216 protein-coding genes, 1 tRNA gene, 3 pseudogenes and 1 riboswitch (2 of these 221 cut by a window edge) are annotated in these 223,075 nt (G+C 64.2%); of the genes and pseudogenes, 124 read left to right on the top strand and 96 right to left on the bottom strand.

Annotated features, from left to right (window positions below):
* Positions 1–257 carry the final stretch of a hypothetical protein gene (locus ADJ79_RS14675; RefSeq protein ID WP_156304205.1) on the top strand. It extends 829 nt beyond the left edge of the window, so only the last 257 of its 1,086 coding nucleotides appear in the window; its start codon lies off the left edge, out of view; its stop codon occupies positions 255–257.
* Between the two features lie 328 nt (positions 258–585).
* Here ADJ79_RS14675 and ADJ79_RS12040 read toward each other — a convergent pair whose 3' ends face one another.
* Entirely contained in the window at positions 586–1,332 is a 747-nt protein-coding gene (locus ADJ79_RS12040) for a DUF4198 domain-containing protein (RefSeq protein WP_050716174.1), read from the bottom strand.
* Between the two features lie 106 nt (positions 1,333–1,438).
* On the opposite strand from ADJ79_RS12040, the gene ADJ79_RS12035 reads away from it, so the two are divergent.
* From ADJ79_RS12035 to ADJ79_RS12005, 7 genes are all read left to right on the top strand, one after another.
* Positions 1,439–1,756, top strand: coding sequence for a hypothetical protein (locus ADJ79_RS12035; RefSeq protein ID WP_050716173.1), 318 nt, complete (start codon positions 1,439–1,441; stop codon positions 1,754–1,756).
* A complete protein-coding gene (locus ADJ79_RS12030; RefSeq protein ID WP_050716172.1) occupies positions 1,753–2,442 on the top strand; it encodes a DUF6162 family protein in 690 nt (229 codons plus the stop codon). Before ADJ79_RS12035 ends, ADJ79_RS12030 begins: the two co-directional genes overlap by 4 nt.
* A 32-nt stretch (positions 2,443–2,474) precedes the next feature.
* Positions 2,475–3,446, top strand: a complete 972-nt coding sequence (locus ADJ79_RS12025; protein WP_082203299.1) for a metal ABC transporter solute-binding protein, Zn/Mn family — start codon at positions 2,475–2,477, stop codon at positions 3,444–3,446.
* Complete coding sequence (locus ADJ79_RS12020) at positions 3,443–4,249, top strand: metal ABC transporter ATP-binding protein (RefSeq protein ID WP_050716170.1); 807 nt, start codon at positions 3,443–3,445, stop codon at positions 4,247–4,249. The genes ADJ79_RS12025 and ADJ79_RS12020 overlap by 4 nt, the downstream gene beginning before the upstream one ends.
* Complete coding sequence (locus tag ADJ79_RS12015) at positions 4,246–5,154, top strand: metal ABC transporter permease (RefSeq protein WP_253273823.1); 909 nt, start codon at positions 4,246–4,248, stop codon at positions 5,152–5,154. Before ADJ79_RS12020 ends, ADJ79_RS12015 begins: the two co-directional genes overlap by 4 nt.
* 124 nt (positions 5,155–5,278) lie before the next feature.
* Positions 5,279–6,247: a metal ABC transporter solute-binding protein, Zn/Mn family gene (locus ADJ79_RS12010; RefSeq protein ID WP_050716169.1), complete on the top strand. Its 969-nt coding sequence runs from the start codon at positions 5,279–5,281 to the stop codon at positions 6,245–6,247.
* A 215-nt stretch (positions 6,248–6,462) separates the two neighbouring features.
* Positions 6,463–7,185: a hypothetical protein gene (locus ADJ79_RS12005; protein WP_050716168.1), complete on the top strand. Its 723-nt coding sequence runs from the start codon at positions 6,463–6,465 to the stop codon at positions 7,183–7,185.
* A 373-nt stretch (positions 7,186–7,558) separates the two neighbouring features.
* Here ADJ79_RS12005 and ADJ79_RS12000 read toward each other — a convergent pair whose 3' ends face one another.
* The 3 genes from ADJ79_RS12000 to gmk all read right to left on the bottom strand — a co-directional run bounded on the left by ADJ79_RS12000 (position 7,559) and on the right by gmk (position 10,762).
* Positions 7,559–9,814 (bottom strand): bifunctional (p)ppGpp synthetase/guanosine-3',5'-bis(diphosphate) 3'-pyrophosphohydrolase, encoded by a 2,256-nt coding sequence (locus ADJ79_RS12000; protein ID WP_050716608.1) that lies wholly within the window; start codon positions 9,812–9,814, stop codon positions 7,559–7,561.
* Positions 9,815–9,894: 80 nt separating this feature from the next.
* Positions 9,895–10,095: a DNA-directed RNA polymerase subunit omega gene (gene rpoZ, locus ADJ79_RS11995; RefSeq protein ID WP_050716167.1), complete on the bottom strand. Its 201-nt coding sequence runs from the start codon at positions 10,093–10,095 to the stop codon at positions 9,895–9,897.
* A gap of 46 nt (positions 10,096–10,141) precedes the next feature.
* On the bottom strand, positions 10,142–10,762 hold the full coding sequence (gene gmk / locus ADJ79_RS11990) for a guanylate kinase (protein WP_050716607.1): 621 nt from the start codon (positions 10,760–10,762) through the stop codon (positions 10,142–10,144).
* Positions 10,763–10,901: 139 nt separating this feature from the next.
* Between gmk and ADJ79_RS11985 the strand changes: the two genes are divergently transcribed.
* From ADJ79_RS11985 to ADJ79_RS11960, 6 genes are all read left to right on the top strand, one after another.
* Positions 10,902–11,180, top strand: coding sequence for a hypothetical protein (locus tag ADJ79_RS11985; protein WP_050716166.1), 279 nt, complete (start codon positions 10,902–10,904; stop codon positions 11,178–11,180).
* 247 nt (positions 11,181–11,427) lie between these two features.
* On the top strand, positions 11,428–12,423 hold the full coding sequence (gene gluQRS / locus ADJ79_RS11980; RefSeq protein ID WP_050716165.1) for a tRNA glutamyl-Q(34) synthetase GluQRS: 996 nt from the start codon (positions 11,428–11,430) through the stop codon (positions 12,421–12,423).
* A 545-nt stretch (positions 12,424–12,968) separates the two neighbouring features.
* Positions 12,969–13,304, top strand: coding sequence for a YbaB/EbfC family nucleoid-associated protein (locus tag ADJ79_RS11975; protein ID WP_050716164.1), 336 nt, complete (start codon positions 12,969–12,971; stop codon positions 13,302–13,304).
* Between the two features lie 364 nt (positions 13,305–13,668).
* Complete coding sequence (recR, locus tag ADJ79_RS11970; protein WP_050716163.1) at positions 13,669–14,259, top strand: recombination mediator RecR; 591 nt, start codon at positions 13,669–13,671, stop codon at positions 14,257–14,259.
* 240 nt (positions 14,260–14,499) lie between these two features.
* Positions 14,500–14,808: a helix-turn-helix domain-containing protein gene (locus tag ADJ79_RS11965; RefSeq protein ID WP_050716162.1), complete on the top strand. Its 309-nt coding sequence runs from the start codon at positions 14,500–14,502 to the stop codon at positions 14,806–14,808.
* A 73-nt stretch (positions 14,809–14,881) separates the two neighbouring features.
* Entirely contained in the window at positions 14,882–15,235 is a 354-nt protein-coding gene (locus tag ADJ79_RS11960) for an FKBP-type peptidyl-prolyl cis-trans isomerase (RefSeq protein WP_050716161.1), read from the top strand.
* 883 nt (positions 15,236–16,118) lie between these two features.
* Here ADJ79_RS11960 and ADJ79_RS11945 read toward each other — a convergent pair.
* The 9 genes from ADJ79_RS11945 to msrAB form a co-directional block, all read right to left on the bottom strand.
* On the bottom strand, positions 16,119–16,487 hold the full coding sequence (locus tag ADJ79_RS11945) for a FixH family protein (protein ID WP_050716158.1): 369 nt from the start codon (positions 16,485–16,487) through the stop codon (positions 16,119–16,121).
* 5 nt (positions 16,488–16,492) lie between these two features.
* Positions 16,493–17,893: a cytochrome c oxidase accessory protein CcoG gene (ccoG, locus tag ADJ79_RS11940; RefSeq protein WP_050716157.1), complete on the bottom strand. Its 1,401-nt coding sequence runs from the start codon at positions 17,891–17,893 to the stop codon at positions 16,493–16,495.
* 302 nt (positions 17,894–18,195) lie between these two features.
* Positions 18,196–19,128, bottom strand: a complete 933-nt coding sequence (gene ccoP, locus ADJ79_RS11935) for a cytochrome-c oxidase, cbb3-type subunit III (RefSeq protein WP_050716156.1) — start codon at positions 19,126–19,128, stop codon at positions 18,196–18,198.
* A gap of 34 nt (positions 19,129–19,162) precedes the next feature.
* The gene (locus tag ADJ79_RS11930) at positions 19,163–19,300 is read right to left on the bottom strand and encodes a CcoQ/FixQ family Cbb3-type cytochrome c oxidase assembly chaperone (RefSeq protein WP_050716606.1); all 138 of its coding nucleotides are present in this window, start codon (positions 19,298–19,300) and stop codon (positions 19,163–19,165) included.
* A gap of 14 nt (positions 19,301–19,314) precedes the next feature.
* Positions 19,315–19,935 carry a cytochrome-c oxidase, cbb3-type subunit II gene (gene ccoO / locus ADJ79_RS11925; RefSeq protein WP_050716605.1) on the bottom strand — a complete coding sequence of 207 codons (621 nt, stop codon included), beginning with the start codon at positions 19,933–19,935 and terminating at the stop codon, positions 19,315–19,317.
* A gap of 26 nt (positions 19,936–19,961) precedes the next feature.
* A complete protein-coding gene (gene ccoN / locus ADJ79_RS11920) occupies positions 19,962–21,437 on the bottom strand; it encodes a cytochrome-c oxidase, cbb3-type subunit I (protein WP_050716604.1) in 1,476 nt (491 codons plus the stop codon).
* 75 nt (positions 21,438–21,512) lie between these two features.
* Positions 21,513–21,650 carry a cbb3-type cytochrome oxidase assembly protein CcoS gene (ccoS, locus tag ADJ79_RS11915; RefSeq protein WP_050716155.1) on the bottom strand — a complete coding sequence of 46 codons (138 nt, stop codon included), beginning with the start codon at positions 21,648–21,650 and terminating at the stop codon, positions 21,513–21,515.
* Between the two features lie 3 nt (positions 21,651–21,653).
* Complete coding sequence (locus ADJ79_RS11910; RefSeq protein WP_050716154.1) at positions 21,654–24,002, bottom strand: cation-translocating P-type ATPase; 2,349 nt, start codon at positions 24,000–24,002, stop codon at positions 21,654–21,656.
* Between the two features lie 501 nt (positions 24,003–24,503).
* Entirely contained in the window at positions 24,504–26,135 is a 1,632-nt protein-coding gene (gene msrAB / locus ADJ79_RS11900) for a bifunctional peptide-methionine (S)-S-oxide reductase MsrA/peptide-methionine (R)-S-oxide reductase MsrB (RefSeq protein ID WP_253273822.1), read from the bottom strand.
* 393 nt (positions 26,136–26,528) lie between these two features.
* Here msrAB and ADJ79_RS14670 point away from each other — a divergent pair, with 393 nt between their 5' ends.
* The 10 genes and pseudogenes from ADJ79_RS14670 to ADJ79_RS11855 all read left to right on the top strand — a co-directional run bounded on the left by ADJ79_RS14670 (position 26,529) and on the right by ADJ79_RS11855 (position 34,964).
* Positions 26,529–26,726: a hypothetical protein gene (locus ADJ79_RS14670; protein WP_156304203.1), complete on the top strand. Its 198-nt coding sequence runs from the start codon at positions 26,529–26,531 to the stop codon at positions 26,724–26,726.
* 62 nt (positions 26,727–26,788) lie between these two features.
* Positions 26,789–27,073, top strand: coding sequence for a c-type cytochrome (locus tag ADJ79_RS11890; protein WP_371256853.1), 285 nt, complete (start codon positions 26,789–26,791; stop codon positions 27,071–27,073).
* Positions 27,074–27,419: 346 nt separating this feature from the next.
* On the top strand, positions 27,420–28,169 hold the full coding sequence (locus tag ADJ79_RS11885) for a hypothetical protein (RefSeq protein ID WP_050716151.1): 750 nt from the start codon (positions 27,420–27,422) through the stop codon (positions 28,167–28,169).
* 118 nt (positions 28,170–28,287) lie between these two features.
* Positions 28,288–29,067, top strand: a pseudogene (gene recO / locus ADJ79_RS11880) (DNA repair protein RecO); the annotation flags it as partial.
* A gap of 89 nt (positions 29,068–29,156) precedes the next feature.
* Positions 29,157–29,930, top strand: a complete 774-nt coding sequence (locus ADJ79_RS11875; RefSeq protein WP_050716150.1) for a pyridoxine 5'-phosphate synthase — start codon at positions 29,157–29,159, stop codon at positions 29,928–29,930.
* A 233-nt stretch (positions 29,931–30,163) separates the two neighbouring features.
* Positions 30,164–30,400, top strand: coding sequence for a hypothetical protein (locus ADJ79_RS14665; protein WP_156304202.1), 237 nt, complete (start codon positions 30,164–30,166; stop codon positions 30,398–30,400).
* 54 nt (positions 30,401–30,454) lie between these two features.
* Positions 30,455–32,176, top strand: a complete 1,722-nt coding sequence (locus ADJ79_RS11870) for a DUF3426 domain-containing protein (RefSeq protein ID WP_050716149.1) — start codon at positions 30,455–30,457, stop codon at positions 32,174–32,176.
* A gap of 23 nt (positions 32,177–32,199) precedes the next feature.
* The gene (locus tag ADJ79_RS11865; RefSeq protein WP_050716148.1) at positions 32,200–33,108 is read left to right on the top strand and encodes a carbohydrate kinase family protein; all 909 of its coding nucleotides are present in this window, start codon (positions 32,200–32,202) and stop codon (positions 33,106–33,108) included.
* 121 nt (positions 33,109–33,229) lie between these two features.
* Positions 33,230–34,186: an ABC transporter substrate-binding protein gene (locus tag ADJ79_RS11860; protein ID WP_050716147.1), complete on the top strand. Its 957-nt coding sequence runs from the start codon at positions 33,230–33,232 to the stop codon at positions 34,184–34,186.
* Between the two features lie 4 nt (positions 34,187–34,190).
* Positions 34,191–34,964 carry an ABC transporter permease gene (locus tag ADJ79_RS11855; protein ID WP_050716146.1) on the top strand — a complete coding sequence of 258 codons (774 nt, stop codon included), beginning with the start codon at positions 34,191–34,193 and terminating at the stop codon, positions 34,962–34,964.
* A gap of 238 nt (positions 34,965–35,202) precedes the next feature.
* On the opposite strand, the gene ADJ79_RS11850 is transcribed toward ADJ79_RS11855, so the two are convergent.
* Positions 35,203–35,964: a 3-hydroxyacyl-CoA dehydrogenase gene (locus ADJ79_RS11850; RefSeq protein WP_050716145.1), complete on the bottom strand. Its 762-nt coding sequence runs from the start codon at positions 35,962–35,964 to the stop codon at positions 35,203–35,205.
* A gap of 128 nt (positions 35,965–36,092) precedes the next feature.
* Here ADJ79_RS11850 and priA point away from each other — a divergent pair, with 128 nt between their 5' ends.
* On the top strand, positions 36,093–38,255 hold the full coding sequence (priA, locus tag ADJ79_RS11845; protein ID WP_050716144.1) for a primosomal protein N': 2,163 nt from the start codon (positions 36,093–36,095) through the stop codon (positions 38,253–38,255).
* 487 nt (positions 38,256–38,742) lie between these two features.
* Here the strand turns inward: priA and ADJ79_RS15055 are convergent, their stop codons facing one another.
* Positions 38,743–39,015 (bottom strand): hypothetical protein, encoded by a 273-nt coding sequence (locus tag ADJ79_RS15055; protein WP_172674072.1) that lies wholly within the window; start codon positions 39,013–39,015, stop codon positions 38,743–38,745.
* Positions 39,016–39,021: 6 nt separating this feature from the next.
* Here ADJ79_RS15055 and ADJ79_RS11840 point away from each other — a divergent pair, with 6 nt between their 5' ends.
* The 9 genes from ADJ79_RS11840 to ADJ79_RS15750 all read left to right on the top strand — a co-directional run bounded on the left by ADJ79_RS11840 (position 39,022) and on the right by ADJ79_RS15750 (position 46,177).
* Positions 39,022–41,499, top strand: a complete 2,478-nt coding sequence (locus tag ADJ79_RS11840; protein WP_172674071.1) for a DUF4781 domain-containing protein — start codon at positions 39,022–39,024, stop codon at positions 41,497–41,499.
* Complete coding sequence (locus ADJ79_RS14660) at positions 41,484–41,762, top strand: hypothetical protein (protein ID WP_172674070.1); 279 nt, start codon at positions 41,484–41,486, stop codon at positions 41,760–41,762. The genes ADJ79_RS11840 and ADJ79_RS14660 overlap by 16 nt, the downstream gene beginning before the upstream one ends.
* A 265-nt stretch (positions 41,763–42,027) precedes the next feature.
* On the top strand, positions 42,028–42,360 hold the full coding sequence (locus tag ADJ79_RS14655; protein ID WP_156304200.1) for a hypothetical protein: 333 nt from the start codon (positions 42,028–42,030) through the stop codon (positions 42,358–42,360).
* Between the two features lie 49 nt (positions 42,361–42,409).
* Positions 42,410–42,697 (top strand): hypothetical protein, encoded by a 288-nt coding sequence (locus ADJ79_RS11830; RefSeq protein ID WP_082203295.1) that lies wholly within the window; start codon positions 42,410–42,412, stop codon positions 42,695–42,697.
* A 29-nt stretch (positions 42,698–42,726) separates the two neighbouring features.
* Entirely contained in the window at positions 42,727–43,485 is a 759-nt protein-coding gene (locus ADJ79_RS11825; protein WP_253273821.1) for a PoNe immunity protein domain-containing protein, read from the top strand.
* A 497-nt stretch (positions 43,486–43,982) separates the two neighbouring features.
* On the top strand, positions 43,983–44,411 hold the full coding sequence (locus ADJ79_RS13405; RefSeq protein WP_082203294.1) for a hypothetical protein: 429 nt from the start codon (positions 43,983–43,985) through the stop codon (positions 44,409–44,411).
* 598 nt (positions 44,412–45,009) lie between these two features.
* Complete coding sequence (locus ADJ79_RS14650) at positions 45,010–45,363, top strand: hypothetical protein (RefSeq protein WP_156304199.1); 354 nt, start codon at positions 45,010–45,012, stop codon at positions 45,361–45,363.
* A 183-nt stretch (positions 45,364–45,546) separates the two neighbouring features.
* Complete coding sequence (locus tag ADJ79_RS14645) at positions 45,547–45,951, top strand: hypothetical protein (protein WP_156304198.1); 405 nt, start codon at positions 45,547–45,549, stop codon at positions 45,949–45,951.
* A gap of 121 nt (positions 45,952–46,072) precedes the next feature.
* The gene (locus ADJ79_RS15750; RefSeq protein ID WP_371256955.1) at positions 46,073–46,177 is read left to right on the top strand and encodes a hypothetical protein; all 105 of its coding nucleotides are present in this window, start codon (positions 46,073–46,075) and stop codon (positions 46,175–46,177) included.
* A gap of 104 nt (positions 46,178–46,281) precedes the next feature.
* On the opposite strand, the gene ADJ79_RS11805 is transcribed toward ADJ79_RS15750, so the two are convergent.
* On the bottom strand, positions 46,282–47,733 hold the full coding sequence (locus ADJ79_RS11805) for a phosphomannomutase/phosphoglucomutase (RefSeq protein WP_050716137.1): 1,452 nt from the start codon (positions 47,731–47,733) through the stop codon (positions 46,282–46,284).
* A gap of 448 nt (positions 47,734–48,181) precedes the next feature.
* The gene (locus tag ADJ79_RS11800) at positions 48,182–50,182 is read right to left on the bottom strand and encodes a TonB-dependent copper receptor (protein WP_216597126.1); all 2,001 of its coding nucleotides are present in this window, start codon (positions 50,180–50,182) and stop codon (positions 48,182–48,184) included.
* Between ADJ79_RS11800 and ADJ79_RS15050 the strand changes: the two genes are divergently transcribed.
* The 14 genes from ADJ79_RS15050 to ADJ79_RS14625 all read left to right on the top strand — a co-directional run bounded on the left by ADJ79_RS15050 (position 50,158) and on the right by ADJ79_RS14625 (position 69,233).
* Positions 50,158–50,433: a hypothetical protein gene (locus tag ADJ79_RS15050; protein ID WP_172674069.1), complete on the top strand. Its 276-nt coding sequence runs from the start codon at positions 50,158–50,160 to the stop codon at positions 50,431–50,433. The two genes, ADJ79_RS11800 and ADJ79_RS15050, sit on opposite strands and share 25 nt — an antisense overlap.
* Before the next feature lie 172 nt (positions 50,434–50,605).
* The gene (gene dapA, locus ADJ79_RS11795; RefSeq protein WP_050716136.1) at positions 50,606–51,493 is read left to right on the top strand and encodes a 4-hydroxy-tetrahydrodipicolinate synthase; all 888 of its coding nucleotides are present in this window, start codon (positions 50,606–50,608) and stop codon (positions 51,491–51,493) included.
* Positions 51,494–51,576: 83 nt separating this feature from the next.
* Complete coding sequence (gene bamC / locus ADJ79_RS11790; protein WP_050716135.1) at positions 51,577–52,704, top strand: outer membrane protein assembly factor BamC; 1,128 nt, start codon at positions 51,577–51,579, stop codon at positions 52,702–52,704.
* Between the two features lie 557 nt (positions 52,705–53,261).
* Positions 53,262–55,091 carry a hypothetical protein gene (locus ADJ79_RS11780; protein ID WP_216597125.1) on the top strand — a complete coding sequence of 610 codons (1,830 nt, stop codon included), beginning with the start codon at positions 53,262–53,264 and terminating at the stop codon, positions 55,089–55,091.
* A 171-nt stretch (positions 55,092–55,262) separates the two neighbouring features.
* The gene (locus ADJ79_RS11775; RefSeq protein WP_050716133.1) at positions 55,263–56,540 is read left to right on the top strand and encodes an efflux RND transporter periplasmic adaptor subunit; all 1,278 of its coding nucleotides are present in this window, start codon (positions 55,263–55,265) and stop codon (positions 56,538–56,540) included.
* Positions 56,541–56,576: 36 nt separating this feature from the next.
* Entirely contained in the window at positions 56,577–57,086 is a 510-nt protein-coding gene (locus ADJ79_RS11770) for a hypothetical protein (RefSeq protein ID WP_156304196.1), read from the top strand.
* Positions 57,086–57,295: a hypothetical protein gene (locus ADJ79_RS14635; RefSeq protein ID WP_156304195.1), complete on the top strand. Its 210-nt coding sequence runs from the start codon at positions 57,086–57,088 to the stop codon at positions 57,293–57,295. Before ADJ79_RS11770 ends, ADJ79_RS14635 begins: the two co-directional genes overlap by 1 nt.
* Entirely contained in the window at positions 57,292–57,906 is a 615-nt protein-coding gene (locus ADJ79_RS11765) for a hypothetical protein (protein WP_050716131.1), read from the top strand. Before ADJ79_RS14635 ends, ADJ79_RS11765 begins: the two co-directional genes overlap by 4 nt.
* Before the next feature lie 80 nt (positions 57,907–57,986).
* The gene (locus tag ADJ79_RS11760) at positions 57,987–58,523 is read left to right on the top strand and encodes a hypothetical protein (protein ID WP_156304194.1); all 537 of its coding nucleotides are present in this window, start codon (positions 57,987–57,989) and stop codon (positions 58,521–58,523) included.
* Positions 58,520–61,720: an efflux RND transporter permease subunit gene (locus ADJ79_RS11755; RefSeq protein WP_050716129.1), complete on the top strand. Its 3,201-nt coding sequence runs from the start codon at positions 58,520–58,522 to the stop codon at positions 61,718–61,720. The genes ADJ79_RS11760 and ADJ79_RS11755 overlap by 4 nt, the downstream gene beginning before the upstream one ends.
* 180 nt (positions 61,721–61,900) lie before the next feature.
* A complete protein-coding gene (locus ADJ79_RS11750; protein ID WP_050716128.1) occupies positions 61,901–65,095 on the top strand; it encodes an efflux RND transporter permease subunit in 3,195 nt (1,064 codons plus the stop codon).
* Positions 65,096–65,161: 66 nt separating this feature from the next.
* On the top strand, positions 65,162–65,809 hold the full coding sequence (locus ADJ79_RS11745; RefSeq protein ID WP_156304193.1) for a hypothetical protein: 648 nt from the start codon (positions 65,162–65,164) through the stop codon (positions 65,807–65,809).
* 336 nt (positions 65,810–66,145) lie between these two features.
* Positions 66,146–66,289 carry a transposase gene (locus ADJ79_RS13395; RefSeq protein ID WP_082203292.1) on the top strand — a complete coding sequence of 48 codons (144 nt, stop codon included), beginning with the start codon at positions 66,146–66,148 and terminating at the stop codon, positions 66,287–66,289.
* Between the two features lie 1,123 nt (positions 66,290–67,412).
* Complete coding sequence (locus ADJ79_RS14625) at positions 67,413–69,233, top strand: hypothetical protein (RefSeq protein ID WP_156304192.1); 1,821 nt, start codon at positions 67,413–67,415, stop codon at positions 69,231–69,233.
* A gap of 100 nt (positions 69,234–69,333) precedes the next feature.
* On the opposite strand, the pseudogene ADJ79_RS11735 reads toward ADJ79_RS14625, so the two are convergent.
* Positions 69,334–69,977: pseudogene (locus ADJ79_RS11735) on the bottom strand (IS1595 family transposase).
* A 238-nt stretch (positions 69,978–70,215) separates the two neighbouring features.
* Here ADJ79_RS11735 and ADJ79_RS11730 point away from each other — a divergent pair.
* Positions 70,216–71,664 (top strand): efflux transporter outer membrane subunit, encoded by a 1,449-nt coding sequence (locus ADJ79_RS11730; protein WP_050716125.1) that lies wholly within the window; start codon positions 70,216–70,218, stop codon positions 71,662–71,664.
* A 174-nt stretch (positions 71,665–71,838) separates the two neighbouring features.
* Here ADJ79_RS11730 and lolA read toward each other — a convergent pair whose 3' ends face one another.
* The 3 genes from lolA to ADJ79_RS11715 form a co-directional block, all read right to left on the bottom strand.
* Positions 71,839–72,513: an outer membrane lipoprotein chaperone LolA gene (gene lolA, locus ADJ79_RS11725; RefSeq protein WP_050716124.1), complete on the bottom strand. Its 675-nt coding sequence runs from the start codon at positions 72,511–72,513 to the stop codon at positions 71,839–71,841.
* An 83-nt stretch (positions 72,514–72,596) separates the two neighbouring features.
* Positions 72,597–73,328, bottom strand: a complete 732-nt coding sequence (serB, locus tag ADJ79_RS11720) for a phosphoserine phosphatase SerB (protein WP_050716123.1) — start codon at positions 73,326–73,328, stop codon at positions 72,597–72,599.
* 182 nt (positions 73,329–73,510) lie between these two features.
* Positions 73,511–74,410 carry an ABC transporter ATP-binding protein gene (locus tag ADJ79_RS11715; protein ID WP_253273820.1) on the bottom strand — a complete coding sequence of 300 codons (900 nt, stop codon included), beginning with the start codon at positions 74,408–74,410 and terminating at the stop codon, positions 73,511–73,513.
* 202 nt (positions 74,411–74,612) lie between these two features.
* Here ADJ79_RS11715 and ADJ79_RS11710 point away from each other — a divergent pair, with 202 nt between their 5' ends.
* Positions 74,613–74,774 carry a hypothetical protein gene (locus ADJ79_RS11710; protein ID WP_156304191.1) on the top strand — a complete coding sequence of 54 codons (162 nt, stop codon included), beginning with the start codon at positions 74,613–74,615 and terminating at the stop codon, positions 74,772–74,774.
* Positions 74,775–74,962: 188 nt separating this feature from the next.
* On the opposite strand, the gene ADJ79_RS11705 is transcribed toward ADJ79_RS11710, so the two are convergent.
* Complete coding sequence (locus tag ADJ79_RS11705) at positions 74,963–76,096, bottom strand: aromatic ring-hydroxylating dioxygenase subunit alpha (protein ID WP_050716121.1); 1,134 nt, start codon at positions 76,094–76,096, stop codon at positions 74,963–74,965.
* 235 nt (positions 76,097–76,331) lie between these two features.
* On the opposite strand from ADJ79_RS11705, the gene xseB reads away from it, so the two are divergent.
* The 7 genes from xseB (at position 76,332) to ADJ79_RS11670 (ending at position 82,444) form a co-directional block, all read left to right on the top strand.
* A complete protein-coding gene (gene xseB / locus ADJ79_RS11700) occupies positions 76,332–76,577 on the top strand; it encodes an exodeoxyribonuclease VII small subunit (RefSeq protein WP_050716120.1) in 246 nt (81 codons plus the stop codon).
* Positions 76,574–77,500: a polyprenyl synthetase family protein gene (locus tag ADJ79_RS11695; RefSeq protein ID WP_050716119.1), complete on the top strand. Its 927-nt coding sequence runs from the start codon at positions 76,574–76,576 to the stop codon at positions 77,498–77,500. The genes xseB and ADJ79_RS11695 overlap by 4 nt, the downstream gene beginning before the upstream one ends.
* A 98-nt stretch (positions 77,501–77,598) precedes the next feature.
* Complete coding sequence (dxs, locus tag ADJ79_RS11690; protein ID WP_050716118.1) at positions 77,599–79,470, top strand: 1-deoxy-D-xylulose-5-phosphate synthase; 1,872 nt, start codon at positions 77,599–77,601, stop codon at positions 79,468–79,470.
* Between the two features lie 341 nt (positions 79,471–79,811).
* Positions 79,812–80,867, top strand: coding sequence for a tetraacyldisaccharide 4'-kinase (gene lpxK, locus ADJ79_RS11685; RefSeq protein WP_050716117.1), 1,056 nt, complete (start codon positions 79,812–79,814; stop codon positions 80,865–80,867).
* A 12-nt stretch (positions 80,868–80,879) separates the two neighbouring features.
* Positions 80,880–81,086 carry a Trm112 family protein gene (locus ADJ79_RS14620; protein ID WP_050716116.1) on the top strand — a complete coding sequence of 69 codons (207 nt, stop codon included), beginning with the start codon at positions 80,880–80,882 and terminating at the stop codon, positions 81,084–81,086.
* Between the two features lie 222 nt (positions 81,087–81,308).
* The gene (locus tag ADJ79_RS11675) at positions 81,309–81,785 is read left to right on the top strand and encodes an SMI1/KNR4 family protein (protein ID WP_172674068.1); all 477 of its coding nucleotides are present in this window, start codon (positions 81,309–81,311) and stop codon (positions 81,783–81,785) included.
* Positions 81,786–81,910: 125 nt separating this feature from the next.
* Complete coding sequence (locus ADJ79_RS11670; RefSeq protein WP_050716114.1) at positions 81,911–82,444, top strand: GNAT family N-acetyltransferase; 534 nt, start codon at positions 81,911–81,913, stop codon at positions 82,442–82,444.
* A 446-nt stretch (positions 82,445–82,890) separates the two neighbouring features.
* Here ADJ79_RS11670 and ADJ79_RS11665 read toward each other — a convergent pair whose 3' ends face one another.
* Together ADJ79_RS11665 and ADJ79_RS11660 are read right to left on the bottom strand one after the other, a co-directional pair.
* Entirely contained in the window at positions 82,891–83,217 is a 327-nt protein-coding gene (locus ADJ79_RS11665) for a hypothetical protein (RefSeq protein WP_050716113.1), read from the bottom strand.
* A gap of 262 nt (positions 83,218–83,479) precedes the next feature.
* Positions 83,480–84,550 carry an RluA family pseudouridine synthase gene (locus ADJ79_RS11660; RefSeq protein WP_050716112.1) on the bottom strand — a complete coding sequence of 357 codons (1,071 nt, stop codon included), beginning with the start codon at positions 84,548–84,550 and terminating at the stop codon, positions 83,480–83,482.
* A 38-nt stretch (positions 84,551–84,588) separates the two neighbouring features.
* Here ADJ79_RS11660 and ADJ79_RS11655 point away from each other — a divergent pair, with 38 nt between their 5' ends.
* Entirely contained in the window at positions 84,589–85,377 is a 789-nt protein-coding gene (locus ADJ79_RS11655; protein WP_082203290.1) for an outer membrane protein assembly factor BamD, read from the top strand.
* Positions 85,378–85,643: 266 nt separating this feature from the next.
* Here ADJ79_RS11655 and ADJ79_RS15040 read toward each other — a convergent pair whose 3' ends face one another.
* The 5 genes from ADJ79_RS15040 to ADJ79_RS11640 form a co-directional block, all read right to left on the bottom strand.
* Positions 85,644–85,847, bottom strand: a complete 204-nt coding sequence (locus ADJ79_RS15040; protein WP_172674067.1) for a hypothetical protein — start codon at positions 85,845–85,847, stop codon at positions 85,644–85,646.
* A 34-nt stretch (positions 85,848–85,881) separates the two neighbouring features.
* The gene (locus ADJ79_RS14615; RefSeq protein ID WP_156304190.1) at positions 85,882–86,358 is read right to left on the bottom strand and encodes a hypothetical protein; all 477 of its coding nucleotides are present in this window, start codon (positions 86,356–86,358) and stop codon (positions 85,882–85,884) included.
* Between the two features lie 203 nt (positions 86,359–86,561).
* A complete protein-coding gene (locus ADJ79_RS11650; RefSeq protein ID WP_156304189.1) occupies positions 86,562–87,035 on the bottom strand; it encodes a hypothetical protein in 474 nt (157 codons plus the stop codon).
* Positions 87,036–87,041: 6 nt separating this feature from the next.
* A complete protein-coding gene (locus tag ADJ79_RS11645; protein WP_050716110.1) occupies positions 87,042–88,034 on the bottom strand; it encodes an N-acetylmuramoyl-L-alanine amidase in 993 nt (330 codons plus the stop codon).
* Positions 88,035–88,422: 388 nt separating this feature from the next.
* Positions 88,423–89,457, bottom strand: a complete 1,035-nt coding sequence (locus ADJ79_RS11640; RefSeq protein ID WP_082203289.1) for a branched-chain amino acid ABC transporter permease — start codon at positions 89,455–89,457, stop codon at positions 88,423–88,425.
* A 138-nt stretch (positions 89,458–89,595) separates the two neighbouring features.
* On the opposite strand from ADJ79_RS11640, the gene ADJ79_RS11635 reads away from it, so the two are divergent.
* The 3 genes from ADJ79_RS11635 to ADJ79_RS11625 all read left to right on the top strand — a co-directional run bounded on the left by ADJ79_RS11635 (position 89,596) and on the right by ADJ79_RS11625 (position 91,362).
* The gene (locus ADJ79_RS11635) at positions 89,596–90,147 is read left to right on the top strand and encodes a septation protein A (protein ID WP_050716109.1); all 552 of its coding nucleotides are present in this window, start codon (positions 89,596–89,598) and stop codon (positions 90,145–90,147) included.
* On the top strand, positions 90,144–90,422 hold the full coding sequence (locus tag ADJ79_RS11630; protein WP_050716108.1) for a BolA family transcriptional regulator: 279 nt from the start codon (positions 90,144–90,146) through the stop codon (positions 90,420–90,422). The genes ADJ79_RS11635 and ADJ79_RS11630 overlap by 4 nt, the downstream gene beginning before the upstream one ends.
* A gap of 133 nt (positions 90,423–90,555) precedes the next feature.
* The gene (locus ADJ79_RS11625) at positions 90,556–91,362 is read left to right on the top strand and encodes a peptidylprolyl isomerase (RefSeq protein ID WP_050716107.1); all 807 of its coding nucleotides are present in this window, start codon (positions 90,556–90,558) and stop codon (positions 91,360–91,362) included.
* A 606-nt stretch (positions 91,363–91,968) separates the two neighbouring features.
* Here the strand turns inward: ADJ79_RS11625 and ADJ79_RS11620 are convergent.
* Both ADJ79_RS11620 and tsaA read right to left on the bottom strand, forming a co-directional pair.
* Positions 91,969–92,862 carry a LysR family transcriptional regulator gene (locus ADJ79_RS11620; protein WP_050716106.1) on the bottom strand — a complete coding sequence of 298 codons (894 nt, stop codon included), beginning with the start codon at positions 92,860–92,862 and terminating at the stop codon, positions 91,969–91,971.
* A 70-nt stretch (positions 92,863–92,932) separates the two neighbouring features.
* Entirely contained in the window at positions 92,933–93,412 is a 480-nt protein-coding gene (tsaA, locus tag ADJ79_RS11615; RefSeq protein ID WP_050716105.1) for a tRNA (N6-threonylcarbamoyladenosine(37)-N6)-methyltransferase TrmO, read from the bottom strand.
* A 336-nt stretch (positions 93,413–93,748) separates the two neighbouring features.
* Here tsaA and ADJ79_RS11610 point away from each other — a divergent pair, with 336 nt between their 5' ends.
* The 5 genes from ADJ79_RS11610 (at position 93,749) to ADJ79_RS11590 (ending at position 101,269) form a co-directional block, all read left to right on the top strand.
* Positions 93,749–95,929, top strand: coding sequence for a TonB-dependent receptor domain-containing protein (locus ADJ79_RS11610; protein ID WP_050716104.1), 2,181 nt, complete (start codon positions 93,749–93,751; stop codon positions 95,927–95,929).
* A gap of 142 nt (positions 95,930–96,071) precedes the next feature.
* Complete coding sequence (locus tag ADJ79_RS11605; protein WP_050716103.1) at positions 96,072–97,655, top strand: ABC transporter substrate-binding protein; 1,584 nt, start codon at positions 96,072–96,074, stop codon at positions 97,653–97,655.
* Positions 97,652–98,701: an ABC transporter permease gene (locus ADJ79_RS11600; protein ID WP_050716102.1), complete on the top strand. Its 1,050-nt coding sequence runs from the start codon at positions 97,652–97,654 to the stop codon at positions 98,699–98,701. The genes ADJ79_RS11605 and ADJ79_RS11600 overlap by 4 nt, the downstream gene beginning before the upstream one ends.
* A gap of 142 nt (positions 98,702–98,843) precedes the next feature.
* Positions 98,844–99,647 carry an ABC transporter permease subunit gene (locus ADJ79_RS11595; RefSeq protein ID WP_172674066.1) on the top strand — a complete coding sequence of 268 codons (804 nt, stop codon included), beginning with the start codon at positions 98,844–98,846 and terminating at the stop codon, positions 99,645–99,647.
* Positions 99,632–101,269 (top strand): ABC transporter ATP-binding protein, encoded by a 1,638-nt coding sequence (locus tag ADJ79_RS11590; protein ID WP_050716100.1) that lies wholly within the window; start codon positions 99,632–99,634, stop codon positions 101,267–101,269. Before ADJ79_RS11595 ends, ADJ79_RS11590 begins: the two co-directional genes overlap by 16 nt.
* Here the strand turns inward: ADJ79_RS11590 and crcB are convergent.
* Complete coding sequence (gene crcB, locus ADJ79_RS11585) at positions 101,266–101,637, bottom strand: fluoride efflux transporter CrcB (RefSeq protein ID WP_050716099.1); 372 nt, start codon at positions 101,635–101,637, stop codon at positions 101,266–101,268. The two genes, ADJ79_RS11590 and crcB, sit on opposite strands and share 4 nt — an antisense overlap.
* A 31-nt stretch (positions 101,638–101,668) precedes the next feature.
* Complete coding sequence (locus ADJ79_RS11580) at positions 101,669–102,676, bottom strand: asparaginase (RefSeq protein ID WP_050716098.1); 1,008 nt, start codon at positions 102,674–102,676, stop codon at positions 101,669–101,671.
* A 254-nt stretch (positions 102,677–102,930) separates the two neighbouring features.
* On the opposite strand from ADJ79_RS11580, the gene ADJ79_RS11575 reads away from it, so the two are divergent.
* On the top strand, positions 102,931–103,239 hold the full coding sequence (locus ADJ79_RS11575) for a hypothetical protein (RefSeq protein ID WP_050716097.1): 309 nt from the start codon (positions 102,931–102,933) through the stop codon (positions 103,237–103,239).
* Positions 103,240–103,265: 26 nt separating this feature from the next.
* A complete protein-coding gene (locus ADJ79_RS11570; protein ID WP_050716096.1) occupies positions 103,266–103,760 on the top strand; it encodes a hypothetical protein in 495 nt (164 codons plus the stop codon).
* Positions 103,761–103,887: 127 nt separating this feature from the next.
* Here ADJ79_RS11570 and cobA read toward each other — a convergent pair whose 3' ends face one another.
* The 5 genes from cobA to ADJ79_RS11550 all read right to left on the bottom strand — a co-directional run bounded on the left by cobA (position 103,888) and on the right by ADJ79_RS11550 (position 109,940).
* Positions 103,888–104,706 (bottom strand): uroporphyrinogen-III C-methyltransferase, encoded by an 819-nt coding sequence (gene cobA / locus ADJ79_RS11565; protein WP_050716095.1) that lies wholly within the window; start codon positions 104,704–104,706, stop codon positions 103,888–103,890.
* Positions 104,706–105,362, bottom strand: coding sequence for a hypothetical protein (locus ADJ79_RS11560; protein ID WP_050716596.1), 657 nt, complete (start codon positions 105,360–105,362; stop codon positions 104,706–104,708). Before ADJ79_RS11560 ends, cobA begins: the two co-directional genes overlap by 1 nt.
* 876 nt (positions 105,363–106,238) lie before the next feature.
* Entirely contained in the window at positions 106,239–106,556 is a 318-nt protein-coding gene (locus ADJ79_RS14610; RefSeq protein WP_156304188.1) for a hypothetical protein, read from the bottom strand.
* A 542-nt stretch (positions 106,557–107,098) separates the two neighbouring features.
* Positions 107,099–108,538, bottom strand: a complete 1,440-nt coding sequence (gene thrC, locus ADJ79_RS11555) for a threonine synthase (protein ID WP_050716094.1) — start codon at positions 108,536–108,538, stop codon at positions 107,099–107,101.
* A 79-nt stretch (positions 108,539–108,617) separates the two neighbouring features.
* A complete protein-coding gene (locus tag ADJ79_RS11550) occupies positions 108,618–109,940 on the bottom strand; it encodes a homoserine dehydrogenase (RefSeq protein ID WP_050716093.1) in 1,323 nt (440 codons plus the stop codon).
* A gap of 346 nt (positions 109,941–110,286) precedes the next feature.
* On the opposite strand from ADJ79_RS11550, the gene ADJ79_RS11545 reads away from it, so the two are divergent.
* The 5 genes from ADJ79_RS11545 to ADJ79_RS11525 all read left to right on the top strand — a co-directional run bounded on the left by ADJ79_RS11545 (position 110,287) and on the right by ADJ79_RS11525 (position 114,772).
* Positions 110,287–111,264, top strand: coding sequence for a tripartite tricarboxylate transporter substrate binding protein (locus tag ADJ79_RS11545; protein ID WP_050716092.1), 978 nt, complete (start codon positions 110,287–110,289; stop codon positions 111,262–111,264).
* Positions 111,265–111,322: 58 nt separating this feature from the next.
* On the top strand, positions 111,323–111,739 hold the full coding sequence (gloA, locus tag ADJ79_RS11540; protein ID WP_050716091.1) for a lactoylglutathione lyase: 417 nt from the start codon (positions 111,323–111,325) through the stop codon (positions 111,737–111,739).
* A 32-nt stretch (positions 111,740–111,771) separates the two neighbouring features.
* Positions 111,772–112,422 carry an endonuclease III gene (gene nth, locus ADJ79_RS11535; protein ID WP_050716090.1) on the top strand — a complete coding sequence of 217 codons (651 nt, stop codon included), beginning with the start codon at positions 111,772–111,774 and terminating at the stop codon, positions 112,420–112,422.
* Positions 112,423–112,435: 13 nt separating this feature from the next.
* Positions 112,436–112,798: a DUF488 domain-containing protein gene (locus ADJ79_RS11530; RefSeq protein ID WP_050716089.1), complete on the top strand. Its 363-nt coding sequence runs from the start codon at positions 112,436–112,438 to the stop codon at positions 112,796–112,798.
* Between the two features lie 267 nt (positions 112,799–113,065).
* Positions 113,066–114,772 carry an ABC transporter ATP-binding protein gene (locus ADJ79_RS11525; protein WP_050716088.1) on the top strand — a complete coding sequence of 569 codons (1,707 nt, stop codon included), beginning with the start codon at positions 113,066–113,068 and terminating at the stop codon, positions 114,770–114,772.
* Between the two features lie 326 nt (positions 114,773–115,098).
* Here the strand turns inward: ADJ79_RS11525 and yccS are convergent, their stop codons facing one another.
* The 4 genes from yccS to ADJ79_RS11505 form a co-directional block, all read right to left on the bottom strand.
* On the bottom strand, positions 115,099–117,429 hold the full coding sequence (yccS, locus tag ADJ79_RS11520; protein ID WP_050716595.1) for a YccS family putative transporter: 2,331 nt from the start codon (positions 117,427–117,429) through the stop codon (positions 115,099–115,101).
* Positions 117,430–117,606: 177 nt separating this feature from the next.
* Positions 117,607–118,971, bottom strand: coding sequence for a tRNA adenosine(34) deaminase TadA (gene tadA / locus ADJ79_RS11515; protein WP_050716087.1), 1,365 nt, complete (start codon positions 118,969–118,971; stop codon positions 117,607–117,609).
* A 237-nt stretch (positions 118,972–119,208) separates the two neighbouring features.
* Complete coding sequence (locus tag ADJ79_RS11510) at positions 119,209–121,137, bottom strand: MacB family efflux pump subunit (protein ID WP_050716594.1); 1,929 nt, start codon at positions 121,135–121,137, stop codon at positions 119,209–119,211.
* Positions 121,138–121,226: 89 nt separating this feature from the next.
* Positions 121,227–122,438, bottom strand: coding sequence for an efflux RND transporter periplasmic adaptor subunit (locus ADJ79_RS11505; protein WP_050716086.1), 1,212 nt, complete (start codon positions 122,436–122,438; stop codon positions 121,227–121,229).
* On the opposite strand from ADJ79_RS11505, the gene ADJ79_RS15035 reads away from it, so the two are divergent.
* On the top strand, positions 122,431–122,733 hold the full coding sequence (locus ADJ79_RS15035; protein WP_172674065.1) for a hypothetical protein: 303 nt from the start codon (positions 122,431–122,433) through the stop codon (positions 122,731–122,733). The genes ADJ79_RS11505 and ADJ79_RS15035 overlap by 8 nt on opposite strands.
* Before the next feature lie 93 nt (positions 122,734–122,826).
* On the opposite strand, the gene ADJ79_RS11500 is transcribed toward ADJ79_RS15035, so the two are convergent.
* From ADJ79_RS11500 to ADJ79_RS11480, 5 genes are all read right to left on the bottom strand, one after another.
* Positions 122,827–123,468, bottom strand: a complete 642-nt coding sequence (locus ADJ79_RS11500; RefSeq protein ID WP_050716085.1) for a TetR/AcrR family transcriptional regulator — start codon at positions 123,466–123,468, stop codon at positions 122,827–122,829.
* Between the two features lie 46 nt (positions 123,469–123,514).
* A complete protein-coding gene (locus ADJ79_RS11495; protein WP_172674064.1) occupies positions 123,515–125,068 on the bottom strand; it encodes a TolC family protein in 1,554 nt (517 codons plus the stop codon).
* 5 nt (positions 125,069–125,073) lie between these two features.
* Positions 125,074–126,231 (bottom strand): ABC transporter permease, encoded by a 1,158-nt coding sequence (locus ADJ79_RS11490; protein ID WP_253273819.1) that lies wholly within the window; start codon positions 126,229–126,231, stop codon positions 125,074–125,076.
* Positions 126,232–126,408: 177 nt separating this feature from the next.
* Complete coding sequence (gene rbbA, locus ADJ79_RS11485; RefSeq protein ID WP_050716083.1) at positions 126,409–129,243, bottom strand: ribosome-associated ATPase/putative transporter RbbA; 2,835 nt, start codon at positions 129,241–129,243, stop codon at positions 126,409–126,411.
* On the bottom strand, positions 129,240–130,349 hold the full coding sequence (locus ADJ79_RS11480; protein WP_172674063.1) for an HlyD family secretion protein: 1,110 nt from the start codon (positions 130,347–130,349) through the stop codon (positions 129,240–129,242). The genes rbbA and ADJ79_RS11480 overlap by 4 nt, the downstream gene beginning before the upstream one ends.
* Positions 130,350–130,502: 153 nt before the next feature.
* Here ADJ79_RS11480 and ADJ79_RS11475 point away from each other — a divergent pair, with 153 nt between their 5' ends.
* Positions 130,503–132,260 carry an alpha/beta hydrolase gene (locus ADJ79_RS11475; protein WP_050716081.1) on the top strand — a complete coding sequence of 586 codons (1,758 nt, stop codon included), beginning with the start codon at positions 130,503–130,505 and terminating at the stop codon, positions 132,258–132,260.
* Positions 132,261–132,336: 76 nt separating this feature from the next.
* Entirely contained in the window at positions 132,337–132,843 is a 507-nt protein-coding gene (locus ADJ79_RS11470; RefSeq protein ID WP_050716080.1) for a phasin family protein, read from the top strand.
* An 8-nt stretch (positions 132,844–132,851) separates the two neighbouring features.
* Here ADJ79_RS11470 and ADJ79_RS15030 read toward each other — a convergent pair whose 3' ends face one another.
* The 3 genes from ADJ79_RS15030 to ADJ79_RS11450 all read right to left on the bottom strand — a co-directional run bounded on the left by ADJ79_RS15030 (position 132,852) and on the right by ADJ79_RS11450 (position 135,165).
* Positions 132,852–133,040, bottom strand: a complete 189-nt coding sequence (locus ADJ79_RS15030; RefSeq protein ID WP_172674062.1) for a hypothetical protein — start codon at positions 133,038–133,040, stop codon at positions 132,852–132,854.
* A 270-nt stretch (positions 133,041–133,310) separates the two neighbouring features.
* Entirely contained in the window at positions 133,311–134,474 is a 1,164-nt protein-coding gene (locus tag ADJ79_RS11455) for a D-alanyl-D-alanine carboxypeptidase family protein (RefSeq protein ID WP_050716077.1), read from the bottom strand.
* 37 nt (positions 134,475–134,511) lie between these two features.
* Entirely contained in the window at positions 134,512–135,165 is a 654-nt protein-coding gene (locus ADJ79_RS11450) for an alpha/beta hydrolase (RefSeq protein ID WP_050716076.1), read from the bottom strand.
* A 363-nt stretch (positions 135,166–135,528) separates the two neighbouring features.
* Between ADJ79_RS11450 and ADJ79_RS11445 the strand changes: the two genes are divergently transcribed.
* The 7 genes from ADJ79_RS11445 (at position 135,529) to ADJ79_RS11415 (ending at position 143,864) form a co-directional block, all read left to right on the top strand.
* Complete coding sequence (locus ADJ79_RS11445) at positions 135,529–137,208, top strand: NAD+ synthase (RefSeq protein ID WP_050716075.1); 1,680 nt, start codon at positions 135,529–135,531, stop codon at positions 137,206–137,208.
* Between the two features lie 119 nt (positions 137,209–137,327).
* The gene (locus ADJ79_RS11440; protein WP_050716074.1) at positions 137,328–138,968 is read left to right on the top strand and encodes a phosphoethanolamine transferase; all 1,641 of its coding nucleotides are present in this window, start codon (positions 137,328–137,330) and stop codon (positions 138,966–138,968) included.
* A 44-nt stretch (positions 138,969–139,012) separates the two neighbouring features.
* A complete protein-coding gene (locus ADJ79_RS11435) occupies positions 139,013–140,329 on the top strand; it encodes an RsmB/NOP family class I SAM-dependent RNA methyltransferase (RefSeq protein ID WP_050716592.1) in 1,317 nt (438 codons plus the stop codon).
* A gap of 61 nt (positions 140,330–140,390) precedes the next feature.
* Positions 140,391–141,026, top strand: a complete 636-nt coding sequence (gene upp, locus ADJ79_RS11430; protein ID WP_050716073.1) for a uracil phosphoribosyltransferase — start codon at positions 140,391–140,393, stop codon at positions 141,024–141,026.
* Between the two features lie 41 nt (positions 141,027–141,067).
* Positions 141,068–141,433, top strand: coding sequence for a DUF4398 domain-containing protein (locus tag ADJ79_RS11425; protein ID WP_050716072.1), 366 nt, complete (start codon positions 141,068–141,070; stop codon positions 141,431–141,433).
* Positions 141,434–141,484: 51 nt separating this feature from the next.
* Positions 141,485–142,387, top strand: coding sequence for an OmpA family protein (locus ADJ79_RS11420; RefSeq protein WP_050716071.1), 903 nt, complete (start codon positions 141,485–141,487; stop codon positions 142,385–142,387).
* A 289-nt stretch (positions 142,388–142,676) separates the two neighbouring features.
* Positions 142,677–143,864: a PepSY domain-containing protein gene (locus tag ADJ79_RS11415; RefSeq protein ID WP_050716070.1), complete on the top strand. Its 1,188-nt coding sequence runs from the start codon at positions 142,677–142,679 to the stop codon at positions 143,862–143,864.
* A 212-nt stretch (positions 143,865–144,076) separates the two neighbouring features.
* Here ADJ79_RS11415 and ADJ79_RS11410 read toward each other — a convergent pair whose 3' ends face one another.
* The 5 genes from ADJ79_RS11410 to ADJ79_RS11390 form a co-directional block, all read right to left on the bottom strand.
* Complete coding sequence (locus ADJ79_RS11410; RefSeq protein ID WP_050716069.1) at positions 144,077–144,496, bottom strand: BLUF domain-containing protein; 420 nt, start codon at positions 144,494–144,496, stop codon at positions 144,077–144,079.
* 7 nt (positions 144,497–144,503) lie between these two features.
* Positions 144,504–145,220 (bottom strand): GTP cyclohydrolase I, encoded by a 717-nt coding sequence (gene folE, locus ADJ79_RS11405; protein ID WP_156304186.1) that lies wholly within the window; start codon positions 145,218–145,220, stop codon positions 144,504–144,506.
* A gap of 68 nt (positions 145,221–145,288) precedes the next feature.
* The gene (locus ADJ79_RS11400; RefSeq protein ID WP_050716067.1) at positions 145,289–145,648 is read right to left on the bottom strand and encodes a hypothetical protein; all 360 of its coding nucleotides are present in this window, start codon (positions 145,646–145,648) and stop codon (positions 145,289–145,291) included.
* On the bottom strand, positions 145,645–146,043 hold the full coding sequence (locus ADJ79_RS11395; protein ID WP_050716066.1) for a phage holin family protein: 399 nt from the start codon (positions 146,041–146,043) through the stop codon (positions 145,645–145,647). Before ADJ79_RS11395 ends, ADJ79_RS11400 begins: the two co-directional genes overlap by 4 nt.
* 124 nt (positions 146,044–146,167) lie before the next feature.
* Positions 146,168–146,527 (bottom strand): YqjD family protein, encoded by a 360-nt coding sequence (locus ADJ79_RS11390; protein WP_082203286.1) that lies wholly within the window; start codon positions 146,525–146,527, stop codon positions 146,168–146,170.
* A gap of 85 nt (positions 146,528–146,612) precedes the next feature.
* Between ADJ79_RS11390 and ADJ79_RS11385 the strand changes: the two genes are divergently transcribed.
* The gene (locus tag ADJ79_RS11385) at positions 146,613–149,216 is read left to right on the top strand and encodes an ABC transporter permease (RefSeq protein WP_050716590.1); all 2,604 of its coding nucleotides are present in this window, start codon (positions 146,613–146,615) and stop codon (positions 149,214–149,216) included.
* Between the two features lie 570 nt (positions 149,217–149,786).
* Here the strand turns inward: ADJ79_RS11385 and dnaX are convergent.
* From dnaX to ADJ79_RS14595, 3 genes are all read right to left on the bottom strand, one after another.
* Positions 149,787–152,042 carry a DNA polymerase III subunit gamma/tau gene (gene dnaX / locus ADJ79_RS11380; protein ID WP_050716065.1) on the bottom strand — a complete coding sequence of 752 codons (2,256 nt, stop codon included), beginning with the start codon at positions 152,040–152,042 and terminating at the stop codon, positions 149,787–149,789.
* A 164-nt stretch (positions 152,043–152,206) separates the two neighbouring features.
* The gene (locus tag ADJ79_RS14600) at positions 152,207–152,467 is read right to left on the bottom strand and encodes a hypothetical protein (RefSeq protein ID WP_156304185.1); all 261 of its coding nucleotides are present in this window, start codon (positions 152,465–152,467) and stop codon (positions 152,207–152,209) included.
* A gap of 81 nt (positions 152,468–152,548) precedes the next feature.
* Positions 152,549–152,827, bottom strand: a complete 279-nt coding sequence (locus tag ADJ79_RS14595) for a hypothetical protein (RefSeq protein WP_156304184.1) — start codon at positions 152,825–152,827, stop codon at positions 152,549–152,551.
* Between the two features lie 435 nt (positions 152,828–153,262).
* Here ADJ79_RS14595 and ADJ79_RS11370 point away from each other — a divergent pair, with 435 nt between their 5' ends.
* From ADJ79_RS11370 to ADJ79_RS13380, 7 genes are all read left to right on the top strand, one after another.
* Complete coding sequence (locus tag ADJ79_RS11370) at positions 153,263–154,093, top strand: replication initiation factor domain-containing protein (protein WP_172674061.1); 831 nt, start codon at positions 153,263–153,265, stop codon at positions 154,091–154,093.
* A complete protein-coding gene (locus tag ADJ79_RS11365) occupies positions 154,074–154,358 on the top strand; it encodes a hypothetical protein (RefSeq protein ID WP_050716062.1) in 285 nt (94 codons plus the stop codon). Before ADJ79_RS11370 ends, ADJ79_RS11365 begins: the two co-directional genes overlap by 20 nt.
* Positions 154,355–154,555 carry a hypothetical protein gene (locus ADJ79_RS15025; RefSeq protein ID WP_172674060.1) on the top strand — a complete coding sequence of 67 codons (201 nt, stop codon included), beginning with the start codon at positions 154,355–154,357 and terminating at the stop codon, positions 154,553–154,555. The genes ADJ79_RS11365 and ADJ79_RS15025 overlap by 4 nt, the downstream gene beginning before the upstream one ends.
* On the top strand, positions 154,552–154,761 hold the full coding sequence (locus tag ADJ79_RS13390; protein ID WP_082203285.1) for a major capsid protein: 210 nt from the start codon (positions 154,552–154,554) through the stop codon (positions 154,759–154,761). The genes ADJ79_RS15025 and ADJ79_RS13390 overlap by 4 nt, the downstream gene beginning before the upstream one ends.
* Positions 154,762–154,839: 78 nt before the next feature.
* Positions 154,840–156,252 (top strand): hypothetical protein, encoded by a 1,413-nt coding sequence (locus ADJ79_RS15290; protein WP_216597124.1) that lies wholly within the window; start codon positions 154,840–154,842, stop codon positions 156,250–156,252.
* A gap of 18 nt (positions 156,253–156,270) precedes the next feature.
* Positions 156,271–156,573 (top strand): DUF2523 family protein, encoded by a 303-nt coding sequence (locus tag ADJ79_RS11355; protein ID WP_050716060.1) that lies wholly within the window; start codon positions 156,271–156,273, stop codon positions 156,571–156,573.
* A 12-nt stretch (positions 156,574–156,585) separates the two neighbouring features.
* Positions 156,586–157,656 (top strand): zonular occludens toxin domain-containing protein, encoded by a 1,071-nt coding sequence (locus ADJ79_RS13380; protein WP_082203284.1) that lies wholly within the window; start codon positions 156,586–156,588, stop codon positions 157,654–157,656.
* A 26-nt stretch (positions 157,657–157,682) separates the two neighbouring features.
* On the opposite strand, the gene ADJ79_RS14585 is transcribed toward ADJ79_RS13380, so the two are convergent.
* Both ADJ79_RS14585 and ADJ79_RS14580 read right to left on the bottom strand, forming a co-directional pair.
* Positions 157,683–158,048: a hypothetical protein gene (locus tag ADJ79_RS14585; RefSeq protein ID WP_156304183.1), complete on the bottom strand. Its 366-nt coding sequence runs from the start codon at positions 158,046–158,048 to the stop codon at positions 157,683–157,685.
* The gene (locus ADJ79_RS14580) at positions 158,039–158,377 is read right to left on the bottom strand and encodes a hypothetical protein (protein ID WP_156304182.1); all 339 of its coding nucleotides are present in this window, start codon (positions 158,375–158,377) and stop codon (positions 158,039–158,041) included. The genes ADJ79_RS14585 and ADJ79_RS14580 overlap by 10 nt, the downstream gene beginning before the upstream one ends.
* 120 nt (positions 158,378–158,497) lie before the next feature.
* On the opposite strand from ADJ79_RS14580, the gene ADJ79_RS11340 reads away from it, so the two are divergent.
* The 3 genes from ADJ79_RS11340 (at position 158,498) to pgi (ending at position 161,829) form a co-directional block, all read left to right on the top strand.
* Positions 158,498–159,100 carry a recombinase family protein gene (locus ADJ79_RS11340; protein ID WP_050716057.1) on the top strand — a complete coding sequence of 201 codons (603 nt, stop codon included), beginning with the start codon at positions 158,498–158,500 and terminating at the stop codon, positions 159,098–159,100.
* 207 nt (positions 159,101–159,307) lie between these two features.
* Positions 159,308–160,261, top strand: coding sequence for a transaldolase (gene tal / locus ADJ79_RS11335; protein ID WP_050716056.1), 954 nt, complete (start codon positions 159,308–159,310; stop codon positions 160,259–160,261).
* Positions 160,258–161,829: a glucose-6-phosphate isomerase gene (gene pgi, locus ADJ79_RS11330; protein WP_050716055.1), complete on the top strand. Its 1,572-nt coding sequence runs from the start codon at positions 160,258–160,260 to the stop codon at positions 161,827–161,829. The genes tal and pgi overlap by 4 nt, the downstream gene beginning before the upstream one ends.
* 206 nt (positions 161,830–162,035) lie before the next feature.
* On the opposite strand, the gene queG is transcribed toward pgi, so the two are convergent.
* Positions 162,036–163,148, bottom strand: a complete 1,113-nt coding sequence (gene queG / locus ADJ79_RS11325) for a tRNA epoxyqueuosine(34) reductase QueG (protein ID WP_172674059.1) — start codon at positions 163,146–163,148, stop codon at positions 162,036–162,038.
* A gap of 88 nt (positions 163,149–163,236) precedes the next feature.
* Between queG and tsaE the strand changes: the two genes are divergently transcribed.
* The gene (gene tsaE, locus ADJ79_RS14575; RefSeq protein ID WP_050716588.1) at positions 163,237–163,842 is read left to right on the top strand and encodes a tRNA (adenosine(37)-N6)-threonylcarbamoyltransferase complex ATPase subunit type 1 TsaE; all 606 of its coding nucleotides are present in this window, start codon (positions 163,237–163,239) and stop codon (positions 163,840–163,842) included.
* Positions 163,843–163,845: 3 nt separating this feature from the next.
* Positions 163,846–165,324: an N-acetylmuramoyl-L-alanine amidase gene (locus ADJ79_RS11315; protein ID WP_050716054.1), complete on the top strand. Its 1,479-nt coding sequence runs from the start codon at positions 163,846–163,848 to the stop codon at positions 165,322–165,324.
* A 206-nt stretch (positions 165,325–165,530) separates the two neighbouring features.
* Here ADJ79_RS11315 and ADJ79_RS11310 read toward each other — a convergent pair whose 3' ends face one another.
* Positions 165,531–165,926: a DoxX family protein gene (locus ADJ79_RS11310; RefSeq protein WP_050716053.1), complete on the bottom strand. Its 396-nt coding sequence runs from the start codon at positions 165,924–165,926 to the stop codon at positions 165,531–165,533.
* Between the two features lie 172 nt (positions 165,927–166,098).
* Between ADJ79_RS11310 and ADJ79_RS11305 the strand changes: the two genes are divergently transcribed.
* The 5 genes from ADJ79_RS11305 to ADJ79_RS11285 all read left to right on the top strand — a co-directional run bounded on the left by ADJ79_RS11305 (position 166,099) and on the right by ADJ79_RS11285 (position 172,553).
* A complete protein-coding gene (locus tag ADJ79_RS11305) occupies positions 166,099–167,088 on the top strand; it encodes a metal ABC transporter substrate-binding protein (protein WP_082203282.1) in 990 nt (329 codons plus the stop codon).
* Positions 167,085–167,966 carry a manganese/iron ABC transporter ATP-binding protein gene (locus tag ADJ79_RS11300; protein WP_050716052.1) on the top strand — a complete coding sequence of 294 codons (882 nt, stop codon included), beginning with the start codon at positions 167,085–167,087 and terminating at the stop codon, positions 167,964–167,966. Before ADJ79_RS11305 ends, ADJ79_RS11300 begins: the two co-directional genes overlap by 4 nt.
* Entirely contained in the window at positions 167,963–168,865 is a 903-nt protein-coding gene (locus ADJ79_RS11295) for a metal ABC transporter permease (RefSeq protein ID WP_050716051.1), read from the top strand. The genes ADJ79_RS11300 and ADJ79_RS11295 overlap by 4 nt, the downstream gene beginning before the upstream one ends.
* Before the next feature lie 204 nt (positions 168,866–169,069).
* Positions 169,070–169,942, top strand: coding sequence for a metal ABC transporter permease (locus ADJ79_RS11290; RefSeq protein WP_050716050.1), 873 nt, complete (start codon positions 169,070–169,072; stop codon positions 169,940–169,942).
* Between the two features lie 442 nt (positions 169,943–170,384).
* On the top strand, positions 170,385–172,553 hold the full coding sequence (locus tag ADJ79_RS11285) for a TonB-dependent siderophore receptor (RefSeq protein ID WP_156304181.1): 2,169 nt from the start codon (positions 170,385–170,387) through the stop codon (positions 172,551–172,553).
* Positions 172,554–173,010: 457 nt separating this feature from the next.
* Here ADJ79_RS11285 and ADJ79_RS11280 read toward each other — a convergent pair whose 3' ends face one another.
* A complete protein-coding gene (locus ADJ79_RS11280; protein WP_082203281.1) occupies positions 173,011–173,625 on the bottom strand; it encodes a recombinase family protein in 615 nt (204 codons plus the stop codon).
* A 292-nt stretch (positions 173,626–173,917) separates the two neighbouring features.
* Here ADJ79_RS11280 and ADJ79_RS11275 point away from each other — a divergent pair, with 292 nt between their 5' ends.
* Complete coding sequence (locus tag ADJ79_RS11275) at positions 173,918–174,172, top strand: hypothetical protein (RefSeq protein ID WP_050716049.1); 255 nt, start codon at positions 173,918–173,920, stop codon at positions 174,170–174,172.
* 40 nt (positions 174,173–174,212) lie between these two features.
* Here the strand turns inward: ADJ79_RS11275 and ADJ79_RS13375 are convergent, their stop codons facing one another.
* The 10 genes from ADJ79_RS13375 to ADJ79_RS11245 all read right to left on the bottom strand — a co-directional run bounded on the left by ADJ79_RS13375 (position 174,213) and on the right by ADJ79_RS11245 (position 180,241).
* Positions 174,213–175,433, bottom strand: a complete 1,221-nt coding sequence (locus ADJ79_RS13375; protein ID WP_082203280.1) for a zonular occludens toxin domain-containing protein — start codon at positions 175,431–175,433, stop codon at positions 174,213–174,215.
* Positions 175,434–175,772: a DUF2523 family protein gene (locus ADJ79_RS11265; RefSeq protein WP_253273818.1), complete on the bottom strand. Its 339-nt coding sequence runs from the start codon at positions 175,770–175,772 to the stop codon at positions 175,434–175,436. It abuts the gene before it with no gap.
* A gap of 10 nt (positions 175,773–175,782) precedes the next feature.
* Entirely contained in the window at positions 175,783–177,075 is a 1,293-nt protein-coding gene (locus ADJ79_RS15020) for a hypothetical protein (RefSeq protein ID WP_172674058.1), read from the bottom strand.
* A 91-nt stretch (positions 177,076–177,166) separates the two neighbouring features.
* Positions 177,167–177,397, bottom strand: coding sequence for a hypothetical protein (locus ADJ79_RS14565; protein WP_172674057.1), 231 nt, complete (start codon positions 177,395–177,397; stop codon positions 177,167–177,169).
* Positions 177,398–177,467: 70 nt separating this feature from the next.
* A complete protein-coding gene (locus ADJ79_RS14560; RefSeq protein WP_156304179.1) occupies positions 177,468–177,611 on the bottom strand; it encodes a hypothetical protein in 144 nt (47 codons plus the stop codon).
* A gap of 1 nt (position 177,612) precedes the next feature.
* Positions 177,613–177,996 (bottom strand): hypothetical protein, encoded by a 384-nt coding sequence (locus ADJ79_RS14555; RefSeq protein WP_156304178.1) that lies wholly within the window; start codon positions 177,994–177,996, stop codon positions 177,613–177,615.
* The gene (locus ADJ79_RS15600; RefSeq protein WP_256381497.1) at positions 177,993–178,124 is read right to left on the bottom strand and encodes a hypothetical protein; all 132 of its coding nucleotides are present in this window, start codon (positions 178,122–178,124) and stop codon (positions 177,993–177,995) included. Before ADJ79_RS15600 ends, ADJ79_RS14555 begins: the two co-directional genes overlap by 4 nt.
* Positions 178,124–178,507: a hypothetical protein gene (locus ADJ79_RS11255; protein WP_050716046.1), complete on the bottom strand. Its 384-nt coding sequence runs from the start codon at positions 178,505–178,507 to the stop codon at positions 178,124–178,126. The genes ADJ79_RS15600 and ADJ79_RS11255 overlap by 1 nt, the downstream gene beginning before the upstream one ends.
* Complete coding sequence (locus tag ADJ79_RS11250) at positions 178,491–179,588, bottom strand: phage/plasmid replication protein (protein WP_050716045.1); 1,098 nt, start codon at positions 179,586–179,588, stop codon at positions 178,491–178,493. Before ADJ79_RS11250 ends, ADJ79_RS11255 begins: the two co-directional genes overlap by 17 nt.
* A 470-nt stretch (positions 179,589–180,058) precedes the next feature.
* Positions 180,059–180,241, bottom strand: coding sequence for a hypothetical protein (locus ADJ79_RS11245; protein WP_050716044.1), 183 nt, complete (start codon positions 180,239–180,241; stop codon positions 180,059–180,061).
* A 61-nt stretch (positions 180,242–180,302) separates the two neighbouring features.
* Between ADJ79_RS11245 and ADJ79_RS11240 the strand changes: the two genes are divergently transcribed.
* The 3 genes from ADJ79_RS11240 to ADJ79_RS11235 all read left to right on the top strand — a co-directional run bounded on the left by ADJ79_RS11240 (position 180,303) and on the right by ADJ79_RS11235 (position 182,868).
* Entirely contained in the window at positions 180,303–180,539 is a 237-nt protein-coding gene (locus ADJ79_RS11240; RefSeq protein ID WP_050716043.1) for a hypothetical protein, read from the top strand.
* Between the two features lie 275 nt (positions 180,540–180,814).
* Complete coding sequence (locus ADJ79_RS14550) at positions 180,815–181,075, top strand: hypothetical protein (RefSeq protein WP_156304177.1); 261 nt, start codon at positions 180,815–180,817, stop codon at positions 181,073–181,075.
* A gap of 425 nt (positions 181,076–181,500) precedes the next feature.
* A complete protein-coding gene (locus ADJ79_RS11235; RefSeq protein WP_156304176.1) occupies positions 181,501–182,868 on the top strand; it encodes a hypothetical protein in 1,368 nt (455 codons plus the stop codon).
* A gap of 201 nt (positions 182,869–183,069) precedes the next feature.
* Here ADJ79_RS11235 and ADJ79_RS15745 read toward each other — a convergent pair.
* Positions 183,070–183,286: pseudogene (locus tag ADJ79_RS15745) on the bottom strand (hypothetical protein); the annotation flags it as partial.
* Between the two features lie 83 nt (positions 183,287–183,369).
* A complete protein-coding gene (locus tag ADJ79_RS11230; protein ID WP_156304175.1) occupies positions 183,370–184,734 on the bottom strand; it encodes a hypothetical protein in 1,365 nt (454 codons plus the stop codon).
* Here ADJ79_RS11230 and ADJ79_RS11225 point away from each other — a divergent pair.
* The gene (locus ADJ79_RS11225; RefSeq protein ID WP_050716040.1) at positions 184,728–185,252 is read left to right on the top strand and encodes a hypothetical protein; all 525 of its coding nucleotides are present in this window, start codon (positions 184,728–184,730) and stop codon (positions 185,250–185,252) included. The two genes, ADJ79_RS11230 and ADJ79_RS11225, sit on opposite strands and share 7 nt — an antisense overlap.
* 149 nt (positions 185,253–185,401) lie before the next feature.
* Here ADJ79_RS11225 and ADJ79_RS11220 read toward each other — a convergent pair whose 3' ends face one another.
* A complete protein-coding gene (locus tag ADJ79_RS11220; protein WP_050716039.1) occupies positions 185,402–186,121 on the bottom strand; it encodes a helix-turn-helix domain-containing protein in 720 nt (239 codons plus the stop codon).
* Positions 186,039–186,311 (bottom strand): hypothetical protein, encoded by a 273-nt coding sequence (locus ADJ79_RS14545; RefSeq protein ID WP_156304174.1) that lies wholly within the window; start codon positions 186,309–186,311, stop codon positions 186,039–186,041. The genes ADJ79_RS11220 and ADJ79_RS14545 overlap by 83 nt, the downstream gene beginning before the upstream one ends.
* A 33-nt stretch (positions 186,312–186,344) precedes the next feature.
* Here ADJ79_RS14545 and hemN point away from each other — a divergent pair, with 33 nt between their 5' ends.
* Entirely contained in the window at positions 186,345–187,733 is a 1,389-nt protein-coding gene (hemN, locus tag ADJ79_RS11215; protein ID WP_050716038.1) for an oxygen-independent coproporphyrinogen III oxidase, read from the top strand.
* A gap of 290 nt (positions 187,734–188,023) precedes the next feature.
* Here hemN and ADJ79_RS11210 read toward each other — a convergent pair whose 3' ends face one another.
* Positions 188,024–189,259, bottom strand: coding sequence for a cobalt-precorrin-5B (C(1))-methyltransferase (locus ADJ79_RS11210; RefSeq protein WP_050716037.1), 1,236 nt, complete (start codon positions 189,257–189,259; stop codon positions 188,024–188,026).
* Between the two features lie 266 nt (positions 189,260–189,525).
* Between ADJ79_RS11210 and ADJ79_RS11205 the strand changes: the two genes are divergently transcribed.
* The 3 genes from ADJ79_RS11205 to rsgA are packed head-to-tail and all read left to right on the top strand — an operon-like array spanning position 189,526 to position 192,351.
* Positions 189,526–190,851, top strand: a complete 1,326-nt coding sequence (locus ADJ79_RS11205) for a M48 family metallopeptidase (protein ID WP_050716585.1) — start codon at positions 189,526–189,528, stop codon at positions 190,849–190,851.
* 59 nt (positions 190,852–190,910) lie between these two features.
* A complete protein-coding gene (locus tag ADJ79_RS11200; RefSeq protein ID WP_050716036.1) occupies positions 190,911–191,291 on the top strand; it encodes a hypothetical protein in 381 nt (126 codons plus the stop codon).
* 58 nt (positions 191,292–191,349) lie between these two features.
* Positions 191,350–192,351 (top strand): ribosome small subunit-dependent GTPase A, encoded by a 1,002-nt coding sequence (gene rsgA / locus ADJ79_RS11195; protein WP_050716035.1) that lies wholly within the window; start codon positions 191,350–191,352, stop codon positions 192,349–192,351.
* A gap of 375 nt (positions 192,352–192,726) precedes the next feature.
* Here the strand turns inward: rsgA and ADJ79_RS11190 are convergent, their stop codons facing one another.
* On the bottom strand, positions 192,727–195,255 hold the full coding sequence (locus tag ADJ79_RS11190; RefSeq protein WP_050716034.1) for a DUF1631 family protein: 2,529 nt from the start codon (positions 195,253–195,255) through the stop codon (positions 192,727–192,729).
* Positions 195,256–195,361: 106 nt separating this feature from the next.
* Here ADJ79_RS11190 and ADJ79_RS11185 point away from each other — a divergent pair, with 106 nt between their 5' ends.
* A complete protein-coding gene (locus ADJ79_RS11185) occupies positions 195,362–196,555 on the top strand; it encodes an FAD-dependent monooxygenase (RefSeq protein WP_050716033.1) in 1,194 nt (397 codons plus the stop codon).
* A gap of 26 nt (positions 196,556–196,581) precedes the next feature.
* A complete protein-coding gene (locus ADJ79_RS11180; RefSeq protein WP_050716032.1) occupies positions 196,582–196,797 on the top strand; it encodes a hypothetical protein in 216 nt (71 codons plus the stop codon).
* A 54-nt stretch (positions 196,798–196,851) separates the two neighbouring features.
* Here ADJ79_RS11180 and ADJ79_RS11175 read toward each other — a convergent pair.
* Positions 196,852–196,927, bottom strand: a tRNA-Asn gene (locus ADJ79_RS11175).
* A 97-nt stretch (positions 196,928–197,024) separates the two neighbouring features.
* Positions 197,025–197,144, top strand: a riboswitch (TPP riboswitch).
* Between the two features lie 57 nt (positions 197,145–197,201).
* Between ADJ79_RS11175 and thiC the strand changes: the two genes are divergently transcribed.
* Positions 197,202–199,094: a phosphomethylpyrimidine synthase ThiC gene (gene thiC / locus ADJ79_RS11170; RefSeq protein WP_050716031.1), complete on the top strand. Its 1,893-nt coding sequence runs from the start codon at positions 197,202–197,204 to the stop codon at positions 199,092–199,094.
* A 343-nt stretch (positions 199,095–199,437) separates the two neighbouring features.
* On the opposite strand, the gene ADJ79_RS11165 is transcribed toward thiC, so the two are convergent.
* Positions 199,438–200,457, bottom strand: a complete 1,020-nt coding sequence (locus ADJ79_RS11165; RefSeq protein ID WP_050716030.1) for a Bug family tripartite tricarboxylate transporter substrate binding protein — start codon at positions 200,455–200,457, stop codon at positions 199,438–199,440.
* Positions 200,454–201,302: a creatininase family protein gene (locus ADJ79_RS11160; protein WP_082203278.1), complete on the bottom strand. Its 849-nt coding sequence runs from the start codon at positions 201,300–201,302 to the stop codon at positions 200,454–200,456. The genes ADJ79_RS11165 and ADJ79_RS11160 overlap by 4 nt, the downstream gene beginning before the upstream one ends.
* Before the next feature lie 9 nt (positions 201,303–201,311).
* Here ADJ79_RS11160 and ADJ79_RS15740 point away from each other — a divergent pair, with 9 nt between their 5' ends.
* The gene (locus ADJ79_RS15740; RefSeq protein WP_156304173.1) at positions 201,312–201,668 is read left to right on the top strand and encodes a hypothetical protein; all 357 of its coding nucleotides are present in this window, start codon (positions 201,312–201,314) and stop codon (positions 201,666–201,668) included.
* 21 nt (positions 201,669–201,689) lie between these two features.
* Here ADJ79_RS15740 and mfd read toward each other — a convergent pair whose 3' ends face one another.
* From mfd to ADJ79_RS11135, 4 genes are all read right to left on the bottom strand, one after another.
* On the bottom strand, positions 201,690–205,217 hold the full coding sequence (gene mfd / locus ADJ79_RS11150) for a transcription-repair coupling factor (RefSeq protein ID WP_050716027.1): 3,528 nt from the start codon (positions 205,215–205,217) through the stop codon (positions 201,690–201,692).
* A gap of 391 nt (positions 205,218–205,608) precedes the next feature.
* On the bottom strand, positions 205,609–206,316 hold the full coding sequence (locus ADJ79_RS11145; protein ID WP_050716026.1) for a sulfite exporter TauE/SafE family protein: 708 nt from the start codon (positions 206,314–206,316) through the stop codon (positions 205,609–205,611).
* Between the two features lie 701 nt (positions 206,317–207,017).
* Positions 207,018–209,363, bottom strand: coding sequence for a DEAD/DEAH box helicase (locus ADJ79_RS13360; protein WP_156304172.1), 2,346 nt, complete (start codon positions 209,361–209,363; stop codon positions 207,018–207,020).
* Between the two features lie 673 nt (positions 209,364–210,036).
* Positions 210,037–210,897 carry a DNA ligase gene (locus tag ADJ79_RS11135; RefSeq protein ID WP_050716025.1) on the bottom strand — a complete coding sequence of 287 codons (861 nt, stop codon included), beginning with the start codon at positions 210,895–210,897 and terminating at the stop codon, positions 210,037–210,039.
* 316 nt (positions 210,898–211,213) lie between these two features.
* Between ADJ79_RS11135 and ADJ79_RS11130 the strand changes: the two genes are divergently transcribed.
* The gene (locus ADJ79_RS11130; RefSeq protein WP_050716024.1) at positions 211,214–211,471 is read left to right on the top strand and encodes a SemiSWEET family transporter; all 258 of its coding nucleotides are present in this window, start codon (positions 211,214–211,216) and stop codon (positions 211,469–211,471) included.
* A gap of 19 nt (positions 211,472–211,490) precedes the next feature.
* Here the strand turns inward: ADJ79_RS11130 and ADJ79_RS14540 are convergent, their stop codons facing one another.
* Together ADJ79_RS14540 and ADJ79_RS14535 are read right to left on the bottom strand one after the other, a co-directional pair.
* Positions 211,491–211,655 carry a hypothetical protein gene (locus tag ADJ79_RS14540; protein WP_156304171.1) on the bottom strand — a complete coding sequence of 55 codons (165 nt, stop codon included), beginning with the start codon at positions 211,653–211,655 and terminating at the stop codon, positions 211,491–211,493.
* Positions 211,656–211,939: 284 nt separating this feature from the next.
* A complete protein-coding gene (locus ADJ79_RS14535) occupies positions 211,940–212,203 on the bottom strand; it encodes a hypothetical protein (RefSeq protein ID WP_156304170.1) in 264 nt (87 codons plus the stop codon).
* On the opposite strand from ADJ79_RS14535, the gene ybeY reads away from it, so the two are divergent.
* From ybeY to ADJ79_RS11090, 8 genes are all read left to right on the top strand, one after another.
* Complete coding sequence (gene ybeY, locus ADJ79_RS11125) at positions 212,202–212,669, top strand: rRNA maturation RNase YbeY (RefSeq protein ID WP_050716023.1); 468 nt, start codon at positions 212,202–212,204, stop codon at positions 212,667–212,669. The genes ADJ79_RS14535 and ybeY overlap by 2 nt on opposite strands.
* Positions 212,669–213,919, top strand: a complete 1,251-nt coding sequence (locus tag ADJ79_RS11120; RefSeq protein ID WP_082203276.1) for a branched-chain amino acid ABC transporter permease — start codon at positions 212,669–212,671, stop codon at positions 213,917–213,919. Before ybeY ends, ADJ79_RS11120 begins: the two co-directional genes overlap by 1 nt.
* Positions 213,920–214,117: 198 nt before the next feature.
* Positions 214,118–214,762, top strand: a complete 645-nt coding sequence (locus ADJ79_RS11115; RefSeq protein WP_050716022.1) for a sigma-70 family RNA polymerase sigma factor — start codon at positions 214,118–214,120, stop codon at positions 214,760–214,762.
* Positions 214,762–215,007, top strand: a complete 246-nt coding sequence (locus ADJ79_RS11110; RefSeq protein WP_050716021.1) for a hypothetical protein — start codon at positions 214,762–214,764, stop codon at positions 215,005–215,007. The genes ADJ79_RS11115 and ADJ79_RS11110 overlap by 1 nt, the downstream gene beginning before the upstream one ends.
* Before the next feature lie 540 nt (positions 215,008–215,547).
* Complete coding sequence (locus ADJ79_RS11105) at positions 215,548–215,874, top strand: FmdB family zinc ribbon protein (protein WP_050716020.1); 327 nt, start codon at positions 215,548–215,550, stop codon at positions 215,872–215,874.
* A 20-nt stretch (positions 215,875–215,894) separates the two neighbouring features.
* Complete coding sequence (locus ADJ79_RS11100) at positions 215,895–216,590, top strand: DUF502 domain-containing protein (RefSeq protein ID WP_082203275.1); 696 nt, start codon at positions 215,895–215,897, stop codon at positions 216,588–216,590.
* A gap of 15 nt (positions 216,591–216,605) precedes the next feature.
* The gene (gene aspS, locus ADJ79_RS11095; RefSeq protein ID WP_050716019.1) at positions 216,606–218,405 is read left to right on the top strand and encodes an aspartate--tRNA ligase; all 1,800 of its coding nucleotides are present in this window, start codon (positions 216,606–216,608) and stop codon (positions 218,403–218,405) included.
* Between the two features lie 15 nt (positions 218,406–218,420).
* The gene (locus ADJ79_RS11090) at positions 218,421–219,197 is read left to right on the top strand and encodes an endonuclease/exonuclease/phosphatase family protein (RefSeq protein ID WP_050716018.1); all 777 of its coding nucleotides are present in this window, start codon (positions 218,421–218,423) and stop codon (positions 219,195–219,197) included.
* Positions 219,198–219,396: 199 nt separating this feature from the next.
* Here ADJ79_RS11090 and ADJ79_RS14530 read toward each other — a convergent pair whose 3' ends face one another.
* The 8 genes from ADJ79_RS14530 to ADJ79_RS15260 form a co-directional block, all read right to left on the bottom strand.
* Positions 219,397–219,558: a hypothetical protein gene (locus ADJ79_RS14530; RefSeq protein ID WP_156304169.1), complete on the bottom strand. Its 162-nt coding sequence runs from the start codon at positions 219,556–219,558 to the stop codon at positions 219,397–219,399.
* Positions 219,551–219,766 (bottom strand): CRISPR-associated endonuclease Cas1, encoded by a 216-nt coding sequence (locus ADJ79_RS15285; protein WP_216597123.1) that lies wholly within the window; start codon positions 219,764–219,766, stop codon positions 219,551–219,553. Before ADJ79_RS15285 ends, ADJ79_RS14530 begins: the two co-directional genes overlap by 8 nt.
* The gene (locus ADJ79_RS15735; RefSeq protein ID WP_216597122.1) at positions 219,763–220,002 is read right to left on the bottom strand and encodes a CRISPR-associated endonuclease Cas1; all 240 of its coding nucleotides are present in this window, start codon (positions 220,000–220,002) and stop codon (positions 219,763–219,765) included. The genes ADJ79_RS15285 and ADJ79_RS15735 overlap by 4 nt, the downstream gene beginning before the upstream one ends.
* A gap of 265 nt (positions 220,003–220,267) precedes the next feature.
* Positions 220,268–220,450 carry a CRISPR-associated endonuclease Cas1 gene (locus ADJ79_RS15730; RefSeq protein WP_216597121.1) on the bottom strand — a complete coding sequence of 61 codons (183 nt, stop codon included), beginning with the start codon at positions 220,448–220,450 and terminating at the stop codon, positions 220,268–220,270.
* A gap of 216 nt (positions 220,451–220,666) precedes the next feature.
* A complete protein-coding gene (locus ADJ79_RS14525; RefSeq protein WP_156304168.1) occupies positions 220,667–220,972 on the bottom strand; it encodes a hypothetical protein in 306 nt (101 codons plus the stop codon).
* 58 nt (positions 220,973–221,030) lie between these two features.
* Positions 221,031–221,420, bottom strand: coding sequence for a hypothetical protein (locus ADJ79_RS14520; protein WP_156304167.1), 390 nt, complete (start codon positions 221,418–221,420; stop codon positions 221,031–221,033).
* Between the two features lie 705 nt (positions 221,421–222,125).
* A complete protein-coding gene (locus ADJ79_RS15265) occupies positions 222,126–222,449 on the bottom strand; it encodes a type I CRISPR-associated protein Cas7 (protein WP_216597119.1) in 324 nt (107 codons plus the stop codon).
* Positions 222,440–222,667, bottom strand: coding sequence for a hypothetical protein (locus tag ADJ79_RS15260; protein WP_216597118.1), 228 nt, complete (start codon positions 222,665–222,667; stop codon positions 222,440–222,442). Before ADJ79_RS15260 ends, ADJ79_RS15265 begins: the two co-directional genes overlap by 10 nt.
* A gap of 319 nt (positions 222,668–222,986) precedes the next feature.
* Here ADJ79_RS15260 and ADJ79_RS11065 point away from each other — a divergent pair, with 319 nt between their 5' ends.
* Positions 222,987–223,075, top strand: partial view of a YbjN domain-containing protein gene (locus ADJ79_RS11065; RefSeq protein WP_050716015.1) — the beginning only. The gene runs 373 nt beyond the window's last position; 89 of the gene's 462 nt are visible here — the first part of the coding sequence; the start codon lies at positions 222,987–222,989; its stop codon lies off the right edge, out of view.

Raw genomic sequence — 223,075 nt, 5'->3', positions numbered from 1 at the left:
AAGGTTGTGAAATCTTCAATGCCCTCCCAATACCTGTCGGGCAAAATCCACTTTATTACAAACGTTGCCATAATAATATCGTTCGCTCCGTCCATCTAATATCCAGAATCGCCTCGCCCTATGTTTTCGAGGTGGAAGGAAGGGATAATCTGGCATGGAGAATCACCATCCCGAAGGAACAGGTTATTTCTTTGATGATTCCAGATCAACGAGGCGGTGACAAACGCAGCGGCGAACCCGCCCAAGGCTCTCGATGAGCATTCAGAAACCTGTGCTGGCGCGCCTGCGAGCCTTGTTGAAGGCGCTGGCTTCTGAATGACTTGCCAGCCCTTCATCCAGAAAGCGGCGGCCCGCTTCCGCTATGCCGCACGAAAGCGGGCCGCTGCTGTTCGAGTCGCAATAAAAACAGGAGCGAATTCAGGGGGCGTTAAATACCCTTCAGCGCACGATTCACTAGGACGTATTGCTATGCATAAAGGAGCGAAATAGCATGGCGTATCCAGCCTTGCCATTTCGCTTCTTGCATTTGCTGGCCCGTGTCTTGCGTTTCATCCGGGCCGGGCCTCTTATGGCCAAGCCGGGCGCTCAGTGATCATGGCCGCCGCCTGCGGCTTCAAACGTGAGGGTGAACAAGGTGATGTCCTTGTCGGCCTTTTTCGGATCGGGGTAGGCCACGGCGTGATTGACGCTGATGACATTCAGGCCGCTGCGGGCCACGGTGAGCGTGGCGCGGCCCTGGGCGTCGGTGGTGGCTTTCTGGGCTTCGTGGTCGAAGGCGTTGCTGGTGACTTTGGCATCGGCCAAGGGCTGGCCCCGGTAGATCACCTGCACGGGCAGTTTTTCGCCGGGCAGCAGTTTGGCGGGGTTGGTCTCGGGCACGATTTCCAGCTCGTAGCCCAGTTTGGTGACTGGCTCGCGCTTGTTCAGGTAGGCGGCGGAAAAGCCCCGGGCGTGCATGGAGCGTTCGGCGTCAGCCGGGTTGGGCAGCTGGTCTTTGGCCAGGTTGTGCCATTTGCCGTCTTTGGTTTTGCTCCAGATGCCGCCTTCCTTGGTGAAGGTCAGCAGGCCGGGCGCTTCGGCCTTGAGCGTGGCAAAGCGCTGGGTGTAGTGGCGCACGATGGTGACTTCTTCCGGCTTGCCGTTTTTGTAGGCGCGCGCTTCGCTGATGGTGATGGGGTCGTAGGGGTCGGTGTCTGATTCTTCGTGCCCGTACATCACGGTGGGCTGGCCGTGGATGCGGGCCAGCCAGATTTCATGCGCCTGCGCGGCCGCCGGGGCAAGCAGGCTGCCAGCCAGGGCCAGCAACAGGGCGTTCAGATGGCGTTGTTTCATGAGACTTCTCCTGATGGTGCAAAGTGAAAAGGGTTGATTGTTGGGCTTTGTTGCGAAAAACTCGCGTTTGTTATTATTCCACGCTTGATTTTTCCGGAGTTTCGCCATGTCCCGTTTTCCGTTTTCCGCTTGTCTGGCCGCCGCTTTGCTGCTGGCGGGCGCTGCCGCGCAGGCGCATTCAGTCAAGTTCAAGTGCCAGGCCGATGGCGCGCAGCATGTGCTGTGCACAGGCGGTTTTTCAGATGGCAGCGACGCCAAGGGCGTGGAAATCCGCGTGATGTCGTACGAAGACAAGGTGCTGCTCAAGGGCGCGCTGGATGACAAGTCGCAAATCCGCTTCGAGCGCCCGAAGCAGGACTTTTTTGTGCAGTTTGACGGCGGCGAGGGCCACTCCGCCGAGGTGGATCACGCCGACATCCGATGAGCGAAGCCGCCACGCAAGCGCCCCTGCCGCCCTCGCCGCCTGCCGCCGGGGCGGCTGCGCTGCCTGCGGGCTGCGTGCAGCAGGTGCCGCCAGCCGGGGCGGGGCGCGAAACGCGCTGGGTGCTCGTGACGGTGGCGCTGGTGCTGGCGCTGTCGGGCACGGTAGCGGTTTGGCAGCGGCACATGCAGACCGAAATGGCCTTGCAGGCGCACCAGATTGACCTGGCCACGGGCCTGACGGCAGCCGAGCAAGGCATCTACACCGATTTGCAGGCCGTGCATGACGAGTGGCGCGCCGAAGGCCGCCCGCTGCCGCCGCCTGCGCCCGATGTCTGGGCCAGCGATGGCTGGCCGCCTTTCGAGCAAGACCTGGCGGCGCAGCGCCGGGGCGCCCGCCAGTGGCGCGTGGTGCAGGCCGAAGGGCGCTACGCCTACCTGGGCGAGCCGAATGAAGCGCAGAGCAGCGGGCCAGGCGAACAAGGCGGCCAGGCCGCCCGCCTCATGCTCTGGCGCCTGCCCGCCGCGCAAGACGCCGAGGCCCGCTTTGATGTCTGGCTGCGCACGGCTTCCGGCCCGGCCCGCGCGGCAGAGGCCTTGCCCGGCCTGCACGATGACGATTTGGCGGCCCACGGCTGGCGGCAAGTGGCCGCGCACCTGGATGACGTCAAGCCCAAAGACAAGCACTGAAGCACTGAAACACCGAAATACAGGCGCCGAACATGACTTCCCCTCTTTCCGAACCTTCCGAACGCACCGCCTTTTTCAGCCGCCGGGCGGCCCTGATGGCGCTGGGCGCGCTGGCCGCCAGCGCGGCCCTGCCCCCGGGCCGCGCCCGCGCAGCGGATGCGGCCCCAAAGCTCAAGGTCGGCATCACGCTGCACCCCTACTACAGCTTTGTGGCCAACATCGTGGGCGGCCGCGCCGAAGTGCTGCCTTTCATTGACGCAGGCTTCAACCCCCATGCCTACGAGCCGCGCTCTGAAGACATCAAGCGCATCGGCCAGATGGATGTGGCCGTGCTCAACGACGTGGGGCACGACGACTTTGCCCGCCGCATGATTGCCGCCAGCGAAAAGCCCCATCTGCCCGTCATCAACGCCAATGCCGATGTGCCGCTGCTGTCCACCATGGCGCTGGGCACGCCGCAAGGGCGGGCGGTGAACCCGCACACCTTCATCTCCATCAGCGCCTCCATGCTGCAAGTGGGCACCATCGCGCGCGGGCTGGGCAAGATTTCGCCCGAAAACGCGCCGTTTTTTGAAGACAACGCCCGCGCCTACAACAAGCGCCTGCGCAAGCTGCGCGCCCAGGCGCTGGCCAAGGTGAAAGAAGGGCCGGATGCCAATTTCCGCGTGGCCACCATTCACGGCGCTTATGACTACCTGCTGCGCGAATTCGGGCTGGAAGTCAGCGCCGTGGTAGAGCCTGCGCACGGCATGGAACCCAGCGCCGCGCAGCTCAAAAGCATGGTGGACCGCCTGCGCTCGCAAAACATCCGCGTGCTCTTTGCCGAGCAAGACAACCCCACGGGCTTTGTGCAAACGCTGGTGCGCGAGACGGGCGTGCGCGTCTATCCGCTCACGCACATCTCGCACGGCCCCTACACGGCCGACAAGTTCGAGAAAGACATGGCCTTCAATCTGGATGCCGTGGTGCGCGCCATTGAAGAGTCGCGGAAAGCGCGCGCATGAGCGCCGCCCCCGCCAGCCCCGGCCCCGGCTTCATCCCCGGCCCGGCCCTGCGCTTGCAGGGCGTGAACCTGCAACTGGGCGCCACGCGCATCCTGCAAGACATGAACTGGCAGGTGAACGCGGGTGAAATCCACGCCCTCGTCGGCCCCAATGGCTGCGGCAAAAGCAGCCTGATGAAAACCGTGCTGGGCATGATGCCGCACACCGGCCAAATCACCCTGCACTGGCCGCTGCCCGCGCCGGGTGTGCTGGCCTACGTGCCCCAGGCCATCGAGGCCGACCGCACGCTGCCCATGACGGTGCAAGACTTCATGGGCTGCATGCTCCAGCAGCAGCGCCCGCTGTATCTGGGCCTGCGCCGCGCCGTGCGCGAGCGCATCCTGCAAGGGCTGGAGCGCGTGGGCATGGCGCACAAGGCCAGCCGCCGCATGGGCGACCTCTCCGGCGGCGAGCGCCAGCGCGTGCTGCTGGCCCAAAGCCTGCTGCCGCCCGCGCAATTCGTGCTGCTGGACGAACCCATGGCCGCGCTCGACCGCGCGGGCATGCAAGTCTTTGAATCGCTGCTGGCCCAATGGCGGCAAAGCCGCGCCACCGTGCTGTGGGTAGAGCACGACCTGGCCGCCGTGCGCCGCCTGGCCGACCGCGTCACCGCTCTCAGCCGGGGCCGCCTGCTCTGGACGCGCGAACCCGCCGCGCTGGGCGACGCAGACATGCTCTTGCAGCTCTTCGCCCACACGGCCAGCCCCGAAAACGCTGCACCCGAAAACGCCCGCCCGGAACCTCAACAGGAGCACGCCGCATGAGCGCCGCCGCCCCTTCGCTGCTGGACAGCCTGCACCAGTTCATGCAATCCGGCGTGGCCGCCGGCTGGCTGCCCGCCATGCTGCAATACGGCTTTGTCATCAACGCCCTCGTGGCCGGCCTGCTGCTGGGGCCGCTGCTGGGCGGGCTGGGCACGCTGGTCGTCGTCAAGCGTTTTGCCTTCTTTTCGGAAGCCGTGGGCCACGCCGCGCTCACCGGCACGGCCATCGGCATCCTGATGGGCGAACCCATGACCAGCCCCTACGGCAGCCTGTTTGGCTTTTGCATCCTGTTCGGGCTGCTGCTCAATTACCTGCGCGGGCGCACGGGCCTGTCGCCCGACACGCTCATCGGCGTGTTTCTGGCCGTCTCGCTCGCGCTCGGCTCCAGCTTGCTGATGGTGCTGGCCGCGCGCATCAACATCCACATTCTGGAAAACGTGCTCTTTGGCTCCGTGCTCACCGTCAATGGCCGCGATCTGGCCGTGCTCGCCATCGTCACCGCCTTCACTCTGGCGGCGCTGCACCGTACCTACAACCGCGCCATGCTCGCCAGCTTTCACGCCCCGCTGGCGCAGGCGCGCAAGCTGCCCGTGCAGTGGCTGGACTACGTGTTCGTCATGCTCGTCACGCTCATCACCGTGGCCGCCGTCAAGGTCATCGGCGCGCTGCTCGTGGGGGCGCTGCTGGTCATACCCGCCGCCACGGCGCGGCTGCTGGCTGGCTCCATGCGCAGCTTTTTCTGGCTCACCGTCATCTTCGCCACCGTCTGCACGCTCACCGGCATTGCCGTGCCCGTGGCGCTGGACATTCCCGTGCCTTCGGGCGCGGCCATCATCTTGTGCGCCGGCGCGCTGTTTCTCGCGGCCGTGGCCATCAGCGCGCGGCGCTCGCAGGCAGTGCATTGAGCGCAGGCTGGCCAACATGCTTCAAAAAGGATAGCTGCCCGCGCTTGTTCCACTAGGACTTGAGGCCGGTTTGATGCCTGAAATCCAGCCCCCTTCCGTTTTTGTTCTCCCTTTTCTTGCAGCCATGAACCGTCCCGCCCTTCTTTCCGCTTTCGCCCTGGCCGCCGCGCTGCTGGCGCCCGCCCCGGCCCATGCCGCCGGGCCGGCGGCCACGCCGTCCGCCGAAACGCCCTCCGGCCAGCCAGCGGGACAGGCTGCGCCCTTGCGCGTGATCGCCGCCCACCCCGTGGTGCTGGGGCTGGCGCGGCAAATCGTCAAGGGCACGCCCATTGAGCTGGTGCAGGCCGCCCCCGCGCGGCTGCCTGCCAGCCGCCAGCCCGCCTACCTGGCAGGCGGCAAGGGGCTGGACGAGCTGCTGGCCGCCGCGCGCCAGGCGCAGGCCGTGCTCACGCTGCGCTCCGTCTGGCCGGACGACCAGCTCTACCCGCTCGCGCGCCGCGCCAACATCCACATCGTCGAAATCGACGCGGCCAACCCCATCGAGGGCGAGCTGCCCGGCATCGCCCTGACCGAATCCACCCTGCGCGAGGCCAAAGGCAGCGCCACCGTGCTCATCAACCAGCCCTGGCAAGACAGCGCCAACCTCGCGCGCATGGCCATGATCATGGCCGACTCCCTCTCGCGCCTGGCGCCGCCGCAGCGCGAGCGCCTGCAAGCCAACTTCGCCGCCATCAGCCAGCGCCTGCAACAGGCCCAATCCGAAGCCAGCCGCCAGCTGGCCCAGGCTGATGAGCTGCCCGTGCTGCTGCTCACCCCCCGCGTGCAAGCGCTGGCCACCGCGCTGCAACTGGAGCCTGTGCCCTGGCAAGCGCCTGAAAAAGACGAAGACCTGCCCGCCGCGCTGCAAAAAGCCATTCAGGCCCATCGCCCCCGCGCCATCCTCAGCCACACCGCGCCCGACGAAGCCGCCGCCCAGGCCATCGCCGCCGCAGGCGTGCCTCTCATCGTGCTGCGCGACAACGCCCCCGACCCCGTGCAGGCCCTGACCGACGCCATGCTGGCCGTGGCGCAGGCCATGGCGCGCAAGCCATGATGCGAAAGCGGCTCAGCCAGGAGGTGCCATGGCGAAAGCAAAGAGTGCCTGTGCAAAGGCACCATTCCTCTATTAGCATCTGGCCTTTTTGCAGTTGGCTGGCCCCATTCAGCTAGTTAGGCTGCCGTTCGCTTGACAGAAAAAATAGGAACTTTTTTATGCTCCGTTCCCGCTTGTCCCTTTGCATTTCTGCCGCATTGGCCGCTTTGCTAACCGTGCCGCAGACAGTCTTTGCGGCGCCCTATGCCTGCGGAGACGACATCCGCATCTTCAACACGGGTGTGGATGCTTCGCTGGCCCGCATCACCACCCTGGGCACGCCCGACCTGCGCTGGAAGGTGGCCAACAAACCCGTGGACGACGTTACCACGCTAGGCGTTATCGCGGCCTGGGATACACCCGTGACGGCCCGGCTAGGTCCTCCGAATACCTGGACTTGGGCTGACGTACCCACGGCAGCCTGGCTGGCCCGCAATACTGAAATGAGCGCCGCCAAATACACCTACTACAAGCTGGATGTGGATCTGGCCGCCAGTGTGAATCCGGCTACCTTCCAAGTGCATACCACCATGCATGCTGACGATCAGGTTGTGGCTGTTTTCCTCAATGGTCAGCTCCTGCCCGGCTCCCAGCTGGCTGATTCATGGGCAGGCGGCGTACATGTTTCCGTGCCTTCCACGTTTACGATTGCCAATCAGTGGCGGACCGGCGCAAACGAACTGGTTGTGCAAGTGTTCAACAACTCTGCCACAGTGAACCCCGCCTCGGCCAGAAAGTGGGGCGGCTTCGCACTGGAAGCCTCCACTGCTTCTTGCACAACACGCCCGGCAGCTACCACTGTGGCGCCTGTGCCAGCCACTCATCCGCTGGCACTGGTGATTGGCGGCTTGCTTGTGGCTGGCATTGGCATGCGTGTCGCGCGCCGCCAGGCTGGTTGAACACAACGCCATGACCCATTTCGCAAAAAAGCGTGGTTTCGGGTGGCCTGTGGCTCAGTGAATCCTCCGCAGGTTATCCAGCCCGTTTGCGCCTTGCAGCCCCTCCTGATTCCCGCCCTGCGCAGGCGCAAGCTGCCTGTCAAACGGCATGAGATGTATCAGAAACAGGAGCAAATAAAAGGGGGCTGAAATGCCATTTTGCGCCCGTTCCACTAGGACATCGTGCTATTGATCCGGGAGCTAAATAGCATGACTGGCTCAGCGCCATCCATTCAGCGCCGCTTGCCTGCGCAGGGCTTTCACGGCTTGCGTCTTGTCCGTTCGGAACCGCTCTTTTCGCGCCTGCTGGCCAGGCAGCGGAAGAGGCAGGGAGTCAGTCCTCGCCAGCGGTGATGCGCACGGCCTTGAGCACGGCGCTGGCGCGGCGCAGCTGGCGCAAGGCCGCTTCCAGGTGGGCGGTGTCGCGCACGGCGATGATGAAGTTCAGATCGACCGTGCCTTCGGCGGCCAGGCCATCCATTTCGACGCGGGCGATGTCAACGCCTGCGGCGGCCAGCTCGCCGGTGACGCGGGCGAGCACGCCCTTGCCATTGGTGACGGTGACGGTGACGCAGATGCCGGTTTCAAACGGGCGGGCGGGTTCGTCGGCCCAGTCCACGGCGATGAACTGCTCGCTGTCATGCGCTTGCAGGCGGCGGGCGATGGCGCAGCCATTGGCGTGGACGACCAGCCCTTTGCCGCGCTCCAGGTAGCCCAGCAGGGCGTCGCCCGGCACGGGCAGGCAGCAGGGGGCGTATTGCACGGCGGGGCCTTCGGTGCCGTCAAGCAGCACGGTGCCTTGCGAGAGCTGTTCATGCGCGGTGTAGCGCTCGCGCGAGAGCAGCAGAGCGTCGCGCCGCTGGCCGGCGGCGGCCAGCTGGCCAGCCATGTGGCGGGCGGCCACGCTGGCAATGCGCTTGCCTTGCCCAATGTCGGCCAGCAGCTCTTCGCGCGAGGCGCTGGCGCCGAAGGCCAGCAGGTTGGCCCAGGCGGGGTGTTCAGGCGCAGGCAGGCTGGGCACGCCTTCGGCGCGCAGGGCCTGCGCGAGCAGTTTTTCGCCCAGCGCCTGCGAGTCGCTTTGCGCCAGGGTTTTCAGGTGGTGGCGGATGCGCGAGCGCGCGCGCCCCGTGCGCACGAAGGCAAGCCAGGCGGGGTTGGGGGCGGCTTGCGGGTTGGTGATGACTTCGATGACGTCGCCATTTTTGAGCACGGCGCGCAGCGGGGCGGGGTCGCCGTTGATGGTGGCGCCCGTGGCGCGGTCGCCAATGCCGCTGTGGATGGCGTAGGCGAAATCGACCACCGTGGCGCCTTGCGGCAGGGAGATGACTTTGCCGTGGGGGGTGAAGACGTAAACGGCGTCAGGGGCGAGGTCCACCTTCACGTTGTCCCAGAACTCGGCGGCATCGCGCGTTTCGTTCTGGATGTCGAGCAGCGATTGCAGCCAGTGCGCGCCGGCTTCGCCCGCGTCAGCCTTGGCGCCGCCGCTGTAGAGCCAGTGGGCGGCCACGCCGCTTTCGGCAACCTGGTCCATCTGCTCGGTGCGTATCTGGAATTCGATGCTGACGTTGGCCGGGCCGACCAGCGTGGTGTGCAGGGATTGGTAGCCGTTGGTTTTTGGGTTGGCGATGAAGTCGTTGAACTGGCCGGGAACGGGCTTGTAGAGCTGGTGCAGGTAGCCCAGCGCGGTGTAGCAGGCGGCGCGGCTGGGCATGACGATGCGCACGCTGTAGAAGTCGCTCACCTGTGCAAATGACAGGCGCTTGCTGTTCATGCGGCTGTAGATGGAGTAGAGCGTTTTCTCGCGGTCGCTCACGCGCGCGTTCAGCCCGGCGTTGTTGAGGCTGGACTGCACTTCCTGCATCACTTTCTGGATGAGGTCGCGCCGGCGCTGCTGGGCGCGTTTGACGGCTTTGGCCAGTACGCCGTAACGCCAGGGCATGAGGTGGCGGAAGGCCAGGTCTTGCAGCTCGCGGAACACATGGTGCAGGCCCAGGCGGTAGGCGATGGGGGCGTAGATGTCCAGTGTTTCAGACGAAATGCGGCCCCATTTGCTGCGCGGCATGTCGCTCATGGTGCGCATGTTGTGCAGGCGGTCCGCGAGCTTGATGAGGATGACGCGCACGTCGTGCGACATGGCCAGCAGCATCTTGCGGAAGGACTCGGCCTGGTTTTCCTCGCGGGTGGTGAATTGCAGCTTGTCGAGCTTGGTCAGGCCGTCCACCAAATCGGCCACGGTGGGGTCGAAGGCGCGGGCAATGTCGTCTTTGGTGACACCGCAGTCTTCCATGGCGTCGTGCAGCAGCGCGGCCATGAGGGCGCGCGCATCCAGCTTCCATTGCGCGCACTGCACGGTGACGGCGATGGGGTGGGTGATGTACGGCTCGCCGCTTTGGCGCATTTGCCCCTCATGCGCGCGGTTGGCAAAGCGGTAGGCGCGGCGCAGCTGGGCCAGATCGTTTTCGGGCAGATAAACGGCATGCGTCTCCAGCGCGGCCAGGCGTGCCTGGGCGGCCTGATCTAGCGGCGCATTGGCAAAGTCTTGACAGCTGGCGCGGCGGTCTGGCGAGAAATCGCCTTTTTTGTTGTTCATGGCGTCAGATTTAATCACCCGTATCGAATGTGTGCAAATAAAAAAAGCGCCCTGAAGGCGCTTGTGCCGGGCTGCGGGGTTCAGGAAACCTTTTTCAGCATCTCCAGCCCCACGTGGCCCGCCGCAATCTCGCGCAGCGCCGTCACATTAGGCCGGTTGGACGACTCCAGCTTGGGCGCATGCCCCTGATGCAGCATGCGGGCGCGGTAAGTGGCTGCCAGCACGAGCTGAAAGCGGTTGGGAATTTGTTGCAGGCAGTCTTCAACAGTAATGCGGGCCATGAATCACCAAAATCAGGAAATATCAAAAAGAAAACAAACCGGAATATCAGCCCATATTCAGCGCCCTGAAAACATTGGCATGAATATATTGCTGGCAGCGATAGCGCATGCGCTGGGCGTGCACGATGGATTGCAAATCCTTCAGTGCGCTGGAAAAAACGGCGTTAATTATAACGAAATCAAAGTTTTTCGCCTGCGCCAGCTCCGCGCGGGCATTTTCCAGGCGCATTTCAATCACTTCAGGCGCATCTTCGCCGCGCCGCTGCAACCGGGCGCGCAGCTCGCCCCAGCTGGGCGGCAGCACGAATGTCAGCACGGCCTGCGCAAAGCGCCGCTTGATTTGCAAGGCCCCTTGCCAGTCAATTTCAAGCAGCACGTCCTGCCCTGCCTGCAAGAGCGACTCGACGTTCTGGCGCGATGTGCCGTAGCGCTTGCCATGCACGTGCGCCCACTCCACGAAAGCGTCTTGCTCCACCAGGGCGCTGAATTCGGCATCATCCACAAAAAAATACTCCCGGCCATGCGTCTCCTGCCCGCGCGGCGCGCGCGTGGTGTGCGACACCGAAGGCACGATGCGGCCATCCGCCTCGCGCAAGGCGCGCACCAGACTCGACTTGCCCGCCCCGCTGGGCGCGGAAACCACGAAAAGATTGCCGGGAAAATCCATGTGTTTCATGACAGCATTTCTGCCGCAAAGAAAAACGGCCCAGACAGGGCCGCCAATTTGTGAAAGCGCTCATTTTATGGGCCTTGGCACAATGCCCCTCTGACCCAAGCCCCATTCACATTCTGAAAGGAAAACCGCCATGAGCGAACAGCCCGAAGCCATTGAAATTGAAGTGGTCGAATCCACGCGCGCTGCGCGGGGCGACGCACTGCCGCCCGACCTGGGCGCTTGCGCCCGCAGCGCCGTGCGCCAGTGCGAGCAGGCGCTGGGCGGCCTTGCCCGGCAGGCGTGCCTGCAAGCGCAGGTCTATGCCGACCGCGCCAGCGCCTGCGTGGTCAAGCAGCCCATCAAATCCATGGCCGTGGCTGCTGCCGCAGGCGCTGTGCTGGCCTTGCTGCTGAGCGGGCGGCGGCGCTGAGAGCCTGTTCAAAAACGTGCGCGTTCTTGGGCCTTTGCAGTCCACACAGCCCATCACGGCCAGACTCTGAACAGGTTTCAACGCCGAATATCGCCCGCGCAAAGGCTGCCCGTCTGCCTGCTGCGCAAGCCAGCTCTGGCCTGATGGGAGGCGCAAAGATGAAGCCCGCCGGGTGACGCCCGCCTCAACCCGCGTTTGCTTTCCATCACGGCCACGCCGCGAACAGGCCCTGCGGCTTTCATCGTCCATGCACCCGCGCACGCGTGATCAACCGGTTGAATTGGCTTTGAAGACAGGTTCCTACACAGGCCGCTTCGCCCCCTCGCCCACCGGCTTGCTGCATGCAGGCTCGCTGGTGGCGGCCCTGGCCAGCTGGCTGGACGCGCGCGCGCGCCAAGGCCGCTGGCTGGTGCGCATTGAAGATGTAGACGCGCCGCGCTGCATTCCCGGCGCAGGGCAGGCCATCTTGCGCCAGCTGGCCGCCTGCCAGCTGCTGCCTGATGAAGAACCGGCATGGCAGTCCCGCCGGGGCGCACTCTACGCCCGCGCGCTCGCGCAGCTGGAACGCGCGGGCCTGGCCTACCCCTGCTCCTGCACACGCAAAGACATCGCCAGCTGGCACGCCGCCCGAGGCCACGCTCCCGTGCGCGGCCAGGCCTTGCCCTATCCCGGCCTTTGCCGCCCGGAGCGCGGCGGCCCGCGCGCCCAAGCCCCCTGCGCCTGGCGGCTGCACACCCTGCGCTGCGAGCAAAAAGCGCCTGCCGAACCAAACGCCCGCGCCTTCATGACCAATGGCGTGTTGCACTGGCATGACCGCCGCCTGGGCGCGCAACAGCAAAGCGTCTCCGATGCCGTGGGCGACTTCATCCTGCGCCGCGCTGACGGCCTGTGGGCCTACCAGCTTGCCGTGGTGGTGGACGATGCCGCGCAAGGCATCACCCACGTCGTGCGCGGAGCCGACCTGGCTGACAACACGCCCCGCCAGATCCTCCTTCAATCCGCCCTCGGCGCGCCCACGCCCCTTTATCTGCACACGCCGCTGGTTCTGGCAGCCAATGGCGAAAAGCTCAGCAAGCAAAACCACGCTGCCCCGCTGGATTTATCCAACCCCATGCGCGCGCTGAACGCCGCCGCGCAGGCGCTGGGCCTGCCCGCTCACAACACGGACGATGCTGACGGCATCCCCGGCGCACTCGCAGCCTGGGTGCGCGCCTGGCGGCAAATGGACTGGGCAGCTACGTAGAAGCTAGCGCAAAGCCATTTTTCATCAAAATCAAGAGCAAATTCAAGGGGGTCGAAAGACCGATCTGCGCTGTTTCCACTAGGACGTTTTGCTATTGAAAAAAAAGCAAAATTAGGCCACTGCCGAAGCTGCGCGCAAACAAGCTGTGAACAGTTTGGGAATGAGCGGGCACGTATGAAGGCTAAGGCTCCAACTCCCATCAGGGAAGCCGTCTTGTCCGCAGGCGCGAGCGCATCCGCGCATTTCCCGAACTGGCTTGATGAACAAAGCCCCCTCGCCAGCAAGGAGAGAAAACCGCCGGGCCGCGCCTCTGCCATTGAAAGGAGGGAAAGCCTGAATCAGCTCCTGGATTCATAGCAAGGAGTCTTAGAACAGACTGCGGAGATTCCGTTTTTCCGTCCTATTCATTTGCTCCTCTTTTCATACTGATGGCAGCCATTTCCGAACGCGGGGGCGCAATGCGGCGCAGGCTGGCGGCAGGCGCTTTGCGCCGCGTTGTTGAGTACGATAGAAAACTTTTGCCACATCTCAAGGAAAGCCCACCCATGTTCAACAAAGGACAACTCGCCGGCCTCATGAAGCAGGCTCAGGCCATGCAGGACAACCTCAAGAAAGCGCAGGAAGAGCTGGCCCATATTGAAGTCGAAGGCGAATCGGGCGCGGGCCTGGTCAAAGTGCTGATGACGGCCAAGCACGACGTCAAGCGCGTGACGATTGACCCCAGCCTGCTGGCTGACGACAAGGACATGCTCGAAGACCTCGTGGCCGCCGCCTTCAACGCCGCCGTGCGCAAGGCCGAGGAAGTGAGCGCCGAGAAAATGGGCAAAGTCATGCCTGCTGGCATGCCCGGTCTGCCCGGCGGCATGAAATTCCCATTCTGAAAAACACGCTGCCTTGCCGCGCGCTTTTGCCTGTCTGCCAGGCGCTGCTGGCCTGCGCGCGCCGCATCACAGAATGAACAAGCGCCAAGGCTGGCTACCTGCACAGCCCGTGGGGCGCCAAGCCGCCGCATCATCCTGCCCCGTGCGTCATGCCGCTGCCTGCGGGCGCTTTTGGCCCACTCACTTTCAATGCCCGATACAGCAGCAACGGCCAGACTTGGGGGGAACTGGAACCCCATGCGGGCCGGGTACCTTCTGCCGCCCGATGCCTTCACTCGCCCGCCGCACGCCGTGCGGCATGACGCGCAGCTGAACCTGTTCTGACGCCATCCCGGCCCGCTGCCATCCCCATCTTCTCCATCCCATGAGCGATACCCATAGCCTGGATGCCCTGGTGCAAGCCCTGCGCCGCCTGCCCGGCGTGGGCGTGCGCTCGGCCCAGCGCATGGCCTTTCACCTGCTCCAGCACGACCGCGAAGGCGCGCTGCAACTGGCCCGCGCGCTGGATGCCGCCACCAGCCGCATGCGCCACTGCGCGCGCTGCCACACCTTCACCGAGCAAGAAATTTGCGCCACTTGCGCCGATCCCCGGCGCGATGCCTCGCAGCTGGCCGTGGTGGAAACGCCCGCCGATCAGGCCGCGCTGGAGCGCACCGCCGCCTTCAATGGCCTGTATTTCGTGCTGATGGGGCGCTTGTCGCCGCTCGATGGCATCGGCCCCAGCCAGATCGGCTTGCAAAAGCTGCTGGAGCGCGCCACGGATGGCACGGTGCGCGAAGTCATCCTGGCCACCAACTTCACCGCCGAAGGCGAGGCCACCGCCCACGTCATCGGGCAAGCCTTGCGCGCGCAGGGCCTGACCGTGACCCGCCTGGCGCGCGGTGTGCCTGCGGGCAGTGAGCTGGAATATGTGGATCTGGGCACCATCGCCCATGCCCTGGCCGACCGGCGCTGAAGGCGTCGCACCTTGCCCGCACCTGCCCGGAGGCTGCGAGCTGCACCGCCCCGCGCGGCAGGCTGGCAGCCTGAAAATGAAGCGGCCGTTCCGGAATTTGTAGCGGCCAGTCCACGCCAGCGCTGCATTTGAAGCTATGAAACTGCTAGCAAAAAGCCGATTTCGGCTATCATGCCCGCCACTTGCGCCGCACGCCTGCAACCAACTGTTTACTGCGGCCTTTTTCAGGAGAAACCCGTCATGAGTTCCAAGGAAACCGCCGCCACCAATCAGCTGCTGACCTTGCTGGAGTCGCGCTACGCCATCCGCGTGATATGGGCGCTGCGCGACGGACACGCCCAGACCTTCCGCCTGCTGCAAGACAGCGTCGGCAGCATCACCCCCAACACGCTCAACACCCGTCTCAGGGATTTGCGCGCGGCGGGCTTCATCACCCACGGCTCCGATGGCTACAGCCTCACGCCCAGCGGGCAGGATCTGTTCAAGCGCCTGTCGGACTTGCAGGCTTTCGCGGTGCGCTGGGTTGCATCGCAATCCAAAAAGAAGTGAATCACTCACCTGCACGCGCCCGGCAGGGCGCTTTTTTTTGGCCTTTGCTTTTTTCTCTTTAAGGAAGCCATTCATGCCCACGACTTCCAGCGGCCTTCAATATGAAGACATCACTCCCGGCACAGGCGCCGAGGCGCTCTCCGGCCGGACCGTGCAGGTGCACTACACCGGCTGGTTGCATGAACAGGGCCGGACGGGCGCGCCGTTTGACTCCAGCCGCAACCGGGGCCAGCCCTTCACTTTCGTGCTAGGCCAGGGCATGGTGATCGCCGGCTGGGACGAAGGCGTGGCGGGCATGAAGGCTGGCGGCCGCCGCAGGCTCATCATTCCGCCTGCGCTTGGCTATGGCGTGCACGGCATTCGCGGAGTGATTCCACCCAATGCCACGCTTGAATTCGATGTGGAGCTGCTCGCCGCGCAAGACTGAATCCCCCTGCCCTGCATGCATCAACGCGCCAGCTGGAATCCCGCCCGCCGCAACCGCCGCACAGGCACGGCAGCCAGCGGCTGCAAGCGGCGCGCGCCATTCGCAATGCCCGCTCCGTTCGGCCGCCAGCGGGAGCCGCGCGCTTTCCATGAACAGCTGCATTCGCCCGTCATCGTGTGGCGGCAAGTGGCGGGCCATTCACTGTGTTTCGCCGTGGAGCCGCCCCATCTGCCGGGCGGTTTTTTTCATCCCTGCACGGTAGATGACCTCTGCGCCGTCCTGGCAGGCTGCCCGCCGCATGACGTGGCCCGCGTGCGCACGATCGTGCTGCGCCAGCCCACACGACGCAAGCAGCGCATTTTCAGCCGGGCGTGGGGCCGCGCCTTGTTCGTGCGCCACGGCGCGTCTGTCATCGTGCTGGAAGCGCAAAGCCTGGCCAGCTGGCGCTGGCCTTTGGCGCTCGCGCCTGAATGGGCGCGCGAACTGGCCCGCCTGCGCGCTGACGGCCACACCGCGCAGCGCAACCGCCGCCACTGGCTTATCACGCCCTCACCCGACGCATTGCGTTGCACGCTGCTTTGGCGCACCTTGCTGCACGAATTGGGGCATATCGTCGATCACGCCCGCTGCCTGTCCGGCAAAGGGCAAGAGGTTTGGAAAACCCGCTGCTCCAACGCCAAAGAGGATTTCGCCCACCGTTACGCCCAGGAGCGCATGGCGGCGCTCCAAGCCAGCGGACCAGCGCCTTTTCCCGCAAAAAACGATTCCTCTTCCGTCTGTTGGGCGATGGCTTGCGGCCTGAATGGTTTCAGCCCGTGTTTTCATTCGCCGCAGCCCCTGAACGCAAGAGCTGCCATTCCGATTGAGAGGCCGTTCGCGCCTTTCAGCGCGGCGCGGGCTGGCCGTTTTCGCTTTTGCCGGGTTTTTCTTCTGCCATGCCGCCGGTGGCGGCGTGGTTGCGGGCCTGCAGGGCGGGAGCGTGGGCGGCTTGTTCGTGGCGGGCGGCGCCGGGGGCGGTTTGGCGCTGCCATTGTTCGTCGGTGTAGAGGTAGTCGGGGTTGGCAATGGCCAGGTAGAGGGTGAAAAAGCCTGCGATGACGACAAGCGCCGGGCCGCCGACCACCAGCCACATGATGCGGTAGCGCCACCAGGGGCCGGAGTGCGGCTCTTGCAGGCGCGGGCCAGGGCGCGGGCCGGGGGGTGATGGCTGGGCGGCTGGCGGTGCGGCTGATGGTGTTGGCGGCGTGTTCATGGGCTTTACCTTGGCAGCATGAAGATGGTTTTTTCGGTGACTTCGCCCAGCTGCGGCGCGCTGATGCGCAGTGTGACGGGGTGCGCGCCGGGCGCGGCGGCGTCATAGGGCGTTTGCAGGCGCACGGAGACCCATTTGGCCTGGGCGGCGGGCACTTCGACGGTGCGTCCAGCGGCCACTTCCAGGCCGGGCAGGCCCTGGGCTTGCAGGGTGAAGGTGTGGGCGGCTTCGGCGGCGTTCATGATTTGCACGCGGTAGATGTTTTCGATGCGGCCGCCGGCCACGATGCGGGCGAGCGCGGCGCGGTCGCGCACGATGTCCACTTTGAACGGGGTGCGCAGCGCGATGCTGGCGAGCAGCGCGATGATGACGGCGGCCAGGATGGCGGTGTAAACCAGCACGCGCGGGCGCAGCACGCGGCGCAGCAGCTGCTGGCGGCTCCAGCCGTTGGCCACGCCGTTTTCGGTGGAGTAGCGGATGAGGCCGCGCGGGTAGCCCATCTTGTCCATCACGCTGTCGCAGGCGTCGATGCAGGCGGCGCAGCTGATGCATTCGTATTGCAGGCCATTGCGGATGTCGATGCCCACGGGGCAGACTTGCACGCACAGGGTGCAGTTGATGCATTCGCCCAGGCCCTGCGCCTTGTAGTCGGCTTTTTTGGCGCGTGCGCCGCGCGGCTCGCCACGGGCGGCGTCGTAGGTGACGATGAGGGTGTCTTTGTCGAACATGGCGCTTTGAAAGCGCGCGTAGGGGCACATGTATTTGCAGACTTGCTCGCGCATGTGCCCGGCGTTGCCGTAGGTGGCGAAGGCGTAGAAAAAGACCCAGAAGGTTTCCCAGGGGCCGGGCGTGCCGTGCGCCAGGCTGGTCAGCAGCTCGCGGATGGGCGTGAAGTAGCCCACGAGGGTGATGCCGCACCACAGCGCAAAGGCAATCCACAGGGCCTGCTTGGCGAGCTTGCGGCCCAGTTTGCGGGCGGACATGGGGGCGGCGTCCAGTTTCATGCGGGCGTTGCGCTCGCCTTCGGCCAGGCGCTCCATCCACATGTAGATCTCGGTGTAGACGGTTTGCGGGCAGGCGTAGCCGCACCACTGGCGGCCCGCGACGGCGGTGAACAAAAACAGCGCCATCGCGGAGATGATGAGGATGGCCGCCAGGTAAATCACGTCCTGCGGGTAGAGCACGAGGCTGAAGACGTAAAAGCGCCGGCCTTCCAGATCGAGCCAGACGGCGGGCCGCCCGCCCCAGGTGAGCCAGGGCAGGCCGAAGAAGATGATTTGCGTGAGCCACACCAGCGCCCAGCGCCATTTGGCAAACAGGCCCGTGACGCTGCGGGCATAGACCTTTTTGGCGGCGGCGAAAAGCGGCGTGGCAGCGGCGCTGGCGGGGGCGGGCGGGGGGGTCATGACGTGGGAGCGGTGGATGAAATGGCATCACGCGCCCGGCTTGCGCGCCGTGCGTGCGGCAGGCGGCCAGGCAAACGCCTGCCCGGCGTTTGGCTTATGCGCCGTTCATGAGTCAAAAACAGGAGCAAATTCAAGGTGCCAGAAAATGGCTTCTGCGCAGTTTCCACTAAGACCTCTTGCTATGAATCAAGGAGCTAATTCATTCCCTTCCGGCAAGCGCGCAGGCGGCTGAAGCCAGCGCCTGCCCGCCAGCCGCGGGCTGCCGGAGCTGTCCGTAGTAGCGCGTGGTCCGGCCCGCCGCGTCACTGCGCGGCCGCTGCGCCGCCTTCGGCTTCGCCCTTGTGCGACAGGCTCCAGACATAGGCGGCCAGCACCTTGATTTGCTCGGGCGTGAACTTGGCGCCCCAGGCGGGCATGACGTTGGTCATGCCTTTGTTGATGCGCTCGACGATGGCGTTTTCGCCCCAGCCGTGCAGCCACACGTTGTCGGTGAGGTTGGGCGCGCCCAGGGCGGTGTTGCCCTTGCCGTCTTCGCCGTGGCAGGCGGCGCAGGCGGCGAACTTTTCCTGGCCCCGGCTGGCGCGGGCGGCGTCATGCGGGCTGCCCGAGAGGCTGAGCACGTATTGGGCCAGGTCGCGCACGTCTTGCGGCTCGCCCACGGCTTCGGCCATGGGCGGCATGTTGCCCATGCGGCCTTCGGTGATGGTTTCGACGATTTGCTCCGGCTCGCCGCCCCAGAGCCAGTCGCCATCGGTCAGGCTGGGAAAGCCTTTGCTGCCGCCGGCGTCCGAGCCGTGGCACTGGGCGCAGTTGTTCATGAACAGGCGGTCGCCAATGGCCACGGCCTGCCCGTTTTGCGCCAGCTCGGGGATGGTTTTGTCCTTGAAGGCGGCGTAGATGGACGCGGCCTGCTCGTTGCCGCGCGCCACTTCTTTTTCAAACTGGCCTTTTTGCGTCCACTGGAGCGCGCCCGGGTAAGTGCCCAGGCCGGGGTAGAGGTACAGGTAGGCCAGCGCAAAGGCCACGGTGATGAGAAACAGGCCCATCCACCAGCGCGGCATGGGGTTGTTCATTTCGCGCAAGTCGCCGTCCCAGACGTGGCCGGTGGTGTTGTCGCTGTCTGGCTGCACCTTGGCGCGCAGGGCCAGCCAAAGCAGCCACACGCAGCCAAAGATGCCGCCCAGGGAGATGGCCGTGATGTAAACGGGCCAGAAGCTGCTGGTGAAGTCGCTCATTTTTTTGGGGTGTCAGGCGTGGGTTGTTTCCGGTTCAGTCCTGCTCGAAGGGCAGGCGGGCGGCTTCTTCAAAGCCGGCCTGGTTGCGGCGCGACCAGGCCCAGGCGACGATGCCGATGAAGGCCGCGAAGGCCAGCACGGTGGAGATGCTGCGCAAGGTGTTGATGTCCATGACGGGCCTGCCTTTCACTTGCGGTGCAGGCCCAGCGATTGCAGGTAGGCAATCAGGGCATCCAGCTCGCTTTGGTCTTTCAGCTCTGCGGGGGCCTGTTCGATTTCTTCGTCGGTGTAGGGCGCGCCCAGGGCGCGCAGGCCGCGCATGTGCGCCTGGATGGTGGCGGCCGGCGCAGGCGTTTTTTCCAGCCAGGGATAGGCGGGCATGTTCGACTCGGGCACCACATCGCGCGGGTTGTGCAGGTGCAGGCGGTGCCATTCGTCGCTGTAGCGGCCGCCCACGCGGGCCAGGTCCGGCCCGGTGCGCTTGCTGCCCCAGAGGAAGGGGCGGTCATAGACGAATTCGCCCGCCACCGAGTAGGGGCCGTAGCGCAGGGCTTCGGCGCGGAAGGGGCGGATCATTTGCGAGTGGCAGTTGTTGCAGCCTTCGCGGATGTACACGTCGCGCCCGGCCACCTGCAAGGCGGTGTAGGGCTTCAGGCCCTCGATGGGCTGCGTGGTGGAGTGCTGGAAAAACAGGGGCACGATTTCCACCAGCCCGCCCATCGACACGACGATGAAGATGAGCACGATCATCAAAAAATTGCTGGTCTCGACGCGGGCATGCCCGGTGGCTTTTTCTTCTTCAGCCATTTGGTGTTGTCCTCGGGGTGTTTTTTTCAGGCGCGCGCCGGGGCGGCGGCGGGAGAGACGGCAGGCGCCGCATGGGCGGCCAGGGCCGGGATGGCAACCGGCGCGGCCTTGCCGGCGGCGGCGGTCTTGCAGGTGTTCCACAGCATGATGCACATGCCGCCCAGATAGAGCAGCCCGCCCAGCAGGCGCAGCACGTAGAAGGGGAAAGTGGCCTTGACGGATTCGACAAAGGTGTAGGTGAGCGTGCCGTCGGGATTGACCGCGCGCCACATCAGGCCCTGCATCACGCCCGCAATCCACATGGCGGCGATGTAGATGACGATGCCGATGGTGGCCACCCAGAAGTGCACTTCAATGGCCTTGACGCTGTACATGCGCGTCTGCCCGAACAGGCGCGGAATCATGTAGTAGAGCGATCCCATCGTGATCAGCCCCACCCAGCCCAGCGCGCCCGCGTGCACGTGGCCCACCGTCCAGTCGGTGTAGTGCGAAAGGGCATTGACGGTCTTGATGGACATCATCGGCCCCTCGAAGGTGGACATGCCGTAAAACGACAGCGCCACGATGAGAAAACGCAAGATGGGGTCGTCGCGCAGCTTGTGCCATGCCCCCGAGAGGGTCATGATGCCGTTGATCATGCCGCCCCAGCTGGGCGCCAGCAGGATGAGCGAAAACACCATGCCCACGCTCTGCGTCCAGTCCGGCAGCGCCGTGTAGTGCAGGTGGTGCGGGCCGGCCCACATGTAGGTGAAGATGAGCGCCCAGAAGTGAACGATTGACAGGCGGTAGCTGTAAACGGGGCGCCCGGCCTGCTTGGGGATGTAGTAATACATCATGCCCAGAAAGCCCGCCGTAAGGAAAAAGCCCACGGCGTTATGCCCGTACCACCACTGCACCATCGCATCCTGCACGCCCGCGTAGGCCGAGTAGGACTTGAACCAGCCCACGGGCAGCTCGGCGTTGTTCACCACATGCAGCAGCGCGATGGCAATGATGTAGGCGCCGTAGAACCAGTTGGCCACGTAGATGTGGCGCACGCGGCGCGTGCCCACGGTGCCGAAAAACACCACGGCAAAGGCCAGCCACACCAGGGTGATGAGCACGTCAATCGGCCACTCCAGCTCGGCGTATTCCTTGCTGCTGTTCAGGCCCATCGGCAAAGTGATGGCGGCGGCCACGATCACCGCCTGCCAGCCCCAGAAGGTGAAGGCGGCCAGCTTGTCGGAAAACAGCCGCACCTGGCAGGTGCGCTGCACGATGTAGTAGGCCGTGGCAAACAGCGCCGAGCCGCCAAAGGCAAAGATCACCGCGTTGGTGTGCAGCGGGCGCAGCCGCCCGTAGCTCAGCCACGCAATGCCCAGGTTCAGCTCCGGCCAGGTCAGCTGGGCCGCGCAAATCACGCCCACCAGCATGCCCACCACGCCCCAGACGACGGACATGATGGCAAATTGCCTGACCACCTTGTCGTTATAGACAGTGGATTGTGTATTCAGGGATTTCACTTGCACCTCTTTGTTTCGGATTTTTGATATTAACCATGCGTGCAGCCAGGGCATGATTGATTGCCATCAAGCCCTTCAGTCCTGCTCAAGAATGCGTTCGCCCTCGCGCTCCACGTCGTCAAACTGACCGCTGTAAATGGCCCAGCCCAGCGCCGCCAGAATGAAAAACGCCAGTCCGACGGACAGGGGAATGAGAAGAAAAAGAATGTCCATCGCTCAGTCTCTTGACAGGCGCAGCGCGTTGAGTGCCACCAGCAGCGAGCTGGCCGCCATGCCCAGCCCGGCGGCCCAGGCGGGCATCAGCCCGGCCACGGCCAGCGGCACGCCCACGGCGTTGTAGGCGGCGGCCCAGGCCAGGTTCTGCCGCACCACGCGCAGCGTGCGGCGCGCCTGCGCCAGGGCGCCGGCAATGGCCGACAGGCGATCGCCCAGCGCCACGAAATCAGCTTGCGCTTGCGCCAGCGGCACGGCGCGGCCAAAGGCGAAAGACACATGCGCCGCCGCCAGCGTGGGGGCGTCGTTCAGCCCGTCGCCCACCATGGCCACGCGGCGGCCCGCCTGCTGCCACTGGCGCACGGTGCGCAGCTTGTCATCGGGCGTCAAGCCGCCTTGCGCCTCTTCAATGCCCGCCTGCCGCGCCAGCCTTTGCGCGGCAAGCGGCCTGTCGCCCGAGAGCAGCGCCACGCGCACGCCTGCCGCGTGCAGCGCCGCCACGGCGGCGGCGGCATCGGGCCGCAAGTCTTCGTCAAACACGAAAGCCGCCAGCCAGCGCGCGCCGCCGTCATCAACGCGGCTCAAGTGGCAGGCCAGCGCGCCCGCTGCTTCATCACGCACGGCTTCATCGCCCGCCACGCCGCAAAAACGCGCCGAACCCAGCCGGAAACCGCCTGCTTCAATGCCCTGCCCCGCCACTTCACGCCAGCCCGGCAGCGGCTCTTGCGGCACGGCCAGCCCGGCTTTTTCAGCTTGCGCGGCCAGCGCCCGCGCCACGGGGTGCAGGCTGCCGCGCGCCATCTGCGCCGCCAGCGCCAGCGCCTGCGTTTCGCCCATGTCTTCACTCGCCCGCAGCTGCCGCAGCGCAAAGGCATCGCGCGTGAGCGTGCCGGTTTTGTCGAAAACCACCGTGTCCACGCCAGCCAGCGCCTCCAGCGCCTGCAAGCGGCGCACCAGCACGCCGCGCCGCGCCATCCAGCCCGCGCTGGCCAGCAGGGCCGCCGGCGTGGCCAGCGACAGGGCGCAAGGGCAGGTCACCACCAGAATGGAAACGGCCACCATCAGCGCCCGCGCCGGGTCTTGCGGCCACCACCCGGCGCAAGCCGCGCCCGCCGCCAGCAGCACGGCCAGCAAAAAGGGCCGCGCCATCTTGTCGGCCAGGCGCGCCACGCCCGGCTTGCTGCTGGCCGCCTGCTCCATCAGCGCCACGATTTGCGCGTAGCGCGTGCCAGCGCCTGCCTGCTGCACGCGCACCTCGACGGCGGCGGACAGGTTGTGGCTGCCCGCCACCACCTGGCTGCCCTCGCCGCGCTCCAGCGGGGTGGATTCGCCCGTGAGCAGCGCCTCATCCACCAGCGTGCGGCCTTTGAGCACCTGGCCATCGGCCGGAAAAACCTCGCCCGGCCACACCCGCAGCACGTCGCCCGCGCGCAAGCGGCGCGCCGCCACGCGCTGCCAGGCCCCTGGCGCGCCTTTTTCGCCCGCCTGCCAGCGCTCCACGCTTTGCGGCAAGCGATGCATGAGCTTTTCCAGCGCGCCTGCCGTGCGCTCGCGCAGGCGCAGCTCCAGCCAGCGGCCCGTGAGCAAGAAGAACACGAACATGGTGAGCGAGTCGAAATACACCTCGCGCCCGAAAGGCCCGGCCGGCTCGAACGTACCCAGCGAACTCACGCCAAAGGCCACCAGCATCGCCAGCGCCACCGGCAAATCCATGCTGATGCGGCGCAGCTTCAAATCCAGCCACGCGTTTTTGAAAAACGGCCCGCACGAAAACAGCACCACGGGCATGGCCAGCACCCACTGCGCCCAGCGCAGCAGGTATTGCGTCTGCGCATCCATTTCGCCCGGCGCGGTGAAGTAGGCGGGCGCCGCATACATCATCACTTGCATCATGCAAACGCCGGCCACGCCCAGGCGCCACAGCATGCGGCGCGTTTCGGCCTGCCGGCGCGCGCTGCCTGCCGCGTCATGCGCGGGCGCGGGCCGGTAGCCGGCGGCCAGCGCGGCCTGCATCCAGGCGGAAGGCCGCGTGGCGCTTTCGTCCCACACCACGCGGCCGCGATGGCTGGCGGCGCTCACTTGCGCGTCGCGCACGCCCGGCACGGCGCGCAAGGCGTCTTCAATCGTGCCCGCGCAAGCGGCGCAATACATGCCCTCGAACGCCACACTGGATTCCCACAGCCGCGCGCCTTCGCCCGCCGCTGCGGCAACCGGACGGCTGAACGCCGCCCATTCATCGGCTTCGTCCAGCAGCGCGAAATCCGCGCCCTGCCCTGCCCGGGCGCGCACCCGGCCTGCATCCGGCGCATCCGGCAGCGCGGCAGGCAATGAAAGCGCGGAAGAAGCGGTCATGGCGAAATAGAAAAAATCAATGAACTATTGATAACCCATATTTTAGACAATGTATTGTTTTGTGCCTTCCCTTGCGCGCCCGCCCCGCAATCCATGGTTTTTTAGTGCGGCATTGCAGCGCCCGCTTGTGCGAAAGCGTTTTTCCTGGCTCGCTTTTTTCGCCACGCCAACGCGCGCGCCTGACGGAACCCGGCGCAAGAAAGGCGCGCCCTGCCCCGGCGGCCGTTCAGTGGCAGGCCATGAACAGAAACAGGGCATTAAAAAGAGGAGCTGATTTGGCAGGGCCAAAACACCGTCCAGCGCAGTTTCCACTAGGACATCTTGCTATGGAACAAGGAGCGAAAAACGGCCTTTCCAGGCATGCGCAAGACGTCGCCTGGAGCGGGCTGGCCGCGCGCGGCGGCAAAAGCGGTCTGGCCTGGGGCGCAAACGCCAAAAAGACAAACGCCCAAAAGACGCAAACCGCAAGCAGGCCGCGCGCACAGACCCTTCAGCGGCCTTTCAGTGCGTGACGGCTTTTTTCCATGCGCCGTAGCCTTGCGCATCCATCTGCTCCAGCGGCACAAAGCGCAGGCTGGCGCCGTTGATGCAGTAGCGCAGGCCGCCTTGGTCTTTGGGGCCGTCGTCGAACACGTGGCCCAGGTGCGAGTCGGCGGCGCGGCTGCGCACTTCGGTGCGCAGCATGTTGTAGCTGCGGTCTTCACGCTCGGTGACGGCGGCTGGCTCAATGGGGCGGGTGAAGCTGGGCCAGCCGCAGCCGGAGTTGAATTTGTCGGCGGAGCTGAACAGCGGCTCGCCGCTGACGACATCGACATAAATGCCCGGCTCGAACAGGTGGTCGTATGCGTGGCTGAAGGCGCGTTCGGTGCCGCTTTGCTGGGTGACGCGGTATTGCTCGGCGCTGAGCTGCCGGCGCAGCGTGGCCTCGTCGGGCTTGCGCCACCGGGCCGCTGGCTGGGCTGCTGGCTGGGCTGCCAGCTGGGCGTCTGATTTGCCGCTCAAGGGTTCGTCCGCCTTGCGGATGTCAATGTGGCAATAGCCGTTGGGGTTTTTGAGCAGGTAGTCCTGGTGGTATGCCTCGGCTTCGTGAAAGTGGGCCAGCGGCAGGTTTTCCACGACGACGGGCTGCTGGTGCTTTTTCTGCTCTTGCGCCAGGGCGGCGGCAATCACGGGCTGGTCGGCCGCGTCGGTGTAGTACACGCCGCTGCGGTATTGCTCGCCCCGGTCGTTGCCCTGCTTGTTCAGGCTGGTGGGATCGACCACGCGCAGGTAGTACTGGAGGATGTCTTGCAGGCTCAGGCGATCGGCATCCCAGGTCACGCGCACGGTTTCGGCGTGGCCGCTGTGGCGATAGGAAACATCTTCATAGCTGGGCTTGGCGCTGCTTTTGCCGTTGGCATAGCCGGAAACGGCGTCAATCACGCCGGGCACGCGCTGGAAATAGGCTTCCAGCCCCCAGAAGCAGCCGCCTGCAAGGTAAATGGTGCGAGTGTTCATGGCTTGAGCTTTCTTTGAATGGCCGGATTGGGCGCCGGGTTTGTAGAAGGCCGTTTGCAGTTTGCCCAGATCGGCATCGGGGCTAGCCATCAGGGCCAGGGCCTGCTGCTCATTGAGGCTGCCTTTGACCACGCGCGCCAGCTGGCCGTTGGCGTCCAGCACGGCCCAGGAGGGATAGACGCTCACGCCCAGCGCGCGCGCCAGGCCGCCGCCGTTGTCAATCAGCACGGGCAGCGCCGGGTAGTCCAGGCCCCGGTACCACTGCTCGAACTGGCCGAGTTTTTTCTCGCCCAGATGGCCGGGCGAAGCCAGGGTGACGAGGTTGGCGCCGGCAAAGCGCGCGTCTTTGGCCCAGCCCTCGGTTTCCTGCAATTGCGACAGGCACAGCGGGCACCAGCTGGCCCAGAACTTGATGAGCGTGGGCCGCCCCGCTTTCAGATGGGCAGCGGCAGGCTGGCCCGCCACGTCATGCAGCGCGGCCAGCCTGGCCTGCAAAGAGGCGGCGGCGGAAGCGGCAGGAGCGGCGGAAGCGGCGCTCGCCATCGCCGGTTGGAGGCGGGGCCAGGCCAGCGCGGCCAGGCAGGCCAGCGAGGCCAGCGAAACCAGCGTTTTGCGCGGCCAACTTGAATGCGACATCGAATAACTCCTTTCACATGAATGCGGCGCGGGCGGCCGGATGCCAGCGCTGAACGCCGCCCGGAAAACGGCCCGGCGGCGCATCAGCGCAAGAACCTGCACAAAGGCAGCCGGCCCGCGCCTGCCTCAACAGTCGTTCAGACCAGCCCCATCCTGACAGCGGCGGCTGAAGAAATACCGGCAAGCGCTGCCCTTTTGCCTTCTGCACGGCCCGCAAAAGCCTGTTTTTCGCTCCTTGTTTCATAGCATGACCTCCCCGCTAAACGTGCGCAAAAGCCCTTTTGATGGCGCTGAATTCGCTCCTGTTTTTAATGCCATCGGCCACGCTGGCCCGTTTCACCCGGGCGGGGCGGCCTCTTGCTTTCGCGCACGCCAGGGCGGGCGCAGACAGGCATGTCTGCCATTCTGGCGATGAAACTTGCCAAAAATAAATCACCATCAAAAATCGCTTGCCATTTATCAAATCGCACCATCATGATTATCAATAAATGTTCATTTGCATCATCGTTGCACCGGTTATGGATTCTTGAGGCAAATCAATTTCACGGCTGCTTTGCGCCAGGGCGCTCTAAAATGCGTCAACCCGGATAAAACGGCCTGCGTTATCCGGGCAAGGGGTCCAACCTGATTTCCCATGATGAAAGGAAACAATCGTGAAATACCATATTCTGCTTATTCTGGCCTGCCTGGCCGCCCCGGCCATGGCTGACGAAAGCCTGGCAAAAGCCAAAAACTGCTTGGTCTGCCACGCGACAGACAAAAAAGTGATGGGCCCCGCCTTCAAAGACGTAGCCGCCAAATACGATGACGCCTCCACCGTGGTTGCGAGCATCAAAAACGGCAGCAAAGGCAAATGGGGCGCCATTCCCATGCCGCCCAACAAGGTGTCTGATGAAGACGCGCAAAAACTGGCGCAGTGGATTCTGTCGCTGAAATAACATGGAGCCACAGGCAGCGCCATTGCAGCTTTTTCGCCAGGCCGGTGAAACTCATGAGCTGGCCTGCAATGGCTTCAATGCGCGCGCCTTCTTTTTTTGAATTCTCGAATGCGCGCCTGAATGGCTGAATCATCAAGGCAAGCGCGCGGAATGCGCCGCTAAAACAAAGAAAATGGAAAGCGCCTGACCGGCCAAAACCACAAGGCGCGAAATCAATGGCATTGAAGAAACGCCCGCCCGTTTGAAACAAGCCTTCCGGCGCACCGCCTTGCGCCACGCAGCCCGCGCAGCGGCCAGATAATGCGGGGCTTTGAACGCCAAACTGCCTCCGTCTGCCGCCCGCGCCATGCCTTTTGTGTCTTTCCGCCTTGCCCTGCCCCTCATCGCCGCCGCCGCGCTGGCCGCCTGCGCGGGCGGCCCGCCCGTGCCGGACTGGCAGGTCAAAAGCGTGGCCCACGCCAGCCGCTACACCCAGGCCTATCTGCTGGGCAACGAGCGCGTGGCCCGGCGCGAATTCGAACAGGCCCGGCAGCAAGCGGCCAGCACCGGCCAGCCCGAGCAAGTCGCCCGCGTGGAACTCACCCGCTGCGCCCTGCAGGCGGCCAGCCTGGACTTCGCCCCCTGCACCGGCTTTGAAGCCCTGCGCGAAGACGCGCCGCCTGCCGAAGCCGCCTATGCCGACTGGCTTGCGGGCCAGGCCAGCGCCGCGCAGGCCGCCCTGCTGCCCGCCGCCTACCGGGCCATCGCCGCCGCAAATGCCGCCGCGCCCGCCGCAGCCGATGCCGCCGCCGCGCTCAAGGCCATTGAAGACCCCGCCTCCCGCCTGATTGCCGCTGGCGTGCTCATGCGAAGCCAGCGCGCCAGCCCCGCCGTCGCCGCACTGGCTGTCGAAACAGCCTCGGCCCAAGGCTGGCGGCGCCCCCTGCTCGCCTGGCTGGGCGTGCAGCAGCGCCTGGCGCAGCAAAGCGGCCAGGCCGAAGAAGCCGCCCGCCTGCGCCGCCGCATGGACCTGGCGGCCCCGCTGCCCGCCGCTGCGCCCAAAGGCCAAGGCGCTCCAGACGCTCCGGGCGCTGCCAGCGCCGCCAAACCGCTTTGAGCCGCGCTTTGAGCCGGGCGGCCGCATCCGCCTTCGCTTCCGGTTTCATGGCGGCGAATCCAGCCCGCATCACAGCTTACGGCTGCCTTCGCGCCTGAAGCTTCACCCCTTTTCGTGCATGACCGCCCGCCGCATCGCCCAGCAGCCCGCCTACGTGCTGCACCACTATGACTGGAGCGAGTCCAGCCTGATTCTGGAAACCTTCACCCGCCAGCACGGGCGCGTGGCGCTGGTGGCCAAGGGTGCCAAGCGGCCCAGCTCCAGCCTGCGGCCCGTGCTGCTGCCCTTGCAGCCGCTGCTGCTGGGCTGGGGGGGCGACGCCGAAATCCGCACCCTCAAAAGCGCCGAATGGGCGGGCGGGCACGTCATGCCCACAGGGCAGGCGCTGCTGTCGGGCTATTACGCCAATGAACTGCTGATGCGCCTGCTGGCGCGCGATGACGCGCATCCTGCCCTGTTCGACGCCTACGCCGCGCTGGTGCACACCCTGGCCCTGCACTCGGGCGCTGCCGGACAGGCTGATGTGCTGCACGCCGCCTTGCGCGCCTTTGAGCTGCTGCTGCTGCGCGAAACCGGCCACCTGCCCGCGCTGAACGCGCAAACGCTCACCCTCGCGCCCGTGCAGGCAGGCGCGCGCTACTGCCTCGTGCCCGAAGGCGGCCTGCGCCAGGCAACCGATGGCGACGGCGCCTGGCTGGATGGCGCGCACTGGCTCTCGCTGCACCATGCCTTGCAAGAAAGAGGCAGCGCACGCGCGCCCTTTGCCGCCGTGCTGGCCGCCTGCGCCGCGCTGGGCACCGCCCGCAGCCGCCTGCTGGCACAACTGCGCGGCCTGCTTCACTACCATTGCGGGCGCAGCTTGCGCACGCGGCAAATGATGGCCGAGCTGCAACAGCTGCAAAGCGCCGCCGCCGCGCTTTCCCCGCTTTCCCCGCTTTCCCCGCTTTCCCCATCTTCCGCGCCTTTTCCGGCTGACCCCGAATCCGAATGAACACCCGGCTTTCCGTCAATGTCAACAAGGTCGCCCTCGTGCGCAACACGCGCCATCTGGGCATCCCGTCCGTCACCCGCGCCGCCCTGCTTTGCCTGCAAGCGGGCGCGCACGGCATCACCATCCACCCCCGGCCCGACGGCCGCCACATCCGCGCCCATGACGTGGGCGAACTCGCCGCCCTGCTGCGCCAGTGGCCGGGGCGTGAATTCAACATCGAAGGCAACCCGCTGCAAAACCTCATGCCCCACATCGAAGCCGCGCGCCCGCAGCAAGCCACCTTCGTGCCCGACGCCGAAGACCAATTCACCAGCGACCACGGCTTTAACCTGACCGACGCCGCCACCCGCGAGCGCCTGGCCCCGCTCATCGCCCAGTGCCGCGCCTGGGGCGTGCGCGTGAGCCTGTTCATGGACCCGCTGCCGCAGCAAATGCCCCTGGCCCGCGCCCTGGGCGCCAGCCGCGTGGAGCTGTACACCGAGCCTTACGCCCTGGCTTTTGCCCGCCATGCCGGACAAGGCACGGCTGAAACCGCGCAAGCGCTGCAAGCCGAAGCCGCCCGCTATGCCGCTGCCGCCCAGGCCGCGCAAGCCGAAGGGCTGCAAGTGAACGCGGGGCACGATTTGAACCAGCAGAACCTCACGCCTTTTTTGCAGGCCGTGCCCGGCGTGGCCGAAGTCAGCATCGGCCACGCCTTCATGGCCGATGCGCTCGAAGCCGGCTATGCCGCCACCGTGCGCGGCTACCTGGCCTGCATCGCGGCGGCGTGACAGCTGCTCTGCCGCCTAAGCGCGTCTGCAAATCGGATATTTCTGCTACTTGATTTCAAACAGGTGCCCCGCAGCGCCCCGGCGGCAAGCTGCCGGATGACGGCATCTACGCCATGAGGCAAAAAGCACCACGCCGAAGGCTGGCCCGTCAGCAAGACATTGGAGCAAAAACAGGAGCAAATTCAAGGGGGCCTAAACACCATTGCGCGCAGTTTCCACTAGGACATATCGCTATGAATAAAGGATCTGAAATGAGCCAGTCAAGGCCGCCTGCTCAGCTCCGGGCGCGCCGCTTTGCCCAGACCGCCCAATCCGCCCTGTTCATCGCCTGTCTCATCGCTGTCTTCCCGCTTGCGCTGCCGCTGGCTGGTGAAAACACCCTTACCGGCCCATATCCGTCTGGCCCCTATCAGCTCTACCGGCCCGCGCTTTTTCAAATCCGGGGGCCGGGCGGAGGCATTTCGGCCTGAAAATACGCGCCTTTGCCGCCTTTTCCCTGATCCGCTTCTCTTTTTCTCCTGCGCATGGCACTGATTACCCGCTGCCCCGCTTGCGCCACCTTGTTCAAGGTTGTGCCCGATCAGCTCCGCATCTCCGCAGGCTGGGTTCGCTGCGGCCATTGCAGGCGCGTGTTTGACGCCCGGAAAAACCTGCAAGACCCCGAATCCGCGCCGCCGCCCCTGCCAGACGCGCCAGACGCGCCCAAGGCCGCCCCCGTCGCTCCTTCCGCCGCAGTTGCCGCCACTGCCGAGCCGCCTGCGCCATCCAGCGGCACGCGCCGCGCCACGGCGGACGAGATGACGCAGTTTCGCGCCCTGTTCGAGCAGATTTCGGCCCAGCAGCATCCCGAAGGCGCGCTTTCGGCCCCGGCCCCCATGCCGGAAACCGTGCCTGCTCCCGCCGCGCTGCGCGACGCCGCCGCTGGCGCGGAAGGCGGCGAACCGGAGGAAGGCCGTATCACCTTCCTCTATTCCCTGCTGGAAACGGGCGACTCCGAAAGCGCTGGCGAAGGCCAAGAGCGCCCCGCTTCAGGCAGCGGAGAAACTGACGAAGAAGGAGACGGCGAAAGCAGCGCCCTCGCTCGCGTTGCTGAAGCAGAAGCCGGAAACGCCGCGCACCAGGCCAGCGTCTCCGCCGCGCAAGAAGAGGAGGAAGACAGGAGCGTGGCTCCGCCCGCCGAAACGCCCCCGGGCGGCGTGGACTTTCTGCTCAGCGGCATCGGCTCTTATCTGCTGGACCCGGAACCGGCCGCCGCACCTGCGCAGCAGCCCGGGCCAGAACCGCAGCCGCAGGCAGAGGAGTCCCCTGCCCTGCCAATGGCCGCGCAGCCCGCGCATGAATCCGCCCGCGACGAGCGCCAGCCCGTGCAGCCGCCCCTGTTCATGCCTTCGGTGCCTTTTGACCCGGACGAGTGGCCGCTTGAGCCGCCTCCCGGCAGCAAGCCGCCAGTGCGGCCTGCGCCGCTGGACATTCCCGCCGCGCCGCTCACGCCGTCAGCGCCCGCCCAGCCTGCTCTTGCCGCCGCCGAAGCCGCGCCCAAGAGCCGCGTGGATGGCAAGCCTTCTGAAAAAGCGTCTCGCGGAGCGTCTGACAAGGCATCTGACAAAGCGCATGGCAAGTCCGCAGGCAAAACCAGAAAGACCGCGCCTGAAGCGCCCAAAGCTCCGAAATCACCCGCCCCGCACCGGCAGCGCCCGGAAACGGCTGAAGCCGCTGCGGCGGCCGAGCCTTCCTTTGTGCGCGAAGCGCGCCAGCGCGCCATGTGGCAGCGCCCCGGCGTGCGCCTGGCCATGGGCGGCGCTTTCGGCCTGCTGGCGCTGGCGCTGGCGGTGCAGGTCGCCATTCACAACCGCTCCTGGCTGGCTGCGCGCGCACCCGCTACCAGGCCCGTGCTCACTGCCCTGTGCCTGCCGCTGGGCTGCAAGGTGGAGCCTTACCGGCTGCTGGACGCCATCGTCATCGACAGCTCCAGCTTCGTGCGCACCAGCGCCAACACCTTCAACCTGAGCTTTGGCCTGCGCAACACGGCTGATCTGCCCGTGGCCACGCCTTCGCTGGAACTCACGCTCAGCAACGGCGAGGGCAAAACCGTGCTGCGCCGCGTGCTGCCCCCCGCCGAGCAGGGCGCATCCGCCGAAATGGCCGCGCGCGGCGAATTCACGGGCGCCGTCACCCTCACCGTGGATGGCGATGCGGCTGACCCTGCCGCCATCGTCGGCTACCGCCTCACCGCCTTCTACCCCTGAACCCTGAAAGGCTTTCGCTTCCCATGTCCGTTCTCATCTGCGGCTCCATCGCGTTCGACACCATCATGAACTTCGATGGGCGCTTTGCCGACCAGCTCCTGCCCGACCAGCTGCACAACATCAACGTCTCTTTCGTGGTGCCGGGCCTGCGGCGCGACTTCGGCGGCTGCGCGGGCAACATCGCCTACGCGCTGCGCCAGCTGGGCGGCGCGCCGCTGCCCATGGCCACAGTGGGCGTGGACGGCGCCGATTACCTCGCGCGCCTGAAATCGCTGGGCATCAGCGCCGAATTCGTGCGCGAAGTGCCCGGCATGATGACCGCGCAGGCGCTCATCATGACCGACACGGGCAACAACCAGATCACTGCCTTTCACCCCGGCGCGATGACGCAGGCGCACATCAACACCGTCACCGCCCGCGACGACATTCGCCTGGGCATCATCTCGCCCGACGGGCGCGAAGCCATGCAGCAGCACGCCCGCCAGTTCAAGGCAGCGGGCATTCCCTTCGTGTTTGACCCCGGCCAGATGCTGCCCGCCTTTGACGGCGCCGAGCTGCTGCAATTCATCGAACTGGCCGACTGGGTGGCCGTCAATGACTACGAAGCCCACATGCTGTGCGAGCGCACCGGTCTGGCACTGCCCGACCTCTCTCGCCGCGTGCGCGCCCTAGCCGTCACCCTGGGCGGCGAAGGCTGCGACATCTGGGAAGGCGGCCAAAGCCAGCGCGTTGCCCCCACGGCCGCCAGCCAGATTGCCGACCCTACCGGCTGCGGCGACGCCTGGCGCGGCGCGCTGCTCTACGGCCTGGAGCAAGGCTGGCCCGTGGCCCGCTGCGCCGCCCTCGGCAACCGCCTGGGCGCGATCAAGATCGCCTCGCACGGCCCGCAGAACTACCAGGTGCAAAAAGAAGCGCTGCTGGCAGGCATCTGAAAACCCCGGGCGCGCCTGCCACCCGCGCCGCGTGAAACGGGCCGCCGCCGTTTCCCATGCTGCCGCCCGCCTGGCCGGGAGGCAGGTTTTTCCGGCTTTCACATATCAACAGGAGACAAACTTGTCCAAGGCATTCATCAAGATCGTTTCTGCCGTGGCGCTGGCCGCCTGCGCGGCAAGTGCGGCAGCGCAAGAGGCCACCAAGGTGGTCATGGGCATTTCGGGCTGGACGGGCTACGGGCCGCTCTCGCTGGCCGAGAAAACCGGGCTGTTCAAAAAGCACGGCATCGAGGCCGAAATCAAGATGATTCCGCAAAAAGACCGCCATCTGGCGCTGGCTTCCGGCGCCATCCAGTGCGCGGCCACGGCGGTGCAATCGCATATTTCCTGGACGGTCAATGGCGTGCCCATCACGCAAATCTTCCTGATGGACCGCTCCCACGGCGCAGACGGCCTGGCCGTGCGCGACAACATCAAGAGCTTTGCCGACCTCAAGGGCAAAACCATCGCCGTCAGCGCGCCCGGCACCACGCCGCACTTTTTTCTCTCGTGGATGCTCAGCAAAAACGGCATCCGCCTCAAAGACATACGCACCGTCGCGCTGGAGCCGCAGCCCGCCGCGCAAGCCTTCGTTTCAGGCCGCAACGACGCAGCGGTGAGCTACGAGCCGTATCTGTCCACCATCCGCGCCAAGCCCGAAGCGGGCCGCATCCTGGCCACCACCGTGGACTATCCGGCCGTGATCGACACCTTCGGCTGCACGCCGCAGTGGCTCAAGGCCAACCCCAAGGCCGCCCAAGGCATCACTGACGCCTACTTCGAGGCGCTCGACATGATCAGCAAAGAGCCTGAAAAGGCCTACGGCATCATGGGCGAAGTGGTCAAGCAAACGGGCGAGCAGTTCGCCGAATCGGCCAAGGCGCTGCGCTGGGCCGACAAGGCCGAGAACCAGAAGTTCTTCGCCAGCGAAGTGCAGCCTTTCATGAAGGAAGCCGCCGCCATCTTGCTTGAATCTGGCGTCATCCGCCAGCTTCCGCAAACCTACGACGGCCTGGCCGATCCGCAATTCATCCGGTAAATCCGTGCGTCCGCTGCAACCTGTCACGCCCGGCGTCCGCTGGGCGCTGGGCATCGCTTTTTTCGCGCTGTTCGTGGCCGCCTGGTGGCTCGTAACCGCCCTTGGCTGGGTATCGCCCACCTTTTTGGCCAGCCCGGCCGCGATGGCGCGCGAAGGCGTGCTGCTGTTTACCGAATACGGCTTCGCCAAAGACGTGGGCATGACCGTCTGGCGCGTGATGGGCGGCTTCGCGCTGGCCGCCGCCATTGGCGTGCCGCTGGGCATTCTGATGGGCGCTTTCAAGCCTGTTGAAGCCTTTCTGGAGCCATTTGTCAGCTTCTGTCGCTATCTGCCGGCTTCCGCCTTCATTCCACTGCTCATCCTGTGGGCGGGCGTGGACGAAGTGCAGAAGCTGCTGGTCATCTTCATCGGCTCTTTCTTCCAGCTCGTGCTGATGATCGCCATCTGCGTGGGCGGCGCGCGGCGCGACCTGGTGGAAGCCGCCTACACGCTGGGCGCCAGCGGCGGCGGCGTGGTGCGGCGCGTGCTCATTCCGGGCGCGGCCCCGCAAATTGCCGAAACGCTGCGGCTGGTGCTGGGCTGGGCCTGGACTTACATCATCGTGGCCGAACTCATCGGCTCGTCCAGCGGCATCGGCCACATGATCGTGGACAGCCAGGCGCTGCTCAACACCGGGCAGATCATCTTCGGCATCATCGTCATCGGCGTCATCGGCCTGGTGTCCGACTTCGCCTTCAAGCTCCTCAACCGGCGCCTGTTCGCCTGGGCCTCGCTGTGAGGGGCTGGTTCCCAATACACCGGATTCAAGGCTCTTATCTGCTCCTTGTTCGATAGCATGACGTCCTAGTGGAAACAGCGCAGAATGGCATTTTGCGCCCCCTTTATTTGCTCCTTGTTTTGATGCGGCGCAGGGGTCAAAACAAGGCGATGCGGCAGGAATGCGGCCCTGAACTGCGCTGTGCCGCTGCCTGCCGCGCCAGGCCGCCGGGCGGTTTTGCGCGGGGCCTTGCGGGCGCTTATTTCGGCGGCATGCGGATGGCGCCGTCGAGCCGGATGACTTCGCCGTTGAGCATGTCGTTTTCCAGAATGTGGCGCACCAGCCGGGCGTAGTCTTCGGGGCGGCCCAGGCGGCTGGGGAAGGGCACGCTGGCGGCCAGCGCGTCTTGCACGGGCTGCGGCATGCCAAAGATCATGGGCGTGGCGAAGATACCGGGCGCGATTGTCATGTTGCGGATGCCGCTGCGCGCCAGATCGCGCGCGATGGGCAGCGTCATGCTCACGATGCCGCCTTTGCTGGCGCTGTAGGCGGCCTGGCCCATTTGCCCGTCAAACGCGGCGATGCTGGCGGTGGAGATGATCACGCCGCGCTCGCCCGTATCGGCTTGCGGCTCGTTGTGCGTCATGGCCTCGGCGGCCAGGCGGATCATGTTGAAGGTGCCAATCAGGTTGATGTTGATGGTGCGGGCGAAGGATTCCAGCCGGTGCGCGCCGTTTTTGCCCGCCACTTTTTCCGCCGGGGCCACGCCCGCGCAGTTGATCAGTGCGGCCAGCTGGCCCAGCGCCTGCGCCTTTTGCACGGCGGCCAGGCCATCGGCCTCGCTGGTGACGTCGCAGCGCACGAAAGCGCCGCCGATTTCGCGCGCCACGGCCTCGCCTTTGTCGGCCTGCAAGTCGGCCACGACCACCCGGCCGCCTGCAGCGGCCAGCATGCGCGCCGTGCCTTCGCCCAGACCCGACGCGCCGCCTGTGACGATGAACGCCCTGTTTTCGATTTGCATGTTTTCTGATCTCCTTTGTGCATGGTTGAGGAATGGGCCAGCGCGCATTGTGGAGCGCCAGGCGGGCGGGCCGTCTCCTGTTTTTCCCTGTATGTGCCGGGGCGCCGCTGCCACAATCGCCGCCCGCCATGCCAGAGACTGCCGCCGCGCCTTCCGCACCCTTTGAACCCTGCCACTGGCTGGCCGTGGCCGTGCCCGCGCCAGCCCACAGCGCGCTGGCGCAAACGCTCACCTACGCCCACAGCGCGCCGCTGCCCGCCGGCACGCTGGTGCGCGCCCCGCTGGGCCAGCGCGAAGTGCCGGGCGTGGTGTGGGGCCTGGCCGATGCGCCCGATGCCGCGCTGGCCGCGCACGTCAAACCCCTGGCCTGCGCCTTCACCAGCCTGCCGCCGCTGGATGAAAACTGGCGCCAGCTGATCGCCTTCACAGCCCGCTACTACCAGCGCGCGCTGGGCGAAGTGGCGCTGGCGGCGCTGCCGCCGCAGTTGCGCACGCTGGACGAAGCGCAAATGGCGCGGCGGCTGGCCAAGCTGGCCAAGCAAGACGCCGTGGCGCAAGGCCCGGCCACGCCCGCCGCCAGGCCCAGCCCCACGCCGCAGCAGGCCGCCGCGCTGGCACAAATCGCCCAAGGCGCAGGCCCCTTTTTGCTGCACGGCGCCACGGGCAGCGGCAAAACAGAGGTCTACATGCGCGCCGCCGAAGCCGTGCTGGCGCAAGACGCCGCCGCGCAAGTGCTGGTGCTCGCGCCCGAAATCAACCTCACCCCGCAGCTTCAGGCGCGCCTGGCCGCGCGCTTTGCGCCGCTGCTGGGCGCAGGCGCCGTGGTGGCCATGCACAGCGGCCTCACGCCCGCGCAGCGCCTTTCGGCCTGGCTGGCTGCGCACACGCAGCGCGCGCGCATCGTGCTGGGCACGCGCATGGCCGTGCTCGCTTCCATGCCCGCCTTGCGCCTGATCGTGGTGGATGAAGAGCACGACCCCAGCTACAAGCAGCAAGAAGGCGCACGCTACTCCGCGCGCGATCTGGCCGTGTATCGCGCGCGCTTGCAAGGGGCCAAAGTCATCCTCGGATCGGCCACGCCGTCGCTGGAGAGCTGGCACGCCAGCCGCCCGGACGGGGGCAAATACCAGCGCCTGGTCATGCCCTCGCGCGTGGGCAGCGGTGCGGGCGTTGATGGAGCAGCCGCGCTGCCCCTCGTGCGGCGCGTGGACATGAACCGCCAGCCGCGCGGCACGGTGATTGCCGCGCCGCTGCTGCAAGCCATCACCGAACGCGTGGGGCGCGGCGAGCAGTCGCTCATCCTCCTGAACCGCCGGGGCTGGGCGCCCGTGCTGCACTGCGCCAATTGCGGCTGGAAAAGCGAATGCCCGCATTGCAGCGCCTTCCGCGTCTTTCACCGCGCCGACCGCAGCCTGCGCTGCCACCACTGCGGCCTGGCGCAGCCCGTGCCCCGCGCCTGCCCCGCCTGCGGCAACGCCGACATCACCCCCATCGGCCGGGGCACCGAGCAGCTGGAAGAGCGCCTGGCCGCCCTGCTGCAAACCGCCCGCCGCCCCGACGGGCAGCCCGCCCGCATCGCCCGCATGGACGCCGACACTACCCGCCTCAAAGGCGCGCTGGCCCAGCAGCTGGCGCACGTGCACGACGGCAGCGTGGACGTGCTTGTAGGCACGCAAATGATTGCCAAAGGGCACGATTTTCGCCGCGTCACCCTCGTGGCCGCGCTCAACCCCGACACGGCGCTTTTTTCCAGCGACTTTCGCGCGCCCGAGCGCCTGTTTGCCCTGCTCATGCAGGCCGCAGGCCGCGCCGGGCGCGACGCCGCCTACAGCCAGGCCAGCGGCCAGGGTAGCGAAATGTGGGTGCAAACCGAACACCCCGCCCACCCCTTGTTTGAAGCCCTCAAACGCCACGACTACCCCGGCTTTGCCGCCAGCCAGCTGGCCGAACGCCAGGCCGCCGGCCTGCCCCCCTACGTCCACCTGGCCCTGCTGCGCGCCGAAAGCCGCGCCCTGCCGGCGGCCATCGCCTTTTTGCAAGACGCCGCCGCCGCGCTGCAAGCCGACCCGGCCCTGGCGCACTGGGCCGCCCACGTCACCTGCTACCCCGCCGTGCCCGCCGCCATGCAGCGCCTAGCCGGCATGGAACGCGCCCAGATGCTGCTGGAAAGCCCCCGCCGCGCCGCCCTGCAAGGCCTGCTGGCGGGTTGGCAAGCCGCCCTGCACGCCTTGCGCGCGCGCCACAAAGCCGTGCTGCGCTGGGCCATTGATGTGGACCCGCTCAGCTTTTGAGGGCCTGTTCAGGAGCAGGCGGAGAAAACGGGCAGACAGCAGCATGAACGCAGCACAGGCGGCGGGCAAGCAGCGTTATTTCGCTCCTAGATTAATAGCATGGAGTCCTAGTGGAACGGGCATATACCGGCATTTTTAACCGCTCAAATTTGCTCCTGTTTTCGGTGTAATTCAGCAAGCATCCTCTATCCGCTAGTCACCCCAAAGCCTGCGGCAGCCGACTTGCATTCGCCGTACTTCGCGCAAGGGCATAAATAGATACCCCTATATGTAGAAATAAACAGCCAGTAATCGCACTAGCTTGTCGCTCATGAAAAGTCGCTTTTAAATCGGATTGTTTTCAACTGTTTCGGGAGCTTTCATGGCCGCCATTTCAAACACTTCCGCGAGCACTTCAGCCTCCGCGTCTACATCCATAAGGCAGCGGCAAACGTCTGCGCTTTCCCCGGGGAAAAAGCCTGATGAGCAGGAAATCAGGCAAATGGCATCAGAGATCAACCGCACAGGCGACCGCCCCCTGTGGTTTGACGACCGGGATGAGCGCATGCAAGCGTTCGCCCGCCAGGCCGCGCAACTGCCCGCAGACGCGCGCCCGCAGCTGCTGAAGGAAATCATCGACCAGCGCCCGGACGCCATTCATGACTGGGTTGGCGCGCAACGGCTGGAGCAACTGGCTGGCGCAGGCCGCATCAGCGCGGAAGAAAAAGCGGCCGTGCAAAGCACCGTGGCCGCTGCATATACCGAAGGCCACATCACCCATGCGCAAATGCAGACCATCATGGGCGTGGCCAGCATGCCCCCAGGCCATAACCCTGCGCGCTTTGAAACAGCCCGCAGCTTCCTGACAGGCAACGCGCCTGAGATGGCGGGCGCCAGAGCCAAATTTCTGCGTGACAGCTTTGCCGCCCATGCGGAGCGCGCCGCCAATGGCTATGGCGGCAGGCCTGATTTCAACAGCGCACTGGCGCTGACGCTGATGCAGTCAGGCGGGCAGCAAAGCGACGTGGCGCGCATTTTTTCCAAGCTGACACCGGCTGAGCAAAGCCTGGCAGCAGCGGGCGTGGGCGCGGCTGCCGTGGGCTATCGCTACAGCCAGCCCCATGTCAATGGTCTGACAGATCCCTGGGCCGTTTTGCATCGGGCCGTTGTGCAGGCGAACCCGCCAGCCACTCGGCAAGGGCAGCTGCAACTGACACGCATGGCCGAAGGGCTGGCTTCGTCGGTGCGCTACGCCACGCCTGAATCTGACAAGGCCGTGACGGACCTGTACGCGCAAGTGGCCGAAGGCCGCGCCCGGCAAAAAATGGACGATCCGCAAGCCATGGCCGAAGGGCTGGCCCGCGTTGCCAATGCCGAAAGCAGGGCCGCTGGCGTTCTGAAAACCCTGCCTCCTGATGCCAGCGCGGAACAAATCTGGCAAGCCATACAGAAAAATCCGGGCGCATTCACTGACCCCGTTTTTGTCCAGTACCTAGAGTTGCGCGGCGATCAGGCCCGCCATTTGCAGGGGTCAGATCTGCGCAACGACATTGGCCTGGCCTTGGGCCTGCCCGTAACGCAGACCCCTGCCAACGAGGTGCAACAGGCCCGCATGGAGCGCGGCGAATTTGACTTCTTCAACGTCAATGCCGCTGATGAAGCGGGCCAGGCCATCCGCTCCATCGAAGCGCAAATCCAGAAAGCGGGCGGCGAAAGCACGCGCGTAGCGGCGCTGCCTGTCACCGTCGCATCCAAAGAACACGGCCTGATCCAGACCGTCATCTGGCGTGTTGAAACCGCAGACGGCCAGGAAAAGTTCGTTGACTACAACTTGGCCGCCCAAGAGGCCCGCACCTACGCCAGTTTTGAAGACTGGAAAAACAACAACCAGCTGCCCCCGGGCAAAATGACCTATGCCCGCAACGGCCATCTAACGGCCGGAGTGGACGGCAAGCCCCAACTGGAAACCGGCAACACGCCCAACACGGTGGACACCGCCTGGGAAGCGTGGATCAAACCGGCCCTGGACGGCGCCGCGCTGGTGGGCGGCATCGTGCTGCTGGGCGCTGCCGTGGTCGGCACAGGGGGCACAGCGGTGATGGTCGGAGGCGCGCTGCTTGGCGCTTACGGCGCTGGCACTGGAGGCGTGGAACTGGCAGACCGCGCCGCACATGGGCAAACCCTGTCACTGGGCAATGCGCAAGCACGAAACGCCTGGCTGAACGTAGGTGCCAGCGCGCTCAGTTTGGGGGCCATGGGTGCCAGCATGCGCCTGGCAAACATGAGCGGACGCGCCACAGGCAATGCGATTGATGAAGCAGTGCAGCTGACCCGAATGGCGCAAACCGCGCGCGGCCTGAATGTGGCTGCACAGTACGCCGACACCGCCGCCTTTGCGGATGGCGGCCTGATGCTGGCCGCAAACTGGGACCGCATGACGCCTGCCGAACGAACGCAGGCGCTGGCCATGATGGCATTCTGGTCGGCTGGTACGGCTGTCAGCGCGCGGCAGGCAGGCGGCGTGAAAAATCTGTATGGCGTCAAGGATTTTTCCAATGCCATTTCCTCCACCCATCAATGGCTGAAGAGCCAGGAGGGGATGGTAGGAGATGCGTTACATCGTGATATTCAAAGCTCTTCCAGATTAATGGGGCGGTCGCCCGGGCCTGCGCCTGTGGCGCAATTAGAGACAGCAGAAGTGGGGTCAACGCCTGTCAGCCAATCTAATAATGTACTGAAAAACAGAATTAATGACAAAAATATTGGGAGGGTTGAATCCGTAACCTTAGCACAACCAGGAATATCTAATTTACCTCTGCCGCGTTCACCAGAGTTGGGGCCTGTCTCAACAACTTCTGAATTGCTAAAAAAAGGATACATTCCCGGAACGGATGGTGTTATACTTGATCAAAACAGAGTGTTATTTAATGATCTATGGCAGCTGACTGAAAAAACAGGAGTTGAATTTGCGTTGACGCGTGAAAATGGACGCTACATTCTCAGAAGCGGGTCCCCAATTTCTGTGCCGATACCGCCAAATGTGCGTCCTATAGCACATACGCATCCTCTGAATCGTGATGGAGTTAACAGCCCCTTGCCGTCTAGAGCAGATATTAATGTATTAAATCGTTATTGGAAGCAACATCCGAACGAGCCGCGCCCTGTTTCTCAAATCATCATCGGGCCCGATGAAACTACGCGATTCTGGGCAACCGGCCAAGAAGAATGGAAGACAAAAAGGAAAGAAAGATGGAAGAAAAGATAAAACGGTATTTATTGGCCTATGCTCCTTTGGAGGACTTTTATGTATTGTCTCCACCATCAGGAGATGACAAGAATAGTCTAGTTGGTTTCTTCAGCAAAGGAGACCCTTTTCTTCTGGTCATAGACGATGATGAAATAGCGGAGCATGCGATAGATTTCCTCTTGAAAAATGGAGTGAAAGTTCTTTTCAGTGACGAAGAATTGTCTGAATATGGAAAGAACAGACAGGTTTCACGAGATCATCAGAATGAACGTAGTCGTTAAATAATTATGGACTGTGTTATTACCAAGAAGTGGCACAGTTCTATTCGATTCGGAGACTGTGCGAATGGATATTCCAGGCGCTGTGCGTCGGCGCGATGAATAAAACAAGCAAAGCAGAGCGTATCACGCCTTGCTTCTGGCGAAGCTTGTTTTTATGTGGGCATGTATCTAAAATCGGACTAGGACTAATTTTTGGAAATATTATAAGACCTATTTGCATCGAAGATCTCAAGTTTGAAAGGAGCTGTCGGAGGGTGATTGCCATATGAAATTTATCAAAAGCGGCGATGCCTGCAAAGCAGTCCATATGAGCGGGCCAACGCATAATTATCTTGAACTGGTTTTTTCTGATATTCCCGTGAATGATGTGGAAATATCAGTCCTCAGATTGAAAGCGGATGATATAAAGCGGCTTGATGAGAATGAGGTTGCGCGGCAGGTAAAAGCTGGTGTTGAATTTGCCTGCCAGCGCGTTGGGCTGAAATATTTCGTCAGGCGTATTGCCTTTGTCTCCAGTGATTCGCCGCCGGAAAAAAACTACTTTGCTCTGGCTCAGGCAATAGTGGAGCGATTGCATCACAAAAAGGAAGATTTTTGAGATTCAGAAGATGGGTCATGTATTTATCATTCGGGTTCATGTCCGGAGAATGGAAAACTCCATTATGCCGGACAGCATGAGCGATGCCTACGCCAGTTGCTATGCTGCATCGGCCAATTACGAGGAGGCTGTCAAAAAGGTGCTGGAAAAGCTGATATCCGATGGCCTCTATCCCGTCGAGATATTGACGCCTATCGCGATGCTTGAGGCAAGTGACTGGGATGTTCATGTCAAGGAACAATGGGGAATCTATGCGGGCGAAATGCCGGATCAAGATGAATTCATGAAGCGAATGAATGATGGCGATGTCGTTTATGGCCCTTTCGGGGGATACTGATTTTTTCCAAGGTTCAGTTCAGGGAGACCATGATCCGAGACAACAACAAGGATAAAGCCTATTTTGATGAGCATATCGCTCTGAATGATACTGCCATAGCAAAACGTCTGGATGTTGAAACGTTTCCGAATGTCAAAGGGCGTGTTGGCCGGGCATATACGCTTGTACATGATGCGTTCATCGGCTGTATATACCGGTTTAGCCGGGGCGACAGTCTGGAAGACATTCGCCAGCATGTGTTTTTATGGATGCAGACCAAGAAAATCCAGCAACGCGTCATAGCCAACACGCCTGCCGAATTCAAAAAAATATGCGAGCAATACACACGAGTAACGCTGGATACCGTTTATGACGCATTGACCATGATGGCCTTCAGCGTAGCCTTGCGCTTTACTCCAGAAGAAACGCATCGGTTATTGAGTGCGATAGGTCACGCGAGCAAAGATGCACTGATAGACGAGGCGGCCCGCGCCTTGGGAGATGTGAACCGCCCTGTAGCCAGCGAATGCGCGTTTCCGAGGGTCTATGCGCCGCTGCTGGAAGTCTGGCGCTCGGCGGCTGATCAGCGTGAAGCGCGGTTGCGGGAATACGCCGCCAGCTGGAAAAAGAAAATCTCGCCCATTTACTGGTCCAACAGTCTGAAAGGGGCCGAGGGCGCTTATTTTGGCTACTGGTGCTTTGATATTGCCCTGGCGGTCATGCTGCTGGATATTCCAGACGCGGCCTTGAGAAAAAGCGCGTATTACCCGGCTGATCTGGTGGATGCGGCGCGGCAGGCCGCGCCTTGATCGTGGCATGCGCGGCTTTCATGCAAGGGATATATCAGGGGAATCCGGTTTGGGAGTGATCTTCGAAAACGCCATCAGCCTTGTTTATCAGAAATACTGCCAATGATGCCACGGTTTTGACCTGTTGCTTATGGGAGAAAGTTTTTCAATAAAGAGATATTTACTAAAGACCTTGACTTACGTGGTACAGGCGCTGATCTTGTTCGTATCAGGTCAAAATAACGATAGCATCTATATCTCTACGTCCACTTCCAGAGAAGTTGTCGGAGATTTTAAATAATTAGGCGGACACGTGTATAAGATTGATCCCCGTAGACTACATGGTATTGATATAAATGCTTCATTGGGCGAGCCATCAGTGTTTCCAACTGAAGAAGGGGTTGCGATTGTTGGACGAATACCTTCTGAAAATATTATCAATACCAGAGAGGTATTGTAAAATGGTTCGCTGGGCGAGATTATGAAAGGCCCAAACTATCAGAAATAGGAGTGCAATTATGCATGATTCAGGCATCAGTCAGGAGATGATTGATGAGGCAAAGAGAAATCCGAATGGGTGGGTTTATAAAATCGATTGCAAATATCCTGATGGAGATAATATTCCCCCAGAAGCTATTGAAGGAGCATGGAGAGTCAATGAGTCCGGAGAGATTTTTGGAGATTTTGTCAAGAACGATAGTTACCGGCCTATTGAAAAATCAAGAAGAATACTTCCAGAATTTATGCGTATGAAACATCCTAGTCAGGCTCATCATTGGATGATAGAGTTTGATCTAAGATGTCTTCACCTTTTTCCCAAAATACCTAAAGAGGCGTATGTTGGCTACTGGTTAATTGGTGACGATGGCGCTCCCAATGGATACTTCAGGCCAACATCCACATATGATCCGGAAGCTGTTACCAAGATTCTGGAATCCATGAATTGAATACGGATGAAATGAGGCAACTTAATGAGGGTGAAGTTACGTAGCAGATAGGCGCCAGTGTTGAAAGCACTTGGGTCGACGACAATAAAATAACAAAAAAAGGTGACTATATTTAAACAATAATATAAAAGCTAAGTTTAGGTCCGGACAATTTGGATATGATCTATCACTCAGGGGCGGGAAACCAAGACAGATGATTGATTGACTCCGATGCATCAATTGCTGCGCTCAAACATGAATTTGGTCATTGCTTAGATGATCCTGAACCGGATTTCCATATAGAGCATCCAGAATTAAGTGTAACATCTAGCAAATGCAATATCTTATGGGTTTCGAATAACTAAGGATCAGGGGGTGATACCGTAAGACGAGCATTGTTAGAATATTAGCTAATAGAGAGAAATTGCATCATTAGAAAAATTTACAACTTGCCATATAAAAGCTTGGGCAAAAGAAACAGAGGTCAAGCTTGTTGTTTCCTAAAAATCCGAAAGTTATTCCCGGTCTCTGGGAAAGCGTGAAATCACAGATGATCAGAAATAAGATGTTATTCCTGATCAGAGACGGTATGCCCTGCTATCCACTGGAAAGTGGAATCATGAGTGAAACAGAGGCAGAAGCCTGGATAGAGAAGCTTAAAAAACTACCAGTTGTTAGATTTAGTTCTAATCGCGGAATAACTATGTCACCTCATTTTGCATGCAATCTCGATGATTCGGGCATAAGGATGGTCGAACTGGTCACATTCCCATTTGATGGAGGATGGGAAAATCTGGCTGAATTACAGGAAATACTTTCTATCTCCACTCTTGCATTGTTGTATGAAAAGAACGCAGCAAAAGATATTGTGATCCCTATTCATCTGCCTTCTTGGAGTATGGATGGCATTAACGTGCAAGAAGTCCAAGATGGATTATTATTCAGAAAGGTCATGATGCAAACGAATGGATGATGACAATGTTTTTATAGTCCTACTGATTTTTCAATATTCAGTTTAGGGAAACCATGATCCGAGATAAAACAAAGATATTTCATATTTTGACAGATATATTAATTTAACTTAAGATACTATTAAAAATATCTGACGACTATCGAGACGCACCCGAATATAGAGGGCCGTCTTGGCGTTGCGCATATGCTCAGTAATGATGCATTGGCCAACTGCATTTATCGATTTAGCCGTGGCGACAAGATAGAAGACATTCGCAACAGCGTCTTGCTCTGGATTCAGGTCAAGGAAATTCAGAAGCGCGTTATAGCCAATATTCTTACTGAATTCAAAAAAGCATGTGTGCTTTATCAGAGTATAAAGCTGGATATAATCTATGACGCACTGACCATGATGGCATTCAGTGTGGCCCTGCATTTCACGCCAGAAGAAACCCGGCGGCTTCTGGACGCCATAGGCCATGCAGGAAAGGATGTGGCTGATGGACGTAGCGGCCCGCGCCTTGGGCGATGTGAACCGCCCTGTAGCCAGCGAATGCGCATTTCCGAGGGTCTATGCGCCGCTGCTGGAAGTCTGGCGCTCGGCGGCTGATCTGCGTGAAGCCCGGTTGCGGGAATGCGCCGCCAGCTGGAAAAAGAAAATCTCGCCCATTTACTGGTCCAACAGTCTGAAAGGGGCCGAGGGCGCTTATTTTGGCTAATGGTGTTTTGATATTGCCCTGGCGGTCATGCTGCTGGATATTCCAGATGCGGCCTTGAGAAAAAGCGCGTATTACCCGGCTGATTTGGTGGATGCGGCGCGGCAGGCCGCGCCTTGATTGCATCAGGCGCGAGGGAGCAAGAAATGCCACCGTATTGGAAATAACCTGGAAATAACGCCGCATTCATCCGGCTTTTTGCGGCAGTCAGGTTTCAGGCAGCTTCAATGTCCTTCGCCTACGTTGGCATCGGGTTTGACGCGGTGCAGCAGCGCGAGCATGGCGGCGCGGATGCGTTCCAGCGCTTGCGGGGTTTGGCCTTCAAAGCGCAGCACGAGCATGGGGGTGGTGTTGCTGGCGCGGATGAGGCCGAAGCCGTCGGGCCAGTCCACGCGCAGGCCGTCGATGGTGCTGATGCGCGCGGGGGCGGCGAAGGCGGCGGGGGCCAGTTGTTGCAGCTCGGCGGCCAGGCGGTGCGGCTCGCCTTCGGCGCAGCGCACGTTCAGCTCGGGCGTGCTGTGGCTGCTGGGCAGGGCGTTGAGCACGGCGCTGGGGTTGACGTGGCGGCTGAGAATTTCAAGCAGGCGGCAGGCGGCGTAGGTGCCGTCGTCAAAGCCGTACCAGCGCTCTTTGAAGAAGATGTGGCCGCTCATTTCGCCGCCCAGCGGGGCGTTCAGCTCTTTCATGCGGGCCTTGATGAGCGAGTGGCCGGTTTGGTGCATCACCGGCACGCCGCCCGCCGCTTCGATGGCCGGGGCCAGGCGCTGGCTGCATTTCACGTCGAACACGATGTGTCCGCCGGGCGCACGGGTGAGCACGTCTTGCGCAAAGAGCATGAGCTGCCGGTCGGGGAAGATGGTTTGCCCGTCCTGGGTGACGATGCCCAGGCGGTCGCCGTCGCCGTCAAAGGCCAGGCCCAGCTCGGCATCGGTTTCTTGCAGGGCGCGGAGGATGTCGCGCAGGTTTTCGGGCTTGCTGGGGTCGGGGTGGTGGTTGGGAAAGCGGCCATCCACTTCGGTGAACAGCTCGATGACTTCGCAGCCGATGGCGCGCAGGATGCCGGGGGCCGATGCGCCGGCGACGCCGTTGCCGCAGTCCACCACGATTTTCAAGGGGCGCGTCATGGCTTGCTTGATCTGGCACAGCCCGGCGCTTGCGCTTTGGCCAGATGTAGCAGCCGGGCGCGCCAGGTGAATGTCGCCCACGATGCGCTCGCGGTAGGCGGGCAGCACGTCGTGCTGGCGCACGCTGCCGCCTTTTTGAAGCTGCCAGCTTTCTTCTTCCATGATGCGGCGCAGCTGCTGGATTTCTTCGCCGTAAATGGCGCGGCCCGCCAGCATCATCTTGAAGCCGTTGTCATCGCGCGGGTTGTGGCTGCCCGTGACCTGGATGCCGCTTTGGCACAGCGTGCTGGCGGCAAAGTAGAGCATGGGCGTGGTGCACATGCCGATGTCGATGACTTCGACGCCCGCTTCCGCCAGCCCGCGCGTGAGCGCGGCGGCCAGCGCGGGGCCGGAAAGCCGCCCGTCGCGCCCCACGGCAACCACGCGCTGGCCTTGCGCGATGGCATGCGTGCCAAAGGCGCGGCCCAGCGCCAGCGCCACGCTTTCGTTCAGGGTGGCGGGCGTGGTGCCGCGTATGTCGTAAGCCTTGAAGATGGAGGGGGTGATTTGCATGGGCGGCGATTGTAGGAATGGGGGTAGAAGCGAGAGGAGCGGTGCAGGGCGGGCGCGCAGGCCATTCGCCAGCGGCGCGGCCGGGGCGCGGCAAGGCGTGAGCCTTGCTCTTCGCGTTGCCATGCCGCAAGGGGCTGGCAATGATTGCTTTCGCTCCTTGTTTTATAGCGTTAGGTCCTAGTGAAACTTGCGCTGGATGGGTTTTTAGGTGCCCCTAATTCGCTCTTTTTTTTGATGATAAACGGGCCTGCGGCGGCCGGGGCGCTGGCGCGGCGGATGGCGCGGGCGCATGAAAAAAGCAGGCCGCGAAGCCTGCTTTTCAAAAGCCAGGTCACACAGCCTGGCTGCAAGGGCGGGAAAGCGGTTTGGGATGGTCCGCGTTGCCCGCGCTGGCGTGTTTTCCGGCCCGCTTTTGCGTCTTCTGCGCCTTTTGCGGCCAGCCGAAGGTTCAGAACTGCGCCTGCACGCGCAGCCAGAACTGGCGGCCCGGTTCGTTCACGCGCATGGTGCGCACGCCCAAGGAGGGGTCGATGTGGGAGCCTGGGCGGCTGATGGATTCGGCGTAGGTTTTGTCAAACACGTTGTCCACGCCCGCTTGCAGGGTGACGTTGCGGTTGATGCGCCAGCCGCCGTTGATGGAAAACACGCCAAAGCCGGGGGTGGGGCCGAGGTCTTGCCCAATGATGTTGCCCTGCCCGATGGCGTAGCGGTTTTGCTTGGCGGCCACGCGCCAGAGCGCGCCGGCGCTCCAGACGCCGTTGTCCCAGTTGAGCGATGTCTTCAGCTCCAGCGGCGGGGTCTGGCCCAGAGGGCGGTGGTCGCTGCGGTTGGTGCCACGGGTGTAGGCCAGGCTGGCGCCGGCTTCCAGCGTGGGCAGCAGGCGCCACTTCACTTCGGCTTCGCCGCCGTAGCGGCGCGCGTCGATGTTGCGGGCCGCTGCCGCGCCGGGGTTGGTATCGACCAGGATGAAGTCTTTGACGCTGCTGGCAAAAAGCGACACGGACGCCTGCACGCCGCCCTGGCGGTAGATCACGCCAGCGTCAATCTGGCGGTTTTTCTCGGGCTTGAGGGTGCTGCTGCGGTTGCGCTCCCAGAAGTCGGGCGAGCGCTCGGCCAGGCCCAGGCCCGCGTACCAGGTGGCGTTGCCAAAAACCTGCTCCCAGCGGCCAAAGGCGGAGGTGAGCTTGTAGGTCTGGTTTTTCGTGGGGCTGGCGGCGGGCTGGCGTTCAAAGACGGCGCGCACGCGGTCGTGCCGCAGGCCGGCCACGAGTTTTTGCCCGGGCGTGCGCTTCCAGGCGGCCTCGGCAAACGCGCCCGCCTGGCGGAAGCTTTGCGTGGGCATGAAGGGTTTGGCCAGGTAATCGGCATCCGTGCGCAAGCGGTGCCGGTCGCGGCTCCAGTCCAGCCCGGCCTGCACGTTCAGGTTGCCCCATTCCAGGGTGCTTTTGAAATGGGCGGTGCGCACGGTGCGCTTGGGGTTGCGCAGCCGCAGGCCCATCATGCGATTGACGGGGCGCATGCTGAAGTTGTCCATCACGTGGTCGATGGTGCCGCTGCCAAAGCGCAGCTCGGCTTCCTTGAACCAGGGAGTGATGTTCTGGTGCACGCCTTGCACGCTCCAGGCGTCGCGGTCGAACTTGGGGCCGTCCATCATGCGGTCGGCATAGGCGGCTTCGCCCCGGCTGCGCTCGTAGGTGACGCTCAGGCGCGTGTCGCGCGTGGGCATGAGGCCCGCTTGCAGCATCTGGCTGTTGCGCTTGAAGTGGGAATTGACTTCCTGCCCGCTGCCGTCTTTGTAGTTGTCAGACTTGTTGTGCGTGGCGTTGGCGCGCACGAAGAACATGCGGCCGGTGATGGTGGCATCGCCAAAGAGATCAAAGCGGCCAAAGCTGCCCGCCGTGGCGGCGGCATTGACTTCGGCGCGCGTGGTTTCGCTGGGCGTGGGCGGCTGGCGCACGAAGCGCACGCCGCCAGCCACCAGCCCCATGCCCTGGGTGACGCTTTGCGGGCCTTTGGTGATGATGACTTCGTCAAACGCCGCCGGGAAGATGTAGGCCGTGGGCGGATCCATGCGGTTGCCGCAGCCGCCGTAGATGAACATGTCATCAGCCAGCACGTTCAGGCGCGAGCCGCCCAGGCCGCGCAGCAGCGGGTCGCCCGAGCTGCCGCCTTTGCGGATGACGTTCAGCCCCGGCGTGCCCTTGAGCAAGCTGGCGCCGTCGTTGGCGGGCAGCGGCTGCAAAGCGGCCTTGGGGTCGATGCGCACGGCATCCGGCTGGCGGGGCACTGTGCCGGTGACCACCACCGTGCCCAGCGCGGGCGCGTCGGCTTGCGCACGCTTTTGCTTTTCAGCCTGCGGGGCGTCCGCAGCCCAGGCCGCGCTGACGGCCAGCGCCAGCGGCAGCACGGCCCACGGCGCAACAAGTGAATGACGAATGCGGTACTTCATCGCATATTTCCTTCGTGTACATAAAACAAGACCCCTGTATCAAAAATTGTATGAAGACGTTTATCGGGCAGACGGGCACAGCCCTTGACTTTGGTCAAAGGCGGGAACTCTGGGCAGGCGGCAAGCGCGAGACGGCAAGCGCACAGGCGGGGCGGGGCGAAATTCCAGGCCGTCTGCCGCCCGGCGCGGCTCAAGTGCGAGGCGTGCCTTCCGGCTGCATGCAAATCAAATCAAAAGAAGGAGCAAATTGAAGGGGTGAAAAACGGCATTCGCGCGCATTCCACCAGGACATCACGCTATGAATGCAGGAGCTAAAAATGCGCCTTCGCAGAGCAGCGGCCCGCCGGAGAGCGGCGCAAGCGCCCGGGCCGGTTTCTCTAGAATGCCCGCTTTCGCTTTTCAGGCCCTGGCCGAGATAGAGACATGAAACCCATCCAAGGCAGCATCGTGGCGCTGGTCACGCCCATGCATGAAGACGGCAGCGTTGATTTCGCTGCGCTGCGCAAGCTGATTGACTGGCACGTGGCCGAAGGCACGGACTGCATCAGCGTGGTCGGCACCACGGGCGAGTCGCCCACGGTCACCGTCGATGAGCAAAAGGAAATCATCCGCGTGACGGTCGAGCACGTGGCCGGCCGCGTGCCCGTCATGGCCGGCTGCGGGGCCAACTCCACCGCCGAGGCCATCACCCTGGCCCGCTACGCGCGCGAAGTGGGCGCCAACTGTCAGCTGCAAGTCGTGCCTTACTACAACAAGCCCACGCAAGAAGGCATCTACGCGCACTTTCGCGCCATTGCCGACGTCACGGGCGGCGATCTGCCTGTGCTGCTCTACAACGTGCCGGGCCGCACCGTGGCCGATTTGCAGCACGAAACCGTGCTGCGGCTGGCGCAGGTGCCGGGCATCATCGGCATCAAGGAAGCCACCGGCAACATCGACCGGGCGCAGTGGCTCATCCGCGAAGCGCCCGCAGGCTTTGGCGTCTATTCGGGCGACGACCCCACCGCCGTGGCGTTGATGCTCTGCGGCGGCCAGGGCAACGTGAGCGTCACGGCCAACGTGGCACCGCGCCTGATGCACGAGCTGTGCATGGCCGCCATCGCGGGCGACGCGAAGGGGGCCATGCAGCTGCAACGCCGCCTCATGCCCCTGCACCGCAACCTGTTTGTGGAAGCCAACCCCATTCCCGTCAAATGGGCCTTGTCGCGCCTGGGCCGCTGCGGCGGCGCCTTGCGCCTGCCCCTCACCCCTTTGACGCCCGCCAGCCAGGCCAAGGTAGAGCAGGCTCTCAAAGACAGCGGGCTGCTTTGAAAGCAGACTCCCAGGCAGAGGCCCTCCATCCATTTAACGCCAGCTTCGCGCTGGCCCTTTTTTGCCTTGAAGGAATTCGCACAGTGAAGCATGCAAAACACATCCGCGTGGCCGCGCTGGCCGCCGCCGCAACCCTGGCCTTGAGCGCCTGCTCGGTGCTGGAGTCGGACAAGATTGACTACAAAAGCGCGGGCAAAGGCGTCTCGCTGGAAGTGCCGCCCGATTTGACGCAGCTGACAGACGCCTCCCGCTACGCCGCGCCCGACGGCGCCGTCACCGCCAGCAGCTACCAGGCCGGCCAGCACGCCGCGCGCGCCGCCGGCACGCCCGCCGCCACCGAGCAAGTGGCCGACGTGCAATACCACCGCAACGGCAACGAACGCTGGATCAGCGTGGGCCGCCCCGCCAGCGAGCTGTGGCAGCCCGTGCGCCAGTTCTGGCAAGACAACGGCTTTTTGCTCACCATCGACCAGCCCGAACTCGGCATCATGGAAACCGACTGGGCCGAAAACCGCGCCAAACTGCCGCAAGACATCATCCGCTCCACCATCGGCAAGGTATTCGACAGCCTCTACTCCACCGGCGAGCGCGACCGCTTCCGCACCCGCATGGAGCGCAACGCCAGCGGCGGCACCGACATTTACGTGACCCACCGGGGCATGGAAGAGGTTTACAACAGCAGCCACAAAGACAGCACCGTCTGGCAGCCCCGCGCCAGCGACGTGGAGCTGGAAACCGAATTCCTGCGTCGCCTCATGCTCCGCCTGGGCGCCACGCAAGAGCAGGCGCAGGCCGCCAAAGCCGCCGCTCAAGCGCAAGAAGCGCAGGCCGCCAGCAGCGGCCCGGCCCTGGCCGCGCTCACCCAGGCGGGCGGCCAGCCCGTCATCCAGGTGGGCGAGAACTTCGACCGCGCCTGGCGCGCCATCGGCCTGGCGCTCGACCGCGCGGGCTTCACCGTGGAAGACCGCGACCGCAGCAAAGGCGCCTACTACGTGCGCTACGCCGAGCCTGACGCGCCCCGCCCCAAACAAGGCTGGCTGGACCGCATCCTCAACCGCTCCGCCGCCGCCATTCCCACCACCCAATACCAGCTCATCATTCAGGAGCAGGGCGGCAGCAGCTTCGTGCGCGCCTTAAGCGAAAGCGGCGCGCCGCTGGACGCAGCCACGGCGGAAAAACTGCTGAAACTGATCGCTGCCGAAACCCGCTAAGCCCCGGCGCGCGCAACCCAAATCGCGCCGCCGGAAACCCAAAACCGCAGCCGGACACAAGCGCCGCCTGCGGTTTTGGTTTTTTCAGTGCTTGTTCAACACCTGGCCGTGAGGAGCCAATGCGCGCCAGGGCAGCTTGATTCGCCGCCCTCATGGCCAGACTGTGAGCGGGTATCGAGAGCTTCAAAAGCAATCACTTTTAGCTCCCGAATCCATAGCAATAGGTCCTAGTGGATATTGCGCGGAGTGGCATTTTTGCCTGCCTGAATTTGCTCCTGTTTCTGGCACCCTGCAAGCAGAGGGCCGCGCTGCGCTTTGGCCCCTAGGCCAGACCGTGAGCAGGCACCGGAAGCAGGTTTGTGCTGGAAGCCGGGAAAACGGGCCATGGATTGAACCAAACGGCGGCCCAGCTTCTCCGGGCGCGTTTGGCACGGACGAGCGCTTGCATGCAGCGGCCCGCCATTTACGGCGGCGGCAGCAAACCGGCTTATGGCGCTTTTCACACTGCGACATATACGTGACAATGCGTGTCCATTCGTAGCCATAGGAGAAATGCCATGTCCATCCCCCTGCTTGCGCAACGCTTGATCGCTCTGGCCGCTGCGGCCAGCCTGGCCGCCTGCGGCGGCGGCGATGATGAAACCCCTGGCGCGCCCACGCCGCCCGCGCCAACGTCCATTCCCACGCCTGCGCCCACCCCGGCGCCGCCTGCACCCACCCCGGCGCCGCCTGCACCCACCCCAGCGCCGCCTGCACCCACCCCAGCGCCGCCTGCACCCACACCGGTGCCGCCTGCGCCCACACCGGTGCCGCCTGCGCCAACCCCTACGGTGACGCCCAGACCCGCTCCTACCCCGACGGCAACGCCCACTCCAACGGCAACGCCCACTCCAACGGCAACGCCCACCCCAACGGCAACGCCCACCCCAACGGCAACGCCCACTCCGACGGCAACGCCCACCCCGACGGCAACGCCCACCCCGACGGCAACGCCCACTCCGACGGCAACACCCACCCCGACGGCAACGCCCACCCCGACGGCAACACCCACCCCGACGGCAACGCCCACACCGACGCCCACTTCCACTCCCGCGCCTGCCGCAGCCAATCCTTTTGACGCCCTCTACGCCAGCAACTTCCAGCTCAAAGCCTTGTCAGCGGATGCCATTGCGCCGCTGGCGCGGCCCGCGCGGGCGCAGACTCTGGAGCAGGCCACGCTTGACCCGGCCTACGGCACGCGCATCTACCGCGCCACGGATGCCAGCGAAGGCAGCAGCGGCAGCACTTTCGTGCGTCACGCCTACAGCCGCAAGCAGGCATTCAATGCCAACAGCACGCGCTATCTGGTGCGAGACAGCAAGAGCTACTGGCACCTGTACGACGCCAAAACCCTGCAAAAAATCAGGCAGCTGCCCAAGCTGCTGGGCGAAGCCGATCCCATCTGGCACCCCACTGATCCCGGCAAGCTCTACATGACCAGCAACAACGGCGGCAGCGCCTGGTGGCTGTATGACGTGAACACGGACGCCACCGAAACCGTGTTTGACTTCACCCAGCCCGCCACCGGCTCGCCCTGGCCGCAGGCCACCCAGTACTGGACGCACAACGAAGGCACGGCCAGCGCCGATGGCCGCTACCTGGCGCTGATGGTTTCGTCTTATGACAGCGCCACCCGGCAGACCACCATGCACGGGCTGATGACCGTGGACCTGGTGGCCCGCAAAATCATCGGCACGCTGCCAGCCTCCCGGTTTCCCAAACCCGGCACAGCGCCCGATCACGTCAGCATCTCGCCCAGCGGCAAATACGTCGTGCCCTCCTGGCCTGCCGAAAACAGCGGCGACACCGGCGCAGGCACCTACGCCTATGCGCGCGACTTTTCCGGCACGCCCAAGCGTTTGCACACCACCTCCGAACACTCCGATCTGGCCTACGGCCCCGCCCGGCAGGATTACTACGTGTTCGCCGATTACCAGGCGGGCCGCATCCGCGCCGTGGACATGGACACGCTGCAATCCATCGACATCGAAGCGCTCTACCCGCAGCCGGGCGAAAGCTACGCGCTGCACATCAGCGGGCAGGCCTTCGACAAACCGGGCTGGGTCGTCATCTCCACCTATCAGGACTACAGCGGCTATGACCAAACCAGGCCCGCCGCCGAGCTGCGCGCGCCCATGCGCAAAGTCTGGCTGGCCGAGCTGAAAGCGGGCGGCCGCAAGCTGAATGTGACGCACACCCGCCTGGCGCGCTACCCCGTGCCCTACTTTTTCGAGCCGCAAGCCAGCGCCTCGCGTGATCTGAGCCGCATCATCTTCACCAGCGACTTCGGCGCTGGCGGCAACGCCGACGACTACATCGCCGGCCTGCCCAGCTGGCTGGGCCGCTGACGGAAGGCTCCGGGCCCTGACTCCAATGGCCCGGGCCGCCTGCCGCAGCCGGGATGGCCTGAAAGAGCTTTACAAAGCTTCATCAGGCTTTGACTGGCGCGGCTGATGGTGACAAGCAGAATCAAAAATTTTCCGGTTTCCAACTGGCCCTCAACTGTTTCCGCTTTTGCCATGACTTCACCCTCTCTGCCCGAAGCCACCTCCGCCTCTGCACGGCCTGCCCGCTGGCGGGGGGCGCTGGGGGTGCTGGCGCTGCTGGCGGCGCTGGCGGCGCTGGGCTGGTGGCTGGTGGAGCGCGCGCAGGCTGGCCCGCAGGCATCCACGCAGGGGTTTGGCCCGGGCGGTCCGGGCGGCGGGCGCAGCCGGGTCACGGTGGGCACGGCGCTGGCGCGGCAGGGCAAGCTGGCGGTGCAGGTGCAGGCGCTGGGCACGGCCACGCCGCTGGCCAGCGTGACGCTGGCGCCGCAGGTGTCTGGCGTGCTGACCGAGGTGCTGTTTGAAGAAGGGCAGATGGTGAAAAAGGGCGATTTGCTCGCCCGCATTGACCCGCGCCCTTTCGAGCAGGCGCTGGCGCAGGCCAGGGCGCAGCGCGCGCAGCAGCAGGCGCAGCTTCAGGCCGCGCAAGTGACGCTCAGGCGCTATGAAACGCTGTGGAAGCAAGACTCCATCGCCCGCCAGGAGCTGGATACGCAGGCCGCGCAAGTTCAGCAGTTGCAAGCGGCCGCGCAGGCTGCTGCCGCCGCCGTGGAGACGGCGCAGATCAACCTGGGCCACACGCGCATCACCGCGCCCATCACGGGGCGCATGGGCTTGCGGGCGGTGGACGCGGGCAACCTTGTTTCCAGCGCCACGGCCCTGGCCACGCTCACGCAGATGCATCCGATGGACGTGCTTTTTTCCGTGCCGCAAGACCACGTGCCCGCCGTGCTGGCCGCGCAGCAGGCCGGGCAGGCGCTGCCGGTGACGGCGCTGGACCGCGCCCGCGCGCACGTGCTGGCCGAAGGGCGCTTTGCCACGCTGGACAACCAGATCGATGCCGCCACGGGTTCTGCGCGCGCCAAGGCCCGCTTCAGCAACGAGGGCGCAAGCCTTTTTCCGAACCAGTTTGTGAACGTGCGCCTGCAACTGGGCGAGCGCGAAGGCGTGCTGATTCCCGTGACCGCCGTGCGCACCGGCCCCGAAGGGCACTATGTGTATGTGGTGGATGAGGCGGGCGTGGCGCACACGCGCGCCGTCACGCCCGGCATGGCCTCGGCCGAGGCTGTGCTGGTTGAAAAGGGCCTGCAAGCGGGCGAGCGCGTCGTGACCGAAGGCGGCGACCGCGTGCGCGACGGCCAGCCCGTGCAGCTTCAGGGCCAGGCGCAGCCGCAAGCCGCCCCCGGGGCAGGCGGCGAAGGGCGCGGTCAGCGGCGCGGGCGCGGCGCGCAGGGCCAGCCGCCAGCGGTTTGACAGGAAAGGAGGCTTGAAAATGATCAGAAAAATATCGTGGTTTTTGTTTTGTTTTATGGGATACCGCTTCTGGTGAACGTCCCGTGGAGTTTTATTTCAATCACCCGCATATTGATGACAGATTCAAATATATGGCAAGAGGCTATGGCTTTTCCATATCCGCTTCCAGAGTTTCTGGCGAAAATGATGCCTGGCAGATTCGGCACGATGCTTGTGATGATTTTCCTGCTGAATCTGCTGCTGGCTGTTTTTCCGGCGCATCGCGTGTGGCTCATGCTTTCGGGCCGGGAAAAAGGTGTGCCGGCGGCCTATAACGGGCTGGCGCAATGGCTGGGCATGGCGGGTGCGTTTTTCATTGCGGCTTTTGTTCTGGGAATCATTGTGACCATGGTTTTGCGGGCAGGCTCTGGCGTGCCAGCCGCCATGCTGCTGATTCCCGCGCCCTATTTGGTGCCCACGAGTTTTGTGCTGACGGAAATCAAGAGTTTCATGCAGCACCGGGCGGGAAAGCGCCGCAAGGCGCGCGCCATGCGCCCAGAAAGATAATGGCCGGAAATGATTTTCAGGATGCGCCGCTGAACGCACGCGAGGACAAGGCGCCCAGCCCGCCGCAGGCAGGCGGAATTGCTTCAAAAGAAAGAGCGAATTCAGGCTATCTGAAAAGCTGCCCATCGCATATTTCTCTAGGACGTATTGCTATGAATCAAGGAGCTAAAAAATGGCTTGCCGGGCTTCAGCGGGAGCGGGCGGCATGATCAGAAAAATATCGTGGTGGCTCATTTTCATTTTCTCGGGCCTGCCGCTGCCCCTGATTTTGCTGCTGACTTTGGCGCGTACCATGTTTCATCCGGCGTGGCCGTTTTTGTCGGATGCGGAATCCGCGCTGATGCCGCTCCTGATCTTTCCCGCCATCGTCCATATCGGTTTGTTCGGTTTCATTCATCGAATGCTTCTGGAGCCGCTGGGGCTGGCTTCTTTTTCTTTTTTTGAATGGCTGTGTGGGTGGATGCTTTTTTTGCTTTCAGCGCTGCTGGTGTGCGCCGTGCTGCACCGGCTGTGGCAAATGGCGGCGCGGCGTGAAATGACGCCTGCCGTTTACCGGGGCGGTTTGCAATGGGCAGGCATGGCGGGCATTTTGATTTTCGCCATGCTTTTTGTTTTTGAATGGTTGCCGTATTTGGAGCTGGAAAATCTGGAAGATTTTTTTCCGCTGGGCTGGTTTTTCGTGCTTGCGGGCGTGCTGCCGCCCTGGAGTTTCATATTGAGCGAATGGGCCAGTTTCAGGCAGCGCCGGGCGCAGAAGCGGGCTGAAATGCGGGCTGGCAAGAAAAACACCCTTGAAAATCATGCCCAAAAGGGCGGCTGATGGCGCGGGCGGCTGAAATGCAGTCTGAAATGCGGATAGGTTTGGCGCGGGAGCGCGCAGCGGCGCGCATGCATGCGCGGATGCATGCGCGGATGCATGCGCGCGTGGATGACGGGCTGAAAAAACTGTCGTGGTGCGCGTGCTGGCTGGGCGCGGCCTGGCCGGGCGCGGCGGCGCTGCTGGCGGCGCTGGTGCTGGCGGCGGGCTGGCCGCCCTTGCTGGGGCAGTGGCAGGCGCTGGCGGCGGCGGCGTGGATGTTTTCGTTTTCGGCGGCGTGGACGGCGCTGCCGGGCCTGGCCGGGCTGGCGCTGGCGCTGGTGGCACTGCCGCTGGCAGTGCGGCGGGCGTGGCGGGCGGCGCGGGGCCGGGGCGCCGTGCCAGCGGCCTATGACGGGCTGTTTGAGACGGCGGGCGTGGCGGGGGCGTTTTTTTTGCTGCTGGCGCTGGCGCTGGCGGCGGCGGGCGCGCTGGGCTGGCCGGTGAAGGCGGTGTGGCAGCACCGCGCGCTGTGGCCCGCTGGCGTGCTGCTGCCGTGGGCCTTTGTGTCGGCGGAGCTGGCCGAATGGTTTGGGGCCGGGCGCGAGGGCCGCTCCATGCAGGAGAAATCAGCAAGATGAACGTTTCGCGCCCTTTCATTCAAAGGCCGGTGGCCACGGGGCTGCTCATGCTGGCCATTGTGCTGGCGGGGCTGCTGGGCTGGCGCTTTTTGCCGCTGGCGGCGCTGCCGCAGGTGGACTACCCGACGATTCAGGTGCGCGCGCTGTATCCGGGGGCCAGCCCTGACGTGATGAGCCGCACGGTGACGGCGCCGCTGGAGCGGCAGCTGGGGCAGATGCCGGGCCTGGCGCGCATGGCCAGCACGAGCGCGGCGGGGGTGTCGCAGATCACGCTGCAATTTGCGCTGTCGCAGTCCATGGATTCGGCCGAACAGCAGGTGCAGGCAGCCATCAACGCGGCCAGCGCGCTGCTGCCGGCGGATTTGCCCGCGCCGCCGGTGTATGCGAAGGTGAATCCGGCAGACGCGCCGATTCTTTCGCTGGCCATCACTTCCGGCAGCCTGCCGCTGCCCCAGGTGCAGGACATGGTGAACACGCGGCTGGCGCTGAAGATCAGCCAGATCAGCGGCGTGGGGCTGGTGACGCTGGCCGGCGGCCAGCGCCCGGCCGTGCGGGTGCGGGGCAACGCGCAGGCGCTGGCGGGCATGGGGCTGGGGCTGGATGCGATTTCGTCGGCCATCAGCGCGGGCAACGCCAGCGGGGCCAAGGGCAGTTTTGACGGCCCCGCGCGCAGCTACACCATCAATGCCAATGACCAGCTCGTTTCCGCCGACGACTACCGCGAGCTGATCGTGGCCTACAAAAACGGCGCGCCCGTGCGCCTGAAAGACGTGGCCGAGGTGACGGACGGCGCCGAAAACGACCGCCTGGGGGCTTGGGCCGCCATCCAGGCGGATGCGGCGGATGAGGCCGCCCATGCGGGCAGCGGGGCGGCGGCCCTGCCGCTGTCGCCCGCCATCATCGTGGACGTGCAGCGCCAGCCGGGCGCGAACGTGATTGCCACGGCCGACGCCATCAAGGCCCGGCTGCCCGAGCTGGCGCAAAGCCTGCCGGGCAGCGTGCAGGTGGCCGTGCTGGCCGACCGCACGCTGGGCATCCGCGCCTCGGTGGCGCACGTGCAAATGGAGCTGGCGCTGGCAGTGGCGATGGTGGTGCTGGTCATCTTCGGCTTTCTGCACAGCGCGCGCGCCACGGTGATTGCCAGCGTGGCGGTGCCCATTTCGCTGCTGGGCAGCCTGGGCGTGATGTACCTGCTGGGCTACTCGCTCAACAACCTGAGCCTGATGGCGCTGACCATTGCCACGGGCTTTGTGGTGGACGACGCCATCGTGATGATCGAAAACATCGCCCGCCACCGCGAAATGGGCAAGCCGCCCATGCAGGCCGCGCTGCAAGGGGCGGGGCAAATCGGCTTCACCATCGTCTCGCTCACCATCTCGCTGGTGGCGGTGCTCATTCCGCTGCTGTTCATGCAGGAAGTGATCGGGCGGCTGTTTCGCGAATTCGCGGTCACGCTGGCCATCACCATCCTCATCTCCGCCGTGGTCTCGCTCACGCTCACGCCCATGATGTGCGCGCGCTGGCTGGAGCCGCTGCAAGAAGGCGCCGGCCGCCTGGGCCGCGCCGTGCAGCGCGCGCTGCACGCCACCGTGGCCGCCTACGGCCGCGCCCTGCAAGCCGTGCTGGCGCGCCAGACGCTCACGCTGCTGGCCGCGCTGGGCACGGTGGCGCTCACGGCGCTGCTCTACGTGGTCATTCCCAAAGGCCTGTTCCCCACGCAAAGCAGCGGGCAGCTCATGGGGCGCGTGCAGGCGGCCAGCGACGCCTCCTTTGCCCGCATGGCGCTTTTGCAGCAGGCCGCCGCGCGCGTGGCGCTGGCTGATCAGGCCGTGCAGTCCGTCAGCGCCGTGGCCGGCGTGGACGGGGCCAACAACACCGCCTTGAGCGAGGGGCGGCTGACCATCAACCTGCGCCCGCGCACCCTCTTTGGCGACAGCGAAGCGGCCATCATGCAGCGCCTGCGCCAGGCCGTGGCCGCGCAAGTGCCCGGCGCCACGCTCTACCTGCAACCCACGCAGGATTTGACGGTGGACAGCGCCACCGGCCCCACCGAATACCGCTTTGACCTCGAAGGCGCAGACACCGCCCTCGTCAATGAATGGGCGCAGCGCCTGGCACAAGCCTTGCAAACCGTGCCCGAAGTGCGCCACGCCACCACCAGCGCCGGCGCGCAAGGGCTGGCCGCGCAAGTGCAGACTGACCGCGAAACCGCCTCGCGCCTGGGCGTGACGGCCAGCAGCATCGACAACGCGCTCTACAACGCCTTTGGCCAGCGCATCGTCTCCACCATCTTCACGGAAACCAACCAGTACCGCGTCATCCTCGACGCGGCGCGCCCGCCCGCCTCCGGCCCGTCTGCTTCAGGCGCGGCAGGCGGCGCCAGCTTGCAGGCGCTGCAAGAGCTGCCCGTCAAAACCAGCAGCGGCGCCAGCGTGCCCCTGGGCAGCATCGCCGCCATCACCGAAGCGCCCGCCGCCCTGCAAATCACCCGCGTGGGCCAGTACCCGGCGGCCACCGTCGGTTTTGACGTGGCCCCCGGCGCCAGCCTGGGCGCGGCCGTGCAGGCCATCCGCCAGGCCGCCAGCGCAGCGGGCCTGCCCGCCGCCCTCACCCTGCGCTTTACCGGCGCGGCCGGGGCCTGGCAGCAATCGCTGCAAGGGCAGCTGTGGCTCATTGCCGCCGCGCTGGTGTGCGTCTACATCGTGCTGGGCGTGCTGTATGAAAGCTACGTACACCCGCTCACCATCCTCTCCACGCTGCCCTCGGCGGGCGTGGGCGCGCTGCTGGCGCTGTGGGCCACGGGCCACGCGCTCGACGTGGTGGGCATCATCGGCCTCATCCTGCTCATCGGCATCGTCAAGAAGAACGCCATCATGATGATCGACTTCGCCATCGACGCCGAACGCGCCCAGGGCCTGCCCGCCGCGCAGGCCATCCACCAGGCCGCGCTGCTGCGCTTTCGCCCCATCCTCATGACCACGCTGGCCGCCCTGGCCGCCGCCTTGCCGCTGATGCTGGGCTGGGGCGACGGCGCCGAACTGCGCCGCCCGCTGGGCCTGGCCATCTTCGGCGGCCTTGTGCTCTCGCAGCTGCTCACGCTCTTTACCACCCCCGTCATCTACCTCTGCTTCGACCGCCTGGGCCGCGCCCGCGCTGGCAAGCCGGAAGACGAACCCGGCGAGAAGGCCCCCGCATGAGCGCCGTTCGTATCAATAAAAGGAGCGAATTTGCACCCCGCAAAAAGGCATATGCCGCACGTTTTACGGGGACCTCATGCTATCGAACCAGGAGCGAATTCATGAGGGATTCAGACCCTTGCCTGCGGCCAGGCGGCAAACAGGCTCTGGGCATCCGGCCAGCGGCATGAGGGGCGCGGCATGAACCTCTCGCGCCCCTTCATCACGCGGCCCATCGCCACCACGCTGCTCACGCTGGGGCTGGCGCTGGCGGGGCTGGCGGCTTACTTTGTGCTGCCGGTGGCGCGGCTGCCGAATGTGAATCAGCCGGTGATCACGGTTTCGGCCAGTCTGGCGGGGGCTTCGCCGGCGGACATGGCGCGCACGGTGGCCACGCCGCTGGAGCGCACGCTGGGCGTGATTGCGGGGGTGACGGAGATGACCTCCAGCAGCGAGCCGGGCAGCACGCGGGTGACGCTGATGTTCGAGCAGTCGCGCGATATCGACAGCGCCGCGCGCGATGTGCAGGCGGCCATCAATGCCGCGCGGGCCGATTTGCCGGCCACGCTGCGCGCCATGCCCGCCTGGCGCAAGCGCAACCCGTCGGCGCAGCCGTTCATGATCCTGGCGCTGTCTTCGGCCACGCGCTCGCCGGGGCAGATTTATGACGTGGTGAGCAACCTGGTGAGCCAGCGCTTGCTACAGGTGCCGGGCGTGGGCGATGTGGAGCTGGGCGGCGGCTCGCTGCCGGCGGTGCGGGTGGCGCTCAACCCTTTCGCGCTGGATGCGCTGGGCATGAGCAGCGAGGACGTGCGCGCCGCCATTCAGGCGGGCACGGCCAACCGGCCCAAGGGCGTGCTGGAAACGGACGCAGGCGAAGGCAGCGGCGCCGCGCAAGGGCGGGCGCTGCAAATCGTCACGCCCGCGCCGGGGCTGAAGGCGGCCGACTGGCGCGATCTGATCGTGGCCGTGCGCAATGGCGCCGGGGTGCGCCTGTCTGACGTGGCGCAGGTGAGCGACAGCGTGCAGAACACGCGCACGCGCGGCATGTTCAACGGGCAGGCGGCCATCATCGTCTCCATCACGCAGGAGCCGGGGGCCAACCTGATTGCCACGGCTGATGCCATTCACGCCCTGCTGCCGCAGCTGCGCGCGCAGCTGCCGGGCGATATTGCGCTGAATGTGGCCAACGACCGCACGGCCACCATCCGCTCGTCGGTGCATGAAGTGGAGCTGACGCTGGCGCTGGCCGTGCTGCTGGTGGTGGGCGTGGTGGGGCTTTTTCTGCGCAATCTGCGCGCGGCGCTGATTCCGGCGGCGGCCACGGTGGTGTCGCTGCTGGGCACTTTCGGCGCGATGCACGTGCTGGGCTATTCGCTGAACTATCTGACGCTGATGGCGCTGACGGTGGCCACGGGCTTCGTGGTGGACGACGCCATCGTGGTGCTGGAAAACATCTCGCGCCATCTGGAAGAAGGCATGCCGCGCCGCCAGGCCGCGCTGCGCGGCGCGCGCGAAGTGGGCTTTACGGTGCTGACCATCAGCGCCTCGCTCATTGCGGTGTTCATTCCGCTGCTGTTCATGAGCGGCTTTATCGGGCTGATGTTCAGGGAGTTCGCCGTCACGCTCTCGATTGCCGTGCTCATCTCGCTGCTCGTTTCGCTCACCACCACGCCCATGATGTGCGCCGCGCTGCTGCCGCGCAGCCTGGCGCGGCCCGCCGCAGCGCCGCAGCGCCAGAGCCTGCTGGGCCGCCTGCGCCAGCGCGTGGCGGGCGCCGCCGTGGCCGCCTACCTGAAGGCGCTTGACGGCGCGCTGGCCGCGCCCTGGCTGGCGGTGCTGGCGCTTGCGGCCGTCATTGGCATGAGCGGCTGGCTGTTTGCGCACATGGCGCGCGGCTTCTTTCCGGAGCAAGACAGCCGCCAGATGCAGGGCCACATGCGGGCCGACCAGAGCATCTCCTCCAGCCTGCTGGCCGACAAGATTCAGCAGGCCGTGGACATCGTGCGCGCCGACCCCGCCGTGGGCGACGTGGTGGCCTTTTCCGGCGGCGGGCGCGCTGGCGGCGGCTTTCTGGCCGCCACGCTCAAGCCCGCCAGCCAAGCGCCCGAAAGCTCGCGCGCCGTCATCAACCGCCTGCGCCCGCAGCTGGCGCAAATCACGGGCCTGAGCGTGTTCATGAACCTGGAGCAGGAAGTGCGCATGAGCGCGCGCAGCAGCAACTCCGGCACGCTCTACGTGCTCAAGAGCGACAGCGCCGCCAGCCTGCGCGAGTGGACGCTCAAGCTCGCCGCGCAGCTCAAAACCGACCCGCGCCTGACCGACGTGGACGAAAGCCAGAGCGACAACGGCGTGGAAACGTTCATCACCGTCCATCGCGACCGCGCCACGCAATACGGCGTGAGCAGCAGCGCCCTCAATGCCGCGCTCTACAACGCCTTCGGCCAGCGGCAAATCGCCACCTTGTATGCCGACCTGAACCAGTACGCCATCGTCATGGAATGGCTGCCGCGCCTGGCCCAGTCGCCCCTGGCCCTGCAAGACGTGCGCGTGCCCTCCAGCTTCAGCGCCAGCGCACCGGCCAACCCCGGCCTGCGCGACGCCTCCACCGGCCAGAGCCTGTCCACCAGCGCCCGCACCCTCGTGCCCCTGACCTCGTTTGCCAGCTACGCCGAGCGCGCCGTGCCCACCAGCGTGCAGCACGACGGCGGCGAGCTGTCATCCACCCTCTCTTTCAACCTGGCCGACGGCGTCAGCCTGCAAGCCGCGCAAGAAGCCGTGCGCGAAGCCGAAAACGCCATCGGCATGCCCAACAGCGTGCGCGGCCAGTTCGCGGGCAACGCCGCGCAAATGCAGCAGCAGCAAAGCGAGCAAATGTGGCTCGTCATTGCCGCCGTCGTCGTCATCTACCTCGTGCTGGGCATCCTGTACGAGAGCCTGATTCACCCGCTGACCGTGCTCACCACCTTGCCCAGCGCGGGCTTCGGAGCCGTGCTGGCGCTTTTGGCCATGAAGATGGAATTCACCATCATGGCCCTCATTGGCGTGTTCCTGCTCATTGGCATCGTCAAGAAAAACGCCATCCTCGTCATCGACTTTGCCCTGAGCGCCGAACGCGAGCGGGGCCTGGACGCGCGCAGCGCCGTGCGCGAAGCCTGCCTCAAGCGCCTGCGCCCCATCCTCATGACCACGCTGGCCGCCGGCCTGGGCGCACTGCCGCTGGCCATTGGCTTTGGCCAGGGGGCCGAGCTGCGCCAGCCCCTGGGCGTGACCATCATCGGCGGCCTGCTCGCCAGCCAGTTCATGACCTTGCTCACCACCCCCGCCATCTACGTACTGCTGGACGGGCTGCGCCAGCGCGTGGCGGGGCGCAAAAAGCCGGACGCCTGCAATTAATTGCTGGACAAAAGATTCAGGCAAGAGCGATGCGCAACCATCATTGACTTTTTGAAAGCGCCTGCCATGAAAGCCCCATCCGTGCTGCTGGTCATTGCTGTTTTCGCGAATTTCTTAACGCCGGTTTCCGGCGCTGAAAACGCAGCTTCCAATCATCGCCTGCGCGTCTACAAGGAATCGCTCACCAGCGATCTTTCAGAAACATTCCGGCAAAAGCATGGCGAAAATGCAAAAACGCTGACGGCCGATCATATTTCTGACGCGGCCGTCATGAATCACATGCAGAAAGCCAATGCGCTGAACAGGCTGGAAAATGAAATAAAAACCCGGTTCGCCGACCGGTTTACCTCCAGTTATGTTGAAGAAAGAGACGTTGGCGATCTGGTATTACACATTTCCATCAAAAATCTTCAGGATGAAGAGAAAACGCGGCTTTCACACGATTATGAATCCGTCATTTTTCACGCATCCCCCTACAGCAGGACTGAAATCAGGCATCTGGTTTCCAGAATTCTGAACAAGATACGCGATGCAGGTGCACTAGGCCTGCTGGGCGGCGGATACGCAGATCAGTCCGGCCATTTCATCGTTTCTGTTCTGGATGGATGGGAAACATTCGTCCGCCACGTCATTCAGGGCGATTCCGAACTCAACAGATTACCCATAAAGATAAAAATATCTGGGCTGCTGGTAGCCAATGCGGCGCCCGATTGATGGATGAGCCTGCATTCCCATCGACAATTTTACACAATACGAAGGCTCCTACAGGCAATTAATTATGCAACTGGAATTCAAAGCAATAAATAAATTGAACTCAATGGGCATTTGAGACAGGCAGGTACTGATTGCAAACCTGATAAACAAATCCATCACTCGTTTGCAGAAATATAATAAATCTATAATAATACCATTTAAGGAGGCGCTGAATTCAGGTAAATTTCATCGAAATCAAAATATCCAGGACTTTCGCTTCTGCAATAACCCGCATGAGTGAAATGACAGAATCTAAGAGGCTGTCCTCAAAGAAAGAATTTGCGGTAAGCCACCGTCATGTATCCAAGTGACATGACCGATGAACAGTGGGAGATCGTGCAAACGCACTTTCCGGCAGGCAAACGTGCAGGCTGCCCCCGGGTGCGCAGCGCTCGGGACATGATCAACGCCATCTTCTATGTGCAAGCCACCGTCTGCTAAAGCACTGACCGTCGATAGCGCGCACTGCCCAAGGACTACCCGCCCTGGAAACAGGTCTACAACACCTTTGCCCGTTGGCGCCAGCAGCGGCGTGGGGATGTGCTGCTGGCGCAGCAGCGCAAGCAGGTGCGTGCCAAAGCGGGAAAGCGTGCCAAGTCCAGCGCGGCCATCATTGACTCCCAATCGGTCAAGACCGTCTCAAAAAGGGGCAGTGCGGATATGACGCAGGCAAGAGGGTCAAAGGGCACAAGCGCCACATACACATAGCCGTAGACACAATGGGGCTGCTGTTGGCATTCAAGACAAAGTGGGAGCCAGAGCTTTGCCGGTGAGGCTGTTCTTGCGCTTTGAGTGTCTGGGGACCATCTTTGCCGATAGCAGCTACACGGGCAGTCTGATCAGTTGGGCGCTGAGCCTGTTTGGCTGGAACATGCGGGTGATCAAGCGCTGCCAGCAGCGCATCTTCAAGGTAAAGCCCCAAGCGCTGGATTGTGGAGAGGACTCTTGCCTGGCTGAGTCAATCAAGAAAGCTGAGCAAGGACTGCGAGGTCACTGCCTTCTTCAGCCGAAGCACTCGTGAAGATTACCTGCATTCGGCGCATGGTCAGGCTTTTGGGATGACTTTGGGGACAGGCTCTAAACCTTTCTAGCACGAAACAAATAGCTGCCTACTTTCATTCCATCAGGACTTGGAGCCGATTAGGCTCTAAGGAGCCAGCTCGTCATCCGGCTACGGACTCCCCTGACCCGCACCTATAACGATCTTCGCCCATACACTCTCCTCCTTTCGCTTCGCTGCTGGTTGCCTATTCCCGAGAGACCCGTACCATAAAGTCTCGGACATTGTCATCATATGTTTGAGCAGTCTCTGAGGATCTCTCAAGCAAGCAGAACAACTGAGTGCTACAGATGATGTGCTTATGTTGTATATAACACACATCAACACATCACACTATTGATTGTAATTGTTTATATATCTACAATAACTAACATCACAGGACATTATGGTTATTGTAGATACTTCGGCATCGGCATGATAAAAGCATGAGTTATTCCATCAGAACTCTTGCATCCAATCAGCCAAAAATTGAAATCCATTCAACTTTTCTTGAAGGAGGACGTCATGAGCATTTTCTTTAATTCTTTTCGATATTCTGTTCAGATCTCAACTGATGATCTTATAAACCCTCCTTTGTCTGACGACTATCACAACCCGGCTTCATTGCCGGTGCCAAGCTTTATAAGCTCATCCTCCTACCAAACCCTAACAGATGAACAAATTAGTCAAAAGGCTGAAGAAATTCTGAAAACAGGAAAACGTTTTGGACAAGACAATATAGCCGAACGTATAGTCAAATTATCGGATGAGGCAAAACAACTTAATGTTAAAGATCAAGCCCGCCTTCTAGGAAAAATTCTTGAAAAAGATGATTTATCCATATATACTTGGCTAAAGGATGATTTTTTGGCGCAAATGGTAAATAGAAATGAGATTTCATCAAAACAATATTCTGCTATTGCAGATTCTTTTGCACAGGCATACCAAGAAGGTATAATTGCAGACAAACAATTGGCATTTTTTCTCGGACTTGGTACAACCTTACCTTCTGATCCTAAGATTTTTTTTGACCGGATACGAATTTTTTTCAATACACGACAAGAATCTCAATCATTGCATGAAAATTTTTCTAAATATTTATTAAAATCTGTTCTAGTAAGTGACCCAGATGTCGGCGTGAGCGGCTCTGATTTCCGCTCTCCCATTGAGGGTTCATTTGCACTCTCTTGTGCTCCCATGTTGGCTATGCGGATTGCGGCAGATTCCGGTGACCCCAGTATGGCTGCACGCATTTTCTATGAGGTTACTCTCGAAAATGATACTGATATAGAAAAACTTCTTAATGCAATTGGTGAGTCTTCCAGAGGCTTTCGCTATTCTCCGAATGTAGTTAATTTTAATCCAATGACTGTTTTGATTGATTCGGTTGTACAGAAGCAAAAGCCCCAACAATGGGATGACCTTGCAATTAAATGGAAAAATCCTTCAAATAAGTTTTATTATAATACTGCAATCGAGCGGTACAATCTCATGACAAAAAAATTTGATAACCTTGCAATTAATATCGCTCGCTATGCAGAAACGTCGGATGATATTATTTTCTTTGACAGGGACGGCAAGCCGTATATCGATACTGCACAGTCTTTGAGTCGCTTGTTAAGTAGCTCGCATGGCGATGCCATCTTAACTGCTCTGAATATGCGGGATGATACAGGCACGTTTGGCAGACATGGTCACGCTCAGCAATCAGGAAAAAATGCTATTCAAATGGGTAATCTACTTCGGATTACCGCATTTAATGTGGATGCGCCAGAGGCTTCAAGAGAAGCCATGGAAGTTATTCAGAAATGGATAAAAATTCGTAAAGAAACTTTGAATTCAATAGCTTATAAGAAGAAGGTTATAAATGATCTGGATGCTACTCAGGCGTGTAATGACCTAGGAATGCTAGGTGCAGCAGCATCTGATGCCGTTCAGCAGATAAAATTTGCTCAAGATAAACAAGAGGCTGCTGTGCGAACTCTTGTTGATTTTGCGGTTGATTTAGTCTTGGATATTATACCTGCTGGAGATTATATAAAAAAGGATCTAAAACACCTTTTTGGCGACAGAAAGATTGTTAGTGTCTTGGTCGATAATGCAGGTAAACAAATTGGCAATTTAACCAAGGAACAGATTGATGAGTTAAAAAGGAAAATTACCCATGAGATAACAAAGGACGGTTCGGAAGATGTTGCACGTAAACAAGTGAGTGATCTTATTAAGATATCTATTTTGAATGGTATACCCAGAGGTAATACAGAAGATGGTGGCACACCATATTATAATATTATACAAAATACCATTCAAAATATTGAAGATGACATAGAAGACAATAGAAGATGATACTCTTTTTTTCATCCGAAACGCCATGATATCGCTGCGCCTCGAATGTAATTTTTGCTTGTTTTGCAGTGATATTTTAGGGGCTTAGGAAGCAAACGCTTCACAGAGGCTCATCCCTGAGCAATTCAAGCAGTGTCTTGTAGAGATCAAGATGGCGGTGATTGAAACAGAACTCAGACTCCTTGAGATGCAACGCGAACTTGTCACGCCGCACGCTATGAAACTGCGCCAGCCGATGTTTGGCATGGCTCCAAAAAGACTCGATGCCGTTAACGTGTGTCTGCAGCCCTTGACGAATTCGTTGCTGCCGTGATTGACCCGAAAGGGCTTGTCCAAACCCAAATCAACCAACCCGTCGCAGCCTCGCCAGCCGTCGGTGTGGATGATGCTGTTGAGAGCCACTTTGCCCCTAATAATGGCTTGCAGCGTGGCCTTGGAGGCATCGGCAACGATCTCGGTATAGACACAGCCGCCTTGCTTGAGCAGAGCAAAGATGATGGTTTTGCCACCCGCGCCACGCCCACGTTTGCCCCGGATTCGCTTGGGGCCGAAAGAGGACTCATCGGCCTCAAGCTCGCCTGAGAAAGGAGACTGAGCGGCGCACTGCCGAGCCAAGCGGATACGCATACGCTGGTACAGCGCGTTGACCGAGCGCACGGACAAGCCACATAGCTGCGCGGCATCCGTAGCGGTCAAGTCCATGGCAAACAGGCGCAAAAGATATCGAAACCTGGCTTCACTGATTTTTGAATGACGTCAGTACCTGTTTTTGCCTGGCATTTCAGGAAGCTAGCGTGCGTTGAACACATGCTTGCTTCCTAAGCCTCTATTTTATAACCATGTGATTTTAGAACAAATCATATCAGACTTCAGATTAAATTTATTCGCACAGGCTTCTGTTAATATGAAAATAAATAGTTGCGACAGGATTTGTGGTCAATTTAGCCCTGTAATCCAAACCCGAATTCCGCTTCTGAACGCCATGCGCTCCACCCCTTGCGCCGCCTTGTTTGCCCTGGCCGCCCTGCTTGCCGCCTGCTCGCAAGCAAGCCGACACGAAACCCCGGCCCTCGACTTGCCTGCCACATGGAAAACCCTGCCCGCCGCCAACGCAGCCAACGCCGCTGACGCCGCCCCCGAAGGCTGGGTGCGCGCCGATCAGGCCGCCCGCCCGCTGGCCGCCGACTGGTGGCGCGGCTGGCAAGACCCCGTCCTCTCGGCCCTGATGGAGCAGGCCGCCGCCCATAACCAGACCGTGGCCGCTGCCGCCGCCAGCGTGCGGCAGGCCCAGGCGCTGCTGGAGCAGCAGCAGGCCGCGCTCTGGCCCACGCTGGGCCTGCAAGGCAGCCAGCAGCGCAGCGGCGGCGACGCGCGCGCAGCTGGCGGATCGGGCAGCCTGAACCTGTCGGCCAGCTGGGCGCCTGACCTCTGGGGGCGCGCCGCCAGCGCCGCCAGCGCCCAGGCCGCCGCCGTGCAAGCCAGCCAGGCCGACCTGGCCACCGCCCGGCTGGCCGTGCAAACCAGCCTGGCGCAAAGCTACTTCACCCTGCGCGAAGCCGATGCCGAGCTGGCCCTGCTGGACGACATCATCGAAGGCTACGAACGCAGCGCCGCCATTGCCCAGCGCCGCTTTGAAAGCGGCGCCGTGGCCCGCACCGACGCCCTTCAGGCCCAAAACACCCTTGAATCCGCCCGCGCCAGCCGCGCCGCGCTGGAGCGCAACCGGCATCTGGCCGAAACCGCCATTGCCGCCCTCACGGGCCAGCCCGCCGCCGCCTTCAGCCTGCCGCCTGCCCGCGCGCTGCATGACTGGCAGCGCGCCCTGCCAGCCATCCCGGTGGATGTGCCCGCCACCCTCTTGCTGCGCCGCCCCGACGTGGCCGCCGCCGAGCGCGCCGTGGCCGCCGCCAACGCCCGCATTGGCGCAGCCCGCGCCGCGTGGTTTCCCACCCTCAACCTCAACGCCAGCGCGGGCGGCGGCGGCGCCACGCTGGCCGACGTCATCTCCGCCCCGCAGCTGCTGTGGTCGCTGGGCCTGAACCTGGCGCAAACCCTGTTTGACGCTGGCGCGCGCTCCGCCGCCGAAAAACAGGCCATCGCCGCCCACGAGCAAGCCGCCGCCGCCTACCGCCAGCGGGCGCTGACGGCCATGAAGGAAGTGCAAGACCAGCTCGCCACCTTGCAAACCCTGGCCCGCCAGCAGCGGCACGCCGCCGCCAGCGCCGAAAACGCCGCCGCCATCGAGCAGCAAATGCTCAACCGCTACCGCGCCGGCCTGGTGGCCTATACCGAAGTGGTCACCGCCCAGGCCAGCGCCCTCACCGCCCGCCGCTCGCTCATGCAGCTGCAACTGCAACGCCAGCAGGCCGCCATTGCCTTGATTCAGGCGCTGGGCGGCGGCTGGCAAGCGCCGCAGCAAGCGCCGCAGTAAACGCCTTGAAATGCAGCCTTCATGTGTCCGGGCGCTTGAGCTGCTTGAGCCGCCCGGGGCCGCGCGCGCTGGCCTCCTTGCGTCTTGTCTATTGCGCAAAAAGCGCGGTCCGGCTGGCAAGGCGCAAAAAAAGCGGGGCCTGGCCCCGCGTTCATGCCGGCTCCAGGCCCGCTCCTACTGCATCACCACGCTGGCGCCCTGCGGCGGCTTGAACTGGAAGCGGCTGGCGGGCAGGCTGGGCTTGAGGGTGAAGCGCTCGAAAGTGATGAGCGACTGCTGGCCGAAGCTGTCCACGATTTCGAGCGTGGCCAGTTGCGGCGCGCCGCCTTCGCTGGCGGCGGGTGCGAAGCCGATGCGGATGCTCTGCAACTGCCCGTCTTTGGAGCGCGGCAGGGCCTTGACCCAGTCCTGCCCGTTGCGGCGCGGCTCTTCGCTCAGCTCGAAGTCTTTTTGCAGCGCCTGCATGGTGGTGGCCGAGGCGATGATGGCTGCCGGACTGGCGCCCAGGGCCTGCTCCTGCGGGCGGGCCGTGACCTGGTCCAGATCGGCGTCGTACATCCATAAAGTCGTGCCGTCGGCCACGATGGTTTGCGTGAAAGGCTTCTGATAGTCGAAGCGAAAGCGCCCGGGCCGCTGGAACTCGAATTGCCCGCTGGAGGTTTTGCTGCGCGCAGCCTGCTCCTGCCGTGGCGGGGTGGTCACCACCTGCGTGAAGGCGGCCTGCCCGGCGCGGGCGGATTCCACGAATTGCGCCAGCGCCTGCATGCCGCCAGCGTGGGCGGGCAGTGCGGCAGACAGGCTGGCGGCAAAGGCGGCGGAGGCAAGAATGAGCGTGCGCAAGGTTTTCATGGCTGGCGTGGAGCTTGGGGCATCCGGGCAAGTTCCGGCCCGCAGCCGGGCCGGCGAGAAAAGGGCGAAAGGCGGCGGCGAAGCTACCGCCCCAGGGCATGCAGCAGGCGGTCAAGGCCGCCTTCGTTGATGAGCACGGCGGCCCGCTCGCGCACCCTGGGCTTGGCATGGTAGGCCACGGAAAGGCCGGCGGCGGCCATCATTTCAAGATCATTGGCGCCGTCGCCTACGGCGATGGCCTGCGCGGGGGCGATGCCCAGCAGGCCGCACACGTCCAGCAGGGTCTGGCGCTTCATGGCGCCGTCCACAATGTCGCCCCAGCTTTGCGGCAGCAGGCGGCCCGTGAGCTGGCCCTGCCGGATTTCAAGCTGGTTGCTGCGGGCGAAATCCAGCGCCAGGCGCTGGCGCAGACGCTCGGCAAACCAGGTGAAGCCGCCGCTGAGCAGCAGCGTTTTCAGCCCCGCTGCCTTGGCGGCCAGAATGAGTTCCGCCGCGCCGGGGCTGGGGCGCAGGCGCTCCTGCCACACACGCTCCAGCTGCGCCTCGCTCACGCCTTGCAGCAGGGCCACGCGGCGGCGCAGGCTCTCCTTGAAATCGGTGATTTCGCCGCGCATGGCCGCTTCGGTGATGGCGGCCACTTCAGCGCCGCGCCCTGCGGCGGCGGCGATTTCGTCCACGCACTCGATGTTGATGAGGGTGGAGTCCATGTCAAAAGCGATGAGCCTGAAATGGCCCAGCGGCGGCAAGGCGGCGGCGCTGCGCACGAGCAGGCCAGGGGCGATTTCGCGCAAGGGCGCGGACGGTGAGGCGGTCATGATGGGCGGAAGCGGTTGGGCGTTAAAAAAAGGAGCGGATTCAGGGCGTGAAAAACGCGTAACGTCCTAGTGGAATCAGGAGGGTTTGCTATGGTTTTCAAAGCTATTTCCGGCTTGCCTGGGAATCTGTTCAAAGAGCGGGACGGGTAAGACGCAAGGGGCGCAAGGGGCGCAAAGGGCGCTCATTCGCGGCCCGCATCTGCCGCCGCCAGCGTTTCCGCGCGGATTTCTTCGGTCAGGCGGGCCTTGAGCTGCATGAATTCGGGCGAAGTCTTGAGCGTGTAGTGGCGCGGGTGCGGAAAGTCCACGGCGATTTCGCTCTTGATGCGGCCCGGGCGGGCGCTGAAAACAGCCACGCGGCTGGCCATGAAGATGGCTTCGTCAATGTCATGCGTGACAAAGAGCACGGTTTTCTGCGCCTGCTCCCAGATGCCCAGCAAAAGCTCCTGCATGAGCACGCGCGTCTGGTTGTCCAGCGCGCCGAAAGGCTCGTCCAGCAGCAGCATCTTGGGGTCGTTGGCCAGGGCGCGGGCAATGGCCGTGCGCTGCTGCATGCCGCCGGAGAGCTGCTTGGGGTAATGGTGTTCAAAGCCGCGCAGGCCCACTTTGGCAATGAAGAAGTCGCTGCGCTCTTTTTGCTGCGCCGCGCCCATGCCGCGCTCGCGCAGGCCGAAGCGGATGTTCTGCTCCACCGTCAGCCACGGAAAGAGCGTGTAGCTCTGGAACACCATGCCCCGGTCCGCGCCGGGGCCGCGCACGGGCGCGCCTTCCAGCAGCGCCTGGCCTTCGGTGGGAAAGTCCAGCCCCGCAATGATGCGCAGCAGGGTGGACTTGCCGCAGCCGGAAGGGCCGAGGATGGTGATGAAGTCGTTTTCGCGCACTTGCAGGTTGATGGGGCGCAGCGCCTGCGTGGGCGGCTTGCCGCGTGCGCCGGGAAAAATGCGCGTGACGCCCTGCACGTCCAGCTGAACGGCGGGGGCGGCGGAGAGCGCTGGCGGGTGCGGCAGCGCCTGCTCTGGCGCGTTCGTGGCAGCTATCGCGGGGGACATCATGGCGGTCATCGTGCTGATCAGGGCGGTCACGCGGTTTTCAAAAGCCTGGCCTGGCGTGGAAAAGCAAGGCGGGCAAAAGCGGGAAACAAACGGTATGGGAAACAGGGCGGAGGCGTTCCATGCACGCAGCTCGTTGGCAGGGTGAAGGGCGGGGCGGCATGCGGTTATTTTGCTTCGCTATTCATAGCAATATGTCCTAGTGGAAACTGCGCGAAGCGGCATTTTCGGCCTCTTGAATCTGCTCTTTTTTATGAAGCATTCTGGCGAGTGGAGCCGGAACCTGTTCTCAAAGTTATCCCGGAAGTTCGATCATGCGCCGAATGCAAGCGATCTTGACGCAGGCTTCACCGGGGCCGCGCTGACCTGGCCGTCCTTGCTCAATCTTCTCGATTGACTCAGCCAGGTGAAGGCTTTCTCCACAATTCAGCGCTTGGGCAGCACTTTGAAGGCGCGCTGTTGGCTGCGCTTGATCGCTTGCATCTTCCCGCCAAGCATGTGCCCAGCGTCTATCCGATAAGCGTGCCCGTGTAGCCGCCACCCACAAAAAGGGGCTGGAGGCACTCAAAGCGCATGAACAGCCTCTCAGGCCGAAGCATGAATGTTCATCTCGCGGCGGTACCACTCGTGGAAGTGGCGCATGCCGTCCTCCATTGGGCTTTGGTAGGGGCCGGTTTCGCTGTCGCCGCGCTCGAACAGGGCGCGGCGGCCCGCGTCCATGCGTTCGCCAATTTCGTCGTCTTCCAGGCAGGTTTCCATGTAGGCGGCGCGCTGCGCCTCCACGAATTCACGCTCGAAAGCGGCGATTTCCTCGGGGTAGAAAAACTCCACCATGTTCAGCGTCTTGTCCACGCCCATCGGAAAGACGGTGGAAATGGTGAGCACATGCGGATACCACTCCACCATGATGTGCGGGTAGTACGTCAGCCAGATGGCGCCGCGCCCTGGCTTTTGCCCGCCCTGGTAGTCCAGCAGCACCTGATGCCAGAGCCTGTAAACGTCAGTGCCCGGCTTGAAGCCGGGCGACACGCCCACGGTCTGCACCGAATAGTCGCGGCCAAATTGCCATGCCAGATCGTCACAGGTCACGAAATTGCCCAGGCCGGGGTGGAAGGGCGCCACGTGGTAGTCCTCCAGATAAATCTCGATAAAGGTCTTCCAGTTGTAGTTGCATTCGTGCAGCTCCACGTGGTCGAGCACAAAGCCGTCAAACGAAAGCTGCGGGGCCACGGCCATGTCCGCCAGGTCGGCCCGCACGTCGCGGCCGTTGTCTTCAAACAGCAGGCCGTTCCATTCGCGCAGGCCGTAGTTGTTCAGGCTCAGGCCAGGGTCCTGCGGAAAGTGCGGCGCACCCAGCAGCTGGCCGCTGGGGCTGTAAGTCCAGCGATGTATGGGGCAGACGATGTTGCCCCCCGCGTGCGCCTGCCCCTGCTCGCGCAGATTGCCCCGGCCCTTGAGCATGATGGCCTGGCGGTGGCAGCACACGTTGGAAATCAGCTCCAGGCCGCCATGCGCGTTGCGCACCAGTGCGCGGCCGCCCTTTTCCTGCGGCAGCGTGAAGTAGTCGCCCGGGCGGGGCACGGCCAGCGCATGGCCCACATAGCGCGGCCCGGCGTCGAAAAGCCGGTTTTTCTCGCGCGCAAGCAGCGCCTCGTCAAAGTAGAAAGGGACGGGCAGCTGGCTTGCCGCCTGCTGCAATGGAAGACTTAAATCAGACATCGTGGGTTTTCTCGCAAGCGCGCCGCTTCCGTGCTCCGGCAAAGGCGGCGCGTCATCGCTAGCGCGCTCTTCCGGAGACTGGCGCATGAAAAAGAAAAAGCCCCGCCAACACAGAAGGCCAAGCGGGGCGGGCGCATTCTAGTCAGCGCCCCGCCAGCGGGCAGCGCCACAGGCGCATGCCCTGGGGCGCGTCCCTACAATTGCCCGCTTTACCTTCTCATCACCGCCAGCCGCCATGCCGCCCCGCAAAACCGCTTCTCCGCCGCTGCCCGCCACTTATGGAGAGGCCGTGGCACAGCTCGAGCAAATCGTCTCGGGTCTGGAATCGGGCCAGTTGCCGCTGGAAGACTTGCTGGGGCAATACCAGCGCGGGGCGCAGTTGCTGGCGTTTTGCCGCGAGCGGCTGCAAGCGGTGGAAGAGCAAGTCAAGCGCCTGGACGGCGATGTGCTGCGCCCCCTGACGCAAGGAGACGAGGCATGAGCGCGGAGCAAGGCGGCTTTGCCGCCTGGCAGGCCGCGCAACTGGCGCGCGTGGAGCAGGCGCTGGATGAATGGATGCCCGCGCAAGCCCCCGCCGGCCTGGGCGAAGTCATGCGCTACGCGGTGCAAGGCGGCGGCAAGCGCTTGCGCCCGCTGCTGGCGCTGGCGGCGTGCGAGGCGGTGGAGGGCACGCCGCAGGCGGCCTTGCGCGCAGCCTGCGCGGTGGAGCTGATTCACGCCTATTCACTGGTGCACGACGATATGCCCTGCATGGACAACGACGTGCTGCGCCGTGGCAAGCCCACGGTGCACGTGCGCTTCGGCCAGGCGCAGGCGCTGCTGGCGGGCGATGCCTTGCAGGCACTGGCCTTTGAAATTCTCACGCCCGAACCTTCGGCAGCCGCTTCTGCCGACATGCCCGCCGACATGCAGGCCGCGCTGTGCCGCCTGCTGGCGCGCGCCGCCGGAGCCGACGGCATGGCAGGCGGGCAGGCGATTGACCTGGCCAGCGTCGGCCTGCCGCTGACTGAACCTGAACTGCGCGCCATGCACCGCCGCAAAACCGGCGCGCTGCTGCTGGCCAGCGTGCGCATGGGCGCCGCTTGCGCAGCGCACCCGCTGCCCGCCGCCGCGCTGCAAGCGCTGGACGCATACGGTCAGGCCCTGGGCCTGGCCTTTCAGGTGGTAGATGACGTGCTGGACGTGACCGCCGATTCCGCCCTGCTGGGCAAAACGGCGGGCAAAGACGCGGCAGCGGGCAAGCCCACCTACGTTTCGCTGCTGGGGCTGGAGGCGGCCCGCCAGCTCGCCGCCGATTTGCTGACGCAAGCCGAAAACGCCCTGAACGCCTTGCAAGCCAGCGGCCTGGCGCACACGCAGCCCCTGCACGCGCTGGCGCGGCAGGTGGTGCAGCGCCAGCACTGAAGCGTGCGGCCACAGCGGGCCACCTCTGCAAAAAACGCCCGCAAGCCGCCCTGCCGCAGCGCCACACCGCAAAAAAGCCGCTTCACAAGAAGGCAGCCATGACCGACAAACCCACACTGCTTGAAAACGTCCATTTCCCGTCTGATCTGCGCCAGCTCACCCGCGCGCAACTCAAACAACTGGCCATCGAGCTGCGCGAGTGCATCCTGCAAAACGTCTCGCGCACCGGCGGGCACCTCAGCTCCAACCTCGGCACGGTGGAGCTGACCCTGGCGCTGCACTACGTGTTCAACACGCCCGAAGACCGCCTGGTGTGGGACGTGGGCCACCAAAGCTACGCCCACAAAATCCTCACCGGCCGGCGTGCGCGCATGCCCACGCTGCGCCAGCTGGGCGGCCTGTCGGGCTTTCCCAGGCGCGCCGAAAGCGAGTACGACGCCTTTGGCACCGCGCACTCATCCACCAGCATCTCTGCCGCGCTGGGCATGGCGCTGGCGGCGCGGCAAAAGGGCCAAGCGCGCAAAGCCGTGGCCGTGATTGGCGACGGCGCCATGACGGCGGGCATGGCTTTCGAGGCGCTCAACCACGCGGGCGTGGAGCGCGACGCGCGCCTGCTCGTCGTGCTCAACGACAACGACATGAGCATCAGCCCCCCCGTGGGCGCGCTCAACCGCTACCTGGCCCAGCTCATGAGCGGCCAGTTCTACGCCGCCGCCCGCAACGTGGGCAAAACCGTGCTCGGCCCCGTGCCGCCGCTGCTGGAGCTGGCGCGCCGCCTGGAAGAAGGCGCCAAAGGCATGGTCACGCCCGGCACCCTGTTCGAGAAATTCGGCTTCAACTACATCGGCCCCATTGACGGGCACGACCTGGACGCGCTCATTCCCACGCTGGAAAACATCCGCAGCCTCATGAGCGCACAGTCCGGCCCGCAATTCCTGCACGTCGTCACCAAAAAAGGCCACGGCTACAAGCTGGCCGAAGCCGACCCCATCGCCTACCACGGCCCGGGCCGCTTCGATCCTGCCGTGGGCCTGGTCGCCCCCGCCGCGCCGCGCCAGACCTTCTCCCAGGTTTTCGGCCAGTGGCTGTGCGACATGGCCGCCCAAGACGAGCGCCTCGTGGGCATCACCCCCGCCATGCGCGAAGGCTCCGGCATGGTCGCCTTTCACCAGCGCTACCCCGCGCGCTACTTCGACGTGGGCATTGCCGAGCAGCACGCCGTCACCCTGGCCGCCGGGCTGGCCTGCGAGGGCCTCAAACCCGTTGTCGCCATCTACTCCACCTTCTTGCAGCGCGCGTATGACCAGCTCATCCACGACGTGGCCCTGCAAAACCTGCCCGTGGTCTTTGCGCTGGACCGCGCGGGCCTGGTCGGCGCAGACGGCGCCACGCACGCGGGCAACTACGACATCGCCTTCTTGCGCTGCATCCCCAACATCAGCATCGCCTGCCCCGCCGATGAGCGCGAATGCCGCCAGCTGCTGACCACCGCCTATGAGCAAAACCACCCCGTGGCCGTGCGCTACCCGCGCGGCGCAGGCGCGGGCGCCGCGCCCCTGCCCGATCTGTCCGCCCTGCCCTTTGGCCGGGGCGAAACCCGCCGCCAGGGCCGGCGCATCGCCATCCTCGCCTTCGGCACCCTGCTCTACCCTGCCCTGCAAGCGGCTGAAAAGCTGGACGCCACCGTCATCAACATGCGCTGGGCCAAGCCGCTCGATCTGGCCCTGCTGCGCGAAGCGGCCGAAGCGCACGAAGCCCTCGTCACCCTTGAAGAAGGCTGCATCGCAGGCGGCGCGGGCAGCGCCGCCGCCGAAGCGCTGCAAGCCATGCGCATCACCCGCCCCATCCTTCACCTGGGCCTGCCCGACCGCTTCATCGACCACGGCGACAGCGCCCAGCTCCTGGCCCTGCACGGCCTGAACGCCGAAGGCATTGAAGCCGCCGTGCGCCAGCGCTTTGCGCAGCCCTGAGTTCCATCCGGGATAAGGAGAAAGAGCGAATCGAGACGAAACAGAGCAACAGCACGTGCCAGCCAAGCTGAATATGTGCTTATTTTCGCTCTTTAAACCATAGCAATACGTCCTAGTGGAAACTGCGCGAGACGGCATTTTGACCCCATCAAATCAGCTCCTTTTTTTGATGGCATCAGGCTACCCAGGCGCGTCCCCTTTCTTTCGCTCGGCGAAGATTCGCCACGCCGCGCACCGCCCTGCCAGCCTCGCGCCCGCATGGCGGCCCGGCCCTCGTTGCGGCCCTCGTTGCGGCCCTGTTTCCCGCTCCATTTCCCGCTTCACTTTCGCACCCTCGCTCCATGCGCGCCGCTCTTGAACGCACCCTCACCGACGCCTGGCAGCGGCGCGGGCCTTTGGCGGTGGCGCTTTGGCCGCTTTCGCGGCTGTATGGCGCGCTGGCGGCGCTGAGGCAGGCGCGGGCCGTGCCGCAACGCCTGCCGGTGCCGGTCATCGTGATTGGCAACGTGGTGGCAGGCGGCGCGGGCAAAACGCCTGCCACGCTGGCTGTGGCGCAGCACCTGCTGGCGCGCGGCTGGCGGCCCGGCATCGTCTCGCGCGGGCACGGGCGCGCCAGCCGGGCCTGCCTGCCCGTGCAGCCCGGCAGCGATCCGCGCGAGGTGGGCGACGAGCCTTTGCTGCTGCGCCGCCGCGCGGGCGTGCCCGTGCAGGTGGCCCCTTGCCGCGCCGAAGCGGGCCGCGCGCTGCTGGCCGCGCACCCGCAAGTGAACATCTTGCTGTGTGACGACGGCCTTCAGCACCACGCCCTGGCGCGCGACGTGGAAATCTGCGTGTTCGATGGCCGTGGCATCGGCAACGGCTGGCTGCTGCCCGCCGGGCCGCTGCGCGAAGCCTGGCCCCGGCCCGTGAGCCTGGCGCTGTTTACCGAAGGCCGCATCAGCCTGGCCGCTGCCGGGCTGCCCTGCCCCGCTTTTGCCGCCACGCGCCGCCTGGCATCCAGCGCCTGCCGCGCCAATGGCCAGGGCGTGCCGCTGGCCCGCTTGCGCGGCCAAAGCGTGGTGGCGCTGGCGGGCATTGCCCGCCCGCAGGCTTTTTTCGACATGCTCCGCGCCGAGGGCCTGACGCTGGCGCGCACCATCGCCTTGCCCGACCACGCCCCGCTGGAGCGCCTGCCGCCGCTGCCGCCGCAAGAAGCGGCCTTGCCGCTGCTATGCACGGAAAAAGACGCCGCCAAGCTCTGGCCCCATGCCCCGCACGCGCTGGCCGTGCCGCTGCGGCTGCAAGCGCCCGCCGCCTTTTTTGACGCGCTGGACGCGCTGCTGCCCCCGCCGCCCGGCGGTCAGATGGAGGCCCGGCCCGATGCCGCCTTGCCACAATCGCCCCTTTCACCGCCCTGAAGGAAAACCGGCATGGACCCCAAGCTCCTTTCCCTGCTCGTCTGCCCCGTCACCAAAGGCCCGCTGGACTACGTGCGCGGCCAAAACGAACTCATCTCCCGCTCCGCCCGCCTGGCCTACCCCGTGCGCGACGGCATTCCCATCCTGCTCGAAGGCGAGGCGCGCGCCGTCACTGAAGACGAAATCGCCCAGCTGCCCGCCCGCGCCCCGCTGGTGTGAGATTCATGATCTGGCCGCAGGGGGCCGCAAACAGGCCCTGAAAGGCATGGCGGCCAGCGCCTGAAAATGCTCCTTGATTCATAGCATGAAGTCCTAGTGAAACGTGCGCTGGCGCCGTTTTCAACCCTCTGAATTTGCTCCTCTTTTAAAACCCCCAGCCTTCCGCTCCGCATGGCGGAATCCATGCGGGTGGCGGCGGGGGCCACTGGCACACAAGAAACCATGACCTCCCCCACGCTGCAAGGCCTTATCGAGCGCCTCAACCAGGCCCCTTTCATCCTGCCCAATGAGCAAGTCATCTGGGCGCCGCGCCGCGCCACGCCCGAAGCCATCGCGCAAGTGGAAAACGCGCTGGGCCAGCCCATTGCTGGCGCGCTGCGCGAGTTTTTGCTGCTGCGCGGCGGCGGCGGACTCAAAAGCCTGCCCCTGTCGGGCATTGACCCGCTGCACCCGCTGGCGCGCAATCGAGGCTCCATCCTCGGCGACACCCTGCACTGGCGCGCGCACGGCATGCCCGGGCGCTACATCGCCATTCAGCGCGACGCCGCCGACCAGGCCCCGCTGTGCCTGGACGCCCAGGGCGGCAGCGAGCCGCCCGTCATCCGCTGGGCCAGCGGCCAGGCGCAGCCCGTGGCGTCCGGCTTCATCGATTTCTACGCCGCCAGCCTTGAACCCCTCTTCAGGCAGGCGGGCATTTGAGAAGCCTCTGTTCAAAGTCTGGCCGTGGGCGCAAAAAGCGCCGCTCCGGGCGCTTTGCCGCGCTTTGCCGCGTGTCTGCGGCCAGCCTGTGAACAGATGACAAAAACCGGAAAACAGCCGCCCCCATGAACCTGTGCCCCCTGCACCACTGGCCGATTGAAGCCGTCATGGCCGTGCAAGCCAGCGCCTACGGGCCGCACTTGCTGGAAAGCGCCCACGTGCTGGCCGCCAAGATGGCAGCGGGCCGCAACCTGTGCCTGGGCCTGGGCGCGCCGCCAGCCGCTGGCGGCGGCGAGGCCCTGCGCGGCTACGCCATCGCCCTGCCCTGGCACAGCAGCCGCGCGCCGCAGTGGAACCACGCGAGCACTTCAACCGACGGCGCGGAGGCGGCAGCCGTGCCTTGCGCGCCAGACTGCGTGTATCTGCACGACTTCGCCATTGCGCCCGCGCATCGCGGCCAGCGGCTGGCGGCCCTGCTGCTGCGGCAGGTGCTGCAAAACGCCCGCGCGGCCGGTTTGCGGCAAGCCGTGCTGGTGGCCGTGCAGGGCGCCGATGCCTGGTGGCTGCGCCACGGCTTCACCCCCGCCGCGCCGCCCCAGCCGCTGGCCAGCTTCGGCGCGGCCGCAGTGTGGATGACGCGCGGGCTGAAGGAGCCGTGAACTTGCCTGCGGCCAGGCCGGGGGCGGCTTGCCAGAACATCAAAAACAGGAGCGGATTCAGGACCGGTAAAAACGGCGTTTGCGCCCATTCCACTAGGACCTCGCGCTATGGATAAAAGAGCGAAAAACTGCCGTCCGCCCAAGCGGCGCGCAGCCCGGGGCCGTCTGCGGCCTTGTGCCCATCCCGGCCCGCCCCTCGCGGCCAGACGCTGAACGGGTTCCAGAGGCAAGACCTCCGACCCTTGCTGCCAAGCTCTTGAAGCACTCTTTGATGCTGGGGCGCTGCCGCCCAGCACTCTTGCGCAAGGCGTCATGGAATTGGGGCACAGCCAGCGCTGAACCGCCCTGGCGCGCATTTTTGCTGGCACGCTGAATTTCTTTCACTGGCGTCAGCGTCAGGATGTGATCGCCTATTCTGGTTATTTTCCATTCCACAACGCCGCCATTTATCCGCCTGATTTGATCTGCGGAATATCTGGAGGTATCTGCGCGGCAAGATATTCCGCCAGCGTGCGCAGCAGCGTTTCAGGGCAATCCGGGTTTTCGGAAAAAAAGAGGAAATCGCCATAAATGCTGTGGGCGCTGAACCGATGGCCGCGCCAGCGCCAGTCGATCCATGTCTCGCCTGTCACCAGGTCAGGAAGATAGGCGGTGGGCAGCGCGGGCAAACGCACGATGAGCCACAACAGGCGCAGCGGCGAGCAGTTTTGCGGCCATGTGAAAAACAGGCGCGAGCCGCCCGGCATTAACTCGTTGGTCAGATGAACTGGCATGGGAAGCGATATGGAAATGCCGGGTTTTGCTGGTTGTTGCCCGTTGCCGTTTGATGCTGGATTGCCATGATGATGGCGGCATGAAATCAATCGTGCGCAAATCCGTTAAATTGAATCCAACCGATTAGGTCTGCCCGAATTGCCGCTCCATGTGCCTGCCTGATTTTCAAGGATATATGCCGAACGGCAGAAAATAACAGCGTCAATCAAAATGGCTGGTTTTTGTTTTGCCAGCCTCCATCTTGTTTATTGGCTTCGTCTTTCATCCAGGCAGGCATTGCGCAAGGCCCCAGGCGGCCAGGGCGGCGGCCATGTCGGCAGGCAGGGGGGCTTCAAAAGCCAGCGGCTCGCCGGTGACGGGGTGGGCCAGCGCCAGGCGGCGGGCGTGCAGGGCCTGGCGGGCCATGCCTGCGGCGGGCGCGCCGCCGTAGAGCGCGTCAGCCACGAGCGGATGGCCGATGTGCGCCATGTGCACGCGAATTTGATGGGTGCGGCCCGTGCCCAGGCGGGCGTGGACGAGGCAGCCTGGCTCATGCGGCGCGTTGCCCAGCAGGGTGAAAGTGGTCAGCGCGGGCTTGCCTGCGTGCCGGGCCAGATCAACCACGGCCATGCGCTGGCGGTGGCGCGGATCGCGGCCAATGGGGGCCTCCACCACGCGCTGGGCCGCGCCTTGCCATGAACGATGGGCCAGCGCAAGGTATTCGCGGCTCACTTGCCGGGCGGCGATGGCGGCCACCAGCGCATCCATCGCCGGGCGGGTTTTGGCCACGGTCATCAGGCCGCTGGTGTCTTTGTCCAGCCGGTGCACGATGCCCGCGCGCGGCAGACGGGCAAAAGCCGGGCCGTGGGCCAGCAGGCCATTGAGCAGCGTGCCGCTCCAGTGGCCGGGCGCGGGGTGAACCACCAGGCCGGCGGGTTTGTTCAGCACGAGCAGGTGCTCGTCTTCATGCAGCACGGCCAGCGGCATGGCCTGCGCGGTGAAAGCCTGCGCCTGCGGCGTGGGGCGCAGCGTGAGGGTCAGCGGCTCGCCCGCCTTGACGCACCGGGCGGGTTTGAGGGCCGGGCAGCCCGCCAGCGTGACGGCGCCCTCATGGATCAACTGGCTGAGGTAGCTGCGTGAAAACTCGGGCGCCAGCGCGGCCAGGGCGCGGTCCAGCCGCTGGCCATGCCAGGCGGCGGGCACGGCCAGCTGGCGCTCTTCGGCCAGCGCCGCGCCGTCCTCCTGCGCGTCATCCGCAACGCTGTCCGCAGCGCTGGCGGCATCAAAAACTGCATCAAAAGCGGCTTCAGGGGCGGGCGCAAGAGTGGATGCAAGGGGCGCGATAGACTCCATCGTTTCGTTTCAGCTTCGTCTCAAGAGGGGAAAGACCCGTGAATTTCTACGCCAGATTATCGGCAGCCGCCCTGGCCGCAGCCCTTGCCGCCGCGCTGGCTGGCTGCGCCTCCAAATCGGGCAACAACATGGAAAACTGGAGTCCGGGCCGCATCCACTCCGAAGCCAAGGAAGAAATGAGCGCGGGCAGCTACGACAAGGCCATTCCCATGCTTGAAACGCTGGAAGGGCGCGCCGCCGGCACGCCGCTGGCCCAGCAGGCGCAGCTGGAAAAAGCCTACGCCCAGTTCAAAAACGGCGACAAGGCCGAAGCCGTGGGCACACTTGACCGCTTCATCCGCCTGCACCCGGCCAGCCCCGCGCTGGATTACGCGCTTTACATGAAGGGCGTCATCCATTTCAACGACGACATGGGGCTGTTTGCCTCCATCGCGCGACAAGACCTCTCCGAGCGTGACCAGAAAGCGGCCAAGGAAGCGTATGAGTCCTTCAGCGAACTCGTCACCCGCTTTCCTGACTCGCGCTACGCGCCCGACGCCCGCGCGCGCATGCGCTACACCGTCAATGCCCTGGCGCAGTACGAAGTGCACGTGGCCCGCTACTACTACCGCCGCGCCGCCTACGTGGCCGCCATCAACCGCGCCCAGCAGGCCCTCAAGGACTACCGCGACGCCCCCGCCCTGGAAGAAGCCCTGCACATCCTGGCCGATTCCTACGACAAGCTGGGCATGACCGACCTGCGCGACGACGCCCGCCGCGTGCTGGAACTCAACTACCCGGGCGGCAGCGTCAAAACCAAAAGCAAGCCCTGGTGGCAAATCTGGTAAAGCGCCCGGCCTGCCTTCCCGCCCATGCGCATGCCAAAGCCGCCCAAGGGCGACTTTTTCAATGTTTCAATGCAATAGAGCGCCCCAATCCGCGCTTTCGCGCCCACAAACCGGCTGCGCGCAGGTTCTGAAAATAACCAGCCTTCCAAGACATGCAAGCGGCTTGACAGCCGCTCACCATCACGCACCCAGGCGCAGAACGCATCAAAAACAAGAGCGAATTCAAAGGCCTCAAAGTGCCGCTTCGCGCAGTTTCCACTAGGACATCATACTATGAAGAAAGGAGCAAAACAATGCAGCATGCCTGTCGTTTGCGCCTTGTCTCCTGATCCGTTTTTCCGGCGGACGAAAAGCACGGCGGCAGTCAAGCAGGCCAATGAAGCGGGCCGCAATAAGCGCCACTCACAATAGGCGCCGCTCACAATGCAACGCCTGCACAGCGGAAAATGAAAAAAGATGCCGGCAAACATGCGTGAACGCATTTGCAGACGCCTGCCATTTCATTCACCAAAATGGCGCAAAACCGCAATCCGCTTTCGAGCAAAAGAAGAAGTATTCCTGATAGTCTCCTCCATCAATTCTGATGAGAGCTGAACGGTTGGGGCTAATACCCCAGCGCGCTCTGCGCCCATCTTCCAGCGTCATGGAGCCAGAAGCGCTGCATGAAATCATGGTTAGCTTATGCGTCCAGTCCCAGCGGCTAATTTGCCACGCTTTTGAGAAATAGCGCCGCACCGTAGCGGCATCCGGATGAAATGTATTGCAATCCGGCTCCCCTAATCCCTTTTTGCTCTCACTATAACGTTCCACCTGAATGGTCTTGATGGGCGGCAGTGACGAGGGGCATAGCGTGATCGTGTCGTCTGCAAAGTCCTCTTCCAATATATCTACGCAGGCATCATGAACAGGCATTTCTTGGGCCAAGGACAAAGCGCTAGGCGTCAGAATGAAAGGCAGGCAGACTAGCCATTTGAAATTCATGATGGTTTATTTCCATTGAGCTGTCAGCGCTTCCGAACCTGTTTTGCGGAAAACTGTTGGATGAGCGAAGACCTCCGATCCTGGTATTGAATATTCACCGCGCGGATTCCTGGCGGGGCATTGGGGCTTATGCGTTTCATCGTCTCCAAAACAAATTGCCTTCATGCACTGCGCTTGAAGGCAATTGTTGAGATAGCCGCTTGTTACCAGAATGGCGGGAAACCGCAATCTGCTTTCGAGCAAAAGAGGAAGAATTTCTGGTATGGCTCTCCTTCAATAGTGACGAGTGCCGAGCGGTTGGGGCTAAGGCCCCAGCGCGCTTTGCGTCCATCTTCCAGCGTCATTGAGCCAGAAGCCTCGCATGTAATCCAAATGAGCTTATGCATCCAGTCCTGGTCACTGATTTGCTGCGCTTTCGAGAAATAGCGCCGCACTGTAGCGGCATCTGGCCTGAATGTATTGCAGTCTGGCTCTTGCGCCTTTGCATCACCACTGCTGCCTTCCACGTGAATGATCTTGATGGGCGGCAGTGACGAGGGGCATAGCGTGATCCTATCGTCAGCAAAGTCCTCTTCCAAGACTTTTACACAGGAATCATGGATAGTCATTTGCTGGGCCAAAGATATGTTGCCAGACGTCAGAATGAAAGGCAGGCAGACTAGCCATTTGAAATTCATGACGTTTTATCTCCATCGGGCTGTCAGCGCTTCCGAACCTGTTTTACGGGAAACCGTTGGATGAGCAAAAACTTCCGATTCTGGTATTGAAAATTCGCTGCGTAGCTGCTGCGTCAGCCATTGAAGGGACTCATTCTGCTGGGTTGTAACTTGCTCAAATACCAAATATTTATCCTTGGTTTTGCTTTCTTTAATTTCGTGCCTCATCTGGCTAGCAGCATCAGCCGACAGATTTTCATATTTCAGCGTCTTCCCGTCTGTGGTGGTGGTAATCAGGAAGTTGAAACTGCCATCCGGATTACGGGTTTCCTGATGACTTTTGGCCTTGTAAGCCATGCCTACCAGTTCAATTCCAATGGAGTCGCTATTGGAGGGGAAGCGCTCCCCCGCTGGTTTCTTGCTTTCCCGCTGGTTTTCTTTTGTAGGGTTGTGTTTTTCATTCAGCTTCGTTTCTTCAGGCGAGCAACTCTTTTCTTGTGCGCAGCGGCTTCTAAGTGGCCCCACATGGTTTGTTTTCCGCTTCAGCGAAGCCGTCTGATAAATGGTTCCGTCCTTGTCAATCAGAAAGTGCGCGCCATTGGCCTCGTCCTGTGCATAACTATTCAGGGTGGAAGAAACCGATGGCGAGTTCGTCTGGTGGACAATTAACCCATTCACCTCTGGCATTTCCTCGCGCTCAATCTTCGGGCTGATGGTTTCGCGCCCTGCCGGCGTTTTCAGCAGGACTCTTTCATGCTGGACGTGGCCTTTGTCGTCAATGTTGAGCTGGGAGGCGCCGGTTGCCGCGCCTTTGGCGTTTGCCGCTGCGGCTTGCTGCTGGCCAGCCAAGGGCGGGCGGGCATCGCGCGCCATCCGCGTGAGCGTCTGGCTGTTGCCGGGCGTGGATGGGCTGGAGGCTGGCTGCGGGCTATCTGCGCCGGTGGGATGCGGCTGGGGCGCATCGGGCAAGGATTGAAAGCTGCTGCGGGAGGCAGTGCTGGATATGCCGTTCGTGGCCATGATTGCTCCTTGATGAAAAACCCTGACATTCGGGCAGGCCGAAGGATATACGTAATACCAACTTCCCACAATCAATATGTTTCATTGCGATTGATTGGTTTGCAAAAACATATTATTTGTTACGTTGTGCGATTTTCAGGCGTTCAACTTTTTGCCGCAGCCCTTGCGGGGGCTTTGAGGGGGAAAAGCGGTTTGGAATGAGGAGGGGAAGACGGAGAAAACATGCCTCATTCAGCTCCTGTATTTATAGCTGGATGTCCTAGTGGAATCTGCGCGGAATGGCATTTCACCCCTTCAGATTTGCTCCTGTTTTCGATGCCATCCGGCAGGCTGGAGCAGCCTGGGGGCTGCGGCGTTCACGCTGGCTGCGCTTGCCTGCCCGGGGCCTTCATGCCTGTCTGCGCCCCATCAGCCCTTGCGGGCGGATGGCCAGCACCAGCACCAGCAGCAGGTAGGGCAGCACGGGCGCGATTTGCGCCAGCGGCAGGCGCAGCAGGGGCGAGTCGCTGGCGGCGGGAGCCAGATGCAGGGCCTGGAGCGCGTCAAGCACGCTGGCATTGACGGCCACGGCGGCGGTTTGCAGCAGGCCAATGAGCAGCGAGGCGGCCAGCGCTCCGGCCAGCGACCCCAGGCCGCCCACCATGACGACGACGAAGATGATGGGGCCAAGGGCCTGCGCCATGCCTGGCTCGGTGACGAAGGCGCTGCCGCCCAGCACGCCCGCCAGCGCCGCCAGCGCCGTGCCGCAGCCAAATACCAGCATGAACACGCGCGGCACGTTGTGCCCCAGCGCCTGCGCCATCTGCGGGTGCGTGAGCGCGGCTTGCACCACCAGCCCCAGGCGCGTGCGCGCCAGCAGCAGCCACAGCGCGCCCAGCATGCCCAGCGCCACGGCCGCCATGAAGGCGCGCATGGCGGCAAAAGGGGTGCAGATGGCCGTCTGGCAGACCGTGGCGCTGGCCGCGCCTGCAACCCATTGCAGCTCTGGCAGGCCCAGCAGGCCCTGTTGCGGGGGGCCGACCAGCGTGAAGGCCGCGCCTTGCAGCCAGGCGGGCGGGGCGAATTCCAGCGGCCCGCGCCCCCAGGCCAGTTGCACGGCTTCCTGCACCACGTAGGCCAGGCCAAAGGTGGCGAGCAGCTCGGGCACATGCCCGAAGACATGCACGCGCCGCAGCACCCAGCGCTCGAACGCGGCGCCAGCCAGCCCCACGGCCAGCGGCGCGAGCGCCAGCGCGGGCGCAAAGCCCAGCCAGCCCGCAAGCGACCAGCCTGCATACGCGCCCAGCATGTAGAAGCTGGCATGGGCGAAATTGAGCACGCCCATGAGGCTGAAGATGAGCGTCAGCCCCGCACTGAGCATGAACAGCAGCAGGCCGTAGCTGATGCCGTTGAGCAAGGTGACGATCAGGTATTGGGCGGACACGGAGCGGGAGACGGGCGTGGCGGATGCGGATGCAGACTCGGACTTGGGCGCGGTCTTGGCTGGACTGTGCGGAAGGCGGCGGCGATTCTATGAACGGCCTGCGGGCTGCCGCGCGCCTCTTCTACACTCCGCGCCCTGATGAAATTCCTGCTTGACTTCTTCCCCCTCGTCTTTTTCTTCATTGCCTACAAGCTGCAAGGCATTTACGTGGGCACGGCCGTGCTCATGGCCGCCACCGCGCTGCAAATGCTGGTGGTGTATTGGATGGACAAAAAGCTCAGCGCCATGCACAAGGCCACGCTGGCGCTGGTGCTGGTGTTTGGCGCGCTCACGCTGGCGCTGCAAGACGAGCGTTTCATCAAATGGAAACCCACAGTGCTTTACGCGGGCATGGCGCTGACCCTGGCCGTGGCGCTCTGGGGCTTTGGGCGCAACTTTCTGCAAATGATGCTGGGCAGCCAGCTGGCCTTGCCTGAAAACGTGTGGCGCAAGCTGTGCCTGGGCTGGGTGGCCTACTGCCTGTTCATGGCTACGCTCAACGGCTATGTGGCGCTGTTTTTCAGCACCGACGCCTGGGCCAGCTTCAAGCTCTGGGGCTTTGTGTTTCCGCTGATTTTCATCGTGGGTCAGGGCTTTTACGTGGCCCGCTACCTGGAAACGAATGTGGAAACAAAGGACACCCCCGCATGAACGCCCCCGACGCCCTGGCCCGCCGCATGGCGCAAACCTTGCACCAGGCCCTGGCCCCCACTGCGCTTGAAGTGCTGGACGAAAGCTGGCGCCACGCCGGTCACGCAGGGGCCAACGGCAGCGGCTATGGCACGCATTTTCTGGTGCGCCTGGCCGCGCCCGCCTTTGCCGGCAAAAGCCGCGTGGCCTGCCACCGCCTTGTGTATGATGCCCTGCGCCCTTATATCGATGGCGAGGGCGTCCATGCGGTTGCCATTGAAATACTGACCGCATGAACCTGGAACCTGTTCATGGTCTATCCGTGGGCGCGAACAGGTTCTGGCAGCCTAAGCTTGGCTTGCGTTGTCATCCGGCGCCCGCACTTGCTGCGGCGCTTTTCCTTTTTTCTTCAACCTTTCCCCGCTTCAAATGCAGAAAAAACTGATTGCAGCCCTGATCGCAGGCGCGCTGGCCGCGCCCGTTTTGGCCCAGAACGTGGCCGTCATCAACGGCAAACCCATCCCGCAGGCCCGGCTGGATGAACTGATCACGCAATTCAAGGATCAGGCCAAGCGCCAGGGCCGCCCCGTGCCCGATGACGTGACCAAGATCATGAAAGAAGAGCTGATCCTGCGCGAAATCTATTTGCAGGAAGCCGCCAAACTGGGCCTGGACAAAAAGCCCGAATTCGCCAAGCGCCTGGAAATGGCGCGCGAGAGCATCCTCATCTCCGAGCTGATGGACAACTATCAGAAGACCCACCCCGTCAGCGACGAGCAGGCGCGCGCCGAATACGACCGCATTGCCAAGCTCCAGCGCGAATCTGCCAGCGACCAGGAATACAAGGCCCGCCACATCCTGGTGGAAAAGGAAGACGAGGCCAAAGCCATCATCGCCAAGCTGAAAAAAGGCGAGAAATTTGAAGCCATCGCCAAAAAGCAATCCAAAGATGCCGGCTCCGGCGCCAATGGCGGCGACCTTGGCTGGGCCTCGCCTTCCAGCTACGTGAAGGAATTTTCAGAGGCCATGCAGAAGCTGAAGAAGGGCGAAACCACCCAAGAGCCGGTCAAATCCCAGTTCGGCTACCACATCATTCACCTGGATGACGTGCGCAAAGCCACGCCGCCCGAGCTGCCCAAGTTTGAAGCGGTCAAGCCGCAAGTCGTGCAGCAGCTGGAGCGTCAGAACCTCGCCAAATACCAGGAAGAGCTGCGCGAAAAGGCCAAGGTGGAATAAGCGCCAGCGCCTTGTTTCTTCCACTCCAGCGCCTGCGCGGGCTTCACAGCCCCGCAGGCGCTTTTTCGTGGCCGTGACTGCCTTGGGGTTCAGGCGCAAGCTTTCGCCGCCTGGAGATGTGCCACGGCCAGCCCGTGGACGCGCAAAGGGCGGAACAGAATGTGTAAGACGCAGACAGTTTGCAGACAACAGGCAGACGGCAGAGGGGCTGTTTTGCTTGCATCTCGCTCATCTATCCATAGCATGATGCCCTGATGGAATGGGCGCAAAAGCCGTTTTCCGGGAGTTGTATCCGCTCTTGTTTTCTGCAGATCTTTCAACATCGCAGGCGCGTGCCCTGGCGCAGAACGCAGCCTGCGCCCGCCTTCAGGCGTTAGCGATGGCCGTGCGTGGTGCAGGCGGTGATCACGGGCGGCGCTTCACCACAGGCGGCCAGAGCGGTATCAATGCAAGCGGCAGGGCACGTCGGAAAGGGAAAAGAGCATCAGAAAAAGGAGCGAATTCAGAGGGGGTAAAAAGCCGTTTCTCGCTCTTTCCACTAGGACATCATGCTATTGGAAACAGAGCGAAAAAAAGCCTTTCTGCAACCCCTCCACGCCCTCCCCTTCATGCGCTGCCTTCATGTGCCGCCGCCTCGCGTGCGGCGCTGATTGCGGCGCTGATGAGCGGCTCTTGCCGGCGTTCGCGCAGGCAGGCGAACAGCAGGGCGACTTCGCGCACGGGGCCGCCCAGCAGTTCGGCTTCGCCCCTGGCCTGCGCGCGCTGGGCGGTTTCGGCGTGCAGCAGGCCGATGCCTACGCCGCCGGCGATCAGCGTGGCGGTTACGCTTTCCTGGTCAATGCTCACCATGCGGGCGGGGCGAAAGCCCTGGCTGTCGAACCACTCGTCCAGCACCTGGCCGCAGCAGGTGCCTGGCTGCGGGCAGATCCAGGGCCTGCCCGCCAGGGCGCGCCAGTCGGGGCTGGCCGCGTTGGCCGCCCAGCCCGGCGGCGCGGCCAGGCGCACGGCAAAGCGTCCGGCTTCGATGGCGTGCAGGCTGTCATCGGGCGCGCCCGCTTCTGCGTAAAAGCCTGCGTCCAGGCTGCCGCCGCGTATGGCGCGCGCGATTTCGCCAGATGTGCCGTGCGTGAGGGCCACTTCGATGTCAGGGCAGGCGTGCGAGAGCCGGGCCAGCAGCCGCCCCAGAACGCGGGCGCTGGGGTTGCGGATGGCGCCCAGGCGCACGCGGCCGCTGATGCGGCCTTTGATGCGCCGCGCCTCTTCGATGAACTCGCGGTGCAGGGCCATGATGCGCCCGGCCCGCTCCAGCAGCTGCGCGCCATTGGCCGTCAGGCTCATGCCGCGCGGCGTGCGCTCGAACAGGGCGATGCCCAGCTCGTCTTCCATGGCCTTGATGTGGGCGCTGATGGCGGGCTGGCTGAGAAACAGCCGCTCGGAGGCGCGCGTGATGCTGCCTTCGCGCGCCACGGCCAAAAGGGTGCGCAGTTGATAGATTTCCATGAGCCTGTGGCCGGTGTTCGCGGCGTGTGGTTTGCGGCTTTCGCCTGGGGGCTGGGCGCTTGCGCGCGGTTTACGGCGCGGGGGCTGGGACTGGGACGGGGGCGGGCTGCCACGCCAGCGTGGCGCCGGGCACGCAATCGGCCTGGGGCAGATAGGGCTTGATGTCGATGAGCGGCGTGCCGTCCAGGCAGTCCAGCCCGCTGACGAGCAGCCTTGTGCCCTCGCGCCGCAGCCGCTGCGCGACGGCCATGCCGATGGGGTTGGGCCGCTGGGGCGAGCGCGTGGCGAACACGCCGCGCAGCACGCCGTCATGCGGCGTGGGCCTGCGCAGCGTCTGGCGCGGCGCCTGGTGCAGCCAGTACAGCACGTGCAGGTGCGAGGCCTGTTCGATGCCCAGCAGCGCGTCTTCAAAAGCCGGGTCAATTTCCAGCCAGGCCGGCTCGCCCAGGCCGCGCACGCCGCGCGGGCAGTCCTGCAACTGCCGCCAGGGCGTGCGCACGCGGCCTATGGGGCGGAGCGTGAAAGCGTCATTCAAGTCAGGCGTGTTCATGCCGCCGCACTATGCCGGGCCGGGCGCGGCGCGTCCATTCAAATCTGCCGGGGGTGGCCCTCAGCCTTTGCGAAAGCGCGCGGTTTTCAGCTCCTTGATTCATAGCACGGACTCCCCGCCGGATGGGCGCAAAAGGCATTTCTTGGGCGTGCAGATTCGCTTCTTTTTCCGCAGCGCGGCCTGCCTCGGATTTTCTGAATGCCGCTTTCAGAAAATGCAAATTGCTTTCATGCCCTTGCCTTCCTAGCATTTGCGCGATGCGAATGATTCGCTTGTTTTGGCAGCGCGAATCCTTCGTTTGTGACAAGCACGCAGATGGAGTAAAGGCAGGTTCACATGAAAGACTGGCAGACGAGAGCGCCTCTGGCGGGGCATGGGCATTTTTCGCGCCTTTGGCGGGGCGCGGCGCTGGCTGCGCTGCTGCCCGTGGCCGCAGCGCAGCAGGCCGCAGATGGCGGCGCACTGCCGGGCGTGACGGTGCGCGCCACGGCGGGCGCGGCCAGCGGCGATTCGCCCCTGGCGCCTTCCGCGCCGCGCGAGCGGCGGCGGCTGGCGCGCATTGCGGGCGGCACGGCGCTGGCGCTGCCGCAAGACGAAGGGCGCCTGACGGGCCTGCGCGACGCGCTGGGCGTGCAGCCGGGCGTGATCGTGCAAGACCTGTTCGGCGGCTTTGACGCGCCGCGCCTGAACGTGCGCGGCTCCGGCCTGCAAAGCCACCCGGTCAATCGCGGCGTGACGCTGCTGCTCGACGGCCTGCCGCTCAATGACGCCGACGGCACTTACGTTAGCGGCCTGGCCGATCCGCGCAACACGGCGCAAATCAGCATCCGCCGGGGCGCGAACGCGCGCTCGCCTGCTGGCGAGTCGCTGGGCGGCGAGATGGACTTTCAGTCGCTCACGGGCTACGACGGGCGCGGCCTGGCGCGGCTTCAGGCCGGCAGCTTCGGGCGGCGCGCCTGGCAGGTGGCCCTGGGTGCGGCCAGCGCCGAAAGCGGGCTGGATGCGCGCGTGAGCTTCAGCGGCGAGCGCTACCGGGGCTTTCGCCATCACTCTGATGGCCAGCGCAAAAGCGTGCAGGCCAACGCGGGCTGGCGCGGCGCTGGCGGCCTGCAAAGCCGCCTGTGGCTGGGCTGGACGGACCTGGGCTACCACATCGCCGGCCCGCTGCCGCCTGGCCGCGCCTATGGCGACCCCAGCCAGGTGCTGGGCGACGGCAACACGCCGCGCGACCGGCTGCTCAACCTCTACCAGCGCAACCCTCACCGCAACGCGCGGCAGTGGCGCGCCGCCAGCCGCACCAGCTGGGGCGGCGAGCGCCTGCGCCACGAGCTGGGCCTGTGGTGGCAGCACACCGACGTGCAAGAGCAAAACATGGTGCGCGCCGCCTTCTGGAGCGCCCGCACGCGCGGCGTGCAGTGGCAGAGCTTTTTCACGCCCTCGGCGGCCTGGCGCTGGCGGCTGGCCGCCGCGTGGGAGCGCAGCGGCACCGGGCGCGACTTCCATTCCATCCAGCCGCGCACGGGCGCGCTGCTGCAACGCTTTGGCAGCTTTGACTTGATGGCCGAAAACGCGCGCGCCAGCGCCGGGCTGGACGTGGACGTGGCCCCCGGCTGGACGCTCACGGCCGATTTGCGCATCACCCGCAGCCGCCGCAACGCGCAAAGCCGCACCAGCGCCGCCGCGCAGCGGCAAAGCTGGCGCTACGCCACGCCCAAGGCGGGCCTGATCTGGCGGCCCCGGGCAGACCTGCGCCTGTTCGCCAACCTCAGCCGCAGCCACGAAGCGCCCACCTTCACCGACCTGGTGACCGGCTCCGTGGCGGCAAACAACCCCGCGCGCGCCGCCACGGCGCTGGCGCGGCTGGGTATGCAGCGCGCCACCACCGTGGAAGCGGGCGCCGAAGGCCGCCTGGGCGGCCCCGGCCAGGCCTGGGATGCGCGCTGGCAGCTTGCGCTCTACCGCAGCGCCATCCGGGGCGAGCTGCTGCGCACGGCGGATGCAAGCGGCTTGCAGGCCAGCACCCGCAACTACGCGGGCGGCACGCGCCACCAGGGCCTGGAAGCGGGCATGGAAGGCCGCCTGCGCCTGCACGGTCTGCCTGAAGGCTGGCCGGGCGGCGCTTTCGACTGGCGCGCCGCATGGACGTGGAGCGACTACCGCTTTCGCGGCGGCCCGCTTGCGGGCAAGCGCATCGCGGGCGCGCCCCGGCACTTCATCCAGGCCGAGCTGCTGTGGCGCGCGGGCGGCTGGCGCGCGGGGCCGACGCTGCTGTGGCAGCCGCTGAATGAATACGTCGATCACGCCAACACCCCCGGCTACGCGCAAAGGCGCTACGCCCTGCTGGGCCTGCGCGCCGAATACCGGCGCGGCCCCTGGCGCGTGCAGGTGCGCGGCGAAAACCTCACGGGCAGGCGCTACGTCAGCACCTTCGTCGTGGCCGACCGCGCCAATCCCAACATCAACCTCTTTCCCGGCAGCGGCCGCAGCGTGACGGTGAGCGTCAGCCGCGAGTTTTGAGCGCTGGTTCCGAAAGCCCGCCTTGCGCCCTGCGCTCCCCCTTGCGTCCGGGCCTTGGAGCGCGCCCGGGGGCATCGAAAACAGGAGCGAATCCGTGGGCCTGAAAACGGCGCTTGCGCACATTCCACTAGGACATCATGCTATGGATTCAAGAGCGAAAAAATACCTTCTTTGCCTGACGCTGCTGGCCGCCTTGTGCGGCAGCCCGCCCGCCGCACTGGCCCAGCCCGCCGCGCCTGCTGCGCGCACTGGGCGCATCGAGCGCGTCACCATCGCTGACGAGCGGGGCGACCACGGCCTGCCCTCGCCCTTCACCCACGCGCCCGACGGCGTGGGCTACGCGCTGACGATGCTGGTGTTCGACTCGCTGCTGTGGCGCGACCGCCAGGGCCATCTCGTGCCCGCCCTGGCGCGCCAGTGGCGCGAAAGCGAAGACCGCCTGGCCGTGGCGTTCGAGCTGCATCCGCAGGCGCGCTGGCACGACGGCCAGCCCGTGACCGCCAGCGACGTGGCCTTCACCTTCGACTACTTCCGCCAGCACCCCAATCCCTTCATGGACGTGAGCGCCGTTGCGGGCGTGGACGCGCTGGCGGACGGCCGCGTGCGCGTGCGGCTGAAGCAGCCCAGCGCCTCTTTCGTGCCGCAGCTGGCGGCCACGCTGCCCATCCTGCCCCGGCACGTGTTCGCGCCGCTGGCCGACCCGCGCCGCATGAGCATGCAGGGCGTTGTGGGCAGCGGCCCCTACCGCGTCACCGGCTACGACAAGGCGGGCGGGCGCTACCGCTTCAGCGCCGTGGAGGGCCACTGGCAGGGCGCGCCGCGCGTGCGCGAGCTGGTGTTCGTGCGCATGGAGCCATCGCTGGCGCTGGGCGCACTGCGCCGGGGCGAGGTGGACATGATCCGCGCCCTGCCAACGCACTTGATGGACGAGGCCGGGCGCTTTGCCACGGTGGTGAAGGCGCAGTCCGGCCACCCCGCGCGCCTGCGCTTCAACCACGCCCGCGCGCCCTTTGCCGACAAGCGCCTGCGCCACGCCATCGCGCGCGGCATAGACCGGCAGGCGCTGCTGCGCATCGTGGAAAACGGCCAGGGCGAAGTCAGCGCCGGGCGCTTTCTGCGCGGCAGCCCCTGGCAGGCGGGCGAGCCGCTGGCCGCCTATGCGTTTGACGCGCAGGCCGCGCGCCGCCAGCTCGCGCAAGCTGGCTACGCGCCTGACGAACAAGGCCGCCTGCGCAGCGCCCAGGGCGAGCCGCTGGCCGTCAGCCTGCTGGCCCTGCGCGGGCACGCGCGCCTGGCCTCGGCGCTGGCCGCGCAGCTGGAGGCGCTGGGCCTGGCCGTGCAGGTGCAGCTGCTGGAGCGAAGCGCGCTGGCCGCGCGCCTCAGCGCGGAAGATTTCGATCTGGCCCTGGTCTCGCAAGGCGTCAATGGCGACCCCGGCAACATGGCGCGGCAAATGGCGGGCAAGGCGCCCTTGAGCGACGCTTTCCGCAGCCGCGCCGATTTGCTGGAGCTGCTGGAGCGCCAGGAGCGCGCGGCCAGCGCGGACGAGCGGCGCGCCCTCATCGAGCAGGCGCAGGCCATTTACGCCGGGGAGCTGCCGTCCTTTTACCTGTACTCGCCGCTGTGGGCGGCGGCTTGCGGCCCGCGCTTTTGCCCCTGGTTCACGCCCGGCGGTTTTGCCTTTGGCGTGCCGCTGCCGCTGAACAAGCTGATGTTCACGCAGTGAGCCTGGCCGCCGCCCCTGACCCCGCTTCTGAAGCCGCTTCTGAAGCCGCTTCTGGCGCGGCAAGCCTGGCCGCGCGCCTGCCCGCCTATGCGCTGGCCGTGCTCGCGCTGCTGGGCCTGGACTTCGCGCTGCCGCTGCTGATGCCCGGCGACGCCGTCACCGCCTTTTTGGGGCAGGACGCCATGACCGAACTCAGCGACGGGCAGCGCCGCCAGATGCTGCAAGAGCTGGGCCTGGGCCAGCCGCTGTGGCGGCAGGGCCTGGCCTGGCTGGGCCAGCTTGCGCGGCTGGATCTGGGCTACTCGCCGCGCCACGGCATGCCCGTGGCCGCCCTGCTGGCGCAGCACCTGCCCTGGACGCTGCTGCTCACGGGCTGCGCGCTGGCCCTCTCGCTGGCGGCGGGCATGCTGCTGGGCCTGGAGGCGGCTTTCCGCCATTCGCCCCAATCTCCATTGCGCTGGCTGGACCGCGCCCTCACCGCCGCCATGCTGGCGCTGCAAAGCCTGCCCGCCTTTGCCGTGGCCATGGGGCTGGCGCTGCTGTTCGCGCACGGGCTGCCGTGGTTTCCGGCTTCGGGCGCGGCCGCGCCGTTTTCGCAGGCCACGGGCCTGCAAGCCGTGCTGGAGCGCGCGCATCACCTGGCGCTGCCCGTGGCCGCGCTGGCCCTGCCAGCGGCCGCGCGCCTGTTTCTCATCACGCGCGCGGCCGCCGTGGCCTTGCGCGGCGCGCCCTTCATGGAAATGGCGCTGGCCAAAGGCGCCAGCCCGCTGGCGCTGCGCTGGCGGCACCTGGCGCCCAACGTGTGGGCCGTGGCACTGGCGCGGCTGGGCGGCATGGGCGCGCGCCTCATGGCAGGCGGCATCTACGTGGAAACCGTGTTCGCCTACCCCGGCATCAACCTGCTGCTGACCGACGCCATCGCCCGCCACGACTACCCGCTGGTGCGCGGCGTGCTGCTGGCCTCGGGCCTGCTGGCGCTGGCGCTGAACCTGGCCGCCGACGCCCTTGCCGCCCGCTACGCGCGGCGCACGCAGCGGCTGGCATGAAGCCGCCTTGCATATCAGAAACAGGAGCAAATCAAATGGGTCAGAAAACGGCATCTGCGCACATTCCACTAGGACATCACGCTATGGATAGAGGAGCGAAATCAGCCCCCGCTTTGGCATGCGGGCGGGCATGGGCGCGGGCATGAACGCCAGCGCCCGCCTGGGCCTGGCCCTGCTGCTGGCGCTGGCCGTGGGGCTGGGCGCTGCGCGCACGGCGCAAGCGTGGTGGCAGCCGCAGGCCGCCGCCCTGGCCCATGCAGCGCTGACAGCCCCCGACGCCCGCCACTGGCTGGGCGTGGACGACCTGGGGCGCGACGTGCTGGCCCGCCTGGCCGCCGCCGCGCCGCTGACGGCGGGCGTGGGCCTGGCCGTCAGCGCGCTGGGCATGGCGCTGGCCGCCGCTTTGGCGCTGCTGGGCCTGCGCAGCCCGCGCGCTGATGCGCTGACACTGCGGCTGGCAGACGTGTGCAGCGCGCTGCCGGGCACGCTCATCCTCATTGCCCTTTCATCGGCCTTCCGCCCCGGCGCGGCGGCGCTGGCCGCTACTTTGGCGCTGCTGGGCTCGGATGCGGAGCTGCGCACGCTGCGCGCGCGGCTGCGCCAAGTCTGGCGGCACGAAAGCCTGGACGCAGCCCGCCTGGCCGGCGCGGGCGCGCCCTGGCTGCTGCGCCGCCACGCGCTGCCCGCGCTGGCGGGCCTGCTGGCCGCGCAAGCCGTGGGGCTGGCGCGGCGCGGCGTGTTCCATTACGCGGGGCTGGCCTTTCTGGGGCTGGCCGATCCGCGCCAGCCCACCTGGGGCGGCATGCTCAACGAAGCCATGCCCTGGCTGGCGCACCCGGCGGCGCTGTGGTGCGCGCTGCCTGCGGCCTGCTGCCTGGCGTGCCTGCTCATCGGGCTGGCGCTCATCGGGCAGGGACTGGAAGAGGGGCGATGGAAAACCTGGTGATCGAAGCCGAAGACTTCGGCGTGAGCGCGGGCGGCCGGGCGCTGCTGCGCGGCCTGCGCTTTCGCGCCGCGCAGGCCGGGCCGCTGGTCATCGTGGGCGAATCGGGCGCGGGCAAAAGCACGCTGGCGCGCGCGCTGGCGGGCCTGGCCCCCGGCCCGGCCACGGGCGCGCTGCGCGTGGGCGGGCTGAACCTGGCCGCTGCCAGCGCCGCCGAGCTGCGCGCCTGGCGCAGGCGGCGCGCCAGCATCGCCTTGCAAGACGCGGCCAGTGCGCTCAATCCGCAGCACACCCTGCTGGAGCAAGTGGCCGAGCCGCTGCGCCTGCACCGCGCCATGGGCGCGCGGCAGGCCCGCGCCGCCGCCGCTGATTTGCTGGCCTCGCTCGATCTGCCCGCCAGCCTGCACGCGCGCTACCCCGCCCAATGCAGCGGCGGCCAGCTCCAGCGCGCGCTGCTGGCCGTGGCGCTGGCGCCGGAGCCTGAGCTGCTGGTGCTGGACGAACCCACTTCGGCGCTGGACGCAGCCGCGCGCGATCTGGTGCTGCGGCGGCTGCGCGCCGAGGCGCGGCAAAGGCGGCTGGCTGTTGTGACGCACGATCTGGAGCTGGCCCGTGCGCTGCAAGGCCAGACGCTGGTGCTCTATGGCGGCAGCGTGATGGAAACCGGCCCCGCCGCGCGTGTGCTGGCCGCGCCGCGCCACCCCTACGCGCGCGGCCTGCTGCGCGCCTGGCCGCGCGAAGGCGGCAAAGACCTGCAAGGCATTCCCGGCGAGCCGCAAGACGGCGCCAGTGGCTGCCCCTTTGCCAACCGGTGCAGCCAGCGCATCGAGCGCTGCCTGCAAGAGCGCCCTGCGCCCGATGCGCACGGCGTGGCCTGCCTGCGCGGCGGCATCGTGACCGTGCTGGCCGCGCACGGCCTGCACAAGCGCGCTGGCGGCCAGCCCGTGCTGCGCGGCGCCTCGCTGCGCGTGCAAAGCGGCGAAACCGTGGCCATCACCGGCGCCAGCGGCGCGGGCAAATCCACGCTCGCGCGCGTTCTGGCCGGCCTGCTGCGCCCCGATGCCGGAACGGTTGAAATGCCCGGCCTGGCCCGCGATGGCGCCAGCGGCCCGGCCCGCAACGGCCAGGGCGGCCAGGGCGGCCTGGCTTTCGTGCCCCAGCACGCCGCCGCCTCCGTGGCCCCGCACTTTTCGGTGTTCGAGGCCGTGGCCGAGCCGCTGGCCATTGAGGGCCGGCTGGACGCGGCGGCGCTGCAAGCGGCCGCGCGCCAGGCGCTGACGGATGCGCGCCTGCCTGCGGCGGATGACTTTCTGCGCCGCCCGGCGCGCCGCCTCAGCGGCGGCGAGCTGCAACGCCTGGCCATCGCCCGCGCCCTCATCACGCAACCCGCGCTGCTCATTGCCGACGAACCCACCGCCGCGCTGGACGCCAGCGTGCAAGCCAAGGTGCTGCGCCTGTTTCTGCACTTGCAGGAAACGCGCGGCCTGGCCCTGCTGCTCATCACCCACGACCTGCCCGTTGCCCGCCACGTGGCCGACCGCATCCTGCGGCTGGAAGGCGGCGTGCTCACGCCGCTTGCCCCGGCCCCGGAAGACCTGTCTGGGCAGGCTTTGAACAGGTTCTAAAGCGTCAGCCGCGCCAGTTTCAGCCCCGCCATCACCATGCCCACGACGCCCAGCGTGTGCAGCGCCGCCGTGGCCAGCGCGGCCAGCCAGCGCTGCGCTTGCAGCATGTGCACTATTTCTACGCCAAAGCCGGAAAACGTGGTGAGCGCGCCCAGAAAGCCGGTCATCACCGCCAGCCGCCAGGCCGGATCCAGCCCCGGCCAGCGCTCAAATGCAGCCAGCGCCACGCCCGCCAGCAGGCCGCCTGCCAGATTGGCCGCCAGCGTGCCCCAGGGCAGCCACGCGCCGGGCGTGTTCAGTGCCTGCGTCAGCGCCCAGCGGGCCAGTGCGCCCGCGCAGGCGCCAAGGCAAAGGGCCATCAGGTTCATGTTGCCGTGGTTTCAGGTGGCGGGCAGGCGCTCAATACCGCTCGAACAAGGCTTGCAGCGCCGCTGCGTCTTGCGTGCGCGTCAGCCCCAGCGCCATGAGCAGGCGCGCCTGCGCGGGCGTTTGGTCATCAGCGCACAGCCACAGCGGGCTGCGGGCCGAGGCGGGCAGCGCGCCGCTGCCTGCGCGGCTGGCGCGCACCAGCCACACGCCTTGCGCGCGCAGGCGCCGGGCTTGGGCTTGCAGCGCTTGCGGCACGGTGCCGATGCCAAAGCCCGCGTGGACGATGGCCTGCGCGCCTTCAGCGGCCAGCGCCCGCCAGGCGGCCGCGCTCATGCCGCCATAGCTGGCGGCCACGGCCACGGCGGGCAGTGCGGGCAGGGCGTCGGCGTCGAATTCGCTGGCCAGCGTGTGCGGGCGGCAGGGGGCGCGGTAAAAGCGCGGGCCGTCGTCGGCCACCAGCCCCAGCGGGCCGTAGGGCGATTGCAGGGCCTGCACTTGCGCGGCGTCGCGCTTGGCCACGTCGCGCCCGCTCCAGATGGCGCCGTTCATCACCACCAGCGCGCCCTGCCCTGCCGCGCGCGCGCTGGCGGCCACTTGCACGGCCTGGTAGAGATTGAGCGGCCCGTCGGCGCCCAGCGCAGTGGCTGCGCGCATGGCGCCGGTGAGCACGACGGGCTTGGCGGTTTTGAGCGTCAGGTGCAGCAAATAGGCGCTTTCTTCCAGCGTGTCGGTGCCGTGGGTGATGACGATGCCGTCCACATCGCCCTGCCGCGCCAGCGCCGCCACGCGCTGTGCCAGTTGCAGGCGCTGCGCGTCGCTGATGTCCGCCGAGTCCAGCGCAAACAATTCATGCACTTGCACCTGCGCCAGTTGCGCCAGCTGCGGCACGGCTTGCAGCAGCGCCTGGCCCCGCAAGGCCCCGGCCACGTAGGCGGCTGCCGTGCTGTCAGGGCCTGCTCCGGCAATGGTGCCGCCCGTGGCGAGCAAGGCGATGCGGGGCAGGCGGCGAGGGCAGGCGTGGGCGGAGGCGGCAGTCATGGCAGGGCAAAAAACGGCGGCAAAGCGCGGCAGCGGATACGCGCTGGCGAAAAGCGGCGATCGTATTCGCGCCATGGCCCGGTTGGTTCAGTTGGCACAGGGCCGCTTTTTCCGCTGCCGGGCGGCCTCTGCGCCTGCGGCGCGCGCCCGTGGTTCTCGGGGAATTCCCAGGGGAATGGGCGGCTCAATTCAAGAATCGTTCTCATATACTTGCCGCGCACCTTGCCTGCTCCGCTCTCTTGGGAAAGCCCGCCATGCGTCATCCAGCCCCCGCCGCCGAACAAACCGCGCCGCCCAGCTCCCAGGCCCTGTTGATCAACACGCTGACGCTGATGACGGGCTACGCGCAGACGCCCGCCGGTACTTTCCATCGCAGCCTGCTGGCCGGGCAGGTGGCCCAGCAACTGGGCGAGCTGGCCGCGCGGCCGCGCATCAGCCCTGCCATGCGCGCGCTGTTCATGCGGCTGGCAGGTGAATGGGTGCTGCTGGCCCCCGCTGCGGAAGCCGCGCCCGCCCAGCCTGCCGGCGGCGCGGGGCGCCACAGCCCGGCGGGCGTGCAATGAAAGCCATGGTTCAGGAGGTTCAACCTATGAGCGCACGCTTGTCCGCTTCCCGCTTTCCCGCTTGCGATCTGGCCCATGAACACGGCGTGCTGCTGCGCCAATGGGCGGGCGCGCAGCAGCGCATCAGTGACATGGCCGCCGCCCACGCCCGCCGTTGCGCGGCGCTGGAGACCGAACTCATGCGCCAGCGCGCCCGCTGGGTTATCGCCACCACGCGCCTGCTCTGGGGCCTGGGCTGGCCCGGGCTGACGCCGCTGCCCGGCCCCGCCCGCAAGGCCGCCAGCCCGCGCGGCGGCATGCCCCCGCTGCGCAGCGTGCAAGACGTGCTGTGCCAGACCGGCTGCGCCAGCCACGGCCACGCCTGGCTGGATGAAGCCTCCGGCGACTGCCGCCTGAATGGCCAGCCCTGCGCGCGGCAAAAAAGCGCAGACCGGAACGGGCAAGACGCAGAGCAGAGCATGAGCCGGGAGCAGGAAACGCCCACCCGCATCAGCTCCTCTATTCATAGCAATACGTCCTAGTGGAAACTGCGCGAAACGGCATTTTCACCCCCTTCAATTCGCTCCTTTTTTTGCGAATAGCCTTGGCGGGCCTGATGGCCGTGAGCGGGCCGTGATCAGGCCGTGAGCGGGCTGTAAGCCGCGCCAGTCAGCCAGCCGCCACGGCTTGGCCTTGCTCCGTTTGCTCCGCCTCGCGCCGCAGCGCCTCGCGCGCGCCCAGCACCACATCGCCCACCACCACGATGGCGGGGCTGCCCAGGCCGCCTGCCTGCATCGCCTGCGCCAGGCGGCCCAGCGTGGTCACGCACTGGCGCTGGCCGGGCCAGGTGGCGCGCTCGATCACTGCGGCGGCCGTGTCGGCGGGCAGTGCGCGCAGCAGCCCGGCCTGTATTTCGGCGGCATGGCCCGCGCCCATGTAAATGACCAGCGTGAGCTGCAAATCACGCACGGCCTCGCCCATGCGCTGCCAGCGCACGGCTTGCTGCTGCGGCTGATGCGCCTGCGCATGCAAATGCCCGCTGGCAAAAATCACGCCGTGCGCGCGCTCGCCATGCGTGAGCGGCGCGCCCAGGCTGCCCAGCGCCGCCAGTCCGGAGGTAATGCCATGCACCACGCGCGGCTCGTAACCAGCCTCGCGCAGCTGCTGCACTTCTTCGCCGCCCCGGCCAAAAATGAACGGGTCGCCCCCTTTGAGGCGCACCACCGCCCGCCCGGCGCGCACTTCGCGCAGCATCAGCGCGCCAATGTGCGCCTGCGGCGTGCTGGCCTGCCCGCCGCGCTTGCCCACGCGCAGCACGCGCGCGCCAGGCCGCGCGTGGGCCAGCACGGCTTCGTGAACCAAGTCATCCACCAAAAGGACATCGGCGCTGGCAATGGCCTGCACGGCCTGGAGCGTGAGCAGCTGCGGATCGCCCGGCCCCGCGCCCACCAGCGTGACGCAGCCCGGCGGGCCTGGCCTGGCCGCCATCACGCCTGAAGCGATTCATCAAACGGCATCACCTGCACCAGCTGCGGGTGATTCACCTCGTCCACCAGCATGGTTTTCACGCGCGCCTGCCAAAGCTGCGCAAAGCGGGCCAGCTCCTGCTCATGGGCCGCGCCCGCCACGGCGCGGGGCATGAGCGCGCGCATCTCGTCGCCAAAAGGCGCAATGCTGGCGTCCAGCGCCACCTGCACGGCCTGGCCGCTGTCCCGCCGGCGCAGCGCCAGCACGCCCTGCATGGGCACATCAAAGCGCAGCAGGTTGCGGCGGCCAAAGCGGTGCGCCGGGCCTATGCCCGCAAAACCCGTTTCAGGCGCAGCGCCCGTCAGCAGCGTGGCCACGGCGGCCACCACGCCCGTGGCGCCGTCTTCGCGGCCTTCGGCCATCATCACCTCGATGCCGCCGCGCTCGGGCAGCTGGCCATCGGCATACAAATGCCCCAGCCCCTTGACGACCATGAGATAGGCCCCCGCCACCGTCGGGCACGAATGCCCGGCCAGCCGCACCGCATCCACATAGCGGTAGGTGATGACGCCGCCAGCGGCAGCCCCCAGAAACTGCGCCAGCGCGTCATGCACGCGCAAAACAGGCGCCTGGTCAAAAAAAGCGGGAAATTCATCGGCAGGCTGATGAACGGACATGGCAAAAGCGCCTTTCACGCGAAGAAGTGGATGGAATGAAACAAAGCGCGGCATTGTCCACGCAAGCCCTTTGCCCGCACGCGCCGCAAGCCCAAAGCCAGCCGCCTGCACGCACGCCGCTTAAATGCCGAATGCCATCAAAAACAGGAGCTGAATCAATGGGTGCCAAATACCGTTTGGCGCGCGTTTTACCAGGACGTCATGCTATGAATGAAGGAGCGAAATAGAGCTGTGCATTCCGCTTGCCTTTTCTGCCCGCTTTGCTCATCGCTGGCGCTTTCAAGCCGCCCGCTCCTTCATGGATCGCTCCTGGAGCGCGCGCAGGGCTTCAGCGCCTGTCCTTCAACACCCAATGAATAGCAAAACCCCCTCCATGTACCCAAGCGGCATAACCGACGCGTAGTGGCAAGTGCTGGCCGTGTGGGATGTGCTGCTGCGCCAGCAAGTGCGCGCCCAGGCAGGCAGGCGGGCCAGACCCAGCGTGGCCGTCATCGACCCCATCGGTCAAGACTGTCTCAAAAGGGAGCAGCGCAGATATGACCGCAGACAAAAAGATCAAAGGCACGATGGGCTGCTGCTGGCTGTGCTGGTGCACTCGGCAGACATTCAGAACCGGATGGGAGCCGGGGCTTTACTGGTGAGGCTGGGCAGGCTTGCTCGCCTCTGGCTTTGCTGCTCGCGCACTGGCTGCAACAGCGTCAGCGCCAAGGTCAAAACTGGTGCTGAAAGTGGGGCAAGAGCATGAGGGGCTTCAGTTTGGCGTCAGCAGCAGGCAGAGACTGGCAGTGGCGGGATGAGGGGCGGCCGCATCAGAAACAGGAGCAAATTTCGGGGGTATGAAAACGGCTTTCCCGCACATTCCACTAGGACGTATTGCTATTGAATAAAGAGCAAACAGGCGGCAATGGAAAGGTGCAAGCGCTTTCTTGGGCGGGCGGCATGAAGCGGCGCAGGCGGGGCAAACAAGGCCGTGGTCAGGGCCTTTGGCCTGGCTGGCGCCGCCAAAAGAAGCGCTGATCCATTAGACCCCGAATGGCTGGCATGAAAACATGCTTTTCGCAACAGGCCCGGCGCCATGATTTTCTTGGGAATTGAATCAACGCAAATAATGTTTTCTGATTTGGATGTTAGTTTCTGACGTCTTCTTTTTTCCGCAAACCCGGCATTCAATGAATCATCCGCAGCAGGCAGCAAGGCGGCCCCAAAAATATATCACTGGCAACAGATAGGTCAATATTACCTGGCCATGTTCAAGGCTTTCAGGTCAAAATGATGAATAACGGCATTCATATGAATCAAGATAAACGCCCCAGTTCAATGAAAAGCCACTTCCACATTGAAATGATATGATTTCTTGCAGTGCGGACAAACAATGCGGAGAGGCATTTTCCTGGTATATTGATGAAACTCGGACGACGCAGAACCAAAATACAAATCCTTGTAAATTAATTTACGCAGCGAAAATTCCACTTCACAAGAACAACAGGAAATTTTTGACCGTCATTTCGGCAACCTTTCCTTGTTTCCGTGCAGTTGAAAATGGTTTCATCAACATGGCCCATTCCGGAATCGGTTGCTCTCGATCATCCCTGCAAAACCGGCAGATTCCAGAACAAGGGCTATTTTTTGGCTTTTATTCTTTCTCCCTATCCCGGTTTTTCATGGCTTGCCGCCCGTTTATCAAGCCAGTTCCCGGGATTGGGCTGTTTTGCTTTCAAGGCGCGCCGGGTTCGCGCTTACGCGCATTGCTGCGCGATGAAGGCTTTGATGGCTTGCGCGTCCGCTGGCATGACGCGCACGCGGCGGGGCAGGTTTTCGATGCCGTTGAAGGCGGCGGGGCGATCCGGGTCGCGGCCCAGGGCTTCGCGGATGGTGGCGGCAAATTTGATGGGCAGCGCCGTTTCCAGCACGATCATGGGCGTGTCTTTTTGCGCAAATTGGCGGGCCACTTTCACGCCGTCGGCGGTGTGGGTGTCCACCAGCACGCCGTACTGCCCGTGCACGCTGCGGATGGTGGCCAGACGGTCGGCATGGGTGCTTTTGCCGCTGGCAAAGCCGAATTGTTCGCGCGCGGCGGCAAAGCGCGGGTGGCGGCTCAAATCAAACTGGCCTTGTTGCGCCAGCGTTTGGCCGAAGAGGGCGCGGGTGGCAGCGGCGTCGCGGCCCAGCAGGTCGAACACGAAGCGCTCGAAGTTGCTGGCCTTGCTGATGTCCATGCTGGGGCTGCTGGTTTCAAACGTTTCGGCGCTGCCGCGCACGCGGTACAGGCCCGTGCGGAAGAATTCATCGAGCACGTCGTTTTCATTGGTGGCGACGATGAGGCGGCGGATGGGCAGCCCCATCATGCGCGCCACGTGGCCCGCGCAGATGTTGCCGAAGTTGCCGCTGGGCACGGTGAAATCGACGGTTTGCGCTTCGCTTTGCGTGGCCTGCATCCAGCCGGCGAAGTAATAGACCACTTGCGCCAGCAGCCGCGCCCAGTTGATGCTGTTGACGGTGCCGATGCTGTAGCGGCGCTTGAAGGGCAGATCGGCGCTGACGGCCTTGACGATGTCCTGGCAGTCGTCAAACACGCCTTCGATGGCGATGTTGTGGATGTTGGCGTCTTGCAGGCTGAACATTTGCGCCTGCTGGAAGGCGCTCATGCGCCCGTGCGGGCTGAGCATGAACACGCGGATGCCGCGCTTGCCGCGCATGGCGTATTCGGCGGCGCTGCCGGTGTCGCCGCTGGTGGCGCCCAGGATGTTGAGTTGCGCGCCCTGGCCGCCGTTTTTGCGCGCCAGCTCGTATTCAAACAAGTTGCCCAGCAGCTGCATGGCCATGTCTTTGAACGCGAGCGTGGGGCCATTGGACAGGGCTTCGAGATAAAAGCCTTCTTCCAGCTTTTTGAGCGGCGTGATGGCGCGCGTGCCAAACACTGCGGGCGTGTAGGTTTTGGCGCACAGCTGCCGCAGGTCGTCGGCGGGGATGTCGTCGATGTAGAGCGAGAGGATTTCAAACGCCAGCGCGGCATAGCCTTCATCGCGCCACACCTGGCGCAGGCGGGCCAGAGCGGCAGCGTCCAGCTGCGGGTAATGCTGCGGCAGATACAGCCCGCCATCGGGCGCCAGGCCCTCCAGCAGGATGTCGCAGAACTTGCGGGCAGTGGCATCGCCACGGGTGGAGAGGTAGTTCATGGGAGCCGGCTTTCTGGTTGCTTGTTCATTCATGGCTGGCGGGCCTTTGCTGGCCTTGGCCGAGCTTTGCCTTTGGGCGTCAAGCCAGCTCTTCCTTGCGGATGCGCACGATGGGCGCGAGCACGGCGGGCAGTTGTTGCAGGCGCGCCAGTGCGGCGTTCATGCTGCCTTCCAGGGCGTTGTGCGTGAGGATGATGAGGTCGGTTTCGTGCGCGTTTTGCGCGGCGCTGCCTGTGCCGCGCTGGAGCACGGCGTTGATGCTGATGCCGGCGTCGGCCAGGATGCGGGTGACTTGCGCGAGCACGCCCGTCTCGTCTTTCACGCGCAGGCGCAGGTAGTAGCTGGTGATGACTTGTTCGATGGGCAGCACTTGCACGTGGCGCAGCGCGCCGGGCTGGAAGGCCAGGTGCGGCACGCGGTGCTGCGGGTCGCTGGTGGCCAGGCGGGTCACGTCCACCAGGTCGGCGATGACGGCGCTGGCCGTCGGCTCGCTGCCCGCGCCTTTGCCGTAGTGCAGCGTGGCGCCCACGGCGTCGCCTTGCACAAGCACGGCGTTCATCGCGCCTTCCACATTGGCAATCAGCCGCCGGGCGGGAATGAGCGTGGGGTGCACGCGCAGCTCCACGCCTTCGCCTTCGCGCCGTTTGCTCATGCCCAGCAGCTTGATACGGTAGCCCAGCTGCTCGGCGTATTGGATGTCGGCGGCGGCCAGCTGCGTGATGCCTTCCACGTAGGCGCGGTCGAACTGCACGGGAATGCCGAAGGCAATGGCGCTCATCAGCGTGGCCTTGTGCGCGGCGTCGATGCCTTCGATGTCGAAGGTGGGGTCGGCTTCGGCGTAGCCCAGGCGCTGCGCCTCTTTGAGCGCCACGTCAAAGTCCAGCCCCTTGTCGCGCATCTCGCTGAGGATGAAGTTGGTGGTGCCGTTGATGATGCCCGCCAGCCACTGGATGCGGTTGGCCGTCAGCCCCTCGCGCAGCGCCTTGATGATGGGAATGCCGCCCGCCACGGCGGCCTCGAAGGCGACCATCACGCCTTTTTTCTGCGCCGCTTCGAAAATTTCCGTGCCGTGCACGGCCAGCAGCGCCTTGTTGGCCGTGACCACGTGCTTGCCCGCCGCAATGGCTTCCAGCACCAGCGTGCGCGCCACGCCATAGCCGCCAATCAGTTCCACGACGATTTCGATGTCCGGGTTGGCGATGACCTCGCGCGCGTCGGCCACGACCTGCACGTCAGGCCCCACGATCTGGCGGGCGCGCTGGGTGTCCAGATCGGCCACCATGACGATTTCAATGCCCCGCCCGGCGCGGCGCTTGATTTCTTCCTGATTGCGGCGCAGCACGTTGAAAGTGCCGCTGCCCACGGTGCCGATGCCCAGAAGGCCGACCTGGATGGCTTGCATATGGTTTTCCCCTATGGTTGAGCGAGTGCGAAAAAGGCGGGATTATTCCTGAGCGCCTGTCCGGCGCCTGGCTGCGAGGAGAGGAAATGGCGGGCCGCAATCAGGGCGGCCCAGGCGAAGCCGGTGAATGGCCGGTCTGAACGCGCGAAGCCGTATTTCGCATTGAGTGCGCCAGGCCATTCGAGGCGGCTATTTAGCCCCTAAATACATAGCGTGACGTCTTGGCGGAACCTGTTCTGGACGGCATTTCATACCCCAAAAATCTGCTCCTGTTTCCGATGCTGTCTGGCGGGCAGAAGGCATGAAGGACAATGCCGCGTTGCCATTTTTGTCAGGAGACTGAAACATGACCGCACGCCGTTGCTTGCTGCTGTCCGCCCTCGCGCTGGCGGCGACCTGGGCCGCGCCTGCCGCCTGGGCACAGGAGACCGCGCCGCTGCGCATCGTGGTGCCGTATCCGCCTGGCGGGCCGCTGGACGCAACGGCGCGGGTGCTGGCCGAGCGCGTGCAAGGCGAGCTGGGCACGGTGGTGGTGGACAACAAGCCGGGCGCGGGCGGCAATATTGGTATGGCCGCCGTGGCCAAGGCTGTGCCCGACGGGCGCACGCTGGGCGTGGCGGCGGTGGCCACGCTGGCCATCAACCCCTGGCTGTTTCGCAAGATGCCGTATGACGCGGCCAGAGACTTCGCTCCCGTCACCGCCGTGGCCCGTGTGCCCAATGTGCTGGTGATGAATGCCGAGGCCGCCCGGCGGCTGAAGATTGCCAGCGTGGCCGATCTGATCGCCCATGCCCGCGAAAACCCCGGCCAGCTCAACTACGGCTCCGGCGGCAACGGCAGCGCGGGGCATCTGGCGGGCGAGCTGTTCAAGCAGCAGGCGGGCATCGAGGCCACGCACATTCCCTTCAACGGCGCCAATCCCGCGCAGCTGGCGCTGCTGGGCGGGCAGGTGGACTTCAACATTGACAACCTGGCCAGCGCCGCGCCCAACATCAAAAGCGGCAAGCTCGTGGCGCTGGCCGTGACCAGCGCAAGCCCCAGCCCCATGCTGCCGGGCGTGCCGCCGCTGGCCGACACGCTCAAGGGCTTTGAGATTGACACCTGGTGGGGTCTGGTGGCCCCGGCGGGCACGCCCGCGCCGGTGCTGCAAAAGCTCTCGTCGGCTTTTGGCAAGGCGCTGGCCAGCCCGCAGGCGCAGCAGCGCTTTGCCGCCATCTGGGCCGAGCCGCTGCCCACCACGCCAGAGCAGTTCGGCGAGCTGGCCGAGCGCGAGCGCGGCCGCTATCAGGGCATCGTCAAGCTCTCGGGCGCGCGGGTGGACTAGGAACCTGCTTCAAAGCGCGCTTTTTCTTTTCTTCATCAACCCACGACAGACTTTTTCAATGCGCCTTCTTCACACCATGCTCCGCGTGGGCGATCTGGACCGCTCCATCCGCTTCTATACCGAGGTGCTCGGCATGACGCTGCTGCGCCGCTCCGAGAACCCCGAATACCGCTACACGCTGGCCTTTCTGGGCTACGAAGGCGGCAACCCCGGCCAGGCCGAAATCGAGCTGACCTACAACTGGGGCCAGACCCAATATGAAATGGGCACGGCCTACGGCCACATCGCCATTGGCGTGCCCGACGCCCGCGCGGCCTGCGAAAAAATCCGCGCCGCTGGCGGCTGCGTCACGCGCGAGGCCGGCCCCGTGATGGGCGGCAGCACCGTCATCGCCTTCGTGAGCGACCCGGACGGCTACAAGATCGAGCTGATCGAGCGCGCCGACGACACGGCCAGCGGCCAGGGCCTGCGTTAATTGGCGTTCGCTGCCGCAAGGCTTTTTCCGCCATGACGCCCGCGCAAATCGAGCGCTTTTTCGCCATCTTGCAAGCGGCCAATCCGCACCCCGAAACGGAGCTGGAATACGGCAGCGCCTTTGAGCTGCTGGTTGCCGTGCTGCTATCGGCGCAGGCCACCGACGCGGGCGTGAACAAGGCCACGCGCATTCTTTTTCCGCTGGCGCGCACGCCGCAGCAAATGCTCGACCTGGGGCTGGAGCGGCTGGAAGCGGCCATCAAAACCATTGGCCTGTATCACAGCAAGGCCCGCCACCTGCTGCAAACCTGCCGCATCCTCGTGGATGAGCACGGCGGCCAGGTGCCGCGCACGCGCGCCGCGCTGGAGGCGCTGCCCGGCGTGGGCCGCAAAACGGCCAATGTGGTGCTCAACGTCGCCTTTGGCGAGCCGACGATGGCCGTGGACACGCACATCTTCCGCGTGAGCAACCGCACGGGCCTGGCCCCCGGCAAAACGCCGCTGGCCGTGGAACAAAAACTGCTGGAACGCGTGCCGCCGCATTACCTGCTGCACGCGCACCACTGGCTCATCCTGCATGGCCGCTACGTGTGCCAGGCGCGCAAGCCCCGCTGCTGGGAATGCGCCGTGGCCCACCTGTGCGACTGGCCGGACAAAACCCCTGCCCCTTCCAAAACCACATGAACGGAGCACCGACATGAGCGCCCCTGCCAACTTTCCTGCCGAGCGCATCTACGACTACGTGCACGCCCCGCACAAAAGCGCCGTGCTGCTTGACCGCCTGTGGCCGCGCGGCATCAGCAAGGCCGCCCTGCAAGGCGTGGCCTGGGAAAAAGACGCCACCCCCAGCACCGAACTGCGCCACTGGTTTCATGAAGACCCCGAAGGGCGCTTCGACGAGTTCTGCCAGCGCTTCCGCCAGGAACTGGCTGCCCCCGCTGCCCAGGCCGCCCTGGAGCGCCTGCGCGCGCTGCCCCGGCCCCTGACTTTGCTCACCGCCGCCAAAGACCCTGCCCACAGCCACATCGCCGTGCTCCAGCAGGCGCTGGCCGGGCGCTGAAAGGCGCGAGGGCGGAGCGCAGCAGGCTCTCCGTGCAGCTGGGCCGCGCCTTGGGCCTGCTTCGCCAGTCTGGAAATATCAAAAACAGGAGCGAATTCAAGGGGTAAAAAACGGCGCCTGCGCCCGTATCTCTAGGACCTCATGCTATTTTTTCAGAAGCAATATGCTGCACTTACCATCTGAGGCATTCCACGGCGTGCGGCGCTGGCTTGCGCGTGTGGCTTTGCGCATGCCCTGCGCGCCCCATTCACACTCATTGCCGCGTTCATGAATTCCGCTTCTTCCCGCCTGCCTCTGCTTGACGTGCAGCACTTGTGCATCCGCTTTGGCGCCAAACCCGTGGTGCAAGGGGTTTCGTTTGCTCTTGCGCCGGGGGAAAAGCTGGCGCTGGTGGGCGAGTCAGGCTCTGGCAAAACGCTGACGGCGCTCAGCCTGCTGCGGCTGCTCGATGGCGCGGCCTTGCAGGGGCGGGCGCTGTTTGCCGGGCGCGACGGGCAGGCGCGCGACCTGCTGGCGCTGCCCGAGCGGCAAATGCGCGCGCTGCGCGGCGATGACATCGCCATGATTTTTCAGGAGCCGATGACGGCGCTCAATCCGCTGATGACCATCGGCGCGCAAGTGGCCGAGGCCCTGCGCCTCAAGCGCGGCCTGTCCGCTGGCCGCGCGGCGCAAGAGGCGGTTGAGCTGCTGGCGAAAACGGGCATTGCCGAGCCGCAGCGGCGCGCGCGCGCTTTCGCGCATCAGCTCTCGGGCGGGCAGCGCCAGCGCGCCATGATTGCGATGGCGCTGGCCTGCCAGCCGCGCCTTTTGCTGGCCGATGAGCCGACCACGGCGCTGGATGTGAGCCTGCGCGGGCAAATTCTGGATTTGCTGGAGAGCCTGCGGCGCGAAAACGGCATGGCCGTGCTGATGATCACGCACGACCTGAACCTGGTGCGCCGCTTTGCCGACCGCGTGGCCGTCATGCAGCAAGGCCGCCTGGTGGAGCAAGGCAGCGCCGCCGCTCTGTTTGCCGCCCCGCAGCACCCTTACACGCAAAAACTGCTGGCCAGCCGCCCCGTGCGCGATGTCGATGAATCGCCCGCTGGCGACGCGGCGCAAGCCCCCGCGCTGGCCGCGCAGCACGTGCGCGTGACTTACCCCGCGCCGCTGCCGGGCCTGCGCGGCTGGTTCAAAAAAGGGCAGTTCGTGGCCGTGCATGACGCCAGTTTTTGCCTGCCGGCGGGGCGCACGCTGGGGGTGATTGGCGAGTCAGGCTCCGGCAAATCCACCCTGGCGCAAGCGGCGCTGGGCCTGCTGCCTTTCACGGGCGAGCTGCGCGTGGCGGGCCGCCCGTGGCAGCGCCGCACCCGCGCCGACAGGCCGCTGCGCCGCGTGGCGCAAGTGGTGTTTCAAGACCCGTTCTCTTCCCTTTCGCCGCGCATGACCGTGGAAGAAATCGTGGGCGAGGGCCTGCTGGTGCATGCCCCCCACTTGAGCGCTGCCGAGCGCGCCGCGCGCGTGCGGCAGGCGCTGGCCGATGTCGGCTTGCACGAAGGCGGGCAAGAAGGCGGGCTGGACGGCAAAGAGGAAAGCGGCCCGCAAGCCGCTCAAGCCACGCCAGACAGCGCCAGCCGCGCCAGCCGCTTTGCGCATTTGCTGGGCCGCTATCCGCACGAGTTTTCGGGCGGGCAGCGCCAGCGCATCGCCCTGGCGCGCGCGCTCATCGTGGAGCCGCAGCTGCTGGTGCTGGACGAACCCACCAGCGCGCTGGATGTGACGGTGCAAAAACAAGTCATCGCGCTGCTGCAAAAGCTCCAGCGCGAGCGCCGCCTGGCCTATCTGCTCATCACGCACGACGTGGACGTGGTGCGCGCCCTGGCGCATGACGTGCTGGTGCTCAAGGACGGGCAGGCCGTGGAAACCGGCCCCGCCCTGCAAGTGCTTGAAAAGCCGCAGCATCCCTACACGCAAAAGCTGCTGGCGGCGGCGTGAGGCTTTGCAAGGCTTTGTCCAGGGCCTGCTTCAGCCTGCCTGCGAAACAGATTCGGCGTTTTGAGATTCGGCGTTTTGGCCCTGCGGCGGCCTGCTTATCCGGCTGCATCCGGAAGCAGGCGCGGCCGGCGGGCGGCGCAGCGCCTTCACGCCCATCCGGAAGCATCAAAAACAGGAGCAAATTCAAAGGGCCAGAAATACCCATCTGCGCATGCTCCACTAGGACGTATTGCTATGGATAGATGAGCAAAAATACGCGATGGCGGCCTATGCACGGCTTATTTCCAGCCCATTCCAGCGCGCCTTTGCGCCTCGCGGGCTGGGCGCTACGGCTTCTGGAGCGGCGCGGTTGGCCCGGCTTCGCTGGGCGGCGTCATGCTTTTCAGCATCTGGCGGCAAGGCGCGAGCTGGCGGGTGATGAGCGAGAGCTGCTGCCACAGCACGCTGTTGGGGCGGCGGCCCTGCACGCGCGCGCGCAAGGCGCGCACGCCGCTTTGGATGCGCTCGCTGGCGGCGGCAAAGGCGCTGTCGTCCAGCCCGGGCAGGGCTTGCAGCAGCTGGGCCGTTTGGCGGGCGGTGTCGAAAAAGAGGGGGGTGAAGGCTTGCGCTTCGGGTGCTTCGGGTGCTTCGGGCGCTTGCGGCGCGGCTGCCGCTTCAGGCGTTTCAGGCGCGGCGGGCGAGGGCTGCGTTTGCGGCGGCTGCCCGGCTGCGCTGGCTTCCTGCCGCGCCTCCTGGGCAATCTGGCTGCGGTAAGCGCCCAGGGCGGAGATGTAGCCCATGAGCGCGTAGCTGGTTTTCAGCAGGTTCAGCCCCGCGCCCTGCATTTGCGGGCTGTGGCGGCCTGGCTGGCTGCTCATGTCGGAGATGGCGCTGCTCAAGGCGGCCGCCTTTTCGTGCGCCAGGCGGCGCACGCTGCGATAGGCCACATCGTCGTCCACGCCGTTTTCAAGCTGGCTGATGATGCGTTCCAGATACGCGCCGTTGCTGGCGATGGAGGCGCTGGCGCTGGCGGGCAGGCTGAGGTAGCGCCAGTCGGGCCAGAGAAAGTGCACGGCGGCCCAGGCGATGGCTGCGCCGGTGATGGTGTCGATGATGCGCACGGGCATGGCCGCATAGATGTCCACCCCCATGAGCGAGAGGCTGGTGAGCGCCTGGATGGTGATGAAGAAAGTGGACCAGCTGTATTTGTAGTTGCGCATCAGGAAAAACAGCGTGGTGGTGAGCACGATGATGCCCAGCTTGGTTTCCACCGTGGGCGTGAACCAGGGCACGACGGAGCCGACAAGCACGCCTGCGATGGTGCCGCCGATGCGCTGGTTCACCCGGCTGCGCGTGGCCGAATAGTTGGGCTGGCACACGAACAGGGCCGTCAGCAAGATCCAGTAGCCCAGATTCAGATGCAGCAGCTCCACCACCGTGCACGAGAGGGCCACCACCAGCGACAGCCGCACGGCGTGGCGAAACACCGGCGAGCGCATGTTCAGCTGGCCGCGCATGGCGCGCAGGGCGTGCAGCAGCGGGCCGTCTTGCTCCTGGGCGGCGATGCGGGTTTTGTCGGAGTTTTCGCCAAAGGCGGCGTCTGCGGCGCTTTCAATGTGGCTGAGCTGGTAGTCAATGCCCGCCAGGTTGTCCATGAGCCTTTGCAGCGCGTGGAGCTGGTCGGCCTGACCGCCCTGCTCCGCCTGATCGCCCTGTTCCGCCCGGCGGCTTTGGGCATGCACGCGCAGCGACTGCTGGCAGCCCGTCATGGCGCGTTGCAGGCGCGCGGAGTAGGCATAGGGCATGTCGGCGCGCAGGCTGGAAGCCACGTCGCGGCAGGCCTGCCCCTGCAATTCCAGCAGGCGGTGAATGCGGAAGATGAGATCGGTGTTTTTCAGGCTCTCGGCCAGCTCGCGGTAATCGGCATGGGTGGAGCTGATGCGCTCATGCACGTCTTGCGCAATGAAATACAGCCGCAGCATGCGCGCCGTGCGCGGGTGCCGGTGCTGGCCGCGCATGCGGTAGAACAAGGCGCTGCGGCACTGGTTGAAGGCGTTGATCACCGCCGTGTTCTGCCGCGCCAGCGCCAGGCGCGGACCGTCTTCCAGCCACTCGGCCTCGTCGGGGTCGAAAAAAGCGGCTTTGGCGTCGAAATACCCGCCCAGCTCGGCAAAAGCGGCGGCCATGCTGTCTTGCACGGGCCGGTGCGGAAAGACCACGTGCAGGCACAGCGTGACGCTGCTGTACAGCAGCGTGCCGCACAAAATCAGCAGCGGATTCAGAAACCAGGGCGTCTGCGGCGCATAGGCCAGCGTGGTGTAAGTGGCCACCGCCAGCGCGCCAAAGGCAATGGTGCGGTAGCGCAGCCCCAGCGCGCCCAGCACCGTGAACAGGAAAGTGAGCGCCGTCATCGTCACGATAAACGGCAGCCCCGTGCCCAGCATCGTCTGCACCAGCAGCGAAGAAAAAGAAAAGGCCAGCGCCGTCAGCACGATGTTTTGCACGCGCCCCGTCAGCCCGTTGTCCAGATCGACCAGGCCGCCCGCAATCACGCCCAGCACCAGCGGCATCGTCCACGCGGGCTGCCGCACGGCCCACACAAAGCCGCAAGCCAGCATCACGCAGCAGAAGATGGGCAAGGTGGCGATGACTTTGGAATTGATGGCAGGCGTGCGCATGGCGTGGGAGCGCGCCGCCAGCGGCTGGCGGCGCAAAAAGGCGCAGATTGTGCGCCTGGCGCCAGTCAGTCGCGCATCAAAACAATGCGCTTTGATCAAGCCGGAAATGAAAACAGCCCGCCAGGCGCGCCAAAGCTTTTTTTGCGCGGCGCGGCCGGAAAACCGGGAAAAACGCGTTCAGTCTTTTGCCCATTGCGCGGGCTGCGCCAGCCGCGCCAGCGCCAGCTGTGCGATTTCGCGCCCTGCCGTGGCGCAGCTGAAGTGGCCCGCGCCGGGCAGGGGCAAGGGCGGCGGCGCGCCCCGCACGGCGGCTTGCAGCGCGTGCATGGCGGCGGGGCCATAAAAAGGGTCGGGCGTGCCGCAAATCAGCAGGCTGGCGCCGTGCCAACGGTTTTGCCAGAAGGCGCGCAAGTCAGGCTCATGCCCGCCATCGGCCAGGCGCGGCAGGGCGCGCAAGGCGGCGCGGTGGCCGCTGTCAGGGAAAGGGGCTTCGCAAGCGGCTTGCTCGTCAGCGGGCGGGCGCGGCAAGCGCGAAAGAGGCAAACGGGCAGGCGCGCCCTGCCCTGCCCCGCTGGCCTGCGCCGCTGGCGCAAAGCCGGTGTTGATGGCCAGCAGCGCGGCGTAGCGCTGCGGATCGGCGGCGGGCAGCGCCAGGCCCGCCGCGCCGGCCGTGCCGTGCAGGGCCAGGGCCACGCGGCGCACATCCAGCTTGCGCACCCATTCGATGAGGATTTGCCGGTGCCAGGCCAGGGTGTGGGCGCTTTCTTTCTTGGGCTTGTCGCTGCGGCCAAAGCCGATCAAGTCAGGCGCGATCACGCGGCAGCCCGCCGCCAGCCACTGGGCTGCCATGTGCCGCCACAGGTGGCTCCAGGCGGGCGCGCCGTGCAGGCACAGCCAGGTGATGGGCGCGTCGCGCGGGCCTTCGTCCATATAGCTCAGGCGCAAGCCGCCCAGGGCGGGCAAGCCGCTTTCGGCATGGCGCGGCCAGGGGTCATCGGGCAGATGGGCAAAGCGCGCGGGCGGCGTGCGCAGCGCGTCTTGCCGCAAGGGGGCGGCGTTGATGCGGCGCGGCCTGAAAAAGCCGTGCAGCGCAGCGGCGCATTCGCCCGCCAGCACGCCGCCAGTGACTTGCGTTTGATGGTTGAGCGCGGGCTGGGCAAACAGGTTGAGCAGCGAACCGGCCGCGCCCGTTTTGGGGTCGGCCGCGCCAAAAACCACGCGCGCCAGCCGCGCGTGCAGCATGGCCCCGGCGCACATGGCGCAAGGCTCCAGCGTCACATACAGCGTGCAGCCTTGCAGCCGGTAGTTGCCCAGCGCGCGCGCGGCCTGGCGCAAGGCAGCGATTTCGGCATGCGCGCTGGGGTCATGCGCGCCCACGCAGGCGTTGCCAGCAGCGGCGATGCAGCGCCCGTCCTTGACCACCACCGCGCCCACAGGCACTTCGCCGCGCGCTGCCGCTTCATGCGCGGCTTGCAGGGCCAGGCGCATCCAGCGGGCGTCTTCAGACGTTTCGGCAGGGGCAGCTTCTGGGAACTTGTTCATGATCTGGCCGGGAGGGGCAAAAGAGCGGACCGGGATGGGCCGCGAAACGCAAGCCGCAGACGGGCCTTCGCCGCTTCTTTGGCTGGCTGCTCACGGCTTTTCCCGTTTGGCGAAGCCTTGCCCTGCGCCGCAACAGAAACAGGAGCAAATCTGAGTGGCCCAAAATGCCGGTCAGCGCAGTTTCCACTAGGACATCATGCTATGGATTGAGGAGCGGAAATATCTTGTGCCCAGTGCTTATTGCCGCGAGAGCGCGTCAATCGGGTTCAGGCGCGCGGCGCTGCGGGCGGGCCAGAAGCCAAAGGCCAGGCCGATGAAGGTGGAGCAGGCCACGGCCAGCACGATGGCGTTGGCGGAAAACACCAGGTGCACTTCGCTGGAGAGGCGCTCCAGCACCCAGCCCAGGCCAAAGGCCAGGCCGATGCCCAGCAGGCCGCCCAGCAGGCAGACGAAGACGGCTTCGATGAGAAATTGCTGGAGGATGTCGGCCTGGCGCGCGCCCACGGCCATGCGGATGCCGATTTCGGGCGTGCGCTCGGTCACGCTCACCAGCATGATGTTCATCACGCCGATGCCGCCCACCACGAGGGCGATGACGGCAATGGAGGAGATGAACACCTGCATGGTGAAGGTGGTTTTTTCGACCATTTCGCGCACGGTGTCGCTGTTGCTGGTGAAAAAGTCTTTGCTGCCGTGGCGGCGCGTGAGCAGCTCGGTGATTTGCTTTTCGGCGTAGTGGGTGGTGTAGCCGTCTTTGACGCGCACGGAGATGTTTTGCAGCACCTGGCTGCCGGTGAGGCGCCCCATGACGCTGGTGTAGGGCAGCCAGACGGTGTTGCCGGAGTTGAAGCCGAAGTTGCTTTTTTCCTTGGCGGTGACGCCAATGATGCGTGCGGGCACGCTGCCCAGCAGGATGATTTGGCCCAAAGGGTTGCCGCCGCCCGGAAAGAGCGTTTTGCGGGTGTTGTCGTCGATCACGGCGTCCAGCGCCAGGTTTTTGACGCTGCTTTCGTCAAACAGCACGCCGGCGGCCAGGGTGAGGCCGCGCACGTTGAAGTATTCGGCGGATACGCCGCTGACGGTGGCGGTTTTTTCCTGGTTGCCCATGCGCAGGGTGACGCTGGTTTGCACTTGCGGCGTGGCGCTGTGCGCGTAGGGCTGCTCGGCCAGCGCGGCGGCGTCGGCAGCCGAGAGGGTGCGGATGGCGTCGGCGCGCCGGTCGCCAAAGCCGGAGCCGGCGAAGATGGAGATGGTGTTGGTGCCGATGGAGCTGATGTCCGAGAGGATTTGCTGCTTGGCGCCTTCGCCGATGGCATTGACCAGGGTGACGGAGACGATGCCGATGATGATGCCCAGCATGGTCAGCAGCGTGCGCATGCGGTGCGAGAGCATGGCGTGCAGGGCCATGCGCGCCGCTTCGCGCAGGCGCATGAGCCAGGCGGCCAGGCCCGCTTTGGGCGGCGGCGCTTCGCTGGCGGGCGCGGCAGGCGGCGCAGCAGCGGCGCTGTCGCGGGTGATGCGGCCGTCGGCAATTTCAATCACGCGCCGCGCGTGGGCGGCCACCTTGGCATCGTGCGTGACGAGGATGATGGTGTGCCCGGCGGCATTGAGTTCCTGAAGAATCTGCATGACCTGCTCGCCCGTGTGGCTGTCCAGCGCGCCAGTGGGTTCATCGGCCAGCACCACGCTGCCGCCGTTCATGAGGGCGCGGGCAATGGACACGCGCTGCTGCTGCCCGCCGGAGAGCTGCCCGGGCTTGTGCGCCAGGCGCTCGCCCAGCCCCAGGCGCTCCAGCAGGCGGGCCGATCGCGCGCGGCGCGCGGCCGCGCCCAGGCCCGCGTAGATGGCGGGAATTTCCACGTTGTCTTGCGCCGTCAGGCCCGTCAGCAGCTGGTAGCGCTGAAAGACAAAGCCGAAATGCTCGCGGCGCAGGCGCGCCAGTTCATCCGGCTGCATGGCGCGCGTTTCGCGGCCCAGCACCTGGTAGCTGCCGTGCGAAGGCTGGTCCAGGCAGCCGATGATGTTCATCAGCGTGGATTTGCCGGAGCCGGATGGGCCGATGATGGCCACCATCTCGCCCGCGCGAATCGTCAGGTTCACATCCTTGAGCACGGCCACCGGGCCGTCGCCCGCCGGAAATTCGCGCGTGACGCCGCGCAGGCGCATCAGCGGCGCGCCCGGCCCGCCGCCATTCGCTTTTTCCACGCTTTCTTCCCCGGCTTGCGCCAGACGGTGTTCAGTCATGGCGCGCTCCTTCAAGGCCCCATGGGCGGCGGCGGCCCCATTTCCACGCTGACGGCATCCATAGCCGGCGTGGCCTCGCCCGTGATCACGCGCTCGCCTTCTTTCAGGCCCTCCAACACCTGGGCATGCACGCGGTTGTTCAGGCCCACGCGCACCAGGCGGGTTTCTTCGCGCTGCGCATCGCCCTCGCCCGTCAGCACGCGCACGGCGTAGCGGCCCTCGTCATCTTTGGCGCCCAGCGCGCTGGCGGGCACGGTGAGCGCACCTTGCACACGGTCCACCACGATGTGCACTTGCGCCGTCATGGAAACGCGCAGCACGCCATCGGGGTTGGGCGCGTGCAGGATGCCGTTGTAGTAAATGGCCGTGGCGCTGGCGGCGGATGTGGCCGACGAGCTGGTGTCGCTGCTGCCGCTTTCATCGGCCGGCGGCAGCAGGGCGATGGCCTTCAGCTCGGTGGCGTAACGCTTGTCCGGCTCGCCCAGCAGCGTGAACCAGGCGGCCATGCCGGGCTTGACGCGGGGCACGTCGGCCTCGGAAATCTGCGCCTCGATCTTCACCTCATCCAGCCGGGCGAGCTTGACGATGGTGGGCGTGGACATGGCGGCATTGACCGTCTGCCCCTGCTCCGTCACCACGGCCACGATGGTGCCGTCCATGGGCGCGGCAATGCGCGTGTAGCCCAGATTGGCGCGCGCCGTCTGCGCCTTCAGATTCGCCTGCTCCAGCTGGGCGGCGTTGGTTTTCAAATCGGCCTCGGCGGCGGCCAGCTGGTTTTGTGCCGACTGCAAATCGGCGCGGGACGTGGCGTCCTTGGCCATCATCTCCTGCTGGCGCGCCAGGTTTTGCTTAGCCAGCGTGAGCGCCGCCTGCCGCGAAGCGCGCTGCGCCTTGAGCGACTCGATGCCCGCCAGCTCGTCACGCAAGGCGTTTTGCTGCGTGGTGTCGTCAATCTCGGCAATGAGCTGCCCTTTTTTGACCACATCGCCCACCTTCACATGCAGCGCCTTGACCTGCCCTGTGGCCTGCGCGCCCACATTCACCTGCCGCAGCGCGCGAATGGCGCCCGTGGCCAGCACGGTGTCTTCCAGGTCCTGCTTTTGCACCTGCGCCGTCACCCACTGCGGCGCAGGCGGGCCGCCAGAAGTCTTCCACCACCAGAAGGCTGCGCCCAACACCAAGGCCAGCGCCAGCCAGCCTCCTGTTCGCCAAGATTTGCGCATCAGTAAAAACCCTGTGTTGCCCATAAAAGCGCGCGAGTGTACCGAGCGCGCTTTGCGCCTCGGTAAAGAAATAAGGACACCTGTTCCAGTCTGTCCGCGAGGGGCGGCAAGGAGCGGCAAGAGCGAACCGCAGGCAGGTCTTGGCATGCGTTTTTCCGGAAGTCGCTCGCAACCTGCCGCAAGGGAGCGGGCGCAAATGGCGGGCGCAAATGGCGGGCGCAGCGGCCATGCCGGAAAGGGGAAAAAGCGGATGAAAAGCCTGGGCAAAGAGCTGAATCAGCTCCTTGATTCATAGCATCAGGTCCTAGTGGAACGTGCGCAGATGCCACTTCAAACGCCCTTGAATTCGCTCCTGTTTTTGATGCGTCTGCCAGGCGCTGCCGGTCCGTCAATTCATGCGGGCGCGCGCGATGCGCAGCGCTTCGCTGGCGGGCAGGCCCAGCGAGAGCAAAAGCAGCTCGGTGATGTCGCTGCCAATGCGGCGCGGCGAGGCGCCGCTTTGCTGCATTTGCGCGAAGCCGCCCAGCACGGCGCCGGCCACCAGCACGGCGGCGGTGCGGGCCTGGCCGGGGCGCAGCGTGAAGCGGCCGCTGGCGATGCCTTCGCGCAGGTAGCGCATGGTGGGGCCGTGCCATAGCTGGGCCAGCGGGGGCTGGGTCAGGCCGTAGCGCAGGATGAAGCGCGCCCAGTGCGGCTCGTCGCGCGCGCGTTGCAGGTAGTGGCGCACGCCGGCGGCCAGGCGCATGGCGGGGTCGGGTTCGCCGCTCATGGCGCGGTCGATGCGTTCGCTCATGTCGGCGCACAGGCGTATGACGAGCTGGCCGAAGAGGGCTTCCACGGATTCCAGGTTGTTGTAGATGGTGCCGCGCGCCACCTGGGCGGCGGCGGCCAGTTCGCTGATTTGGACGGTGGCCGGGTCTTTTTCGGCGAACAGCCTGAGCGCGGCCTGGTGAATGCGCTGCTGCGCGGCGTTCAGCGGGGGGCAGCGGCCGGATGCTGCGGCGGCAGCGGCGGATGGGGTGGCGGGCATGTTTTCTGTTTTCTTGCTGCGGAGCGGGTGCGCGGGCGGGCGGCTTTCACCAGCCGCCGCCCAGCGCCTGGTAGAGGCGGATGCTGGCGCTGGCCTGCTGCATGCGGGCCTGGGCGAGGGCGTCGTCGGCTTCGGCCAGCTCAAGCCGCGCCTGCAAGGGGGCGTCGCGCTGGCGCTCGCCGGCCTGGTAGAGGGCTTGCAGGCCGCTGGCGCGGCGGGCGGCGCTTTGGCGGGCGGCTCGCAGGCTTTCAACGCGCGCGTCCAGCGCGGCGCGGGCAGCATAGGCGGCTTCAACTTCTTGCAGCGCGTCGAGCACGGCGCGGTCGTATTCGGCCACGGCGGCGTGCAGGCGCGCGTCGCCCGCCCGCGCCTGCGCCTGCAAGCGGCCTGCGGTGAACAGGGGCAGCGAGACGCGCAGGCCGATCAGGCCGCCCGCGCCGCTGGCGCGGGGCAGGCCGCTGAAGTCCAGCCGCCCTTCGTTGCCGAGAAAGACGATGCCAAAGCTGGGCAGCAGTTCGGCTTTCAGGCTTTTGAGCTGGGCGGCGCGCGCCTGCACGGCCTGCTGGCGCACGCGCACGTCGGGGCGGCGCGCCAGCACGCTGGAGGGCAGCTGCCCGCTTGGCGGCGCGGGCGGCGCAGATGGCTCGGGCGGAGCGGCGGCTTCGGATGCGGCGGCTGACGCATTCGGCGTTTCTGGCGCTTCTGGCACATCCGGCAGCAGCGCAGCCAGCGCGGCGTCGGGCTGGCCTGGAGGCTGTCCGCAGAGCGCGGCCAGGCGCTGGCGGCGGGTGAGCAGCAGCGCCTGCAAGGCGGGGCGGGCGGCTTGCAGTCCGGCCAGGCGCGCCTGGGCGGCGGCCACGTCGGCGGCGCGGGCCTGGCCTGCGGCCAGGCGCGCCTGGGCGTAGCCGTGCAGCTGGGCGGCGGTGGCCGTGGCGGCATCCAGTATGGACAGGCGCTGGGCCAGGGCCAGGGCTTCGCGCCAGTTGCTGGCGGCTTCGGCGGCCACCAGCATGTGTGCGCCGTGCAGGCGCTCCTGGGCAATGGCGGCGGCGGCCCGGGCGGCGCTGGCATCGGCGCGGCGGGCGCCGAACACGTCGGCCTCCCAGACGGCGCCCACGCCAGCGGCCAGGCCCCGCGCGTCGGCTGAAGAAGGCAGCGCGGCGCTGTAGGGCGGCGCCAGCGTCCGCCAGGCGCTGGCATTGCGCCAGTCGGCTGTGCCTGCGCCAGCGGCGGCTGCGGCCACGGCGGTGGGATACAGGGCTGATTCGGCCACGTCGGCCAGCGCGCGGGCGGCTTGCAGGTTGGCCTGCGCGGCGCGGATGTCAGGGCTGGCGGCCAGGGCGCGTTCGATCAGCGCGTTCATCCGCGCGTCGCCCCAGAGCCGCCACCAGCGGCCCAGGTCTTGCTGCGGCCCGTCAGCGGCTTGCGCGGCGGGGGCAGAAAAAGCGTCCGGCACGCGCGCCTGGGCGGGAGGCGTGCGCACTTTCAGCGCCTGGCCGCAGCCAGCCAGCCAGGCGGCGCAGGCCAGGGCCAGCAAGGGCGCGGCGCGGCGCGGGGAGCAAAGAGCGCGGGGAGCGCCTGAGGCGCGAAGAAGGGGCATGGCATTCATCCTTGTCGGGCGAGCATGGAGCGAAAGCGCGAGACGGCCAGCGCCAGAAAGAGCGCGCCGGAGACGGCGATGCCCGCCAGCTGCGGCGCGATGGCCCGCACGCCCGCGCCCCGGTAGATGACCGCCTGCGTGAGCGACACGAATTGCGTGGTGGGCAGCCAGCGCACCAGCTGCTGGAGGGCGGGCGGCATGGATTCCACGGGCGAGGCCGCGCCCGAGAGCAGGTAGGCGATGGCGTACACCGGCACCACCAGCAGCCCGAACTGCGGCATGGACGGCGTCAGCGTGGCCAGCCACATGCCCAGCGCCGTGGCCGAAAACAGATACAGCGCCGTGGCCGCGCCGAACAGCAGCCAGGAGCCATTGACCGGCACGCCCAGCCCCAGGCGCACCACGCCCCACAGCGAGAGCAGGGCCGCCGCCAGAATGACCAGCCCGTTGGCCGCGATCTTGCCCAGGGCGATTTCGCTGGCGCGCACGGGCATGACCAGCAGATGCTCGATGGTGCCGTGCTCGCGCTCGCGGATGACGGCCGCGCCCACCAGCACGATGGCCAGGATGGTGACGTTGGTGGCGATCTGCATCACCGAGGTGAACCACGCCGAATCGTTGTTGGGGTTGAAGTGCAGGCGGCTTTGCACCCGCAGCGGCAGCAGCGTCTGCGCGCTGGAGCCGGGGCCGCGCAGCCAGGCCATCGTTTCCTGAAGAAAGATTTGCTGGAAGTAGGCCGCGCCCAGGCTGGCCTGCGTCATGGCGGTGGCGTCCACCAGCACCTGCACCGCCGGGCGGCGGCCCGCCAGCGTGTCGGCCTCGAAGCCGGGCGGAAACTGCACCACGAAGATGTACTCGCCCGCATCCATGCCCGGCGCAGCCTGATTGCGCGCGATCAGCGCCGGCGGCTTGAAGTGGGGCGGGCGAATGGCGTCGCGCAGCCGCAGGCTCAGCGACGAGCGGTCGTCGTCCACCACCGCCACCGAGGCATTGAACACGTCGGCGCGAATGCCGTGCGCGATGCTGACGATGGCGAAGGTGAAGGCAAACACAATCAGCGCCACCAGCACCGGGTCGCGCGCCAGGCTGCGCAGCTCCTTGCCCGTGAGCAGCCCCACGTTCAGCAGCCAGCGCCCGGCGGCGCTCATCCAGCGCGCACGCATGACGCGGCCCTCAAAGCCGGGCGGGCACAAGCGGAGAAAAAAGCGGGCAAGGCATGAAAAGGCATGGCGTGGCGCATCAATAAAAGGAGCGAATTAACGGGGTCTGAAAATGGCATCTGCGCAGTTTCCACTAGGACATCATGCTATGAATCAAGGAGCTGAAACAGGCCCTTTGCCTCACGCCTCCTGCTTGCGCAGCAGCAGCCGCGCGCCCGCCAGGCAGGCCAGGGCCATGAGGGCCAGCATGGCGTAGGGCCAGCCGAAGCTGCCCGCACCCAGCCCCTTGGAGAAAGCGCCCAGGCTCACCAGCTGGAACCAGGACGACGGAAACGCCTTGCCGATGACGTAGCTGGCGCCGGTCATGGTCGAGACGGGGTACAGCAGGCCCGAAAAATTGGCCGATGGAATCAGGCACAGCAGCGAGCAGCCGAAGATGGCCGCCACCTGCGAGCGCACCAGCGTGGAGGCCAGCAGCCCCAGCGCCGTGGCCGTCAGCGAAAACAGCAGCCCGCCCGCCAGCAGCGCCCAGAACGAGCCTTTGAGCGGCACGCCAATCACCGCCACGGCCAGCAGCGCCAGGCTCACGAAACTCGCCGCCGCCAGCGCGGCATAGGGCAGCTGCTTGCCCAGCAGGTACTGCCCCACGCTGGCCGGCGAGGCGTAGAGATTGACGATGGAGCCGGTTTCCTTTTCGCGCACCACGCCCAGCGCGGTGAGCATGGTGGGCACCAGGATCATGGCCAGCATGATCACGCCCGGCGTGATGGCGTAGATGCTGCGGAACTCCTGGTTGTAGACAAAGCGCGTTTGCACCGTGACGGGCCAGGCCGCCGCCGCTGCCGCGCTGACGGGCAGCGGCTGGCTGCGCAGCAGGCGCTGCGCGTAGTCCAGCGTGATGGCGCTGGCGTAGGCGCGCACGCTGGCGGCGGTAAAAGGCACGGCCCCGTCAATGGCGAAGTCGATGCCGGGCTGCCGCCCGGCGGCCAGGTCGCGCCCGAAGCCCGGCGGCACATCAATGAGCAGGCGCAGGCGGCCATCGCGCAGCCAGGCATCGCCCTCGGCGCGGCTGGCAGGCGAGGGCTGCTGCGCAAAGTAGCGCGAACCCTGGAACTGCTCGATGAAGTGGCGGCTGGCGGCGCTGCGGTCGTGGTCAATGACGGCAAAGCGGATGTTCTCCACGTCAAACGAGATGCTGTAGGCCGCAATGCACAGCAGCGCCACCGGCCCCAGCAGCGCGAAGGCCAGGCGCAGGCGGTCGCGCGCCAGCTCCAGCGCCTCGCGGCGGGCGAAAGTCCAGGCCAGGGCGAGCCAGCGCGCCAGGGCGCTACGGGGCGCTGGCGGGGCCGAGGCCGCCGCTTCGGGCGCTGGCGGCGCGGCTGGCGGGGCTGCGGGCAGGAATTCAGGCGCGCCTTCCGCGCCTTCTCCATCCTCCGCGCTTGCCTGGCCATCCTCGCGCGCGGCGTCTTGCAGCCAGGCGATGAAGGCCCGCTCCAGATCGCCGCCGCCGCGCGCGTCAGCCAGCGCCTGCGGCGCGCCCACCACCAGCACGCGCCCCCGGTGCATGAGCGAAATGCGGTCGCAGCGCGCGGCCTCGTTCATGAAATGCGTGGACACGAAGATGGTCACGCCCTCCTGCCGCGACAGGCTGGCCAGGCGCTGCCAGAACAGATCGCGCGCGGCGGGATCGACGCCCGAAGTCGGCTCGTCTAGGATGAGCACTTCAGGCCGGTGCAGGCAGGCCGCCGCCAGTTGCAGGCGCTGGCGCATGCCCAGCGGCAGCGCGGCGGGCAGCGCGTCGGCGTGCGCGCGCAGATCGAACTCGTCCAGCGCGCGCTCCACGGCCTGCGCCGCCGCAGGCGCGGGCATGCGGTACAGCCGCGCGTGCAGCCACAGGTTGCGGCGCACGCTCAGCTCCTCATACAGCGAAAACGCCTGCGACATGTAGCCCACGCGCATGCGCGTGTTCATGTCGCCCGCGCGGATGGGCTGGCCCAGCAGGCGCGCGCTGCCGCTGGTGATGTCCAGCAAGCCGGTGAGCATCTTCATGGTGGTGCTCTTGCCGCAGCCGTTGGAGCCGAGAAAGCCGAAGATTTCGCCGCGCCCGATGCGAAAGCTCACGCCATCGACGGCCGTGAAGCCGCCAAAGCGGCGCGTCAGCCCGCTGGCCTCAATGGCAGGCGCGCCGCCCGTGTCGCGCCAGGGCGCGATGCTCAGCGCGCCGCCCGCCGGGCGCTTGGCCGGCGGCAGCAGGGCGATGTAGGCCTCTTCCAGACTGGCCGCGCCCGTGCGCTCCATCAGGCTGGCGGGGCTGCCCTGGGCCAGCACGCGGCCTGCGTCCATTGCCACCAGGCGCTCGAAGCGCCCGGCCTCGTCCATGTAGGCGGTGGAGACGATGACGGTCATGCCGGGCCGCTCGCGCCGCAAGCCTTCCACCAGCGCCCAGAACTGCTGCCGCGAGAGGGGATCGACGCCGGTCGTGGGTTCATCAAGAATGAGCAGCTCGGGGTCATGCACCAGCGCGCAGCACAGGCCAAGCTTTTGCTTCATGCCGCCGGAGAGCTTGCCCGCCGCGCGGCCGGCAAAGGGCGCCAGCCCCGTGGCGTGCAACAGCCGCGCCTGGCGCGCCTGCCGCTCGCGCGCGCCCAGGCCAAACAGGCGCGCGAAAAAGTCCACGTTCTCGGCCACGCTCAGCGTGGGGTAGAGGTTGTGCCCCAGCCCCTGCGGCATGAAGGCAACGCGCGCGGCCAGCGCGGCGCGGCCCCGCGCGTCGGCCAAGTCCTGCCCCAGCGTCAGCACGCGCCCGGACTGGATGCGCTTGACGCCCGCCGCCAGCGCCAGCAGCGTGGATTTGCCCACGCCATCCGGCCCCACCAGCGCGATGCTCGCGCCGCGCGGCAGCTCAAGCGACACCTCATGCAAGGCCAGCGCCTGCCCGTAGCGGTGCGTGACGCCGCGCAGCGCCACGGCGGCGTCAGCGGGCGCTGCGGCGGGCTGCGGCGCGCCGCCGCTCAAGGCGCGCCCCCATCAGCGGGCGCGGCCCCTGCGGCCTTCTCCTGCGGCGCCTGCGCGGCGCTTTCCGGGCCGGCCTGCGCTTGCACCTGCACCTGCAATTGCGCGGGCCAGGGCTGGCTGCCGGTGCGCACGTAGCCGTCGCCCGTGACGCCGCCTTTGAGAACGCCCGGCCAGGCCAGCGCCGTCTCGCGCGGAATGCGCAGCTTCACGCGGTAAACCAGGTTTTCCCGCTCGCTGGCCGTTTCCACGTATTTGGGCGTGAATTGCGCCTGCTCGTCCACCAGGGCCACCGTGGCGGGCAAGGCGGCGGACAGGCCTTCCAGCGTGACGCGCGCCTCATCGCCCACCTTCAGCCGCCCGGCCACGGCAGCGGGGAAGAACACCGTCAGCCAGGCATCGCCCGCGTCCAGCAGCGTGGCGACGCGGCTGCCCGGGGCCAGCATGGCACCCGGCTCGGCCAGGCGGTATTCGACGCGCCCGTCCAGCGGTGCGCGCAGCTGCAGCGATTCCAGCATGGCCTGCGCCAGCTCAATCTGCGCCTGCGCTTCTTCTGCGGCGTGGCCTGCGGTTTGCACGGCCCCTTGCGCGGCCTCCAGCACGGCGGTTTCGGCGTCAAGCGCCAGCTGGCGCTTTTCCAGCTCCACGGGCGAAATCTGCTGCTGGCGCAGCAGGCTTTGCGCCTGCTGCCACTCCAGCCGCGCCAGCGCCGCCTTGCGCGACTGCGCGGCCTGCCCGGCGCGGGCGCGCGCCTGCTCCGAGCGCGCGCGGGCCAGCGCGGCGCGCGCCTGCGCCAGTTTGGCCTGCAATTCGCCGTCTTCCTGCACGGCCAGCACCTGCCCGGCCTGCACGCGCTCGCCTTCCTGAAAGGCCGCTTCGCGCAAGCGGCCAGGGTATTTGGCAGCCACATCCACGCGCGTGAGTTCCAGCCGTCCGTTGGCGCGGTAAATGCCCTCGGGCAGCGCCTGCTGCCGCGCGCCCGGCCACCACTGCGGCCACCACGGCGGCAATTTCTGGCAACCCGCCAGGGCCAGCGCGGCGGCCAGAAGAAAAAAGCGCAAAGGCGGACGGTTGAAACGAAGGGCCAGACGGGCAAAAGCAGCGGTCATGAAAAACTTGATAGGGGGCAAAACGCCGGGCATTGTGCGCAGCCGGATCATCCAAGTGATTGATGCGTATCAACTGTGCGCCTGAATTTGAACATGAGTGTTCAATTCATGACTAGCATTGCGGACGCAAGAGAAATTTCATTCCGCAACGCCATGCCAGAAAAAAAACCTGATTCCGCCCTGCTGGGCGTGCGCCGCCTGGATTTGCTCACGCATGCTGCCTTGGCGCGCCTGTCGTTTTCCATCTCGCCCCAGTCTATGGCCCTGGCCGTGACGGACTGGGCCACGCACCTGGCGGCCAGCCCCGGCCGGCAGCTTCAGCTGCTGCGTTTGGCCGGGCAGCTTGGCGGACGGCTGCTGGCCTACGCGCAGCGCCTGCTGCTGGCCGATGGCCTGCGGGCCGCGCAGCTGCAAGGCGATCAGCCCCTGGCCGCCGAGCCGCCCGTGCAAGACCGCCGCTTTGCCGACCCGGCCTGGCAGTGGTGGCCCTTCAACCTGCACCACCAGGCTTTTTTGCTGCAACAGCAGTGGTGGGAGGCGGCCACGCAAGACGTGTGGGGCGTGTCTGCGCATCACCAGCAAGTGGTTTCCTTCGCCGCGCGGCAGTGCCTGGACGTGTTTTCGCCCGGCAACTGGCTGCTCACCAACCCCGTCGTGCTGCAACGCACCTGGCGCGAGAAAGGGGCCAACCTCACGCGCGGCCTGAACTACTGGCTGGATGACTTCCAGCGCCTCATGGCCGAAGAGCCGCCCGCCGGAGCCGAGCGCTTCACGCCCGGGCGCGAGGTGGCCGTGACCCCGGGCAAGGTCGTGCTGCGCAACCGGCTGATGGAGCTGATCCAGTACGCGCCCGCCACGGCCAAGACGCGCCCCGAGCCGGTGCTCATCGTGCCCGCGTGGATCATGAAGTACTACATCCTGGATCTTTCGCCGCACAACTCGCTCGTCAAATACCTGGTGGACCAGGGCCACACCGTGTTCTGCATTTCATGGAAGAACCCGGATGAAAACGACGGCGATCTGGGCATGGACGACTACCTGAACCTGGGCTTTCGCGCCGCGCTGGAGGCCATAGAAGCCATCGCGCCGGGCCATGCCGTGCACGCGGCGGGCTACTGCCTGGGCGGCACGCTGCTGGCCATCGCGGCGGCGGCGCTGGCGCGCGACGGGCAACTGGGCCGCCTGGCCTCCATGACGCTGTTTGCCGCGCAAACCGACTTCAGCGAACCCGGCGAGCTGAGCCTGTTCATCGACGAAAGCCAGATCGCGCTGCTGGAAGCGCAGATGACCCAGCGCGGCTGCCTGACCGGGCGGCAAATGGCAGGCGCTTTCCAGATGCTGCGCTCCTATGACCTGCTCTGGTCGCGCCTGCTGGGCGAATACCTGCTGGGCGAGCGCCGCCCCATGAACGACCTGATGGCCTGGAACGCCGACACCACGCGCATGCCCGCCCGCATGCACGCGCAGTACCTGCGGCGGCTTTTCCTGCATAACGACCTCAGCGAAGGCCGCTACCTTGTGGACGGCCAGCCCGTCTCGCTGGGCGCGCTGCGCCTGCCCGTGTTCTGCGTGGGCACCGTGGCCGACCACGTGGCCCCCTGGCGCTCGGTCTTCAAGCTGCACCGCCTCGCGCCCGCCGAAATCACCTTCGTGCTCACCAACGGCGGCCACAACGCCGGCATCGTCAGCGAACCGGGCCACCCGCGCCGCCACTACCAGATGCTCACCCGCCACGCGGGCGGCGACAGCCTGACGCCCGATGCCTGGCTGGCCGCCGCGCCCCGCCACGAAGGCTCGTGGTGGCCCGCTTGGAACGACTGGCTGAACGCCCGCTCCGGCAAACCCGCCCAGCCTCCGCGCATGGGCGACGCCGTGGCCGACGCGCCAGGCCAGTACGTATTGCAGAAATAAAAGACAAACCAGGTTCCGGCCTTGGCCCATGCAAAACCCCGCATCGTTTTCCCCACCCTGAAGCAAAGGAGCTTTCATGAGCACGACCCAAGACCAATCCACCCGGAACCTGCCCTTCACCCTGCACAAGCTCAATCTGGAGCTGCAAGTAAAACTGCTGCGCCTGTTGCAGGAAAACAGCCAGCAATGGCTGGACTACAGCCACCGCCTGCTGCATGACAGCATCAGCGAAAGCGACGCCGCCATGCAAAGCCTGCTGGACGCCGACGACTGGCGCAAGCTCGCCGACCTGCCCAATGACGCCTTCTGGCAGAAAGTGCAGCGCCGCCTCAGCGACAGCCAGGCCGCCATGCAGGCTCTTTTGAAAACGCAGGCCAGCTTTTCCACAGGCGCGCAGCAAGCCATGCAAGCCTGGCAGAAAGACCTGGCCCAGATTCTGGGCGCCATAACCCAAGGGCAGCCGCAAAACCCGAGCGGCCAGAACGCCTTGCAGGCCTGGCTGCAACCCTGGCAATGGCTGCAAAACCCGGCCAAGCCCGAACCCGCAAAGGCCGAAGCCAAGGGCAAGAAGCCCGCCCAATAACCAAACTTTCAAGGCCGCGCCTGCCGCACGGGCCATTTGAAAATGAAAAGCCTGCTTTCCATCTGGAATGCAGGCTTTTTCTCTTTTTCCACATGGCCCGTTTTCTCAGCAAAGGCCTGTTCAGAGTCGGCTGCAAAGAGCGAAAGGGATGGGCTGCAAGGTGCAGAAAGGTTGTGTGACTTGCTGACGATTTGCAAGGCAGCCGCCTTCAAGGCTGCGCTTTTCGTGCTCATGGACAAACAGCAAATGGATTCAGAGGGCTTCAAAAAATAGCTCCTGAATCAATAGCATGAGGTCCTAGTGGAATCTGCGCGAGATGGCTTTCAAGCGCCTTGAATTCGCTTCTGTTTTTGATTCTTTCTGGCGGGCGCAGGCTGCGCTGCCCCAAGCGCCGCACGAAAGCGCGCAAAAAAGGCCGCTGGCAAAGCGGCCTTTTTCATCATGGCGGGGCGCGCAGGCTGCGCCGCTCAGTGCAGCCACAGGCGCATGCCGTCCCACATACGGCCAAGCCAGCCGGCTTCGGGCACGGCTTCCAGCGCGATGAGGGGCTGCTCGCTCAAGGTCTGGCCGTCCAGCGACACCTTGAGGGTGGCAATGGCCTGGCCTTGCGCGATGGGGGCCACCAGCGGGTCGGGGCGGGCGATTTCGGTTTTCAGATTGCTGGCGCTGCCATGCGGGGCGGCCACGATGATGGGTTGCGTGCGGCCCAGCTTGAGGGTGTTGCTGGCGCCTTTCCAGATGCGGGGGGAGGCGGCGGGTTCGTTGGCGTCAAAGAGTTTCACGCCTTCATAAGCGGTGTAGCCCCAGTTCAGGAGCTTTTGTGACTCATTGGCGCGGGCCGATTCGCTGTCGGCGCCGAGCACGATGGAGATGAGACGGCGGCCGCCCAGGCCGGGAAAGTCGCGCTTGGCGGTGGCCACCAGGCAGTAGCCAGCGGCTTTGGTGTGGCCGGTTTTGAAGCCGTCCACCGTGGGGTCGCGCTGGAGCAGCCAGTTGCGGTTGTTTTCGTTGCTGGCGGGGGTGCCGGAGTAGCGGTATTTCTTGATGCTGTAGTAGTGCATGTATTCAGGAAAGTCCTGGAGCAGCCGCGTGGAGAGGGTGGCCAGATCGCGCGCGGTGGTGGTGTGGCCCGCTTCGGTCAGCCCTTCGGGGTTGGTAAAGCCCGTGTTTTTCAGGCCCATCGCCTTGGCCTGCTCGTTCATGAGGCGCACGAAGTTTTCAACGGTGCCGCCCACGCCCTCGGCCAGGGCCACGGTGGCGTCGTTGCCGGACTGCACGATCATGCCCTTGAGCAAATCTTCCACGGGCACCTGCATCTTGGGGTCAATGAACATGCGCGAGCCAGGCATCTTCCACGCGCGTTCGGAGACGGGCAGGCGCTGCTCCAGCGTGACTTTGCGCGCGCGCAGGGCGTCGAACACCAGATAGGCGGTCATCAGCTTGGTCAGGGAGGCTGGTTCGACAGGCTCGTCAATATCTTTGGCAGCCAGAATCTGGCCGCCTGCCGTTACGTCCACCAGCATGTAGGCGCGCGCGGCGATGTCGGGCGGCTGGGGCAGGGTCTGGGCGGTGGCCGCCAAAGCGGCTGCGGCGAAAAAAAGCGCGGCCAGCGCGCGGGCAAATCGCGTCATTTCAGGATGAAAAAAAGGGGAAAAGGACGGTTCAGGCTCAAGCCAGGGAGCGCAAATGGCGCGCGGCCAGCCCCTTGAGCAGCGGCAATTGTCCGTGAAAGAAATGCCCGCCTCCGGGAATAACCGTGACGGGAAGTGACTGCGGCCGCGCCCAGTCCAGCACGGCGGCCAGGGGCACCGTGTCATCGGCCTCGCCATGCAACACCAGCGTTTTTTCATGCAGGCTTTGCGGCACGGGCGGCACGGCAAAGCGCGAAGCGGCCGTGCCCACCAGCACCAGCGCCGCCGGCTCGTCACCGGCTTGCGCCAGGCTGGCTGCGGCCTGCGCGGCCACAAACGCGCCGAAAGAAAAACCGGCCACCGCCAGCGCCTCGCCGCCCTCGCGCGCCTGGCTGATGACGGCCAGCATGTCGCGCGCCTCGCCCCGGCCTTCGTCATGCACGCCCGCGCTCGCGCCCACGCCCCGGAAGTTGAATCGCAGCGCGCGCCAGCCGCACTGCACGAAGGCGCGTGCCAGCGTTTGCACCACTTTGTTGCTCATGGCGCCGCCAAAAAGCGGATGCGGATGGGCGATCACGGCCAGGCCGCGCGCGGCCTGGCTGCCGGGCTGGCTGGCGCCGGGGCGGTCCAGCAGCGCCTCAATGGCTCCGGCCTCGCCTTGCAGGGTGAGAGATTGGGTGTGAGCGTTCATGGGCTGGCGATTTTGCTTCAGAAAAGATAGCTGCCTGCGCCCATTCCACAAGGGCTGGCGGGCGATGGAGCGTTGAGGCCCCGATGCTGAAACGGCAAGCGTGCCAGCAAGCGGCAAAGGGCAGAGGGTGGGCGCGGCAAGCCGCCCGCGCATGCCTGGGTGTATCAGAAACAGGAGCGAATTCAAGGGATCAGAATGCCGCTTCGCGCTGATCCCACTAGGACCTCATGCTATGGATAAAGGAGCGAAATCAGGCCATGCGCCGGGCCGTCTTTTTCTGCGCTTTGCGGCCTGGCCGCGAGCAGGCTCCGGGCTGCCGGGCGCATACTCGCCGCCCTTTGCGCAACCGCTTCTTTCACTGCCATGCCCCTGCACATTGCCATTGCCCAGATCAACCCCACTGTGGGCGACTTGCCGGGCAACGCCCGCCTGATTGTTGAGGCCGCACGCGCGGCGCACGCGCAGGGCGCGCGGCTGCTGCTCACGCCGGAGCTGGCAGTGTGCGGCTACCCGGCGGATGACCTGCTGCTTCAGCCCGGTTTCGTTGCGGCCTGCCAGGCCAGCGTGGCGCGCATTGCGCAGGAGACGGCGGCGCTGGCGGATTTGACGCTGGTGGTGGGCCACCCCGCGCCCGTGGCGGGGCCGCGCGAAGCGGGGCGTGCGCTGTGCCACAACGCGGCCAGCGTGCTGCGCGGCGGGCGCATCGTGGCCACGGCGCTCAAGCAAAACCTGCCGGATGACGCCGTGTTTGACGAGCGCCGCCACTTTGTGCCGGGGCCGCCGTCGGCCTGCGTGTTCGAGGCAGGCGAAGGCGCGCAGAGCCTGCGCGTGGGCCTGCTCATTTGCGAAGACGCCTGGCAGGCCGCGCCCGCCGCGCAGGCCAGGGCGGCGGGCGCGCAGCTGCTGGCGGTCATCAACGCCTCGCCCTGGCGGGCGGGCAAGCCAGACGAGCGCCAGCAGGCCATGCGCCAGCGCGCGCTGGAAACGGGCCTGCCGCTGGTTTACGCGAACCTGACGGGCGGGCAAGACGAGCTGGTGTTTGACGGCGCATCGTTTGCCTTGCAGGCCGATGGCGCGCTGGCCGGGCGCGCGGCGCGCTTTGAGCCGCAGCTGTGGCCGGTGCAGGCGGCCTGGCAGGGCGGCCATCTGGCGCTGGCGGCGGATTCGCCTGAATCGCCTGAATCACCCGAAGGCCAGCTTTGGGCCGCGCTGGTGCTGGCGCTGCGCGACTACGCGCGCAAAAACGGCTTTGGGCAGGCGCTGCTGGGGCTGTCGGGCGGCATTGACTCGGCGCTGGTGCTGGCGCTGGCGGTCGATGCGCTGGGCGCAAGCCAGGTGCGCACGGTGATGATGCCCAGCCCCTACACCGCCAGCATCAGCCTGCAAGACGCGCGCGAAATGGCCCGGCGCGTGGGCGTGCGGCATGACGAAATCGACATTGCCCCCGCCTTTGAAACCCTGCAAGCCAGCCTGGCGCCGCTGCTGGAAGGCAAGCCTGCCGATACCACGGAAGAAAACCTGCAAGCGCGCGTGCGCGGCGTGCTGCTCATGGCCTTGTCCAACAAGCACGGCCATCTGCTGCTGACCACGGGCAACAAGAGCGAATACGCCGTGGGCTACTGCACGCTGTATGGCGACATGTGCGGGGGCTTTGCACCCATCAAGGACGTTTACAAAACCGCCGTTTTCGCGCTGGCGCGCTGGCGCAACGCGCACAACCCTTGCGGCACGGTGGACAACCCCATTCCCGAGCGCATCATCACCCGCCCGCCCAGCGCCGAGCTGCGCGAAGGCCAGACCGACCAGGACAGCCTGCCGCCCTATGAAGTGCTGGACGCCATGCTGGCGCGCGTGCTGGAGCAAGGCGATGGCCGCGCCGAATTGGAAGCCGCCGGCTTTGACCCCGCGCAGACGGCGCAGGTGCTGCGCCTGCTGCGGCTGGCCGAATACAAGCGCCGCCAGTCCGCGCCGGGGCCGTGCGTGTCGCAGCGCGGCTTTGGCAGCAAAGACTGGCGTTACCCTGTCACGAACGGTTTGCGATAGACTCTCCCGCCATTTCCAATAATCCTGTCCAGTCCTGCCGCCGGTTATTCATGAAAAGTCCGCCAAACCAGCGGACTTTTTTATTTTCCGGCAGCACGCCATTCCGTCATGATTCAGCCATGAAAATACCCGCGCCGCGCCTGACTTCCACCACGCTGGCGGCTTTTGCCGCGCTTTTTTTCACCCTGCTCAATTACGCCTTTTTTGCCGAGGCCTTGCGCGCCCACCCTTTCCGGGGTGAAAGCGGCGACTGGTTTTTGCTGACGCTGCCGTTTTTCATTTTCTTTTTCATCAACATTTTCGCGCAATTGCTGGCGCTGCCGTTTTTGCACCGCGTGATCATGCCCGCGCTGATCGTGATTGGCGCGGCCATTTCATGGAGCAGCATTTTCCTGAAAGTGTATTTTTCGCGCGAAATACTGAATAATGTTTTGCAAGCCACGTCGGCAGAAACGCTGCGCGTGCTCTCGCCTTCTTACGCCATTTGGGTTGTCGTGTTTGGCATTGCGCCTGCGCTGCTTTATTTGCTGGTGAAAGTGCAATGGCGCTCTTTGGGGCGGGAGCTGGGCTGGCGCATGGCCTGGATAGCGGTTTCGGCGCTGGGCATGGCGGGCATTGCCTGGGGGTTTTATCAGGATTACGCCAGCTTTTTTCGCAATAACCACGGCATCATGAAGCTGGTGGTGCCTTCCAATTTTGTGGGCGCGGCGCTTTCCAAGGCGCGCATGGCCTGGCGCGCGCGCATTCCTTACACCCGGCTGGACGTGAACGCGCGCCAGCTGCCGCCCGCGCCTGGCGCCAAAAGGCGCGTGGCCGTCATCATCGTGGGCGAGACGGCGCGCGCGCAAAACTGGGGGCTGAACGGCTACGCGCGCCAGACCACGCCCCGGCTGGCCGCGCGCAGTGACATCATCAATTTCACACAGGTTTCAAGCTGCGGCACCGATACCGCCACTTCCGTGCCCTGCATGTTTTCCGTCATGGACCGCGCGCATTATGACGAGGCGCACGCCGAAATGCAGGATAACCTGATGGATATTTTCCAGCGCGCGGGCATTTATGTTTACTGGGTGGATAACAATACCGGCTGCAAAGGCGTTTGCAACCGCATTCCCAATGAATTGATCACCCATCGCAATCTGCCCGAATACTGCCAGGGCGGCGAATGCATGGACGATATTTTGCTCACTGATTTCGACAAACTGATTGACAGCGCGCAAGAAAAAGACGCCGTGCTGGTGCTGCACACCATTGGCAGCCACGGCCCGGCCTATTACGCACGCTATACGCCTGAATACCGCCAGTTCACGCCCACTTGCGATACCAATGAAATTCACCGCTGCACCAATGAAGAGCTGGTGAATACGTATGACAACACGCTGCTTTACACCGACAAATTCATTGCCGACGTGATTGGGCGGCTGGAAAAGCGCACGGATATGGCCAGCATGGTTTTCTACGCTTCAGACCACGGCGAATCGCTGGGCGAAAACGGCATTTACCTGCACGGCACGCCGCGCAGCATTGCGCCCAAAGAGCAAACGCGCATTCCCATGATTTTCTGGTTTTCGCCCGCCTGGCTGGAAGAAGGCGATTTCGACATTCAGTGCCTGCGCCAGCGCGCGCAAAGCGGCTCATACAGTCAAGATAACTTCTACAGCACCCTGTATGCCCTGATGCGGCTGGACACGCAAGCGCCCGGCAGCACCTGGCAGCAGGCGCTGGACATCATCCAGCCTTGCCGCCGGGCGGGCCGCTGATGGCCGTCCGCCGCCCTGCGGCGCAATGGGAAAATTCGCGCCCCATGCACCTTCTTGCCCTGAGCGCCGCCGCCGCTGACTTGCTGCAAACCCTGCTGGCCCATGCGCAGCCTGCCGATATGGCGGTGTCGCAGTTCTTTGAAAAGCGCCGCACAGGCTCGCGCGAACGCGCCCGGCTGGCCGATGCCGCCTACGCCGTGCTGCGCCGCAAGCGCTGGTATGAACACCTGGCGCGCCGCTTTGAAGCCGAAGCGCCCGCCGGTTTTGCCAACAGTGCTGACTGGCCCGTGCCGCGCCGCATGGCGCTGCTGGCGCTGCTTGATGGCGAAGGCAGCGAAAGCAGCGATTTTTCAGACGCGCCCGCCGAACTCCGCCCCTGGCTGGCCGCCTGCCGCGCCCTGCAAAGCCAGCCCGCCGGCCTGCCTGAAGCCTGCCGCCACAACCTGCCCGACTGGCTGGCCGCCGCCTTGCAGGCATCCATGGCGCAACAGCCGCAAGACTTCTGGCCGCTGGCCGAAGCCCTGCTGCAAGCCGCGCCGCTGGATTTGCGTGTGAACGCCATGAAGGCCAAGCGCCCCGCCGTGGCCGCCGCGCTGGCCGCAAGCGGCATTCAGGCGCAGGAAACGCCCTGGTCGCCCTGGGGGCTGCGCGTGGCGGGCAAGCCGCGCCTGGCCCATCTGCCCGCGTGGCAGCAGGGCCTTGTGGAAGTGCAAGACGAAGGCTCGCAGCTGCTGGCGCTGCTCACGCAGGCGCGGCGCGGCCAGCTGGTGGTGGACTTTTGCGCGGGCGCGGGCGGCAAAACGCTGGCGCTGGGCGCCATGATGCGCGGCGCGGGCCGGCTGTATGCGTTTGACGCCTCCGCCCACCGCTTGCAGGGCCTTCAGCCGCGTCTGGCCAGAAGCGGGCTGGGCAACGTGCACACCGCCGCCATCGCCCACGAGCGCGACGCACGCCTCAACGCCCTGCAAGGCAAGGCCGATGCCGTGCTGGTGGACGCGCCCTGCTCCGGCCTGGGCACGCTGCGCCGCGCGCCCGGCCTGAAGTGGCGCACCCGCCCTGAAGACATCGCCCGCCTGGCCGAACAGCAGTTTTCCATCGCCCAAAGCGCCGCCCGCCTCGTCAAGCCCGGCGGGCGGCTGGTTTACGCCACGTGCAGCCTGCTGCCGCAGGAAAACGAAGCCGTGGCGCAGGCCCTGTCAAACGCGCTGCCCGGCTTTGCGCCGCTGCACGCGGGCGACGTTCTCGCCGCCGCCAAAGTGCCGCAGGCGGCCCGGCTCACGACTGAAGCGGGGCATTTGCGCCTGTGGCCGCACTTGCATGGCACGGACGGCTTTTTTGCCGCCGTCTGGCAGCGCCGGTAAGGACAGGCGTTCGCGCCCGCCGCTTCATTTCGCATCGTCTCCTTCCGAAAGAAGAAAACCAATGACACCGCCCCAAGTCCACCACGTCACCCACCCCCTCGTGCAGCACAAGCTCACCCTCATGCGCAACAAGAACGCCAGCAGCACCACCTTCCGCACCCTGCTGGGCGAGCTGGCCATGCTCATGGCCTACGAAGTCACGCGCGACATGCCCACGCATCTGGTCGAGGTTCAAACCCCGCTGGAAACCATGCAAAGCCCCATGATCGACGGCAAAAAGCTCGTGTTCGCCTCCATCCTGCGCGCGGGCAACGGCATGCTCGATGGCCTGCTGCGCGTGGTGCCCAGCGCCCGCGTGGGGCACATTGGCCTGTACCGCGACCCGGCCACTCTCAAGGCCGTGGAGTACTACTACAAGATGCCCGCCGATCTTCAGGAGCGCGATGTCATCGCCGTGGATCCCATGCTCGCCACTGGCCACTCCGCCGTCGCTGCGCTGGACAAGCTCAAGGCCGCCCGTCCGCGCTCGCTCAAATTCCTGTGCCTGCTGGCCGCCCCCACCGGCATCCAGACCCTGCACGCCGCCCACCCGGACGTGCCCATCTACACCGCCGCCATTGACCGCGAACTCAACGATCACGGCTACATCCTCCCCGGCCTGGGCGACGCGGGCGACCGCATTTTTGGCACAAAATAAAACGTTTCAACCACCGCTTTTTCAAACAGAGAGGAAATACCATGCGCATCACCTCCATCGCCTTGCTTGCCGCCAGCGCCGCCCTGCTGGCCGCCTGCTCCAGCGCCCCCGTTCCGCGCGAGCAAATGGCCGTGGCCAAAAGCGCCGTCGAGCGTGTGAACACCAACCCCGGCATCGTCAGCAGCGCCCCTGTTGAACTGCAAGCCGCGCGCGACAAGCTCGCCCGCGCCGAGCGCGCGATGAGCAACCGCGACTACGTGCAGGCCCGCCGCCTGGCCGAACAAGCCAGCGTTGACGCCCGGCTGGCCGAATCCAAGACCGCCGCCCTGCGCGGCGAAAGCGCCGTGCGCGAAGTGCAGGAATCCATCCGCTCGCTGGATGACGAACTCCAGCGCCGCGGCCAGTAATTCGCGGCCAGCCATATCTGCGCCATTCCTTTACTCAAACCCCTTATCGCCATGACCCGACAACGCCTTCGCACCTCCGCCTTGCTGGCCGCCAGCGCCGCCGCCCTGCTTGCCGCCTGCGGCGCCAACCCGCCCAACCCCGCGCTTGAAGAAGCCCGCCGCGCCGTCAATCAGGCCGCCGCCACCCCCGCCGTGGCCGAACGCGCCGCGCTCGAACTCAAAGCCGCCTCCGACACCCTGGCCCGCGCTGACCGCGTCTGGGCGCAGGACGGCGACCAGGCCGAAACCGAACACCTGGCCTACCTGGCCCGCCAGCGCGCCGCCATCGCCCAGGCGCAAGCCCAGGCCCGCAACGCCGACAGCCAGCTGCAACACGCCAGCAACCAGGCCAGCCAGCTGCGCCTGCAAGCGCGCACCCGCGAAGCCGAAGCCGCCCGCGCTGAAGCCCTGCGCGCCCAGCAAAGCGCCGAAGCCGCCCGTGCCGAAGCCGCCCGCCAGCAAAGCGCCGCGCAGGCCGCGCAGGCCCGCGTCGCCGCGCTTGAAGCCAAGCTGCGCGAAATCGAAGCCCAGCAAACCGAACGCGGCCTGCTCGTCACCCTGGGCGACGTGCTCTTTGAATTCGGCAAGGCCGACCTGCTCGCCGCCGCCGGCCCGCGCCTGGACAAACTCGCCGAATTCCTGCGCCAGTACCCCGACCGCCGCCTGCTCGTGGAGGGCTACACCGACTCTGTCGGCTCCGCCAGCTACAACCTTGACCTCTCCCGCCGCCGCGCCCAGGCCGTGCAGACCGCTCTCACCCAGCGCGGCATCGACATCAGCCGCATCACCGCGCAGGGCTATGGCAAGGACTACCCCGTGGCCAACAACGCCACCGCCGAAGGCCGCGCCATGAACCGCCGCGTGGAAGTCATCATTGCCGACGACAAAGGCAACCTTCGCGGCCGCAACCAATAAAGAAGCCGCAAGCCATGCCCGCCGGGCCGCCACGCGCGGCCCGTTTTCATTTATGCAAAGCTGCACCAACCCTGACCGTGAAGGGCAGCGAATCGGAATGGGCCGCAAGGTGCAAACCACAGGCGGGCTTTTTCACTTGCTGAAGATTGGCGAAACCCAAGAGCGCCCGGATCTGCGCTTTTCGCGTCCACGAATAGACTGCGAACAGATTCCTCAATCCATCGCATCCGGCGTGAGGTCATGCAGCTTGTCTTCCTCGCACCTTTTGCCTTTTCAGCCTTTTCATCTCATGACGCCCCAAACCACCCGCGTCTGGCTCTGGCTGCACAAATGGAGCAGCCTCATTTGCACCGTCTTCATGCTGCTGCTGTGCCTGACGGGACTGCCGCTCATCTTTCACCACGAGCTGGGGCACTGGCTGGGCACCGAAATGCAAGCGCCGCCGCTGCCCGCCGGCGTGGCCGCGCGCGCCGTCACCCTGGACGAAGCCGTGGCCGTGGCGCAGCGCGTTCACCCCGATCGCGTGGCGCAATACGCATCGCCCGAAGAAGACAGTGACGATCTCTGGCGCGTGACGATGGCCCCCACGCCCGCGCCCACGGATGACTTCCGCCTTGTCGTGGTGGATGCGCGCACGGGCGACTACCTGGGCACGCCGCCGCTGCACAGCGGCTTTTTGTGGATCATGTTCAAGCTGCACGTGGACCTGTTCGCGGGCCTGGCGGGCAAGCTCTTTCTGGGGCTGATGGGCGTGTTGCTGCTCGTCTCGCTCATCAGCGGCACGGTGCTTTACGCGCCCTTCATGCGCAAGCTCGCATTCGGCACAGTGCGGCGCGGCAGCGACCGCCCGGCCAGCCGCCAGGAAGATGACAGGGCGCGCAAACAACGCGCCGCCCAGCGGCGGCTGAAGTGGCTGGATTTGCACAACCTGCTGGGCATCGTGCTGCTGGCCTGGCTCTTTGTGGTGGGCGGCACCGGCGTCATCAACACCTGGGCCGATTTGCTCGTCAAATACTGGCAGCACGACCAGCTCTCGGCCTACCTGGCCCCCTACAAAGGCCAGCCCACGGTGCCGCCAGGCGAGCGCGCGCCCATTCACCAGGCCCTGCAAGCCGCACAAGAGGCCGTGCCTGATGCGCGCCTTTATTTCATGGCCTTTCCGGGCACGGCCTTCGCCAGCCCGCACCACTACGTCTTTTTCATGCGCGGCAACACGCCGCTGACGGCGCACCTGCCGCGCCCCGTGCTGGTGGACGCGCGCACCGCGCAAGTGACCGCCGCGCCGCGCCTGCCCTGGTACCTGACGGCGCTGCTCATGTCGCGCCCGCTGCACTTTGGCGACTACGGCGGCTGGCCCATGCAAATTCTGTGGGCGCTGCTGGACGTGCTGTCCATCATCGTGCTGGGCAGCGGGCTTTACCTGTGGCTGAAAAAGGGCAACAAGACGGCCAAAGCGGGTTCGGTGCAGCGGCGCTGAAAACGCCAGCCCGCTTTCGCTTTCTCCGACATGCTGGCCTGGGATTATCAAAACAGGAGCAAATCAAAGGGATGAAAAAGCCGCTTCGCGCTCATTCCACTAGGACATCATGCTATGGATTAAGGAGCGAATAAAAGCGTCTTTTTCCCGCCTTTGCCGTGCGGCACATTCTTTTATGGCCGGGTTTCAAAGCTCGTGCACTGAACAGGCTCTCAGGCGCGGCCAATGCTGGCCGTGGCGACGAGTTCTTCCAGCAGCGCCAAGCTAGCCTGGCCAGGCAAGGCGTAGGGGTCGAGGGCGGCGCGTTCGCTGTATTTGAGGAGGATGGCAGGGTTGATGCGGCGGGTGTCCACAACGCCCATCGTCCAGCCGGCAAAGCGCCTTTCGGTGATTTCTTCGTAGCGCAGCAGCACCACGTCGCGGTGGCGCGCGTCGCGCAGGATTTCGCCGTAGAGGCTGTTGACGGCGGCGCGGCCGCCTTCAATGGCTTGCATGAACACGCCGTCGCCGCAGACCAGCACGCCGGTGATGCCGCGTTCGGCATTGCGCGGCTGGGAGTGCTGGCAGATGGAGGCGATGGTGGCCGCTGCCGGTTCGGCGGCGCGGCTGGCAAAGAGCAGGCGCACGAGCATGGCGGTTTCAATCCCGGGGAATGAGTGAGAGAAATTCGCGGCGCAAGTTGGGCTGCGTGAGAAATACGCCGCGCATGACAGAGTTGATCATCTTGCTGTCCACGTCTTTCACGCCGCGCCAGGCCATGCAAAAGTGCGTGGCCTGCATGACCAGCGCCAGCCCGTCGGGGCGGGTTTTCTGCTGAATGAGATCGGCCAGCTGCACGACGGCTTCTTCCTGGATTTGCGGGCGGCCCATGACCCATTCGGCCAGGCGCGCGTATTTCGACAGGCCGATGACGTTGGTGCGTTCGTTGGGCATGACGCCGATCCACAGCTTGCCCATGACGGGGCAAAAGTGGTGGCTGCACGCGCTGCGCACGGTGATGGGGCCGACGATCATCAGTTCGTTGAGCCGCTCGGCGTTGGGAAATTCGGTGATGGCCGGCGCGGCGGCGTAGCGGCCCTTGAAGACCTCGTTCACATACATCTTGGCCACGCGGCGGGCGGTGCTGGCGGTGTTGTGATCGCCCTCGGTGTCGATGACCAGGCTTTCGAGCACGCCTTGCATTTTGGCGGTGACTTCGTCGAGCAGCTGCTCCAGCTCGCCGGGCTGGATGAAGCTGGCGATGTTGTCGTTGGCGTGGTAGCGCTGGCGCGCGGCTTTGAGGCGCTCGCGGATCTTGGTGGAGACGGGCACGCCTTCGTCTTCGGCGCTGGCAGGCGCAGGGGCGTTGGGGTTCATGGACTGCATGGGCTTTTGGGAGTGGAGCGGAGCGCCGGGGCGCTGATGGCGGGAGCGGCGCGCGGGCGTCAGCGCAGGGTTCGCCCTTTGGCCAGGCCCCGCAAAAAGCCTTGAGCCAAGGGGCGGACGCGCTGATAAATCTGCCAGCCAGACCAGACGCGCAGGCCCAGTCCAAGCAGCAGGCGCGGGCGCGTGAGGGCCGCGCCCGCCAAGGCCGCGCCCGCGAGCAGGAGCAGCGGGCCGTGCTTTCGCATTTGCTCGCGCGCCCGGCTGGCAAGGCTGGCAGCGCCGTCGGCCATGCGGGCGGCGGGGCGCAGGGCCTGGCTGCCTTGGGCGATGCGCTCACGCAGCTCGGCAGAGCGCGCCAGCAGCCGTGCGCGGCGTTCAGCAAGGGATTCGGGGCTGGAGGGCGTCACGGGAGGCGTCATGAGCGCAGCCTTTCGCAGTCGCGCGCCAGCTCCTGCCGCGTGGCGGCGAACCAGCCGCGCCCATCGCGCGCGCGCGCCAGCGCCAGCCAGGCCAAGCCCGCGCCGCCGCCCAGAAAAAACGCCGTGAACACGCCCAGCACGAGCAGCCGGTGCTCATCCCACAGCAGCACGGTGAGAAATACGGCCAGGAACGCCAGACCAAGGCATAAGAAGGCGGCGGCGGCCAGCGCGCACAGCAGCACGGCCAGCAGGCGGGCGCTTTCTTCGCGCGCTTCTAGCGCCAGCAGTTCCAGGCGCACGTGGGCCAGCTCCAGCGCGTCAGCCAGCAGGCCGCGCAGGCGACTGACGAAGCCGGGGCGGCTGGCGGCGGTATCAGCGGAATCGGCGGCGGGCATGGACGGGCCTTTCTGGCAGGGGAGACAAAGCAAAACCGGGCCTTGGCAGCCCGGTTCGCGCATCAGACAGGTTTCTGGCGAGGCGGTTTTTGGCAGGCCAAGCGCGCCTTGTGTCAGAGGCCCATCAGCGGCGGCCAATCAGCACGCCAATGAGCAGGCCCAGCGCCGCCGCCACGCCGATGGAAGACCAGGGGTTGTCGTGCACGTAGTCATCCGTGGCGTAGGCCATTTCGCGCGTTTTGGCGCGGATGGCGGCGTCGGCGTCAGCCAGTTTTTCGCGGGCGATTTGCAGGTTCTCGCGGGCGCGGGTGCGCAGCTCGGCCAAGCGGCTGTCGGTCTGGCCGGCGGTGGCGCTGAGCAGGTCTTCGGCGTCGGCAATCAGGCGGCGCAGGTTGGCGGCCAGCTGTTCCTTGGTTTCGATGGCGGCTTCTGTCAGCTGCTCGGAGGCGGCGGCGACCTTTTTGGCGGCTTTGGATTCAGGCATGGTTGGCTCCTTGCGAAAGGTGGAAAGACACTTGCGCGGCATGATAGCAGCGGCCAGCTTCTGCAAGCCTGCTACCTTCGCCGCCATGAATCAAACGGTTTCGGTGCTGGCGCTGGGCTGGCGGGGGCTTTGGCGCGATGCGCGCGCCGGGGAATTGCGGCTGCTGATGCTGGCCGTGCTGCTGGCGGTGGCGGCGCTGGCTTGCGTGAGTTTTTTTGCCGACCGGCTGCAAGGCGGCTTGCAGCGCGACGCGCGGCAGCTGCTGGGCGGCGATGTGGTGCTGGCCAGCGACCACGCGCCCGCGCCGCAGTGGCAGGCCAAGGCGCAGGCGCTGGGCCTGCAGACGGCGCTGACGCTGAACTTCGCGACGATGGCGCGCGCGCCTGACAGCGCGGCGGGCGAGCCGGGCGCCAGCCGCCTGGTGTCGCTCAAGGCCGTGCCGCCGGGCTATCCGCTGCGCGGCAGCCTGCGCGTGGCCGATGGGCCGGATGCGCCCGATGCCGCCACGCGCGAAGTGCCCGCGCCCGGCCAGGCGTGGGTGGATGCCGCGCTGCTGGAGGCGCTGGGTATGGCCCCCGGCCAGAAGCTGCTGCTGGGCGATGCGGCGTTCACGGTGGCCAAAGTCATCACGGCCGAGCCAGACCGAGGCAGCGGCTTTGCGGGCTTTGCCCCGCGCGTGATGCTGCGCGAGAGCGACCTGGCCGCCACGGGCCTGGTGCAGCCGGCCAGCCGCATCACCTGGCGGCTGGCGGTGGCCGGTGATGGCGCGGCGGGCGACGAGGCCGTGGCCGCTTTCACGCAATGGGCCGAGGCGCGGCTCAAGGGCGCGGACAAGGCGGCATCCGCAACGCCTGGCGCACCGGACACACCGGACGCACCGGACACGCGCGGCATGAGCCTGGAGTCGCTGGACAGCGGCCGCCCTGAAATGCAAACCACGCTGGCGCGCGCCGAAAAGTTTTTGAACCTGGTGGCGCTGCTGGCCGCGCTGCTTTCGGCGGTGGCCGTGGCGCTGGCCGCGCGCGCTTTCGCCCTGCGGCGGCTGGATGACGCCGCCCTTTTGCGCGTGCTGGGCCTGCCGCAGCGCGCGCTGGCGGGCGCTTACGCGGTGGAATTTTTGCTGGCCGGGCTGGCGGCCAGTCTGGCGGGCGTGGCGCTGGGCTGGGCGCTGCACCACGCTTTCATCTGGCTGCTGGCCGGGCTGGTGCAGGCGGATTTGCCCGCGCCCGGCCCCTGGCCCGCGCTGCTGGGCCTGGGCGTGGGGCTGACGCTGCTGGCCGCCTTTGGCCTGCCGCCCGTGCTGCAACTGGCGCGCGTGCCCCCGCTGCGCGTGCTGCGGCGCGATATGGGCCAGCCCAAGGCCGCCCCGCTGGCCGTGCTGGGCCTGGGCGTGGCCGGTTTTGCCGCGCTGCTGCTGGCCGCCAGCCGCGACGCCACGCTGGGGCTGATGGCTGTGGGCGGCTTTGCGGGCGCGGCGCTGCTTTTCGCCCTGCTGGCGCGGCTGGCCGTGGCCCTGCTGCGCCGCTGGGCGGGCGCGGCGGATGGCGCCCCGCGCTGGCTGGCGCTGGCCGCGCGGCAAATCACCGCCCGCCCCGCCCATGCCGTGGCGCAAGTCAGCAGCCTGGCCGTGGGCTTGATGGCGCTGGTGCTGCTGGTGCTGCTGCGCACTGACCTGATGGCCAGCTGGCAGCGCGCCACGCCGCCTGATGCGCCCAACCGCTTCACCATCAACGTCATGCCCGATCAGGCCGAAGACTTTCGCGCCGCCCTCGCGCAAGGCGGCGTGCGCGGCTACGACTGGTATCCCATGTTCCGGGGCCGCCTGGTCAGCATCAACGGCCGGCCCGTCACTGCCGCCAGTTTCAGCGACGAGCGCGCGCAGCGCCTGGCCGAGCGCGAATTCAACCTCTCCCACACCCCCACGCTGCCCGCCCACAACAGCTTGGCCGCCGGCCGCTGGCAGCCCGAAGAAGCGGGCGCGGCCAGCGTGGAAGAGGGCCTGGCCGCAACGCTGGGCATCCGCCTGGGCGACACGCTGGGCTTTGACTTTGCTGGCGCCACGCACGAAGTGCGCGTGCGTTCGCTGCGCAAGGTGGACTGGGGATCGCTGCGCGCCAATTTCTTCGTGCTCCTGCCCGTGAGCGAATTGCCCGATGACGTGGCCTACACCTGGATGGCCGCCTGGCGCTCGCCCGGCCAGCCGGGTTTTGACAATGCCCTCGTGCGCCAATTTCCCAACATCACCAGCATCGACATGAGCGCCACTTTGGCGCAGGTGCAGCGCGTGCTGGCGCAAGTGATTCGCGCGGTGGAATTTCTTTTTGCCTTCACCCTGGCGGCCGGGCTGCTGGTGCTGGTGGCCGCCATCACCGCCACGCGCGAAGAAAAAGCGCGCGAATTCGCCATCATGCGCGCCCTGGGCGCTTCTGCCGCCTTGCTGGGTAAGGTGCAGCGCGCCGAACTGGCCGGCGTGGGCCTGCTGGCCGGCGCGCTCGCCAGCCTGGTGGCCAGCGTGCTGGGCTGGGGGCTGGCGCGTCACGTCTTTGAATTTGACTGGACTGCGCCCCTTGCCACGCCTTTGCTGGGCAGCCTGGCGGGGGCGGCCCTGGCCCTGGCCGCCGGCTGGTGGAGCCTGCGCGAAGTGCTGCGCCGCCCCGTGGCGCAAACGCTGCGGCAGGCGGGCGAATAACCGGAGCGAATGCCGCTGCCTCTTTTCACGCTCACGGCCAACCCGCGATCCTTGCGGCGCGGTGGCGCCAGGCGTTTTGCGGCGGCTGATTCACCAGCGGGAATGAGCGCAACTGCAACACGCAGCCCGTGCTGAGAAGCTTGTTCAAAGTCCGCGAACGCAGAAAGCGCGGACTTGGGCAGTCCATGGCGTTGCAAATGCCTTGTCAGGCAGCAGGCGGACAGTCAGGCCTTGCGTCTTGCGGTCCATCCCGATTCACTCTTTTCCCCTCACGGCTCAACTCTGGGCAGAGTCTCAGAAACAGGAGCAAATTTGAGAGGGCCAAAACACCGGTCTGCGCAGTATCCACTAGGACATCATGCTATGAATAAGAGAGCTAAAATAGACCTTCCAACGCTCGCCCACAGGCGCTAAAAAACGACCCCGACGGCCTGTTGCGTCGCAATTGGCTGGCCGGTCAGCCAGCCCGTCTGCGGCTTGCGCTGGCTGCCCAAGCTCTCATCTGCTCTTTCATCCTCTCGTGGCCAGCCCTTGAACAAGCTCTGGGGCCGTGCTGGTCGCCTGGCGCGCTCAAAGCGCTTTCAGGCTGCCGGGAACAAGGCGGGCGCCCAGCTCGCGGGTGATGTGCTGCACAAAAGGGTCGGCCATGAGCAGCTCGCGGGCGGCTTGCAGGCGGGCGGCGGCGTGCTGGGCATTGCGGCGGGCGGGGGTGTCGGTGAGGTCGGCGGTTTCGCCGGTTTGCACTTGCAGCGTGATGGCGTGGCCTGCGGCTTGCAAGGCGGCTTGCAGGCGGGCGGCGGTGGCGGGCTGGGCCAGGGTGGCATTGGCGGTGCGCAGCGTCCAGACGCCTTCGCCTCGGGCGATGAGTTGTGATTGCAAGGCGAGTTCGCGCGCGAGGGCGGTGATGGCTTCGCGGGCGATGAGTTCTTGCACGAGGGCGTGCCAGAAGCTGCCTTCGGGCGAGGGGGTGAAGGCGGGCGGCGCAGCGCTGGAGGAAGCGGCGGGCGCGCTGGAAGGGCTTTCGCGCGCTGAGGTTTCGCGCACGGGAATGGCGATGAGGCTGGCGGCGGAAGGCGTTTGAACCGCGCCTGGCTCGCCGGTTGCGCCAGGCGCTTCAGGGGCGGGCGGCGCGGCCACATCCGGCGTGGCGTGGCGGGTGTGAGGCGCGGCGATGACGGGCAGGGCCTGCACGGCTGGCGGGCGCGGCAGCTGGCGGGCGGGTTCGGCGGCGTCATGCCAGGGCGGGGCACTGCCGGGAGCGTCTGGGTCGCCTTCAGCCATGAGGGCGTCGAACCAGCCGTCGTCATCCGGCTCGCTGGCGCTGTCTGGCGGCGCAAGGAAGGCGGGCTGGGCGAAGGCTGCGGCTTTTGCGGTTTGGGCTTCTTTGGTTGGGGCTTCTTCGGTTTGGGCTGTTTCAGGCAGGGCGGCAGCGGCTGGCGCGGGGGGCGCATCAGCCGTGTGGGCGGGCGATGGGGCCGGGCGGGCAGCAGGCGCTTGCGGGGCGCTGGATGCGGGGGCTGCCGGGGAACCGGCGGCGGGCTGGGCGGCCGGGGCGGGCTGCCGGACTTCATTGGGCGCGGCTTCTGGGTCTGCGGCAGGTGTGATGGGGTTTGCGGCGCTGGCGGGCGGCGGTGTTGCCGCAGCGGGGGTCGATGCAGCGGCCTCATCCGCTTTCAGTGTTTTTTTTTCTGGCGCGGCGCGGCCGCTGCCGCCGGGTTGGGCGGCAGATGGTTTGAAGGGCAGCAGGCGCAGCAGGGTCATCAGCAGGCCGGTGTATTCGTCGGGGGCCAGGCCCAGTTCGGCGCGGCCATGAATGCACAGGCTGTAGAGCAGCTGCGTTTCATCGGGCGGCAGCAGGGCGGCCAGGCGGGCGGTTTCCTGCGCGTCGGGGTCAGCTTCGTCCACGGGCATGCCGGGCACGGCCTGGTGCACGGCCATGCGCTGGAGCACGCTGGCCATGTCTTCCAGCGCGGTGGCGGCTGAAAGGCCGTGGGCGCGCAGGTGGTCTACGGTTTGCACCACGGCGCGGCCATCGGCGGCGGCCAGCGCGTCAATCAAGGCAAAGACGAGGCTGCCGTCCACGCTGCCGAGCATCTGGCGCACGCCCGCTTCGGCAATCTGGCCGCTGCCGAAGGCGATGGCCTGGTCGGTCAGGCTGAGGGCGTCGCGCATGGAGCCGCGCGCGGCGCGCGCCAGCAGGCGCAAGGCGGCGGCTTCGGCGGGCACGTTTTCTTGCGCCAGCACGCGTTGCAAGTGCGCCAGCACGGTTTCGGGGGCCATGGGCCGCAGGTTGAATTGCAGGCAGCGCGAAAGAACGGTGACGGGCACTTTCTGCGGGTCGGTGGTGGCGAGCACGAATTTCAGGTATTCGGGCGGCTCTTCCAGCGTTTTGAGCATGGCGTTGAACGCCGTGTTGCTGAGCATGTGCACTTCGTCAATCATGAAGACCTTGAAGCGCCCTTGCACGGGCTTGTAGACGGCTTGCTCGAGCAGGCCCTGCACTTCGTCCACGCCCCGGTTGCTGGCAGCGTCCAGCTCGGTGTAGTCCACAAAGCGCCCGGCGTCGATGGCCGTGCAGGCCGCGCACTGGCCGCAAGGGGTGGCGGTGATGCCGCCTTGCCCGTCAGGCCCCGTGCAGTTGAGCGATTTGGCCAGGATGCGCGAGACCGTGGTTTTGCCCACGCCGCGCGTGCCGGTGAACAAATAGGCGTGATGCAGGCGCTGCTGCGTGAGCGCATTGCCCAGGGCCTGCACCACGTGCTCCTGGCCCACCATTTCTGAAAAGTTGCGCGGACGGTATTTGCGGGCCAGGACGAGATAGGACATAGGGCGCGGATTCTATGGGCCGCCCCATGCGGCGCAGGGGCATGGCCGGGTGCGGAATACGGATGGAGCGAGCACGGCATGGCCCTTTGCTTGTCAGCAAGAAACAGGAGCAAATTCAAGGAGGCAAAAAATCCATCTCGCGCAGATTCCACTAGGACCTCATGCTATGGGTTTCGGTCCAGCAGCAATTCCCGAAGTCGCTCGCTCATGTGTGTAAAACGTTCCGTTTCGGTTGCCGCAATAAGCATCCATTTCGTGACATCTTCGCCTAAATCGTAGGCAAGGTTCCCTGCGAGAACGGGGCTTAGGTGTCCGCGTTTCTTCGCCATCGAAATTGTTGATGCGTTCAGGTAGTAGCGGTCGCACCAAAATTGCGCTGGGCGTGTTTTCAAAGCGTGTTCCAGAAGCTGGGCAGTGGTTCGCATAGCTGAAAGGGCTTGATTCGTCAAGGGGGGAGCATCTTATAACGGTTCGTGAACCACGGTTTTCACATTTGTGATTTTTTGCTAGGCTTTCTTCACTTTTGTGAATGGAGCCTGCACATGTCCTCTCTCCCCCCTCTCTCCGCGCTCACTTGCCGCGAGCGCTACTTTCTTGAATTCGCCTCCCGCGACGTTGCTCAACACGGCTGCACTGTTCGGACTATTTACGGCGCTGAATTTGAGATTTCGTCCGGTCTCCACGCGGATCTGATAGCTGGCGTTTTGGCCGATTACGTGCGTCATGGCCTGATGGCCGCTGCCGCCCCAGTCCAGCCGCCAGTCGATCAGCTGGAGACCGACCATGTTTAAGCCCGCCCCCCCTCGCGCATTACCCAGTGACCGGGCTGTCACGCTGTTGCAGGCTCCGGCAGTCCGCAGCAGGGCGGGGCGGGCACCCTCTCCATCCTGCCCCCGGCCGCGCCCTGTGCTGAACAAAGCCTTTTGGCTGCAAATGAGGTTGCCGCTATGAGCCGCGTAAGCAGCTTCGTCCGTGACCTCCGTGTTGGAGCGTGCGCGCGTGGGGCCGAAGCGCGAAGCGCGACGGCCGAGCTTGCGAGGCCGCCAAGCGAAGCGCGAAGGCCCCACAACCCCCCTGCTCTAACAGGGGGGGAAAGTACCCCGGGGCCAATCAAGACACACGCGAAACCCGACTGGCTGACATACACCTTCCAGATTGACCCCCAGCGCAAGCACTACCTTGAACACCTTGATTTCTTGCGCTCCGCCCTTGGCCGCAACGTGACCGCCCAGGTGGGCACCGGCATCCTTGGCTACGCCCACGGCATCCGCTTCTTCGTTCGCGTAGAAAACGAAGAAGTCCCCGTAGCCCGCCTGGACTGGGGCGGCAGCGGCAACAAAGCCAATCGTGCGCGATTCGACCTCTCCGGCAAAGGCTGTTCCGCAGTTCTCAATTGGCACGCTTTCTCTTCGTTCGTCGCATCTCATTTCGCCTACACCCTCACCCGCATCGACCTGGCTTGCGACTTGTTAGATGGCCAATACACCGTCGAAGACTGCGCGTCTTGGTATTCGGCCGGTGACTTCAATGCAGGCGGGCGCATGCCCCGTCATTCGCTCGTAGGCGACTGGCTCTCTCCTCACCACGGCCGCACTTTTGAGGTCGGCCGCCGCGCAAACGGAAAGATGCTCCGCGCGTACGAGAAAGGCCGCCAGCTGGGCGACCCGTCCAGCTTGTGGACACGCTTTGAAATCGAGTTCCGCAACATCGACCGCGATCTGTCCCTGGACATGCTCATCGACTGTGACCGCTATTTCGTCGGCGCCTACAAGTGTCTCGAACGCGTCATTGCATCAGCCCCGCAAAAAGTACCCACGCATCAGCGCGAAGGCGAAATCAGCCTGCAAAAGCTCATCCACCACGCCCGTGAAGCATACGGCAAATGCATCCACGTCATGCGCCTGCACATGAGTGACGCGGACACCCTTAGTTTTTTAACCGTCAACGGCGTACCCGCAAGGCTGGAGAAAGCCGCCGTAGCCGGTTTCTTTGACAAAGACTTTCTCCAGTGCGAAAGGACTCGAAATGCGAATGAACGTTATCGGCTTTGAAATCTTGACCGGCACCAGCAGCAAAACCGGCAAGCCATATGACATGAGCAGGCTGCACACCTGTATCCCCCTCTCCACTTCCGAAACCGCCAAGGGCGCATCTGGCACGACGTACGACTGCCCTTCTGAAGTTCTCGAAAAGATCAAACACCTAACCCCGCCTCTCATCTGCGACGTCGAGATGCACGACATCATGCGCTACGGGCGACGTGTTCAGGAAATCTCTTCGGTTATTCCGGTTGAGCGGGCCAAGGCAGCGGCATGACTCAACCCGTTGTGATTCAGTGCTCTTCCGCGTGCACTGTCACGCACCAGATAAGTATTCCCGTGCTCGATTTACCGCCCGGGGATGCTTTACAGATCGGCATTGCCATCCTGCTGGTCTGGGCCGTCGGTTGGAGTTTTCGCCTTCTGATCAGGTCGATTCGTGATGGAAGCTCAAATCTTGGAGATGAAACATGAGCATGAAAAAACTGTTTGCGGCTTTCTCTGCATTCTTCGCGCTTTTGATGGCATCAGTGCCCGCGCACGCGGTCATTGAAGTCACTGAAGTCGTCAAGGAAATCAAAGACACCGTAACCCCTGTGAGTGCTATCGGCGCAGCGACACTTATCGTTATTGTTGCCGTTGCTGCTTATGCGTGGGTACGCCGCGCAATCAAGGGATAAAAGCCCGGATGCCCGAAAGGGCATCTAGGCTGTGGGCATTATGGGTATTTATTTGCTGATTGCCATGCTGGGGGCATTGTGGCTTATCTTTACCGCATAGCAGCTTATCTGTTGCTGGCTTTTGCTCCCATACAGCTTGTCTATGCTGATTTTATTGCCCCTGAAATTGTCAGCGGTAATATATCAATCTATCAGCCGGAAAAAGAAGGGTTTTTCGATAATCTAGGGGCCTGCAAATCATGGGTTGAAGAGGGAGCATATAAAGCTTATTACCTGAAGAATCATCGCTGGGAAGGCGGAAAATGTCCGTATCCGTCAAGACCTAGCGATATCAGTTGCCATTCATACCTCGCCAGCCACTCTGAAAATGATGCCGAGCATCTAGGCGGATGCAAAGTAGAGCGTAAATGTCCGTCGCATTCAAAACAATACGAAGATAATACTTGCACATGTTTATCCGGCTATGTTGAAAAGAACGGCAGTTGCGTAAAGCCGGAAGAACAAAAGTGCGAAGCCGGAAAGAAAACAAGCTTTTCGTCAAAAGGTCACTCGCCAACAACAACCTGTATTGCAAGCTGCGAATACAAAGCGGTTGATGTTGAAATATGCGTTCGCTTACCCGGTGAAAATCTGCGGTGTTCTATTGATATGGTTTCTACTGGCAAAGAATGCAAAGAGCAGAAGCCGGATGAGCCGAAACCTGACGAACCGAAACCTGATAAGCCGGATGATGGCGGCAATGGCAATGGCAATGGCAATGGCGGCGGCGGTGGCGGCGGCGGTGGTGGTGGCGGCAACGGCGGCGATGGCGGCGGTGGCGGCGGCGGCGGCGGCGGCAACGGCGGCGGTGGCGGCATCGGTGGCGGTGGCGGCAACGGCGGCGGCAATGGCAACGGCGGCGGCAACGGCAATGGCAATGGCAATGGCAATGGCAATGGCAATGGCAATGGCGACGGCGGCAATGGCAATGGCAACGGCAACGGCAACGGCGATGGCGGCAACGGCAACGGTAATGGCAATGGCAACGGCAACGGCAACGGCAACGGCAATGGCGGCGGAGACAAGCCGGATGGCAACGGAGATGACAAGGATGGTCGAAGCAGTTTCGGCGGTTCTTGTGGCTCGTATTCGTGCAAGGGTGATGCAGTTCAGTGCGCTATCGCTCGGGAGCTGCACGAGCAGTATTGCCGCTACAACACACCCAATCGCCAATCAGCTGAATATGACAGGGCAGTTTCTGAAGCGGGTAAAGGCAGCGGCTCTGTTCTTTCTGAACTACCTGGCAACAAGGAAATCAACCTGGGCGGAGCGGGGCAGTGGAATACCAGCGATGCTATCGGCGGCGGCAGTTGCATCCGGGATTTGAACATCAGTGTTTTGGGCAATGACGTTTCACTTCCGCTATCTCAAATATGCCCGCAACTTGAGTGGCTAGGCAAGATTCTGATTTTCATCACTGCGATTGTTTGCGTGGTAATCGTCGCGGTTTGATTCTGGGGGATTCTCAACATGCCCGCATTGCTTGCCTCCATCTTTTGGGGCGCGTTCATGCTCATTTTGCGCAGTGTCGTTCTGCGCGTTCTCGTCAGCCTTGGTATTTCCGCCGTGACTTTTATTGGGGTCAATCAGTCCATGAAATGGATCATCGATCGCGGGCTTCAATCACTCAATGGCCTGCCCGCTGACCTGGTGAGTCTCATAGCGTTTCTGAAAGTGGGCGTATGCATTAGCATGCTGATGTCTGCAATCACGATGCGCATGCTTCTCAAATTTGGATCAAGCGACAAGGTCAAAAAAATGGTAATGGGTTAGAAAGGAAAAGCGATGCTGTATCTGGTCACTGGGGCAAATGGAACCGGAAAAACACTCAATACACTGAGATGGGTTCGGGATTTGCAACTGGAAAATCCCGAACGACCCGTTTTCTATAACGGCAGGTTCGATCTCAAACCTGAAAAGGAGAAAGAATTTGGCTGGGCCAAATTCGACTTCAAAGACTGGCAAAAACTCCCTGACGGCTCAATCTGCCTGGTTGATGAAGCGCATAACGATTTGCCTGTTCGCCCTGCCAGCCAGAAACCTCCGGACTATGTTGCGGCTTTGGCCGAACATCGTTCGCGGGGTTTCGATTTCTTTTTCATCAGCCAACACCCGTCAAATATTGATGGTTTCGTTCGGCGTCTCGTCGGCGCTCCTGGATGGCATCGGCATCTGAAACGGCCTTTCGGCTTCGATGGGGCTTCCTGCGTTGAATTCGATGCAGTCAATCTTTCCTGCGAAAAACCCAATCAGGCCAAGGCCGGCCAGGCCAGCCGGATCAAGTTCCCCAAAGAGGTTTATGGCTGGTATAACAGTGCAGTGATGCACACAGGCAAGAAAACCATACCGAAACAGGTATGGATTTTCTTGGCATCCGTCGTTCTCGTGCCCCTTCTCATCGGCTACGTGTTTCACTATTTCTCGGCCAAGGCCGAATCGGTTTCTGCCAGGTCTGACTCTGACGTGCAGGCCTCGGGCGATAGCGCATCTGAAATGCAGCAGCCCGCAGCCACGGAAAGGGCGGCAAGAATGACGAAACGGGAATGGATGGAAGAACAGGTGCCCCGCATCGAAGAGTTTCCTCACACGGCTCCCAAATACGACGATTTGACCAAGCCCGTGCGCGTTCCCATGCCTGCGGCGTGCGTGGAGATGCAATCGATTGGCTGTCGTTGCTACACGCAACAGGGCACGCGCCTACCACAAATCGGGCTGGACACCTGCCGCGCAATTGTGAAGAACGGCTATTTTGAGGATTTCAATGCTGACAACGGTCAAATCGGGCGCGGCGACGGTGACGGGGGGTATTCAAGGCAATCTATCAATCAGGATGGGGGGAGCGTAAGGGGTGGATAACTGCGTTTTTGTCCATAGCGTTCGATTTAGAACGCTGTGGACAAAAACGCAGTTATCCACGCCTGAAGCGGTGGGGGAAGGGCGCTTCCCCCTGCGAAGCCGTTAGGCTTCGTCGGCGTAGGCTCTTTGCATTCTTTGCCAGTAGAAACCATATCAATAGAACACCGCAGATTTTCACCGGGTAAGCGAACGCATATTTCAACATCAACCGCTTTGTATTCGCAGCTTGCAATACAGGTTGTTGTTGGCGAGTGACCTTTTGACGAAAAGCTTGTTTTCTTTCCGGCTTCGCACTTTTGTTCTTCCGGCTTTACGCAACTGCCGTTCTTTTCAACATAGCCGGATAAACATGTGCAAGTATTATCTTCGTATTGTTTTGAATTCACGGACATTTACGCTCTACTTTGCATCCGCCTAGATGCTCGGCATCATTTTCAGAGTGGCTGGCGAGGTATGAATGGCAACTGATATCGCTAGGTCTTGACGGATACGGACATTTTCCGCCTTCCCAGCGATGATTCTTCAGGTAATAAGCTTTATATGCTCCCTCTTCAACCCATGATTTGCAGGCCCCTAGATTATCGAAAAACCCTTCTTTTTCCGGCTGATAGATTGATATATTACCGCTGACAATTTCAGGGGCAATAAAATCAGCATAGACAAGCTGTATGGGAGCAAAAGCCAGCAACAGATAAGCTGCTATGCGGTAAAGATAAGCCACAATGCCCCCAGCATGGCAATCAGCAAATAAATACCCATAATGCCCACAGCCTAGATGCCCTTTCGGGCATCCGGGCTTTTATCCCTTGATGGCTGCAAGCCCAGGGGTTTTTTATTTGGTATGGGGTTTATGATGATTTATGGGTATGCACGGGTTAGTACGACTGACCAGAACACCGGTTTTCAGATAACGGCGCTTCGCGCGGCAGGCTGCACAACCATCTTTGAGGAAAAACGCTCGGCCATCAAAGAACGCCCGCAGCTGGAGCTGCTTCTTGACGTCGTCGCGGAAGGTGACACGGTGGTTATCTACAAGCTTGACCGTCTGGCGCGCTCGCTGATTCACCTGCTATCAATCCTGGAGCGTCTGCGCGATCGCGGGGCACAACTGCGCAGTCTGACCGAACCTATCAACCCTGACACGGCGGCCGGGCGCATGTTCTTGCAGGTGCTCGGCAGCGTGGCGGAGTTTGAGCGATCTCTCATACGCGAGCGATGTATGGCCGGGCAACTCGAAGCGTTGCGCAAAGGCAAGGCAATTGGCAGGCCCTACAAACTCTCACTATCCGAACGCAACGAGGTTGTCCAGCTTGTCGATTCCGGCATTCCGTCTCGGGACATAGCGCACGCCTACAACGTGGCAAAAACGACGGTTTTGCGGCTTTCGTACGAAGCTAAAGGCAAACAACAGCGCAATTTCGGGTCAATTCGCGCGTTGCTTTGAACCCACAATAACCACACGCAGCAAGGGGGCTTGCTACAGCCTTGATAGCAGCCACTGCCCACAAAATGAGCAAAATCGGGTGGTCTGAAAAGTATGGATAAAGGAGCGAAATATCTTGCCTGCCCGCAGCCTGCGCCTGGCCCTTCTTTTCTGCGCCTGTTTTCACCGCCAGGCCCAGGCGGGCAGCGCTGATAATCCGCGCCCATCATGAATCAGCTCGACTCTCTCAGGCAGTTCACTGCCGTGGTGGCCGACACGGGCGACTTTCGCCAGCTGGCGCAGTTTCAGCCGCAAGACGCCACCACCAACCCTTCGCTCATTCTCAAGGCCGTGCAAAAGCCCGAGTACGCGCCGCTGCTGGCGCAAACCGTGGCGGCGCATCGCGGCCGGCCGCTGGACGAAGTGGCTGACCGGCTGCTGGTGCGCTTTGGCTGCGAAATCCTGGCGCTGATTCCGGGGCGCGTTTCCACTGAAGTGGACGCGCGCCTGTCGTTTGACGAAAACGCCACTTACACCCGCGCCGAGCGTCTGATCGAGCTGTATCAGGCCGAGGGCGTGCCGGTGGAGCGCGTGCTCATCAAGATTGCCGCCACGTGGGAAGGCATCCGCGCCGCAGAGCGGCTGCAAAGGCGCGGCATCAACTGCAACCTCACGCTGCTGTTTGCCTTTTGCCAGGCCGTGGCCTGCGGGCAGGCGAAGGTGCGGCTCATCTCGCCTTTTGTGGGCCGCATTTACGACTGGCACAAGGCGCGCGCGGGCAGCGCGTGGGACGAGGCGGCGCACACGGGCGCCAATGACCCCGGCGTGCAGTCCGTCACGCGCATCTTCAACCACTACAAGCGCTTTGGCATTGCCACCGAAGTGATGGGCGCGAGCTTTCGCAACACGGGCCAGATTGCCGCACTGGCCGGGTGCGATTTGCTCACCATCAGCCCCGATTTGCTCGCCCAGCTGGCCGAAAGCCGCGCGCCCCTGCCGCGCGCGCTGGACGCCGCAGCCGCCCGCCAGCTTGACTTGCCCGCCGCCAGCTTTGGCGCCGATGAGGAAGCGGCCTTTCGCTTTGCGCTCAATGAAGACGCCATGGCCACCGAAAAGCTGGCCGAAGGCATCCGCGCCTTCGTGGCCGACGCGAAAAAGCTCGACGCGCTGTTGCAGCAATGAGCCTTGCCAGCCGCCCGCGCTGCGACGCCACGCCCGCCTGGGCCGCCCTGGCCGCGCACCACCGGCAGCGCTTTGACGGGGCGGATGCGTTTGATTTGCGCCGCGCCTTTGCCGAAGACGCCCGGCGCTTTGAGCGCCTGAGCCTGCAAGCGCCGCACGTTTTCGCCGATCTGTCCAAAAACCTGCTTGACGAGCGCGCCCTGGCGCTGCTGCTGCAACTGGCCGCCCAATGCCAGCTTGAAAGCTACCGCGACGCCATGCTGGGCGGCCAGGCCGTGAACAACACCGAAGGCCGCCCGGCCCTGCACCCGCTGCTGCGCTGCCCGCCCGGCGCTGCGCCCGCCGCGCTGCAAGCCGAACACCGCGAGTGCATGAAGCAGCTTGACGCCATGCTGGCGCTGGCCGAAAGCATCCGCGCCCAGGGGCGCTTCACCGACGTGGTTCACATCGGCATTGGCGGCTCTGACCTCGGCCCGCGCCTGGCCTTGCAGGCGCTGCAAGATCACGTGCGCCCCGGCGGGCCGCGCATCCACTTCGTGGCCAACATGGACGGGCACGAGCTGGCCGCCGCGCTGGCCGCGCTGCAGCCGGCGCGCACGCTTTTCGTCATTGCCTCCAAGAGCTTTGGCACCGCCGAAACACTGCAAAACGCCCGCTCCGCGCGCGCCTGGTTTTTGCAAAACGGCGGGCAGGAAAGCGATCTGGCCGCGCACTTTGCCGCCCTGACGGCCCGGCCCGAAGCCGCGCGCGCCTTTGGCGCGGGCCAGTGCCTCACTTTTGCCGACGGCGTGGGCGGGCGCTACTCGCTGTGGTCGGCCATTGGCCTGCCCGTGGCCATTGCGCTGGGCGCGGCAGGCTTCAAGGCGCTGCTGGCGGGCGCGCATGCCATGGACTGCCACTTCGCCAGCGCCCCCTTGCACGCCAACCTGCCCGCGCTGCTGGGCCTGCTGGATGTGTGGAACCGCAACTTCCACCGCTTTGCCAGCCGTTGCATCGCCCCCTACCACCACGGCCTGCGCCGCCTGCCCGCCTATTTGCAGCAGCTTGAGATGGAAAGCAACGGCAAGCGCGTGGACGCCGCCGGCCGGCCCCTGGCCTTTGACAGCGCCCCCGTCGTCTGGGGCGAAGCGGGCAGCAACGGCCAGCACGCTTTCTTTCAGATGCTGCACCAGGGCACGCAAGTCATTCCCGTCGATTTCATCGTCACGCGCGAAGCCGCGCACGAGCTGCCCGGCCATCACGCCAAGCTGCTCACCAACGCGCTGGCCCAGTCGCGCGCGCTCATGATGGGCCAGGCGGGCGAAGACGGCCACCGGCACTTTCCCGGCAACCGCCCCAGCACCTTCTTGCTGCTGGAGCGGCTGGAGCCGGCCAGCTTCGGCGCCCTGCTGGCGCTGCACGAGCACCGCGTGTTCACCAGCGGCGCCATCTGGGGCCTCAACAGCTTTGACCAGTGGGGCGTGGAGCTGGGCAAGCGCCACGCGGGCGACATCGAAGCCTGCCTGCTGCAAGGCCACGCGCAAGGCATGGACGCTTCCACAGCCGGGCTGCTGGCGCGGCTGCGCTAGCGCGGCCCGGGCCAGGGCAGGCGCAAGCCGCCCCGGAGCCTGTTCACGAAAGCCAACTGGCCGTCTGAATCAGCTCCTTGATTGATAGCATGATGTCCTAGTGCACATTGCGCGAAAGCCCTTTTTCATGCCGCTGAATTTGCTCCTCTTTTTGAAGAATGAAACCCTGCCGCGAGGAGCGAATGGCCAGACGGCGCAGGCGGCTCTCAGGCTTTTTGCTCCATGGCCCAGGCCACGTGCTCGCGCACCATTTCGTCAGGGTGTTCGCGCCGCGCAGCCAGCGCGGCCAGCAAGGGGGCGCGGGCGGGGTCGTCTGCGGGCAGGCGGGCCAGGGCGTTACCCAGAGCGACGGCCACATTGCGCAGCCAGCGGGCATGGCCGATGCGGCGGATGGGGCTGCCTTCGGTGCGGCGCAGAAATTCTTCTTCGCTCCAGGCCAGCAGGGCGGTCAGGGGCGCGTCCGTCAGGCCCTCGCGCTCATCAAAGTCGGGCAAGGCGCTGACGTGCGCGTATTTGTTCCAGGGGCACACGCGCTGGCAGTCGTCGCAGCCGTAGATGCGGTTGCCAATGAGCGGGCGCATGTCTTCGGGAATGGCGCCGTGCAGCTCGATGGTCAGGTAGGAGATGCAGCGCCGCGCATCCAGCCGGTGGGGGGCGATGATGGCGCCGGTGGGGCAGGCGTCCATGCAGGCGGTGCATGTGCCGCAGTAGTGGGTGACAGGCTCGCTGGGCGGCAGGGCGATGTCCACATAGATTTCGCCCAGAAAGAACATGGAGCCTGCATCGCGCGAGAGCACGAGGGTGTGCTTGCCGCGCCAGCCCTGGCCGCTGCGGGCGGCCAGCTCGGCCTCCAGCACGGGGGCCGAGTCGGTGAAGACGCGGTGGCCGAAGGGGCCGAGTTCGGCGGCCATGCGCGCTTGCAGCTTTTGCAGGCGCGCGCGCATCACCTTGTGGTAGTCGCGCCCACGGGCATAGACGGACACCACGCCTTCTTGCGGGCGCTGAAGGCGCTCGAACTCCACGCGCTGCCAGCCTTGGGGCGTGCTGCGCGGCAGGTAGTCCATGCGGGCGGTGATGACGCTGACGGTGCCGGGCACCAGCTCGGCAGGGCGCGCGCGCTTGACGCCGTGCGCGGCCATGTAGTCCATGCTGCCGTGAAAGCCTTGCGCCAGCCACTGGCTCAGGCCCGCCTCGGCGCTGGACAGGTCCACGCCCGCCACGCCGATTTGGGAAAATCCCAGCTCCTTGGCCCAGGCGCGCACGCGCTCCAGCAGTGCAACAGGGTCGATTCGGGCCTGCGGGTCTTGATCGGTGGGCATGATTTGTATTTGTCGTTTCCGCAAAGGGGCCGGATTGTTGCCAAAACAGCCCGCCCGCCGCCGCCCCGTCCATATCCATGAACACGCCATGACCGCCCTGCAAGCAGCGCCTTCACCTTCCGCCTTGCAGAAAAACACCCCGGACAGCGCCGCAAACAGCGCCCCGGATACCCCCCCTGCCCTGCAACTGGCCTGCCGCAGCGAGGCCGGCACCGCCGCGCTGGCGCAGCGCCTGGCGCGCGAGCTGCAAGAGGCCGCGCCGCAAGGCGCGTTCATCGCCCTGCGCGGCGGCCTGGGCGCGGGCAAAACCACTTTCACGCGCTACCTGCTGCGCGCCCTGGGCGTGGCCGGGCGCATCAAAAGCCCCACCTACGCCGTGATGGAGCCGCATGAAACGCCGTCAGGACTGGCCGTTTTTCACTTTGACTTCTACCGCTTCAGCGACCCCGCCGAGTGGGAAGACGCGGGCCTGCGCGACGCCTTTGCCGCGCCCGCGCTGAAGCTGGCCGAGTGGCCGCAGCAAGCGGGCAGCCTGCTGCCCGTGCCCGATCTGGATGTGCTCATCGCCCCCGAAGAAGGCAGCGCCGCCGAAGACGGCGCTCTGCAAGCGCGCCGCATCACCCTCACCGCCGCCACCCCTTTGGGGCGGCGGCTTCTGAACACCCTTGATTCGCACACCCTGGAGAGCTTCTGAGCCATGCAACGCCGCGAACTCCTCAAAAAAGGCAGCTCCCTGGCCCTGCTGCTGGGCGCGCCGCAACTGGCGCAAGGCGCGGGCATCATCGCCGTGCGCGTGTGGCCCGCGCAGGACTACACGCGCGTGACCATCGAGTCTGACGCGCCCCTGAAAGCCAGCCACCGCACCGTGGAAGACCCGCCGCGCCTGGCCGTGGACATTGACGGCCTCAAACTCGACGCCGCCTTGCAGCAGCTGGTGGGCAAAGTGCGCAGCGACGACCCCAACATCGCCGGCGTGCGCGTAGGCCAATACACGCCCGACGTGGTGCGGCTGGTGTTCGACCTCAAGCGCGCCACCGAACCGCAAGTGTTCACCCTCACCCCCGTGGCCGCCTACAAATACCGCCTGGTGTTCGACCTGTACCCGGCCAACCCGCCCGACCCCATGGAAATGCTGCTCGCCCAGCTGGGCCAGGGCGGCGCGCAGCCGCCCATTCCCGCCCCGCCGCCCGGCCAGCCCACGCCGCCGGCCACGGGCGTGCACGTGGCGCAGGCCGACGAGCACGACCCCCTGGCCGAACTCATCGCCCGCCAGACCAGCAAATACCGCGAACCCGGCACATCCGGCGCACCCGGCGCTCCCTCCACCGCCGTGGCCTCGGCAGACGGCATCGGCATCAAACCGCCGCCCAGGCCCGAGCCTGACCGCACCGTCGCCAGCGCGGGCGCGCCCGGCATCCGCCCGCCCGCGCGCGGCAGCGCCCCGTCTTCGCGCGGCGGCCCGCGCCGCATGCTGCTCGTGGCCATCGACCCCGGCCACGGCGGCGAAGACCCCGGCGCCACCGGCCCGGCGGGCACGAACGAGAAAAACGTCGTCCTGCCCATCGCCCTGTATCTGCGCGACCGCCTCAACGCCAGCACCGCCGGCCGCTACCCCTTGCGGGCCTTTCTCACGCGCGAAGCCGACTACTTCGTGCCCCTGAACACCCGCGTGCACAAGGCCCGCAGCGTGGGCGCCGACCTGTTCATCAGCATCCACGCCGACGCCTTCACCAACCCCGGTGCGCGCGGCGGCAGCGTCTTTGCCCTCTCCGAGCGCGGCGCCAGCAGCAACGCCGCCCGCTGGCTTGCGCAAAAAGAAAACCAGGCCGACGCCGTGGGCGGCATCAACATTGCCGCCGCCAGCCGCGCCCCCCACCTGCAACGCGCCCTGCTGGACATGAGCACCGCCGCGCAAATCACCGACAGCCTCAAGCTCGGCCATGCCCTGCTGCGCGAAATGGACAAAGTCGGCCACCTGCACAAAAAACAAGTGGAGCGCGCCGGTTTTGCCGTGCTGCGCGCGCCCGACATCCCCAGCGTGCTGGTCGAAACCGCCTTCATCAGCAACCCCGAAGAAGAGCGCAAGCTGCGCACCGCCGCCTACCAAAGCCGCCTGGCCGACGCCCTGCTCGTGGGCGTGCGCAACTACTTCGCCGCCAACCCGCCGCTGGCCTAGGGGCTTCAAGGCCAGCAGCGGACGGCTGATATGGGCCGGGCCGCTTCAGCACCTGCCCAGAGTTGGCCGCGAGGAGCCACAGATCAGAATGGATTGCAAGGCGCAGACGGCCTCGTGATCCATCAAGGATTTGCAACGCCGCAGAGCACCCTAAGGCTGCGCTTTTCGCGCTCACGGACGATTGCGAGCAGGCCCTCAAGAGCAGCTCAAGCCCGTTTGCGGCGCAGCAGGCCATCGAGCGAGGGCGCGCCGCCGCCTGCGGCGGCCAGGTACAGGAAGATGAAGCAAAACAGCGCCGCCGATTCGCCCTTGTTGAGCAGCGGCATCCACATGCTGGGCTGGCTGTGGGCCATGAAGTAGGCCACGGCCATCTGGCCGGAAAGCAAAAAGGCCACGGGCCGCGTGAACAGCCCCAGCATGAGCAGCAGGCCGCCGCCAATTTCCAGCACGCCCGCTGCGCCCTTGAGCGACAGCAGCTCCACATGCCCCATCGCCGTGGGGTAGCCGAAGAATTTGGCCGTGCCGTGCCAGAAGTACATGTAGGCGGCGGTGATGCGCAAAAGGGCCAGCAGCTGCGGCTGAAAGCGGGAAAGCCAAGTCATGAAAAAGCCCCTTTGGAGAGTGAAGTGGAAAAATGCACGGCGGCAAGACCGCGCTTTTACCACGGAGGAAAAGGGCTGGGCGCCCTTGGCGCCGCCAGCGGCGGCATTTCATTTGAGCCTAAGATAAATTGACATCTGTTCTCATCTGCACAAACAAAAGAAAGGCAAATGCATGTTCACTTCTTCCGCTTTCCTGCGCCGCTCGCGCCTTGGCCGCCGCGCCGCGCTGACTGCCGCTGGCGCAAGGGTTTTCGCGGCGGCTTTCGCGGCGGCCCTTGCTCTTGGGCTGCCGCCAGCGGCGGCGCAGCCAGCGCCCAAATTCAAGGTGGTGACCACGTTCACCGTGATTGCCGACATGGCCCGCAATGTGGCGGGCGATGCGGCGCAGGTGGAGTCCATCACCAAGCCCGGCGCGGAAATTCACGAATACCAGCCCACGCCGGGCGATTTGGCGCGCACGCAAGGCGCGCAGCTGGTGCTGTGGAACGGGCTGAATCTGGAGACGTGGTTTGAAAAGTTCTTCCGCCGCGTGAAAAACGTGCCGCAGGCGGTGGTGTCGCAAGGCGTGGAGCCGATCGGCATTGGCGCCGGCCCCTACGAGGGCAAGCCCAATCCGCATGCGTGGATGTCGCCCGCCGCCGCGCTGGTTTACGTGGACAACATCCGCGATGCGCTGGCCGCGCACGACCCCGCGCATGCCGATGCCTACCGCGCCAATGCCGAGCAATACAAGCAGCGCATTCAGGCGGCCATCGCCCCCATCCGCGCCGAGCTGGAGAAGCTGCCGCCCGGCGCGCGCTGGCTGGCCACGAGCGAGGGCGCTTTCAGCTATCTGGCGCGCGACTTTGGCCTTCGGGAGCTGTATCTGTGGCCCATCAATGCCGACCAGCAAGGCACGCCGCAGCAGGTGCGCCACATGATCGAGATGGTGCGCCAGCACAAGGCGCCCGCCATCTTCAGCGAGAGCACCATTTCGCCCAAGCCCGCGCAGCAGGTGGCGCGCGAGACGGGCATTCACTACGGCGGCGTGCTGTATGTGGATTCGCTCACCACGGCAGACGGCCCCGTGCCCACGTATCTGGACTTGCTGCGCGTGACCAGCCGCACGATCGCCCAGGGGCTGGCCGAGGGCCTCAAAAAGCAGCAGGGCGGCCAGCCATGACGCAAGCCGCCAGCGCCGCCGCCCCTGCCGCCAGCAGCGGCATTTGCGCCCGGGGCGTGACCGTGACTTATGCCAACGGCCACACGGCCTTGCGCGACGCCAGCTTTGAAACGCCTGCGGGCAGCATCACCGCGCTGGTGGGGGTGAACGGCAGCGGCAAATCCACGCTGTTCAAGGCCGTCATGGGCTTTGTGCCGCTTTCGGCCGGGCAGGTGCAGGTGCTGGGGCTGCCCGTGGCGCAGGCCATGCGCCAGCGCCTGATGGCCTATGTGCCGCAAAGCGAGGAAGTGGACTGGAACTTTCCCGTGCTGGTGCAAGACGTGGTGATGATGGGCCGCTACGGCCACATGGGTTTCATGCGCCTGCCGCGCCAGGCCGACCGCGCCGCCGTGCGGCAGGCGCTGGAGCGTGTGGACATGTCTGCGCTGGCCGGACGGCAGATTGGCGAGCTTTCCGGCGGGCAGAAAAAGCGCGTGTTTCTGGCGCGCGCGCTGGCGCAGCAGGCCCGCGTCATCTTGCTGGACGAGCCTTTCACCGGCGTGGATGTGAAGACCGAAAGCGCCATCATCGATTTGCTGCGCCAGCTGCGCGATGAAGGCTGCGTCATCCTCGTGTCCACGCACAACCTGGGCAGCGTGCCCGAGTTTTGCGACCGCACCGCCCTCATTCAGGGCACGGTGCTGGCCTGCGGCCCCACGGCAGAGGTGTTCACCCGCGCCAATCTGGAGCGCGCCTTCGGCGGCGTGCTGCGCCACTTCGAGCTGCCGCAAGCGCAAGGCGTGGGCATCGTCACCGACGACGAGCGCCCGCTGGTGCTGCTGCACGGGCGCTCATCCGTGCGCGGACAGCCTGATGCGGGCGCGGGGGGCGCGCCATGAGCCTGGCTGCCGTCTGCGCCCTGCTGGCCGAGCCGCTGGGCTACGCCTACATGCGCCACGCCATGCTGGCCGCCGCGCTGGCGGGCGGCGTGTGCGCCTTTCTCTCGTGCTTTCTCATGCTGCGCGGCTGGTCGCTCATGGGCGACGCCATTTCGCACGCCATCGTGCCCGGCGTGGCGGGCGCGTATCTGCTGGGGCTGCCCTACTCGCTGGGGGCCTTTTTCTCCGGCGCGCTGGCGGCGGGCGTGATGCTGCTCATCAACAGCCGCACGCGGCTCAAGCAGGACGTGGTCATCGGCGTGACGTTTTCCACCTTCCTGGGGCTGGGCCTGTTCATCATCTCGCTGGCGCCGGCGGGCATCAGCATTCAGACCATTGCGCTGGGCAACGTGCTGGCCATCACGCCGGGCGATCTGGCGCAGCTTGTGGCCATCAGCCTGCTCACCTTTTTGGCGCTGCTGCTGAAGTGGCGCGACTGGCTGGCGGTGTTTTTCGACGAAGGCCACGCCCGCAGCGTGGGCCTGCACGTGACGGCGCTCAAGGCGGGCTTTTTCGCCATGCTGGCTGCCTGCACCATTGCCGCCATGCAGGCCGTGGGGGCCTTTCTCGTCATCGCCCTCATCATCACGCCGGGGGCCACGGCCTGGCTTTTGAGCGACCGCTTTGGCCGCGTGGCCGCCATCGCCACCTCCATTGGCGTTGCCAGCGGTTTGATCGGCGCCTGGGCCAGCTACTTTCTGGATGGGGCCACCGGCGCCGTCATCGTGCTGCTGCAAACCGCGCTTTTTGCCCTGGCTTTTGTTTTTGCCCCGCGCCACGGCCTGCTGGCCGCGCGCCGCCGCGCCCGCGCCAGTGCTTCAAAGGCGGATGCGCCGGCGGCAGCCCGCAGCTGCTCATGAAAACACATCAAAGAAGGGAGCAAATTCGATGGGTCAAAAAAGCCTTTTCGCGCCCGTTTGGCGGGGAGGTCATGCTATGAATCAAGGAGCGAGAAAAGCCCCGCCGACTGCCCCTTTTTCTGCCCCTTTTTCTGCCTCTTTCACTGGCTTTGCCCACGGCAAGGCCGCCAGCGGCCCGCGCGCGCCGCGCCTGCGGCATCCGTCATGACCGCCACTTTCTCTTTCCTGCTCGCTCCCCTGCAATACGACTTCATGCAGCACGCGCTGCTGCTGGCCGCGCTGGCCGCCGTGCCGGCGGCGCTTCTGTCGTGCCTGCTCGTCGTCAAGGGCTACGCGCTGCTGGGCGACGCCATTTCGCACGCCGTCTTTCCGGGCGTGGTCATCGCCTACATGCTCGGCCTGCCCGTGGCCGCTGGCGCTTTCGTGGCCGGGCTGCTGTGCGCCACGCTCACCGGCTACCTGCACACCCGCAGCCGCGTGCGGCAGGACACGCTCATGGGCGTGGTGTTTTCCGGCATGTTCGCCCTGGGCCTGCTGCTGCATGCGTGGATACGCAGCAGCGTGCACCTGGACCACATTCTTTTGGGCGACTTGCTTGGCGCGGCCGCGCCGGAGCTGCTGCAAAGCGCCGCCGTCGCCCTGCTCGTGGCCGCCGCCCTGGCGCTGAAGTGGCGCGATCTGCTGCTGCACGCCTTTGACCCCGTGCAGGCGCGCGTCAGCGGCCTGAACACCGCCGCGCTGCACTACGGCCTGCTGGCCGCCGTCTCGCTGACCGTTGTGGCCTCGCTGCAAGCCGTGGGGCTGATTCTTGCCATCGCCCTGCTCATCGTGCCGGGGGCCACCGCCTTGCTGCTGGCGCGCACCTTTGGCCGCATGCTGTGCCTCTCGTGCGCCGCCGCCGTGCTCTGCTCCGTGCTGGGCGTGTATCTCAGCTTCTTTCTCGACAGCGCCCCCGCGCCCACCATTGCCGTGCTGCTGGGCCTGGCCTTCACGGCCGCCTTTGCCCGCTCGCTCTGGCAGGCCCGCGCCGCCCGGCGCGGCAACGCCCCGGCCAGCGCGGCCCGCCAAGGCGTTTGAGAACCTGGCCGCGTTCTGGCCATGAGGGTCAGCCAGCCTGAAATGCGCGCCGGGTAGGCGGGGCTGAACGGCCGCGCTCATTTCTCTCCTGATTTCGCCTCTGGATTAGCTCCTCGATCCATAGCAAGAGGTCCTGGTGGAAACTGCGGCAAATGGCATTTTTGGCCCCATGAATCCGCTCCTTTTTCTGATGCAATCTGCCATCCGAATTCGACCCTTGGCGCAAGCCGTGCTGGCACGCTTCAGAAACGAGCCTGTACGCCGCTGACCGCACGGCAGCCCTGCTGGCCGCCAATCAGGCCATCCATCAAGCCATCGACCCAACCGCTGGCGCTGTCCGCGCCGCGCCACGCCAGCAACACAAAAAATAACCTTGCACGTCAGATTTACATCAAGAAAAAATATGATTCAAAATTTCAATCACTCTCATTCGCTCATGCATATGAACTCTTCGCTTCTTTTTTCCCGCCTTTCGGGCGTGACGCTGGCCGTGCTGGCGCTGATGGCCGCCTCTGCACAAGCGCAGCAGGCGCATCGCGCAGAACCTGCCGGCAAGGCGCGCGCGGCAGCCCAGGCCGCTCTCACTGAAAACGAACCGGCCGAAGACGAATACGAAGCCACCATGCCCACGGTGTACGTCACGGGCACATCGGAAAACAGCGTGACCAAGGGCTATATCGGCTATGACCAGGCCGAAGTCACGCGCAACCAGCTCACCATCAAGGAAACGCCGCAGGCCGTGGACGTGCTGGACATCCAGAAAAACAAGAACTACGGCACCAACGACCTCAGCTCCATTCTGGAAGGCAACGCGGGCATTGACGCCACGTATGACATGCGCGGCGAAAGCATCAAGATTCGCGGCTTCTCCGCCGACGCCAGCGACATCTACCGCGACGGCATCCGCGAAAGCGGCCAGGTGCGCCGCTCCACGGCCAACATCGAACGCGTGGAAATTCTCAAAGGCCCCTCTTCCGTGCTGTATGGCCGCAGCAGCGGCGGCGGCGTGATCAACATGGTCAGCAAGTTCGCCAACTTCACGCAGCGGCGCACCGTGGGCCTGGCCTACGGCTCCTGGGCCAACCGCAGCGCCACGGTCGATATCAACCAGGTCATCAACCCGAACGTGGCCGTGCGCCTGACGGGCGAAGCCAGCGAAGCCAACTCCTTCCGCTCCACCGTGAACACGCGCGGCCGCATGCTCTCGCCCAGCGTCACCGTGCGCGCGGGCAATCTTTCATGGACGGGCCAATACACCTGGGACAGCGCCCGCCGCGTGCCCGACCGCAACCCCGCCCGCCACGTGTATGAGCAAATGGGCCTGTCCTGGCGGCGGGGCTTCGCCCGCCCGGGCGACTTCGTCAAAGACGACTTGAGCGTGCTGCGCTCTGACCTGGCCTGGGCCATCAACGGCAGCTGGGACCTGCGCTGGCAGCTGGCGCACCGCAGCGCCTCGCAAGACTTCGACCACTACTTTGCCGGCGCCTACAACGCCGCCACGCGCCTGCTGGGCCAGAGCTACGCCTGGCAGGAAACGGGCAACAAAACCCTCAGCAGCGCCCTCACGCTCAACGGCCGCTTTGCCACCGGCGCCATCGAGCACAAGCTCACGGCAGGGCTGGACTGGTCGCGCGAAAAACGCGACCCGCTCTTGAGCTCCCGGAGTGACCAGCCCATCAACCCCTTCGCCGCGCCCGGCACCTGGGGCCGCCTCAATCCGCGCCCGGCCGCCACCCTGGACAACCACCACCGCGCCCACTCCTCCGGCCTGTTCGTGCAAGACCTCATCAGCCTGCGCCCCGACGTGAAAGTGCTCGTGGGCGGCCGCCACGACCGCTACAAATTCCGCTCTACCAACATCCGCAAGCAAAGCAGCGGATACGACGGCAGCACCTTCAGCCCCAACGTGGGCGTGGTGTGGGACATCAACGCCGACCACACCGTCTATGCCGCCTGGAACCGCAGCTTCGCCCCTTACGGCGGCAACGGCTATCTGACCGTGGACGCCACCGCCAACCCCGCCACCTTCAACACCGACCCCGAACAATCGCGCCAGATTGAAGTGGGCGTCAAAAGCGACTGGCTGGACCGCAAGCTCAGCACCACGCTGTCCGTCTACAACCTGGAGCACACCAACATCCGCTACCGCCCCGACCCCAACGACCTCACCCGCTGGGCCGTGCGCGGCAAAGAGCGCTCGCGCGGCGTCGAACTCAACGTCATGGGCCGCGTGCACCCGCAATGGTTCGTGCGCGGCTCGCTGGGCCTGATGTCCGCCAAGATCGTTGAAAACCGCCAAAACCGCGCCGAAGAAGGCCGCTACCTGACCAACACCGCCCGCATCAATGGCAACTTGTTCGTGCGCTACGCCCCGCGCCCCTGGTTCGCCGAAGCGGGCCTGACGCACATCGGCAAGCGCTACTACTACGACAAAAACGAAGAACACGGCCTGCCCGCCTTCACCCGGCTGGACGCGCTGGTCGGCTACAGCGCCGCGCCCTGGAACTTCACCCTGGCCCTGCAAAACGTGACCAACAAAAAATACTGGCGCTCCAACGCCATGCCCGGCTCGCCGCGCGCCGTCATGCTCAAGGCCAGCTACGAGTTCTGAAAGCCCGTTCAGCGCCTTCTGCTCATGAGTGCCTGGAAAGCCAAGGGGATGAACCGCAAGCTGGTGTCAAGAACCCGTTCATGATCTGGCCATGAAGGGTGAAAGAGCCAATCGGAATGGGCTGCAAGGCACAGGCAAGCCTTGCAGCATGCTGAAATCGGCAAGCTCCAAAAGCGCCCGAGGCCGCGCTTTCCGATCCCACGGCCGGACTTTGAACAAGCTCTTGCTGGAACGGGGCGAACGAAGTTTTTATCTCATCACAGATTCGCTTCTGTTTTCAATACGCCCAAGCAATGCTGGGCTGCATGGCGCTCCGGCTGCGAGACATCCAATCCTCGCCTCATGACCTCGCATTTCGTTTCGCGCCGTATTTCGCTCCTTTATTCATACCTTTATACGCACCGCATTTTGCTTAAATCGTGTGCAATTCTTGCTCCTCTTTTCATAGCAAGCCCCTTCATCTTGCATGGTTAATGTTGTCGTAATACAACGTGCGAAGCACGCCCCAATTGCGCCGCTTTCGGCCTATCGCTTCGTGATAAATCGCAAGAGCGCGGCTGGCACTGATGCCGTAAGCATCTGCTACTGCTCTGTGCGGCATTCCCGCTGCTATCAGCTCAACAATTTCGCTTTGATCTTGGAGCGGTATCCGGCTCGGCCTGCCTATGGGTCTGCCCTGTTTCAGTGCTTCCAGCTGCCCCGCCATACAACGCTCCCTGATGATTGAGCGCTCAAATTCGGCAAAGACGCCCAGCATTTGCAGCATCATCCGACCCGCTGGTGTGTCGTGGTTCAGCGGCTCCGTGAGACTGCGCAAGTGCGCTCCCTTGGCTTGCAGTCGCTCAACAATTGACAGCAGGTCTTTCAGGCTTCTTGCCAGACGATCCAGCTTGTAGATCACAAGCTCATCACCTTGCTTTAATTTTGATAGCAACTGATCAAGCTCTGGCCTCTGCTTTACGCCCGATCGCTTTTCCTGCACGATTTGGGCGCATCGTGCAGCCTTCAGGGCGGCCAACTGCAAAGCGTGATCTTGCTCAATGGTGCTAACGCGAGCATATCCATACCGCATGTGTTTTCTCCTTTTGAACGCTGCGCCTGCTTTGGCGCTGCTGGTGGCTTCGTTTGGGCCAGGTTGCCCGTTCCACAAAACGGCCAGACTGTCAAGGGCAAGGGCTTCGCCGCCGTGCTCACCCGGTCCCTACGCTCCGCTACGGGCTGCGGCTTGCGCGCGGCCCCTTGACAGTCTGGCCGTTTTGTTGAGTTGTTGCTCCTCATGGTGATGGCCCCAGGGCTGCGCCCCGGCGCCATCACCAACCGGAGAACGGGCAAAATCTCCGCCAACTATTGAAAGGACGCTCCCTATGGAACTGGAAATCTTTGAAGCACTAACCGCCGTCAACGTGCCAGCAGATAAAGCCAAAGCCGTTGCCGAATCCATCAATTCGGCCATTGATCGCCGCTACTCGCTGCACAAAGACCAGCTATTCACAAAGCAAGACGGCGCAGAACTCGAAGCACGTTTGCTTCGAGCAATGGCCGACATGCAACGCTGGACTTTGACGGCACTATTTAGCGGGCTAGGCGCACTGGCAATCTTGATCAAGCTCTGGCCATAACACCGACGCCCAATAAAAAAACCGCCTTCGGGCGGTTTTTTTATTGTTGTCGCTCGTTGCTCCACCGGCCATTGAATGAATCGTAAACAACGGGCTTATCCTGTGTGCCTGGCTGCATATAAGGCGCATCGCAAACTATGGGCGTTGATCGGCCATTCATTTCAAGCATGACGATGCAAGACGAAAGCATGCGCACTTTATAGCCCATTGCTTCCAAATCATCGCTTGTCAAATCAAATATCCTAGAACTCGAATCCGAGACGGTAAACGTAATGAGTCTTTTGCTCCCCATTTCCATTGAGCCAGTAACATGCATGCGCTTACCCTTTAACTGTTCTATTTCCAGCTCCTTATTTTCATCTTCTTGCTCAACTGATTTCGCTGATTCATTATCCGGCTTTCGATCGTTCCTATAGGTCATTTCATCCGATAAATCATCGCTTATCATGGATACGCTTTCAGATGCCTTTTTCGGCTTCTGCGTGTTTTCGGGCTTTTTGCCATCAGAAGGCCAGAATGCATAGATCAAGGCAAAAAATGAAAGAAGCCAGACGAATCTAGTGAATCTCCGATATTTGACGATGAGCGGAGATACATCATCCGGATCCTTTTCATCGAGAGCGATTCCGTGCGTATGACTTCGATAAAGCTTGAAAAACTTACTATCATATTTGCGTTGCTGAACGCTGATTTCACCACCGCGCGGGCCATCAAGCACTTTTCTAAAATATCCATCGCTTTTGCCAAAAGCAATGGCTTTTCTTACCTTATAGCAGACTTGGACAAGATCGATAATGGCCCTGCTGCATTTGCCGTAGCTTTGCGTGATAAGCAGAACATCGACATTGTAGTGACGATGCATGCTATACCACTCTTCTACCGCCGTATCTGTTTTGCCAAGCGGCAAACAGAAATGGCATTCATCTATGACATAAAGCGGCCCCCTTCCGTTCTCATCGCGCCATTCATCTTGATAATCCTCAACATGTGCGAACGGCCTATTCGACCAGGTTGATGCACCGCTAACATCAACTTCTCTGCCAAAAACGTTCTTTATTTGAGGTTCAGGCTTTATACCCTTGGTTTCAGTCCTTATCTCAATCAGATTCTCACAGCCAGGCACAATAGCCGCAAAAACATCAACATAAAGCGGCAGATTAGTAATCACCTTTCTACCGGACTGAACAGCAGGCAAAACATGATAGGCGACGGCTTCATAACTTTTACCGCCACCCGGAGCCCCCAGCAACAAATTGATCATTTAGCTTCCCAAGCGTGTAAAAGGAATCAGCTGCAAAATCAACCTGATCCCAATCGCAGTCACGATAATCGCCGATGCCTCACCTACACCCAAAAGCCCCATTATGTTTAACATTTCCGAAGTAAAACCCGTTTGAGGATTATAGTTATTCAGACCACCAAGATCGATTGCGGAAAGAGCCGAAACAACAAGGCCCATCAACTGATCAAATACCCATGAAAACAAGTCTGTTACCAAATCCCAGAGCGCTTTAAATATGACGATAAATATATCGGCAAACCACTTTATTACATCAACTATGCGTTGCTTCAACCAATTAAGCATCTCCAGCTCCAGCAAACAAAATAGTTTATGCTCCGCCAAATATCAATCGACTTGCAAATATCAAGGCGCAACAAATAACCATTGCACGAAGAACAGGCCAAATCCAGCAGGGCGGAGACACATCACCCGCCCCATAATTCCACCTACCGCCAAAATTCAAATCAACCATCCATTTAGGACAAGTACCACTATTAACTTTGGGAAGCAAGCGACCTGCCAAACCGCCCAAAGGTGTTTTTTTCATTTCGGCGCTTCTTTCATTCCAAACACCTTTAATGCCATCTTTATATTGCTTTTTATAAAGATCAGGCGTGCCGGGAAGGCCAGGGCCAGCGTTGTTATCTGCGCAGTCATTTCCTTCACATTCGCCGCTGCCATCAGGCTTACCGCCCGGTTTTCCCCCAGGTTTGCCACCTGGCTTGCCATCGCCAGAGCCGTGGCCATCGCCAGAGCCGTGGCCATCGCCAGAGCCGTGGCCATCGCCAGAGCCGTGGCCATCGCCAGAGCCGCCGCCATCGCCAGAGCCACCGCCATCGCCAGAGCCGCCGCCATCACCAGAGCCGCCGCCATCGCCAGAGCCGCCACCACCGGAGCCACCACCGCCGCCAGAGCCACCGCCGCCAGAGCCACCACCATCGCCAGAGCCACCACCGCCAGGGCCACCACCGCCTCCGGAGCCACCACCGCCTCCGGAGCCACCACCGTCGCCGGGATTCGGATCAGGCTTAGGCTCATCCGGTTTATCCGGCTTATCTGGCTTTTCACTACATTCCGCACCAGTTCCTACATAATCACCACCCCAGCCATATTCCCCTGTATCAACCGACGCCTCAAGTTTATACATGCAACCGCCATCACATAATTGTGACGGGCCTTTCACCGGAAAATCACGATGAATTTCTTTTCCCGCCTCACAAGTCTTAGGCTTCACGCAAGCATGATCTTTTTCAACATAACCACCAAGGCAAGTGCAAGTAGTTATTATCTTGTCCTTTTCATTTCTTCGCCTATGAGTCGTTGAATTATCAGGACAAAATGATTCCTCTGAACAAGAACCAACCGTAAAATCATCTTCCTTTGCTCGATAATTTTCACAAAGTCCAGTCCCGCTATAAGTAGCAGAGCAATCATCCCAATACGAAGGCTCCGAAACCAAACCGGAAACCCAAGCTTTACAAGCACCCATATTGTCAAAATACGACTTTTTATTAGCGCCAATGCCCCGACCCACTTCACCCTCAAAAATAGGCAGAGGTGTAAAATCTGCAAATGCAGTTACATGCACAAGCAACATTAATAATGCAAGTAACTTTTTCATTTGATGAACCAGAAAAAGCAAATAGCCCCGATCGCTCCAATCAGGGCAAAAACCACATGAATCAGAACAACCAGGGCTATCGTTAGCATGATTACATTTTATTGATCACGCGTTTGGCAACGGTAATACCGTGAATACCAAGCGCAATACCAACTACAGCAATACCAAAGGCAGCAATCTTTGCGCCCGCTGAACTAATATCAATGCCATCCAAAAGCGTTGAAATCGGATCAGCAGCATTTGCATAACCAGAAGCCAGCACAAGACCGGTCGCTACCGTGGCTTTTTGCCAGTTTTTTTGCAGAAACTTAACTGTTTTCATATTTTCCCTTTCAAGGAATGCAGTGCGAAATTGCACCAAAAAGAACCCCAGCAATCTTCAAGCTGCAATCTCAAATCTTGCGAATGATGCTAATGACTACGCCAACAGCCCAGCCCGCAATAGCAAAACTGGCTACCACTGCAAAACCAAAGCCGATTGCATGAGCAATGCTTTCCGGCGTAATACCGATTTGTTGCAGGTCTTGCAGAGTCATATCATTCACCATCGCCATACATGCTGTAATAACACGAAATGCATAAAGAGCCTTCATCTACTTCATAAAACTCAGACTCCATATCACTAAAATAGCCGCAGTTATCACATATGATCATATTCTCCCGGCAATCACGACATGCATAACCACCTTTATGTTCCTGCAACGCGCGTTTATAAAACTCCTGCTCACAAAAAGAGCACTCCTGCACTTCCTCATCATCACTATTGCTTTCAATCAAACCGTTATGACAATGAGGGCAAGTTAAAGGATATTCGATTCCACCAACGGTAACGCTTACCCATTCACCAGCGCCAACCTTTTCACCGCAATCAGGACATATACCTTCAGTATTGTTATCCTGCCAATCAATATAGTGGCTCATCTTCTATTTCTCCAATGCTCTGGATAATGATCTTCAGAGTGCCAAATATCATTGAATTGATGCGGCGGATCGTAAGCAGCACAACCCGCCAAAATTGAAAGCAAAGACGCCAGAACCAATACTTTCATCAGGCCGCTTTCTTTTGATGCTGCGCTTGCGGTGATTTGATTTCGCCGGTTTCCTGATCGACAATAGATTTATTAAGTGGAACAGCATCAATAATGACTTCTGTTGATTCCTTGCCGTTTGAAACACGCTCGATTTCAAGCTTGACGGAAATCGGATTCTTGATGGACGGATTCAGATGCATCATGCGCATAGCCATTTCACTGCCGGGCAGCTTCCACTCTTCGAGCGCAAAGCCTGTTTTCCAGTTAGTTCCTGATTCATCCCTTCGATTGAAACGACTATCCAGACGCACTACGCCGAACAGACTCGCCGAATCAATGACTTTGCCGTCAATCGTGCCCTTAAATGCCTTCATGCCGACGATTTCAACTACCAGTTCCATACAATTTCCTTTCAATTTCGGGCAGCTCGTACCATTCCGGTTTCTGAACAGGGCCGAGCTTGATTACCCTTGTTCGCGGTTGAAACTTTATGATGTTGCTTTTAACAGATATATCGACGCCATAAGGCAACAACGCCTTCCTATGAACATAGAATTGCGACCTTTTCAATTTGGCCGTTATGTCGTCACCCGCCTGCCACATTCGATAAGTCGCCAGAATGCTTTTTGGCAGTTGCGAAAAATCATCCATTTCAGCCGAATTGCGAGTCAATACTTCCTTGCGCTCTTTGAAATCCATTTCCAATTGCTTCATGTCAAACCCGCCCAAAAAGTGACAACCCATATCATGCAGCTTCGTGGTTTTATAGGTGGTCTCAAATCTGATTAATCCCACTTCGTCACACCAATCAGCTAACTTTTCAAGATAGGTATTTCCTTTTGAGTGACGGCGAATTTCCGCTGATTTCAAATAGGCTTTGCTATAAACACGCCTTGAACCCCGGCCAAAATCAACCGTTTCACAATCGCCATATGTGCCCGTTTTCAAGCGGCTAACTTGCTGGCCCTGAAGCCAGCGCATAAAAGCTATGGCTTCATCACGTGAACCGGTCGAAAAGTTTTCCGTCAAATCAACGCGGGTAATGATTGCACCAGTCCATTCACTACGCGGATTGCCGCGCCAGTTTGTGATAAAGCGATTACCCTCCGTGAATGCAGGTAATCCATGCTGAACAATCAGATTGTTGATTTTTTGGATGCAGTCAATGAATGAATATCCAAAAACATTATCGGGCCTGCCAAACCGGCTAACGTTGCCTTCAAAATAAACTGTTCCACCATCACAACGAATAAAAACGCGGGTTTCGTGGCTGCCTTCCACTTTCAGTTTCTTTAGCGTGGTATTAACGGTGTTTCCATCCTTATCGATGCTGATAAACGCACCATCACACAAACGAGGCAGATCGCAGGCGTGTTGCTGGTAGATGCTGATCCAGTCGCAGAAGCCGACGGATTGCACCTGGCTGGCAGGGCAGACATGCCAGTCTTTGCCACCACGATGCAAGCGGAAAACGGGGGTCATGGCTGCACGTTTTTTAGGCAGTTTTTCCGGTTTTCCGGACTAAAGTGACGTGTAACCATCACGTCACGCCCCGCTGCCTGTTTTTTGAGCAGCTCGAAATGAAGCCGTTCAAAGGCTTCGCGCGGGGCCTCAACGAGGCGCGGCACCGCCCCGCAAGCGGGGACCCCTCCGCGCCCCGTATCGGCCCCGCGCTGCGTTTGGCAGGTACAGCCGCTACCCACCCCGCTGCACAGTCTCACGCGTTCAAAGGCGACGTATTTAAGGCCGCTGAAGGGCCATTGCAGGGCCAGACGCCACAGGTGAGATCCTTCAGGTGTAACCCAAAGCCCCATAATTCGGGCGCATGCGGTTGTTTGCCCCTTTAGAATACGTAATTGAACGTATGTTGCTTTGTCTGATATGCCTTGCCGCGCATATTCAGCACATCTTTGGAGGTGTTCGTTATATGTGTACATATTCCGCCACCTCACTTATTGGGTGTCGCCCCCACGCCCGGCCTGCTTGCGTGGCCTGCAATGCGACTTCAAGCAGGACTGTTGCTGGGGTGTTTGGGCGGGGGGCAACGCATTCAAAATAATGGACAAAAAATAAGCAAAAATCAGCGTGAAGTACACAGCCAAAATAAAACCAACGCAGAAATCAACAATGCTCATTTGCGGGCCTCCTTGGCCTTAAAGCCGCATAATTTCTTTTTTTTTTTCGCTGGGAGTGTTTATGAATGAACTTTTGGACGCCGCGCTTTCCATGGTTTGGAAATTCGGCATATTCATCATTGCTTTTGCCGCTTTGATCGCGTTCATCAAGATCAAAGTCGCCAGACTGGAACGGCGGCTTGCTGACAAGCGCAGGCGCAAACGCATTGAGGCTGATATGCGCGCCAGAGAAGAGATCAGAGAAAAGTTGCAGCGAGAGCGCAGGGAGCGCAAAGCAAAAGAGAGACGCGGCGAGTAGGTCATTTGCCGATCTCCTTGCCACGCAGCCAGTCAGATAGCACGCCTGCTATCAGATTAGCGTGCAGGCCAGCAGGCACATGGATAGCGTGGCCGCCAATGAACACGCGACAACCGTGCTCCCTTATCTGTAGCAGCAACGATTGAAGAGATGGGGAAGGGGGCATTGCAGGCTCCTTGTTGATAGAGCATCAACATTAAGCCTGAATTGATAGTGTGTCAACAAAAATAGTTGATAGAGCATCTACACTCACCCCTTGACAAAGGAGCTACACCATGAGTCAAACGCTTCAGCTAATGGAAAAAGCACTTGCGAAGAAACGCGCTTCAGCCTGGTGCAAAGAACTAGCTATCGACAAAAGCACGTTTTCACAAGCGAAGAAAAAAGGCCGCCTAAGCCCCGCCCTAGCTGGCTGCCTTGCTACAAAATTAGGAGAAAACAGAGATCACTGGATAGCCGTTGCGGCTATCGAAACAGAACCAGAAAGCGCACTCAAAGAACAAATGCTTCAGGCCTTACTGCACACAAAGCCATAGCTGGATATCCAGGAGCAATCAGCGCAAGAAGGCATTTCTGCCCTTCAAATTCGCTCTCGTTCTGATACGAGAAAACGAAAGCAGAGACAGACGGCAAGCGTGGGCCGCCGCTTGAGTTCCGCATGTCTTTGCCTGCGAGAACTGGTGCCGCACTGCGGCGCGGGTGATGCCATTTGTTTCGTACGGAGAAATTTGCGCGGAGAAATTGTTTTCAAAATTTCTGGCCGCACGGCAATCCACTTTTTTGATTCTGGGCGCGGATCCATTCCCGTTTTTCCAAAACAAAAAGTGCGGCAATAAGCACAGACGCTCGTGTCAATTGCGTTTTTCGCGATTCATGGCTTTTTGACTGTGGTTTGCACGGCTTTGGCGCTTATCTTGATGCGGGTATGCTCGTTCGCGTCGTTCAGCGCTCTTTTTGCGTCATGCCCATTTCTCTTCGCTCCCTATTGCTACTGGCCCCCCTGCTTTGCGCCGCTCAGGCCCAGGCGCAAGCGCCCGCGCAGGAGCTTGCACCCTGCGCGGCCGATGCCTACACGGGCAAGGAACTGCGCTCGCACAACGGCAGCGCCGCCGATCTGAGCTGGTACCGCCGCGTGCGGGCTGAACCAACGGCTCAGGGCTGCCTGCGCTACGTGCTGCGCGCCGCGCCGCGCGCGGGGGTGTTTGACAGCATCGCGCCTGTGCCGCTGGGCGGCGCGGCAATGGGTTTTGAGGCCGTGCGGGACGGCCAGCGCCGCCTGTTCAGTCCGCACGGGCAGGATTTGCTGGGCGAGTCTTACAGCCAGCCGCTGCGCATTGCACTGCCGGCCTTGCCCGCCAGCGCCTGGCAAAACGGCCGCTATGCCGGGCAAGGGCAGCCGCCCGCCGCGCTCACGCTGGCGCTGGGTGACGCCCGGCGGGGCACGGTTTTCATGCGCGTGCAGCAAGGCCGCGTGGTGGCCCGCAGCGCCTGGCTGGCCACGCCGGATGAAAACGGCCTGGCTCGCAGCCACCCCGTGCCTGCGGCGTCTGGCCTGCAACCGGTGGCCAACGAGCAAGGCGCGGCGGGCCTGTTGGCGCTGGCAACCCTGCGCGAAACCGTACCCATGCGCTACGCCGCCGTGGGAGCGCTGCCTGAAAGCGGGCAGCCGCAAAAAATCTGGCTGCTGCTGGCCCAGCGCCCCGCCGGAAGCGGTGAGGAAGAAAGCGGCGAGAAAAGTAGCGAAGAAAGCGGCCTCATCGAGTTTTTCCTGCCCGATGGCCGTCCCATCACCACCCTGCCCGCCGCGCAAGATGTGCATGACGCCCGCACGCAAGACGGCCAGCGCCGCTACCTGGCCTTGCAAGACCACACGGGCGGCACGTGCCACTACCTCTCGCCCACGCTGCAACCCCTGCTGGCGGGCGGCGTGCCCGCTGCGGCAGACAAGCCCTGCCCTGCCCTGCGCGAAGGCCAGCCCCTGCGCTTTACCGATGCCGCAGGCCGCACGCTGCGCTATAGCTACACGCCGCAGAATGGCCTCACGCCGCTGGGCGAGCCGCTGCCAGGCGCGCTCGTGGCGCAAAACGCCAACCACTTCATGCTGCGGCTGGACGCCAGCGGCAAAGGCGAAGCGGCCAACAGCCCCCGCTACATGGCCTACGACGACAGCGGCACGCCCATGCCCGACGCCGTTGGCTTTGACGGCTTTGAAGACCAAGGCTGCGGCGCATGGCGCGTGCTGCGCGACGGCCAGTGGCGCTTCTTCACCGAAGGCGGCCTGTTGCCCGACCGCGAAGCCCCGGTGGCCGGGTGCAGCGCCGGGCGCTGAAAGCTCGCCCGCAATCTGGCGCCGCAAAGGCGAAACAAGCGCGGTGCAGGCTGCGCTTTTAGCTCCTTTATCAATAGCATCATGTCCTAGTGGAACCAGCGCAAAGCGGTATTTGAGCCCCTTGAATTTGCTCCTGTTTTTGATTTATCTGGGCAGGAAGCAGCATCCTGGCAGCGCGCATCGGATCCGCACTGTGAGCGCCTACCTGACGCACCTTGGACGATCGTAGGCCGCCTGTGGAACAGATGCGGATGCGTCTGAAGCCAGTGTTTCATGGCCTGCATCGGCGTTTCGCTCTTGAACACTGACCTTTGATGAGCAGATGCGCCATGCCCAGCGCTTGGCACAGCCGGTCGGTGAACTGTTTGTCGTTGTCGCTCAGCAGCTTGTTGAGCTTGATCGGGCAGGCCTTGTGCAATGCCTAAATGAATCTCGCCCAGACAAATAAGACGCCCGCCGTCTGGCTCCGCCTGTTGGCGGATGAAGCCGCAACGGTCTCTCTCAATGTTCTGAAGCCTGTATCAGCACCGCCAATTGCGAATCCAGCTCCTGCACCTGGCTTTTGTAATGCTCGCGCGCGGCCTGGTTGCCCGCTGCGTTGTACCAGGCGGCTATCAGGCGCTGGCGGGTGCGCTGGCAGCGGGACTCCACGTTTTCAATGGGTTGATATTGCTGGCGTGGCAATGCCCCAACGCTCTCCATCATGAGCTGGCAGTGGCGCTGGCTCCATTGCAAACGCCGTTGCGTGCCCTGCGCCGCCAGTTCAGAAGAAGCGCCTTCCTGCTGCATTTGCTGCAAGCGTTTCCATGCCGATTCCACAATACGCGGACGGTAATAGACTGCAGCATTGGAACGACCGCCTATCTGAATCCGGCCGCCGCGATATTCAGAAGGGAAATAAACTGTCAGCACTTCGCCGCCGAACAGAAAGCTGGCCATGCAGTTTAAATATGAGCGGTTTCTCATGGAATCCCTGCAATGGAATACCACGTCATGGTATTGCGTATGGTTCCGGTCGGAAAAAAGGTTTTGCCAAAAGCCTGGCGGCGACATGCAATGCGCATTGCCTGCATCCAAGATTGCCACGCCTTCTCCATCATCAGGGATGCCGTGTTCCCGGTTCAGTTTCTTCAGGATATTCGGATTGCAAATCCAGCCCAGCCACTGCCGCTGCCCCCTGATTTCAGCAGTAACGAAACGGCCCCATTGATAAAAATGACTGGCCACGCGGTAGGCTTCGCCTTGCTCGTCCCTGTCTTTGCGTATGCCTAGCGTCGTGCGGCCGCCCGTGTAGATGGCTTCCACGACTGCGTCATCGCTGTTGCCTTCGTAAACTGAGTAGTCCGCGTGCAAACAAACGGGTTGCAAAACCTCCACGAGGGAGCTGCCATGTTGCAAACCGCAGGTGTTTTCCACACGCTCACCCGGAAAATCCTGCTCGGCTGGCCATGACAGCCTGAGGCCGGGAAAAGAACCTGTCCGTTTTTTCACGTCCACCGCCGGCATTCCGTAAAAACTGGCTTCATCCGCAAAGGCAAGCTCCACGCGGTCAATCGATATGCCCTCCGGGAAGCTGGGCGAAGTGAAAACGACACGTTCCCCAAGATCCTTGAATTCCAGTTTCTTGAAAAACTCATCGTCATGCGGCGTGTTCTGGAATATTTCCGGGCCTTCTGCCATCTCTGCCTTCTGTTGAATCCAGAAGGAATAGCCAATGGCCATCAAAATCAGAATGCCGCCCGTCAGCAGCAAAGCCAGCACAGGCGGTGTTTTTTCATCGTCGCTGAGGCTGGAAGCGCGTTTTGAGCTGCGACTCGGGTTACTCTTCAAATCATGTTTCGCACGAGGGTCTGCACGGTATGTCATGGCGCAAATTCCTGAAAACACTGGGACTGGCTGTCGCGTTCATAGGCTGGGCCTGGATTCCCCGCTACACGGATACGGAATGGGTGGCGGACGGACCGCTGGTGGCCACCTGGCTGGTCGTGACGGGATGGCTGTCGTTAGGGGCCATTTTCGCAGGCGTTTACATCCCGATACGCGAGCGGCGGCTGACGGAGATTGCTGCCGTGTGCTGGATCAGCGTGGCACTGGTGTTGTGCGCCCGGCATTTCATCCATCTCTCGCAGCGGGAAATAGACGCGCAATTCGTGCCTCTTACCGAAATGCTGTGGGCGCGCACAGGCCCCTTTCCTGAATCCATCCCCAACATCAGTGACGGCAGCGTGTACGCAGGGAAAACATACCGCATCGAAGGAAAAATCCGCTGGCCTCTTTACTACCGCAAGACGGGGCCCGAGTCCTGCGAGATCTATACCTACGCCGCCTTCTACCGCAAGCGCGGCTTTGCCATCAGCTATGCAGGCGGCACCCAGCCGCTGTAGGCGACCGCATGGGCCTGCACTTTTCGGCCGTGATGGCTAATCACTCATTTATCTTTTTTTCTGATAGCCACTTTCAGTGACTATCGAACGGGGCATGCCTTGCCAAGCCATCCGGATTCACTCTTTTCTCAGGGCGGCCGCAGCCTGCCTCACCGGCAGGCTGATGCATTGACGATGCTGCGCAGACCCGCCGTGTTGAGGATGCGCACGTGGCGCTGCTTGACTTGCACCAGCCCCTCTTCCACGAAGCGCGAGAAAGTGCGGCTGACGGTTTCCAGCTTCAGGCCCAGGTAGCTGCCGATTTCCTCACGCGTCATGCGCAGCACCAGCTCGCTTTGCGAAAAGCCCCGCGCGTGCAGGCGCTGCACCAGGTTGAGCAGGAAGGTGGCCAGGCGCTCTTCGGCGCGCATGCTGCCCAGCAGCAGCATCACGCCGTGTTCGCGCACGATTTCGCGGCTGAGGATTTTGTGCACGTGCGATTGCAAGGCTGGCACTTCGCGCGAGAGCGCCTCAATGCGGTCAAAGGGCATGACGCAGACCTCGGCGTCTTCCAGCGCAATGGCGTCGCAGGTGTGGCGGTCGCCCACGATACCGTCCAGCCCGATGATTTCGCCCGCCATCTGAAAGCCAGTGACCTGGTTGCGCCCGTCTTCAGTGAGGATGCAGGTTTTGAAGAAGCCGGTGCGTATGGCGTAGAGCGCCGTGAAGGGCGCGCCGTTGTTGAACAGCGCCGCGCCGCGCTTGACCTTGCGGCGCGTGGCCACCAGCTCGTCGAGCTTGCGCGCTTCAGCCTCTGACAAGCCGCTGGGCAAACACAGTTCGCGCAAATTGCAGTTGGAGCAGGCGACTTTGTAAGGGGGCGGCGGCATGTGGGACAACAGCAAACCGCCACGCGGCGGTCAAATCCTGAAAGCGCGCGATTTTATGGCGGGCTTTTTTCACTCTTTTCGCACCTTTTTTCACCCTTTTGCCAAAAGCGGTACGGCGCTGGAGCGGATTGACCGCAGTCAAGGCGCGGAAAACAGCATCAAGGCACAGTAGCCGCTTGCCGTTTTGCACGGCGTTCAGGCAAGAAAAAAAGGATTTTCCGCGATGCAAGCCATCACTCCGGAGCTGATCAGGCGCTTTGACGTCTCCGGCCCGCGCTATACCTCCTATCCCACGGCAGACCGTTTTGTGGAGGCGTTCGGCATGGATGACTACGTGCGCGCGCTTGAGCAGCGCCGCCAGGGGCCGGCGGCTGCGGCGTTGGCGCGGCCGCTGTCCATCTACGTGCATCTGCCTTTTTGCGAATCGCTGTGCTACTACTGCGCGTGCAACAAGATCATTACCAAGCACCACGAGCGCGCCGCGCCGTATCTGGCCCTGCTGCGCCGCGAAGTGGAGCTGCATGTGCAGCACATGGGCCGGGGCGCGGCCGTCAGCCAGCTGCACCTGGGCGGCGGCACGCCCACTTTTTTGAGCAACGAAGAGCTGGCCTGGCTGATGGACTTGCTGCGCAGCCATTTCACTTTCCAGGATGGCGGGGAATACTCCATCGAGGTCGATCCGCGCACCGTCACCGCCGAACGGCTGGAGTCGCTGCGCCAGCTGGGCTTCAACCGCCTTTCCTTCGGCGTGCAGGACTTTGACCCCGACGTGCAAAAAGCCGTGCACCGCGTGCAACCTGCCGAGCAAGTGTTTGCGCTGGTTGCCAGCGCCCGGCGCATTGGCTTTGATTCGGTGAACGTCGATCTGATTTACGGCCTGCCCAAACAGAACCCGCAGTCTTTTGCCCGCACGCTGGAGCAGGTGTGCGAGCTGCGGCCCGACCGCATCGCGCTGTATGCCTACGCGCACCTGCCCGAGCGCTTCAAGCCCCAGCGGCGCATCATCATGATTGACCTGCCGCTGCCCGATGCCAAGGTGTCCATGCTCGCCAGCGCGCTCAAAACCTTCATGCAGGCCGGCTACGTCTATATCGGCATGGACCACTTCGCGCTGCCGGAAGACGCGCTGGCCATCGCCAAGCGGCAAGGCCGCCTGCACCGCAACTTTCAGGGCTACAGCACGCAGCCAGACTGCGATCTCGTGGGCCTGGGCGTCTCGGCCATAGGCAAGGTGGGCGCCACCTACAGCCAGAACGTGAAAACGCTGGACGAATACCAGTACCTCATCGACCAGGGCCGCCTGCCCGTGGCGCGCGGCCTGGCCCTTTCGCGCGACGACATCCTGCGCCGCTCCGTCATCATGGCCCTCATGTGCCAGGGCGAAGTGCTGTTTGAATCCATCGAACTGGCCCACCTCATCGACTTCCGCCAGTATTTCGCCGCCGAAATGGAGCAGATGCGCGAGATGCAGCAGCAGGGGCTGGTGAGCATCAGCGACAGCAGCATCCAGGTCACGCCCCTGGGCTGGTTCTTCGTGCGCGGCGTGGCGATGGTGTTCGACAAATACCTGCAAGCCGACCGCACGCGCGCGCGCTTTTCCAAAATCATCTGAAAGCCTGTTCACAACCTGCCCGCAGGTGAAGAATGGACAGGCAGTCATTTTGCTCCTCTATTTATAGCAATATGTCCTAGTACAGACTGCGCAAGACGGCACTTTTGCCCCCTTGGATTTGCTTCTGTTTTTAATACATCCGTATCGGCGGGAGTTGGCTCCCTTACCGCTTTTCAGCGGCAGCCTTCTCGCCTTGCGGTCGGTTTTGCCCCTGATGCCCGAAACCGGGCTGGAAACTGTTTTCCTGAAGAGAGGCTTGGGAAGGCTTGGGCGGGCTGCGCTTGCGCTTCCTACTCCGTGTCGAAATCTGCGCTGTGGGTATGGCCGATGCCGGTGCGGCCTGCCGTGGCGGGCAGGGGGCGGTCATCGGCGGGGGCGGAGAGCGCGTCGGCCACCAGGCGGCCTTCAGGGTCGGAGACCAGCACCCGCAATTGGAAGGCGCGGCCATAGCGTGCGGGGGCGGTGAGGGTGCGGATGGCTTCTTGCGCCAGCGCCATGTGGAAGGCGGCGCCCAGGCCGCGTTCAGTGAGCAGATCAGCGCCGAAGCGGGCGGTCTTGGCGGCGGCGATGGCCTCGCAATCGGCCGGGCTGGCGCCAATCTGCCGGGCGACGCGGGCAACCAATGCGGTGTCCACGATGTTGCGGTTGGCATGGGTGATGGTTTCGCCTTGCGCGATCTTGGTGAGCTTGCCCACCATGACGGCCAGCACAACTTGCCGGATGCCCTGGGCCACGCATTCATCCAGCGCGTAGCGCAGAAAGTCGCCCATCTGGATGAAGCAGGCGGCGGGCAGGCCGGGGCGCTCGGCTTGCAAGATGCGCATGGCGAATGTTTCGGTGCGCCCGCCGGTGGTGAGAACGGCCAGGCTGTGCCCCAGCGTGGCCGCGACCTGCACGCCCTGCACGACGCTGGCGCGCCAGGCGGAGGTGGAAAAGGGCTTGACGATGCCGGATGTGCCCAGGATGCTGATGCCGCCCAGAATGCCCAGCCGCGCGTTGGTGGTCTTGCGCGCCATTTTTTCGCCATCGGGCACGCTGATGGTCACTTCCAGCCCATGCTCGGCCAGCAGGGCGGGGGCCGCTTCGCGCAGGTTGTCGGCAATGTTGGCGCGCGGCACGGGGTTGATGGCCGGGCCGCCCACTTCCAGCCCCAGCCCGGGCATGGTGACGGTGCCCACGCCCGCGCCCGCACGGTAAGTGATGGCGCCGGCCTGGCCGGGAAGCACGCGCACGTCGGCGGTGATGAGGGCGCCGTCGGTGCAGTCGGGGTCGTCGCCTGCGAACTTGGTGATGGCGGCATGCGCCGTCTGCGCCTTTGCATCGCAGCGCCCGTCGCGCACGGCAAAGCGCACGCGGCTGCCGTTTGGCAGCAGGCTTTGCACTTCGGCGGGCACTTGGCCGGCGGCCAGCCCCAGCGCGGCGGCGCGCGCGGCGGCGGCGGCGCACGCGCCCGTGGTAAAGCCGGTGCGCGTGCCGCGCCTGGGCCGTGGGGCATCGGGTGATTCGGCGGCAGGGGTTTCGGTCATATGCGCCAAGGATAAGCGCGGGCACGCATTCGGCGCTTGGTGCGCGCAAAGGTTTTCCGCACGGAAAGGCGGGTGAAAACTGACGCGAAAGACAGACGCTTTTCACGCGCTGAATGCGATGAAAGATGACGAGCGAATTTCTCCAGCGAGCTGTAGCGGCGCTTTCTGCGGCGTTTGCCCGCGGGGCCGCCTGGCCGGGCAGCAAGGCCGGGCGGCGCGCCCTACACTCGCCGCTTTTCTTTTCGCGCTACAAGTTTTCCCACGCCGTGTTTGCCGATCTCACGCCCGCCCTGGCGGCGACTTATGTGTTTGCCGCTGCCGTGCTGCTGCACTTGGCCCTGCGCTTTTGGCTGGCGCTGCGGCAGATGCGGGCGGTGGCGCTGCGGCGCGGCGCGGTGCCGCCGCGCTTTGCGCAGAAGATCACGCTGGCGGCGCACCGGCGGGCGGCGGATTACACGGCGGCCAAGCTGCGTTTTGGCGTGCTGGAAGGCGGCGCAGCCGCACTCATTTTGCTGGGCTGGACGCTGCTGGGCGGGCTGGACGCGCTCAACGCCCTACTGCTTCAGTGGCTGGGACCGCGCCCGCTTTTGCAGCCGCTGGCGCTGCTGACGGCGTTCATGGCAATCAATGCCCTGCTGGACGTGCCGTTTGACGCTTGGCAGACCTTCGTGATTGAGCAGCGCTTTGGCTTCAACAAAAGCACGCTGCGTCTGTGGCTGGCCGATCACGTGAAATCGGCCCTGGTGGGCGCGGCGCTGGGCCTGCCGCTGGCGGCGCTGGCGCTGTGGCTGATGGCGCAGGCCGGGCCGCTGTGGTGGCTGTGGCTGTGGGCGCTGTGGCTGGGCTTCAGCCTGCTGATGATGGTGATTTACCCCACGCTGATCGCGCCGCTGTTCAACCGCTTCGAGCCGCTGGCCGATGAGGAGCTGAAGGCGCGCATCACCGGCCTGATGCAGCGCTGCGGTTTTGCCGCCAGCGGCCTGTTCGTGATGGACGGCAGCCGCCGCAGCGCGCACGGCAACGCCTACTTCACGGGCTTTGGCGCGGCGCGGCGCGTGGTGTTTTTTGACACGCTGCTGAGCCAGCTCACGCCAGATGAAGTGGAGGCCGTGCTGGCCCACGAGCTGGGCCACTGCAAGCGCCGCCACATCGCCAAGCGCATGGCCTGCGTGGCGGCGCTGAGCCTGGCGGCGCTGGCGCTGCTGGGCTGGCTGATGCAGCAGGGCTGGTTTTACGCGGGCCTGGGCGTCACGCCCAACCTGCCGCCCGCGCTGGGCGGCAGCGTGCCCAATCACGCGCTGGCGCTGCTGCTGTTCATGCTGGCCGCGCCGGTCTTCGGCCTGTTTGCCGCGCCGCTCATGGCGGCCCTCTCGCGCAGGCACGAGTTCGAGGCCGATGCCTTCGCCGCCGCCCACAGCAGCGCCGCCTGCCTCGTCAGCGCACTGGTCAAGCTGTATGAAGACAATGCCAGCACGCTCACGCCAGACGCGCTGTACGTTCGCTTTTACTATTCGCACCCGCCCGCCAGCGAGCGCATCGGCCATCTGGAGCGCCTGATGGAGCGGGCGGCGCAGGCGGCAGCATCCGCCTGATTTTCAAAACGGCGGTTTTCCGCTTTTTTCTGTTCATTCATGTCCAAGGAGTTCAACCCATGAAACCATGCAAATTCATTTTTGCGGCCATTTGCGCCCTGACGGCGGCTGCATCCGCCCATGCTGAATCCGGCTCCGTGCCTTACGTTTGCCAGGGCGGCAAGAAAATCAGCGTTTCCTACGTGTTCAATGATGAAACGGGCTTCCCCGTCAAGGCCGAATTTGCCGTGAAAGGCCAGCGGCAAACGCTGGCCTATGACGACGCCAAGTCTGACCACGTGGATTCGTTTTTCGTCTCCGCCAAAGGCTGGCGTCTGACGGCGCCCGCCCTGACCATCAAGGAATACAAAAAGACGGACGGCATCATGATTACCTCGCCGCAAGACGAAATCCTGTTCAAGGAATGCGCCCCCGCGCAAAAGAAAAAGGGCCGTAAGTAATAAAACCCGCTGCGAAAAAACACTCTGACGCCCGCCTGCCCGGCGGGCATTTTGTTTCATGAAGCCCCGCAAGAGTCCGCCTGCCGGCCCCGCCGCCTTGCAAAGCGGCCTCGTCATCGCCAGCCACGGCCGCCACTGCGTCGTGGAAACGGCGGACGGCCAGCGCGTCATCTGCCACCCGCGCGGCAAGAAAAGCCAGGCCGTGGCGGGCGACCGCGTGCTGTGGCAGGCCTCGCAAGACGAAGGCTGCATCGAGCGCATCGAACCGCGCCGCAACCTGCTGTACCGGCAGGACGAGATGCGCACCAAGTCCTTCGCCGCCAATATTGACCAGGCTCTCATCCTGCTGGCCGCCGAGCCGGCTTTTTCCGAACACCAGCTCGCCCGCGCCCTTATCGCTTGCCAGGCCGCAGGCATCACCCCTCTCATCGCACTCAACAAGGCTGATCTGGCCGCCGCCTTCTCCCACGCCTGGCGGCGCCTGGCTTCCTACCGCCGCATGGGTTGCACCGTACTGCCGCTGGCGGCCGCGCCAGCTGCTGCGCCCGGCGCGGCCGCCATGCACGCCCTCACGCCGCAAGCCCTGGCCGCCGCCCATCTGGCAGGCCGCGTTACCCTCGTGCTAGGCCCTTCCGGCGCGGGCAAAAGCACGCTCATCAACGCCCTCATTCCCCATGCCCGCGCCGCCACGGGCGAAATTTCGCAGGCGCTGGGCAGCGGCCGCCACACCACCACCACCACCACCTGGTACTGGCTGGACGCCGCCCGCACCAGCGCGCTTATCGACTCCCCGGGCTTTCAGGAATTCGGCCTGCGCCACATCGCCCCCGCGCAGCTGGCCGGCCTCATGCCCGACTTCGCCCCTCACCTGGGCGCATGCCGCTTCTACAACTGCACTCACCTGCACGAACCCGGCTGCGGCGTGCGCGCCGCCGTGCATGACGAGGGCGCGGATGACGGCAGCGCAAGCCAGGCCATCAGCCCCAGCCGCTACCGCATCTATGCCGATTTGTCCGCCGAGCTGGACCAGCAAGCCTGGCAGGCGCGCGGCAAGGTGTGAGGCGCTGGCAGGCTGCCCGCCAAGCCCTTCAGGCGCGCGCCCGATGGAACCAGCAACAGAAGCGAATTCGAGGAGGCGAAAACGACGCTCCCGCGCAGTTTCTGGGAGAGAGTGGCGGGCGGGTTTGGCCACTGTGCGTTTGCTCCGCCGTGTTTTCCTGGCGGCGTTTGCAAAGCGGTCTGCCGGAAAAGCCGCGCCTGCGCCGCATGGCTTCTCGCTTGGGTTCAGAAAGAGGAGCGAATTCAAGGGGGGGAAAATTCCATTCTGCGCTGTATCCACTAGGACATCATGCTATGGAACGAGGAGCGAAACCAGGCCTTATTGAACCGGGGCGGGCTTGAAAAGCGCCTTGCCGCCGCGTGTCTGCGGCGTTTTTCAGGCTGCGGCGGTGGCGCGGCGGCGCTTTTTGCGGTCTTTCATTTCGCTGAGCGCCTTGTTGACCACTTCGCTGGAATCGACCAGGCGCAGATGGCCGTTGCGCAGCAGTTTCTCGCAGCTGCGGCGCGTCATGGTGTGGGGCTGGCCGCCGTGGCTGACGAACATGAACAGCGAGCCGTTGCCGCTGGTCCAGGTGAGCTTGGCGCGCAGCCACTCGCCGTGCGAGAACAGATCGACCCAGGTGTCTTCGCGCAGGCGGGCCAGGTCGGCGCGGTGGCGGGCTTGCTGCTCGTCGTCATCAGCACCCGGCGCGGCGGCGTTCGCCGTGGCGGCGGCGCCCGCCTGGTCGCGCGCGGGACTGGGCGCGCTGGCCTTGCCGGGCGTGGCGGCTGCAGCCGGTTCCAGTTCAGGGCTGCTGCTGGGCATGAAGCCGGCTGCCGCCAGCTCGCGCTGGGCCAGCCAGGGCTGCTCGGAGGTGTCGGCCTTGAGTTCGGCGAATGAGGAGCCGCCCTGGCCGGCTTCGGCCGCGTCGGGCAGGTCATCGTTCAGGTCCATCATGCTGGATGTGGGCGCGCCGGAGGCTTCGGCGTCCAGCGCCGAGCGCACGCGCCGCAGGCGCAGCACGGGTTTGTGGTAGCGCATGAGGGCGTCGAAAAAGCGGTTGGAGTCTTTGGGGTCGTGGCCCAGCATTTCCAGTCCGCGCCGCAGGGTTTGCACGATGTGCGGCACGATTTCAAACAGATGCGCGGGCTGGCGCATGGCCGCTTCGTGGTTCACGCTCCACAGCAAGTCGGTGACGACGGCCAGATAGCCGCCGGGATCGAGCTGGCCGCGCGTGTCGGTGAGCTGCGCGTGGGCGATGACCAGCGCCCAGGTGTTGTAGAGGAAGTCGAGCACGATTTTGGGTGCGCCCTCTACGTCTGAACGCAGGCTGAAGCCCCAGGCTACTTTGTCGGCCAGCGCCTGGCGGTCATGCGCGAAGTGAATGGATTGCAGGCCGTTTTTGTGGCTGGCGCTGTCGCTCTGGTCTTCTTCTTCCCAGCGGCTTTCCAGGTCTTGCAGGTGGTTGTCGAAGTCGTGCGCGGTGGCGTCTTTTTGCGCATCCAGCTCGCGCACCACGCGGCGCACGGGTTCGATGAACTGGGCAAATTCCTTTGAGAATTCGTCGTTGTATTTGAAGCTGCGCTGGGCGATGCTTTCCACCAGGCGGCGCGCCGGATGGGTTTCGTCGCCCATGAAGCGCGGATCGCTCATGGCCAGGCGCAGCAGGGCAGGCTCCAGCGCCACGAAGGCTTCGCGCACGGGGGGCAGCACGCGCACATCGCCCGCCACCTGGTCGATGAGGGCGCGCACGGCGTCCAGTCCGATGACCTGGCTGACTTTCTTGGCCTGCGATTTAAGCTGCACCAGCGTTTGCGTGCGCGCCTGCGGCGAGGCGACTTCGCCCCACACTTTTTGCGGGAGCACGGCCTGCACGTCCAGCTCTTGCGGGGGGCGCTCCATCACGGGCAGGGCGCGGCGCTCTTGCTGGGCGGCGTACAGCTCGCGGTCGCTGGGCATGGGGGTGGAGGCGGCCACAGCGGCGCAGGTCTGCATCTCGCGCCGCACGGCTTCGTAGTAACTGGGAGGCAGGGGCGCGTCGTGATGAGCCACCCATTGGGGCTGGTAGAGGAAGTCGTGCACCATGCTGTAGGGCACGGCGGGTTCGGCGCTGGCCAGATCGGCCATGGCGGGCATCTGGAAAGCCTGGGCCTGCCCTTGCATGGGAGCACCTGCGGCGAGGTTGGCCATGCCCTGGCCCAGCGGGCCGGTCATGGCCTGCAAGGGCATGATGTTGCTGGCCGTTTGCATGGCGCCTGGGGTCAGGCGCAGGCGGTAGCGCGCTTCCTGGATGCCTTTTTCTTCCAGCAGCCTGATGATGACTTCGTAGAGGCGGTTGAGTTCGTCGGCGAACGGACGGGTGAGGTGGCGCAGCATCAGGTTGCGCGCTTCGGGCGGCTCGCCCAGCTCCTCAATCACTTCCATGAGCGCGCCGCACAGCACTTCGGGCCGCATGGGGTTGAGGTCGGCGCGCACCACGGGCAGGCCCAGGGCGGAACTCATCAGCGTGTCCAGCCGGGTGAGCCGCTCTTCCACCACGGGCAGCACGGTTTGCTGCAAGCGGGAGGTTTCCACAAACTGCGAAACCTCTGCTTCGGCCATGAGCGTGACTGATTCGAGCGAAGCCAGATTGGAGGGACGGGGAGCGGGGTTGAGGTCCGTGTCCTTGATGGCTTCCAGCGCGTGATTGATGGCTGTTTCAATGCACGATGGAAAGCGCGTGCGCATCTTGGCGCGATGGCGGGCCAGCGCCACCATGGCGTCGGCCAGCTGCTGGCGTTGCAAGGGAATCGTGGATTTGTTTTCTGCTTCTTCCAGCGTCACACGCGCAGCTTCGGCGCAGCGGTCGATCATGGACGACGCCAGGAACACAGCCTCGTGCGTGCTGCGCCTGAGCAATGTGCTGTGCTGGTTGGGCAGTTGCATTGTTGCCGGATGAAAGTATGAATACGGATAGCTTATGGCAAGTCAGCTGCGTCCAACCCCGCCAGAGAGGGGTTTTATGCGGAAAGAAGTCACAATCTGGCGAGTGATGAGCAAGAAACTTCTGATTGCAGGCGGCGGCATTGGCGGCATGGCCGCCGCGCTGGCGGCAGCGCGCGCGGGCTGGCAGGTTCAGGTGCTGGAGCGCGCCAGCGCCTTCAGCGAGGTGGGCGCGGGCGTGCAGATTGGCCCCAACGTCACGCGGGTGCTGCATGCCTGGGGCTTGCAGGAGGCCCTGCGGGCCGTGGCGGCCTTCCCGGATGCGCTTCTGGTGCGGGACGCCGCTTCTGGCGCGGAGCTTGGATACATGCAACTGGGCGAGCGCGCGCAGCGGCTGTATGGCGCGCCTTACGCCACCATTCACCGCGCCGATCTGCACCAGGCGCTGGCTGCGGCCGCGCAGGCTGAATCGCAGGTGCAGGTGCATGCCGGGCAGGCGCTTGCGCGCCATGAAGACCAAGGGGCGGCCGTGCAGGCTTTTTCGGCCAGCCAGACCTGGCAGGCGGATGCGCTGATTGGCGCGGACGGCCTGTGGAGCGAGGTGCGCCAGGGCCTGCTGAAAGACGGCGCGCCCCGTGTTTCAGGCCACCTGGCCTGGCGCGCCATGCTGCGGCAGGCAGATTTGCCCGCCGCCTTGCGCAGCCAGTGCGTCACGGTCTGGCTGGGGCCGCGCATGCACGCCGTGCAGTACCCCGTGCGGCGCGGCGAGTGGCTGAATCTGATCGTGGTGACTGAAGGCGCACCGCCTGAAAACCTGCACGGCTGGGACCATCAGGCCAATGCCTATGAATTGATGGCGCGGATGGGCGGCGCGTGCGCGCCCTTGCGCGACCTGCTGCACGCCGCCCCGCAGGCGACAGTCAATGCCTGTGTCTGGCGCTTGTGGCCCTTGTGCGACCGCGCTCCGGTGCGTGCGGCAGGCGAAATGGCGCGCGGCCGCGTGGCCTTGCTGGGCGACGCCGCACACCCCATGCGCCCCTATCTGGCCCAAGGCGCGGGCATGGCGGTGGAAGACGCAGACATGCTGGGCCGCTGCCTGCGGCAGGCTGACGCCGGCACAGCGCCGCAGCAGCTGGCGCGCTACGCGCAAGCCCGCTGGGCGCGCTGCGCCCAGGTGCAGGCCCGCGCCGCGCGCAATGGCGAGATCTTTCATGCCGGCGGCCTTGTGCGCCTGGCGCGCAATGCCGCCATGCGCTTGCTGGGCGCGCGGTTGCTGGATGCGCCTTGGCTTTATGCGTACTGAATTCACATCAAGAAAGGCAATGACCCATGCGCATCGATCATGTCACTCTGCTCTGGGCTGCTGGCGCAGTGCTCTACATCATCCTGGCCCTGCTACGGGCCTTTGCCATCAGCCGGCTGGAAAAAGAGCAGCCTTCCGACGACCTGAAAGACGAAGTGCGCAACTACCGCCGAAAGGCGCTCATTGCCACGGGCGTGCTGGCAGCCGTGCTCATCGTGCATTGGCTCTGGGTTCATTTCTGACGCAGGCAAAGAAAAACGCCCCAGTCTTTCGACTGAGGCGTTTGCCGTTTTTTTTGGCTCCCCGACCTGGGCTCGAACCAGGGACCTACGGATTAACAGTCCGGCGCTCTACCGACTGAGCTATCGGGGAATGAAGCTGCGCATTGTATAGCAAAAAACGCAGCGCGCGCAAGGTCAGCGGAAAATTTCTGCGGCCTGCCAAAGGCTCGCCGGGTGTTAGCATGGCCGCTTCCACTCCGGGGTGTCGCGGCGTCTGCAACAGGCCACGCGGCTGAGATGGCGCAGCGCCAAACCCGTTCAACTTGATCCGGCTCATACCGGCGTAAGGAGAAGAGGGCATTTCATCCGTCTGGCGCACCGGACGGGCGCCGGAGTTTTCGCCACCTTTCGCAGGAGACTCTCCGATGAATGCCCCCGACAAATTCCAGCAGCTGCTTACCCTCACGCGCGAGCCTTTTCCCGCCTCGCGCAAGGGCTACATCCAAGGCTCGCGGCCTGATTTGCGCGTGCCCGTGCGCGATGTCACGCTCACCAACGACGAAGTGGTGTCGCTCTACGACACCTCCGGCCCTTACACCGACCCGGATGCGCCGATTGATGTGCGCCAGGGCCTGCCCACCGTGCGCGAAGGCTGGATAGCCGAGCGCGGCGACACCGAGCGCTACGCGGGCCGCATCGCCCACATCCTGGATGACGGCGGCAAGCACGAAAAGCGCGATCTGCCCCGCATCGAGCAACTGCGGCGCGAAGCCGCCGGGCTGCAACGCCAGCCGCGCCGCGCCAGGGGCGGCGTGGGCGGCGGCAACGTCACCCAGATGCACTACGCGCGCAAAGGCATCGTCACGCCCGAGATGGAATACATCGCCTTGCGCGAAAACGGCCGCCGCGAATGGATGGCCGCCTATCTGAACGACGAAAGCCGCGAGCGCCGCCTGGCCGGCAACCCGCTGGGCGCGAGCATGGCGCAGCGCATCACGCCCGAATTCGTGCGCGATGAAGTCGCGCGGGGGCGCGCCGTCATCCCCGCCAACATCAACCACCCCGAAATCGAGCCGATGGTCATCGGGCGCAACTTTCTTGTGAAGATCAACGCCAACATTGGCAACAGCGCCGTCACCAGCAGCATCGAGGAAGAAGTGGAAAAACTCGTCTGGTCCATCCGCTGGGGGGCCGACACCGTGATGGACTTGTCCACCGGCAAAAACATCCACACCACGCGCGACTGGATCATCCGCAACAGCCCCGTGCCCATTGGCACCGTGCCCATTTACCAGGCGCTGGAAAAAGTGGGCGGCATCGCCGAAGACCTCACCTGGGAAATCTTTCGCGACACCCTCATCGAGCAAGCCGAGCAGGGCGTGGACTACTTCACCATCCACGCGGGCGTGCGCCTGCCCTTCATTCACCTCACGGTGCCCCGGCGCACCGGCATCGTCAGCCGGGGCGGCTCCATCATGGCCAAGTGGTGCATCGCCCACCACAAGGAAAGCTTTCTCTACACGCACTTTGAAGACATCTGCGACATCATGAAAGCGTATGACGTGGCCTTCAGCCTGGGCGACGGCCTGCGCCCCGGCAGCTGCGCCGACGCCAACGACGAAGCCCAGTTTGCCGAGCTGCGCACGCTGGGCGAACTCACGCAAATCGCCTGGAAGCACGACGTGCAAACCATGATCGAAGGCCCCGGCCACGTGCCCATGCACCTGATTCAGGCCAACATGGACGAGCAGCTCAAGCACTGCGGCGAAGCGCCGTTTTACACGCTGGGGCCGCTGACCATCGACGTCTCGCCCGGCTACGACCACATTGCCTCGGCCATTGGCGCGGCCATGATCGGCTGGATGGGCACCGCCATGCTCTGCTACGTCACCCCCAAGGAGCACCTGGGCCTGCCCGACCGCAACGACGTCAAGCAGGGAATGATTGCCTACAAGATCGCTGCGCACGCCGCCGACGTGGCCAAGGGCCACCCCGGCGCGCGCGCCCGCGACGACGCGCTCAGCCAGGCCCGCTTTGAATTCCGCTGGTACGACCAGTTCAACCTGAGCCTGGACCCCGACACCGCCCGCGAATTTCACGACGAAACCCTGCCGCGCGAAAGCAGCAAAAGCGCCCACTTTTGCAGCATGTGCGGCCCCAAGTTCTGCTCCATGAAGATCACGCAGGAAGTGCGCGACTTCGCCGCCGCCAAGGGCCTGAGCGAAGCCGACGCCCTGCAAGCGGGCATGGCGGAAAAATCGCGCCAGTTCCAGGCCGGCGGCGGGCAGGTCTACATCCCCATCCAGAAGAACGGATAAACCCGCCCCGCAGCCCGGCCAGCCGCAAGGCCGCGCAGCTCATGGCAAGCGATCGGGCCGAAAGCGCAGCCGGCCTTTGCGCTGCGTCATGGCCGCGCGAGGGCCGGGTTCCCCCACGCGTGCTTGCCATCTGGCCGCAAGAGACGAAAGCGCAGCCCGGCCCTGATTCGCTCCGCCGCCATGCCGCCCGCCCCTTGCGGGCACACCATGAGAGATGCTGAATAGCATCAGAAACAGGAGCAAATTTGAGAGGCCGAAAGCGGCCCTTGCGCCCATTCCACTAGGACATCACGCTATCGTTTTAGAAGCGAAAAAAGCCATCTGGGCAGCCGAGGCCGCCCGATCATTGCGGCTGAAAGCCGCTTTCCCGGATGATCCGGCTCCAGGTTCTCTCGTAGGCGCGTGCGCGGGCAGTGAGCTGCGCGGCGCTCATGTACTCGGGAGTCAGGCCGATGCGATCCAGGCGGTCCTGCACGCCGGGGTCGGCCATGACGCGGCGGATGGCTTCCGACAGCGCATCAAGCGCGTCCTGCGGTGTGCCTTTCGGGGCGAAGAAACCGTAATAAGGCAAATCTTCAAAGCCGCGCAGGCCCAGCTCGGCGAAGGTGGGCACCTCAGGCAGGGTTTTCTGGCGCTGTGGGCCAAGAGTGGCGAGCACACGCAGCTTGCCAGCGCGGTGGTTCTCAATGAATTCAGGCACGGAGCCAATGCCGGCGCTGATCTGGTTGCCGAGCATGTCAGCCACCATGGGCGCGGTGCCACGGTAGGGCACGGACAGCAGATCGGCGCCATATTTCTGCGAAAGCACCTTGACGAGGAATTCGGGCACCGAGGCGGGCGCGGGAATGCCAACGCTGCTGCCTCGCCCGTCTTGCTGCCTGGCCCAGGCCATGTATTCGTCCAGACTGCTGGCGGGAGTGGCGGCGGAGACGGCGAAAGTGTTGGCGAAGCTGGCAACGCCAGCGACCTGCGTGAAGTCTTTCACGGGATCAAAGCCCGGCTGCCTGACAACCAGAGGCAGGATGGAGATGGTGTGATCGTGCGAGAAAAAGAGCGTCAGACCATCAGGCCGGGCGTTCTTGAGCAATTGCGCGGCAATCTGCCCGCCCGCGCCGGGGCGGTTATCCACAACCACAGGCTGACCCAGCTGAACAGCGAGCTTGTCGGCCAGCAGGCGCGCGACGGTATCGGTGCCGCCGCCGGGCGGAAAGCCGATCAGGATATGCACGGGCTTGCCGCCCGCGATGGGCGCGCCGGGCACGGGCGCAGGCTCAGCGGCAAATTCGGCAGCCCGTGCGGCTGGAAGCAAGGCGGCGGCCAGCGCGCTGGCGGCGAAGCGTTTGACGAAATAGCGGCGTTTCATGGTTGGCTCGTGGGCAAGTGTGGGTTGTCGTGCAGGGTGAGTTCGGGCGGCAGGCGGTCGATTTCGGCCAGCAGGTCCGCCAAAGCGCGGGCAGCGGCGGCAATGAGGGCCTGCCCATCCTCGGCGGTGGCAGCGCGGGCGTTGCCTGCGGCCCCGCTGGGGTGAAGGTCTTGTGCGGCCCAGGCGAAACGGGCGCTCTTGCCGTTGCCCAGCAGGGCGAAGCCGCGCGCGCGCGCCTCGCTGCTGGAGCGGAAATGTTCGGCGCGCTCCCTGCGCACGGCGTGCGGAGCGGCAGCGAGCATGAAAGCCGTCTCCACCTGGCCCGCATGCACGCCAAAGCGCCGCTCCTGCGGGCTGAAGCGGGCCATGAGATCGCCCCCGTCTTCATCCAGCAGAGGCAGATCGAACCAGTTGCAGCGGTAAATGAGCAGCCTCAGCCGCACGCGCAGCTCGCGCGCCAGACCGTCCAGCAAACCGGCATTGCCGCCGTGGGTGTTGAAAAGCACCAGCTTGCGCACGCCGCTGGCGGCCACGGATTCGGCGATATCGCTCCACAGGCGCAAGGCAGTCTCGGGGCGCAGGGTGAGCGTGCCCGCAAAGTGGGCGTGCTCCGGGCTGTAGCCAATCGCTTGCACGGGCAGAAAAAAGGCGGGCACTTCATCAGCCACCAGGGGCGCTGCGGCCTGCACGATGGCGTGGGCGATGTCGGCATCCACCGACAGGGGCAAGTGCGGGCCATGCTGCTCGGTAGCCCCCACGGGCAGCACGGCAATGGCGCGGGCCGTATCGATCTGCGCAAAGTCAGCGGTGGTCAGCGCAGACCAGAAGCGGGGCAAGGCAGGCATGGCGGGCAGTTGGAAAGCAAGCGCGAAATCTTACCTTTGCGCCCACGCCGCAAACTCAGGGCAAACGCGCAAATGGCGGGGAAGGGCCTGCGCTCAACTCTCCAGCGTTCGGCGCTTTTCCTTGAAGGCGTGGAGTTCGCTTTTCTTGGCTCTCTGCGCCATCACATGCTCACCCAGGATGACTTTGACGCCTTGCGCGCAGGGCTGGCCCGCGTAGCCGCCATCGCACAGCAGGCTTTGCACCCAGCCCAGGCTGGTTTTTTTCTTGCTCGCGCGCTCCAGCAGAGGGCGGATGAGTTCGCGCTGCTCGCCGCTATTGCGTCGAATGCCTTTTGTGCTTGCCCTTCAATTCGCTGCTGTTTTTGATTCGGGCTGGCTTTCAAGCATTCAGCGGGCTTGTGCCGCTGCGGCGCTCTGAGCGACAGGCTGGCCCAGGCTGCGCAGAATGTCGCGCACGAGCTGGGCGCGGTCGCGGGTTTCGGGCAGTTCGCGTTCGATGCGCAGTTTGTCGTTGCCGGCCAGTTTGATGTGGCGGTTTTTCTGGATGAGCTGGATGATGGCCATCGGGTCCACGGGCGGGTTGGGGCGGAAGCTGATGGTGGTCACGCCCGGGGCGGCGTCCACTTTCTGCACGCCGTAGGGCTGCGAGAGCACGCGCAGGCGGTGCACGTCGATGAGGGTTTGCGCGGGCGGGGGCAGTTTGCCGAAGCGGTCCACGATTTCTTCGAGCAGGCGGTCGATTTGCTCGCCACTTTGGGCGGTGGCGAGTTTTTTGTAGAAGGACAGGCGCAGGTGCACGTCGCCGCAGTAGTCGGCGGGCAGCAGGGCGGGGGCGTGCAGGTTGATTTCGGTGGTGGCCTGCATGGGGGCGAGCAGGTCTGGCTCTTTGCCTGCGCGCAGGGCTTTGACGGCTTCGGCCAGCATGTCGCTGTAGAGCTGAAAGCCGATTTCCATCATGTTGCCGCTTTGGCTTTCGCCCAGCACTTCGCCCGCGCCGCGTATTTCCAGATCGTGCATGGCCAGGTAAAAGCCGCTGCCCAGCTCTTGCATTTGCTGGATGGCTTCGAGCCGCTGCTGGGCCTGTTTGGTCAGGCTTTGCATTTCGGGCACGAGCAGGTAGGCGTAGGCCTGGTGGTGGCTGCGGCCGACGCGCCCGCGCAGCTGGTGCAGCTGGGCCAGGCCAAATTTGTCGGCGCGGCTGATGACGATGGTGTTGGCGCTGGGCACGTCGATGCCGGTTTCGATGATGGTGGAGCACAAAAGCAGGTTGTGGCGCTGGGCGACGAAGTCGCGCATCACGCGTTCCAGCTCGCGTTCGGGCATTTGGCCGTGGGCAATGGCAATGCGCGCTTCGGGCAGCAGCGCTTGCAGCGCTTCGCGGCGGCGCTCGATGGTGTCCACTTCGTTGTGCAGAAAGTAAACCTGCCCGCCGCGCTTGAGTTCGCGCAGCACGGCTTCGCGGATGACGCCCTGGCTTTCTTCGCGCACGAAGGTTTTGATGGCCAGCCGCCGCTGGGGGGCGGTGGCGATCACGCTCAAGTCGCGCAGGCCTTCCAGCGCCATGCCCATCGTGCGGGGGATGGGGGTGGCGGTGAGCGTGAGCACGTCCACTTCGGCGCGCAGCTGCTTCATTTGCTCTTTGTGGCGCACGCCGAAGCGGTGCTCTTCGTCAATGATGAGCAGGCCCAGGTTTTTGAATTTCGTTTTTTCGGAAAGCAGCTTGTGCGTGCCCACCACGATGTCGATGCTGCCTTCGGCCAGCCCTTTGAGCGCGGCGCTGGTTTCCTTGGCGGAGCGAAAGCGGCTCATCTCGGCCACTTTCACGGGCCAGCGCGCGAAGCGGTCGGCCAGCGTGTGGTAGTGCTGCTCGGCCAGCAGCGTGGTGGGCGCCAGAAAGGCCACTTGCTTGCCGCCAGTGACGGCGATGAAGGCCGCGCGCAGCGCCACTTCCGTTTTGCCAAAGCCCACGTCGCCGCACACCAGGCGGTCCATCGGGCGGGGCGAAATCATGTCTTGCACCACGGCGTGTATGGCCGCCTGCTGGTCGGCGGTTTCTTCAAAGCCGAAGTCGGCGGCAAATGGCTCGTAGTCCCGCGCGTCAAAGCGGAAGGCGTGGCCTTCGCGCGCGGCGCGGCGCGCGTAAATGTTGAGCAGCTCGGCGGCGGCGTCGCGCACTTGTTCGGCGGCCTTGCGGCGGGCCTTTTCCCACTGGCCGCTGCCCAGCTTGTGCAGGGGCGCTTCGTCAGCGCCCACGCCGCTGTAGCGGCCGATCAGGTGCAGCTGGCTCACGGGCACATACAGCACGGCTTGCTGGGCGTATTCCAGATGCAGAAATTCCTGCAAGGCGGGCGTGCCGTCGGGGTTTTTTACGCCCATGTCCATGTTCACCAGGCCCCGGTAGCGGCCAATGCCGTGCTGCGCGTGCACCACGGGGTCGCCCACTTTCAGCTCGGAGAGGTCGCGGATGAGCGCATCGACATCGCTGACTTGCTCTTGCCGCTTGCGGCGGCGCGCGCCGGCGGCCGTGGCGAACAGCTCGGTTTCGGTGATGAAGTCGATGCCGCCTTCGCGCCACGCAAAGCCCTGCGCCAGCGCCGCCGTGGCGATGCCCAGCGGCTCGCCCGTGGCCTGCTGAAAGTCTTGCAGCGAGTCAAACGCGGGCGGGTTCAGCCCGCTGGCGCGCAAAAAGTCCAGCAAGCTGGCGCGGCGGCCATCGCTTTCGGCCAATATCAACTGGCGCGGGCCGCCTGCGGCGCGGGCCGCCGCCATGTGCTGCTGCAAGCGCGCCAGCGGATCGGGCGCGCCGCGCGCCACGGCCAGCGCGGGCAGCGGGGCAAATTCGGCGCCGCTTGCAGCGTCGGCGTCAGCATCGCCTTGCGGCGCTTGCGCATGAGGGGCCGCGCGCAAGGCCAGCTGCGGATGCGCCTTGGCCGCCACGTAAAAGTCTTCGGCGCTCAAAAACAGCGCTTGCGGCGCCAGCACGGGGTGCGCGGCGTCGCTTTGCGCCATGCGCCAGCGCTCGCGCGTGTCTTGCCAAAAGCGCGAAAAAGCCGCCTCCAGATCGCCATGCAGCGCCAGCGTGGCCTCTGCGCCCAGGTAGTCGAACACCGTCGCCGTCTCGTCAAAAAACAGCGGCAGGTAGTACTCGATGCCCGCTGTCGCCAGCCCCGCGCCCATGTCCTTGTAAATGCGGCTGCGCGTGGGGTCGCCTTCCATCAGCTCGCGCCAGCGGTGGCGGAATTTGGCGCGCGCGTCCTCGTCCATCGGAAACTCGCGCCCGGGCAGCAGCCGCACCTGCGGCACCGCGTGCAGGCTGCGCTGGCTGTCGGGGTCAAACGCGCGGATGGAGTCAATCTCGTCGTCGAACAAATCCACGCGGTACGGCTCGGCGCTGCCCATCGGGTACAGGTCAATCAGCCCGCCGCGCACCGCGTATTCGCCCGGGCTGCCCACTTGCGTGACGTGCTGGTAGCCCGCCAGCGTCAGCTGCGCTTTCAGCGCCGCCTCGTCCAGCTTTTGCCCCGTTTCAAAGTGAAAGGTGTAGGCCGCCAGAAAAGCAGGCGGCGCCAGCCGGTACAGCGCCGTGGTGGCCGGCATCAGCACCACATCCGCCGCGCCCTGGCGTATGGCCCAAAGCGTGGCCAGCCGCTCGCTGATCAAATCCTGATGCGGCGAAAAGCGGTCATAAGGCAGCGTCTCCCAGTCCGGAAACAGCGCCGCGCGCAAACCCGGCGCGAAAAACGGCAATTCGTCCAGCAGCCTGCGCGCATCGCCCGCATCCGCGCACACCACGGCCAGCAGCCGCCCCTGCGCCTTTTCCCGCTCGCCCAGCCGCGCCAGCAGCAGCGCATCCGCACTGCCCGGCGGGCGCGGCAGCGTGTGGCGTTTGGCAGGAGCGAGCTTGGGCAATGGCATGGCAGGGCGGCAGCAAGAAACGACAAAAACCCCCGGCCACAAACGGGGCGGGGGCGCAAAGCGGCAAATTGTAGAAAGGCGGCGCGCCGGCGCTGGGGGGCGGATACCCCGCCGTGAAGCTGGCCCTGCCCGCCCGGAAACCTTAAAAAAAAGAGGAGCGGATTCAAGGGGTCAGAAATGCCATCCAGCGCAGTTTCCACTAGGACATCATGCTATGGATAGAGGAGCTAAAAAACCCTTTTCAACGCCTGCGCCGCAGGTGCGAAAAGTGATCCGCCGGCCTGCGGCCTTGCAAATCCTCACCGGGCCACAAGACTTGCCTGCTTCTTGCAGCCCATCCTGATCCGCCCCGTCGCCCTCACGGCCAGGCTTTGGGCAAGCTTCAAGAGCTTCAAGGCGCCACGCACCACGGCGCTTGCTGATGCACCAGCCCATGCCACAGACCCCACAGGGCCGTCAGCATCAGCGCCAGCCCTGCCAGCCGCATGCTCCAGGGGCCGCGCCCGTTCACGCCCAGGCGCAGCAAAAGCCACGGCCCCGCCAGCAGCGAAAGGCCCGAGCCTGCGGCAAACAGCGCCATCGCCGCAGCCCCTTGCAGCGCGTCGCCCGTCAGCGCCGCCACCAGCACCGCCGAATACAGCAGCCCGCAAGGCAGCAGCGCCCACACAAAGCCAATGGCCAGCGGCGCGGCCAGCCCCCAGCGGCCCGACGTCGCGCGCACCCGCGCCCACACGCGCCGCGCGCCCGTTTCCAGCCACAGCGGCTGCCGCGCCCAGATCAGCAGCATCAGGCCCATGGCCGCCGCGCCGATATGCAGCATGCTCCACACGGGCCGCAGCGCCGCCGCGTGCGTGGCCAGCCAGCCCAGGCCCTGTATGGAAGCGGCCGCCAGCGCGCCCAAAGCGCCATAGCCCGCCAGCCGCCCCAGCTGAAACAGCGCCATCGCCCGCGCCGCCTGCGCGGGGCGGCCTGGCTGCCCTGGCATGCCCACAACCACCGCCTGCCCAATGCCCGCGCAGGCTGCCCCGCACATGGCGATGCAATGCGGCCCGCCCGTCAGGCCCAGCAGCAAGGCGTTGATCAGCATGGCGGTTTGCATGTGGCTTTCAGAATCGGTTCACGGTTGTTCAGTGGATGCAAGAACACGGTTTCGGGCGGCCTGCGGCGCTGCAAATCCTTGATGAGCGGCAAGAAAGTCATGAAGCCATCTGCGGTTTGCGTTCCCTTGCGGCCAGGCGATGAACAGGTTTCCAGAGCCTGTCACGGCATGGGCAGGAAAAAGCGCAGCGGGAAAACGCAAGGCGCGCGAGCCGCAGATCATCCGGCAAGGAGCGCTTTCGCCGGAAGCCGCCCCGCAATGGCCGATTGCGCCAAAGGGAATGGCCTGCCGCAGGCGGCGGGCGCGGCGCTTTTGGGTTAGCGCTTCAAGCGCCTGTTCAGCTATTTGCGGAGCGAAAAGCGCGGATTGGGCCTGGCTGCGACTTGGCGAATGCCTTGCCGGGCCGCAAGCGGACAGCTTCCAAGTCAGGCGCGGTTTGCGCCTTGCGGCCCTTTACGGCCAGGCGCTGGACGGGTGCAAAGCGCCCGGCTTTTGCAGTTCCGTCCGGCTCGCGCCAACAAGGCGGGAGAGGTTCAGAAACGGGAGCAAATTCAGGGGAGCTTGAAACGGCTTTTGCGCCCGTTTCACTAGGACATCACGCTATGTATTCAGGAGCAAATACAGGGCGCTGCCAGGGAGGGCGAATCCGCGCCAGAGTTGGGCGCGGATCTGCTCCTTGCGGCCCAGATGCCAGCGGGATTTCAGCCGCGCGGCGTGTAGGGGCGGCGGGCCGGGCGTTCGCCGTTTCCGGCGCTTTCGCTGCGGGCGGGGCGGCCGGCGGTGGCGCTCCAGCGGCGCAGGGTGCTGGCGCCGCCATAGGGCGCGCGGCTGCCGGGCTTGCTTTCATATGAGCCAGCGAATTTGCCTTCAGGCTTGCCTTTGCGCGCGGGCTGGGCGTCTTTTTCAAAGTGGCGGGGGCGCTGGCCGTCCGCAGCTTCGTTGCGGCGCTCGAAGCGCTTGAAGCGCTCGCCCTGGCCGGCTTCGCGCGGGGCGCGGCGGCCGTCGCGCTCGGGCAGGCGCTCGAATGAACGCTCGGAGGGGCGCTCGAAGCGGTCGGCGCGGGGGCTGCGGGCGGGGCGCTCAGCACGCTCAGGGCGGTCAAAAGACTCGAAGCGCTCGTTGCGGCGGCCAGCGCGCGGGGCGAAGGGGGCCGCGCGGTCGGCAAAGCGCTCGCGGCGCTCGCTGCCGCCGCTCCAGCCGCCTTCCTGCCAGTTGCCGCGAGGCGCGAAGCGCTCGCCATCGCGCTGTCGCCGCTCAAAGCGGCCCGCGTCGCGGTCGCTGAAGCGCGCGTCGGAGCGCTCGCCAAATCGTTCGTCAAAGCGGCGGCCGCCAGCGGGGCGCCGGCTATCGAAGCGTTCTTCAAAGCGGTCGCCGCTCCGGGAGTCAAAGCGGCTCTCGAACTTGCGGCCGCCGCGCTCAAAGCGTGGCTGCCAGTCTTGCTGCCTGCCCTGTTTGCGGCCGCCTTGGCCGTGCTTGCCTTTGGCGCCGCCAGCGGGGCGGGGGGCGGTGACGGGCGGGAAGTATTTCTGCGGCTCCAGGCCCGCGATGGTGTGGACGGCAAAGGGCTGGCGCGTGTAGGCCTCGATGTCGGCCAGGCGGCGGCGGTCGCGGATTTCGGCCAGGGTGACGGCCAGGCCGTCGCGCCCGGCGCGGCCCGTGCGGCCAATGCGGTGGGTGTAGTCCTCGGCTTTCATGGGCAGGCCGTAGTTGAAGACGTGCGAGAGGGTGGGCACGTCCAGCCCGCGCGCGGCCACGTCGGTGGCCACGAGGATTTGCACGCGGCCGTCGCGCAGGGCTTTCAGCCGCCGGTTGCGCAGGGCCTGGCTGAGCGCGCCGTGCAGGGAGACGGCGGCAAAGCCCGATTGCTGCAAGTCTTGCGCCAGTTCCTCGCATTCCACTTGTGTGCAGGCAAAGACGATGGCCTGGTCGATTTCGGGGCTGCGCAGCCAGTGGTCGAGCAGGGCGCGGCGGTGTTCCGGGGTGTCGGCCCAGTAAAGCTGCTGCTCGATGTTGGCGTGGCGCTCTTGCGGCGAGGCGATTTCGATGCGCTTTGCGTGCGCGCCGCCTTCGCGCATGACGCGCATGGCCAGCTGCTGGATGCGCGGGGCGAAGGTGGCCGAAAACATCATGGTTTGCTGGCGCTGCTGGGTTTGCAGGTGGATTTCGGCCAGCGCGTCGGCAAAGCCCAGATCGAGCATGCGGTCGGCTTCGTCAAGCACGAGAAAGCGCACGCCGTCCAGCCGCACCTGGCCGCTGGCGCTCAAGTCCAGCAGGCGGCCCGGCGTGGCAACGACGAGGTTGGCGTTTTGCAGCCGGGCGATTTGCATTTGGTAGGGCATGCCGCCCACGATGGTGGCGATGCGCAGGCCGCGCACGTGGCGCACCAGCTCGATGGCGTCGCCCGCCACTTGCTGCGCCAGCTCGCGCGTGGGGCACAGCACCAGCGCGCCGGGCACGGCGGGCTTGAAGTTGCGGCGGTCGGTGGGGTTTTTGCGGCGGGGTTTTTTGGGAGCCGGCTCGCCGCGCGCCAGGGCCTGGGCCACGCGGGCCTGCCACTCGGCTTTTTCGCGCTCGGCGGCTTCGGCCTGCATGCCGATGAGCGTGTGCAGCATGGGCAGCAGGAAGGCGGCGGTTTTGCCGCTGCCCGTTTGGCTGCACACCATCAGGTCAATGAAGGCGTCGCTGCCCGCTTGCGGCAGGGCCAGCGGAATGGCTTGCTGCTGCACGGGCGTGGGCGCGGTGTAGCCCATGTCGGCCACGGCCTGCACCAGCTCCGGGGCCAGGCCCAGGGCGGCGAAGGCGTTTTCGCCGCTGGCGTTTCCGGTGTCGGCGGGTTCGTCGTTGGCGGTTTCGCTGCTGGCGCTTTCGCTGACGCCGTTTTCCGGCGTTTCGCCGGCGTCAGCCGTGCGGGCGGCGGTTTCGTGGCCGGGCGCTTGGGCGCTGGCCTCATCCAGGGGCGTGGCAGCGGGATCGGAAGCGGGCGCGGCGCTGGCGGCATCCGTGGCGCAGTCAGAAGCAGGCAGGGCAGAAGAGGCGAAGGGGTTCATCGCTAAAGGCTTTCTTGTCAAAAAAACGGCGCCAATCCGGCGGGCAAAACCAGCGGGATCACCAAGCGCGCGTGTGGAAGAACCTGCCGCAAAACATCAGGCGAAAAACGCCCGGCGGCAGGACAAACACCAACCTTCCAACAGCGCTTGTCGTTCAATTTCTGCCTTTGGCCGCGCAAGCGGGGGCGTAAGCGGTGGCCAAAGGCGCGGCCCCGCAGAAAAACAGGGCGGGGCCAGAAAGCCAGGGCGGCTCTTGAATGCTTTCAAAAGCCGCCCTGCGGTGCGATGCGAGAGGGCGGATGCAATCGGCTCCGGCGCGCCCTGCGTGAAAAAGGCGGAAAAAGGCACGCCGGAAAAAACGGCGGATTATCGCCGCAAAAGCGTCAGCGCGCTGGCGGGCCGCCCCTCCTGAGGCCTGCCGCACGCTGTGGCCATAAACAGCCAACGTAAACGATCGCCAAGGGACGCTGGCTGCGCTGAAGCGCAGCAAGAGCAGCCTGTGCCGGATACACGTCTGCTGCGCGATGACGGCTACGCAAGCCAGCCCTTCGTCCAGGGCGTCAAAAACACATAGGCGCGCATGTGGCGGTGCAGATAGCCAGGAGAAGCGAACTTCACACCTTCAAGACAATGCCCCAGGCATTCCTGGCCAAAAGACGCTGAACGGGTTCCTTTACAAGCCTTCTTCGCGCACGCGCAAGAAGGTGGCAAAGCGCGGCAGGCCGCTGCCTTCGTGCAGGCCACGGTAGCGGTAAGTGACCCAGGCGCCCACGGGCGGCGGCGCTTCGCGCTGGGCATCGGTAAAGCCCGAGCCGATGCGAAAGCGCCGGCCTTCGGGCGTTTGAACCAGCAGCGCGCCTAGGCGGCCCGCGTGGCGGCCCTTGCCCGGCAGGTGGGCAATGACGCGGGCCTCGGCGTCTTCATGCGGCTTGAGCTTGAGCAGCTGGCCGCTGCGGCCGCTTTGCCAGGGCGCGTTGGCGCGGTGCAGCATCAGCCCTTCGCCGCCGCCGCGCGTTACTTCGCGCAGCCAGGCCAGCAGTTCGGCTTCGGTGGCCACGCGGCGCTGCGGCACGGCTTGCAAGGTGGGGCGGCCCGCGCGGCCAATGGCTGCCTGCAAGGCCGTCAGGCGCTCGGCAAACGGGGTGGCCGGGCCGCCGTGCCGGGGCGCGTCAAACGCCATGAAGCGCAGGCCGCGCCAAGCCGCGTCATCCGGCTGCTGGCGCGCGGCGGCGGACTGCGCCTGCTCGAAAGCGCCACGGCCCGCCCACAGCTCGCCGTCCAGCGCCATGCGCGGCCAGCCTTCGGTGAACCAGGCGGGCGCGGGCAGGCGGCGGCCCGTGCGTGAATACAGGGCCTGCCCGTCCCACCAGGCGCGCACGCCGTCGTACTTTTCGCTCACCAGCCAGTCAGGCAGATGCAGACCGCCCTGGTAGCTGCGGGCCAGCTGGGGCACGGGCGGCGCTTCGCCCTGCGCGGCCGCCCAAGGCGGCGCGGCCAGCAGAGCGAACAGGCGGAAAAAGCGGCGGCGGCGCATGGGCCAAAGCATACGGGGCGGGCGGCGTGAGCGTGGCGGGCCGTGTTTGCAGAACCTGTTCGCAATCTGTCCGTGGTGCAAAAGCGCGGCCTGCGGCAATTGCACGCTTTCAGGGCGATGTTCAAACCTTTGCCGTGCAGAAAACCACAAATAGATTCTTAAAACCTGCAAACCGGAAGGTGATTGGATTTAAGCGCCAGCAGGCGGCCCGATTTTATAATTGAATGGTTTCGGGCGGCCTGTTGTCCGAAACCGGCAGCCGGCGCGTCGCAAGCCGGTTGCATGTTCTACTCAACTCCCCTCAAGGGATAAAGCAATGACCGAAAAACAAATCAAAATTCTGGGCACTATCGCCAGCATCATGTCAGTCGGCATGTATGTGGCCTATATCCCGCAGATTGCCGACAACCTCTCTGGCCACAAGGGCAATCCGGTGCAGCCTTTCGTGGCTTTTGTGAACTGCTCGCTGTGGACTTGCTACGGCCTGTTCAAAAAACAGCGCGACTGGCCGATTGTGGTGGCCAATGTGCCGGGCATCTTCCTTGGCCTGGCCGCGTTTTTCACTGCGCTGTAAGCCTTTTCAGGCCGCTTTTTCAGGCAGCCTTTTGCCCGTGCGCAAGGCTGCCTGAACGCTTTTTGGAAACGCCCCAATCCTCTTTTTGCACGCCTTTTCCCCGCCGGAAGCGCCGCTGCCTGCTTCCGGCAGACTTGGCAGCCCGTTTCAGCGGCAGAAACGCAATGCGCTGCAAACCATTCATTTCTTGCAGCGAAAATCCTTGTTCATTCCCTCACTCATTCCTTCATTATCAAGCCCCGGCCGGAAAGCTGGGCAAACCCGCCCGCGAAGCGAAGCCGCGCGCGAAAGGCGATGGCAACGGCGGCTCAATGACAGCGATGAAATGACAGCGATGAAATGACAGCGATTAAATGACGGCACCCCAATGACGGCGGTATCTGGCCGCGCAGATTTGAATTTGCGCCAGGCAAGAATCAAGAACGGACACGGCCGCTGATATTTATACGTTTTGCGGCGGCGCAATGATTAAAAGCAACATGCCGGCATTTTGAACGGAAGCAAAACCACGCCGGCATCTTCAATCCCAAAAACAGTCCTCTGAAAGGCAAGCGCGCCCTGGGCAGGCTGGAAATAAAATGACTTTATTCCTGCCATGGCCAATCGCGTCATTCGCGCCATGATTCCCGCCTTTGTTCCCGCCTTTGTTCCCGCTTTTGCCCGGCCGTAGCCGCGCCCGCGCTTTTTCCGCTTTTCCGCTTTTTCCGCCCACGCTTTCCCGCCTGCCGCCATGCCTGAACTTGCCCTGAGCCTGCAATTTGCCCGCCGCCTGCCCGATGCCGCCTTGCACCGCGCCGCCCTGCCCCGCCACCGCGCCGCCCGCTGGCTACGCGCGGCGCTGGACGAAACCCTGCAAGCCGCCGAAATCACCGTGCGCGTTGTGGGCGAAGACGAGGGCCGCCAGCTCAACCGCGACTTTCGCGGCAAGGACTACGCCACCAACGTGCTCACCTTCGATTACTGCCATGCCCCCGTTTTGCAGGCCGATCTCGTGCTGTGCGCGCCCGTGCTCGCCCGCGAGGCCGCCGCGCTGGACAAGCCGCTGGCCGATCACTACGCCCATCTGCTGGTGCACGGCGCGCTGCACGCGCAGGGCTGGGACCACGAAACCAGCGAGGCCGACGCCGAGGCGATGGAGGCGCAGGAAACGCGCATCCTCGCCGCGCTGGGCGTGCCCAATCCGTATGAGCGCGGCTGATGGCCTGGCCGCCGCCTGAATTGGCCGCCCGCCTGGCCGCCCGCGCCAGGCTGGTGGAGCCTTTCGCGCCCCATGTGAACGCCGCCCTGCCCTGGCTGGCCTACGCGCTGCTGCTGGCGCTGCTGCCGCTGGTTTTCCCCGGCGGCTACGCGCTCAATTTGCTGGCGCAGATGGGCATCGCCGTGATTGCCTGCCTTTCCTACAACATCTTGCTCGGGCAGGGCGGCATGCTCAGTTTCGGGCACGCGGTGTACACGGGGCTGGGCGCGTATGCGGCCATTCACCTGCTGGCGGCGGGCTGGGGCGTGCCGGTGAGCCTGCTGCCGCTGGCTGGCGGCGCGGCGGCGCTGGCGGCCGCAGCCGCGCTGGGCTGGGTGTGCGCGCGGCACGGCGGCGGCGTGTTCGCCATGATGACGCTGGGCATGGGCGAGATGGTGGCGGCCATCGCGCTCATGTTTCCGGCGGTGTTCGGCGGCGAGGCGGGCGTGCCGGCCGACCGCGTCACGGGCGAAGTCTGGGGCATCAGCTTCGGGCCGCCCGCGCAGATGTACGCGCTGGCGGCCGCCTACGCCTTTGCCTGCACGGCGCTGATGTATGCCTTCACGCGCACGCCGCTGGGGCGGCTGCTGGGCGCCGTGCGCGACAGCGCCGAGCGCGCCGAGTTCATTGGCTGCAACCCGCACCGCGTGCGCTGGCTGGGCTTTTGCGTGGCGGGCTTTTTTGCGGGCGTGGCGGGCGCTTTGGCGGCGCTGCTGTTTGAAATCGTCACGCCCGAATCGCTGGGCGCGCAGCGCTCGGGCGCGTATCTGCTATTCGTCTTTCTGGGCGGCGCGGGCGCGTTCACCGGCCCCATGCTGGGGGGCGTGCTGATGGTGCTGGCCACGGTGTGGCTGTCTGAAATCACCCCGGCCTGGACGCTCTACATGGGCCTGGCTTTTTTGCTGATGGTCATGTATGCCCCCGGCGGCCTGGCCAGCCTGCTGCCCGGCATGCGGCGCGGTTTGGCTGGCGCGCTGCGCCGCCCGCAGGCGCGCCATGCAGCGCTGGCGCTGGCCTGGGCCGCGCTGCTGGCGGGGCTGATCGCGCTGGTGGAGCTGCTCTACCGCTTGCAGCTGGCCCCGGCGGGGCCAGGCGGCTGGGCGCTGGCGGGCATCAGCGTGAACGCGCACCAGCCGCTGCCCTGGCTGCTGGCCGCCGCCGTGGCCGCATCGGGCGGCGCGGCCATTGCAGCCATGCGGCGCGGCAAATAGGCGGCGCGGCCTCCAAAAAACCGGTCCGCAGCCGGGCCGCTGGCGCGGGAGCGCATCAAAAACAAGAGCGAAATCAGGGCGCTGAAAATGGCATTCGCGCAGATTCATCCAAGAGGCCATGCCATGAATCAAGGAGCGAATGCGGCGGGCGCCGTCAGGCCGCCGCTCCGGCCCGCGCTGCTCCAATAATCCCCGCCCATGACCGCCTCCGCTGACCCCGCCAGCGCCTGGACCGATGCCGGCGCCCTGGCCCGCGCCTGGCGCGCGCCCCTGTTGCGCTTTGCCCGCCTGCACCTGCAACCCGACGAAGAAGCCGAAGACGCCGTGCAAGACACCCTGCTGGCCGTGCTGGCCGCCCCCGCCGCTGCGCCGCCGCGCGGCGGCGGCCCCCGGCAGGGCGACGCGCGCGGCTACCTCTTTGGCATCCTCAAACACAAAATCACCGACCGCCTGCGCGCCCGCTACCGCCACGGCACGCCGCCTGCGGCCAGCGCCACGGACGGGGGCGCTGACGCGCTCGACGCCGAACTCTTCGATAGCCGGGGCCATTGGCAAACCGGCGCCGGCCCCGCCCTCTGGCACGACCCCGAAAGCCAGCTGCAAAACAGCCAGTTCTTCGCCGTGCTCGAAGCCTGCGTGAGCAAACTGCCGCCCAAGCCCGCCCGCGTGTTCAGCATGAAAGAGCTGCTCGACTGCGACGCCGATGAAATCTGCGCCACGCTCGCCATCACCCGCGCCGACTACTGGCAGTGCATGAGCCGCGCCCGCAAGCAACTGCAACTGTGCCTGGGCCAGAACTGGTTTGCCAGCCCGCCCCCCGCGCCCCGCAAGGAACGCCCCTGATGAACTGCCAGCAATACACCACCTTGCTCGCCAGCGGCCAGCTCGGCCCGCGCGCGCCCTGGCCCCTGCGCGCCCGCGCCGCCTGCCACACGCTCATCTGCGCGCACTGCCGCCGCTTCGCCCGCAACGACGCCGCCCTCACCGCCTTGCTGCAAGGCTGGCGCGAAAGCCTGCAAGCGCCCGGGGCCAGCCCGCCGCCCGATGGCCCGCAGGCATCAGAGACAGGAGCAGATTCAGCAGGGTGAACTTTTCAGTTTCCATTCCCCTAAAAATCTGTCCTCAAACCCAAAGTGAATAGCAAAAATTCCCCATGCTCCCAAGCGACATGACCGGCATGTAGTGGCAAGTGCTGGCAAGCACTTTGCTGAAGAGGGCGTCTCCGCCAGCGTCAAAAGAGCGAAGCGCGCTATTGAGTGGCGGGTTGATGGCTTGCCAGGCGCATCAAAAACAGGAGCTAATTCAGGCGGATGAAATGATGTCTTACGCTGATTTCACTAGGACGTATAGCTATAAATAGAGGAGCGAAATAAAGCCCTCCATCCGCTCACCGGTTGCTTGTGCTTGGCTCGCCTTGCTCCGTATTCTTCCTCGCAGCTTGCTCTGATGTTCAGTAGAAGCGCTGGCAACTGGCGCACGCCGAACTGGAGTGGGCAAGGCAGTTTTCCAGGCCAGAAGCCGATTGGACATGCGTTCAGGCGCTTCGCCGCTGAATAAGCCGGAAAACTATAATTACAAGCTTTTTGCGGGCGGCAGGCGCATGTGCTTGCCGCCCAATCTGTTTTTCCATGCCGATTTATGCCTACAAGTGCAGCCATTGCGGCTTTGCCAAGGATGTGTTGCAGAAGATGTCTGACGCGCCATTGAAGGTCTGCCCTTCCTGTGGCCAGCCTGCTTTTGTCAAGCAGGTAACGGCAGCGGGCTTTCAGCTCAAAGGCTCGGGCTGGTATGTCACGGACTTTCGCAACGAAGGCAAGGCGGACGCCTCTTCAGCGCCGGCTTCGGATGCGCCTTCTTCCGGCGCGGCAGCAGGCGCTTCTTCCGGCACCTCTGGCGATGCGGCTGCGGCCAGTAGCGCGGCAGCTTCACCGGGCAGCGCGGCTGCGGCGGACTAGGCAGTTCGAGCGCTCGCGTCATGCACCGGCTGCGTCAATATTTCGTTACGGGCCTGCTGGTCTGGCTGCCAGCGGCTATTACGGCCTGGGTGCTGCTGTGGTTAATGGGCATTCTCAACGGCATTTTTCTGAGCGTGCTGGGCGCGCTGGAGGCCGTGATTCCCGGCATGGTTACCGTGGGCGGCCAGCTTCGGCGCGTGCCGGGGCTGGGCGTCATTTTGGTGACGGTCATCATCTTCGGCACGGGCGTTTTCGTGGCGAACATGGTGGGCCAGTGGTGGCTGCGCCGCTGGGACGCGCTGATGACCCGCATTCCGGTGGTGCGCAGCATCTACAGCAGCGTCAAGCAGGTGTCGGACACGCTGTTTTCCGGCTCCGGCCAGGCGTTTTCCAAGGCGGTGCTGGTGCAGTTTCCACACCAGGGCGCGTGGACGGTGGCCTTTCTGACGGGCCGGCCCGGCGGCGAGGTGGCGGCGCATCTGGCCGCGCGCGGCCTGGGCGATGAGCTGGTCAGCGTTTACGTGCCGACCACGCCCAACCCGACTTCAGGCTACTTCCTGCTGGCGCGCCGCGCCGACGTGGTGGAGCTGGCCATGAGCGTGGATGAGGCGCTCAAATACGTGATTTCCATGGGCGTGGTGGCTCCGCCCGCCCGCGCGCAGTCGGCCCCTGCCGCTCCCGCCATCAGCAACCCTGTTTCCCATTCTGGCAAGTAACAAAGAAAGTCCATCATGTCTATGCGCACCCACTACTGCGGCCTCGTAACCGAGGCGCTGAACGGCCAGACCGTGACCCTGTGCGGCTGGGTGAACCGCCGGCGCGACCACGGCGGCGTGATCTTCATCGACCTGCGCGACCGCGAAGGCTATGTGCAGGTGGTTTGTGACCCCGACCGCCCCGCCATGTTCAAAACGGCGGAAGACCTGCGCAACGAGTTCTGCGTGCAAATCACGGGCCTGGTGCGTCCCCGCCCTGAAGGCACCACGAACGACAGCCTCAAAAGCGGCAAGGTGGAAGTGCTGTGCCACGAGCTGAAAGTGCTCAACCCTTCCGTCACGCCGCCCTTCCAGCTTGACGACGAGAACCTGAGCGAGACCACGCGCCTGACGCACCGCGTGCTGGATTTGCGCCGCCCCGTGATGCAGCGCAACCTCATGCTGCGCTACCGCGTGGCGATGGCCGTGCGCAAGTTTCTGGACGAGCACGGCTTCATCGACATCGAAACGCCCATGCTCACCAAGAGCACGCCCGAAGGCGCGCGCGATTACCTGGTGCCCAGCCGTGTGCATGACGGGCACTTTTTCGCGCTGCCGCAATCGCCCCAGCTCTTCAAGCAGCTGCTGATGGTGGCCGGCTTTGACCGCTACTACCAAATCACCAAGTGCTTCCGCGACGAAGACCTGCGCGCCGACCGCCAGCCGGAATTCACGCAAATCGATATCGAAACCTCTTTTCTGGACGAGCAAGACATCCGCAGCCTGTTCCAGGAAATGATCACGCATGTTTTCAGGCAAACGCTGGGCGTGGAACTGGGCGAATTCCCCGTCATGCCCTACGCTGAGGCCATGCACCGCTTCGGCTCCGACAAGCCCGATTTGCGCGTGAAGCTCGAATTCACCGAGCTGACGGACGTGATGGGCGATGTGGACTTCAAAGTCTTCAGCGGCCCGGCCAGCACGCCCGGCGGGCGCGTGGTGGCGCTGCGCGTGCCCGGTGGCAGCGAAATCAGCCGGGGCGAAATCGACGGCTACACCGACTTCGTGAAGATTTACGGCGCCAAGGGCCTGGCCTGGATCAAGGTCAATGACGCCGCCAAAGGCCGCGAGGGCCTGCAATCGCCCATCGTCAAAAACCTGCACGACAAGGCCCTGGCCGCCGTGCTGGAGCGCACCGGCGCGCAAAACGGCGACATCCTCTTTTTCGGCGCCGACAAAGCCAAGATCGTCAACGACGCCATCGGCGCACTGCGCCTGAAGATCGGCCACAGCGAATTCGGCAAAAAGGCGGGCCTTTTCGAAGACCGCTGGGCGCCGCTGTGGGTGGTGGACTTCCCCATGTTCGAGTTCGACGAAGAAGAAAACCGCTGGAACGCCATGCATCACCCCTTCACCAGCCCCAAAGACGGCCACGAAAACCTCATGGACAGCGACCCCGGCCAGTGCCTGGCCAAGGCTTACGACATGGTGCTCAACGGCTGGGAGCTGGGCGGCGGCTCCATCCGCATTCACCGCGCCGACGTGCAAAGCAAAGTGTTTTCCGCCCTCAAAATCACGCCCGAAGACGCCCAGGCCAAATTCGGCTTCCTGCTCGACGCCCTGCAATACGGCGCGCCCCCGCACGGCGGCCTGGCCTTCGGCATGGACCGGCTGGTCACGCTCATGACCCGCGCCGAATCCATCCGCGACGTCATCGCCTTCCCAAAAACCCAGCGTGCGCAGTGCCTGCTCACGCAAGCGCCCTCGCCCGTAGACGAAAAACAGCTGCGCGAGCTGCACATCCGCCTGCGCAACCCGCAGCCTGCCAGCCACTGACACGCGCCCTGCCCCATGAGCGCCAGCGGCGCCGCCCATGCCCACACCCGCTCTCTGCGGGTAGTGACCTACAACATCCACAAAGGCGTGCAAGGCGTCTGGCCCTCTCAGCGGCTGGAAATCCACAACCTCCAGCACGCCATCGCCAGCCTGCACGCAGACGTGGTGTGTCTGCAAGAAGTGCGCAAGCTCAACCGCAAAGCCGAGCGGCGCTTTGCCAGCTGGCCCCGCCAGCCACAAGCCGAATACCTGGCCCCGGCGGGCTACCAGTCGGTTTACATGACCAACGCCGTCACCGCCCACGGCGAACACGGCAACGCCATGCTCTCGCGCTGGCCCGTGCTAAGCCACCAGCACCAGGACATTTCAGACCACCGCTTCGAGCAGCGCGGCCTGCTGCACTCGGTCATTGACGTGCAGGGCCACCACGTCCACGTCATCGTTGTTCACCTGGGCCTGCTCGGCGCCAGCCGCGTGCGCCAGGCGCGCCAGCTGCAACAGTTCATTGCACGCCAGGTGCCTGCCAGCGTGCCCTTGCTGGTTGCGGGCGACTTCAACGACTGGAGCCAGAAACTGCAAGCCATCCTGGCCCAGTCCGGCCTGCACAACACCCCCGGCTGCCCCACCTTCCCCTCGCGCCTGCCCCTGGCGCAGCTGGACCACGTCTACGCACGCGGCCTGCACTGCGCCCGCCAGTTCGTGCCCCAACACGCGCACGGGCACGCGGGCAGCCACAACTGGCCCAGCCTATCCGACCATTTGCCACTGGTAGCTGAATTCGTGCTGCCCTGAAGCGCCTGTTCAAATCCATCTGTGGGCGCGAAAGCGCAAGCCGGATGCAACCCGGGCTTGCTGCATCCGCTCTATTTTTGGGAGCAAATAAAGGGCCTCGAAAACGCTTCCATCGCACAGTTTGACGGGCTTTGTTGCTATCAAAAAAGCAACAAAACAAATCATCACTTCCAGCGCAGAAGCAGCAACCAAACCCGCTTCACAAGCCATCCGCAATCAGCGCCTGAACGCCTGTTACACCAGCCCATTGCCAGCATTCACCCGCTCGAATAGCTTGCGCTTGGGCACTAAACCAACCGCTCCATTCAATCTGGTAGCCAAAATCAAAATAAGCACCCAATAATCGCTCCGGTTCATCCATTTAAAAACGGATGGGCGATTTTCTCCTGTAAAGTCTGAAATAGCCGCTTGCGCATATCGGCCTTCAAAGCCAGATCAGCCAAAAAATCCTGTAACCTGATCTGTTGCAGGTTAATCAGCGAAAGCGCCAGCCTGTCTGCCCATCGCGCACAAAATTCTTCCAAAATATCTTTTGCCAAATTATCGTGCCCCGGCTGGTCGGCGTTCAAAACCTAACCTGTAAATCCAGGCCCACGCCTTGCGACGCGCCGCAGATGTCTTTGCCCAAAATGCTGCAAACAAATGACAGCAGCGCATTCACTCCGCCTCTGGTCGGACAGCAGTTGTTCCCATCAAAAGAAAAACTGCTTTTCCCGCTCAAAAGCAACCCGAATACGCCGAAATAATTCGCTGATTCGTCACCCTCAATACTGCGAACTATGCCTAGTTTCGCTGCGCTCTTCAACTGCCGCAGTTAACTATTTAAATAATCCACCGAACTTTGAATCGTCGCATTTTCGCCTTCATAGCAATTTGCCACTGTAACACCCGCTTGCCCGTCTGAATCTGCCCGCCTGAATCTTTGCCGCAATGACGTTTGCGCACAATCGGCATCGGATTTTGCTCCAACACTCGATACTGCGCCTGGCGCAGCAGCGCATTGCCGCCCCGCTACCCCTAAAACCACCTAAAATGACATTCGTATTCTGTAAAAAAATAATAAATTTGCATTATTTTAGCCGCTGGCGCAACGATGATACCAGAACATACCCAAAACAAAAAATATGTCCGCTGGAATGCACCGGCAACTGCGCCTCCATCTTAGACTCCTGCTTCACCACTACCGTTTTCCGCTCCTTATGCAGATAACTACCTTTAGTGATAATATGCAGAGTGTTTTGGAGTTTGCCCATGAATAAAAGCCGCTTGGATCCTTGTTGTATTTTTTGGATCGATAGAATTAGTCACTTGAATACATGGGTAGATTGGTTACTCTTTATTATTCTCATCCTCCAATTGTAGCTTTGTTACCTCTAAAAGATTCTCAATGCCAGACTCTGAAATATATGCCACCATATTGTTGCTATAACGTTCCTTTGCATCCTGTAATAATTTTTCCGCTCCTCTTGTTAACCCTTGCCCCCCATAAGAAGATGCCCTTTTATTTTTGGGCTCTTTGGAATATCAGAGACAAATTTCCTCATTACAGGACTAGTTATCTTTCCAGAATGAGTCTTGACATCAATTCTTGTCAAAATCTTTTGACTCGCATCTTCTAATGGATTAGAAAATTTAGATCTATCTCCTTCCGATATTTCAATCATCTCTTTAAAATTTCCCTCCGTATGATGTACACAAAGATCAATTCCATTATCTGCAGTATTAGTTGTTGAGTAGCGTTCAAAATCAACCAAAGAACGATCAAGCTGCCCCATGCTTGATATCAGGCCGGTTATTATCATTTCGCCTTTTTTGCCTTGACCACACATTTCCCTACCCCACTATTAGCAATACATTAGGATTATCTTTATATTCATCGCGCTTCAGAATTAGTAACTTCAACACATTAACCAAAACGCCAAGCGAAAGTATCTTTTCCTCTACTATCTTACTATCAATAATTTTTTTATCAATTTCCTCGCTCGCCCTAATACACTCGGGAATCAAAACATATTTAATAATATCATTGATATTATCTTCTTCGATATAATCTATTGAAACTCGATCAGAGAACCCTTTGGCCTCAGGGATCTCTTTTGCATTCAAATATTCTTGTAATTTTTCATGGATTTCTTCTTTTAGATAAGCTCGCTCTAAGGTTTCCGAGGTATCATCATAATGATTATTATCTTGATACTTTATTAGAAATAAATTCTTTGACATTGAGAAAACTCCTAAATAAAATAATAAAGTAGAATAAGTGTTCTATCTCTAGTCACTCTCAGAACAACTCCTCTACATACCCCCACCATCCTACCCTATTTCCTCAACAATTCTGGCTGACAAATTTCTGCCAACCAATAGGCCTTGCAGCGTTTACCGCAGTTCGGCGACGGGTTTTAGCCGCTGTTCAGGCGTTCGCGCGCGGCAGCAATGTTAGCAGATGTTTTGACTCGCAATCGTCTGAAAACGCGATGGGGACGCAGTGGCGAGTTTGCTTATGCCATGACGCATCTTCGCTGGCTATTTCCTGTCATTTCTTGCAAGCACAAGCTCTGGACGCAGAACTAGATTTCGCCCATCGGATCGGCTTCAGGCTTGCCGGCTTGCATTTCACCGGTTGCCTTCGCTTCCAGTTCCACCCAGTCCAGCACGCTGCCGAATACCCAGCTTCTCCGCTAACACATGCACTGCCCGCTCAAAGCGCACGTCCTTGCACGTTTCCTGCTCGCCCGAATCCACCCACATTCGTGCAACGCTTTACCCTGTGCGGTCAAATAGTTCTCCGCCCATGCCTGCTCGTTATGAATCAACGCACATTGATGCAGGCAGAAGATGTAGTGTTGCAGGGCAGAAAAGGGAATCAGGTGCGTATCCTGAATTGCCCTTTGGCTTTCGGTTGAAAATACGGCCATTTCTTTGAACATTTTAGAGGCCGTCGATTTGTTGCGAAACCAAGTCTTCAAGGTTTTTCGGTTCGTAGCTGCTATCTTCATCCTCTTTCAGACTGCCGTGCACTTTGGTGGAAGAGTATTGCCCTGCTTTGCAGTTATGTTCCAACCAAATGAGTTTCATCACTTCCACGTTGCCTTCGGGGCAGGCAGATGATGCGTCGCCCTCAAAGAGTTTGGTTAATACGGTTTTGATTTTTTCGGCATCGTCATCTGAAAAACCGGTGCGCTTGGCAAATTGCGGCGACTTGGCGTCAAAAGCGATATGCACACCGTGATCAACGCGGTGTTTCATGCCCATGGTGTCGGAGCTTTTTTCGTGCCGTCGTCTTCGCCGCCGAATGCGAAGACTTGTACGAAGAAGTGCACGTCCAGCCATTTTCCGCAGGCTTGTTGGCTATGTCGTCTTTGTTGGCTTTTTGGGGCATTAAACGCGTTCGCGCCCAAGCCGGCATTTTTGTCTTTTGCGCGGTTGGCAAGGCTGGTTATGCCGTTTATTTTTTTCGTTCGATGGCACATCGCCGTTGCCTTGCTGGCAGCCGTGGATTTTGCGTTTCAGGCACGCTTCGGTCATTTTGCTAAGGCCTTGAAAATTGGCACGCGGGCGGTGGCCATTTAAAAACCTGTTCACAACCTGTCCGGGGGCAGCAAGCGTGAAATCGGAAGGCCTGCGACGTTGCAAATCCTCACCGGGTTGCATGACCCATCTTCGGTTTGCGCCTTGTAGCCCATCCTGATCATCTCTTTCTTCTTTGGAAAAGAGCGTGTGATGCCTGGCAGGCGGGCCGTCCGCAGTACATTCCAGCCCCTGCGAACGCAATCCAAGCGAAAGATCTCCATGACAGACCACCTGCCGGAAGGCAAGCTGCCCGATTCCATCGCGTCCATCATTGAGGACATGCCCCTTGTCATCTCCAAGATCAGCGC

Origin of the sequence: Ottowia sp. oral taxon 894 (assembly GCF_001262075.1) — a bacterium.
Lineage (GTDB): Bacteria > Pseudomonadota > Gammaproteobacteria > Burkholderiales > Burkholderiaceae_C > Ottowia > Ottowia massiliensis.
The sequence above is the reverse complement of the archived record's forward strand: the minus strand, read 5'-3'. Positions and strand labels throughout refer to the sequence as shown.

Coding starts and splice junctions, on each gene's coding strand:
- ADJ79_RS12040 (WP_050716174.1), bottom strand. CDS start 1,332: ATGAAACAACGCCATCTGAACGCCCTGTTGCTGGCCCTGGCTGGCAGC.
- ADJ79_RS12035 (WP_050716173.1), top strand. CDS start 1,439: ATGTCCCGTTTTCCGTTTTCCGCTTGTCTGGCCGCCGCTTTGCTGCTG.
- ADJ79_RS12030 (WP_050716172.1), top strand. CDS start 1,753: ATGAGCGAAGCCGCCACGCAAGCGCCCCTGCCGCCCTCGCCGCCTGCC.
- ADJ79_RS12025 (WP_082203299.1), top strand. CDS start 2,475: ATGACTTCCCCTCTTTCCGAACCTTCCGAACGCACCGCCTTTTTCAGC.
- ADJ79_RS12020 (WP_050716170.1), top strand. CDS start 3,443: ATGAGCGCCGCCCCCGCCAGCCCCGGCCCCGGCTTCATCCCCGGCCCG.
- ADJ79_RS12015 (WP_253273823.1), top strand. CDS start 4,246: ATGAGCGCCGCCGCCCCTTCGCTGCTGGACAGCCTGCACCAGTTCATG.
- ADJ79_RS12010 (WP_050716169.1), top strand. CDS start 5,279: ATGAACCGTCCCGCCCTTCTTTCCGCTTTCGCCCTGGCCGCCGCGCTG.
- ADJ79_RS12000 (WP_050716608.1), bottom strand. CDS start 9,814: ATGAACAACAAAAAAGGCGATTTCTCGCCAGACCGCCGCGCCAGCTGT.
- rpoZ (WP_050716167.1), bottom strand. CDS start 10,095: ATGGCCCGCATTACTGTTGAAGACTGCCTGCAACAAATTCCCAACCGC.
- gmk (WP_050716607.1), bottom strand. CDS start 10,762: ATGGATTTTCCCGGCAATCTTTTCGTGGTTTCCGCGCCCAGCGGGGCG.
- ADJ79_RS11985 (WP_050716166.1), top strand. CDS start 10,902: ATGAGCGAACAGCCCGAAGCCATTGAAATTGAAGTGGTCGAATCCACG.
- gluQRS (WP_050716165.1), top strand. CDS start 11,428: ATGCACCCGCGCACGCGTGATCAACCGGTTGAATTGGCTTTGAAGACA.
- ADJ79_RS11975 (WP_050716164.1), top strand. CDS start 12,969: ATGTTCAACAAAGGACAACTCGCCGGCCTCATGAAGCAGGCTCAGGCC.
- recR (WP_050716163.1), top strand. CDS start 13,669: ATGAGCGATACCCATAGCCTGGATGCCCTGGTGCAAGCCCTGCGCCGC.
- ADJ79_RS11965 (WP_050716162.1), top strand. CDS start 14,500: ATGAGTTCCAAGGAAACCGCCGCCACCAATCAGCTGCTGACCTTGCTG.
- ADJ79_RS11960 (WP_050716161.1), top strand. CDS start 14,882: ATGCCCACGACTTCCAGCGGCCTTCAATATGAAGACATCACTCCCGGC.
- ADJ79_RS11945 (WP_050716158.1), bottom strand. CDS start 16,487: ATGAACACGCCGCCAACACCATCAGCCGCACCGCCAGCCGCCCAGCCA.
- ccoG (WP_050716157.1), bottom strand. CDS start 17,893: ATGACCCCCCCGCCCGCCCCCGCCAGCGCCGCTGCCACGCCGCTTTTC.
- ccoP (WP_050716156.1), bottom strand. CDS start 19,128: ATGAGCGACTTCACCAGCAGCTTCTGGCCCGTTTACATCACGGCCATC.
- ADJ79_RS11930 (WP_050716606.1), bottom strand. CDS start 19,300: ATGGACATCAACACCTTGCGCAGCATCTCCACCGTGCTGGCCTTCGCG.
- ccoO (WP_050716605.1), bottom strand. CDS start 19,935: ATGGCTGAAGAAGAAAAAGCCACCGGGCATGCCCGCGTCGAGACCAGC.
- ccoS (WP_050716155.1), bottom strand. CDS start 21,650: ATGGACATTCTTTTTCTTCTCATTCCCCTGTCCGTCGGACTGGCGTTT.
- ADJ79_RS11910 (WP_050716154.1), bottom strand. CDS start 24,002: ATGACCGCTTCTTCCGCGCTTTCATTGCCTGCCGCGCTGCCGGATGCG.
- msrAB (WP_253273822.1), bottom strand. CDS start 26,135: ATGTCGCATTCAAGTTGGCCGCGCAAAACGCTGGTTTCGCTGGCCTCG.
- ADJ79_RS14670 (WP_156304203.1), top strand. CDS start 26,529: ATGTCTGCCATTCTGGCGATGAAACTTGCCAAAAATAAATCACCATCA.
- ADJ79_RS11885 (WP_050716151.1), top strand. CDS start 27,420: ATGCCTTTTGTGTCTTTCCGCCTTGCCCTGCCCCTCATCGCCGCCGCC.
- ADJ79_RS11875 (WP_050716150.1), top strand. CDS start 29,157: ATGAACACCCGGCTTTCCGTCAATGTCAACAAGGTCGCCCTCGTGCGC.
- ADJ79_RS14665 (WP_156304202.1), top strand. CDS start 30,164: ATGAATAAAGGATCTGAAATGAGCCAGTCAAGGCCGCCTGCTCAGCTC.
- ADJ79_RS11870 (WP_050716149.1), top strand. CDS start 30,455: ATGGCACTGATTACCCGCTGCCCCGCTTGCGCCACCTTGTTCAAGGTT.
- ADJ79_RS11865 (WP_050716148.1), top strand. CDS start 32,200: ATGTCCGTTCTCATCTGCGGCTCCATCGCGTTCGACACCATCATGAAC.
- ADJ79_RS11850 (WP_050716145.1), bottom strand. CDS start 35,964: ATGCAAATCGAAAACAGGGCGTTCATCGTCACAGGCGGCGCGTCGGGT.
- priA (WP_050716144.1), top strand. CDS start 36,093: ATGCCAGAGACTGCCGCCGCGCCTTCCGCACCCTTTGAACCCTGCCAC.
- ADJ79_RS15055 (WP_172674072.1), bottom strand. CDS start 39,015: ATGGGTGATGTGGCCTTCGGTATATGCAGCGGCCACGGTGCTTTGCAC.
- ADJ79_RS11840 (WP_172674071.1), top strand. CDS start 39,022: ATGCAGACCATCATGGGCGTGGCCAGCATGCCCCCAGGCCATAACCCT.
- ADJ79_RS14660 (WP_172674070.1), top strand. CDS start 41,484: ATGGAAGAAAAGATAAAACGGTATTTATTGGCCTATGCTCCTTTGGAG.
- ADJ79_RS14655 (WP_156304200.1), top strand. CDS start 42,028: ATGAAATTTATCAAAAGCGGCGATGCCTGCAAAGCAGTCCATATGAGC.
- ADJ79_RS11830 (WP_082203295.1), top strand. CDS start 42,410: ATGGAAAACTCCATTATGCCGGACAGCATGAGCGATGCCTACGCCAGT.
- ADJ79_RS11825 (WP_253273821.1), top strand. CDS start 42,727: ATGATCCGAGACAACAACAAGGATAAAGCCTATTTTGATGAGCATATC.
- ADJ79_RS13405 (WP_082203294.1), top strand. CDS start 43,983: ATGCATGATTCAGGCATCAGTCAGGAGATGATTGATGAGGCAAAGAGA.
- ADJ79_RS14650 (WP_156304199.1), top strand. CDS start 45,010: ATGAGTGAAACAGAGGCAGAAGCCTGGATAGAGAAGCTTAAAAAACTA.
- ADJ79_RS14645 (WP_156304198.1), top strand. CDS start 45,547: ATGCTCAGTAATGATGCATTGGCCAACTGCATTTATCGATTTAGCCGT.
- ADJ79_RS11805 (WP_050716137.1), bottom strand. CDS start 47,733: ATGCAAATCACCCCCTCCATCTTCAAGGCTTACGACATACGCGGCACC.
- ADJ79_RS11800 (WP_216597126.1), bottom strand. CDS start 50,182: ATGAAGTACCGCATTCGTCATTCACTTGTTGCGCCGTGGGCCGTGCTG.
- dapA (WP_050716136.1), top strand. CDS start 50,606: ATGAAACCCATCCAAGGCAGCATCGTGGCGCTGGTCACGCCCATGCAT.
- ADJ79_RS11780 (WP_216597125.1), top strand. CDS start 53,262: ATGTCCATCCCCCTGCTTGCGCAACGCTTGATCGCTCTGGCCGCTGCG.
- ADJ79_RS11775 (WP_050716133.1), top strand. CDS start 55,263: ATGACTTCACCCTCTCTGCCCGAAGCCACCTCCGCCTCTGCACGGCCT.
- ADJ79_RS14635 (WP_156304195.1), top strand. CDS start 57,086: ATGGCCGGAAATGATTTTCAGGATGCGCCGCTGAACGCACGCGAGGAC.
- ADJ79_RS11765 (WP_050716131.1), top strand. CDS start 57,292: ATGATCAGAAAAATATCGTGGTGGCTCATTTTCATTTTCTCGGGCCTG.
- ADJ79_RS11760 (WP_156304194.1), top strand. CDS start 57,987: ATGCATGCGCGGATGCATGCGCGCGTGGATGACGGGCTGAAAAAACTG.
- ADJ79_RS11755 (WP_050716129.1), top strand. CDS start 58,520: ATGAACGTTTCGCGCCCTTTCATTCAAAGGCCGGTGGCCACGGGGCTG.
- ADJ79_RS11750 (WP_050716128.1), top strand. CDS start 61,901: ATGAACCTCTCGCGCCCCTTCATCACGCGGCCCATCGCCACCACGCTG.
- ADJ79_RS11745 (WP_156304193.1), top strand. CDS start 65,162: ATGAAAGCCCCATCCGTGCTGCTGGTCATTGCTGTTTTCGCGAATTTC.
- ADJ79_RS13395 (WP_082203292.1), top strand. CDS start 66,146: ATGTATCCAAGTGACATGACCGATGAACAGTGGGAGATCGTGCAAACG.
- ADJ79_RS14625 (WP_156304192.1), top strand. CDS start 67,413: ATGAGCATTTTCTTTAATTCTTTTCGATATTCTGTTCAGATCTCAACT.
- ADJ79_RS11730 (WP_050716125.1), top strand. CDS start 70,216: ATGCGCTCCACCCCTTGCGCCGCCTTGTTTGCCCTGGCCGCCCTGCTT.
- lolA (WP_050716124.1), bottom strand. CDS start 72,513: ATGAAAACCTTGCGCACGCTCATTCTTGCCTCCGCCGCCTTTGCCGCC.
- serB (WP_050716123.1), bottom strand. CDS start 73,328: ATGACCGCCTCACCGTCCGCGCCCTTGCGCGAAATCGCCCCTGGCCTG.
- ADJ79_RS11705 (WP_050716121.1), bottom strand. CDS start 76,096: ATGTCTGATTTAAGTCTTCCATTGCAGCAGGCGGCAAGCCAGCTGCCC.
- xseB (WP_050716120.1), top strand. CDS start 76,332: ATGCCGCCCCGCAAAACCGCTTCTCCGCCGCTGCCCGCCACTTATGGA.
- ADJ79_RS11695 (WP_050716119.1), top strand. CDS start 76,574: ATGAGCGCGGAGCAAGGCGGCTTTGCCGCCTGGCAGGCCGCGCAACTG.
- dxs (WP_050716118.1), top strand. CDS start 77,599: ATGACCGACAAACCCACACTGCTTGAAAACGTCCATTTCCCGTCTGAT.
- lpxK (WP_050716117.1), top strand. CDS start 79,812: ATGCGCGCCGCTCTTGAACGCACCCTCACCGACGCCTGGCAGCGGCGC.
- ADJ79_RS14620 (WP_050716116.1), top strand. CDS start 80,880: ATGGACCCCAAGCTCCTTTCCCTGCTCGTCTGCCCCGTCACCAAAGGC.
- ADJ79_RS11675 (WP_172674068.1), top strand. CDS start 81,309: ATGACCTCCCCCACGCTGCAAGGCCTTATCGAGCGCCTCAACCAGGCC.
- ADJ79_RS11670 (WP_050716114.1), top strand. CDS start 81,911: ATGAACCTGTGCCCCCTGCACCACTGGCCGATTGAAGCCGTCATGGCC.
- ADJ79_RS11665 (WP_050716113.1), bottom strand. CDS start 83,217: ATGCCAGTTCATCTGACCAACGAGTTAATGCCGGGCGGCTCGCGCCTG.
- ADJ79_RS11660 (WP_050716112.1), bottom strand. CDS start 84,550: ATGGAGTCTATCGCGCCCCTTGCATCCACTCTTGCGCCCGCCCCTGAA.
- ADJ79_RS15040 (WP_172674067.1), bottom strand. CDS start 85,847: ATGTTTGCCGGCATCTTTTTTCATTTTCCGCTGTGCAGGCGTTGCATT.
- ADJ79_RS14615 (WP_156304190.1), bottom strand. CDS start 86,358: ATGAATTTCAAATGGCTAGTCTGCCTGCCTTTCATTCTGACGCCTAGC.
- ADJ79_RS11650 (WP_156304189.1), bottom strand. CDS start 87,035: ATGAATTTCAAATGGCTAGTCTGCCTGCCTTTCATTCTGACGTCTGGC.
- ADJ79_RS11645 (WP_050716110.1), bottom strand. CDS start 88,034: ATGGCCACGAACGGCATATCCAGCACTGCCTCCCGCAGCAGCTTTCAA.
- ADJ79_RS11635 (WP_050716109.1), top strand. CDS start 89,596: ATGAAATTCCTGCTTGACTTCTTCCCCCTCGTCTTTTTCTTCATTGCC.
- ADJ79_RS11630 (WP_050716108.1), top strand. CDS start 90,144: ATGAACGCCCCCGACGCCCTGGCCCGCCGCATGGCGCAAACCTTGCAC.
- ADJ79_RS11625 (WP_050716107.1), top strand. CDS start 90,556: ATGCAGAAAAAACTGATTGCAGCCCTGATCGCAGGCGCGCTGGCCGCG.
- ADJ79_RS11620 (WP_050716106.1), bottom strand. CDS start 92,862: ATGGAAATCTATCAACTGCGCACCCTTTTGGCCGTGGCGCGCGAAGGC.
- tsaA (WP_050716105.1), bottom strand. CDS start 93,412: ATGAACACGCCTGACTTGAATGACGCTTTCACGCTCCGCCCCATAGGC.
- ADJ79_RS11610 (WP_050716104.1), top strand. CDS start 93,749: ATGAAAGACTGGCAGACGAGAGCGCCTCTGGCGGGGCATGGGCATTTT.
- ADJ79_RS11605 (WP_050716103.1), top strand. CDS start 96,072: ATGGATTCAAGAGCGAAAAAATACCTTCTTTGCCTGACGCTGCTGGCC.
- ADJ79_RS11595 (WP_172674066.1), top strand. CDS start 98,844: ATGAACGCCAGCGCCCGCCTGGGCCTGGCCCTGCTGCTGGCGCTGGCC.
- ADJ79_RS11590 (WP_050716100.1), top strand. CDS start 99,632: ATGGAAAACCTGGTGATCGAAGCCGAAGACTTCGGCGTGAGCGCGGGC.
- crcB (WP_050716099.1), bottom strand. CDS start 101,637: ATGAACCTGATGGCCCTTTGCCTTGGCGCCTGCGCGGGCGCACTGGCC.
- ADJ79_RS11580 (WP_050716098.1), bottom strand. CDS start 102,676: ATGACTGCCGCCTCCGCCCACGCCTGCCCTCGCCGCCTGCCCCGCATC.
- ADJ79_RS11575 (WP_050716097.1), top strand. CDS start 102,931: ATGCGTCATCCAGCCCCCGCCGCCGAACAAACCGCGCCGCCCAGCTCC.
- ADJ79_RS11570 (WP_050716096.1), top strand. CDS start 103,266: ATGAGCGCACGCTTGTCCGCTTCCCGCTTTCCCGCTTGCGATCTGGCC.
- cobA (WP_050716095.1), bottom strand. CDS start 104,706: ATGGCGGCCAGGCCAGGCCCGCCGGGCTGCGTCACGCTGGTGGGCGCG.
- ADJ79_RS11560 (WP_050716596.1), bottom strand. CDS start 105,362: ATGTCCGTTCATCAGCCTGCCGATGAATTTCCCGCTTTTTTTGACCAG.
- thrC (WP_050716094.1), bottom strand. CDS start 108,538: ATGAACTACCTCTCCACCCGTGGCGATGCCACTGCCCGCAAGTTCTGC.
- ADJ79_RS11550 (WP_050716093.1), bottom strand. CDS start 109,940: ATGCAAGCCATCCAGGTCGGCCTTCTGGGCATCGGCACCGTGGGCAGC.
- ADJ79_RS11545 (WP_050716092.1), top strand. CDS start 110,287: ATGACCGCACGCCGTTGCTTGCTGCTGTCCGCCCTCGCGCTGGCGGCG.
- gloA (WP_050716091.1), top strand. CDS start 111,323: ATGCGCCTTCTTCACACCATGCTCCGCGTGGGCGATCTGGACCGCTCC.
- nth (WP_050716090.1), top strand. CDS start 111,772: ATGACGCCCGCGCAAATCGAGCGCTTTTTCGCCATCTTGCAAGCGGCC.
- ADJ79_RS11530 (WP_050716089.1), top strand. CDS start 112,436: ATGAGCGCCCCTGCCAACTTTCCTGCCGAGCGCATCTACGACTACGTG.
- ADJ79_RS11525 (WP_050716088.1), top strand. CDS start 113,066: ATGAATTCCGCTTCTTCCCGCCTGCCTCTGCTTGACGTGCAGCACTTG.
- yccS (WP_050716595.1), bottom strand. CDS start 117,429: ATGCGCACGCCTGCCATCAATTCCAAAGTCATCGCCACCTTGCCCATC.
- tadA (WP_050716087.1), bottom strand. CDS start 118,971: ATGAACAAGTTCCCAGAAGCTGCCCCTGCCGAAACGTCTGAAGACGCC.
- ADJ79_RS11510 (WP_050716594.1), bottom strand. CDS start 121,137: ATGCGCCTGCGCGGCGTCACGCGCGAATTTCCGGCGGGCGACGGCCCG.
- ADJ79_RS11505 (WP_050716086.1), bottom strand. CDS start 122,438: ATGCGCAAATCTTGGCGAACAGGAGGCTGGCTGGCGCTGGCCTTGGTG.
- ADJ79_RS11500 (WP_050716085.1), bottom strand. CDS start 123,468: ATGCCCGCCACCCCATCCGCCGCTGCCGCCGCAGCATCCGGCCGCTGC.
- ADJ79_RS11495 (WP_172674064.1), bottom strand. CDS start 125,068: ATGCCCCTTCTTCGCGCCTCAGGCGCTCCCCGCGCTCTTTGCTCCCCG.
- ADJ79_RS11490 (WP_253273819.1), bottom strand. CDS start 126,231: ATGCGTGCGCGCTGGATGAGCGCCGCCGGGCGCTGGCTGCTGAACGTG.
- ADJ79_RS11480 (WP_172674063.1), bottom strand. CDS start 130,349: ATGACCGCTGCTTTTGCCCGTCTGGCCCTTCGTTTCAACCGTCCGCCT.
- ADJ79_RS11475 (WP_050716081.1), top strand. CDS start 130,503: ATGCCAGAAAAAAAACCTGATTCCGCCCTGCTGGGCGTGCGCCGCCTG.
- ADJ79_RS11470 (WP_050716080.1), top strand. CDS start 132,337: ATGAGCACGACCCAAGACCAATCCACCCGGAACCTGCCCTTCACCCTG.
- ADJ79_RS11455 (WP_050716077.1), bottom strand. CDS start 134,474: ATGACGCGATTTGCCCGCGCGCTGGCCGCGCTTTTTTTCGCCGCAGCC.
- ADJ79_RS11450 (WP_050716076.1), bottom strand. CDS start 135,165: ATGAACGCTCACACCCAATCTCTCACCCTGCAAGGCGAGGCCGGAGCC.
- ADJ79_RS11445 (WP_050716075.1), top strand. CDS start 135,529: ATGCCCCTGCACATTGCCATTGCCCAGATCAACCCCACTGTGGGCGAC.
- ADJ79_RS11440 (WP_050716074.1), top strand. CDS start 137,328: ATGAAAATACCCGCGCCGCGCCTGACTTCCACCACGCTGGCGGCTTTT.
- ADJ79_RS11435 (WP_050716592.1), top strand. CDS start 139,013: ATGCACCTTCTTGCCCTGAGCGCCGCCGCCGCTGACTTGCTGCAAACC.
- upp (WP_050716073.1), top strand. CDS start 140,391: ATGACACCGCCCCAAGTCCACCACGTCACCCACCCCCTCGTGCAGCAC.
- ADJ79_RS11425 (WP_050716072.1), top strand. CDS start 141,068: ATGCGCATCACCTCCATCGCCTTGCTTGCCGCCAGCGCCGCCCTGCTG.
- ADJ79_RS11420 (WP_050716071.1), top strand. CDS start 141,485: ATGACCCGACAACGCCTTCGCACCTCCGCCTTGCTGGCCGCCAGCGCC.
- ADJ79_RS11415 (WP_050716070.1), top strand. CDS start 142,677: ATGACGCCCCAAACCACCCGCGTCTGGCTCTGGCTGCACAAATGGAGC.
- ADJ79_RS11410 (WP_050716069.1), bottom strand. CDS start 144,496: ATGCTCGTGCGCCTGCTCTTTGCCAGCCGCGCCGCCGAACCGGCAGCG.
- folE (WP_156304186.1), bottom strand. CDS start 145,220: ATGAACCCCAACGCCCCTGCGCCTGCCAGCGCCGAAGACGAAGGCGTG.
- ADJ79_RS11400 (WP_050716067.1), bottom strand. CDS start 145,648: ATGACGCCTCCCGTGACGCCCTCCAGCCCCGAATCCCTTGCTGAACGC.
- ADJ79_RS11395 (WP_050716066.1), bottom strand. CDS start 146,043: ATGCCCGCCGCCGATTCCGCTGATACCGCCGCCAGCCGCCCCGGCTTC.
- ADJ79_RS11390 (WP_082203286.1), bottom strand. CDS start 146,527: ATGCCTGAATCCAAAGCCGCCAAAAAGGTCGCCGCCGCCTCCGAGCAG.
- ADJ79_RS11385 (WP_050716590.1), top strand. CDS start 146,613: ATGAATCAAACGGTTTCGGTGCTGGCGCTGGGCTGGCGGGGGCTTTGG.
- dnaX (WP_050716065.1), bottom strand. CDS start 152,042: ATGTCCTATCTCGTCCTGGCCCGCAAATACCGTCCGCGCAACTTTTCA.
- ADJ79_RS14600 (WP_156304185.1), bottom strand. CDS start 152,467: ATGCGAACCACTGCCCAGCTTCTGGAACACGCTTTGAAAACACGCCCA.
- ADJ79_RS14595 (WP_156304184.1), bottom strand. CDS start 152,827: ATGGTCGGTCTCCAGCTGATCGACTGGCGGCTGGACTGGGGCGGCAGC.
- ADJ79_RS11365 (WP_050716062.1), top strand. CDS start 154,074: ATGAACGTTATCGGCTTTGAAATCTTGACCGGCACCAGCAGCAAAACC.
- ADJ79_RS15025 (WP_172674060.1), top strand. CDS start 154,355: ATGACTCAACCCGTTGTGATTCAGTGCTCTTCCGCGTGCACTGTCACG.
- ADJ79_RS13390 (WP_082203285.1), top strand. CDS start 154,552: ATGAGCATGAAAAAACTGTTTGCGGCTTTCTCTGCATTCTTCGCGCTT.
- ADJ79_RS11355 (WP_050716060.1), top strand. CDS start 156,271: ATGCCCGCATTGCTTGCCTCCATCTTTTGGGGCGCGTTCATGCTCATT.
- ADJ79_RS13380 (WP_082203284.1), top strand. CDS start 156,586: ATGCTGTATCTGGTCACTGGGGCAAATGGAACCGGAAAAACACTCAAT.
- ADJ79_RS14585 (WP_156304183.1), bottom strand. CDS start 158,048: ATGTCCGTGAATTCAAAACAATACGAAGATAATACTTGCACATGTTTA.
- ADJ79_RS11340 (WP_050716057.1), top strand. CDS start 158,498: ATGGGGTTTATGATGATTTATGGGTATGCACGGGTTAGTACGACTGAC.
- tal (WP_050716056.1), top strand. CDS start 159,308: ATGAATCAGCTCGACTCTCTCAGGCAGTTCACTGCCGTGGTGGCCGAC.
- pgi (WP_050716055.1), top strand. CDS start 160,258: ATGAGCCTTGCCAGCCGCCCGCGCTGCGACGCCACGCCCGCCTGGGCC.
- queG (WP_172674059.1), bottom strand. CDS start 163,148: ATGCCCACCGATCAAGACCCGCAGGCCCGAATCGACCCTGTTGCACTG.
- tsaE (WP_050716588.1), top strand. CDS start 163,237: ATGACCGCCCTGCAAGCAGCGCCTTCACCTTCCGCCTTGCAGAAAAAC.
- ADJ79_RS11315 (WP_050716054.1), top strand. CDS start 163,846: ATGCAACGCCGCGAACTCCTCAAAAAAGGCAGCTCCCTGGCCCTGCTG.
- ADJ79_RS11310 (WP_050716053.1), bottom strand. CDS start 165,926: ATGACTTGGCTTTCCCGCTTTCAGCCGCAGCTGCTGGCCCTTTTGCGC.
- ADJ79_RS11305 (WP_082203282.1), top strand. CDS start 166,099: ATGTTCACTTCTTCCGCTTTCCTGCGCCGCTCGCGCCTTGGCCGCCGC.
- ADJ79_RS11300 (WP_050716052.1), top strand. CDS start 167,085: ATGACGCAAGCCGCCAGCGCCGCCGCCCCTGCCGCCAGCAGCGGCATT.
- ADJ79_RS11295 (WP_050716051.1), top strand. CDS start 167,963: ATGAGCCTGGCTGCCGTCTGCGCCCTGCTGGCCGAGCCGCTGGGCTAC.
- ADJ79_RS11290 (WP_050716050.1), top strand. CDS start 169,070: ATGACCGCCACTTTCTCTTTCCTGCTCGCTCCCCTGCAATACGACTTC.
- ADJ79_RS11285 (WP_156304181.1), top strand. CDS start 170,385: ATGAACTCTTCGCTTCTTTTTTCCCGCCTTTCGGGCGTGACGCTGGCC.
- ADJ79_RS11280 (WP_082203281.1), bottom strand. CDS start 173,625: ATGCGGTATGGATATGCTCGCGTTAGCACCATTGAGCAAGATCACGCT.
- ADJ79_RS11275 (WP_050716049.1), top strand. CDS start 173,918: ATGGAACTGGAAATCTTTGAAGCACTAACCGCCGTCAACGTGCCAGCA.
- ADJ79_RS13375 (WP_082203280.1), bottom strand. CDS start 175,433: ATGATCAATTTGTTGCTGGGGGCTCCGGGTGGCGGTAAAAGTTATGAA.
- ADJ79_RS15020 (WP_172674058.1), bottom strand. CDS start 177,075: ATGAAAAAGTTACTTGCATTATTAATGTTGCTTGTGCATGTAACTGCA.
- ADJ79_RS14565 (WP_172674057.1), bottom strand. CDS start 177,397: ATGAAAACAGTTAAGTTTCTGCAAAAAAACTGGCAAAAAGCCACGGTA.
- ADJ79_RS14560 (WP_156304179.1), bottom strand. CDS start 177,611: ATGACTCTGCAAGACCTGCAACAAATCGGTATTACGCCGGAAAGCATT.
- ADJ79_RS14555 (WP_156304178.1), bottom strand. CDS start 177,996: ATGAGCCACTATATTGATTGGCAGGATAACAATACTGAAGGTATATGT.
- ADJ79_RS15600 (WP_256381497.1), bottom strand. CDS start 178,124: ATGAAAGTATTGGTTCTGGCGTCTTTGCTTTCAATTTTGGCGGGTTGT.
- ADJ79_RS11255 (WP_050716046.1), bottom strand. CDS start 178,507: ATGGAACTGGTAGTTGAAATCGTCGGCATGAAGGCATTTAAGGGCACG.
- ADJ79_RS11250 (WP_050716045.1), bottom strand. CDS start 179,588: ATGACCCCCGTTTTCCGCTTGCATCGTGGTGGCAAAGACTGGCATGTC.
- ADJ79_RS11245 (WP_050716044.1), bottom strand. CDS start 180,241: ATGAGCATTGTTGATTTCTGCGTTGGTTTTATTTTGGCTGTGTACTTC.
- ADJ79_RS11240 (WP_050716043.1), top strand. CDS start 180,303: ATGAATGAACTTTTGGACGCCGCGCTTTCCATGGTTTGGAAATTCGGC.
- ADJ79_RS14550 (WP_156304177.1), top strand. CDS start 180,815: ATGAGTCAAACGCTTCAGCTAATGGAAAAAGCACTTGCGAAGAAACGC.
- ADJ79_RS11235 (WP_156304176.1), top strand. CDS start 181,501: ATGCCCATTTCTCTTCGCTCCCTATTGCTACTGGCCCCCCTGCTTTGC.
- ADJ79_RS11225 (WP_050716040.1), top strand. CDS start 184,728: ATGTCATGGCGCAAATTCCTGAAAACACTGGGACTGGCTGTCGCGTTC.
- ADJ79_RS11230 (WP_156304175.1), bottom strand. CDS start 184,734: ATGACATACCGTGCAGACCCTCGTGCGAAACATGATTTGAAGAGTAAC.
- ADJ79_RS11220 (WP_050716039.1), bottom strand. CDS start 186,121: ATGCCGCCGCCCCCTTACAAAGTCGCCTGCTCCAACTGCAATTTGCGC.
- hemN (WP_050716038.1), top strand. CDS start 186,345: ATGCAAGCCATCACTCCGGAGCTGATCAGGCGCTTTGACGTCTCCGGC.
- ADJ79_RS11210 (WP_050716037.1), bottom strand. CDS start 189,259: ATGACCGAAACCCCTGCCGCCGAATCACCCGATGCCCCACGGCCCAGG.
- ADJ79_RS11200 (WP_050716036.1), top strand. CDS start 190,911: ATGAAACCATGCAAATTCATTTTTGCGGCCATTTGCGCCCTGACGGCG.
- rsgA (WP_050716035.1), top strand. CDS start 191,350: ATGAAGCCCCGCAAGAGTCCGCCTGCCGGCCCCGCCGCCTTGCAAAGC.
- ADJ79_RS11190 (WP_050716034.1), bottom strand. CDS start 195,255: ATGCAACTGCCCAACCAGCACAGCACATTGCTCAGGCGCAGCACGCAC.
- ADJ79_RS11185 (WP_050716033.1), top strand. CDS start 195,362: ATGAGCAAGAAACTTCTGATTGCAGGCGGCGGCATTGGCGGCATGGCC.
- ADJ79_RS11180 (WP_050716032.1), top strand. CDS start 196,582: ATGCGCATCGATCATGTCACTCTGCTCTGGGCTGCTGGCGCAGTGCTC.
- thiC (WP_050716031.1), top strand. CDS start 197,202: ATGAATGCCCCCGACAAATTCCAGCAGCTGCTTACCCTCACGCGCGAG.
- ADJ79_RS11165 (WP_050716030.1), bottom strand. CDS start 200,457: ATGAAACGCCGCTATTTCGTCAAACGCTTCGCCGCCAGCGCGCTGGCC.
- ADJ79_RS11160 (WP_082203278.1), bottom strand. CDS start 201,302: ATGCCTGCCTTGCCCCGCTTCTGGTCTGCGCTGACCACCGCTGACTTT.
- mfd (WP_050716027.1), bottom strand. CDS start 205,217: ATGCCATTGCCCAAGCTCGCTCCTGCCAAACGCCACACGCTGCCGCGC.
- ADJ79_RS11145 (WP_050716026.1), bottom strand. CDS start 206,316: ATGCAAACCGCCATGCTGATCAACGCCTTGCTGCTGGGCCTGACGGGC.
- ADJ79_RS13360 (WP_156304172.1), bottom strand. CDS start 209,363: ATGAACCCCTTCGCCTCTTCTGCCCTGCCTGCTTCTGACTGCGCCACG.
- ADJ79_RS11135 (WP_050716025.1), bottom strand. CDS start 210,897: ATGCGCCGCCGCCGCTTTTTCCGCCTGTTCGCTCTGCTGGCCGCGCCG.
- ADJ79_RS11130 (WP_050716024.1), top strand. CDS start 211,214: ATGACCGAAAAACAAATCAAAATTCTGGGCACTATCGCCAGCATCATG.
- ADJ79_RS14540 (WP_156304171.1), bottom strand. CDS start 211,655: ATGAATGGTTTGCAGCGCATTGCGTTTCTGCCGCTGAAACGGGCTGCC.
- ybeY (WP_050716023.1), top strand. CDS start 212,202: ATGCCTGAACTTGCCCTGAGCCTGCAATTTGCCCGCCGCCTGCCCGAT.
- ADJ79_RS14535 (WP_156304170.1), bottom strand. CDS start 212,203: ATGGCGGCAGGCGGGAAAGCGTGGGCGGAAAAAGCGGAAAAGCGGAAA.
- ADJ79_RS11120 (WP_082203276.1), top strand. CDS start 212,669: ATGGCCTGGCCGCCGCCTGAATTGGCCGCCCGCCTGGCCGCCCGCGCC.
- ADJ79_RS11115 (WP_050716022.1), top strand. CDS start 214,118: ATGACCGCCTCCGCTGACCCCGCCAGCGCCTGGACCGATGCCGGCGCC.
- ADJ79_RS11110 (WP_050716021.1), top strand. CDS start 214,762: ATGAACTGCCAGCAATACACCACCTTGCTCGCCAGCGGCCAGCTCGGC.
- ADJ79_RS11105 (WP_050716020.1), top strand. CDS start 215,548: ATGCCGATTTATGCCTACAAGTGCAGCCATTGCGGCTTTGCCAAGGAT.
- ADJ79_RS11100 (WP_082203275.1), top strand. CDS start 215,895: ATGCACCGGCTGCGTCAATATTTCGTTACGGGCCTGCTGGTCTGGCTG.
- aspS (WP_050716019.1), top strand. CDS start 216,606: ATGTCTATGCGCACCCACTACTGCGGCCTCGTAACCGAGGCGCTGAAC.
- ADJ79_RS11090 (WP_050716018.1), top strand. CDS start 218,421: ATGAGCGCCAGCGGCGCCGCCCATGCCCACACCCGCTCTCTGCGGGTA.
- ADJ79_RS14530 (WP_156304169.1), bottom strand. CDS start 219,558: ATGGATGAACCGGAGCGATTATTGGGTGCTTATTTTGATTTTGGCTAC.
- ADJ79_RS15730 (WP_216597121.1), bottom strand. CDS start 220,450: ATGGGCAAACTCCAAAACACTCTGCATATTATCACTAAAGGTAGTTAT.
- ADJ79_RS14525 (WP_156304168.1), bottom strand. CDS start 220,972: ATGGGGCAGCTTGATCGTTCTTTGGTTGATTTTGAACGCTACTCAACA.
- ADJ79_RS14520 (WP_156304167.1), bottom strand. CDS start 221,420: ATGTCAAAGAATTTATTTCTAATAAAGTATCAAGATAATAATCATTAT.
- ADJ79_RS15265 (WP_216597119.1), bottom strand. CDS start 222,449: ATGGGCATGAAACACCGCGTTGATCACGGTGTGCATATCGCTTTTGAC.
- ADJ79_RS15260 (WP_216597118.1), bottom strand. CDS start 222,667: ATGTGCCATCGAACGAAAAAAATAAACGGCATAACCAGCCTTGCCAAC.